The sequence below is a fragment of the Arthrobacter sp. TJ-270 genome (genome assembly GCF_058269075.1).
This window is the reverse complement of the sequence record NZ_JBZCNB010000004.1, coordinates 1-230,686: the sequence shown is the minus strand read 5'-3', so window position 1 is coordinate 230,686 and position 230,686 is coordinate 1. Positions and strand designations below refer to the sequence as shown.

Sequence of the window (230,686 nt, the reverse complement as noted above, 5' to 3'; positions counted from 1 at the left end):
CAGGATTACCACCTCAGTTGACCAGGTCCGGGTGGGAACCGACTCGGCTGTCCGTGTTGAGTTGTTCGATGGCGGTCATGTCGACGGCATCGAGCGTGAAGTCGTCGATGGAAAGATTCTCCGCGATCCTCTCCCGCGTGCTCGCCTTGACTACCGCCGTCCCACCGATCTGCAGATGCCAGCGGAGGATGACCTGTGCCGGGGAACGGGAATGTTTCGCGGCGATGTGCGTGATGGTGGAGTCGGTAAGCAGTGTCCCGCGGGCGAGCGGGCTCCACGCCTGGGTGAGAATGCCGTTTTCGGCATTGAACTCCCTGAGCCCCTGCTGCTGGAGGAGCGGGTGGAACTCGATCTGGTTGACTGCGGGCACAACTTCTGTCTGGGACATGAGCTTCTCGAGGTGGTGGCGCTGGAAGTTGGATACACCGATCGCCCGGACCTTGCCCCTGGCATAAAGCTCCTCCAGCGCCCGCCAGGAATCGACATACAGATCCTTGCCGGGGCACGGCCAATGGATCAGGTAGAGATCCAGGTAGTCAAGACCGAGGCGCTTGAGGGAGTCTTCGAACGCCGCAAGGGTGGCGCGGTAACCATGGCTGTCATTCCAGACCTTTGAGGTCACGAAGACGTCGCTGCGAGCAACATAGCCGGCACTGACGGCATCCCGGAGGGCATGGCCCACGCCCTCCTCATTGCCGTACATGGCCGCGGTGTCGAGCAACCGGTACCCGGCTTCGAGCGCAAGGGCGCAGAGTCCGTGGGCATCCTCCGAGGGAACCTTATAGAGACCGTAACCCAACCGGTCCAGCAGGACGCCGTTGGAGAGAGATACCTTGCCGGGTTTATGCATACTCTGACTTTACCGAGCGTGTCGGGCAGATGCGGTCGAGGCCGGCACGCGCCGGACTACGTCTGACGGACGAGCGCGCGTGCCGACCGTTCGTCCAGGATCAGGTCGGTGACCAGGCCTGCCGCGAGCGCTCCGCGCAGACCGTTGATCTTCGACTCACCGGACACGACGCAGATGCGCCGACTCACCTGTGCAAGCATCGCCAGGTCCGGACCGGTGCTTCGTTCATTGAGCACAATGTCGCTGTGCGAGCCGTCTGCACGGAAAAAGACGGTGGCCACATCGCCCACGACATCGTGCTCACGGAGGATGTCGAGATCTTCCTCGTCGAGGTAGCCGCCGGCGTACACATGGCTGGGTATACCGGAGCCGGTTGATCCGACGCCGAAGATCGCCATGGTCATCCGCTCCTGCAGGTCGAGGATCCGCCTGACGCTGCGCTCAGCCCACATCGCGGTCTTCGTCCCGGCGTGATCGAAGAAAGCCGGGACCGGAAACTGCTCAACCCGCGCACCATAGGCGGCACCGAAGCGCCGGAGGATTTCGCTGGCGTAGGTGATACCCGTGGTCTGGGTGTTGCCCGCGCCGTTCAGCTGAACGATAGTGCTGTCGTGCGTGGTCTTGCGCGTCAGATGGTGACTCACGGCGCTGATTGTCGACCCCCAGGCGACGCCGATGATGGCGTTCGAATCGACGAGCGGACCAAGGGTCCGGGCAGCCTGGATGGCGACCCGGTCCAGCGCATCCGAATCGCTCACGAGATCCGTCACCGGAACCACATGCGCTTCCACACCGAAGCGGGTCCCGATCTCCCGTTCAAGTGCGGGCGCCCGGTCGAGGGGATTGTTGATCTGGATCTGGACGAGGCCCGTGTCGCGGGCCATGGAAAGAAGCCGCGACACGGTGGATCTCGAAGTCCGCAGTTCCCGCGCGATGGCGTTCATGGTCAGGTCCTGCAGGTAGTACATCTGGGCGGCTCGCAGGGCGTCGCGGCTGCGGGGCGGCGCGAGCTCGGTGGATGGGACATTTTCCCGGTCCGGGGTGGTTCGTGCAGGTGTGTTCACTGGTTTCTCCGGGAGAGTCTGCACGTTTGTGCAATGTGGTTGACGAATATTCCCAACGCTCCAAAGAATAGGTTGCGGAACCCGATTTGACCACTAGTTGAGGAGCCCCGCCGCCCGTGAGGAACAGCACCGGGCCGACGACGCCGTCGGCCGAACAAAACCGTCAAGCCCGCGACAGCGTCCAGGAGCTGAAGAATCGACCGAATACGTCCGTCCTCATCATCGGCGGCGGCATCAACGGGGTTGGGACGTTCCGGGACCTGTCGCTACAGGGTATCGACGTCACGCTCATTGAACGGGGTGACTACTGTCAGGGTGCCTCAGGAGCGTCCTCCCACATGATTCACGGCGGCATCCGCTACCTCGAGAACGGCGAGTTCCGACTGGTGCGTGAGTCCGTCGTCGAGCGCAATGCGCTGTTGAAGCTCGCGCCCCATTACGTCAAACCGCTCCAGACGACGATCCCGGTCTTCAGCACCTTCTCCGGCATCCTCTCCGCCCCGCTGCGATTCCTGACCCACCGCCAGGGTGCACACCGCGAGCGCGGCGCCGTTCTGATCAAGGCAGGGCTGACGCTTTACGACGCGTTCTCCCGCGCAGGCGGCACCGTGCCCCGCCACAAGTTCGTCGGGCGAAAGTCCTCCCTGGCTCAGCTTCCCAAGCTCCGCCCGGACGTGAAGTACACCGCCACCTATTTCGACGCCTCGGTGCACAACCCCGAGCGTCTGACCCTCGACGTCCTCAGGGACGGACTCGCCGCGAATCCCCGGTCCCGTGCTATCAACTACGTCAGCGCGGTGGGAAGCAACGCTGAGGGCATCGTTCTGCGCGACGAACTCACCGGTGACGTCTTTCCGGTTCAGGCGGACGTCGTCGTCAATGCCTCAGGCGCATGGGTGGACGGCACCAACAGCGCGCTGGGACAGCCGACCCGTTTCATGGGTGGGACCAAGGGGTCACATATCGTTCTCGACCACGCGGAGCTGCTGGCTGCCTGTGCGGGGAGGGAGATTTTCTTCGAGCACTCGGACGGGCGCATCGTCCTCATCTATCCCATGGGTGAGCGTGTGCTGGTCGGCACCACCGACATCGACACGGATATGGATACCCCAGCTGTCTGCACCGATGCCGAGATCGACTACTTCTTCGATCTGATTCATCACGTGTTTCCCACGGTACGGGTCGGGCGCGACAGTATCGTCTACAGTTTCTCCGGCGTTCGCCCGCTGCCCCGTCACGATGACACGCAGCCCGGCTTCGTATCCCGCGACTACCGGATCGAACGTGGAACCACTGCCGGGCGCCCCATGCTCAGCCTCATCGGCGGCAAATGGACCACCTTCCGCGCGCTCTCGGAACACCTCGCGGACGAGGTCCTCGGTCTGCTGCAGCGCAGCAGGACTGTATCCACTTCCGCTCTTCCGATCGGGGGTGGGCTGGGGTTCCCCCAGCAGCCGCTCGACGTCGCTGCCTGGATCGAAGCCAACGGCGCGGGGTTGCCCGCCGATCGGGTCAGGCTCCTGCTTGGCCGGTACGGCACGCGGGCGGCGGATGTCGCCGCTTTCATTGCGGCCGGTGAGGACATCCACCTGCACACCACGAAGGAGGTTTCAACCCGCGAACTCGAGTACATGGTGCGGCACGAACAGGTGCAGCACATTTCCGACGTCCTGATCCGGCGGACCGCGCTGGCCTTCGACGGGCTCGCCAGTGCCGAGCTCATCGATGAACTTGCGGATGTTTTGGGCGGTCTCCTCGGATGGTCGTCGTCCGACCGGAAGAACGAAGTCGAAGATACCCGCCGAATATTGCAGGAACAACACAAGGTAAGTGTGCATAGCTTGGTTGCGTAAGCATCCAGCAACCTCCGGTCGCCCGCGGGCAGCTGGAAACCAACGGCAGATTCTGCCGGAGGAGTAGCGCGGTGCCGCGACCATCACGGCACCGGGGCCAACGTGGCCTACCGTTTGAATAAGTAGAGGAGTCAAAGATGTCTCTGGAAGTATTCGTCGCCGAAATGTTCGGCACGTTCATGCTGCTGTTGCTTGGTACAGGAGTTGTGGCCAACGTCGCGCTGGCGGGAACCAAGGGCAACAACGGAGGGTTCCTGATGGTGAACTTCGGCTGGGGCCTTGGCGTCTTTGCCGGTGTTTTCGTCGCGGCGCTCTCAGGAGCCCACCTGAACTTCGCTGTCACGGTCGGCCTCTGGGTGAACGCGGACGTCGGGGAATTCGCTCCCGGCGTCGACAAGAACGTCATCAATGCACTGGCCTACTTTGGCGCGCAGATGCTCGGATCGATCCTCGGTGCCGTGGGTTGCTGGCTCGCATACAAGCAGCACTTCGACGCTGAGCCGGACCCCGCCAACAAGCTCGGCGTGTTCTCGACGGCCCCTGCCATCCGGTCGAACGCCTGGAACGTGGTGACTGAGATCATCGGTACCTTCGTTCTCGTATTCGTCATCCTGGCGTTCGCTTCAACCCCCTCAGGCCTGGGCCCGCTCGCGGTCGCCCTTCTCGTCGTCGGTATAGGTGCCTCGCTTGGCGGACCCACCGGGTATGCCATCAACCCCAACCGTGACCTCGGCCCCCGCATCGCGCACGCATTCCTCCCGATCAAGGGCAAGGGAGGCAGCGACTGGGGCTACGCCTGGGTTCCGGTTGTAGGACCGATCATCGGTGGCCTGCTGGGTGGTCTTGGCGCCATGCTCATCACCTACCCGGGAGTCTGAGCAACAACCAACCGGTGGTCCCGGCCGATCCGGGGACACCGCCGTCGCATACAACAGCACCACACTCAAAGAGGAGCAGTAATGCCGCAGTACGTAATCGCCATTGACCAGGGAACCACCTCGAGCCGCGCAATCGTCTTCGACCACCAGGGAAACATCGTTTCCTCCGGGCAGAAGGAGCACGAGCAGATCTTCCCCAAAGCAGGCTGGGTGGAGCACAACCCGCGCGAAATTTGGGACAACACCCGCGAGGTCATCGGCAACGCACTCTCAAAAGCAAACCTGACCCGGCATGACATTGCCGCGGTGGGCATCACAAACCAGCGCGAAACGGCAGTGGTGTGGGACAAAAACACCGGTGAGCCGGTGTACAACGCAATTGTCTGGCAGGACACCCGCACACAGCCGATCGTCGACGAACTGGCAGCCGACGGTGGAGTGGAAAGGTTCAAGCAGACTGTTGGCCTGCCGCTGGCAACCTACTTCTCCGGAACCAAGATCAAGTGGATCCTCGACAACGTGGAAGGCGCCCGGGAGAAGGCTGAAGCCGGCGACCTCGTCTTCGGTAACACCGACTCCTGGGTGATCTGGAACCTCACGGGCGGCACAGACGGCGGCGTGCACATCACCGACGTCACCAACGCTTCCCGCACCCTTTTCATGGATCTCGAGACTCTGAGCTGGGACTCCTCCATCCTGGACACATTCGGCGTACCCGCCTCGATGATGCCCGAGATCAGGTCCTCCTCCGAGGTCTATGGCAAGGTACACAGCTCCCAGCTCCTCCGCGAGGTGCCGGTAGCGGGAATCCTTGGCGACCAGCAGGCTGCGACCTTCGGTCAGGCGGCGTTCGAGAAGGGCGGTGCAAAGAACACCTACGGCACCGGCAACTTCATGATCGTCAATACCGGGGAAGAAATTGTCCATTCCAAGAACGGCCTGCTAACGACCGTCTGCTACAAGCTCGGCGATGCCAAGCCTGTCTACGCGCTCGAAGGCTCAATCGCCGTCACGGGTTCCCTCATCCAGTGGCTACGGGACAACCTCGGCATCATCAAGAGCGCTCCCGAGGTTGAGCAGCTCGCCAAATCCGTTGACGACAACGGCGGGGTCTACATTGTCCCGGCGTTCTCCGGCCTCTTCGCGCCGTACTGGCGTTCCGACGCCCGCGGCGCGATCGTCGGCCTCACACGCTTCGTGAACAAGGGCCACATCGCCCGCGCAGCGCTCGAAGCAACTGCCTTCCAGACCCGCGAAGTGCTCGACGCCGCCAATGCCGATTCCGGTGTCAACATGGAGGACCTCAGGGTCGACGGCGGCATGGTCGCCAATGACGCGCTGATGCAGTTCCAGGCTGACATCCTCGGTATCCCCGTCATCCGGCCGAAAGTCACCGAAACCACCGCGCTGGGCGCCGCCTACGCTGCTGGTCTCGCCGTCGACTTCTGGAAAGACACCGACGAACTGGCCGCCAACTGGTCCGAAGACAAGCGCTGGAATCCAACCATGGACGACGCCGAACGCGACCGCCAGCTGCGTAACTGGAAGAAGGCCGTCACCAAGACCTTCGATTGGGTAGACGAGGACGTCAGCTAAGGCGCAATAGCAGAAAAGAAGGGCGGAGCGGACACTGTCCGCTCCGCCGTTCTTTTCGTCTGGGTACGTGGGGGAGTGCGGCGGCTAGCGCAGTACTTCCCCTGAGACGTTGTCCGGGTTACCGAAACGGTGCGCCGTGATTGTCACTGCCTGCTCACGCAGGAACGGCAGAAGCTCGATCCTGCCCGCCTCCGTAACCGGCCCGCTGTAGATCGACACGTCCGGATCGCCATCAGTTGTCGCACAGAGCTCCGAGTAGCCGCCTCCGATGAGACGCACGCGACCGAGCTTTGCTGAAGGCGCTTCCGCCAGCCACGTGTCGTCGTCCTCCACACGGTGGCTGACATTGTTGGCGGACAGGACCGCTGCCAGGGCCGGTGCCAGCGGCTCCGGCGTCGAAACCGACATGGCCGATCCGCTTCTCATTCCAGCCGCAACCACACGGAGAAAGTCGCTCATGGTTCCGGCTTCATTGAGCCGTACGGTTACCGGCACCGGCAGGTAGCGGAACTCATTCCGCTCGACGCCGAGGGCTGAGACATCCTCATGGGTGCCGAAGGTACGTGCCCAGTGACGCTGGTCGTCCGCAGCAGAGCGTGCGAGGAAGCCCCGATCGCCGTCGGGCACGTCGGCTGCGTGCAGAAGCCGGCGAACGGGCTCGCTCAGGGGAGCATGGACATTCCCCGGGTGCAGTTCCTCGCGCTCCCAGGTGCCGAGGTGGATGAGGTAATTGGGTCCGCCCGCCTTGGCGCCCGGTCCGACGGCCGACCGCTTCCAGCCTCCGAACGGCTGTCGACGAACGATCGCGCCGGTAATCCCACGGTTCACGTACAGGTTCCCTGCCTCGACCGAGTCAAGCCACTGTGACACCTCATCGGGGTTCAGAGTGTGAATGCCGCCGGTCAGACCGTAGGCACTGGCGTTCTGCCACTCGATAGCCTGCTCGAGCGTGTCGGCGTGCATGATCCCGAGCACCGGGCCGAAGAACTCCGTCATATGGAAGTAGCTGCCGGGCTTTACACCGGTGCGTACGCCCGGGCTCCAGAGCCGGCCGGTGTCGTCAAGCTGCCTGGGCTTGACGAGCCAGGACTCCCCGTCGCCGAGCGTAGTGAGGGCATCCTTGAGCTTGCCCTCGGCCGGCTCGATGATCGGGCCCACCTCGGTCTCCGGATCTTCCGGGTAGCCGACCTGCAGGGAAGCCGCGGCGTCGACCAGTTGGTTGCGGAACCTCGCTGATGTACCGGCAGAGCCTACGAGAATCACTAGCGACGCGGCGGAGCACTTCTGGCCGGCATGGCCGAATGCGGACCGGACGACGTCGGCTGCGGCCAGGTCCAGGTCCGAGCTGGGCGTGACGATGAGCGAGTTCTTCCCGCTCGTCTCGGCCAGCAGCGGCAGGTCCTGCCGCCAGGATCTGAAGAGCTTCGCGGTGTCGTACGCGCCCGTAAGGATGACCCGGTCGACGTCGGGATGGGAGATCAGGTGCTGCCCGACCGGTCCCTCAGCGACGTCAGCGAACACGAGGATGTCCCTGGGTACGCCTGCATCCCAAAGCGCCTCCACCATGACTGCCGCGCACCGCTTGGCCTGCGGTGCCGGCTTGAGGATGACGGCGCTGCCGGCAGCCAGCGGGGCGAGCGCAGAACCGGCCGCAATGGCGACGGGGAAGTTCCACGGCGGGGTAGCGACGGTCAACGTCGACGGTACAAAGCGTGCACCTTCGACGGTGTCGAGTTCTTCGGCGAGCAGGGCGTAATAGTTGGCGAAGTCGATCGCCTCCGAGATCTCCGGATCAGACTCGGCCACTGTCTTTCCGGTTTCGCTTGCCGACACCTCCACGAGGTCACCACGTCGGGCGGCGAGTTCCGCGGCGGCGCTGCGCAGCACCTTTGCCCGCTCCGCTCCCGACTTCGAGGCCCAATCGCGCTGGGCGGCGCGTGCGCAACGGATGGCGGCGTCGACGTCGTCGTTGGTTTCAAGCGTGGATGCCTCGACCAGCGCAACGCCGAGGGCGGACGAGGGAACGCGGCTGAGAACGTCGGTGGCCCACTCACGGATCACGGGCAGCGAGGGATCGGAGTCCGACTGGTTCTCGAACTCGCCGGGGCCTGTTGCGGTGAAGCGGTCCGGGGTCTGCGACCGGTTCGGCTCCGGAACAGTGAAATCGAGTTCCGTGAGAGAGGTGAGGAAGCGGTTCTTCTCACGCTCGAAAAGCTCCTCGCTCTTCATGAGCTCGAAGACTGCGCTCATGAAGTTTTCCTGGCTCGCGTTCTCCTCGAGGCGGCGGATCAGGTAGCTGATGGCGACGTCGAACTGCGCGGGTTTCACCACGGGCGTATAGAGGAGCAGGGAGCCTACCTCCTTGCGGACCTCTGCGGCCTGGTCTTCAGCCATACCCAGGAGCATCTCGAACTCAATCCGGTCCTCGACCCCACGTGCAACCGAGAGGGTGCGCGCCAGGGCGATGTCGAATAGGTTGTGTCCGGCAACGCCGAGCCGAACCGCGTCGGCATTTTCTGGACGCAGCGCCCAGTCCAGGCAACGCTTGTAGTTGGTGTCGCTGGCCTGCTTGCTCGGCAGGGTTGCGGGCGCCCAGTGGTGGACGGCCGCGTCCACCAGTTCCATTGCGAGGTTGGCGCCCTTGACGAGTCGGACCTTGATGGCTGACCCTCCGGCGGCACGCCGTTCCTGCGCCCACGCAGTGAGATCCTGGAGAGTGGCGAGTGCGTCCGGCAGGTATGCCTGCAGCACAATTCCTGCCTCGAGATTGTGCAGTTCCGGCTTCTCAAGGATGCGCTTGAATACCGCGACCGTGAGGTCTAGGTCGTGGTATTCCTCCATGTCGAGGTTGATGAACTTGGGAGCCGGCGATGAGGCCGCAAGGTGGTACAGCGGAAGCAACCGCTCAACGACCCGCTCAACCGTTCCCTCGAAATCCCACAGATTTAAGGTGCTGACCACGGAGGAGACCTTGATGGAGACGTAGTCGACGTCGTCGCGCGCCAGCAGTTCCCTGGTTCCGTTGAGCCGGGCATCTGCTTCCTTGTCACCCAGGACAGCTTCACCGAGGAGGTTGATGTTCAGCCGGACGCCCTCGCCGCGGAGGGCAGCGATAGACTTGCCGAGCTGAGCCGGACGGGCGTCAACGATGAGGTGGCCGACCATTTCGCGTAGCACGCGCTGCGCGACGGGCACTACGACCCGTGGCAGAACCGGGGCCATGACGCCGCCGAGCCGCACCGCACCCTTCATGTACCAGGGCAGAAACGACGGCGCCTTTCGGGCCAGTTGCGCGAGGTTTCGCGCTGCCACGGCTGGGTCCTCGGGACGAATCACCCTGTCCACGAAACCGATCGTGAAATCCAGTCCGTTCTGATCCTTGAGGACTTCCGCCAGAAGCTGCGCCGACTTCGACCCGCGTGTGGCGCCGGCGCTTACCGCCCGTTCAGCGGTGCCGTCATGGTCATCCAGAAGGAGCCATCGCCGGACGAGGGCAACCGCATCATCGCCGAGGGTCTGCGGCAATGGATCTGCGGTGGGAATGGTCTGTGTCATTGTTTTTCGTCTACCTAACGACGACGGGCCAGGTAACTGCATCGCAGTCCACTTCCGAGGGTGGCTGGCCGATCAGCCGCGGGCGCATTCCGCCTCGGCATGCTGGGTGCGATAACAGAAATCTGCGCCCAATGGAAATATGGTAACTCTTGCAGCACGCTGCCCATACCAAACTGCGCTAAGGTTGAAGCATGTTCGCCCGACTGCTCCTTACCTAGCCGCGCATTTCCGCGCGGCAGCCCCTCCTGTGTCGAGGGGCTTTTGTATGTCCGGGACCTGATTCGGTTCCGACAGACGTAATCACGGGAGCAGTGGAGCGAATGTGAAGACGGTCACCAGTGATCAACAGACAGGGCAAGAAACAGTGAGTATCAATCCCACGACCGAAGAGTCGGACGCCGGCGCGTACAGTTTCGCGGACATCGAAGCGAAATGGCCCTCGGTGTGGGAGAAGCTCGACACCTTCACCCCGGTTGACGACGGGAGCAGGAAACGCCGCTACGTCCTCGACATGTTCCCCTATCCGTCCGGCGACCTCCACATGGGACACGCGGAAGCTTTTGCCATGGGAGACGTCGTCGCCCGTTACTGGCGTCAGCTCGGCTATGACGTCCTGCACCCGATCGGCTGGGACTCCTTCGGGCTGCCCGCCGAGAACGCGGCGATCAAGCACAACGCCCACCCCAGCGAGTGGACCTACGCGAACATCGACACGCAGGCAGCGTCCTTCAAGCGCTACGCCATCAGTGCTGACTGGTCCCGCCGGGTTCACACCTCGGACCCCGAGTACTACCGGTGGACACAGTGGCTTTTCCTGCGGTTCTTCGAGAAGGGTCTCGCGTACCGCAAGGACCACCCGGTGAACTGGTGCCCCAGGGACCAGACGGTGCTCGCCAACGAGCAGGTGGTGAACGGTGCCTGTGAGCGGTGCGGGAGCCCGGTCACCAAGAAGAGCCTCAACCAGTGGTACTTCCGCATCACTGACTACGCCGACCGGCTGCTCGAGGACATGGAGCCCCTGACGGGACACTGGCCGGACCGGGTGCTGGCAATGCAGCGGAACTGGATCGGCCGCTCTGAAGGTGCCCACGTGACCTTCACCATCGAAGCCGACGGCGACCTGCCGGCGACCGACGTCACCGTCTTCACCACCCGGCCGGACACCCTGCACGGCGCCACCTTCTTCGTTGTCGCCGCCGACGCACAGCTGGCCGCTGATCTCGCCACCCCCGAGCATGCTTCCGCCCTCGCCGAATACCGGGAGAGCGTGAATGCGCTCAGCGATATCGAGCGCCAGTCCACCGAACGGGAGAAGACGGGCGTCTTCACCGGGCGCTACGCCGTGAATCCCCTCAACGGCGAGAAGCTGCCCGTCTGGGCGGCAGATTATGTACTCGCGGACTACGGTACGGGCGCCATCATGGCCGTTCCCGCCCATGACCAGCGGGACCTCGACTTCGCGCGTGCCTTCGACCTGCCCGTCCGCATGGTGGTGGACACAGGCGAAGAGGACCCGGCGGTCACGGGCATGGCGACCACCGGCGAGGGGACGCTGGTCAACTCCGGCGAGCTGAACGGGCTCGGCAAGGAGGCAGCCATTGAGCGCGCGATCGAACTCGTCGCGGCCCAGGGCACCGGCGAGCGCACAGTGAACTACCGGCTGCGGGACTGGCTGTTGTCCCGGCAGCGCTTCTGGGGCACGCCCATCCCGATCATTCACTGCCCGGCATGCGGTGAGGTTCCGGTTCCTGATGAGCAGCTGCCGGTGCGCCTCCCCAGCAACCTTCGCGGGGAAGACCTGGCACCCAAGGGAACGTCACCGCTGGCCGCTGCGACGGACTGGGTCAACGTGCAGTGCCCGCAGTGCTCAGGACCCGCCACACGGGACACCGACACGATGGACACATTCGTCGACTCGTCCTGGTACTACCTCCGATTCGTCGACCCGCAGTCCACGGACGCGCCGTTCGACTCCGGGAAGGTCAACCAGTGGTTGCCGGTCGGCCAGTACGTCGGCGGTGTGGAGCACGCCATCCTGCACCTGCTCTACAGCCGGTTCTTCACCAAGGTCCTGTTCGATCTGGGCCTGGTCAACTTCACGGAGCCGTTCTCGGCGTTGCTCAACCAGGGCCAGGTCCTCAACGGCGGCAAGGCCATGAGCAAATCGCTGGGCAACGGCGTCAACCTGGGCGAACAGCTCGACCGTTACGGCGTCGATGCAATCCGGCTGACCATGGTGTTTGCCTCCCCACCGGAAGATGACGTCGACTGGGCCGATGTATCGCCGTCGGGTTCGGCCAAGTTCCTCGCCCGTGCCTGGCGCCTCGGTGCCGACGTAACGTCCGAACCGGGCGCTGATCCAGAGTCGGGGGACCGGGCGCTGCGTTCGGTTACGCACCGGACCGTGGCAGATGCCGCAGACCTGCTGAAGAACAACAAGTTCAACGTCGTGGTCGCGAAGGTCATGGAACTGGTGAACGCTACCCGCAAGGCGATCGACTCGGGAGTTGGAGGCGCGGATCCGGCTGTCCGTGAGGCAGCGGAGACCACCGCCATCATCCTGAGTCTCTTTGCGCCGTACACCGCAGAGGATCTGTGGGAACGGCTCGGTCACCCCGCCTCGGTGGCGGCGGCCGGCTGGCCCGCTGTGGATGAGTCGCTGCTGGTTCAGGACACGGTCACGGCCATTGTGCAGGTACAGGGTAAGGTGCGCGACCGCCTCGAAGTACCGGCCGACATCACCGAAGATGCCCTGCGTGAGCTGGCACTCGGAACCGCGCAGGTGCAGCGGACGCTGGCGGGCAGGGACATTCGGACGGTCATCGTCCGGGCGCCGAAACTGGTGAACATCGTTCCGGCCTGATCGGTCGGGGAGAGAATCTCACCGTGGCCTGGTTTGATCGCCGAGCGAGCCGCACCATCGTCGGGACAGGGGCAACGCCTGAACCGACGACGGCGGTCGTCACGGATTCCGCTGCCGCCTTCCCGCAGGCGTGGATAACCGGGCCTGGTCCTGCCGCGGGCGTCACCATTGTCCCCATGCCGGTGATCATCTCGGACCGCCATTACGGCGAGGGCGCGGATAACCTGCTGGAGCCGCTGTCGGTAGCGCTGGCCGAGGGGTCGGAAGTGCGAACGTCGCGCCCGTCGCCGGGTCACTTCCAGAGCGTGTACAGGCGCCTGGAACGGGAGGGCGCGAACGAGATTGTCTCCATCCACCTCTCCGGGAAACTATCCGGAACGGTTGAGGCCGCCCGTTGGGCAGCGCGCACAGTTTCCGTTCCTGTTCACGTGGTCGATAGCAGGACCGTTGGAATGGCGCAGGGGTGCGGGGTCGCCGCAGCGGTCCTCGCGCTACAGGACGGTGCCACCGCATTAGAGGCAGCCGACCGCGCCGCAGCCACGTGCGGGCGGACGAGCGTGTTGTTCTATGTTCCGAGCCTTGAGCAATTGCGCCGGGGCGGCCGAATAGGTGCGGCGGCGGGGTTCTTCGGGAACCTGCTCGCGGTAAAACCGCTTTTGACCGTGAGGAACGGAGCGATCGAGCCCCTGGAGAAGGTGCGCACGGCCGTTCGGGCCAGGCAGCGCCTCGACGAACTGGTGAGCGAAGACCTCCAGCGCCGCCCACGCGGCAGCATTGCGGCGTTCCACTACTTTGGCAACCGGGCGGACGCGGAAGCCGCAGCCTCCCGCGTGCCTGAGGATGCCGATGCCGTACTGACCCAATTACCGGCCGTTCTCGCCGCCCACACCGGGCTGGGCGTTCTGGCGGTCGCTATCTCCGATCCGTTGATACCGTCGCCCGCCTGATCTTTCGCTCCACATTCGCAGGGATGAATGCGAATTGTGCACATAAGGACCGGGTGCGGCCGCCGGAGGAGGTGACGTCCATACGCTGATCCCATGGCAAGGCACCGCTGGGCGACGGGGGAGCGCATCTCCGCCCCGGACCGGCTGGAGCGTGTCCTCCAACTCAGTCGCGCACCGGATTCGGACGCCGAACGGGACTGGGGAGAGATTCACAGCGGTGAGGACCGCGCGTATGACGAAGGTCCTTTTGATCCCATCCATCCTCCCGCACACGGCGCCGGTCCCGAGGATAGCCAACGTCGGCGTTCCGGCAGACGCTGGGTAGCTACGCGCCGTGCGGCGTTGCTGGCCGCGGGCTGCGCCCTCGCGGTCGGAGGCTGGCAATTTGTCAACGCCGACCGGGGATCCACTGAAGTAGTTCCGATCGGCCCGCCCTCGGCGACCGGCGCGCCGGCCGGCGCGGACCCTTCCGCTGAAGCTGCTCCACCTGCGGAAGGGGAGCAGGCAGTTCCCCAGCCGGGCGAGGGCGAGGGGGCGGATGATGCAGACGCAGGGACCGTCGTCGTACATGTTGCTGGGGCGGTGCAGGCACCCGGCGTCGTAGAGGCGGCTGCCGGGTCACGGGTCTTCGAGGTGTTGGAGAAGGCCGGAGGGGCGCTGCCGGACGCGGAGCTCGCTGCTGTCAACCTCGCTGCCGTAGTTCAAGATGGGCAGCAGATCGTCATTCCCCGCGTCGGAGAACCGGTACCGCCGGTTGATGCTGCCCCAGCGCCGGACTCCGCGACCGGGAGCGGACTCACGAATCTCAACACCGCCGATGTCACCGAGCTGGAGGAGCTCCCCAGGGTAGGGCCGGTCCTGGCCGAGCGCATTGTGGAGTGGCGCGCCCAGCACGGCCCCTTCGCGCAGCCGGAAGACCTTGACGCCGTGCCCGGAATAGGTCCGGCGATGCTCGAATCCTTGCTGCCGCTGGTGACGGTCTGAATGGGACGCACCGAGTCAGCGCCGTGGGAGCGCTTCGTCCATTCCGCAGCCCGCACGCAGCCACACACCCTGCACGCCGGGGCGGCACAGCAGGGACGGGAGAGCGGACGACGGACTGGACGGGCTGCCCAGGGGCGGACAAAGCCAGTCGAAGCCAGGCAGAGTCCCGCGCGGGACCTCCGGCTTCTTCCGGCGGCGGCTGCTGCGTGGGGCACTGCGGCGCTCGCGATCCGGCTGGACGCACAGGGTGCGCTGCTGCTCGGCAGCCTGCTTGTGCTGGGCACCCTGTGCTGCGCCGCCGTCGCTGTAGTGAGCAGGAGAAAGAACCCGGCAGCGCAGGTGTTACTCCTTGCTCTCGCTGTGGCAGCCATGGTGTGCGTTCCCGCAGCCGCGCACCTGGAACAGCGCTACTCTCCCTCACTGAGCGCCGCCATCTCAGCCCAGGCACAGGTCACGGCCACACTTCGGGCTACCGCGGATCCGCGGGAAGCCTCAACCGCCGGTCCGGACGGGGCTCCACGATGGCTCCTTGAAGCGGAGCTTCTCGATGGGACCTTCAACGGATCGCGATTTACCTCAAGCACGCCGGTTGTGGTGCTTGGCGGTCCGGAGTGGAGTTCCATCACTCACGGGGACGTCCTGCGGACGGCAGGGAAGCCGCTGGCCACAGATCCGGGCGATCGTGCGGAAGCACTGCTGATCGCGACGAGAGGCCCTGCACGGCTCGAGGAGCAGCCCGCGGCAGGATCACCAATTGAGCGGTTAAGGCAGCAATTCCTGTCTCTATCCTCTTCCACTGGTGTACCTGACGATGGTCTGATGCCGGGCATGGTCATCGGCGCCCGATCCTCGGTGAGCCAGGACCTCGTGGAGACGATGAAGGCAACCGGCCTGACTCATCTCACGGCGGTATCGGGGGCCAACTGCAGTTACGTGCTCGCTTTCGTCTTTGTCCTCTGCAGGGGATGCAGGCTTCCACAGTGGGCCGCCGCCGTCGCCGGTATTGCAGCTCTTGTAGGGTTCGTCCTGCTCGTCCGGCCGGAGCCCAGTGTCCTCCGGGCCGCCGTCATGGGCGCGATCGGTGTGCTCGCCGTTCTCAGCGGACGCGGCCGGCTTTCCATGACACTGCTGTTCCTTTCCATTGCTGCCCTGCTGGCCGTGGACCCCTGGCTGAGCGTCGAATACGCGTTCATCCTGTCCGTTGCCGCCACCTGCGGGTTGGTGCTTGTCGGTCCGCTCATTGCGGTGCGTTTGGCGGTATGGCTACCGACGTGGGCAGCGCAGCTGGTTGCCGTTCCACTCTCAGCCCAACTCTTCTGTTCTCCGGTGCTGGCGCTCATTCAGCCGAGCTTGCCGACGTACTCGTTGCCTGCGAACATCGCGGCCTCACCGCTGGTTCCCTTCATCACCATCACCGGGATGGTGTCGGTTGTACTCGTGGCACTGGCGCCATGGGCAGCTATGCCTTTTGCAGTCGGGGCAGGATGGGTGGCAGCGGGTGTCGCCCAAATCGCTCGATTCTTCGCCTCCGCCCCGTTTGCGGCGATACCCTGGCCGGCCGGAATTGGGGGCGTGGCCCTGACAACGCTGGCAAGCGCCGTCGTGCTGGCGGCTGTGGCGCAGGGCTCGGAGGTTGTTGCCGGAACGCGGGCTGTACTCATCAGAGCACGTCAGGCGGTTGCCAGTGAATGCGCCGGGCGGCCAGGAACGGTCACGTCCCGCCCGGTGATGCGTTCCGCGGTCTGGGTAGCGGGGGGCTGCATCCTCGGTGTCGCCGCCCTTTGGGTGTGGAACGGCGCCTACGGTCATCAAACCGAGGACTGGACGGTCGTCGCGTGCGACGTTGGCCAGGGAGATGGGCTTGCCGTCAGGACCGGTCCGCGCAGCGCCATGGTGTTCGACGCCGGACCTGAAGCCGCACTGATGGATGCCTGTCTCGACCGTCTGGGTGTGGATACGGTCGACGTGCTTGTATTGACCCACCTCCATGAGGACCACTACGGCGGAATTGCGGGGGTGTTCCAGGACCGCTCGGTTAACCGCCTGCTTTACTCAACGGCCGAGGAGTCCTTGCCTTCCATCGTGTCCGAGGTGACAGCCCGCGTCGGCATCACGGGCGAACAGGTAAGCGCCGGGGTTACAGGGAGCGTTGGCAACGTTGACTGGACCGTCCTGTGGCCCAAGCCTGGACCCGTCATGACCTCCGAGAATGATGCCTCCGCCGTTGTGCTCGTGACGGCGGCCGGAGACCGGGGAAGCCCCGGTCTCGACATACTGTTCACCGGTGATCTCGAGGAAGATGCCGCCCGCCGCTTCCTGGCCGGCCATGCCAAGCTCACTAACGTTGGGGTGGACGTCCTGAAGGTGGCGCACCATGGCGCCCGCAATGGTGGAGCGAGCATGATCGATGCATTCGCCCCGCAACTGGCGCTCATATCCGTCGGTAGCGGGAACGACTATGGCCACCCGCATCCCGAAACACTCGACGCGCTCGAGGCGGCGGGTGTGCAAGTTCTCCGTACAGACCTGAGCGGAACCATCCTGCTTTCCCTGGAGGGCAATGCCGTGCAGATCAAGGCCACGCGCTGAGCTTGGATGCTCCGCACGCCCATGGCAAAGTTGAGCCAGCCCATTCCTCATGATCAGGAGCCCGTCTGTGTCCCCAAGCCCTGCAATTTCGGTTGCTACAAGCTGGCGCGAGGTTGCCCCGGCACCTGTCATCCTGCTGCTCGGTCCGGAAGAGTACCTCGCCTCCCGCGGCTTCGAATCCGTTCGGCGGCGCATGCGGGAAGCTGAGCCCGACGCCGAGACAGTCCGTCTGGACGCCGCGCAGTATGAGGCCGGATCACTGATCGTGCTGGGCAGTCCGTCGCTCTTCGGGGGCACGCAGATCATCGAAGCCCGAGGGCTTGCCCAGATGAATGATGCGTTTCTGCAGGACGCGCTGGATTACATCACAGATCCCGCCCCGGATGTGGTGCTCGTCATGCACCATGCCGGTGGTACCCGCGCCAAGAAGCTGCTCGATGCACTGAAGGCAGGAAAGGCGGTCCTGGTCGAGTGCCAGCCCCTGAAGAAGGACTCCGACAAGGCTGAATTCGTTGCCGCGGAGTTCCGTTCCGCACGGCGCCGCATCGAGCCTGACGCAGTGCGCGCACTCGTCGCCGCGGTGGGGTCCAGCCTCTCCGAACTGGCGGCCTCCTGCCATCAACTCGCCTCGGATGCGGACGGAGTGATTTCCGCAGAAACGGTGGAGAAATACTATGGCGGCCGGATCGAGGCAACGGGTTTCAAAGTGGCTGACGCCGCCTTGGCCGGCCGCGGCGGACAGGCGCTCGCCATGCTTCGCCATGCGCTCTCGACCGGTGCCGACCCCGTGCCGCTGGTTGCGGCACTGGCCATGAAGCTCCGCGCCGTCGCGAAGATTTATGGAGTCAGGGGCAGTTCTGCCCAGCTGGCCAAGGAGTTAGGCATGGCACCTTGGCAGGTGGACCAGGCGCGGCGCGAAGCCCAACGGTGGACTCCCGAGGGTCTCAACCATTGCATTCAGGTCCTCGCGGAAGCTGATGCCCAGGTCAAGGGTGAGGCGAAGGATCCAATCTACGCGGTGGAGCGCGCAGTCACGGCCATAGCACTGGGTGGATCCGCAACGGGCGGATCCCGCTGATGGAGTTAGCCGCGGCCTGACAGCTGAATCGGCGACACAGGTTAAACAGCTGTGGCCGGCCCCTGGGGGCCGGCCACAGCACGCTGAAACTGAAGGGCAATCAGCCGAGGTTGTTAACCCTCTTGGCGATTCCCGACTTGCGGTTGGCTGCATTGTTCTTGTGCAGAACACCCTTGCTTACGGCCTTGTCCAACTTGCGGCCGGCAACGGCGAGCGCAGCCACCGCTGCATCCTTGTCGGAGGACTCGACAGCGGTGTTGACGGCGCGGATGGCCGTCTTCAGCTCGGACTTGACCGAGTTGTTGCGCTGACGCGCCTTCTCGTTGGTGAGAATGCGCTTCTTCTGGGACTTGATATTTGCCACGTATAAGACTCTCTTTGTATTGCGGACTGGTCGTGAGGGATTTTCGGTGCGGCCAGAGACTGAGCGGCGTGGGGATACCGTGGCGACCGAGCCGAAGTGCCCGTCGACCTGCGCGGACACACAGCTATATAGGCTACCAGAACTCGAGGGCCCTCGCCTCCAGAGCCCTGGTCGGCGATTCGCGAACGGCGGTTGACAGTCTTACTGTCCGGACGCGCGTTCCAGCCGGTACATGACGTTATCGAAGAGTTGACGGTCAAGGGTGGCGCCGATGCGCCGTACGTCCCGCGGGTTGATCGTGAGTAGACGGTCCAGGTAGACCTCGCTGGGCCTGCCCTGCTTGTCCCACGCGCCGCTCCCGATATCAACGTATCCATCATGTTGGTACTCGGCGTTGTTTCGGTCCCGAGAGGTGAGCGATGAGAGCGAGGAGAGCACCGCCGTCGCGCCCGATGATCAGAACGGGCCGGTCCTTACCCTGACTCGGGTCTTCCTCGTACGGCACCCACGTCCAGACGATCTCCCCGGGATCGGCGGTGTTCCCGGGCTGCGGGTTATAGCGGCCCTGAGGAGCGCTGCGGGCTCGGCGCGGACGGGTGGCGATCGACTTCAATGCCGATGCAGCAAAACGGAACAGTGACTGCCCGAGGGATGACATGGGGCCAGCGTACCCGCCAGATTGCAGGCTCGAGACGTCCCCATGGGAGAATGGGATCTGCACATTTCCGCGCGGTCTGCGGCGCCGGCGTCGTCGTTCTCCCGCGGACATCCCGAAGTCCCACAAAGTAAGAGGTACCGAGTGTCACCCATGGCCCGCACCGCTCCGGTGCCCTCCGCCACGGATCCCGCGATCATCAGGAACTTCTGCATCATCGCCCATATCGACCATGGCAAATCCACACTGGCCGACCGCATGCTCCAACTCACCGGCGTGGTGGAGCAGCGGGACATGAAGGCCCAGTACCTGGACCGCATGGATATCGAGCGTGAACGCGGGATCACCATCAAGTCACAGGCCGTGAGACTCCCTTGGGAACTTGACGGCGTGAGCCACGCCCTCAACATGATCGACACTCCAGGCCACGTGGACTTCACCTATGAGGTGTCACGATCGCTGGCCGCGTGCGAGGGGGCAATCCTCCTGGTGGATGCCGCACAGGGGATCGAGGCGCAAACCCTGGCCAACCTCTACCTCGCGATGGAAAACGATCTCACGATCATTCCCGTGCTGAACAAGATTGACCTGCCGGCGGCCCAGCCCGAGAAGTACGCGGCAGAGCTGGCGAACCTGATCGGCGGCAAGCCCGAGGACGTTCTGCTGGTTTCAGGAAAGACCGGCGTCGGAGTCGAAGCGCTGCTGGACAAGATTGTCCGTGACCTGCCCCCGCCCGTGGGCGACGCTGATGCACCGGCCCGGGCCATGATCTTCGACTCGGTTTACGACACCTACCGTGGCGTCGTGACGTATGTCCGGGTGGTCGACGGACACCTGAGCCCGCGTGAACGCATCCAGATGATGTCGACGCGTGCCAGCCATGAACTCCTCGAGATCGGTGTCAGTTCACCGGAGCCCACGCCGTCCAAGGGGCTGGGGGTTGGTGAAGTGGGCTACCTCATCACCGGCGTCAAGGACGTCCGCCAGTCCAAGGTCGGCGACACCGTCACCAACCTGGCAAAGCCTGCCGCGGCGTCCCTAAGCGGTTATGCGGATCCAAAACCGATGGTCTTTTCCGGCCTTTACCCTCTGGACGGCGCGGACTATCCGGTGCTTCGTGATGCGCTTGAAAAGCTCATGCTCAACGATGCCGCGCTCGTGTATGAGCCGGAGACCTCCGCCGCGCTGGGATTCGGTTTCCGGGTGGGTTTCCTCGGTCTGCTCCACCTGGAGATCACCCGCGAGCGCCTCGAACGTGAATACAACCTGAGCCTGATTTCCACTGCACCCAACGTCGAGTATGAAGTGACGCTCGAGGACAAGAACATCGTCCACGTCACCAATCCCAGCGAGTACCCCGTAGGCAAGATCGCGGAAGTCCGCGAACCGATGGTTTCTGCGACAATCCTCGCGCCCAACGAGTTCGTCGGCACCATCATGGAGCTGTGCCAGAGCCGGCGTGGCGTCATGGGCGGAATGGACTACCTGTCGGAGGATCGGGTGGAGATACGTTATCGGCTCCCGCTTGCCGAGATCGTCTTCGACTTCTTCGACATGCTCAAATCCAGGACCCGGGGGTATGCCTCGCTGGACTGGAAGGCCGACGGCGACCAGGTAGCTGATCTGGTCAAGGTCGACATCATGCTCCAGGGAGAGCAGGTCGATGCCTTCTCCGCCATCACGCACCGTGACAAGGCATATGCCTACGGCGTCATGATGACCGGAAAGCTACGTGAACTGATTCCTCGGCAGCAGTTTGAGGTTCCCATTCAGGCCGCGATCGGCGCGCGCATCATCGCGAGGGAAAACATCCGGGCCATCCGCAAGGACGTTCTGGCCAAGTGCTACGGCGGTGACATCACCCGGAAGCGCAAGCTGCTCGAAAAGCAGAAGGAAGGCAAGAAGCGCATGAAGATGGTGGGCCGCGTGGAGGTTCCCCAGGAAGCGTTCATCGCTGCGTTGTCGTCGGACGAGTCCAAGGACAAAGCCAAGAAGTGACTGCAGTACTCCGCCGGGAGCGCAACCATGCCTAGCGCACTGCCGCTCGGAGACCCGGCTCCGTCCGACGGCGTGTTGCCTCCGGCGGCGGCGGCCGGTGCGATCGATCGTGACTTCGGGCTGTACGTGCACATACCCTTCTGTGCTGTCCGCTGCGGTTACTGCGATTTCAACACGTACACAGCGGCCGAGCTTGGCGGGGGAGCGTCGCAGGCCAACTATGCGCTCTCTGTTCAGCGGGAACTCAACTTCGCTGCCGGGGTGTTGACCGCTTCCGGCGTTGCCGAGCGTCCGCTGAGTACTGTGTTTTTTGGTGGGGGAACGCCCACGCTCCTGCCGTCGCAGGACCTGGCGCAGGTGCTGCAGACCGCGAAGGACGTTTGGGGCCTGGCACCCGGAGCCGAGGTGACTACGGAAGCAAATCCCGACTCGGTAACTCCCGAATCGCTCGAGGAATTGGCCCGTGCGGGTTTCACCCGGGTGTCCTTCGGCATGCAGTCCGCGGTGCCGCACGTGCTGGCCGTACTGGATCGGACCCACTCGCCGGCGAGGGTGCCCCTTGCGGTCGAGTGGGCGCGCGCTGCCGGATTGAAGGTAAGCCTTGATCTGATCTATGGCACGCCCGGTGAGGAGCTCCAGGACTGGGAGACCTCCCTCGAAGCCGCGCTTGCCCTCGAGCCGGATCATCTGTCCGCATACGCTCTCATCATTGAGGACGGCACTGCGCTGGCGAGGCGGATGCGGCGCGGTGAGGTTCCAATGGTCGACGACGACGACCACGCCGACAAGTACGAACTTGCCGAAAAGATGCTCCAGTCAGCTGGAATGTCCTGGTATGAGGTGAGCAACTGGGCGCGTACCGAAGGGGATCAGTGCCGCCACAATATTGCCTACTGGAAAGGGCATGACTGGTGGGGTGCCGGTCCGGGGGCCCATTCTCATGTAGGCGGAACGCGCTGGTGGAACGTAAAGCATCCATCCGCCTACGCCCAGCGTCTGGGGGCAGACGCTTCACCGGCTGCGGGCAGGGAAATACTGGATGACAACGCCCGCTATGTCGAGGATGTCCTCCTGCGCAGCAGGCTTGCCGAGGGGTATCCGACTGCCGCACTGCAGCCGGAAGGACGCCGCGCGGTCGCCGGACTGATTGCCGACGGGCTGATCGAGCCCTCTGCGGCATTCAAGGGGACTGTGCGCCTGAGCGGGCGGGGGCGGCTGCTTGCTGACGCCGTCGTTCGCCGCCTCCTGCCCAACTGATCTTCTAGTGGAAGATACGCAGGTTGAACGGGTAGCGGTACGGCCGACCGCGGTTCACGTGGATTCCCGCCGCAACTGCGAACCCGGCGAGGGTCACCCAGATGAGGGCATTGAGGACTGCGAAGATCCCGCCGATTCCGGGTAGCAGGGACAACAGCAGGCAGACTGCCGCAGCAATGCTAGGGGGAAAGGTGAAGTTGAACGCTTCCTTCGATTCCTGTTCCGTGAAGGGCCCGCGGTCCCGGTAGATCAGGAAAATGATCAGTGACGGGACGAAGCCCAAAATTCCGAGGAAATGGGCGAGCGTTGCCCACTGCCGGTCCTCCGCCGGAGTCAGCGGTGGAGCGCTGGGACTGGCACCCTGGAATGCGGGGACATTGTCCGGGGGTGCAGGGCGTGACGACGCGTCACCGTGCCGGTCTGCGCTGTTAGACAACGAAACTTCCTTCAAACTGGAGGACTTCACCGCGCATTCGCGCAGAACTTACTTCCTAAGGGTACTTGGTGGACAGGTCGGACAGGGTCGCCCGCACCTGCCGGAGCCCGGCGCGCCTATGCGCCTGATCCCGGTATGGTCAGGAAATCGATGACTTCCTCGACGCGGGCCAGCAGTGACGGTTCGAGATCAGCATAGGTATTGACTCCGCCCAGGATGCGTTTCCAGCCGGCCGCAACATCTGCCTGGGTGGAGTGCGGCCAGCCCAGGCGGGTCAGGATCCCGGTTTTCCAGTCCTCGCCGCGGGGAATGACCGGCCACGCCTCGAGTCCGAGTGCACGCGGTTTCACGGCCTGCCAGACGTCGACGTAGGGGTGCCCCACGATCAGCACGTTGTGCGCAGCACCCGGTACCTTCATGGCTTCGGCCGCTATCCTGGCTTCCTTGGTACCCGGCAGAAGGTGGTCTACAAGGATGCCCAGACGGCGGCCGCTGGACGGTGCGAAATCACGCACCACGCCTGCAAGGTCATCGACCCCGTGCAACGGCTCGACGACGATGCCCTCGACCCGTAGATCGTCTCCCCATACTTTTTCCACGAGTTCAGCGTCGTGGCGGCCTTCAACCCAGATCCTGCTCGCCCGTGCAGTGCGTGCGCGCTGGCCCGCAACCCGAACGGAACCTGAAGCAGTCCGTTGTGATACCGCGGCCTGCTTCACGGCAGGAATCAGCTCAACGGGCGAACCTTCATAGTGGAAACCGAACCCGAGCGGGAACGTGCGCCGCTTGCCGCGGCGGTCCTCCAGGATCATCACGTGCATCCCTCCGGACTTCTCGGTGCGAAGGATCTCGCCCACGAACCCGCTTTGGACATCCTCAAGAACGACACCGGGGCGGGCCTCGATCTTCTCAATTACGGCGCGCCGGGGCTGGGAGAGGTCCTGTGCGCCCCACTGGTGATACGACATGTGACTTCTCTCGCTTCCGCAATCCCTGCCGTTCGGACAGGCAGAGCCAATGCTAACAATCGCCTCAGACGTATTAGACTTGGCACTTAGGCGTGTTGAGTGCTAACTCAAGAAGCGGGCAGCGAAGTACATCGGAGGTGAACATGAGTGAGCCCAGGCGGCTTGAAGTCCTGCGAGCCATCGTTGAGGATTACGTTCATTCCCGTGAGCCGGTGGGGTCCAAGGCTCTGGTTGAACGCCACAAGCTGGGTGTCTCCTCGGCGACTATCCGCAACGATATGGCGCTTCTGGAAGAAGAAGGCCTTATTACCGCCCCGCACACCAGTTCCGGCCGTATCCCCACAGATAAGGGTTACCGCCTGTTCGTTGACCGGATCGCCGAGGTGAAGCCGCTGTCGGCACCGGAGAAGCGGGCTATCCGGGCGCTGCTGGAAAACGCGGAAGATCTCGATGACGTCCTGGACCGCACCGTTCGACTGCTCGCGCAGCTCACCAATCAGGTGGCCGTGGTGCAGTACCCGCACCTGGGCGCGGCGTCCGTCCGCCACATCGAGTTCGTCCTGCTCGCACCGACCCGCGTGCTTGTGGTGCTCATTTCCACCAACGGAGCGGTACAGCAGCGGGTAGTGCCCGTCCCCGCCGATGCGACCGAGACTGCACTTGCGGAGCTGCGTCAGCGCTTCCTTGAGAAAGTGTCGGGCGTGCGGCTGCCGTCGGTACCGCAGGAACTTGGCGCCTGCGCTGCGGAGCTTTCCCCAGCGCTGCAGCCGCTGGGCCAGGCACTTGCACACGGTCTGGAACAGTTGTCGGCTGCCAACCGCGAGGATCGCATTGTGTTGGCCGGCACGGCCAACCTTGCCCGTTCGACGCTGGACTTTCCCCTCACCATCGGCCCCGTCCTGGAAGCACTTGAAGAACAGGTAGTCATGCTTCGCCTCCTTTCGGAGATGGAGCAGGACGCACTCGGTGTCTCTGTCCGCATAGGTCGGGAAAACCCTTACGGCGGTCTCGCCGAGGCGTCCGTGATTGCCACCGGCTACGGACCGGACGCGCTGGCGAAGGTGGGGGTACTCGGACCCACCAGAATGGATTACCCCACCACCATGGCTGCCGTCAGAGCGGTAGCCCGTTACCTTTCCCGCATCCTCGATGAATCGTGACCGGATGACGGATCCCATGAACAGCAGCCGCTCACGCGGTGAGATAACAGGAAGTGATGTGCAGGAGTGAGTAATCACTACGATGTCCTTGGCGTTGCACGCGATGCCAGCGGCGAAGAAATCAAGAAGGCGTACCGCAAGCTCGCCCGCAAACTCCACCCGGACGTCAACGTCGGCCCTGAAGCGGCTGAGGAGTTCAAGCTGGTCACCCGCGCATACGAGGTGCTTTCGGATCCGCAGAAGCGGCGCGTCTATGACACCACCGGAAACGAAAACGGCACCGACAACGGGTTCGGCGGCGGCTATGCCGGCCCGGGCTTCGCCTTCCACGACATTTTCGAGACCTTCTTCGGAGGAGGCGGTCCCAGCGGTCCGCCGTCACGTACCCAGCGCGGCCAGGATGCCCTCATCGCCGTCCGTATCGATCTGAAGGATGCGGTCTTCGGCTCCAACAAGAAGATCGAAGTGGACTCTGCGGCAGTATGCCCCACCTGTGACGGATCCTGCACACAGCCCGGGACGTCGCCGAGAACCTGCGATATTTGCGGTGGGTCCGGGCAGGTCCAGCGCGCGGTCCGGTCCATCCTGGGCCAGGTTATGACGACGGCGACCTGCGGCACCTGCCAGGGGTACGGAACCGTCATCCCGCACCCCTGCAACGAGTGCAACGGGGACGGGCGTATACGATCACGCCGCAGCCTGACGATCAAGGTGCCCGCCGGTGTTTCAACGGGTACGCGAATCCAGCTTTCGGGTCAGGGGGAGGCAGGCACGGCGGGCGGCCCCCAGGGGGACCTTTACGTCGAAATCCGGGTCAACAGCGACCCGACCTTCCTGCGGGAGGGCGACGACCTTCACGCCACCTTGAGCGTGCCCATGACAGCGGCAGCTCTCGGCACCACCGTGACCATGACCAGCTTCGACGGTGATCAGGAACTCACGATCAAGTCCGGTACCCAGTCCGGCGAAGTGATCGCGCTCAAAGGTCTTGGAGTTACGCATCTGCGCGGATATGGCAGGGGAGATCTCCTGGTACACCTGAGCGTCGAGACCCCCCGGAACCTCGACGGCGCTCAGGAGGAGCTCCTTCGACGTCTGGCGGAAATGCGCGGCGAACAGTTCGCCGAAGGTCAGCTGGCCAGCAGCGGATCAGGGGTATTCGCCCGCTTGCGCGAGCGCCTCGGAAATCTCTGAGCGGTAGCCCGGACCATGACCAACCAGGCTTTCTTCGGTCAACCCGAAGACGTTCAAAGCGCTGTCACCGGCGCAAGCATCACCCTGCGAGGTCAGGAAGCCCATCACGCTGCAACCGTGAAGCGTGTGGTTCCCGGAGAAACGATCGACGTGGTGGACGGGCAGGGGCACCGTCTGAGCTGCACCGTCGTCGATGCGGCGCCTGCCGCCGTCGTAGTGACGGTGGACAGGATCTCCTTCGATCCACTCCCTGAAATCCGCATTGTCCTGGTCCAGGCCCTGGCGAAGGGGGACCGCGCGGAGCTGGCAGTCGAGGCAGCTACCGAACTCGGCGTTGACGCTGTTCTGCCCTGGCAGGCAGACCGCAGCATTGTGCGGTGGCGTGCCGACAAAGCTGTAAAGGGACGCGCGAAGTGGGAAGCCCTGGTCCGTACCGCGTCGAAGCAAAGTCGGCGCACCCGGGTTCCGGACGTCCTCGATGTGCTGGACAGCCGGGGCCTCGGGCGATGGCTTGACGGCGTTAATCACCCGATCCTGCTCCACGAGGAAGCGCAAGAATCTCTCGCGGGTTACTGGAACCGTGACCCGGGAGGCAGAAAAGGGACGCTGGCCGTAATCGTGGGCCCGGAAGGGGGAGTCGCCCCGCAGGAGGTCGAGCTGTTCGCCGACCACGGAGCCTTGCCGGTCCAGCTCGGAAATAACGTCCTGCGCGCCTCGACGGCCGGGCCGGCAGCGCTTGCTGTGCTCAACCAGCTCTCCGGCCGCTGGTAGCCCTCGGATTTCCGGCAGCTAACGGCTGATAGCCGGCGGTCAGCGGATGCTGACCAGCTTGTCATCGGCGACGTCGTCGGCAGCAGGCCCGGATCCGGGATCCGCCTCCGACGCCTCGTACACCTCAACGAGATAGGTTCCCTGTTCCAGGGCCACACTGAACTCATACAGCCCTACCGCACCCGTTCCCGCCTCCACCGGTACGGTTCCGTCGACAACATCTTCAGCGGGTACACCGCCCCCGTCCACGCGCCGGACCCTCCACTGAAGGCTTGTGTCCGTCGTGGTCGTGCTGCCCTGGATAATGACAGTCCGATCGGTGCGGACCGAGCTCTCCTGCGGGTTGATGATCCAGACAGGCGCCAATGCGCTGACGTCCCGCCGCAGAACGGAACCCAGCGCGATATGTCCGAATGCGTTGTAGCCCGCCTTGCCGTCCACCAGCAGGCGAACGCTGCTCGGACTTCCGCTGGCAATCAGGCCGGAATTGGCTGCTGCGGCTGTCGCGGTGTAAACGAGTTGCTGCACTGCCTGCACAGCCGTCTCCGCGTCGACCTCCGTGGTGAATGAATCGGAGGAAATGTCCACCGTGATGACGTTGTCCGGCGAGATCGAGGTGTTGACAGCGGAGGCATTCTGCCAGGGGCTGTAGTAGTCGTCGTCGAGCGGCTCAGCGCTGGTCATCGCCCAGACTGCAGCGGCGATCGGGTCTCCTGTCGATTCGGCCGGCAGGAATTCGCGGTAAAGCAGTCCGTTCGTCTCTCCCAGCCAGTAGACCGGAAGGAGGGAAGCGGCGTCTGTGGCTTCGGGGCTTCGCAGAGCGAGCTCCGGCATACTCGCCGCGGATTCGAGCAGCACTTCTGACTGAGGCGCGATCTCCGCCGTCGACTCGGGCGGGCCTCCGATGGTGCAGGCCTGCAGTCCCAGCGCCGTCGCGAGAAGTACGGATACCTTCCAGCGGCGCACCTTCGTCTGTCCAAAAAGAGGGATGGCGGCCATGCGTTTCCATCTCCTCTCCGTTTACAGTGTCCAATGGCTGGGGTTCCAGCACCGGGCTCAAATGTCACCATCAGGGATGATGAGAGTAGGAGCCGGAGCTGCCCTGCGCAGCAGTAATCCAGCTTGGCATAGGAAGTGTGCGCTACCGGCCGGTTTTCCCCAATCGCCATAGGACTGAGACGCGATTGATATCGGGCCGTTGCGTTCCTGAGATATTTTGTCCGCCCAGCCGGTGGAGCGGTTTCTCGCGAAGTGGATGCGAGCGGTAACAGGCCTGCGGCGGTACGCTAGTAGAAGGCTTCTTCAAAGGCCTGGACCAGCACCTAACCGGAAATTCCGGCGACACGAGGAGAGATGGAAGGCCCACGGGCCGATAATATGACGGATTCTGCAGTGGGTATGGGGGCAGCAGGCCTGGACAGCCGGGTCATCGAGTTTGATTCAGCCGACCAGATGGTGCAGGCTCTCGGCGCAAATGACGAGGCTCTCGCCATGATCGAGGGAGCTTTCCCCGGCGTAAGCCTCCACGTACGCGGCAATGATCTCTCCATCACCGGTCCCGCGACGGACGTTGGGCGCACCGAGCGCCTGATCAGCGAGATACGTACCCTCGCCGCCAGCCAGACGCCGGTGACAGCGCAGGTGCTGGAGCAGCTGCTTTTCATGCTCAAGACGCAGGGCGCTGCGAAGCCGGCCGAAGTCCTGTCGATGAATATCCTCTCTTCACGCGGCCGTACCATCCGCCCGAAGACGGTCAACCAGAAGAAATATGTCGAAGCGATTGATACGCATACCATCGTCTTCGGCATCGGCCCGGCCGGCACCGGCAAAACCTACCTGGCAATGGCCAAGGCGGTTCAGGCTCTTCAGCACAAGGAAGTCAACAGGATCATCCTTACCCGTCCGGCTGTTGAGGCGGGGGAACGGCTGGGATTCCTCCCCGGAACGCTGAACGACAAGATCGACCCGTACCTGCGCCCGCTCTACGACGCTCTTCACGACATGATGGATCCCGATTCCATCCCGCGCCTTATGGCTGCCGGAACAATCGAGGTCGCACCGCTCGCCTACATGCGCGGCCGTACCCTGAATGATGCGTTCATCATCCTCGATGAAGCGCAGAACACCACTCCTGAGCAGATGAAGATGTTCCTCACCAGGCTGGGCTTCGGTTCCAGGATGGTGGTCACCGGCGACGTGACCCAGGTGGACCTGCCGGGCGGGACCAGTTCCGGGCTTCGCGTCGTGAGCGAAATCCTGCAGGGGGTCGACGACGTCGCCTTCTCTCCGCTGGACGCCACCGACGTAGTGCGCCATCGCCTGGTCGGGGACATCGTGTCCGCCTACAGCAAATGGGATGAATCCCAGCGGGTTGCCCTGAATGGCCGCCGAAGCCCCGGCAAGACGGGCCGCAATGAGCATTGAGGTCAACAACGAGTCCGGTGTCGAGGTGGACGAAGAATCCCTGGTCAGGCTTGGCCGCCACGTGCTCGAACGGCTCTATGTGCACCCCGAGTCTGAGCTGTCCATCATTCTTGTGGACGTTGATGCCATGGAGAAGCTCCACATCGAGTGGATGGATGAGCCGGGACCAACTGACGTTCTGTCATTTCCGATGGACGAGCTGCGGCCGGGTACGGCTGCCCGTCCCACTGCCTCGGGCATTCTGGGTGATGTTGTCCTGTGCCCTGAGGTAGCGGGCACCCAGGCCGCCAATGCCGGACACAGTATGGGCGAGGAGCTTCTCCTGCTCACCACCCACGGCATGCTTCATCTACTGGGCTTTGATCATGCCGAGCCGGAAGAGGAAAAGGAAATGTTTGGCCTGCAGCGCCAGCTCCTCGCTGATTTCCTCGGCGGCACCGCCCCCACGGAAACAACCCAGTGACCGTCCTCGCAGCAACGGACCAGTCCAGCCGATGATCGTTTTCCTTTTGGCGCTGATGGCAATCGTCTTCGTACTTATTGCCGCGCTGGTAACTGCCGCAGAGGCGGCCTTCAGTTTTCTGCCGCGCCAGGATGCCGAGGCGCATCTCAACGGACCGATGGGAGAGCCCGTCCGGCGCATCCTGGAATCTCCGGTGGCGCATATGCATGCACTCCGCTTCTGGCGCGTCTGGTTCGAGATGGCCGCGGCGGTTGCGGTCGCCCTCCTGTTCGCCGATGTGCTGGAAAACATCTGGATTGCCGGCCTGCTGGCCACGGTGACGATGGCCGGTCTCGGCTTTGTTCTCGTCGGAGTTTCGCCCCGTCAGCTCGGCCGAACCCACGCGGCCACACTGGTACCGCTCACTGCGCGGATGGTGGGCGTCCTGCGCGCCGTCCTCGGACCCATTCCGCGCTGGCTCGTCGGCGTCGGAAGTGCTATCTCCCCCGGGTCAGCTCGAGCAGAGGCAGCATTCTTCACGGAGGAAGAGTTCCGGGAGCTGCTCTCGCGGGCGAGCGAGGCCGAAATGATCGAGGACAGTGAAGCCGAGCTGATCCATTCAGTTTTCGAGCTCGGAGACACCAAGGTGCGGTCCGTGATGGTCCCGCGCACCGACATGGTCTCCATTGAGGCCGGATCCACACTCCGGCAGGCGATGTCTCTCTTTCTCCGCTCCGGGTATTCTCGCGTTCCGGTCACCGGAGACAACGCCGACGACGTCCGGGGAATCCTGTACATGAAGGACGTCGTCGCGGTGCTGAACGCGGATCATAGTGGTGACCAGGACCCTGTGGACGGAGTCTGCCGCGACGTGCGATACGTGCCCGAGTCGAAGCCGGTCGGGGATTTCCTCCAGGAACTGCAACGGGAATCCACCCATGTTGCCATCGTCATCGACGAATACGGCGGCACCGCAGGTCTCGTGACGCTTGAGGACCTGATCGAGGAAATCGTCGGCGAGATCGTCGACGAGTACGACTCCGAAGTTCCCGAGATGGAACAACTGCCCGAGGGCGGCTTCCGTGTCAGCGCCCGCATGAGCATTGATGACCTGGGCGAGCTCTTCGACATGGACCTCGAGGATGATGAGGTAGACACGGTGGGCGGGCTCCTCGCCAAGACCCTCGGTCGTGTGCCGATTGTCGGGAGCGAGGTTCAGGTGGGCGATATTGCCCTGCGTGCAGAGCGGGTTGAGGGGCGCCGTAACCGCGTTTCGCACATCCTCGCCTGGAGGGTGGAACTGCCCTCGGACGAGGACGTGCACGCAGATCAGGTCAATGAAGATTCGAGGGAAACGGTGGACAACAAATGAGCACCCAGCAGTATCGGGCGGGCTTCATCTCGCTGGTCGGTCGGCCCAACGCCGGAAAGTCGACCCTGACCAACGCGCTGGTCGGACACAAGGTTGCAATCACCTCGGCCAAACCCCAGACGACCCGCCACACCATCCGCGGCATTGTGCACCGCGAAGATGCACAGCTCATCCTCGTCGATACGCCGGGTCTCCACCGGCCCCGCACCCTGCTCGGCCAGCGCCTCAACGACCTCGTTGCCGACACCCTGGCCGAGGTGGACGCCATCGGCTTCTGCCTCCCCGCAAACGAGCAGGTTGGACCGGGCGACCGCTATATCTCGGCACAACTGGCGCAGCTGAAGGGGAAGCCGATCATCGCAGTGGTCACAAAGGCCGACCTCGTCAGCAAAGAGGCGCTGCTGCGCCAGCTGCTCGCGGTGACCGAACTGGGCCGGGAAGTGCTCGGAGAAGAGGGGTGGGCCGACGTCGTGCCTGTTTCGGCGGTGGACGGCTTTCAGGTCACCACCGTGGCAGACGTCTTCGCTTCCCATATGCCGGAATCTCCTCCGCTGTATCCTGACGGTGAGCTGACCGATGAACCTGAGGCCGTCATGGTCGCCGAACTGGTGCGGGAAGCTGCCCTCGAGGGGGTACGGGACGAACTCCCTCATTCCCTGGCCGTGGTCGTGGAGGAGATCGTTCCGCGCGAAGGCCGCCCGGAAGACAACCCGCTGCTCGACGTCCGGGTCAATCTTTACGTGGAGCGTTCGTCACAGAAGGCAATCATCATCGGCAAGGGCGGGGCGCGGCTGCGCGAGGTGGGCACTGTGGCGAGGAAGGGGATCGAAGCCCTGCTGGGCACGAAGGTCTACCTCGACCTGCACGTAAAGATAGCGAAGGACTGGCAGCGAGATCCCAGGCAGCTCGTGAAGCTCGGTTTCTAGCCGCTGCCGGGCCGCTCGCAGTCCGGGCACTTCGGGCAGCAGGTGCTCGTTGAGCTACAGATGTCCCGCTCGCAGGGGCAGCAAGTCTCAGAATCAATTCGAAAGGGCCGAGCGTCATGAGTGAATCCGGCGGTGAGCAGACGGGCTCCCCGGATGGCATCCGGCTGGGGGCCGGCGGACGGCATCTCGGCAGGGTACGGCCGTCCGTCCTGCAGATCGTGGCGATCTCGCTTGTCGCCGTGCTCGTGGCGGCCGTCGGAATCGTGGCCTTTTCCGTGGTTCGCCTGCAGGGAAACGTCGCCACTGAACGCCTGAACCTCGGGGCCGGCGGTGAGACGCAATTGCCGGTGGACCTGAGCCGGGATCCTGTCCAGATCCTCATCATCGGCAGTGACACCCGCGCGGGGCAGGGCGGTGACGAAGATCCGGAGGATGAAGAGGGCCAGGCGGACGTCATGATGCTCATGACCATGTCCGCAGACCGAAGCAATGTCACGATGGTGAGTTTCCCCCGTGACCTGCTGGTGCCGCTGCCGGAATGTTTCAATCCCGACACCGGAGCGAGCAGCGACTCCAGGGCGCTCGGTCAACTCAACAGCTCCCTCGCGAACGGCGGTCCCGGCTGCACGGTGGCGGCCATCAACGAAGTCACCGGACTCCAGATCGACCACTTCATGATGGCCGACTTCAAGGCCGTTACCGAGCTGTCGAAGGCAGTCGGGGGAGTAGAAGTCTGTGTGAATCAAGCAGTCGACGACGAATATTCCGGGCTGAAGCTCGACGCCGGCACCAGCGAGATTGAGGGCGAGCAGGCGCTGGCATTCCTGCGCACACGGCATAGCTTCGGTACCGGGGGAGATGAAGGGCGCATCCGCGCCCAGCAGGCTTTCCTTGCCTCGCTGGCACGGAAGATCAAAGAGGAAGGGACGCTGACCAACATTCCGCGCCTGTACTCGATCGCCGAAGCGGTTACCCAAAACCTCACGGTCGACGACGGCCTGGGCGAAATCCCCGAACTGCTCAAGCTTGCCGGCCGGCTGCAGGAGGTCGATCTGGGCAATGTCGCTTTCGTGACTGTCCCGGTCGTTCCGTACGAAGCCAATGTGAACCGCCTCGTGCTGGACGAGGACAAGGCAGATGATCTTTTTGAGGCCCTCCGCGCCGACCGCGACATCACCGAGCCCGTCCAGGAGCCCTCGCGTTCAGCGAGTCCGAGCCCCAGCACCGACCCGTCGAGTGAGCCTGAGCCCACACAGGAGCCCGAGCCGACGCCGACTGCGGAGGAGCTCGGATACGATCCCGCGCTGGTTCCCATCACCGTGCTCAACGCGTCCGGGGAATCGGAGCGCGGGCAGGAACTTCAGGATGTACTTCTTGAGGAGGGGTACACCCAGGCGGCCGCCGCGGACGCCGATGATCGCCCGGCTACCCAGCTGTTCGTCGGTCCCGGGTACGAGGGAATTGCGCCTGTGATCGCCGAGCTGTTCGGACTGACTGAAGTCCAGGTGATTCCAAGCGCTGACACTGTCGGGCTTGAGCTCTCCGTCGGCAGTGATTTCACCGAGGGAAAGACAATCAAGACGGAGGGTGTGGCCGGCGACCTGCGGGGCCAGACAGCCGCGCAGGTCACCTGCCAGTCCTGACGGTGGCTACCAGATCCTGACGCGGTCCTCGGGAGCGAGCCAGAGTCCGTCCGTCTGCGTCACATCGAACGCGTCGTGAAATTCGTCGAGGTTGCGCACCACCTGATTGCATCGGTATTCATTCGGCGCATGCGGATCAATCGCGATGCGGCGCGCTGCCTCCTCCGGACGGATGTTCTGGCGCCAGCACTCGGCCCACGAGTAGAAGAATCGCTGGATGCCTGTCAGGCCGTCAATGACGGGCGGCTCCGCTCCGTCGAGGCTGATCAGAAACGCTGCGAGGCTGATTCCCAGTCCGCCGAGGTCTCCAATGTTCTCGCCAAGGGTGAGCTTTCCGTTGATCGGGTGATCCGGCGCCTCGGTAGGCGCCAGCTCAGCGTACTGACTGACCAACTGGCCGGTAAGTGCCTCGAACGCCGTTCTGTCCGCTTCGGTCCACCAGTTGTGCAGGGCTCCCGTCCCGTCGAACTGCGACCCCTGGTCGTCGAATCCGTGCCCGATCTCGTGACCGATGACGGCCCCGATCGCCCCGTAGTTCGCGGCGGGGTCCGCATCGGCGTCGAAGAACGGGGGTTGCAGGATTGCGGCGGGGAAGACTATTTCGTTCATGGTCGGCATGTAGTAGGCGTTGACTGTCTGCGGAGTGAGGTGCCACTCGCCACGGTCGATGGGACCGCCGAGCTTGGCCAGCTGCCGGTTCGTCTCAAACTCGGTCGCCCTCCGCACGTTGCCGTGAAGGTCGCCGGGAGTGATCCGCAGGTTCGAATAGTCGATCCAGCGCTCCGGGTAACCGATTTTGGTTGTGAAGAGCCGCAGCTTTCCGAGTGCCCGCTGGCGCGTGTCAGCGCTCATCCAGTCCAGCCGGGTGATCCGCTCGCCGTACGCGGCGAGAAGGTTGTCAACGAGATCCTGCATGGTCGCCTTGTGCGTTTCCGGAAAGTGACGAGAAACGTATTCGCGGCCTACCGCCTCGCCAAGGGCGCCTTCGACAACCGCAACACCGCGCTTCCAGCGTTCCTTCAGCTGCGGCGTGCCACTGAGCTTGGTTCCGTAGAACGAAAAGTGGGCGTCCACAAACTCGTCGCTGAGGAAGGGGGCTGCATGCAGCAGTACCCTTGCGGCGAGCCAGTTCTTCCATACGGGCAGGGGGACCTCGTCCAGCGCATTCATCAGCCCTGCCACGTAGTCCGGTTGGTTCAAGATCACCTCGTCGCCAAGCCCGACGCCGGCAGCCAGTTCCGTGAGCCACCTCCCCAAAAGCGGGGCATGGGCGGTCAGCTCCGGGATGCGGCGAAGGTTGTAGGTAGCCTGCGGATTGCGCCGGGCCACGGTGTCCATGTGCGACGACGCCAGTCTTGCTTCGAGGTCGAAAACGCCGGCTGCCGCTGCCCGGCTTTCCGGACATTCGGCGAGCTCGAAGAGCCGGTGCAGCAGCTCGACGTAGGCCAGGCGTGCCTCTTCGAATTTTCCCTCGCGGTAGTAGGACTCGTCGGGCAGCCCGAGGCCCGACTGGTAGAGGTGGAGCAGATAACGCTCAGGGTTGCCTGCATCATTGCTCACGTAGGGGAGAACTATCCCTGCTGCGCCGGAGCGCGTCAGTTCGGCGTCCAGCCTGACGAACTCTTCGATCGTGCTGGCCGCGTCAATGGCGGCGAGCAGCGGCTGGACCGGCGCTGCACCCTCCCTGTTGAGGTGCGCGGTATCCATGAAGTCCGCAAACAGGGCGCCGATACGGAAGCGGTCGCCGTCGTCCTCCTTGTCCGCCGCGGCGTCCTCGACGATGGCGCGCACGGCCAGCTCCGCTGCATCCGCGAGTTGGGAGAACGAGCCTTCCCGAGCCCGGTCATCAGGAATGGGCGTGTTGCGAAGCCATACGCCGTTGACGTGGCGGAAGAGGTCGTCCTGCGGGCGAACGGTGGAATCGACGTTCGCGAGATTAATGCCTGCTGCGGTCATGGAAGCTCCTTGGTTGGTGCGTCTTCTCATCCTAGGGGCCGTGCTAGTGTTGAATTGTGCGCGCAGAGCTGCTCCTTCTTAGCTGCCGTGGCGGGGCTCAACCGACCGGCTAGTCACACGCTGACTACCCGATCGCAGGCCGAACCCCCGCTGCGGAGTTTGTGTTGCCGGCCGCCATCCTGTGAAGCCAGAGCCTGAGAAGCTCACCCAAGGAAAGGCCACCACCGCCATGCGCAACGCACAGAAACCCGCCGGAATGCCGTTCCACAAGTACGTTCCGTTCCAGGACCAGATCACCGTGGAACTGCCGGACCGGACCTGGCCGGACAAAATCATCACGAAGGCCCCGCGCTGGTGCGCCGTCGACCTCCGCGACGGCAACCAGGCGCTTATTGACCCCATGAGTCCCGAGCGCAAGCACAAGATGTTCGACCTGCTCGTCAAGATGGGCTACAAGGAGATCGAGGTCGGTTTCCCCTCGGCGTCGCAGACCGACTTCGATTTCGTCCGCCAGCTCATCGAGGGCGACCGCATTCCCGACGACGTCACTATCCAGGTGCTCACCCAGGCGCGTGAGCATCTGATCGAGCGGACCTACGAGTCCCTTGAGGGCGCTGACCGTGCGATCGTGCACCTTTACAACTCGACTTCGGTGCTCCAGCGCCGTGTCGTGTTCAACCAGGACATGGACGGCATCGTCGATATCGCGTTGACCGGTGCGCGGCTGTGCCGGAAGTTCGAGGAGAACATGGGTGACACGCATATCACCTATGAGTACTCCCCGGAATCCTTCACCGGCACTGAGCTCGAATTCGCCGCGCGCATCTCCAACGAGGTCGCTGCTGTCTTCGAAGCGTCTTCCGATCGGCAGATGATCCTGAACCTGCCGGCAACTGTTGAGATGGCCACGCCGAACGTGTATGCCGATTCCATCGAATGGATGTGCCGCAACCTGGCCAACCGGGACGCCGTGATCCTGTCCCTTCACCCCCACAACGACCGCGGCACCGGTGTAGCAGCGGCTGAACTCGGCTACCTCGCCGGTGCTGACCGCATCGAGGGATGCCTGTTCGGCAACGGGGAGCGAACCGGGAACGTCGATCTCGTGACGCTGGGGATGAACCTGTACGGGCAGGGCATTGATCCGCAGATCGACTTCTCGGACATGGACCATATCCGCCGCACGGCAGAGTACTGCAACCAGCTCAACGTGCCCGAGCGCTCACCCTACGGTGGAGACCTGGTATTCACCGCTTTCTCCGGGTCACACCAGGACGCCATCAAGAAGGGCTTCGAGCGGATGGAGGAGGACGCTGCTGCCGTTGGAAAGACGGTCGAGGAAATCCCCTGGGCGGTGCCGTACCTGCCGATCGATCCCAAGGACATCGGCCGCTCCTACGAGGCCGTGATACGTGTAAATTCGCAATCCGGCAAGGGCGGCGTCGCCTATCTCCTCAAGCATGAGCACAGCCTGGACCTGCCGCGCAGGGCACAGATCGAATTCTCCGGAGTCGTACAGCGCCGCACGGATACCGTGGGCGGTGAAGTCAGCGGAGCCGCGCTGTGGGAGATCTTCCAGGACGAGTACCTGCCGTCGCGTAACGGCTCCTGGGGCCACTATGTACTTACCTCGACCAACACCGACGCGTCCGAGGACGGGCGCTTCAATCTGACGGCGACGCTGATGATTGACGGCGTCCAGCAGCGGCGCACCGCGCAGGGCAACGGGCCGATCGACGCGCTCGTATCCATCCTCGGTCAGGACGGCGTGGACGTACGCGTCCTTGATTACACGGAACATGCGCTGTCTTCAGGCGGGAATGCCCGCGCTGCCGCGTATGTGGAGTGCGCTGTGGGGGAGCGGGTGCTCTGGGGCATCGGCATCGATTCCAACTCGACCATGGCATCGCTGAAGGCTGTCGTTTCTGCGGTCAACCGTGCCATTCGGGACCTTAGCTAGGATTCCTGGAGACGAACCCGGGGGCCGGGCGCGGCGAGGGCTGCACCCAACCCGCCGGATGGGAAAATAGAACGTGGCCAGATCATTCGCGTCGCGGACCTACCTTACGGAAGGCGTGGTCCTTCGTACGTATAAGCTCGGCGAAGCCGACCGCATCATTGTGCTCCTGACCCGTGAGCACGGCCAGGTCCGGGCAGTTGCAAAGGGTGTTCGACGAACGAGCAGCAAGTTCGGGGCACGTCTCGAACCTTTCATGACGGTGGATCTTCAACTCGTCGCCGGACGCACGCTAGACGTCGTCACTCAGGCGCAGACGCGTGGTGCCTATGGACACGGTATCGCGGCCGACTATTCCCGCTATACGGCAGCATCTGCAATAGCTGAAACGGCTGAGAAGCTCACGGACGCCGACGGCGAATCCGCCGGGGCGCAGTACGGTCTGGTTATCGGTGCCCTGTCGGCTCTGAGCAGAGGGCTCCATCCGTCGGAACTGATCCTGGACTCCTATCTGCTCCGCGCACTGGCAACAGCCGGCTGGGCACCCAGCTTCACCGACTGCGCGCGCTGCGGCGCAGCCGGCCCGCATACGGCGTTTTCAGCCGCCCTGGGCGGAGCTGTGTGCGCCGTGTGCCGGCCGCCGGGCGCGGCGTCACCGTCACCCGATGCCATGGCCCTGCTGGGCGCCCTGCTGTCGGGCGACTGGGCAGTAGCCGACGCTGCCGAGGATTTCGCACGGCGGGAAAGTGCGGGACTGGTGGCCGCCTACGTACAGTGGCATCTGGAACGAGCAGTTAAGTCCCTCAAACATGTGGAGCGTGTGTGACAACATCCCAAAGAGAGCCGTTGGAGCCGTGGCCCCATCCCAGCGGTGAGCTCCCGCCGGCGATTCCCGCCGAACTGGTTCCGGCGCACGTGGCGATTGTCATGGATGGGAACGGGCGCTGGGCCAACCGGCGCGGGTTGCCCCGTACCGAGGGACACCGGGCGGGTGAAGCGGCACTGCTGGACGTGGTGGCCGGCGCCATCGACATCGGTGTGCGTCATGTGAGCGTGTATGCCTTCTCCACGGAGAACTGGAAGCGTTCCCCGGACGAGGTGCGGTTCCTCATGGGATTCAGCCGTGACGTCCTGCGGCGGCAGCGTGACCAGCTCAACGAGTGGGGAGTGCGCATACGGTGGGCCGGCCGTCGCCCGCGTCTCTGGCGCTCCGTCATCAACGAACTTGAGGTGGCGGAGGAACGCACCCGCTCCAACTCGGTCTGTACCCTCACCATGTGCGTGAACTATGGAGGACGGGCGGAGATTGCCGACGCTGCGCGCGCCATTGCCGAGGATGTGGCGGCCGGGCGCCTCAAGGCGTCATCCGTGTCGGAAAGGACAATCCAGCGGTACCTGGACGAACCGGACCTGCCGGACGTCGACCTCTTCCTGCGGACCTCGGGCGAGCAGCGCACATCCAACTTCATGCTCTGGCAGTCGGCCTACGCTGAAATGGTGTTCATGGATGTCCTGTGGCCCGACGTCGACCGTCGCACCCTCTGGAAGGCGGTTGAGGAGTATGCCGCCCGTGACCGCCGTTACGGCGGGGCGGTTGACCGGGCCCGGGCCTGACTTTCGCCCTCCGCCGCCGGCTTGCTGTAGCAGCTCATCCATCGATCAAGCTCGGCATATACCTTCTCCCTCACCGGTGCCGGTGACAACAGCGTGTCGTGGAGGGCGCCGTCGAACCGGCAGACCGTGACGTGAGGTCCAAGCTGGAGCGCACGCTGCGTCATGACGGTCACGTCAAGCACGCTGTCGGATGAGAGCATTGCGTCGTTCCACACAGGACTGATGGTTGACCTCGAGGAGGCCAGCACCAGGACCGGGACGTCGATCGAGAGCCCCCGACGCACCTGCGCGTGCCCGGTCAGCACCGCGGTAAGCCAACCCGCCCGAATGGGAAACCCGAATTGCGGCCGCCACTGACCGTTCAGTTCCCATTCGCCGTCGGCCTGGTTGCTGATGCTCCGCCAGTAGAAGCCGAACTCCGGCAACTTGAGACGGGCTTTCGGTCTGAACCGGGTGATCGGTTCCAGCAGGCCCTGGGTGGTGGTGCGCAGGATCGCACTGCCCTGGATGTCCAGCCACGGGCTATTGAGAATGAGGCTCGAGACGCGGCCGGGGAAACGGTGAGCCCACAGCGATCCGACCAGAGCTCCGGTGGAATGCGCCATGAGGGTGATCCCCGACGGCGGTGCCCCGGTGCCGGCTTCGATGTCCTCCGCGAGGGCGGCCAGAGCGGCGTCGATGTCGCGGTCGTAATCCGACAGGTCCGTTACATACCCGGGTGTCTGCCACGGCCTGAGGCTTCGTCCGTATTTACGCAGGTCCAGCGCATAGAACGCGATACCCCGTTCCGTGAAGAAGTGCGCCAACTCGTGCTGGAAGAAGTAGTCGCTCCAACCGTGAAGATACAGTACCGCCTGGACCGGCTCGGCGGCCTCACCGCGCCGGCCGGGAAGCCTCAGCATACGCTGCGCTGTACTCAGGAAGTCGGTCGGCGTCTCAACCGGAGGCGGGGTGTAGGAGACAAGCGTTGCAACGCAGGGGCCCTCCGCATCTGCACCGAGGTCAAGCTCCGTCAGGGCAAAGCCGTCACCGAGATGGTCCGGCTGCCAGATGATGCCCATGAATCGAGGATATCGATCCAACCATCAACTTGGTGAAGCGGCAGGCCCCGTGGCAACTTTGAACCATGCGTATTTATCCCGTCTTCTTTCGCGTCGTTTTCAGCGGCATGGACCCTGAGCGCGCGCACCGCATCGGCTTCCGGCTGATCCGGTGGACAGGCAAGACGCCCGCGGGCAGCGTGCTGCGCCGCATCACGCAGCCGGCTCCGGAACTGAGCACGACGGCGTTCGGCGTCACCTTTCCCTCCCCGTTCGGTCTGGCCGCCGGTTTCGACAAGGAGGGTCACGGCATTGCCGCCCTCACGGATCTGGGGTTCGGCCATATAGAGGTCGGGACGATCACGGGGCAGGCCCAGCCGGGCAACCCGAAGCCACGGTTGTTCCGCCTGGTGAAGGACCGTGCGGTCATCAACCGGATGGGATTCAATAACGACGGCGCAGCCGCCGTTGCGCCACGGATCGCGGCAGCACGGCGAACTCTTGAGCGACGCTATCCCACACAGCGCCCGGTCATAGGGGTGAACATCGGCAAGACAAAGACAGTCGACCTGCGCGACGCCATTGCCGACTACCGCATCTCCGCGGAGGCGTTGGCTCCGCTGGCCGACTACCTGGTGGTGAACGTGAGTTCACCGAACACACCCGGGCTACGGTTACTGCAAAGTGTTCGTTCCCTCCGGCCGCTCCTGAAAGCCGTCCGGAAAGCAGCGGATGAGAGTGCGGGCCGCCACGTCCCGCTGCTCGTGAAGATCGCTCCTGACCTGAGCGACGAGGATATTGACGAGGTTGCGTCCCTGGCCCTGGAGCTGGAACTGGACGGCATCATCGCCACTAACACCACCATTACGCGTGAAGGACTCACTACCGACGACGAAGCCGTGATGGCGTGCGGCGTCGGCGGCTTGAGCGGTGCGCCGCTCAAGGAGCGTTCGTTGCAAGTCCTTAAACGCCTGCGTCTGGCCGCCGGTCCGGATCTTGCCCTGATCTCGGTGGGCGGGGTGGAAACCGCCGAGGACGTCACTGAGCGCTTGGAGGCTGGAGCCACCCTTGTGCAGGGTTATACAGGGTTCCTCTACGAAGGTCCGTTCTGGGCCGCGTCAATCAACCGCGCGCTGAAAGACCGCGTTGCGCTGAGCCGTTGATAACCGCCGGCCGCTGAAGCTGGGCGCTTAGATGCGAACTGCCGTTTGATGCGAACTGCCGGACGTGAAGTGCGCGGTAGAAGGTCCGGCTAGGCGGGGTACTGGCCGCGGCTTACCTGCGGCTTGGGCAGGCGGAGACGCCGGATCTGCATGGCGCGCGAGATGCCGTACCAAAGATCACCGCGCCCCGGCTCGCCGAACTTCTCAGCGAGGAGCTTCTTGAGCTTGCGGCGCAGGAGCAGGCAGTCAATAACAACGGCAACGATGATCACCCAGAAGGTGAGCATGATGTAACCCTGAAGCGTGAGGTTCGGGATGAAGCTGAGGAAGACGAAGACCAGCGCCGCGAACATCAGGAACTCGGCAACGTTCCACCGTGCATCCACGTAGTCGCGGACGTAACGGCGGGCAGGGCCCTTGTCCCGGAACGGCAGGTGCCGTTCATCGCCGTTCTCGAGGGCGCGACGCATGCGGATCTGTTCCTCACGCCGGGCCAGGCGGTTGGCTTCTCGTGCTGCCTTCCGGTCGTTGGGCACGAGCGGACGCTTGCGCGCTGCTTGCTGGACACTTCGCTTCGGCGTCGGGGCGCCTTTGCCCACCGCCCTCAGGCGTTGCTCCTCAGCAGCTCGCTCGGCGGGGGTCTCAACAACGGCAGCGTCTTTTTTTCGTCCAAACACCCCTCTAGGATACCCGGCCCCGGGGCAGCAATTTCCGCCCGCGTGTGTAGGCTCGGTGGCATGAGCAAGCTATCTACTGAGGCGCTGTCGGACACGATCATTGATGCCCTGCGGTCCAGCGTCGACTCCGCGTTCACCCAGACAGTCGAGGAGTTGAAGTCACTTGTCGCCATCCCGGGGGTGGCGTGGGAAGCGTTCGACCCTGCGGAACTTGACCGCAGTGCGGAAGCGGTCGCGTCTCTCGTGCGTTCCGCAGGTATCGAGGACGTGCGCATCCTGCGAGTGGACAACGATGGCGCACCCGGCGGTCCTGCCGTCGTCGCGCGGCGCCCGGCTGCCAAGGGGAAGCCGACCATTCTGCTTTATGCGCATCACGATGTGCAGCCGCCGGGAGCGCGGGAGCTGTGGGAGAGCGAGCCCTTCGCTCCACAGGAGCGTGGAGGCCGGTTGTACGGCAGGGGAGCAGCCGATGACAAAGCCGGGATCATGGCGCACATTGCCGCGTTCCGTGCGGTCTCCGATGTCCTGGGTAATGACTTCGGCGTTGGCATCACCCTTTTCATAGAAGGTGAGGAGGAGGCAGGCTCTCCCACCTTCCGCCGGTTCCTGGAGGAACACCGCGAGCTGCTGCGGTCCGACGTCATAGTAGTTGCCGACTCGAGCAACTGGAAGGTCGGTGTACCGGCACTCACCACCAGCCTGCGCGGCCTGGTGGACGGCACAATTGAGGTTCGGGTTCTCGAACATGCGGTGCACTCAGGTATGTTCGGCGGCCCGGTGCTCGACGCACCTACGCTGCTTTCCCGGTTGATCGCAACCCTGCATGACGACAACGGCAGCGTCGCCATCGAAGGCCTGCTCGCTACAGACACCGCCGAGGTGGAGTACCCGGAGGCGGATTACCGCGCAGACGCGTCCGTTCTTGACGGCGTGCAGCTGGCGGGTACCGGTTCCCTTGTCTCACGGTTGTGGACCCAACCCGCGCTCTCCATCATCGGCATCGACGCTCCGAGCGTGGCGTTATCGTCAAACACCCTGCTGCCTAGCGCGAGAGCGAAGTTCAGCCTTCGTCTGGCACCCGGTCAGGATCCGCTGGAGGCGATGTCCGCCGTCGAACGCCATGTGAAGGCCAATGCCCCGTTCGGCGCCGCTGTCACATTCACCCCCGGAGAGTCCGGCAATCCTTTCTCTACCGACACCACCCGGCCTGCTGCCCAGATCGCCATGTGGGCGCTGCGGACGGCGTGGGGGACCGAAGCCGTCGAGGCGGGTATCGGAGGATCCATACCGTTCATTGCGGATCTGACTGAGGTCTACCCTGACGCGCAGATACTGGTGACCGGAGTGGAGGATCCTGATTCGAGGGCGCACAGCGCAAACGAATCGCTTCATCTGGGGGAGTTCAGCCGCGCTGTGCTCGCCGAGGCGCTGATGCTCGCGCGGTTCAACGACGCCGGCTGACCTCTTCACGTATCAGTCAGGGCATGTGCCGGGCGACGGAATGTTTCGAGAGAGCATTTCGTTACATAGCTGGGCAGGCCGTGACGACCGGACGTACCATGGAACGGACAGCGCCGCGAGGCGCTAATGGCCATATGCCGTCGTCGTAGTTACAGGCACGGAACCGGCGGGGTAGGCACAAAGCTAAGGAGAACGCACATCATGAGCACATCAACAAGCGAACCGACCACAGAGACGGCCGCAGACACCGAACTGCCGGTACACGAGGTCAACCTGTCAGATGTCGCCGCCGATAAGGTACGGAGTCTTCTGGAGCAGGAGGGCCGCACTGACCTTCGGCTTCGGGTTGCGGTGCAGCCCGGCGGGTGTTCCGGACTGATCTACCAGCTCTACTTCGATGAGCGTGTGCTCGACGGCGATGCCGTTCGCGATTTCGACGGCGTGGAAGTGATCGTCGACCGGATGAGCGTCCCTTACCTCGCCGGAGCCTCCATCGATTTCGAGGACACCATCTCCAAGCAGGGCTTCACGATCGACAACCCGAACGCAGGCGGTTCCTGCGCCTGCGGCGACTCCTTCCACTAGGAGTCCTCACCGCGAGATGATAAAGCCTCCGTCATGTATCCAAACGGGTACGTGACGGGGGCTTTGTTGTCACACGATGGCTGCCGTTACGGGTAAGCTCTACAGTGAGTAGTAAAACTGAAAGTGCATCGCTTTTGAGCAGTAGCTCGAGTAGCGGCGTGCACCGAGATGCTGCCACCGTCGGTGGCACCGCACGTAAGAAAAGGAAGGGCCGTCTGTGAGTTCGCAGGACCGAACCGGCAGCCGACGCGCAAAGATTTTCAAGGTCTCAAGCCTCGTGGTCGTGGCTGCGCTGTTCTTGTCTGGTTGTTCATCAGAAGTCCAAAAAGGTTGGTTGCCCGCTGAGCGCGACAACACCAACCACACCGGCCGGATCATTGACCTCTGGGTCAACTCCTGGATCGCCGCCCTTATAGTCGGCGTGATTACCTGGGGCCTGATCATCTGGTGCATCGTGGCATACCGCCGTCGTCGGGATGAGACCGGCTACCCGCGCCAGATCAGCTACAACCTTCCGTTGGAAGTGTTCTACCTGACCATCCCGCTGTTCATGGTGCTGGTGTTCTTCTACTTCACCGACCGAGACCAGCAGGCGATTGACACCCGGGTCCAGGAACCCGATGTCATCATCGACGTCCGCGGGAAGCAGTGGTCGTGGGACTTCAACTACGTGCTCGAAGACAAGTATGTGGCCGGAGTTCAGGCCCAGCTTGATGGCGAGTTCGGCGTCGCCGAGACACTGCCGACGCTTGTCTTGCCGGTGAACCAAACCGTTGAATTTCGCCTCAACGCCCGTGACGTCATCCACTCTTTCTGGATTCCGGCCTTTCTCCAGAAGCGGGACATGATTCCCGAGCGCGAGAACTACATCACGCTGATCCCTACCCGCGAAGGCTTTTTCGAAGGCAAGTGTGCCGAGCTGTGCGGCGAGTACCACTCGGAAATGCTGTTCAACGTGGCCGTTGTTTCCGAAGAGGAATACCAAGCGCATCTGGAAACCCTTGAGGACGGCCAGTTGGGCGAAGAGTATGACCGCAATCCGCAGACCATTACCGGCGAGGACCCCAGTGGAGCCGACGAGCAAATTGGGCGTGATTAATTAGATGTCTACTTACGAATACACCGCCACGGACGCCGGCACTACTGTTGCGCCGCGGGTGGTCCCGAGGTCCAAGGGACGCATTGTCGTCAACTGGATCACCTCGACCGACCACAAGACGATCGGGTACATGTACCTGATCGCGTCGTTTGTCTTCTTCTGCCTGGGCGGAGTGATGGCACTCGTCATCCGCGCCGAACTGTTCGAGCCGGGTATGCAGATCCTGCAGACCAAGGAGCAGTACAACCAGCTGTTCACCATGCACGGCACAGTGATGCTGCTGATGTTCGCAACCCCGCTTTTCGCCGGCTTCACTAACGTCATCATGCCGTTGCAGATCGGTGCTCCTGACGTCGCTTTCCCGCGGCTGAACGCTTTGGCTTTCTGGTTCTTCCTCTTCGGCAGCACAATTGCCGTTTCGGGGTTCATCACCCCGCAGGGAGCCGCGTCGTTCGGGTGGTTCGCGTACGCGCCGCTGTCGAACACAACCTTCTCACCGGGTGTTGGCGGTGACCTATGGGTCTTTGGGCTCGCCTTGTCGGGCTTCGGTACCATCCTGGGCGCCGTCAACTTCATCACGACAATCATCTGCATGCGCGCTCCCGGCATGACGATGTGGCGCATGCCGATCTTCACCTGGAACGCACTGGTCACATCGATCCTCGTGCTGATGGCATTCCCGCCCTTGGCTGCCGCACTCTTCGCGCTCGGCGCTGACCGCCGGTTCGGTGCGCATATTTTCGACCCGGACAATGGGGGTGCCATTCTTTGGCAGCACCTCTTCTGGTTCTTCGGGCATCCCGAGGTGTACATCATCGCGCTGCCGTTCTTCGGAATTGTGTCCGAGATATTCCCGGTCTTCAGCCGCAAGCCGGTCTTTGGTTACAAGGGCCTTGTTTACGCGACGATCGCCATTGCTGCACTGTCGGTGACTGTGTGGGCACACCACATGTACGTGACCGGCGCGGTGCTGTTACCCTTCTTCGCGTTTATGACCATGCTGATCGCAGTACCTACCGGCGTGAAGTTCTTCAACTGGATCGGCACTATGTGGCGGGGATCGATCACGTTCGAGACCCCGATGCTGTGGAGCCTCGGATTCCTTGTGACCTTCCTCTTCGGCGGGCTGACCGGAATCATCCTGGCCTCACCGCCGCTGGACTTCCACGTCTCCGACACCTACTTCGTGGTAGCGCACTTCCACTATGTGGTCTTCGGCACCGTGGTGTTCGCGATGTTCGCGGGGTTCTACTTCTGGTGGCCTAAGTGGACCGGCAAGATGCTGAACGAACGCCTGGGTAAGATTCACTTCTGGCTCCTGTTCCTCGGCTTCCACGGCACGTTCCTGATCCAGCACTGGCTCGGTGTCATCGGCATGCCCCGCCGGTACGCCGACTACCTGCCCGAGGACATGTTCACCGCAATGAACCAGTTCTCGACCATCGCCTCGTTCGTACTCGGCGCCTCACTGATTCCGTTCTTCTGGAACGTTTACGTGACGTGGCGGAGCGGAACCAAGGTAGAGGTTGATGATCCGTGGGGCTTCGGTGCATCGCTCGAGTGGGCAACCTCCTGCCCGCCGCCGCGGCACAACTTCACGTCGCTGCCCCGCATCCGTTCTGAGCGGCCCGCGCTGGACCTGCACCACCCAGAGCTCGCGCAATGGCATACCCCAAGTTCACCGGCAGGTCAGCTGCTCGGATCCGCTGATCGGAAGGACGCGTAAGTGAAGGTAGAATCTCGGCTCTTCTTCTGGGGAGTACCCTTCTTCGTCCCGGTATCCCTGGTGTACGGATTCCTGACCAACTGGTCTGAATGGGTAGGCATTCTCGGTATTCTCCTCGTGGGCGGTCTCGCCGGAATGATCGGGTTCTATCTGGGCTTCACCGGGCGCCGTGTTGGCCTGCGGCCCGAGGATCGCCGCGACGCTGAAATCCACGAAGGATCCGGTGAACAGGGACACTTCAGCCCGTGGAGCTGGTGGCCGTTGGTGCTCGGATTATCAGCAGCAGGCGGGTTCCTTGGCCTCGCCGCCGGTTGGTGGATCCTTTACATCTCCGCAGGGCTCGCAGCCATCGCACTTGTCGGCTGGGTTTACGAGTACAGCAGGGGAGACCACGCCCACTAGGCGTAGCAGCAGGCAGGCTGCACTAACGAAGGGCCCCACACACCGTGTGTGGGGCCCTTCGGGCGTTTGATCCCACTATCGCCGCGCCGGTGTACGAAGTCCGGAGCGATAGAATTGAGTAACAAGACCGGTCCAACTTTTACGGGGGACGCTTGTCGGCGCATTGAGGAGCTCACCATGCCAGATCAGCTCAGCGGACTGAGCACCGCGCTTGATGGCGAGGGCGCCAAGCACGTGCAGCTCCGGGAGCTGCTGAGGGCTTACATCCTGCAGCACGCCGAGCCGGGCACGGCCATTCCGTCGGAACGCAAATTGACCGAACACTTTGGTGTCGCGCGCATGACGGTAAGGCACGCGATCGATGCGCTGGTCGCGGAAGAAGTGCTGGAGCGGATTGTCGGTCTGGGGACGTTCGTTGCTCATACGAAGCTGGACCTACAAATGAAGCTCACCTCCTACAGCGAGGAAATGCACCGGCGAGGCATGGTGCCGGACGCTCGCGTTCTGAGCTTCGAACAGATGGCAGCTACGCCGCTGATCGCGCGGGAGCTTCAGATCGACCAGGGAGCGCCCGTTGTGCGCTTCCGGCGCCAGCTCCTGGCGGATCGCGAACCCATGAGCGTAGACGAAAACTTCATACCGGCTCACCGTGTACCTGGCATCCTTGATGATGATCCACCCACCTCCCTGTACAACGTGCTCAGCGAGAGGTACGGGCTAGTGATGGAGTGGGGGGAAGACACGGTGGAAGCCACTGCTGCCTCGCCCTCCATTGCGCGCTTGTTGAACGTGGAGATGGGTGCGCCGCTCCTGAAGATCCAGCGGCACGCCTACGTTGCCCGCGCGATGGTGGATTATTCCGTCTCGTACTACCGGGCGGATAGGTACAAACTGTGGGTTCCGCTCCAGCGCCCCGGTGTGCGGACGCCGAGGACATACACGGCCAAGCGCTTCAGCTAGAAGGCCGCTTAGGCTGGAAAGGTCCTCTGTCTGTGATTACAGGGCGCCCAGACCAGACACAAAAGAGCGGGACGCACAATCCGTGCACCCCGCTCCTTTGGTAATTGCGAACTCGACTAGTGGCTGGAAATTGAAGCCTTGTCGTGTTCGCCGGCGACCTCGCCGTGGTGGCCGTGCGAGTGTGCCTCCTCGAGTTCCCTCGGCGTAACAGGCGCAACGCGATCCTCGAAGAAGAACCGAGACGCCCACGCGCGGCTCTTTTCATTCCTGGATACGTGGCCGTTGACGTCTGGCTGGGCAGCCAGGGCTTCGGGGGAGTCGAAGCTGACCAGCTTGTACCGCTTGTACTCATCTACGGGCTCGTGAACCTCAATGAACTCGCCATGGGGAAGCCGTACGATGCGCCCGGTTTCGCGTCCATGCAGCACGATTTCGCGGTCCTTGCGCTGGAGAGCGAGTGCAATCCGCCGGGCGACAATGAAGCCAATGAACGGACCGATGATGACCAGAGCACGCAGCCAGTAGGTCACGTCGTTGAGCGAAACCATGAAGTGCGTTGCAATCAGGTCGGAGCTGGCTGCTGCCCACATGACGCAGTAGAAGACGACACCCGCGACACCGATGCCGGTGCGGGTAGGAGCATTGCGTGGCCGGTCAAGCAGGTGCTTCTCACGGCGGTCCTTGGTTACCCAGGCTTCAATCCAGGGCCATGCGAACAGGAGCGTGAAAACAATCCCCGCCGGCACGAGTGCCGGGAACAGTACGTTCATCGAGAGCGTGTTCGTACCCCAGGGGAACGGAATGGTCCACTCGAACGGGAAGTTGCCGATAACACCGGGCATGAGCCGCAGAGCGCCGTCAACCCATCCGATGTACCAGTCCGGCTGGGTGCCGGCGGACACGGGGGAGGGATCGTACGGTCCGTAGTTCCAGATCGGGTTGATGGTGAACGCGGCGGAGATTGCCGCGACAATACCGAAGACGATGAAGAAGAAACCGCCTGCCTTGGCCGCGTAAACGGGACCAACCGGGTAGCCCACTACGTTGTCATTGGTACGGCCAGGGCCGGGGAACTGCGTGTGCTTGTGAACGACAACCAGGAAAAGGTGCATAGCGATCAGCAGGAGAATCAGTGCCGGAATGAGCAGGATGTGAAGCACATAGAGGCGCGGGATGATCACGGTACCGGGGAATTCACCTCCGAAGAGGAAGAAGCTGATGTAGGTACCGACAACCGGAATAGACTTCACAACGCCGTCGATGATGCGGAGGCCGTTACCGGAGAGCAGATCGTCCGGGAGTGAGTAGCCGGTGAAACCTGCAGCCATCGCCAGGATGAGGAGGACCCCACCGATGACCCAGTTGAGCTCACGCGGCCGGCGGAAAGCACCGGTGAAGAAGACCCTGAGCATATGCACGGACACTGCCGCGACGAAGAGCAATGCCGACCAGTGGTGGACCTGCCGCATGAAGAGCCCGCCGCGGATATCGAAGGAGATATCAAGGGAGGAGGCGTATGCCATGGACATTTCGATGCCCCGTAGCGGTACGTAGCTTCCGTCATAGTGCGTTTCGGCCATCGATGGGTCGAAGAAGAAAGTCAGGAAGGTACCTGAAAGCAATAGGATCACGAACGAGTAGAGCGCGACCTCGCCAAACATGAACGTCCAGTGATCGGGGAAGATCTTCCGCCCGAACTCCTTCACAATGGCGGACCCGCCAACGCGGGTATCTACGAAGTTGGTGATCTTGCCGACGCTGGTTTTGGGCTGGTACTGCTGTCCGGCTGCTGAGCTGCTCATATGCCACGCTCCCAGTAACTTGGTCCTACGGGTTCTTGGAAGTCGCTCGTCGCCACAAGATAGCCTTCCTCATCCACAGAGATGGGAAGCTGGGGGAGCGGGCGGGCGGCCGGGCCGAAAATAACCTTGGCATCCTGCGTGACGTCGAAGGTCGATTGGTGGCACGGACAGAGCAGGTGGTGAGTCTGCTGCTCGTAAAGGGCTACAGGGCAGCCCACGTGGGTACAAATCTTGGAGTAAGCAACGATGCCTTCGTAAGCCCAGTCCTCGCGACCCGGCGAAGGGTTCAGGTCTTCCGGGTCCAGGCGCATCAGGAGAACCACAGCCTTGGCCTTCTCCTCAAGCTTGTGCTCCAACTCGTTCAAGCCTTCAGGAATGACGTGGAACGCCGAGCCGATGGTGACATCAGAAGCTCTGATCGGAGTCCCGCTCGGGTCGCGGGTCAGGCGCACACCGTCGTCCCACATCGTGTGACGCAGCACATCGCCTGGCAATGGACCGAGATCGCGGAAGATTGCAATCGCCGGGAAAATAGCCAGAATTCCGGCGCCAAGCAGCGTGTTCCGGATAAGCGGGCGGCGCTTGATCCCCGATTCTTCGAGGATGTCCCCGACGATCATCGCGGCATCCGCACGGTCAGCCTCGGGGCGGATCTCGTGGCGGTCCTCGGCGATCTCATGGTCAGGCATCAGGGTTTTCGCCCAGTGCACGATGCCTACCCCGATGCCGAGCATCGCGAAGGCGGTCCCCAGACCGAGCAGAAGGTTCTGGAGCCGCAGGGTCCCGATTGTCTGGTCGAGCGGGATAAAGAAGTACCCGAAGAAGAAGATCAGCGTTCCCAGCATGGAGATAAGGAACAACACTCCAACCTGACGCTCCGCGCGCTTCTCTGCGCGAGGATCCCTGTCAGCCAAACGCGGCCGGTGCGGCGGGAGTCCAGGATCCTGGAACCTCTGAACGCCGCCCTGACCAGGCTTAGCTACGGTAACCGCGTTTTCCGGGCTGCCGTGACTATGGTCGGCCATGATCCCTCTCATCTTTCTTTAGAAACTTCACTCATCAATCCTGTGTAATTGGTTCTTCTGCTGCGCCGACGGGCCCGTTACGAGGAGCGGGATGTCAGCCAGACGGTAAAGGCAATGATCACTCCAAGTCCGGCTACCCAGATGAAGAGGCCTTCGGAGACCGGTCCGAGAGAACCGAGGTCCGCTCCGCCCGGCGAGCCCTGTTCTTCGATGGTCTTCAGGAAGGCGATGATGTCCTGCTTGTCTTCGGGCGTGATGTTCGCATCACTGAACACGGGCATGTTCTGCGGGCCTGTAACCATGGCCTCATAAATGTGCTTCTCGCTGACGCCTTCGAGCGTCGGCGCGAACTTCCCTCGGGTGAGAGCACCGCCGGCCGCTGCTGCGTTGTGGCACATGGCGCAGTTCACGCGGAACAGTTCTCCGCCGGCAGCGGGGTCGATACCCTCGCCGGAGGTGTCGAGGAGGTCTTCACCCGGGATGGCTGGACCTGCACCAAGTGAGGCCACGTAGGCGGACATCTGCTGAATCTGCTCTTCAGTGAACTGAACGGGCTTCTGCAGCGCCTGCGGCCCTTGCATCTGAAGCGGCATGCGCCCCGTGCCGACCTGGAAGTCAACGGCTGCGGCTCCCACACCAACGAGTGACGGGCCGTCCTCCGTACCTACGGCGCCCATGCCATGGCAGGTTGCGCAGTTGGCTATGAAGAGTTTCTCGCCTTCCTCGATGTCGCTGGCCGAAAACGAGGTTTGTGCTTTGGCCTCGTTCGCGTCGCTCGCGACGGCGTAGATGCCGCCTGTTAGCAACAAGCCCATGAGCAGCAGCGCTATCGCTGCCAGGGGGTGACGCCGCCTCTGCGAAAGTGCCTTCACGTCCTGTTTCCTGCCTTCTGTATCGCCTTGGTACGTTCCACGATTGGTGTCAGCCACCGTCGCGACCGCCACGCTAATTCTACCCCGGGTAGAAAAGGGTTCAAGAGAAATCTACTTCAAGAAGTAGATGATGATGAACAGCCCGATCCACACCACGTCGACGAAGTGCCAGTAGTACGAGGTGACGATGGCCGATGTTGCTTCGAAGTGACCAAACCGCTTGGCTGCGTACGCCCGTCCGATGATGAACAGAAACGCGATCAGGCCTCCGATCACGTGCAGGCCATGGAAGCCGGTGGTGATGTAGAAAGACGAGCCGTAGGCATTGGCGGACAGGGTGATACCCTCGGCGACCAGCTCGGCGTACTCGTATGCCTGGACAGCGACAAAGACTGCACCCATCAGGAAGGTCAGCAGGTACCACTCGACCATTCCCCATTTGGTGAAGTTGAAGATTCCTCCGACCCTGCGCGGCTGGAGGCGCTCAGCAGCGAACACTCCCATCTGGCAGGTGAAAGAGCTCGACACCAGAATGATGGTGTTGATCAAGGCGAAGGGCACGTTGAGTTTCTCGGTCTCGGCAGCCCAAAGTTCGCCTGATGTTGAGCGCAATGTGAAGTACATGGCGAAGAGTCCGGCAAAGAACATGAGTTCACTGGATAGCCATACAACCGTGCCAACCGAAACCATGTTGGGCCGGTTGAGTGTTGGATGCGCAGTGGAGCTGGGGGCATGGGTCGCTGTCGTCACCCTGACATTATGTCTCTAAAAGTTCCCACTTCACCAATGCGAAATGGCGTCGGCGCGCCCGTGCGCACCCTCCAGCGCTGGACTTGCCCGTAATGGCGCGGGAGTAATAGCGTGATGACTTTCTACAATTCGTAGATAACCTAGGGGAGTGACTGCGATTTCCGCCCCCGAAGCCCCTGCAACAAGCTGGCCGCAGCTGATCTCGAAGCTCATTGAGGGAAAGGATCTCACGGCCCCGCAGGCCCGATGGGCGATGGATTCCATCATGGAAGGAATCGCTTCGCACGCCCAGATCGCGGGGTTCCTCGTGGGCCTCCGGTCAAAGGGCGAGTCAGTCGAGGAGCTTACCGGACTGGTGGAAGCCATGCTGGCCCGGGCCCATCGTATAGAGGTGGCAGGACCGGCGCTGGACATTGTGGGCACTGGGGGAGACGGACTGAACACCCTGAACATCTCCACCATGTCTTCGCTGGTTGCTGTCGGTGCAGGCGCAAGGGTGATCAAGCACGGAAACCGCGGTGCTTCCTCGTCCTCAGGAGCCGCGGACGTCATCGAAGCGTTGGGGGTCCGGTTGGACCTCTCCGTGGAGGACGTCGCACGCTCGGCGGAGCGAGCCAACATCACCTTTTGCTTTGCGCAGGTCTTTCATCCATCGATGCGGCACGTCGCTGTGCCGCGAAGGGAACTGGGTGTTCCCACGGCCTTCAACTTCCTCGGCCCGCTCAGCAATCCGGCAGGCGTGGAAGCCCAGGCGCTGGGCTGTGCAAGCGAGCGGATGGCTCCGCTGATGGCCGGCGTGCTTGCCGCCCGGGGAGTTCGTGCGCTTGTTTTTCGGGGTAGCGACGGTCGGGACAAACTGACCACCAGCGGCTCATCGACTGTCTGGGAGGTGCGCGGCGGCGTCATCACAGAGCACACGGTTCATCCGGAAGACTTTGATCTCCCAGTCGCGACAGTTGAGGCACTGAGGGGCTCGGACGCGCAAAGCAACGCAAAAGTGGTGCGGGCTCTGTTGGCGGGGGAGAAGGGTCCGGTGCGCGACGCCGTCGTACTCAATGCGGCAGCCGGGCTCACAGCACTGGACACCGAGCACTCCGCGCCGCTCGTGGAACGAATGAGGGCGAACATGCGGCGCGCTCAGGAAGCCATCGATTCCGGAGCCGCGCAGGCAGCGCTGGATCGATGGGTTGCCGTCACCAGCAGCTGAATTCCGGATCAGCCTTCGAAGCCGAGGGAGAAAGCGGCGTCGAGGTCGTGATTCGAGTAGGACCGGAATGCGATGTGAGTGGTGGTCGATTCGACGCCCTCCACCTTGGAAAGCCGGTCAGCAATAACATCCGCAAGTTCCTCGTGGCGATTTACCCGTGCAACGGCGATCAGGTCCCACTCGCCGGTGACTGAATACACCTCGCTGATGCCTTCGAGTTCCGAGATCTCCTGGGCGCACTCAGGGATCCGGGAGGCATCGGTCTGAATGAGTACAAAAGCGGTGATCATGTGGCTGCTCCTTGATTATGGCTGGGGGATTGAGGGACGGTCGGATGACTACGACGACGGTTGCGCGCCAGCGCGGCGACTGTCCGGGGGGTGACGAGGAACAGTCCCAGTACACAAACCGCGACGATCTGGAAAGACAGTGCCGCGCTCTCTCCGAAGAGAACGCGAAGGACCAGGCCGCCGGCGGCCGTGCCGACCCAGAGGGGACACGCGGTGCGCAACAGCGCGATGGGACGATGCCAGGGACGCAGAATCGCCGTAGCTGTTAGATACGCGAGGATAAAGGGGAGTGCGGTCGTCACGATGCCGGAGGCGGAGAGCGTCCCGTAATGGGAAAGGTGACCGAGGAGCGCAAAGAACATGATCAGCACGACGTCGGCGGCCAGCCAGGCTCCATAGCCCCGTCCGTCCTCATCACGCCTGCGGACCCTCACGCTCGTCATGGGTTCAGCCTACTGGTTCCCACGGCGGAACCGGCTCCTGCCAATGACGGCCGATACGGGAAGAACCCGCGCAAATCTGTTCCATGGACGCGACCCCGGATCTACCCTTGAGACATGTGCAGGAATATCAGGACGCTCCACAATTTTGAGCCGGCAGCAACCAATGAAGAAGTGCACGCGGCAGCCCTTCAGTACGTCCGGAAGATCAGCGGTGTCACTAAACCCTCCCGGGCAAACCAGGAGGCCTTTGACAGGGCCGTTGAGGAAATCGGATTCATCACCGAGCGGCTGCTGTCCGAGCTGGTCACCACGGCGCCGCCGAAAGACCGGGACGAAGAAGCAGCAAAGGCGAAAGAGCGTTCCGCGCGCCGCTTCGCCAACGCCTGACCCGCGGATTGCCGTTGATGCCAGGGGATCAGCGGCGGTACTGGGACTCTAAACCTCCGTGGTGCACTATGGTGACGGAGCGCACCGCAAGCGTGTCACACACGAGAGGCACCGGTCGCCCAACAGATACGACCCAAGGAGACCGATATGAGCACACGCCTGAACCCGTACCTTGGCTTCCGTGACACAGCCAGGGAGGCCATGACCTACTACAAGTCCGTCTTCGGAGGTGAACTCACCCTCAGCACCTTCCGGGATCTTCATGCCACGGAGGATGAGAGCGAGCTGGACAAGATCATGCACGGGATGTTGACCACCGAAAACGGAATGGTCCTCATGGCGGCTGACACCCCGAACAGCATGGAATACAACCCGGGCAATACCTTTTCAATTTCCCTTAGCGGTGAGGACGAGAACGAGCTGCGCGGTTATTGGGACCGCCTTTCCGGAGACGGCACAGTCACCGTTCCGCTCGAGGTTGCTCCCTGGGGTGATCGATTCGGAATGTGTACCGACAAGTTCGGAGTCGCCTGGCTGATCAACATTGCAGGCAGTCCCCAGCAATAACGAAAATCCCTGTGAGGTTGTCGGCGTAGGGTCTTCTGGGAATTTGTATGAAGAGGTGAGGGGGAGCATGTATCCGGTGGTCCCTCTCGTCCTTCCGAACCGCTAGTTGACATAATGTCGATTATCGGCACTTTATGCGGATTGAATTTTCCCCAAAAGCGGCTAACCTATTGCGTCCGCTGCGCCGGGAGTACGCTGGCGGATGTGAGCGATCCCGAACTTGTGGCGTTCCCAGAAGGATTCGAACGGTTCCATCGGCGGGACTTCGTCAACTATCAGCTCAACCGGGCGCACGCACTGGGCTTCGCCGACCGCCAGGAGTTGGTTGACGCCGCGGCAAGCGTACGGTCATTCGATGACTGCGTCACTGTCTTCGAGGCCTTGTCGAGCCGTGCAGCCACAGAGGCCCGGCCCCGGAACGCGGCCGGTTATGCAAGGATCGCTGAATTCTTCACGTCGCCCCGGTCCGCGGAGAAAACGAATCGCTACCGCCGCTTTCTGAAGCTCTTCGACACCGCATTCGCCGATGCTCTCCTCGTGCGGCATGAGATTCCCTATGCGGAGGCGGCACTGCCGGCTTATTCGCTCCCGGCTACCGGGACACCAACCGGCGAGACGGTGCTGCTGCTCGGCGGGTTCGACTCCGTGATCGAAGAGTTCTTCCCCATTTGTCAGCGTGTCGCTGCTGCCGGCTTCGACGTGATTGCCTTCGAAGGGCCGGGACAAGGTGGCGCGCGAGCGTTGCACGGGCTCACCTTCGACCACGACTGGGAAAAGCCGGTCGGGACGATATTGGACCACTTCAGCCTCGACCGGGCAACCCTGGTCGGTATCTCGATGGGCGGGCACTGGGCGTTGCATGCAGCAGGACGCGAACCCCGCATTCGCCGTGTTGTTGCTTGGCCGCCTGTGTACGACTGGCTTCACCTGGTCCCGTCCGTGTTGCGCGTCCCGGTTCGCACGATGGTGCAGCACCGGCGCTTCATGCGCTGGAGTGTGCGTACACGTGCGCGGTTGTCGCCGACCCTGCGCTTTGTTGTCGAGCGCGTCCTGTACATGCTCGACAGCGATGACCCGGCCGATGTTGCCGAGTGGTTTCTGGGCATGAATGCCGACCACCTCGACAGCGGGCGGGTGAACCAGGATGTGCTGCTGATGTGCGGCGAACACGACGCCTTCCAACCACCAGCACTGACCCACGCTCAGGCTCAAGCGCTCGTTGCGGCCCGAAGTGTCACGACCCGCACTTTCACCCGAGCCGAGCAGGCCGACCAGCACTGCCAAATGGGGAACCTCGAGCTCGCCTGCGAGGTTCTCACCACCTGGCTGCGGTCCACAGACACCAACTTGGGTGCTTCCAAGCAATGATTCGGTCCCGCTCACCCAGGGCTCTCAAGTGACGAGACGCACTCGCCCTACTTCTAAACGTCCCGCTGCCAACTTACGCAGACAGCCCGGAAAGGGCAGACCACCCGTATCCAAACGGAGCGTTCTGGTTGTCCTGTGCCTGACGGAAATCACCAGTTGGGGCATCCTGTTCTACGCCTTCCCGGTACTTGCCGGTGAGATCAGCTCGACCACCGGTTGGTCGTTACCGGTAGTCACCGGAGCATTCTCCGTCGGCCTCGCGTGTTCGGCGCTCACTGGACTGGTGGTTGGACGCGTCCTGGATCGCCGCGGTCCGCGGGCCGTAATGACCACGGGATCCGTTCTGGCCGTACCGTCAATGTGCCTGGTCGCTACGGCCGGCAGCCTGGAGATGTTTTTCAGTGGCTGGATCCTGGCGGGCATTGCCATGGGTATGGTTTTATATCCACCGGCGTTCGCGGCCGTCACTCGGTGGTGGACCAACCGGCGTACGCGCGCACTGACAATCCTCACCATCGTGGGTGGGCTTGCCAGCACCGTCTTTGCACCCCTGACTGCCGTGCTGTCCGCTGGCGTCGGTTGGCGCGCCACCTATCTGATCCTCGCGGCCGTGCTTCTTGTGGTGACCGTTCCGGCGCACTTCTTCGGGCTCCGTAGGCCGTGGGAGCCGCACCGCGACAGCTCCGATGAGCCGTCGCTCACGAATAGCCCGCCTGCGGCCATCATCCGGAGCGTGCCCTTCGTTGCCCTCATTGCGGCTGTGAGCCTGGCTGCCCTGGCGTCATTCGCCGCCGTCGTCAATCTTGTTCCGCTGCTGACAGAGCGCGGGATCGACACCACCCTCGCGGCGACAGCGCTGGGAGTCGGCGGTATCGGACAGGTGCTCGGCAGGCTTGGCTACAGCCTTTTCGAGCGGCTTCCGCTCCGGCTCCGAACGGCGCTTGTCCTGCTCGCAACAACGCTCACGACGGCGCTTCTTGGCTTAACGGAAACCTTCACCGCCGCATTACTGATCGCCCTTGCGGCCGGTGTGGCACGCGGGATATTCACCCTGCTGCACGCAACTGCCGTACCTGATCGCTGGGGGTCGGCCAACTACGGGCGCCTCACAGCACTTGTGGCCTCGCCGATCACCCTCGCCACAGCGCTGGGGCCCTGGGCCGGAGCCGGGCTCGCCGCCATCTTTGGAAGCTACTCCCGCGCCTTCCTGGTTCTCGCCGGGATCAACGCCGTCGCGGTTCTGCTGGCGTTCTACAGCGTGCCGCGCGCCGTCCCCCGCGATGAAACGCGAACCTAGGATGGAGCGATGGATAATTACACGCGCGAGGATATACGGGCGCTGGTCCGCAACGTCGTTGAGCAGGAGCAGCCGCCGATTGTCCAGCTGGGCGACCCGGTGCTGCGGACCCCCGCCGCGACGTTTGACGGCCAACTCGATGACACAGAGCTTGCCGGGCTCCTTGCCATCATGCGTAAGGCCATGCATGACGCGCCGGGAGTCGGACTGGCTGCGCCGCAACTCGGAATCCCCCTGCGACTAGCGGTGATCGAGGATGTCATCCCCCAGCCGGAGGAAATTGCCGAGCTTCGCGAACGCCCGCCCCTGCCCTACTTCGCGGTGATCAATCCGACGTACACACCGGTGGGGCGCGACACGGCGTCGTTCTTTGAAGGCTGTCTGTCTTTCAGCGGTTGGCAGGCCGTGGTCACGCGGCACCGAACGGTCCAGCTCGACTACCGAACTCCTGACGGGCTGCACGCCACCAGGCAGTTCACCGGGTGGCCCGCCCGCATCGTCCAGCATGAGACCGACCATCTCAACGGGATGATCTACATCGACAAGGCAAACACACGGTCGCTCGTAAGCAGCGCCGCGTACGGCGAGCGCTGGGCGCAGCCCGGAATCGAACTGGCCCAGCGCGCGCTCAACTTCTAGTGCGCCCTGCCTACTACCGGTCAGGCCGGCTGGTTCTTCTTGCTGGGCAGCTTCTCCGCCCACCACCGCAGGATGTGTTCAAACCGCTGACGGCGATGCCAGGGAGTGCCGGAACGCGATAGTTCGTGGTTCTCCCCCGGGAAAATCAGCATTTCGGTCTCCACGCCGTGACGTTTCAGGGCCGTGTAGTAGCGCTGCGCCTGTTCGAGCGGGCAGCGCAGATCCTCCTCCGAATGGATGACGAAGGTGGGAGTGCGCACCTTCTCAACGTGCGCATATGGGCTCTGCGCCAAAACCTTCTCGGGGTCCTCACCCGTGTAGGCCTCCGAGAAGAACCACCCGATGTCCGAGGAGCCGATGAAGGACTCAGGGTCAAGGAAACCCCGCTCCACAATGGCGCCCTGGAACCGGTGGTCATTGGCGATCAGCCAGGCCGTGAGATAGCCGCCGTATGAACCGCCCATCACGCCCAGCTTGTCGCCGTCGAGCTGGTCGTACTTCTGGACCGCTCCCTCGAGGAAGGCAAGGACGTCCTGCATGTCCACCGTCCCCATGGCTTCCTTGATTACACGGCCGTGTTCCTGGCCGTAACCTGCTGCGCCGCGGGGATTGCACATGACAACCGCGTATCCGGCTTCCAGGTAGACCTGCGCCTCGTCGAAGTAACCCCACCCGTACTGCGCATACGGTCCGCCGTGAATGTTCAGCAGAACCGGGTGCGGCCCTTCGCCCTCCGGCACCAGAACCCATCCGTGCACCGGATATCCGTCGGGTGCGGCGAACGTTTCCTCGACGGGCTCGACCACCGTGGTTTCGCTGCGCAGCTCAGCGGAAAAGTCCGTCAGCCGCGTCAGCGCCCCGCCGTCGATGCGTGCAACGTCACCCATGGTGCGTGGATCGGTGTAGGCGACGATGACGGCGCCGGCGACGCTCGCGGCACCGGTCACGATGTACTCGCCGTCCACTACGGTCTGTACGACTCCCTCCGAATCGACCCGATGCAGGTCACCGGCGCCGCGACTGCGGTTGAAGACGAGAACGCTGTCGGCCCCCGCCGGGACGATTTCGCCGACCTCGCCGAGATCAAGGGTGTCGGGGTCAGTGAGTAGTCGTACCTGAGCGGGGTCCTCGACCGGCGCGACGTACAGAGCCGTGTTGCGGGCAACGAAATCGACGCCGCTGGGTGAGAGCGAGCTTCCGAGGTAGAAGAGCCATCGGCCGTCTTCGCTGTGGACGGGGTTGCCGCAGCTGAGCAACTCGTCCGTGAAATTGCTCAGACGTTCCCGGCCGGATCCGTCCAGCGCGATGGAATAGATATCCGAGCGGAGGTTCGTCGCGGAGTCAGGTTCAAGCGATGCACTGAACAGGATGCGGGATCCGTCAGCGGAGAACCTTGGTCCAGAGTGGTCCGCATCCGCGTCGGTGAGCTGCTTCGGTTCGGAGAATGCCGACGGCGTGTCCTCCTCCGCTGAACGTGCTGCACGTCCCACCGGCTGGACGAACGGCTCCTTCCCCAGCGACGGCACGTCCAGGAGGAACAGCTGGGTCCGCTTGTCCCCCGTATAGCCGACCCCGTTCATCTGGTACTTGTACCCGCTGATTAGCCGCGGGTCCTCCTGGCCGGCTGAAATACCCTCCACCGTGCCGCAGCGACCGTCTTCGGGTGCACGGGCGCTGAAGACGAGGTGCCGGGAATCGGGGGACCATTCGAAGCCGGACACGCCGAGCGGCCGGTCCGTCAGCTGCAGCGGCTCCCCTCCCCTGCTGTCGGTGATGAACAGCTGCGGCTTGCCGTCCTGGACGGCCCTTAGAAAGGCTATGGCTGCGCCGTCCGATGAGTATTTCGGGGTGGTGTCCCGGAAGCCCTGTGTAAGGCGGCGTGGCGAACCGTCAGCCAAAGGCACCTCCCACAACTGGCCGACGTAAGCGTCGGCGTCGTAATCCGGCCGGGCTACGGAGACTACGCATCGTCGGGCGTCCGGATGGAGCGAGGGTGTGCCCACTGATTTCAACAGGTTGAGTGTGTTTGGTTTCACAAACCGAGACTATGCCTCCAAGGTGCCGCTGCTCAAAGTGGAAGGGCGCACCTAGGATGGTCCAGTGTCGCCTTTCGCGGAATCTGTCCTCCTCTGTCCGGTCTGTCAGGACCGACTGATTGCGGAGCCTTCCGACTGGCCGCCGACCTCGGAGAACGACGGCGTACCAAGTCTTCTCCGGTGTGAACAAGGCCACCGGTTCGATGCCGCGAGACAGGGTTACTTCAACCTTCTGACGGGACGGGGAACCGGCTTCGAGGCAGATAACGCAGAGATGGTCCAGGCGCGGATTGATTTCCTCGGCAGTGGACACTTCCTGCCCCTTGCGCACGCGGTGTGCGAAGCGGCAATTGAACTCGCCGCTGACCGGCCGGTGATCCTTGATGTCGGGGCTGGCACGGGCTATTACCTGGACGCTCTACAGCAACGGATGCCGCCGTCTGCAGCTGTCGCACTCGACATATCCAAGTTCGCGCTGAGGCGTGCAGCCAGGCTTCTCCCCGGTGCACTCTGCCTTGTATGGGACGTCTGGAGACCGCTGCCGGTCGCAGAGGGAAGCGTGGACCTGCTCATCAATATCTTCGCTCCGCGCAATCCCGGCGAGTTTGCGCGCGTTTTGCGAGACGGGGGAATCCTGCTGGTTGTTACTCCCCTGCCCCAACACCTGCAGGAGATCGCAGAGATCGCGGGCCTCCTCGGAATACGCCCCGGTAAGGACGAGGGTGTCGCCGCCAGCCTGGGCGACTCGTTCGAGGTGGCGTCAACCAGGGTCGTCGAATTCACCATGGTCCTCTCGCCCGGGGATGTGCGCAATGTGGCGGCCATGGGGCCGGCCGGACACCACGGAGGCTCTGTCGACGTTGATGCGCTTCCGGGAAGCCTGCCGGTTACAGCGGCTTTCACCGTTCAGGCGTTCCGACGCCGCGTTCGCCCCATGGGTAGCTCAGAGGGGTAAGTCGCTGCCTGGACCAATCCGGCGAGCGTTACACGAAGGATATTCCCGTAGGGCTATATTCCCCCGCGCCGGTTTGGCATGATGGTAATAGGCACCATGCATACGGTTACAGCGTCAGCAGGTGTCGACACCGAGGGGAAACGCAATGTTCGATTGGCTTGTACAGAACACCTGGATCCTGTGGCTCGTGCTCATGCTCGGATTGGCCGCTGTTGAAACACTCACCCTTGACCTCTTCTTCCTCATGCTCGCGACCGGTGCGCTTGCGGGGCTCGTTGGCGCATTAGCGGGAACCACCTTCTTCATCCAGGTACTCATCTTCTGCGTGGTCTCGCTCATGATGGTCCTGCTGGTCAGGCCAGTGGCGCTGAAGCACCTGAAAGGCGGTTCAGCCGAGCAGGCGAGCAATATCGACCGACTGATCGGTGAGCCCGCCCTCGCCCTGGAACCTGTAACCGGGCGGTCCGGAACAGTCAAGATCGGCGGTGATACCTGGACTGCTCGCAGCGCCGACGGTTCATCGTTGCCCGCAGGAAGCCAGGTGACGGTTTCCCGTATCGACGGGGCGACCGCCGTCGTCGTCGGTATTCACCAGACCGGAAGCGATCCGATCACCTCGTCCTGAGCCGAGATCCGGCACCATCCACAACACAAGGGGAACCATGTTCACAGATTCAGGCGCAATCGGACTCACCATCGTCCTGGTTGTTCTGATCGTTTTCGTTCTGATCATCCTGGTGAAATCCGTGCGGATCATCCCGCAGGCTCGAGCAGGTGTGGTTGAACGACTCGGAAAGTACCAGCGGACGCTCCTGCCGGGGCTAACGATCCTCATCCCGTTTGTCGATCGGCTGCTGCCGCTGCTCGACCTGCGCGAGCAGGTTGTTTCGTTCCCTCCGCAACCAGTGATCACCGAGGACAACCTGGTGGTGTCCATTGATACGGTGGTCTACTTCCAGGTGACAGACGCGCGCGCCGCAACTTATGAGATCGCCAACTACATTCAAGCGGTCGAGCAACTGACAACCACGACGCTTCGAAACGTTGTTGGTGGACTGAATCTGGAAGAGGCCCTGACCTCGCGTGACCAAATCAACGGCCAGCTCCGGGGAGTCCTCGATGACGCCACCGGGCGATGGGGCATTCGGGTTTCGCGGGTAGAGCTCAAAGCGATCGACCCGCCGCACTCCATCCAGGACTCCATGGAGAAGCAGATGCGTGCAGAACGAGACCGCCGGGCTGCCATTCTTACTGCTGAAGGAACCAAGCAGTCGCAGATCCTTACTGCTGAAGGACAGCGACAGGCGGCTATCCTTGCTGCCGAAGGCGATGCCAAGGCCGCCATCCTGAGGGCCGACGGCGAGTCACAGGCTATCCAGAAAGTCTTCGACGCCATTCACAAGGGCAACCCCACCCAGAAGCTCCTCGCTTATCAGTACCTGCAGACATTGCCGAAACTCGCGGAGGGCAACTCGAACAAGCTGTGGATCATTCCGAGCGAAGTAGGGGAAGCGCTCAAGGGTATCGGGAATGTGCTCGGTGCCCAGGACGGTGAGAACTCCGAGCGCAGCTCCCCCCTCACCGCTACTGCTGAGGACAACTCTCGGTCCTGACTCCCCTACGTCTACGTCGGTCTCTCCGATTCCTAGCAGCACCCGAATTGGGTGATTCATCCCGCGTTCGGTATAGTTGGGTGTTTGCCGGATGAAGCGCCGCCGGGAACAGACGGCGGTCCACCGGCGTTATACCTGTGGTAACGCGGCGTGAACGTCGTGGTGTTGCGCATCCGCTGGGTGTGCAGCAGGGGCAACTGGAAGTCCAGGATGCCATACGTAGTTAGGGAGAAAAGATGAGCGACCGTAGCCTGCGGGGTATGCGCCTTGGCGCCCAGAGCATGGAGACCGAATCCGGCGTCGAGCCGGCACCCCGGCAACGTATTGAGTACCGTTGCGAGGACGGAGAGCGGGTCTTCGTGACGTTCGCCGCCGAAGCGGAGATTCCCCCGGTGTGGGTCTCCAAAACGGGCAAGGAGGCGCTGCTCGTTGATGGAGAGCGTCCCGACACGTCCGGAGACAAGCCGGTTCGCACCCACTGGGACATGCTGCTGGAGCGTCGTTCCATGGAGGAGCTGGAGCAGATTCTTGAAGATCGCCTCAACATCCTCAGGGAGCGCCGCGGAGAGCGCCGCTCCGCCTGATTATTTCAAAAGAAGCCCGGGTACTTCATGGAAGTACCCGGGCTTTTTGGTGTCAGCAGGACATATACGAAGCGATAAATCCCTCCATTGCTCTGCTGGCTTACCTACCTATCTGCTGGCTTGCGGCCTGTTGAGAGCCGGCCTGTCAGCGCGCGCCATCGGGCGGCCAGGCCCCAGCGGGTGACACTGGCGATGGCTTCAAAAACGATATTGCCGCTCATTTTGGAATCCCCATACTCACGCTCGACAAACGTGATCGGTACTTCGACGATGCGGAGTCCTTTCTTTGCCACCCTGAAGGTCATGTCGACCTGAAACCCGTACCCGACAGAATCCACAGTGGAGAGGTCTATGCTTTCGAGGGTCTCGCGCCGAAACGCACGGTAGCCGGCTGTGATGTCATGCACAGACAGTCCCAGCATCGTGCGCGAGTACAGACTTCCGGCACGGGAGAGCATCTTCCGGTGGAACGGCCAGTTGACCACGGATCCACCGGGAACCCAGCGAGAGCCAATCACCAGGTGAGCGCCGGAAACTGCGTCGAGGAGGGCAGGAAGCTGCTCCGGCTGGTGGGAACCGTCCGCATCCATTTCGACGATGACGTCGTACCGACGCTCAAGAGCCCAGCGAAAACCCGCGATGTATGCTGCGCCGAGACCTTCCTTACCCTGACGATGCAGGACGTGCACGGCGGTGTCGCTGGACGCTCTGGCATCGGCCAGCTCTCCAGTGCCATCAGGGCTGTTGTCGTCCACTACCAGTACGTCTGAGTGGGGCACCGCTGCCCGGAGCCGGTCAAGAGTCAGAGGGAGTGACTGGCGCTCGTTGTAGGTAGGAATGATGGTGACAACGCGCACTCATGAACCTTTCGATGGGGCAGGTGCGCATGGCGCAGCAGCTCAGTATCCGGACCGGCTTACCAGTATAGGCCGAGGACTCGAGCAGCCCTTTCACCCCGTGGGCGTTGCCTCCACCTCCGGCAGCGAGCGTACTAGAGAGCATCAGTGCGAAGGTGCCTCAGAGCCCGGTTCTGGGGGTAGGTTCGCACGCCTTCGGGCCAGCAGTGATCAACCGATCGGCGCTGTTTTCTACTGACGTGCAAACCTACCCGTTGTGAGTACCGAGCCTTCCACCGCGCGAAAGAGCCTAACATTTACGTTTCGGTCCCCCTTGGCGTCACGTATGCGGTGGCTCGGTCAGGTCTGTCCGGGAGTGCCGGACCCCGACCCGTAGACCTAAAAGCTTACGGCCTGTGCAGGACGTGTCAACAGCCGTTTGACCTGCTGCTTCATTCGTTTGCGCAGGTCAGCCGAAGTGCCGGCCGGTAAGCGGATTGGTCTTTGGATGGCGTTTACCGGGCGACGGCTTCATCGGAGCTATAGAGTTGCCGGCCCCAGTGCACCGTTTCCAGGCAGCGTGGCTCCTTTCCGTCATCCAGCGCAGGGAGCAGCGGCGTACCGGCCCGCGGATCCGTACTCCAGGACTGCACCCGGCTGTCAGGCGTCTGCACCATCAGCTCTTCCACCTCCCACACGGCGTAGGAGGCTGGCGCGCCGGGAACCAGCTGACCGAGGAGCGGGTTCTCTGCTCCCACCGCACGCCACCCGGCGCGAGTGTGCGCCAGGAAAGCAGCACGCGCCGAGATCCGTTCCTCCGGGCTGGCGTGCGCTATGCAGGCCCGGACTGACTGCCACGGCGACATACGCGTGACGGGCGAATCGGACCCAAGGCACACCGGCACTCCTTGACTCAGCAGGCTTCCCACCCTGTTCATCGGGATGTAGCGGTCCCGGCCGAGACGCTGTTCGTACAATCCGCCAGGAGCCCCCCACAGCGCGTCAAAGCCCGGCTGGGCGCTCACGATGGCACCGAAGTGCACCAGGTTGCGGATAGCTGCGTCATCGGCCATTTCCACGTGCTCCAGGCGGTGCCGCGAGGCTCGCACCCTCTCGATTCCATGAACAGCAGCGGTCTTCTCCAGCGCGGCGATGACCGTATCCAGTCCCTCGTCACCGATGACGTGGAACCCGGCCTGCCTGCCGGCCGCCGTCGCTGCTCCGAGGTGCGCTGCGACGTCGTCGGCGTTCATGAAACTGGTTCCGCAGGAGTGCGGCGCATCAGCATAGGGAACCCGCATGCGCGCCGTGTGTGAGCCGATCGAACCGTCAACGTTCAGGTCTCCGCCGAGCCCCAGAATCTGCCCGCCGAAGCCTTGAAGGATGCTGCGCATCTCCTCTTCAGACGTCGCAGACTGCCCCCAGTACGCGAGGATCTCCGGGTGCGGACCCTCGAGCGCGAACAGCGACAGGACGTCTTCGCGGGGCGCGATGTGGGGGGCGGCCATTTCAACCACGGCAACAATCCCGTTGGCCGCTGCGTGATTCAGCGCTGTCCGCTGTAGGTCCTTCCGCTCATCGGCCCCCAGGTTCCGGACGGCACTGCGGGCAGCCAGGTGCGCGTCGCGCACCACGAAGCCGTCGTCCCACCCGTCGTAGGCATCCAGGGAAAGCCGCTGGGCAAGTGACGCGGAGACGACGGCGGAGTGGACGTCAGCGCGGACCAGGTAGACGTCGCGTCCACCGGAGGCATTGTCGAGTTCAGCCGCAGTTGGCGGGCGACGCTCGGACCACCGTGATTCGTCCCAGCCGTTGCCCATGATCGTTCCTGTCGTACCCGCGCCCGCCTGCGCGATTCGGTCCAGCAGCTCACCGAGACTATTGATCCCGTTGAGGTCGAGTGACGTGAGCGCGAGGCCCGTCTCGGTGGTGTGTACGTGCGAGTCGACGAACCCGGGCGCGATGAGCGTTCCCTGCAGGTCGACCACCTCCATGGTGCTGTCCGCCAGGGCAGCCGCCGCGTGCTCGGACCCGACCCAGGCCACCGTATCGCCCGTGACCAGCATGGCAGTGGCGAACGGATCAGCGGCGCTGTACACGGAGCCGTTGCGGTACAGGATGGGCTTCGGGTCATGTGGTGACACAGGCGTGTAACTACTTTCGGATTGAGAACGAGGAAGGGCTATTCGGTTACAGCGGAGTAGGCGACGACGCCACGCCGGATCAGCTCGATCGAGTCGATGCACAGCCGGCGGAATCCGGGCGGCAGGTCGGGCACTTTCGCCAGCTGATCGATGAGGTCGATGATCTGCTTGGCCCAGCGCACAAAGTCGCCTGCTGCGAGGTCGGTGCCCTGCAGCGCGCTCTGAAGCCCCTTGCCGCGTGCCCACTTGTACACCGGCCAAACCAGCCCGAAATCGGGTTCGCTGGTGACCGACAGGCGGTACTGCTCCTCGAGGTCGGTTAGTCGGGACCATTGGCGGATCACAACGTCGGTGGAAGTTTCCAGCGAGACCGACGGCATGCGCGGGCGAAGGCCGCGTTCCTCCCGTTTGGCCTGGTAGACCAGTGCGGAGGCCAGCGCCGCAAGTTCGGCCGCATCGAGATCCTGGAAGGCGCCGTGCTCAAGGGACAGCGCGATCAGGAGATCCTTCTCGCCATAGATACGGCGAAGCTTCTGCCCCGCAGGCGAGATCGCCAAGCCGTGCTCGTTGTGTTCCTGCAGGTACCCGTAGCTGAGGAGAACTTCGGAGACCCGGTCGAACGTCTTCGCGATGGTGTTCGTGCGGCCCTGGATCTGCTGGGCCAATCGGTCTGTCTCCCGCCGAAGCTTCCACCATCTTTCAGCCCACCGGGCATGATTCTCCCGGTCGCTGCAGCCGTGGCAGGGGTGAGCCCTCAACCGTCGGCGCAGGTCAGCGATGGCTTTCTCCTGGCGTTCGGTGCCGACGGTCGGGAACTCCACCGGCGTCCTCGTGGTGGGTGGCCGCCGGTCGCTCAGGGAGTTCCGGAGGGAAGCAGCGAGATCCCGGCGGTCCTTGGGCTTGCGCGCATCGAACTGTTTCGGAACCCGAACCCGCGAGAGCACCTCCACAGGCCCGTCGAGGTCCTGAACCGACAGCCGCCGCACATGCTTTTCCAGGGTGAGGACGGTGGGGCGTGGATCGCGGGCTGCATCTCCGGCGAGCACAACCGCGTAACCGGTGATCCGGCCGGCTGGGATGTCGACGACATCGCCGGGGCGAAGCGCTTCCAGCGAGGCTGCTGCGGCGCTTCGACGGTTACGGGAACCGGCCTTCGACGCGGCAGCTTCGAGATCGGACAGTTCCCGGCGGATTGCTGAGTACTCCGAGAAGTCGCCGAGGTGACACGTCATCGCCTCGGCGTAACCCTTCAGGGATTCTTCGCGCGTACGGACCTGTCGGGCGAGGCCCACCACCGAACGGTCGGCCTGGAACTGTGCGAAGGAGGTTTCCAGGATTTCCCGCGTCCGGTGCTGCCCGAACTGGGATATCAGATTGATGCTCATGTTGTACGTGGGCCGGAAGCTGGAGTTCAGCGGATAGGTGCGGCGCGACGCCAATCCTGCCACCGCTCCCGGGTCGGTCCCCGGCTGCCACAGTACGACGGCGTGGCCCTCCACATCGATGCCGCGCCGGCCTGCCCGCCCCGTGAGCTGCGTGTACTCTCCCGCCGTGATGTTTACGTGGGCTTCCCCATTGAACTTGTCGAGCTTCTCCAGCACAACGGATCTGGCGGGCATGTTGACGCCGAGCGCCAGCGTTTCGGTGGCGAAAACCGCTTTGACCAGCCCTTCCTCGAAGAGCTTCTCGACCACTTCCTTGAAGGTCGGGAGCATCCCCGCATGGTGCGCTGCGAATCCCCTGATCAGCCCTTCCCGCCAGGCCCAGAAGCCGAGCACTTCCAGGTCTTCCTCGGGTATGTCGAGGGTTGCTTCCTCGATCCGGTCGCTGATGATGCCGCGCTCGTATTCGGTGGTGAGCCATAGTCCCGCGTCAAGGCACTGGCTGACTGCCGCCTCACAGCCGTTACGCGAGAAAATGAAGGTGATCGCGGGGAGGAGCCCGCCCCGGTCAAGGGCGGTGATCACCTGTGGCCGGCTTGCCCGCCGCACAGCTGTCTGCGGTTGCTGGTAGCGGTTCTGCCCTCGCCCGCGCTTGGCGCCTGTTCCCCAACGCGCCCTCTGATTCAGTCGTGTTTCAGTGGTGGCGAGGTCCAGCAACTCCGGGTTCACTGCAAACTTGTCCTCGGCTCCGCTGGACGATCCCTCGGCGGCCGCTTCGTCGAAAGCGACCTCGCCCGCGAAAAGGTCGAGCAACTGCTGACCGACCATCACGTGCTGCCACAGCGGGACTGGCCTGTGCTCCGAGACCACGACGTCGGTGTGGCCGCGCACGGTATGGAGCCAGGCTCCAAACTCCTCAGCATTGGACACGGTCGCGCTCAGGGAGACGACCTTGACCTCGGTCGGCAGGTGGATAATCACTTCCTCCCACACCGCGCCGCGGAACCGGTCCGCCAGGTAGTGCACTTCGTCCATGACGACGTACCCCAGGCCCGCCAGGGTGTCAGAGTCCGCGTACAGCATGTTGCGGAGAACTTCTGTGGTCATGACGACGACGGGAGCTTCCGAGTTGATGCTCGTGTCTCCGGTGAGCAGTCCAACACGGTCAGCTCCGTGCAGGGCGGCGAGCTCAGCGTATTTCTGGTTGCTGAGCGCCTTGATGGGCGTCGTGTAAAAAGCCTTCAGGTCCTGGCTGAGCGCCATGAAGATCGCGAACTCCCCGACGACCGTCTTGCCTGCACCGGTAGGCGCCGCCACCAGCACTCCCCTGCCGGCCTCCAGGGAGGTGCAGGCGTCCCGCTGAAACTCGTCCAGGTCGAAACCAAGCGTCTGTTCGAACTGATGCAGACGGGTTTTTTCATACCGGTTACGCGCCTGCGCTGCCTGATACCGCTCGGCTGGGGAGGTCATGGTTCAAGCCTAGACTCTCCGGACGTCCGGCTACTGCATTCGGAGCAGGCGTCAGATTCCGTCGATCCTCGATGCGGTGTCCGCGTTTGCCTCGATGTCTGCCTCCCGCGCCGCGTTCCGTTTGTCGCGGCGCTTGTCATTAAGGAGGCACAGGCCAATGGCGACAAAGAACAGCAGCAACAGCGGTATGGCCAGGTAGAACATGCTCATGGCATCGCCGCCCGGTGCCGCCATCGCCGCGAAGAGGCAGATGAGGAACACTGTGATGCGCCAGGACTTGAGCACCTGCTTGCCCTTGATGATGCCCACCAGGTTCAGTCCGAACAGCACCACAGGCAGGAGGAAGGCGATGCCGAAGGCCAGCATCAGCCGCAGCAGGAAGGTTATGTACACGGGGACGGAGATGAGGTTCGCGAAGCCTTCCGGCGTGAAGTCGGTCAGCACTCGCACGGCACTCGGCAGGATCAGCCAGGCCAGATAAAGACCCGCGATGAACAGCGGGACAGCGACGGCGATGAAGCCGAGCGCAATGCGCCGTTCTTTCGAGCGAAGCCCGGGGGTGATGAACGCCCACAGCTGGTAGAGCCACACCGGGCTGGCGATGACGAGACCGAGGAAGACCGAGATCTGGATCATCAGGTCGAAGGGAGACCCGACGCCGTCGAAGTTCAGCGCTGCGTTTCTGCCGTCGATCTGGTTGATATTGCGCACCGGTGTTGCCATCGCTTCAAGCACCGGGTTGTAGATGAAGAATCCGATGACGGTGCCCACAACAACGGCGATGGCCGATTTGAAGAGTCGGTTACGCGCCTCGATGAGGTGTTCCTTGAGCGCCATCCGCCCTTCGGGATTCGCTTTGCGCCCTTTCACCCGCGGCATGGTGCTCAGCTGGTGGAGGACGTGCTACCCGGGCCCGAGGAGCGGGTGGTCCCATGCTGGGGATCGTCGTGGCTGCGCCGGGGTTCGTCGTGGCCCGGCTGATTCACCACGCGCCCTTCGACCGGCGAGGACCCGTCCGCGTCATCGGAGTTGTTTTCTTCCTTCATCTGTCGAACCTCCGACTTGAAGATGCGAAGCGACTGGCCGACGCTGCGTGCCAGACCCGGAAGCTTGGGCGCACCAAACAGCAGAATCGCAATGACGATGATGATAAGAATGTGCCAACCCTGGATCTGCATGACTAAATGTCCTCTCGGTGAGTCTACGTTCAAGTCTAGGTCATAGGTGCGGTAAGTCACGCAGGAGCTGAGGCTGTCCACGAAGGGACCGCCGTCGTACCCTGCGCTCCAGCCGCTGCCAAGCGCGCGCCCGGGAGGCGAGGGAATTTTCAGCCCGAACAACTGCCGGCGACGTGAAAACCGCAAGCGGGACGGGCCGCAATTCTCCGGCTTCCGCAGCGTCGAAATCAGGCGTCAACAGCTCGGAGGCCCGTCCTGCTTCGTCCATAAGGGCGGTGAAGCCGCGAAACAGGCGCCAGGCAAGGAAACCCAGAAAGAAAAGTGTCAGCGCGGCAAGCGCCACCCACAGAATAATCCACGTCCACCATTCCATACGGCCAGTCTAGTTGCCGGTGCGCTGCCGGCGGACGGCCAGTGCAGCGTCAACGAATTCACGGGCAATCTCCCGCTCTGCCTCCGGTTCCGCCACGGTGCACTCACCGCCGAGACTCGCCACGAGCCCCGGCAGCCACGTGGTTGTGCCGACCCTGATCTCCGCAGCCAGCCTGCCGTCGCATGTCTGCGCGGTGCGCTCGGCGGCATACGACTCGGCGATCCAGCGCGCGCCCGCACCCAGGAGGAGTACGACGGCGCGGTCCGCGCTGGAATGGTCGAAGATGACGGACGGTGACTCCGCCTCGACGGTAGTCGGCCGCTCAGTCAGCTCGACGTGCTGCACGCGGTCCAGGCGGAAGTTACGCCGGCCGCCTGCACTGTGGCACCAGGCATCGAGGTACCAGGCGTCCTCGTGAAGGAAGGCCCTCAGCGGCTCGACGAACCTCTCGGTCACCTCATCCCGGGCAGGTACCACGTAGCGCAAGTGCAGCTGTCTGTGCTGTTCGATCCCCGCGCGCACTGTCGCAAGGACCGGGGCAACCTCGTCCTCGGTGATCCTGGTTGCGATCGAGTCGTTCATTCGCGCTGCGTCCCCTGCTCCAGCGCGGAGTTTCTCCCGGGCGGAGCGGACCGCAGAGTCATCGGGCAGGCCCGGAAGGTTGATCAGCGTGTCCAGTCCCACCAGGAGGGCGCACACCTCATCGAGGCCGAACCGGATCGGATCACCCAGCGACTGCGGGTCGGTGATATGGATTCGGTTGTCCTCAAGCTGGATGTCGATCAGGCCGTCCGGATAGAAGCGCGGACCGCTGACAAAGAGCAATTCAACATCTCTGATCAATTGAGCCGGTGACACGCCGAAGTCCCGGGCCGCAATGGCGACCTCGACTCCGGGGTGGTTCAGCAGGTAAGGCACCAGATCGAGCAGGCGCAACAGGCGATCCTCCGTCGAACCGCCGGGCCGGACGGGCGCAGACCGGGTTACTGTCCCGTCGAAAGCAAACGACGGCGGCACCTCCCGCAGCGCACGCGCTGCCCCTTCCAGCCGACGTCGTATTTCCGCTGCGAGCGAGTCCGGGGAGAGTGCTACGGCGTTCGGGCCGAAGGATGCGATCTCACCGGCAGCCGTAGCCTCATCCGAATAGCTGAACTCGAGAGTGTCCCACCCGTCGCTTCGTACCGTCGAAATAGCACCCGGCCGTGCCCTTAGGATGTGGCAGGTTCCCGTCCTGACGGCGACGGCCGCGCGCTGGCCCAGCGCATCCGCAGTGAGCGTGGCGAGGGAAGCAGACATCGAGAAGTCCGGGGGCACGCTGTAGGTGCCGGCCTGTGTGGTGGGCGGCGTGGTGATTCGGGTGAGGCGGAACCAGCGCTCCGCTTGGCGATCAATATCGAAGCCCACCAGGTACCAGTGCCCGAACCGACTGCCCATTCCCCAGGGCTGCACGGTGCGATCACGCTCTTCGCCGGTGCTCGCCGCCCGATACCCGAAACGAATGACGCGGCGCCCGGTGGTGGCCTGCCAGAGTTCGTCCCAGAACGGTTCATTCGTTCGGATCCGCGCCTCGATCGACGACCGGGAGGCCGACTCCGCGCCTACTCCCCTGCCCTGGAGCTTCCGTAGCGCCCGCGATGCCGCGGAACCCAACGAGGCTTCCTCCCACATGCCTGCAGCGATGGTGAGTGCCGCTGACTCTGCCGCGGTGAAGCTCATGCCGGGCAAACGGTAGTCTTCCGCGTTGATCCGATAGCGGGTGGACGCATTGTCATTCTCGAACAGGCGGTCCTCGGTGAATGACTCAAGCGGGATGCCCTGTTCGCGCAACGTTGCCTTGTCGCGGTCGAAGAGCTTCTCACGCGCGGCCACGGTGGATGCCTGGTCGTACTGTTCGATCTCACGAAACAGCTCCTCCTTGGTCCACCCCTGCCGGGAGGACAGGAGCAGCATCACCAGGGTGAGCAGGCGTTCTGTACGTTTCGCTGACACGGTGGCAAGGATACCTTCTCGGGAACACTGGGAAGACGACGAAGGGCGGGCAGCATTCCCTTTCGGTGTTTGCTGCCCGCCCTTTCTATCGATGGTGTTAGCGAACGCCCATGAGGTCCACGACGAAAATGAGAGATTCGCCGGGTGCGATAGCGGAACCCGCGCCGCGGTCTCCGTACGCGAGGTGCGGTGGAATTTCCAGACGGCGTCGGCCGCCGACCTTCATGCCCGCGATTCCCTGATCCCATCCCTGGATGACCTGCCCGACGCCGATGCGGAAGTCCAGCGGCGTGCCGCGGTTCCAGGAGGAGTCAAACTCCTCTCCGGTGGAGAATGCCACTCCGACATAGTGGGCTGAGACGGTATCCCCCGCCTGAGCTTCCCGCCCTGTGCCCTCGATCAGGTCCTTGATGACAAGGTCCTCAGGCAGGGCTTCGCCGGGGAAATCGACCTCGGGCTTGGTGCGGTCGTATTCGCGCTGTCCGAACGACATGGTGGCTCCTTTACTTACTACTTACTCTGCGGCTACTTTTTCGACGATTTCGACGTAGAAGGCGAGCGGACCCGCCGGTCCCTGGGCGGGCTGGTCACCGTAGGCCATGGCCGACGGGATCACGAGCAGGACTTTGGAGCCGACTTTCAAGCCGGACAGACCCTGGGTCCAGCCCGGGATGACCCCGTTGAGCGGGAACTCCGTCGGCTCGCCTAGATCAAAGCTGGAATCGAACTGCTCGCCCTGCCAGGACCACCCGGTGTAGTTTGCGGCGATGGTGTCCGCTTCGGTGATCTCCTCGCCGGTCCCCTCTTCGATGACCTTGACGACGAGATCCGACGGGGCTTCATTATCCGGGAACTCGATCGAGGGAACACCCTCGCCGTCAAGCGTCACGGTGGGAAGCTGCCCTGCTTCCTCGAGCTCCGCAACCTCTTCCGAGGAGAGCTTCTTCGGGGGATTCTCGGCACTGATCACCTGCAGTACGAGCAGCACGTTCTGAGACTGGGGCTGCTCCTCCTCAGCAGGGATAGCGAAAGCAATCTGGGAACCGACCGTCGACCCCACCATGACCTCGTACAGCGACGGGTAGACCTCCTGAAGCTGGTCGTCGAGGGGCAAGCCCTGCGGGGCGCCCTCCTCATAGGAGTCCCGAAGTGCGCTGCCGTCCTCAGGATTGAGTGAGAGGACATGAACTTGGAGGTTCTGGCCTGCCTCAATCACGGCGCCGTCCCCTTCGGCGACGACGCGTGCGCCCTGCTCTGTGATGTCAAGCGGTGCATCGAACTCAACCTCGGGCGCGGTGTCCGGGCCGGCGTCGGAAATCTCAACGGACTCCAGGGTGTCGGCTACACCGGCGGACTTGCCGTCTGCTCCAAAATCCGCAGGGGTGGTTGGCCCGCCGCAAGCGGTCAGGAACAGCATTGCGGGCAGCAGGAATGCTAATACTTTTCGCACGGTATTTCTTTCAAGTGGAGTGGAGAACGCGGTTCCGCGATCCTGCCGGTCGTCCTCTCGGCACCGGACTTTACCTACCCTAACGGGTTGGGCTGGGAGATTTCTCCTAGGCCGGTGAACGTAACGACGCTTACAGATGCTCCAGCAGAGCGCTGACCCGCTCATCTTCGGAGGCAAAAGGATCCTTGCAGAGGATAGTTTGTTGCGCACGGTCATTGAGTTTCAGGTGCACCCAGTCGACGGTGAAGTCGCGGTTGGCTTCCTTCGCGCGGCGGACGAACTCCCCACGCAGCCGGGCGCGGGTGGTCTGCGGGGGGATGTCCACGGCAGCCTTGATGTCGACATCGTCCACCACCCGCGCCGTTTCTCCGCGTGCCTGCAGCATGAAAAACAGGCCGCGTGACCGCGAGATGTCATGGTAGGTCAGGTCGATTTGCGCAACCCGCGCAGAATCCAGGTCCAGGTTGTTTCGTTCCATATAGCGGTCAACAAGCTTCTTCTTGATTGCCCAGTCAACCTCCCGATCGATCAACGCGTGGTTGTCTGTCTCCACTGCCCGCAGGGTACGTTCCCACAGCTCCAGTACCCGGGGAAGGTGCGGTGTATGCGCGCCTTCCGCTTCAACGAAGGAGCGGGCACGGTTGAGGTACTCATGCTGGATGTCAAGGGCAGACACCCGCCTGCCGTTAGCCAGCTTGAGCGGTTGCCTGCCGGTGAGGTCGTGGGAAATCTCGCGGATGCTCCGGATCGGGTTCTCAAGCCGGAAGTCCCGCATAATGACTCCTGCTTCGATCATGCGAAGGATCAGGTCAACGGACCCGACCTTCAGGAGTGTGGTCGTCTCCGACATGTTGGAGTCACCGGCGATGACGTGGAGCCGACGGTAGAACTCAGCATCAGCGTGCGGTTCATCGCGCGTGTTGATGATCGGCCTGGAACGGGTTGTCGCCGAAGAAACACCCTCCCAAATGTGGTCCGCCCGCTGGGAGAAGGCGTAAAGGGAGCCGGACTGGGTCTTCAGAACTTTCCCGGCTCCGACCAGGAGCTGGCGCGTCACAAGGAACGGAATCAGGATGTCGGACAACCGCGAAAATTCCAGTTTGCGTGGGATGAGGTAATTCTCGTGGGAGCCGTAGGAGTTACCCGCAGAATCCGTGTTGTTTTTGAATAGATAGACCCGGCCGTCGTAGCCTTCCTGACCGAGTTTGCGCTGGGCCTCGGCGATCAGGTCCTCGAGGATGAGTTCGCCGGCTCGATCGTGCGCGATTAGTTGTGCGACGTCGTCGCACTCGGCAGTGGCGTACTCGGGGTGGGATCCCACGTCCAGGTAGAGCCGGGACCCATTGGTCAGAAAGACGTTCGAAGAACGTCCCCAGCTGACTACCTTTCGGAAGAGGTAGCGGGCAACTTCCTCGGGAGACAGGGGCCGCGAATTCGGACCGGAGTAGGCGATCCCGAACTCGGTCTCGATCCCGTAGATCCGGCGATCCATTACAGTGACACCCGCTCATTGTTCAGCATGGCGTCCAGCTCATGCCCCGAAATGCGGCGAAACGCCCGGACACTCCCCCGGGTGGTGAGCGGATCTCGGTCCAGAACGGCTACTTCAAGGGTCTTGGAGCCAAGGTGCACTCGCGGTTCGGGGGTTGTTCCGCCGCTCTCCCGAAGGGAGTCGACAGCGGCGCGGATTGTCTCGCCGAAGTCCTGTTCAGCACTCCAGCGGCCTTTAAGCGCGTCAACGACGGCGTCTGCCTGGCCGCCCATCACGATAAACCCGGTCTCATCAGCAATGGAGCCGTCGAAGGTCAAACGGTAGATGTGGTCCTCGGCGATCGTCATGCCCACTTCAGGGACAGCGAGTTCGACCTCGAACGGTTTGCTCTCGGCGGTGAACACCGCACCGAGGCTCTGCGCGTAGACACTTGCGAGACCTCGCGCTGTGACGTCCTCGCGGTCATAGGAGTAGCCACGGACATCCGCGTACCGAACGCCTGCCTGCCGCAGGCTCTCGAACTCGTTGTACTTCCCCACCGCAGCGAACCCGATGCGGTCATAGATTTCTCCGAGCTTGTGCAGCGACGGTGAGGGATTCTCCGCCACCAGCGCGATGCCTTCCCTGCAGGAGAGGACGGCAACGGAACGACCGCGTGCAATGCCCTTCCGCGCGAAATCGGCGCGGTCCTTCATGAGCTGTTCCGGCGAGACGTAGAACTGCTGAGTCATCGTTAGGCCTCCCGCCCTGATACCGATCGCGATGCAATGATCTCCTCGGCCGCCTGGGCAAGGCTCCGCTCGGGGATACGCCGTGCTCCTGCTCCGTTTACGGTGTAGACCACCGGCCAGAGCTGACGGACGACGTCGGGGCCGCCGGTCGCGGAATCGTCATCAGCGGCGTCATACAAGGACTCCACCGCGACTTTCACCGCCGCGTCCTCTCCGAGGTTGGGCTTCCACAGCTTCTTCAGAGCACCCCGGGCGAAGACAGACCCGGATCCGACCGAATGGTGTTCCTGCTCTTCGTAACGCCCGCCGGTGACGTCATAGGAGAAGAGGCGCCCGACCCTGCGCGTGGTGTCGAACCCCGCGAACAGGGGAACAACGGCCAGACCCTGGAGAGCAAGGGGAAGGTTCGCCCTGATCATGGCGGCAAGCCGGTTTGCCTTGCCGTCGAGGCTCATCCGGGTGCCTTCAATCTTCTCGTAGTGCTCAAGCTCAACCTGGAACAGACGCGTGATATCAAGAGCGATTCCGGCGCTTCCGGCGATTCCGAGGACCGAGAACATGTCCGCGGGGAACACCTTCTCTATGTGACGGCTGGCAATGACGTTGCCCATCGTAGCCCGGCGGTCACCGGCCATGAGGACGCCGCCGGCATAGGTCAGCGACACGATGGTTGTGGCGTGCGGAGCAAGGTCTGCGCCGCCGGAGTGATTTCCTGCGTCGCGGCCAGAGGGAAGTGCGGCTGGGTTCTGCGCGGCTATGTACTCAGAGAAGGAGGTGGATGCGGCCCGGCCTATGGTTGCGGCCGCGTCTTCCGGCAGCATGCGTTACTGTCCGCCCTTCTGCACAAATCCCCGGACAAACTCCTCCGCGTTGGACTCCAGGACACCGTCGATCTCATCCAGGAGATCATCGACTCCTTCTGTCTCGCCATTGTCCTGCGATTGGCCGGCGGCTGGGGCTGGCGCGAGGTCGGGACTGACCTCGTCCTGCTCTTCGGGGCGCGATCCGGTATTCCGCTGATCCTGTGTTGCCATGATGAGTGCCCTTCTCTTCGGCCTGTTGTCGGCTACTTCTATGGTGCCATGCTGGGTTCCGGACCGCCCTGTAAGCGGGAGACAAATTCCTCAGCCGTCCGCGAACCTGAGAATAGTTCCTCCGTCAGTGCTGCTGTTCCGCGAAGGGGTTCGCGGGTCTGGATTCGCTGCAGTCTGCGCTGTGAAGGCAGCTCGAAGATAATTGAGTCCCAGCTCGCGCCGACCACCTCCTTCGGGAAAGAGGAGATGCAGCGACCGCGGAAGTAGGCGCGTGTGTCCCGTGGCGGATCTGCGACGGCCGCAACGACGTCGTCGTCGCTCACCAGCCGCTCCATTGAGCCCCGGGCTGCAAGCCGGTAGTAGATGCCTTTGTCCGGTCGGAGGTCCGCGTACTGCAGGTCGATCAACGCGAGCCGGGGATCGTTCCACTCGAGAGAATCCCGGTCCCGGTAGGCCTGCAGGACCTTCAATTTAGCAACCCAGTCCACCTGCCGTGCAGCCTCCATGAGATCCCGGCGGAGCACGGCAATCAGGGATTCCCAACGGCCCAGCACGTCTGCAGTCTGCTCATCCCCGCCGCCCTGGTGGTCCACCGCGCTACGCGCTGCTTCGAGGTACATTTCCTGGATATCGAGGGCTGTAACCTTGCGGCCGTCAGAAAGAGTGACGAGGTGGCGCAGCGTCGGGTCGTGACTAATAGCCTGGAGTTCCCGGACGGGTTCCGCGATAGAGGGGACCGCAAGGAGCTCATTTTCGATCAGTGAAAGGATCAGCGAGGTTGTGCCCAGCTTCAGGTAATTGGACACCTCGCTCAGGTTTGCGTCCCCGATGATGACATGCAGACGGCGGTACTTTTCGGCGACTGCATGCGGTTCATCCCGGGTGTTGATGATCGGCCTGCGCACGGTTGTCTCCAGACCCACCTCATTCTCGAAGAAGTCTGCCCGCTGGCTGAGCTGATAGCCGGGCTGTTGGTTCAGGGCGCCGATACCCAACCGTCCGGCTCCGCAAATCACCTGCCGGGTCACGAAAAATGGAATCAGTGCGGTAGCGATCCTGCTGAAGGGAACGCTCCGCGGTACAAGGTAGTTCTCGTGGGATCCGTAGGAGACGCTCTTGCTGTCCGTGTTGTTTTTGTAGAGGACCACTGGCGCGAAACCGGGCGTCGCAGCGATACGCGCCATCGCCCGCTGCACCACGACGTCGCCGGCACGGTCCCAGCGCACGGAATCGAGGGGGCTCGTCACTTCCGGACTTGAGTACTCGGGGTGCGCATGGTCCACATAGAGCCGGGCTCCGTTGCTCAGGACGAGATTCATCAGTACCGCGGGATCTTCCGCTGGGTCACCGGTCCCCTGGTCCACGAGCGCGACCTGTTCCGCCGTCAGGACGGGCGGCTCATCGGTGAGCTGCGAGGGCTCAGCGGAGGTGCGGCCAACCTGCCATCCGCGGGCGTCGGACAGCGGAGCTTCATCCGTATAGTCCCAGCGGGTTCCGGCGAGGTTGCCCAGGCCTTCCCGCAGGGTTGCCGCGTAAGCGTTCACCACCTGCGTTGAAAGCACAGTGGCATTCGCGTCCGAGATCCCGGGAGCAATGATGCCGTATTCGGTTTCGGTGCCCATGACCCGGTGTACGGTCAGGGGCGGCAGATCGGTCGTCGGTGCAGATTCGGAGGGATTTCCTGTCACAGATACTGCCCCGTGTTGGCCGCAGTCTCGATTGTCTTGCCAGGTTCCTGACCGGCCTTGCCCTGCACGATCGTCCGGATGTACGTAATACGTTCGCCCTTCTTGCCCGAGATGCGCGCCCAGTCGTCCGGATTGGTGGTGTTCGGCATGTCCTCGTGCTCGCGGAACTCGTCCACCACGGCCTGCAGAAGGTGTTCGATGCGCAAGCCTTTCTGCCCGTTCAGCAGGAGATCCTTGATGGCGCTCTTCTTGGCGCGATCCACGACATTCTGGATGACGGCACCCGAGTTGAAGTCCTTGAAGTACAGCATCTCCGTGTCCCCGTTGGCATAGGTGACCTCAAGGTACTCGTTTGACTTCTCCGTTGAGTACATTTTCTCCACCGTGCGGCGGATCATCGCCTGGATGGTGGTTGTAATGTCTCCGCCGTACTCAGCCAGGTCATCCCGGTGCAACGGTAGATTGCCGGTAACATACTTGGCGAAAATCTCCGCTGCGCCCTCCGCATCGGGACGATGGATCTTGATCTTCACATCAAGCCGCCCGGGCCGGAGAATAGCCGGGTCGATCATGTCCTCGCGGTTGGATGCGCCAATGACGATCACGTTCTCAAGTTTCTCCACGCCGTCGATCTCGCTGAGAAGCTGCGGAACGATGGTGGTTTCCACGTCGGATGAAACGCCGGTGCCGCGGGTGCGGAACAGGGAGTCCATCTCGTCGAAGAAGACGACCACGGGCGAACCGTCCGATGCCTTTTCCCGAGCGCGGGCAAAAATGAGCCGAATGTGTCGCTCTGTCTCACCGACATACTTGTCCAGGAGCTCGGGCCCCTTGATGTTGAGGAAGTAACTGCGGGTTTCCTCAGAGCCTGTCCGCTCAATAGCCCTCGCCGCCAGCGAGTTGGCGACTGCTTTGGCAATGAGCGTCTTACCGCACCCGGGCGGGCCGTAGAGGAGGATGCCCTTTGGTGCCTTCAGGCCGTGCTCGCGGTACAGGTCCGGATGAAGGAAGGGCAGCTCAACGGCGTCGCGGATCTGCTCGATCTGCGGGCCCAGCCCGCCGATATCCTCGTACGCAATGTCCGGCACCTCTTCCAGGACGAGGTTTTCGACCTCGCTGCGAGCAATTTTCTCCAGGGCGTAGCCGGTCCTGTTATCCACGGACAGAGCATCCCCGACCCGGATCTTCTGCTGCTGGAGCGGCCCGCTCAGGCGGACGACGCGCTCTTCGTCAGCGCGGCCGATCACGAGCACCCGGTCCTTGCCCAGCAGCTCCTTGATGGTCACAAGTTCGCCGGAACGTTCGAAAGAAAGCGCTGCAACTATCGTGAGGGACTCGTTGAGCAGGACTTCCTGCCCAGGCATGAGCTGGTCAACGTTGACTAGCGGGCTGACGGCAACCCTCAGCTTCCGGCCCGACTGGAAGATGTCCGCGCTGTCCTGCAGCGCGGCTTCCGCACCGTTGGCCCCAATCTGGGAGGTACGCTCGTTCACCTCGATGACGGTTGCGAAGCTGAACGGCGCTGCCCCTTCCTTCTCCAGCGCACCCTTCAACCGGACGATCTCGGTTCGTGCGGCCTCCAATGCCGATACGAGCTTGGAGTTATTCTGGGTTGCGGACGCCAACTGCCGGTCGATATGCCGCAGCTTGTCACGCAAAACGTTGATCTGGCGCTGGGCGACTGCAAGCTGCCCTTCAGTGGGAGTGCGGGCTGGTTCCGGCGCTGACTGGGGCATTCCGGAGTCGTTATTCGATGTATCCACCGCGATCGCCACCTTCTCCGTTGCTGTTGCGTTCTCTTTTGACCATAGCGCAGTGGACATCGGATTAGGCTGAAAGTGATAACTTCGTCACTTTCAGCTGAGGTCGGCTCAGTCAGCCTGTTCGGTACCCTGGGAGTCGCGCCGCGCCTGTGCCTCCTCGGGAGGAAGCGCGCCGCGCTGGATGGTGGAACTGGCATCCCGGGCTACCCGCCGAAGCCGCTTGTCTGATACCGCCCGCTCCCCCACCGCCTGCGGGGTCCACGCATTGAGGTCCTCTTCGCTGAAACCGGTCTTCGACGGTCGGCGCTTCGTGCTGATACCGGTCACACCGTGCGCAAGCCGCCGTGTGGTGAGCAGGAAACCGGTGTGTGCCACCATTCGGTGATCGGGTCGGACCGCCAGGCCCTCCAGATGCCACCCGCGCACCATAGATTCCCACGCTTCCGGCTCGGTGAATCGGCCATCGGCCCGTATTGCCTCGGCCGTACGGGACAACTGGGTCACCGTAGCGACGTAGTTGATCCAGACCCCTCCTGCCGCCAGCACCGTGGCGACCGCGTCGAGGCACTCCCAGGGCGCAAGCATGTCAAGGACAACGCGGTCGACGCTTCCGGGCTCCTCTGCTTCGAGGACCTGCTCCTGGAAATCACCGAGCGTGATCTGCCAGGCGGGGTGTTCGCCGCCGAAGATCGTCTCTACGTTGCCCTTCGCGATGTCCGCGAACTCTTCGCGCCGCTCGAATGAGTGCAGGTACCCGCTGTCACCGACGGCACGCAGGAGTGAGATGGACAGCGCTCCTGAGCCGACGCCGGCTTCCACCACCCGTGCCCCCGGGAAGATGTCGGCCATTGTGACGATCTGGCCCGCGTCCTTGGGGTACACCACGGCAGCGCCACGCGGCATCGAGAGCACGAAGTCGGAGAGCAATGGGCGAAGCGCCTGGTACTGCGCACCGGTGGTATTGGTAACGATCGTCCCCTCGGACGCCCCGATCAGCTGGTCATGGCTGAGGAAACCCCTGTGTGTGTGGAACGCACCGCCGGGAGTCAGGGTGATGGTGTTCATCCGTCCCTTCTCATCGGTGAGTTGCACGCGCTCACCGGGACGCAGGGGTCCACGGCGCGCCGCTGCTCCGTGGGGTTGCTGTGCCGCGTGGTGCTCAGACTGGGGTTCAGCCTCCGTCTCGAACTGGCTGGTGTTCATAAGGTCCTCCGGTGGTTCTGCTGAGGCAGCCCGAAGGCGCCCGCGTGCTTTGGGTGTCAGTTACTGCCTGGATGAGAGCGGCCGGTGATGGCCGCGATGACGACGGACTGGTGCAGCAGACCGGTGACCGTTCCCTGCCTGTCCGTCACCGCATACTCGCTGCCCGCGAGCCGGGCTAGATACTGTACGAGTTCCTGGCCTTCGGCGAACTCCGGAACATACGCCCCGGGGGCAAGCGCGCGGGCCACGGCGTTCACCGGTGTCGCGTCTGCCTGGGAGTCCGGCACTGCCGCCAGTGCCCCGCGGTCCACGACGGCTTCCGGCAGGCCGTTCGGACTGGTCAGAACGATGTCGACGCCCGGCCGGTCAGTGAGCAGACGCTTGACCTGTTGCACGGTGGTACCGGCCGGCATGCCCACGGCCGGGTTTTTCAGTCTGCCCGCGCTCACCTCGGGGAGCCTCAGGCGCATTTTTGCGTTGGCAATCGCAGAGCTGGCTCCCAGCCAGAGGAAACCGCCCATCACGACGGCGACGATCACCGTGATAGCGCTGGGCTGGACGCCGATCAGGAGCGGCACAAGAACGACGGCTGCGACCAGGCCGACGGCGATCACCCGGCCCGTCCATCCGGCTGCCACCGTCCCTTTTTCCTGGCTGCCGGTAGCCCGCCAGACCGCGGACTCGACGATCCGACCGCCGTCGAGCGGCAAGCCCGGCAGTACATTGAACGCCGCAACGAGGAAGTTTGCCCACACCAGGATGTTGGCGAGGAGATTGGTCACTCCGGAAGGCTCTATGAGTACGATCGCTCCCCATCCGGCAAGGGCAAGCACGAAGTTCGCCGCAGGACCTGCAAGGGCAACGATGAGTGAGCGCCCGGGGCTTGCAGCGAAATTCTCAAACTGCGTATGGCCGCCCCAAAGGTTCAGGACGATACGCGTGGTCGGCCACCCGAAACGGCGTGCAGACAGCGCATGGGCAAGTTCATGGATCAGGACTGAGCCAGCGAGCAGTACTGCGTATGCGAGAGCAACGCCGTAGGCACCGAGGCCCAGTGCCGGATACAGCTCTGCCACTTGAGGCCCGAAGACTATGACCACGAAGGCCGCGATGATGAACCACGACCACGCCAGCACAACAGGGATGCCGAGGATGCGCCCCAGCGGTATACCGTCCTGCCGGGTTGCCTCAGGTTGCCGTGGCTCGTTCACGCGGTCCGCCTGCCACCGGCACGGTCGGAATAGGACCCAACCAGGGTTTCGAGGTCCTCGACGCTGCGGCCGGCGAGGGTGGGCCACAGGTGGTCTGCGGCGTCTGGGGGCAAAGCAACGAAGTGGGGCACGCCGAGGGTGATCACTCCGGCTGCCCGGGCCGAAGTGACCCCCGGGAGGGAATCCTCGATGGCTATGACGCGATCCTTGCTCAGCAACCGGGCTTTCGACAGCTCATCAAACGCCGCCTGGTAAGCCTCAGGATCGGGCTTACCCTTCGCGACCCGATCGCCGGTTACGAGCAGTTCGAAGGTGCCGGCCGGCAAATGGCGTTCCACTTCAGCGGCCAGCTGCTGCTCCGACATCGTGACCATTGCACAGGGAATTTCCTGATCGCGGAGGGCGAGCAGAAGTTCGCGCGCACCCGGCCGCCATGGCACTGACTCGCGCACCTTTGCGGTCACCTGTTCCGTGAGCGTATCGATGATCTCGCGTACGCTGAGATCCACGCCTGCGGCCTGCAACACGCCGGCGGAAAAGGTAAGTGCCTGTCCGACCAGCCCCTCGGCCTGCGCTTCCGACCAGGAGCCGCCATGGGCAGCAACCAGCTGATACTCGGCCTCAATCCAGTACGGTTCCGTATCGACGATAGTGCCGTCCATGTCCCAGAGCACCGCCTGCAGGTCAAGCATCGCGGGCGCATCGTGCTCAGCACGCTGTTCAATATTTGAGGGCACAGCCGTATCGCTGGAAGGGGTGACCATGCCCCAAGTCTACGTGGCCACGCAGGGCCGACCGGCGGGTCCGCTCTACGCGAAGACGCGTGGTACGCCTGACAACGGCCGCGGCGGAGGTCTAGGGTGAAACGGTGAGTACGTTCGAAGACAACCAGACCCAGGGCGTTCCTGACGGCCTTCCCGGGCTCTTTCCCGAGCGGGATGGCGAGCGCCGGGTTACGGTCATGCTTGCCGCGTTCGAAGGATGGAACGACGCCGGTGAGGCAGCGAGCGATGCCCTGAAGTTTGTCGGCAAGCAGTGGGGCGGGGAAAAAATCTCGACCATCGATGCTGACGAGTTCTACGACTTCCAATTCACCCGGCCAGTCATCAAACGCAACAGTTCTGGGCAGCGACGCATCAAATGGCCTACCACGCGCATCAGCAGGGCTTCAGTCCCGGGTGGCGATCTCGACGTCATCCTGGTTCACGGAGTCGAGCCCTCCTATAAGTGGCGTGCGTACACCGCGGAACTCGTAGGTATGGCGAAGGAACTCGACGTGGACTGCCTTGTGCTGGTCGGTGCCCTGCTCGCGGATGTGCCTCATACCCGTCCCATTCCGGTCACTGTTTCCTCCGACGATGACCTGATTCGTGAGTCACTCAACGTAGAGTCCTCAACCTATGAGGGCCCCATAGGAATTGTGGGGGTTCTTGCGGAGGTCGGCCAGCTCGCTGACATCCCGACGCTGTCGATGTGGGCGGCGGTCCCCCATTATGTCGGTCAGTCTCCGTCGCCGAAGGCACAGCTGGCACTGTTGAATCGCCTCGAAGAACTGCTTCACGTCAGCCTGGATACCGCCGCGCTGGCGGAGGAAGCTGAAGCGTGGGAGCGAGGCGTCGACGAACTTTCCACGGAAGACCCGGAGGTCGCAGCATACGTGCGGCAGTTGGAGGAAGCGAAAGACACGGCGGACCTCCCCGAGGCGAGCGGCGAGTCGATCGCTCGCGAATTCGAGCGCTACCTCAAGAAACGACGGAAAGACTAGTCTTTCAACCGGATGCCCAGCAGCGCATCGAATGCGTCGGCAGCCAACTGAGCGCCGTCGTCGGTTCCCGTGAGGTGTGCCGTCTCGGCACACCACCGGTCCACCGCCTGCAGTGCGGCCGGAGCATCAAGATCGTTCGCCAGCGCTCCTCGTAGCGATGCAAGGAGATCCTGAACGGACTCCACGGTCGCCCCGGCAACAGCGGCACGCCAGGTGTCGAGGCGGGAATGTGCGGCGTCGAGGCCCTCCGAGGTCCACGACCAGTCAGAACGGTAGTGATTGGCGAGAATCGCGAGGCGAATGGCGGCAGGATCAGTGCCGGCTTCACGCAGCGCCGACACAAGCACCAGATTGCCCTTGGACTTGCTCATCTTCTCGCCGTCGAGCCCGACCATGCCTGCGTGCGCGTAATGACGGGCGAGCGGGAGACCGGAAACCGCCTGGGCATGTCCGGAGCTCATTTCGTGGTGAGGGAACATCAGGTCTGCTCCCCCGCCCTGGACTGCGAAGGGCGCCGGCAGGTGCTGGAGCGCGATCACGGAGCATTCAATGTGCCATCCGGGCCGTCCGGAGCCGAGGGAAGCACCGTCCCACGAGGGCTCTCCCGGCCGGGCAACGCGCCACAGGAGCGGGTCCAGCGGGTTGTGTTTGCCGGGTCGGGCTGGATCGCCGCCTCGCTCAGCGAAGGTCGGAATCATCTCCTCTTCGCTCAGGTGGGAAATGAAGCCCGGCTTCCACTGAGCTTCGCCGGAAGTTGCCGACAGCTGTGCAGCGCGGTCCACCGAGAAGTAGACGTCTCCGTCAGGATCCGTTTCAGATCCCGGCACGCGGTAGGCAAGGTTGCGCTTAAGGAGGTCTTCGACCACCGGGACGATGGCCGCCACCGACTCCACCGCCCCCACGTAATGGGAAGGTGCCAGAACGTTGAGGGCCTCCATGTCCGTCCGAAAGAGGTCCGTCTGCGAACGCGCCAGATCCATCCAGTCAACGTTGGTCGCAGTGGCGCGCTCCAGCAGCGGATCGTCGACGTCGGTGACGTTCTGGACATAATCCACGTCGTAGCCCGCATCGCGCCAGAGCCGGTTCAGCATGTCGAATGCCACGTAAGTTGCTGCGTGACCCATGTGCGTGGCGTCATACGGCGTAATCCCGCAGACGTACAGTCCCTGCCTGGATCCCGTGGCGATCTCCGAAAGATTTTCCCGCACGCTGTCCCAGAGGCGGATGGGCGGTGGGCTGCCGGGCAGGCTCGGAACGGTCCGGGAATTCCAGGAAATCACGCTTCTACCTTACGGGGTCGGGACTTGGCTTTCGATGGGACCTCCCAGAGGACCAGGAGGGATCGCTACGCGGAAATGACACCGAAGCCGAGGAGCAGGAAAATCACCAATCCGAGTCCAATTCGATACCACACAAAGATTCCGTAGCTTCGGGTCGATACGAACTTGAGGAACCAACCGATGATCACATACCCCACCCCGAACGCGATGATTGTTGCGAGAAGCGTTTCGAGGGCACCGTAGGGGCCCGGCGTACCGGCGCTCTTGTACAGCTGGTACAGGCCACTGCCGAAAACTGCGGGAATCGCGAGCAGGAACGAGTATCGGGCCGCACCCTCCCGGGTATAGCCCATCAGCAGACCGGCAGTGATCGTTCCGCCTGAGCGTGACACACCTGGAACGAGAGCCAGCGCCTGCGCCAGGCCGTACAGGATTCCGTGCTTGTACGTCAGGCGGTCGAGGGTGAGCCGCTGCCGCCCGACGGCATCCGCTGTGGCGAGGATCACGCCGAAAATCACCAGCATTGTGGCCACCAGCCACATGCTCCGGAACGTGCTTTCAATTTGGTCCTGAAACAGCAGCCCAAGGACGACGATCGGGACGCTGCCGATGATAACGAGCCAACCCATCCGAGCATCCGGGTCATCGCGCGCAACCTTGCCGGTAAGGGAACCGAACCATGCACTGATGATGCGGAGGATATCCCGCCAGAAGTAGACAATCACCGCGGTTTCGGTTCCAAGCTGGGTGATGGCGGTGAAGGCGGCCCCCGGGTCCTGTTCCCTCGGAAGCAGCTCTCCGGCGATCCGCAGGTGTGCACTCGATGAGATTGGCAGGAATTCAGTAAGCCCCTGAACAAGGCCCAGAACGGCCGCTTCTATCCAATTCACAAGTTAAGACCCTACGTCACCGTTTCGAACGCAGGCTTTAGGCTTGGCGTATGCAGTGGCGAAAAGTGGGTGGCAGCGGGCAACTGGTATCCGTGCTCGGGCTTGGAACAATGACCTGGGGCATCGACGTCGATGAGGAAGCAGCGCGGGAGCAGTTACGCCTGTTCGTGGAAGCCGGCGGAACCCTGGTAAGCACTGCCGCACGATTCTCTGACGGGCAGGCAGAGGCTGTACTCGGTTCACTGCTGGGCGACGTTGTTGCCCGTTCCGAGGTGGTTCTTGCCGTACTCGGCGGCATTCCGCGCCACTGGTCCGAGGGCCGTCTTGACGCCTCACGCAAAGGTCTGCTTGATTCGCTCGACGCCTCCCTCTCACGGCTGGGAACGGACAGCGTCGATTATTGGATGGCCCCGGCGGCTGGCGCAGAGGTACCTGTCGACGAGACTCTGGCCGCGCTGGAGTGTGCCTACCGCTCGGGGCGCGCCCGCTATGTGGGTGTGACCAACTACACAGGCTGGGAACTGGCCCGGCTGTGTTCCACAGCGGGTTTCCCAGTCTCCGTTCATGAAACTGAGTATTCCCTGCTGAACCGACGTGCCGAGGACGAAGTGGTGCCGGCGTCGGGCGCATACGCTGTGGGAACTTTCGCCTGGGCACCGCTCGGACGTGGTGCACTGACGGGGAAATACCGTTCGCAGCTGCCAGCCGATTCCCGCGCTGCGTCGGACGACTGGGCCGGGTACCTCGAACCGTACCTGGCCGGCCGGGCCGCTCGAATCACCGATGCGGTATCAACTGCTGCCCGCGGACTGGAACTTTCACCTGCGGAGGTCGCGCTTCGCTGGCTGCTTCATCGGCCATCGGTCGCCTCGGCTCTGCTCGGGACACGTACGGGAGCACAGTTGAAGGAACTTCTGGGATGCTCGCAGGAACCGCTGCCCGCGCAGATATCGGAGGCGCTCGACGAGATCTCTGCGCCCCGCTAGCTGATCAGGTGGTGGGAAGTCAGTCAGGAACCGCTGACTGCTTCCCCTTCGACTTCTTCCTCTTCGTCGTCTTCGTAAATGACGAGCGGGGTCACTTCACCGTAAGCGTCGTACAGCGATTCCTCGTAGGCCTCAAAGGAATCCGCGATCGAAAGATAGGCAGACTCGACTGCCGGGTCATCGTCTCCCCTGCGCGATGCTGCCGCGGCGAGGTGTTCTTCCAGTGCGGAAACCAGCGATTGCAATGCGACACGCGGATCGATGCTCATGGTCTAGACGTTATCGGTAAAGTGAAGCAAATTGGAGGGAAATGCGCGAACAATTTCTGAACTCAACCGCCATTCGGGAACGTGACTACGGCCGCCAGTATGAGTACCTCGTAGTCACCATCAGCGCGGGCGAACCGCTGTCTGCGGCACGCCAGCTCCTCACCGAGCACGCGGAGTACGGCAAGTGGGAACTGGAGCGTAGCTGCATCTATATCGGCGGCCACCGGAGGTTCTGGCTCAGGCGCAAGGTGCTGCGGGTGCAGCGTACGGCCTGATCAGCAGGCACTAATCCTGCTGTTCCGGTCCCAACCGTGCGCTCGCGACCGTCCGGCGCGCTGACTCCAGGCTGGAGGGGTGGAAGGAACCAGCTGCCACGTCCCGCGACAGGCGGCTGATTTCGCTGTCGTTGAAGTAGCCCCTGCCGCCGGATAATGACACCGCAGCGTCCACCAGCTCGCGGGCGACCCCGGTGGCGTGAATCTTGAGGGACACCAACTTGGCGAACCAACGGTCCCCGTGATCGACGCCGGCATCGAGGTCTGCGGTAAGCATCCGGACATGGGCGTCGAGTGCCTCCCACCTCATTCCCGCGTCCGCTACCGTTGCCCGCACCCCGGGTCGCGATGCGACGGGAAGGCCGTCCAACCCCGGAGGGCGCTGAAGCGGAGCCTGCGCCGACAGCTCAAGAGCGCGGTCCGCTACGCCGGCGTAGACGGCGCTGATCAGCGTCTCGAACGCGGCGAAAATTGCAAAGACGAGCGGGTCCGCGTTTGGTCCGACCGGCAAGTGCCGGAAGATCCGCTTCTGTGGGATCACGACGCCGTTCAGACGTGTTGTGTGCGATTGCGTCGCCCGCATCCCGACGGTGTTCCAGTCCTCGACAATCTCGACGCCGGCCGAGCCCCTGGTGATGAAACCGTGGATGAGCTCCTCACCCTCCCCGTCCGCACTCTTGCCGACGACGCCGAGGCGGGTCCACACAGGCGAGAGGCTGGTGAAGATTTTGGTGCCGGTGAAGGCGTAACCACCGTCCGCCCGCTGCTCAGCGACGGTCCTTGAATCGAACAGCACTGCATCATTACCGGGCTCGGACAGACCGAAAGCGAACACCTCACCTGCGGCGGCCTCGCTGAGAATAAAGCCGAGCGATGAGTCGCCACCCTGCTCAAGGAGCCGTGCTACCCCTGTCCAGACCAGGTGCATATTGACCGCAAGGGCGGTTGCCGGAGCCGCCGCCGCCAGCCTTCGCTGGCACGCAACCGCCGCCGCCATGCCCACGGCTGCCCCGCCGTCGTGCTCGGCGCAGAAGAGACGCAGATAGCCGCGTGAGACGAGCTCGTCGAAATCCTCTCGGCAGAACACGTTGCGGGCGTCATAATCGACAGCGCGCGCGCGAAAACGGTCAAGAAGGTCTGCGGGAAGGATCTCTTCGGCGACGGATAACATCAGCTGTTCGTGAGCAGCCTGTTAAGCACACGCGCCCCGAAGCGGAGGGAGTCGGTGGGAACTCTTTCATCCACGCCATGGAACATGCCCGTGAAGTCGAGATCATCGGGCAGTCGCAGCGGAGCGAAGCCGTATCCGGTGATGCCGAGCCGGCTCAACGACTTGTTATCGGTGCCGCCTGAAAGCGTATATGGCAGGACCTTGGCACCTGGGTCCTCAGCAAGCAGCGAGTCCACCATGCGGTCAACCAGGTTACCGGCGAACGGCACCTCAAGGGAAACATCCTTGTGGGCGTAAGTGACGTCCACAGACTCTCCTGCAAGGGACTTGATGGTCGCCAGTACCTCTTCCTCCTGCCCCGGGAGCGTGCGGACGTCAATGAGCGCTTCGGCGCTGCCGGGAATGACGTTGTGCTTGTAGCCGCCCTTCAGGACAGTCGGGTTGGAGGTGTTCTGCAGGGTGGCGCCCACAAAGCGGGCAACTGTGCCCAGTTCCTTCAGGATTGTCTCGGGGTTGTCGGCGTCGAACTCGACGCCGGTGAGTTCCGTGACGCCGTCCAGGAACTGGCGCGTGGTGGGCGTCAACTCGACGGGCCACTGGTGCTCGCCGATCCGCGCCACTGCCCGGGCGAGCTGTGTGACCGCGTTGTCGGTGTTGATCTGGGATCCGTGACCGGCACGGCCGTGCGCAACCAGACGAAGCCACGAGATACCCTTTTCCGCCGTCTGCAGCAGATACGTGCGCTGACCACCGATCGTTGCAGAGAAGCCTCCGACCTCCGAGATAGCTTCCGTCGCGCCGTCGAACAGTTCCGGCTTGTTATCCACCAGCCACGAGGCGCCGTAGTTTCCCCCTGCTTCCTCGTCGGCGAAGAATGCAAAAATCAGGTCGCGCTTGGGCCGGGTGCCCTCGCGCTGCATGGACCGAAGGACCGAGAGGATCATGGCGTCCATATCCTTCATGTCCACCGCGCCACGACCCCAGATCAGTCCGTCGCGCTCCTCTGCACTGAAAGGATCGACGCTCCAATCCTCCTTCTGCGCGGGAACTACGTCCAGGTGCCCATGAACCACCAGGGCGGGAAGGCTCGAGTCGCTGCCCGTAATCCGGGTCAGAACCGAAGCCCGCCCGGGAGCTGATTCGAACAGTTGCGCCTCCAGGCCAACTTCTTCGATGAGCCCGGCCGTATATTCGGCCGCCTTGCGCTCCCCCGGTCCTTCGTTGTCGCCGAAGTTCGAGGTGTCGATTCGGATGAGGTCGCGGCAGATCCGGACGACTTCATCTTCAGGGGCGACGCCCATGGCAGACCTCCATTGGTAGTAGGTAGGTAGGACCAGCCTACCGATGCCAGGCGCAGTCGATCTCCGATTGCTGTGATTTGCACCACGTTGGGCGCCTCTTTGACTCTTGTTGCCTCAGGCTACGGCTAGTCTGTTGGGCGTCGGCGCCAATCAGGCGCGTAAATTACCTTCCCTGGGGAGAACATGAAGACCATCAAGATCGCGGCCACCGCCGCCGTCGCCCTCGCTGTGCTGGCCGGCTGTGGTGAGTCGACCGACTCCGCCGCCACACCATCGAATCCGGCGCCAGCGCCTGCAAGCTCGACCGCACCCGCGCAAAATATTGCCGAGCCGGCAGTCAACGACCTCATGAGCTCGCCGACCGCGGACGGGGCGAAAGCGTTCCTGCACCATGTCTTCCAACTCAAGTCCTACGCTCTGCAGACTGGTGATATCGAACCGCTGCTCGCCACTTTCGACGGGGCAGACGCAGCGGTTGCTGATGCGGAAACAGTCAAGGCCATCTACGACGACGGCGGCTGGGTCCTGGGTGGGCAACCCAAAGTGAAGCAGATCCTCGTTACGACTCCTGCCGACGAGGTTGCCGAGGGCGTGGAGGTTGACGCACTGATTCCTGTCAACCCTGATGCCTACACGGCATTCAACGAGGCCGGCGAAGTAGAGGAGACCCGTCCGTTTGATTCGGCCGGCTCCCTTTACTCGGCCACCGTTGTCTACTCCGACGGCGCCTGGAAGGCGACCTACCTCGAAGAAACGCCGGACGCCGAGCTGCCTGCCGCTGAGTAGGACCTGCACGCTGCACGGCTGCACCCGCTCACCGCTTCCTGCGGAGAGCGGGTGTTCTCGTTTGGGGACAGGCTTCAGCTATTGGTGGCGCTTCCGGGTAGCACCTGCTAGGAGCGAAACAGCCCGCTATACGCATTCAGTGCGAGTTGACCGCCGAGGTGGGCGTACAGGACATTGCTGCCGGCCGGGATGTCGCGGGTCTTCACCAGGTCGATCAGCCCGGCCAGCGATTTGCCCTCGTACACCGGGTCAGTGATCATGGCTTCCAGCGAGGCGCCAAGCATTATTGCTTCCAGGGTGGATTCGACGGGAATCCCGTAGAGGTCCCCAGCCCAACCCTCCATGACGTTGATCTCGTCGTCACGGAGTTCACGGCCCAGCCCGATCAGCTCCGCAGTATTCCGTGCGATGCGTTCAACCTGCTCCCGCGTTTTCTGGAGTGTCGCAGAGGCATCAATCCCGATTACCCTGCGCGGCCGGTCCTGGCCGGCGAACCCTGCGATCATGCCTGCGTGAGTGGACCCGGTAACCGTGCAGACGACGATGGTGTCAAAGAAAACACCGAGTTCGCGCTCCTGCTTTTCCACCTCATACGCCCAGTTCGCGAAGCCCAGTCCCCCGAGTTTATGATCCGAACCGCCGGCGGGAATGGCGTAGGGCGTCCCCCCGGCCGCTTTGACCTCTTCAATGGCGTTCTGCCAGCTGCTGCGTATTCCAATGTCGAATCCGGCGCGGTCGAGGCGCACATCGGCGCCCATAATCCTGGAGAGCAGGATGTTTCCCACGCGATCAGACAGCGGGTCCGGCTATTCGACCCAGTTCTCCTGGACGAGTCGCGCCTTCATGCCCAGTTTCGCCGCCACAGCAGCGACCTGCCTGGTGTGGTTCGACTGATACCCGCCGATGGACACCAACGTATCCGCCCCCTGCGCGATCACATCCGGGATGAAGTACTCCAGCTTGCGGGTCTTGTTGCCGCCGAAGGCCAGGCCGCTGTTCACGTCCTCTCGTTTCGCCCAGATCTCGGCGCCGCCCAGGTGGGCAGTGAGCCGCGGGAGGTGATGAATCGGGCTCGGCCCGAACGTCAGGGGGTACCGCTCAAAGTCAGTGATGGCCATCGGGGATTCCTTCTTCAAGTCCGGCATTACGTGGGCGCGCTGCGGCAACTCTCCAGCCTGTCTAGGTGCACGGGGGAGCAAGTATTTCACAGGCCGGCAGCGCCCAGCAGGTCGTCTCGGCGATGCACGAGTTGGCGGCGCGATTATCGGCGCGGGAATTTCGACAGCCCGGTAATCAGGGAAGTCCGGGAACAGACAGCACCCGTCATTCGTCATATCGGGCGGATGCGTTTCGGTACGTTCCCGGCGCGGCCCCTAGGAAGCTTCGGCTTCTTCGCGTGGGGCCTCCCAGACGGTGACCGTCCTGTGCCCGGGATGCAGGTAGGTGTGGTTTTGCGCAATGACCGTTTCGGTCCTCGTCGTTGAAACCGTCCATGTACCCGGACAGGTCTTGCACTTGATTGTTCCCATATCCGCCCCAAAAACTAGTCCCACTCCGATGCAGGATTTCAGCATCCACCGCTATTGGCAAGGCGGTCAAGCACTTTCTCCATCTGATGGAGATACTTGAGGTGCTCTTGAGGTTACCTTTCAGTAACCGCACGGCGGGCAGGGCCGGTCTGACACGGGGACACTCTGGAGGCGTCAGCGGACAACTATCAGCACCCGCGTGGTTGAACACGGACCGAGCATGGTTTCGGGCACAAAAAAACCCCGGAAAACCGGGGTTTTTGTTGTGCGCGGAGGGGGACTTGAACCCCCACCCTCAATAAGAGGACTAGCACCTCAAGCTAGCGCGTCTGCCATTCCGCCACCCGCGCAGGTGGTGATTTCGAGCTTCAAAACTCTCGAAAGCAGCGAGAAAAACTCTAACACGATCATGGCCCAAGAGTTTAATCGGGCGCTCACTGCAGCTTCTCCGCGATCGCCCGAATACCGACAAACGTCTCCTCGAACGACGTCGACAGCGGCGACAGTCCCAGACGGAGTCCGTGGGGGTTACGGAAGTCCGGGATGACGCCACCGCTCCAAAGCGCGGGGAGCATCGTTTTGAATGACGGATGATCGATCGTTATGTGGCTTCCGCGCTGCCCGGGATCACGAGGTGAAGAAACCTTCACTTCATCGGCACCCATCAGTTCCTCTACGGTGTCGATCGCGAAGGACGTGAGCTTCACCGACTTCGCTCGGACCGCCTCCATGCCGGCATCTTCAAGGACGTCCAGCATGTCCTGCAGCGCAAGCATTCCAAGGATTGGCGGAGTACCGGACACCATGCGGCGGATCCCTTCCGCCGGCTGGTAACCCGATCCCATCCCGAACGGGTCTGCGCTTCCCAGCCAACCCTGGATGGGCTGAGAGAGGTCGGCGAGATGCCGCCGGGCAACGTACGCCCACGCGGGCGCCCCCGGGCCGCCGTTGAGGTACTTGTAGCTGCAACCTACGGCGAAATCTGCCCTGCAGGCGTCCAGTTCCACCGGGACTGATCCCACCGAGTGGCTGAGGTCCCACACAATGAGCGCTCCGGCATCGTGAGCCAGCCGGGTGATCGCCTCCATGTCGGCAATGTGGGCGGAACGGTAAGCAACATGGCTAAGGACGACGACGGCCGTGTGCGGGCCGAGTGCCTCACCCACCTCCTGTGGGGCGGGGCCGGCGTCGTAAGCTGAGTCCACCCAGCGCACGCTCAGCCGGCGGTCGGACGCTATGCCCTCCACGATGAAACGGTCGGTGGGGAAGTTGTCGCGTTCAATGACGATCTCGGTACGGTCAGGCCGTGCCGCGAGGGCGGCGCGGATGACTTTGTACAGCAGCACGCTGGTGGAATCAGCCACTACGCACTGGCCTGCCTCAGCGCCAAGGGTGATGCGGCCGATCCTGTCCCCCACCTTCTGCGGGAGCTGCAGCCACTGCTCATCCCAGCCGCGGATGAGCCGGCCGCCCCACTCCTTACGAACAAACTCCGTGAGGCGTTCGGTCGTCACCTTGAGCGGCCGGCCGAGGGAGTTGCCGTCGAGGTACGCCGCAATCGCTGTATCGTCATGACCTTCGAAACGGGACCGGTACGACGCGAGCGGATCTTGAGCATCGAGGTCACGGGCGAGACCGAGCCTGGAGTCGTCATTCATGAGATCAGTGTATGTGGGCCGGAGGCGGCTCCTTCGGCTACACGAAGGAGCCGAAGGAGCTGGCTTCCCCGCGGACTTCAAGGAGTGGTCATGCAACTATCCCGTGCTCGTGTCGCCGTCCAGCCTTTCCAGGCGTCCGGAGAAATGCGTACGAGGGCGGCGCGGATCCCACGCGGTCACGCTCGCGCTCTGCCACTGGGCAGTGGAAGACCTGTCCACGTCTGCAGAGATGAATACCCTTGACGGCAGGGTGACGGGCGCACGGAACTCCACGGTCCAGCGGAAGGGTGATGCCTCTCCCGGACCTGCGTCCGCTGCCATACGGGAGGCGAGGTACATCCCGTGGGCGATCGGTCGCTTCATTCCCAGAGCCCTCGCTGACAGGACGCTCAGGTGGATCGGGTTGTAGTCCCCGGACACCGCCGCGTACCGGCGCCCGGCGTCCTTGGCCAACGACCATTCGCCCGTTGGGTAGTCCGGCGGTTCTTCCGTTCCATTCCCGGACTCTGCAGCCGCGGCCACGGAATCCGAGCCGGTGACGGCCGAATGAATACCCTTCGCCAGGTAGGTTGACCGGCCCTTCCACACTGGCTGGGAAGCACTCTCAACATCGACCACCACGTCTACCTGGGTGCCGCTGCGATGCGGCAGCAGGTTCTCCACCCATGCGGTAACACTCAGGCGTTCATCGAGCGCGATCGGACGCAGATGATGGATCTCGTTGCGGAGGTGGATCATGCCGAGCAGCGGCAGCGGGAAATCCGGGCGCGCAAGAACGCTGACGGCCACCGGAAACGTGAGGATGTGGATGTAGCCGGAAGGCAGAAACTCGCCCTGCGGCCGGCCCATCAGCTCTTGGAATTCACCAACCTTCTCCGGCGATGCCGTGAGGTTCTCAAGCCGATGCGTGGCGCCCGGCAGGCCGAGGACGCCGTTTTTTCGGTGCAGACTCTCACGTGCGGAGCGGGCCAGGGCCTTCGCATAGAGAGGGGTAAGGCGCGGCGGGGTCTGAAGCACACGGTCCATCACGCACCCACAAGGTTTTGCCCGCAGACGCGCAGCACCTGGCCGTTGATTCCGGCAGCACCGGGGGAAGCGAGGAAGGAAACCGCTTCAGCCACGTCCAACGGAAGGCCGCCCTGCTGCAGGCTGCTGAGGCGACGCGCGACTTCGCGGGTGGCGAATGGGATTTTCGCCGTCATATCCGTCTCGATGAATCCGGGGGCCACGGCGTTGATCCTGCGTTGTGAGCCTTCCATTCCGTCGGCCGTTGCGCGGACCATGCCGATGACCCCGGCCTTGGACGCGGCATAATTTGCCTGACCGCGGTTGCCGGCGATCCCGCTTGTCGATGCGAGGCACACAATACTGCCGTCCGTGCTGAAATCGTTCGACGCCAGCAGTTCCTCGTTGATCCGCAGTTGCGACTCCAGGTTGACAGCCAGGACCGAGTCCCAGCGGGCCGAATCCATGTTCACCAGCAGCCGGTCCCTCGTGATGCCTGCGTTGTGAACCATGATGTCGAGACCTCCGTAGCGGACCGCAGCGTGGTTGAGGATCCGTTGTGCGGCATCGGGCGCGGTGACATCGACCTGCAGGGCGGTGCCGCCGACATCATTCGCCACGCGAGCGAGCTGCTCCCCCGCCGCCGGCACATCCACGGCGATGATCTGTGCCCCGTCGCGCCGGAGTACCCTGACGATCTCCGCCCCGATTCCACGGGCTGCTCCAGTGACCACTGCGGTACGACCGGCAAGCGGCGCCTCAGGGCTCAGGCGTTCTTCCCCATCAGCGGAACTCACAAGGAGGAACTGCCCGTCGACATAGGCGCTCTTGCCGGAAAGCAGGAATTCAAGGGCTGCACTCACACCGGGCGCGGTCGCCTCGACTCCGGCACCGAGGAGGATGCCGTTCGCCGTCGCACCTCCCCGCACTTCCTTGCCGACGCTCCGAAGGGCGCCATCGACTGCGTGCCGTGCGGCGGCAGTCTCCGGCCGGCCGCTGGTCCCCGCGGGCCGGGAGACGGTGATGATGCGCCCACCGGGGAGGAGCTGACGGAGTACCGAGCCGAGCTCAAGGAAGATACTCGAGAGGTCGGTGGGGTGTGCGAGGTCGTCGAGCACGACGACGGCAGCCCCCAGTTTCTCTTTCGGCGGTACGTGCCTGCGTACATCTTGGTTCCACCCGAGCAGGGTCGACGCGATGGCCTGGGTGGCAGCAGAACCACCGAGCACCAGAACGGGTCCCGGAACAAGCGGTGCCCCCGGTACGTATCGGCGCAGCGGGACGGGACGCGGTAGACCGGCCGCTTTGGCGACCCTGCCGAAGGGCTGGGCATTGACGAGTTTGAGGTAAGTGTCCGCCATGATCAGCATGCTTCCAGAATCGCGACTACGCCCTGACCACCGGCGGCGCAGATGGAGACGAGCCCTCGCCCGGAACCTCTTTCAGCGAGCGACTTGGCGAGCGACGCCACGATGCGCGCACCGGTTGCTGCGAAAGGGTGCCCAGCGGCGAGTGATGAGCCGTTGACATTGAGCTTGGTGCGGTCAACCTTTCCAAGGGCCCCCGGCAACCCGAGTTGGGTGCGGCAGAAGTCGTCGTCCTCCCAGGCGGCGAGGTTACTGAGAACGGTGCTGGCAAAGGCCTCGTGCATCTCGACGAAATCGAAGTCCTCGAAGGTCATGTTGTTTCGCTCCAGCAATCGCGGCATGGCGTAGGCCCCCGCCATGAGGAGTCCTTCCTTGCCATTCACGAAGTCCACAGCCGCTGCTTCCGCGTCCACGACATTTGCCAGCATGGGGAGGTTGTGCTCCCTTGCGTACTGCTCCGAGCCCAACAGCACCACCGCTGCGCCGTCAGTCAACGGGGTGGAGTTGCCGGCGGTCATAGTCGCCTCGGCCGTCAGATTGCGGCCGAATACGGGCTTGAGCGATGCCAGCTTCTCAAGGGAGGTGTCCGCCCGCAGGTTGCCGTCGCGGGACACCCCCCGGAAGGGCGTGACAAGGTCATCGAAGAATCCACGGTCGTAGGCAGATGCCATGTTCTTGTGGCTGGCCAGCGACAACTCGTCCTGCGCCTCGCGGCTGATCTCCCAGCGCGCGGTGGTGATCGCCTGATGCTCCCCCATGGACAGTCCGGTCCGCGGTTCCGAGGTTGTGGGTGCATTGGGCTTGAGATCTGCCGGACGGAGCCTGCTAAGAGCGGCGAGTTTCTGGGGTGTGCTCCTCGCGCGTGAAAGATTGAGCAACACCCGCCGCAGCCCTTCACTGACCACCACGGGAGCGTCCGAAGCGGAATCGACCCCGCCGGCGATCGCCGATTCTATCTGGCCAAGCTTGATCTTGTTGGACAGTCCGACGACGGTCTCAAGGCCGGTTGCGCAGGCCTGCTGCACATCGTAGGCAGGCGTGTCGGCGGCGAGCGCGGAGCCAAGCACCGCCTCCCGGGTGAGATTGAAGTCCCGGGAATGCTTCAGCACGGCACCGGCGGCGACCTCGCCGATCCGTTCGCCCTGCAAGCCGAATCGAGCGACGAGGCCGTCCAGCGCCGCCGTCAGCATGTCCTGGTTGGAGGCGTAGGCGTACGGTCCCCCGGCACGGGCAAACGGGATTCGGTTTCCCCCGATGACAACGGCGGCCCTTGGCTGCCCCGTGCTGCCACCATTGCGCTCCGGTGTGGGGTTCGGTTGAGGGGGAAGAGTGTTCACTGTTGCTCCTTGGCTGGCGCGTGTGCGTGGATCGGAGGGCGGAACCCTGCAAGCCCGCGTCTGGGGGCATGCTGATGCCATCAGTTATCGATACCCAGCGTACCTGATACGCTGGGTATCGTGAATCAGCTGATAGCACCCGTGAGGCATTCCGCTATTGACGGGAGAGCCAGCAGGTGGTCAAAGCATCGCGAAGCCAGGCGGGTCGCGCTGATAAAGACCGCCCGTAAGGCAGTACACCGGATCGGTCCCGGCGCTTCCATGGAGGACATCGCTTCCGCAGCGGACACCTCGAAGTCGGTTTTCTACCGATATTTCGGAGATAAGGCCGGGTTGCAGCGCGCCATGGGCGAAGTTGTTGTCGGGCGGATGCAGGAGCAGTTGATCGAAGCCGCTAGGAAAGCCGGCACCCCCAGGGAGGGGCTGCGGGCCATGGTTTCGGCGTATCTCCAAATGGCTGAGTCCTCGCCGAACGTCTACGTTTTCGTTACGCAGGCAGCTCCGGAACCCGGGTCTGCGCTTGAGGGCTCCTCTACGCTCAGTTCCTTCTTCGACGCGATCTCCGCGATGCTTGCCAGCCCCATGGAGAGCTATCTTGCTGAGGAGCCGTCAGCTACCGTGCCGCGGCCGCTCGCGCTGTGGCCCCGTGCGGCGATCGGCATGGTCCGCGCCGCCGGAGAGCAATGGCTTTCCATGCCTTCGGGCCCCGACCGCCCCAGCGAATCCGACCTCGCGGACGCCATCACTACCTGGCTTTTCGATGGGATCGCAGCAGCCGTGCCGGAGGTCACCCTCGCCGATACTCCCCTCCGCAGCCCACGTTCGAAGGACGACTCATGACCCAAACAACAACGCGTCCCGAATTCTCGGTACCCGCAACCCTTCCGATTCACGACGACGACGCCGCCGTCGTGAACGTCGCAGCACTTGGCGAGCAATTGCTGGGGCAATGGGCGGACACCCGCCGAACGGCGCGCGCGCTGGTCGCTGACCCGGCACTCCACAAGGTGGAAGGTGCCTCCTGTGCGGAGGCTCGTGAGCGGTGCCTGGACCAACTCCATCTCCTGGTTCAGACCAAGGCAGTCCACCGCGCCTTTCCCTCATCGCTGGGCGGGTCCGATGACCACGGCGGCAATATTGCCGGATTCGAGGAACTGGTTGTCGCAGACCCTTCGCTCCAGATCAAGGCAGGTGTCCAGTGGGGACTGTTCGGAGCCGCCGTACTGCACCTTGGCACCGAGGAGCACCATAGGCAGTGGATACCGGGCATCATGAATATGGACATTCCCGGCTGCTTCGCGATGACCGAGACCGGGCACGGATCAGACGTCTCCAGTATCGCCACCACCGCTACATTCGAGCCGGAAAGCGACGAGTTCATACTCCACACGCCGTTCCGCGCCGCGTGGAAGGACTACATCGGCAACGCCGCGAAAGATGGCAAGGCAGCGGTAGTGTTTGCCCAGCTGATCACCCGCGGTGTGAACCACGGCGTCCATGCCTTGTACGTGCCGTTGCGTGATGACGAGGGGAATTTCCTGGAGGGAATCGGCGGCGAAGACGACGGGCTCAAGGGCGGACTGAACGGCATCGACAATGGACGGCTGCACTTCACCCACGTGCGGGTCCCCCGGGTGAACCTGCTCAACCGGTATGGGAACGTCAGCGAAGACGGGACATACACCTCGCCGATCGAATCACCGGGCCGCCGGTTTTTCACGATGCTCGGAACGCTCGTGCAGGGTCGGGTTTCCCTGGACGGCGCTGCTGTCGCAGCCAGCAAACTGGCGCTGAAGGCGGCAATCCAGTATTCGGTTGAGCGCCGCCAGTTCACCACTGGCTCGGAGTTGTCCGAGGAGGTTCTGCTCGATTATCAGCTCCACCAGCGCCGCCTTCTCCCCCTCCTCGCGACCACTTATGCCGCATCATTCGCGCATGAGGAGCTGCTCGAGAAACTGGACGGTGTGTTCTCGGGTGAGCATGACACGGATGAGGACCGCCAGGATCTCGAGACCCTCGCAGCGGCGCTGAAGCCGCTGTCCACCTGGCACGCGCTCGACACCCTGCAGGAATGCCGGGAAGCCAGCGGAGGAGCAGGCTTCCTCACAGAGAACAGGTACACCTCCCTGCGCGCCGATCTCGACGTGTATACAACGTTCGAGGGCGACAACAATGTCCTGCTCCAGCTCGTTGCCAAGCGGTTGCTCGCCGACTATGCCAAGGAGTTCCAGGGCGTCGATTTCGGTGTACTGGCGAGGTTCGTAGCAACCCAGGCCGCCGACCGCACCCTGCACCGAACAGGCCTGCGCCGAGTGCTGCAGACCGTCGTCGACACCGGTTCCGAGCGAAAGTCGGCGATCGCGCTGCGTGATGAGGAGACCCAGCACGAGCTTCTCTGTGGACGTGTTGACGCCATGGTCGGTGAACTTGCGGGTGCCCTGCGGGGCGCGCGCCGACTCCCGCCGGCGCAGGCTGCCGCAGTGTTCAACCAGCACCAACACGAACTGATCCAGGCGGCACGTGCCCACGCGGAACTGCTGCAGTGGGAGGCGTTCACGGCGGCGCTCGCCGAGACCGAAGACACCGGCACACGGCAGGTGCTGACCTGGCTCCGCGACCTGTTTGGGCTCTGCCTCATCGAGGACAATCTGGGCTGGTACCTGATGAACGGCCGGCTCTCGGCCCAGCGCGCCCGGACGCTTGGCCCGTACATCAACCGGCTGCTCCTGAAGCTGCGCCCCCACGCCGTCGACCTGGTCGACGCGTTCGGTTACGGTCCGGAACACCTCCGCGCAGCCATCGCGACCGGCGCCGAACACGAGCGGCAGGAAGAGTCCCGCAACTACGCCCGGATCCGGCGGGCCGGCCCCGATGCACCGCTGGACGAGAAAATCCTCATCGCAAGGAAGGCCGCAGCGGGCTAGAGAACCGAACGGTAGACATTCAGTGTGGACTCCGCGATGGAGTCCCACGAGAAGTGCTCCTCCGCCCGAATGCGTCCGCGCTTGCCCATCGCGCGGGCGCGCTCGGGATCCGCAACCAGCACATTGAGGGCGTCGGCGAAATCGTTCACGAACCCTTCCGGGTCCAGCGGAGTCCCTGTGCCGTCCTGGACCTGTTCGAGGGGAACAAGAGTGCCGGTGACGCCGTCGTCGACCACCTCCGGAATTCCGCCCGTTGCACTTGCAACAACGGCTGCTCCGCACGCCATGGCCTCCAGGTTAACGATCCCAAGCGGCTCATAGATTGACGGGCAGGCAAAGACAGTGGCGTGACTGAGCACCTGGATGAGCTCGTCCCGCGGAAGCATGCGTTCGATCAGGATCACCGAACCGCGTCTCGCCTGCAAGTCGTCGATCAGGCGCGCAGTCTCTGCTGCGAGTTCCGGCGTATCTGCGGCGCCGAGGCACAGCACCAGCTGGACATCGGCGGAAAGCTTCGCAGCGGCGCGCAACAGGTACGGCACGCCCTTTTGGCGAGTATTCCTGCCAACGAAGACCACACTCGGACGGGCAGGATCGATGCCCAGCGCCCGGATGGCGTCGTCATTGCGGTCCGGCGTCCACGCTTCGGTGTCAATACCGTTATGGACTACCTGGACGCGCGCCGGATCAACGTCCGGGTAGCAGCGCAGGATGTCCTGGCGCATACCGTCCGAGACTGCGATGACAGCGGCAGCTGCCTCGTACGCTGTCTTCTCAACCCAGGAGGAAAGGGCATAGCCGCCGCCGAGCTGCTCCGCCTTCCACGGACGCAACGGCTCCAAACTGTGAGCGCTGAGCACATGCGGTATTCCGTGCAGCAGCGAGGCAAGGTGGCCGGCCATATTGGCGTACCAGGTGTGGGAGTGCACAAGGTCTGAGCCGCTGATGCCCTGCAGGATGGACAGATCGGTTCCCAGGGTCTGGACCGCGGCGTTCGATTCGATGAGTCCGTCCGGCACGCCGTAGGTGCTCACACGCGCCCCATGATAATTGGCGGGACGCGGCGCACCGAAGCAGTGCACGTCCAGCTCGACACGCCCGGCAAGCACGCGGGCCAGTTCCGCGACGTGAACACCTGCGCCGCCGTAGATTTCGGGCGGGAACTCTTTCGTCACAATGTCTATTCGCACGTTTCCAACGTAGTGCAGGCCGGGCGAGTCCTCTAGTGTGAGTCGCAAGAGGTCATACTCAAGGACGAGCGGAAGGGGAATAACCGTGGCAGCCAAAAAAGTGCTCGCGGTGGTAATGGCAGGCGGCGAAGGAAAACGGCTCATGCCGCTTACAGCGGACCGGGCAAAACCCGCAGTTCCGTTCGCCGGAAGCTACCGCCTGATAGATTTCGCCCTGTCCAATGTGGTCAACTCCGGCTACCTGCAGATTGTAGTGCTCACTCAGTACAAGTCGCACAGCCTGGACCGGCACATCTCCGAGACCTGGCGGATGTCCACCCAGTTGCAGCAGTACATCGCGTCTGTGCCCGCCCAGCAGCGGCGGGGCAAGAGCTGGTTCCTGGGCAGCGCCAACGCCATCTACCAGTCCCTGAACCTGATCCACGATGCCCGCCCGGACATCGTGGTCGTGATCGGCGCCGACCACGTCTACCGGATGGATTTCGAGCAGATGGTCCAGGCGCACATCAAGAGCGGTGCCTCGGTGAGCGTCGCGGCAGTGCGCCAGCCGCTGCACCTCGCCGACCAGTTCGGCGTGATCGAGGTCGATTCGAAGGACCCCGGCCGCATCTCTGCCTTCGTTGAAAAGCCCTCCTCCACGCCGGGTCTTCCCGATGACCCGGACAGTTTCCTGGCCTCCATGGGTAACTATGTGTTCAACACCGATGCGCTGATCGAGGCGTTGGAGATCGACGCCGCACGACTGAACACCAAACATGACATGGGCGGCGACATCATTCCGCACTTCGTGGAGCGTGGGGATGCGGCCGTGTATGACTTCACCACCAACGACATTCCCGGCTCAACCGACCGGGACAGCCAGTACTGGCGCGACGTCGGGACGCTCGACTCCTACTACGACGCCACCATGGACCTCATCACTCCACTGCCGCTGTTCAACCTCTACAACCTTGAGTGGCCCATCTACACCCGCCAGAGCATCTCCCCGCCCGCCAAGTTCGTGCGCAGCGCCACGGGCGTCTCGGGGGTTGCACACGATTCCATCGTGTCCAACGGCGTGGTCATCTCGGGCGGCTCCGTGCAGGGGTCGGTTCTGGCCACGGATGTGTTCGTCGATGAAGAGGCGGACGTGACCGGTTCGGTGCTGCTGGATCACGTGACGATCGGTGCAGGAGCAGTGGTTCACAAGGCGATCATCGACAAAAACGTCTACGTTCCGCCGGGCGCAAAGATCGGTATCGACCGCGAGCTCGACCTCAGCCGAGGCTTTACGGTAACCGATTCAGGTCTTACCATCCTCAGCAAGGGCCAGGTGGTGGAGGGTTAACCGGAGAACCGGTACCCCCACCGCCGGGCATCCGGCACTCCGTCCGGTCAGACGACGCGGGTGATCTCAACCGTCACGTTGAGAGTCGACCCGCCGCCGCCGGAGAGGATCCCCTTCAGCGGCGAGACATCGCGGTAATCACGGCCGCGGGCAACTGAAACGTGGAAGTCGCTTACCGGGCCGCTGTTGGTCGGATCCCAGCCGCGCCATTCGCCGTCCCACCACTCGACCCAGGCGTGTGACTGGCCGGCTACCGCTTCGCCGACGGCCGCAGTCCTGCGCGGGTGGAGATACCCCGAGATGTACCGGGCCGGAATGCCGAGGCTCCGCAGCGCTCCGATCGCAACGTGTGCAAGGTCCTGGCAGACGCCCTGGCGTTCGGCCCACGCTTCACGCGCGTTGGACTGCACACCGGTGACCCCCTGCACGTACTGCATCTCACCCTTGAGCCAGTCGAAGACCGAATGCGCGGCGGCATGCGGATCCTGCCCCGCGACGACATCCTTCACCAGGGCGCGAATCTCAGCGTCCGGCTCAGTCAGGTGTGTGTCGGGAAGCCAATCGGCGAAGTCGTTTACGACGGCGTCAGAGCGCAGCTGCTCCCAGCTCGTCACTTCCTCCGGAGACGGGATGCGTTCGGTACGGCTCACCTCGACCAGCGTCCTGGCGGATACCTCCAGCCGGTCGTGCGGAACGTGCACGTCGAACGAGGTGACACGGGTTCCCCAGTAGTCACGGTAGGTGGCCATCGAGGCGCCGGACGGATTGAGGGCGATGGTGGACTCGAGCACCACCTGCTGCGAATCAGTCAGCGGCGTCATGCGCGCTTCGTTGTAGGACAGCGACACACGGCGCAGGTAGTCGTAACCGGTCCGGTGTTCAATCAGCAAGCGGGTCATGAGACCTCCCCAACCCAGGACAGCTCCGCTTCCTGCGAGAAGTATGTGCGCGAGACGGCATCGGAGGCACGTGCGCACGCTTTCTGGACTCTTTCCATATGCTCGGGCAACTCCAGCATCAGGTCATCCGTCTGGTGGAATTCGAGGAAAGTACGTGCCTGGCCGACGATGCGGCTGGCGTCGTTGATGAAGCCGACGCGCTGGTAGGCGGGATTCAGGTTCGTCAGGCATTTCTCGGCGTCGCTCAGTGCATAAACGATCGAGCGCGGGAACAGCCGGTCCAGGAGCAGGAACTGCGCTGCGTGCTGCTCGCCGAAGGAGGCGCGCCGGGTGCGGAGGAAGGACTCGTATGCGCCGGCACAGCGCAGCATGTTCACCCAGGACAAACCGGATGCATGGACGTCCCGTGTCGAGAGCATTCGGGCGGTCATGTCCGCCCGTTCGAGGCTCCTTCCCAAAACAAGGAACTGCCAGCTCTCGTCATGGCTCATGGTGGTGTCCGAAAGCCCTCGAACCATGGCGGTGCGTTCAATGACCCAGTGACAGAAGCGGTAGGTGCCCACCACGTCCTTCCGGTGCTGGGTCAGCCCGTACCAGGTGGTGTTCAGGCCTTCCCATACGCTGCCCGATACCGTCTCCCTGGCTCGGCGCGCATTCTCGCGTGCGGCGCCGAGGGCACCGGCAATCGAGGTGGTGCTGCTCCGGTCGAACGCCAGCGCTTCAAGTAGCTCGGGCAGGCCGAAGTCCTCGGAATCGGGGCGGCTACCCATGACTCCGAGCAGCTGGCGTGAGACGTCCCGCTGGACGGGACGCGGCATCTGGTTCAGCCGCTCAAGGTGGACGTCGAGGATCCGGGCGGTGCCGTCAGCACGCTCGACGTACCGACCAATCCAGAACAGGGACTCTGCGATTCGGCTAAGCATCGGCCGGCACCTCTCCCTCGCCATTGTGCTGCTGTTGCTGTTGCTGTTGCTGTTGCTCCGGCTGCCGATCCCGCCAGCCGGACTCAACGGGCCAGACGCTGACCCGCTCCTGTCGGGGCTCCACTTCCGAAGGAGCCGGGGCGCTGTCCGACTGGCCGTCGACCACCCAGGTGTCCTTAGACCCGCCACCCTGGCTCGAGTTCACGATGAGGGAGCCCTCCTTCATCGCCACCCGCGTCAGCCCGCCGGGAAGGACCCACACGTTCTCGCCGTCGTTCACGGCAAAGGGACGCAGATCGACGTGGCGGGGACTGAACTGCCCACCGGACATGGTGGGCACCGTGGAAAGCTGCAGGACAGGCTGGGCAATCCAGCCTCGCGGGTCCGCGAGGATGCGGCCGCGGAGGGCCTCGAGCTCATCTGCCGACGCGTCGGGGCCGATGACCAGACCCTTGCCGCCGGATCCGTCCACCGGCTTCACGACCAGTTCGTCGAGCCGATCGAGCACCTCCTCGCGGGCTTCCGGCTCCTCGAGACGGAACGTATCAACGTTGGCGATAATCGGCTCTTCGCTGAGGTAGTAGCGGATCAAGTCCGGCACGTAGGTGTAGACCAGCTTGTCATCGGCGACGCCGTTGCCTACCGCGTTCGCGATGGTCACCATGCCGGCACGCGCCGCATTGACTATCCCGGGACAGCCAAGGACGGAATCCGCGCGGAACTGCAGCGGGTCGAGGAACTCGTCGTCGATGCGTTTGTAGATCACGTCCACACGCTGTTCGCCGGCGGTCGTGCGCATGTACACCCGGTTGCCTCTGCAGATGAGGTCTCGCCCCTCGACCAGTTCCACCCCCATGAGCCCGGCCAGTAGTGTGTGTTCGAAATATGCCGAATTGAAGACGCCCGGCGTAAGCACGACGACGGTTGGATCCTCCACCCCCGGCGGCGCCGTTTTCCGCAGGGCGGCGAGCAGGCGGCGAGGATATTCCTCGACAGGGCGGATGTGCTGCTGGCCGAACGCTTCAGGCAGGCCCTTGGCCATGGCGCGCCGGTTCTCCAGCACGTAGCTCACGCCACTGGGCACCCGGACGTTGTCCTCGAGAACGCGGAAAGTGCCCTCGTCATCGCGCACCACGTCGATACCGGAAATGTGTACGCGCACCCCGCCCGCGGGGTCGAAGCCGGCCGCCTCCCGGTGGAAATGTGCCGACGAGGTGATCAGGCGACGGGGAATGACGCCGTCGCTCACCACGGTCATCTTGTCGTAGATATCGTTCAGGAACGCTTCGAGCGCGCGGACCCGCTGGGCGACGCCGCGCTCAAGCTCCTCCCAGTCCGAACCAGCGATGACCCGCGGCACGATATCGAGCGGGAAAGGCCGCTCCTCCCCCGCGAAATCGAACGTCACGCCACGGTCGAGGAAGGTCCGCGCCATCGAATCCGCCCGAGCGGTCACGTCCGCAAGGTTGAGCTCCCCGAGGGCGGCCGCCACGGGCCGATACTCGGCGCGCGCCTGGTTCACGCCGTCGAACATTTCGTCATAGGCGACAGAACGGCGGGCGGCGGTTGCGTAGTCTGCAAAGAGCTCGGACATGGCTCCACATTGCCATGCATCGGGCGCGAATACCTACCGGCACGGTGTACAGCCGTGTCATGAACAGGCCGCCCCATCCGGTCGGCCCGTGCCGCGCGGGCCGTGGTTGAATAAACCGGTGCACAACGAGAATCTGCGTCGCGATGAGGCGGCGGGCCGGTCAGCAATCATCAGCATCCACAGCTACGACGTCACTCTGGACCTGCGCACGGCCGAGGACAATGAGAGCACCGGGTTCGCTTCTCGAACAGTCCTGACCTTTGCATGTTCATCGCCCGGCGCCGACACGTTCCTCGACTTCATCCACTCCGGCGTGGACGCGGTCACCCTCAACGGCACTTCCCTGGACCCGGCTGAAGCAGTCGACGGAGCACGCATCGTTCTGCCCAACCTGGCGGCGCACAACACGGTGGTCGTCGAGGGAACGGCACTCTACAGCCGCAGCGGTGAAGGGATGCACCGTTTCCAGGACCCCGCCGACGGTGCCACCTACCTCTACACCCAGTACGAACCGGCCGACGCACGCCGCGTCTTCGCATGCTTCGAACAGCCCGATCTCAAGGCATCGTTCACTTTCCACGTTCGCGCTCCCGCTTCGTGGACCGTTGCGTCGAACGGGGCCGAAAGCGCTTGTGACCAACACGACGACGGCTCAGCCACCTGGCACTTCCAGCCGACCGAGCGCATTTCCACCTACATCACGACCGTGCTGGCCGGCCCGTACGCCTCCGTGACGGACGAATGGACCGGCATCGTCGGCGACGGCCAGGTGCTGACCATTCCGTTATCCCTCTTCTGTCGGCGGTCGCTGAGCGACCACCTCGACGCGGTGCGCATCTTCGACACCACCCGGCGCGGACTCACCTACTTCCACGACCTGTTCCGCTATCCCTACCCGTTCGGCAAGTACGATCAGGCGTTCGTCCCGGAATACAACCTCGGCGCCATGGAAAACCCCGGTCTGGTGACCTTCACCGAGTCCTACGTGTTCACATCGCGGGCGACCCACGCCCAGTACGAGGCACGCGACAACACGATCATGCACGAAATGGCGCACATGTGGTTCGGCGACCTCGTGACCATGACCTGGTGGGATGACCTGTGGCTGAAGGAATCATTCGCCGACTTCATGGGCGCGCTCGCCGTTGCCGAGGCACTCGATTCGGCCACGTCCTGGGTCACCTTCGCTACCCGCAGGAAGGGATGGGCGTATCTTCAGGACCAGCTGCCGTCCACCCATCCGATCGTCGCCGACATCGTCGACCTGGAGGCGGCGAAGCTCAACTTCGACGGCATCACCTATGCCAAGGGCGCGTCGGTGCTCAAACAGCTTGTCGCCTTCGCCGGGTTCGACGCATTTGCCTCCGCGGCGCAGTCCTACTTTCGCAATCACGCCTTCTCGAATACGACGCTCAACGACCTCCTGGCGGCACTGAGCGCCGCCTCGGACCGGGACATGTCGGACTGGGCGCAGCGGTGGCTGCAGACCTCCGGAGTGCCTCAGCTCACGGCCGAGGTGGAAACCGACGACGACGGCGTGTACACCTCAGTGGCGGTACTCCAGGAGGCGCGTGACCCGGTCACTTTCAACGCCGCCCCGCGCCCGCACAGTGTCCGCGTGGGGCTCTACTCCCTGGACCCGAACGGCCGCCTGCTACGCACCGGCTCCCACAGCGTCCTGGTGGACGGGGACCGCACCGAAATCGCCGCACTCGTGGGACTCCCGCAACCCGATCTGCTGCTCATCAACGACGACGACCTCACCTACGCGAAGCTCGTGTTCGATGAGCGTTCCCTTGCGACGCTCCTGTCATCGGCCGATCGACTTGAGGAACCATTGGCGAGGGCAGTATGCCTGGCCGCGCTGTGGTCTTCGACCCGGGACGCCCTGCTAAGCGCAGCGGACTACGTGGAGGCGGTGGAGCGGACAGCGCCCGGCGAAGAGGCCATCGGAATTCTTCAACAACTGCTGCAAAACGCGCGGCAGGCAATCGAACGCTTCGCACCTGCGACAGTGCGGCCGGCCCTGCGCGAGCGGTTCGCAGCCTTCCTGGTGGACGGTTTGAGGACCGCCGAACCCGGTTCCGACCATCAACTGGTGTGGGCGCGGGCCCTCGCTGCCATCACCCGGAAAACCGCAACGCACGGGCCTCTGTTGCGTGCACTGCTTGAGGGGACAAACCCGGTTGAGGGCCTGACGATTGACGACGAACTGGGATGGCAGTTCTGGCAGGCCCTCTCCGCCCAGAACCTGGCAACGGTCGATGAGCTTGAAGCTGCGCTGCAGCGCGACCATACTGCGTCGGGACGTACCGGCTTCACCACCGCCTGCACCGCGTTTCCCAACGCTGCTGTCAAGGCCAAGGCCTGGAAGGAGGCGGTGTTCGGGAATCGTCTGTCCAACGAGCTTCTCAGCGCCACCATCACCGGCTTCAAGGAGGGTCCCGCATCGCTGCATGAACCGTACGTGGATGCTTACTTCCGGGAGATTGACCGTGTCTGGCGCGAACTGCCGATCGAGATGTCGGCCCGGATTGTGCGCGGACTGTATCCGGGCGACCAGGACCTCGAGGCAGGCAGCGCACCGGAGGCCCACCCGGTTCTGGTCCTGACTGACTCCTGGCTCAACGAACATGCTGATGCTCCGCAGTCGCTGCGGCGCATTGTGCTGGAGGAGCGCGATCATCTGGTGCGCGCACTGCGCGCCCAGGCAGCCGACTCAGGGAACCCTGAAGAGCCACTCGTTGGTTCCGAACTTCTCTTCCACCAGCGACTCCGCCGCTGAAATCTCCGCGGGTTGCAGTGTTCCATCCACCGCCCCGTAGCGTTCGCGGAAGGTATCGCTGAGCACACGGATGATCTCTTCCCGGGCAAGTCCGGTCTGCCGGCGGAGTGGGTCTACCCGCTTCTTGGCGCTCTTGATTCCCTTGTCCGAAAGTTTCTCGCGCCCGATCCGCAGCACCTCGAGCATCTTGTCCGCGTCTATGTCGTACGACATCGTCACGTGATGCAGCATCCCGCCATTGCCCAGCCGCTTCTGTGCAGCGCCGCCGATCTTGCCGAGATCCGTCGCGATGTCGTTCAGCGGCTGGTACCACGCGGAGATGCCGATCTTTTTCAGCCCTTCCATCACCCAGTCGTCGAGGAACGGGTAGGAATCAGCGAAGCTCATTCCGTCCACAAGCGATTGCGGAAGGTAGAGCGAGTAGGTGATGGCGTTTCCGTGCTCCATGAACATAGCTCCCCCGCCGCTGATGCGGCGGACCAGGCTCACGCCGTGGCGACGGACGGCGTCGGCGTCGACCTCGTTGCGCACGGACTGGAAGCTGCCGATCACCACCGACGGGCTTTCCCACTCCCAGAAGCGCAGCGTCGGGTTCCTCTGACCCGTACCCACCTCACGGGTCAGCACTTCGTCCATGGCAACGTGCATCGCCGTCGGGAGCGGGGTGGGACCGATGATTTCCCACTGATGGTCCGCCCACGCGGAGGCCTTTCCGACTGCGCGCCGGAGGGCCGTGGCTACTGCTTCAGGAGAGAAGCCGAACAGTTGGGCATCCGGGCGCAACCCCTGCCTGATCGCTGCTGCAAGGTCACCTGGCGGCGTCCCGGCGGGCAGGCCCTCGAGGGCGGCATTTATATCGTCGAGGGCCTCGTCCGGCTCCAGGAAGAAATCCCCGTTCACCGATACCCCGCTAAGTCTGTCCTCGACGACGTCGACGTCGACCACGACCAGCTTGCCGCCGGGGACCTTGTATTCCCCGTGGTGCCCCCGCATGGGCGCCTGCTCCATAATCTTCCCGCTCCCTGGTTCGGTTACATGGGCTTAAACTACTGGGCCCGAACCGGATATTCCGGTTCGGGCCCAGTAGTAAACCACAGGACGAACTACTTCTTGCCGAAGCCCTTGAAGCGCTGGTTGAAGCGCTCGACGCGGCCGGCCGAGTCCATGATGCGCTGCTTGCCGGTGTAGAACGGGTGCGACTCCGAAGAGATTTCCACCTCTACCAGCGGGTAGGTGTTGCCGTCCTCCCATTCGACCGTCTTGTCAGAGGTGACGGTTGAGCGGGTCAGGAAAGACTTCTCAGAAGCGAGGTCGCGGAAAACGACCGATGCGTACTTGGGGTGGATTTCAGACTTCATAGTGGTACCTTCTGTAGTTGCCTGGATTTTGCCAGACACCGGTGGTTTTGAAAGTTGGCGGCCCTTGGGCCAGCAACCAACTCTACCGCACGCGCGCCGGAACAGCGAAAGCCCCGCTGGTGGTCAACCCGCGACCGGTCGGCATTCCCAGAAAGCGACGGCGCCTGCCGCCGCCACGTTGAGCGAATCCACTGCCGGGTTCATAGGGATGCGGACGCTGAGGTCCGATTCTTCGAGGGTCTGCCGTGACAGGCCCTCGCCCTCCGTCCCAAGAATGAGTGCCAGCCGGTCGGGGTTCCGCCGGGACAGCTCCTGCAGCTCGATCGACCGGGGCTCAAGGGCCAGCGCCGCCACCAGGAACCCGAAACGGCGCAGGGACACGATACTCCCCGGCCAGGATTCCAGCCTCACCCAGGGGACCTGGAAAACAGTCCCCATGCTCACCCGGATCGCTCTGCGGTACAGGGGGTCAGCGCAGCGCGGCGTCACGAGCACCGCGTCCACTCCGAGCGCCGCAGCTGAACGGAAAACCGCTCCGAGGTTGGTGTGGTCCACCATGTCCTCGAGGACGGCTACGCGATGCGCGTTCTGCAGCACATCGTCCAGTTGAAGCGGGGCAGGGCGGTTCATGGCCGCCAGTGCTCCGCGGTGGAGATGGAAGCCGGTGATGTCCTCCAGAACCGACTCAGAGCCGACGTATGCCGGCACATCGGGGAAACGGGCGAGGACATCCTCGAGATCCGGCAGCCATTTGTCCGTCAGGAAGAAGGACCGTGGCGTGTGTCCGGCGTCGATGGCGCGCCGGAGGACCTTAGTGCTCTCGGCGATGTAGAGACCCTCCGCCGGCTCCCGGCGCCTGCGAAGCTGGGTGTCCGTGAGGCCGGTGTAGTCGCTGACCCGTGGGTCTGATGCGTCCACGAGACGCTCCAGCGGCACGCTAGCTCACCAGCCGCGCGATCATCGTGTAAAGAGCCACCAGCCCGAGCACCACGATGACGCTCCTCAGCACGACCGGAGAAAGCCGCCTTCCGACTTTCGAACCGATGATCCCGCCGATGAGCGATCCGACAGCGATGAGCAGGACCACCCACCACACGATCCGGTCGAAGGCGAAAATCATGTAGGAGATTGCGGCGATCAGGTTTACGCCCAGCACGAGGACGTTCTTCATCGCGTTGGCTGCCTGCATGGTGCCGTGCAGGAAGACACCCAGGATGCCCACCAGAAGGATGCCCTGCGCCGCCACGAAGTACCCGCCGTAGACTCCGGCCAGGAATACGAGCACGGTCAGGGCCAGTGGATGGGAGCGGGTGGGCGGCTTCACTTCAGCACGGCGCCGCACCCAGCGCTGGAGTTTGGGCTGGAAAATCACGAAGCCGAGAGCCACCACGATCAGGAACGGCGCGACAATCTCGAAGACAGTGTCCGGAAGATTGAGGAGCAGCGCTGCACCGGTGATGCCGCCGATCAGCGAGGCGGGCAGCAGTGCCGCGAGTGTGCGTCCGTTGCCTTTCAGCTCCTCGCGGTACCCCCATGCACCGGAAACGTTTCCGGCCACGAGTCCCATGGCGTTGCTGATGGTGGCGGTCACCGGTGCGTAGCCGAGGGCAACCAGGATTGGGAAGGTCACGAGCGTTCCCGAACCCACGATGGTATTGATGGTTCCGGCCCACAGGCCTCCAAGCAGGATCAGCCCATCGTGCAGTAGGTCCACGAAGGTGTTACCCCGCGCTAGGGCCGCGCGACGGCGCTGTATCGGCCGTCCCGCTGGGTGACCTCAAGGGGCATGTCGAACGCATGACTCAAGTGTTCCGCCACCAGTACCTCGCTGATGGGCCCCGCTGCCACTACCGCACCTTCGCGCATCAGCATGGCGTGCGTGAAACCGGGCGGCACTTCCTCGAGATGGTGGGTCACCAGGACGATCGCAGGCGACTCCTCATCCGCGGCCAGTTCACTGAGCCGGGCGACCAGGTCTTCACGCCCGGCGAGATCCAGACCGGCTGCAGGTTCATCGAGGAGCAGGAGCTCCGGGTCCACCATCAGCGCCCGTGCAATCTGGACGCGCTTGCGTTCGCCCTCGCTCAGGGATGCGAAAGGCCTGTTCATGAACGTGGCTACACCCCAGGCGTCAAGCAGCCGGAAGGCGCGGCGCTCGTCCACCCTCTCGTACTGTTCACGCCAGCGGCCGGTTACACCATAGGAGGCCGTCACCACGACATTGAGAACCGTTTCGTGTTCCGGAATCTGCGAGGCCAGCGCTGCGGAGGCCAGACCGATGCGCGGGCGCAACTCGAACACGTCGACGGCACCGAGCACCTCATCGAGAATCCCCGCCACGCCGCGGGTGGGATGGATCCGCGCGCCGGCGACCTGCAGCAGGGTAGTCTTCCCCGCACCGTTGGGCCCCATGACCACCCAGCGCTCGCCTTCCCGGACCTGCCAGTCAACGTCATCCAGGAGCGCTTTCCCTCCGCGGACAAGGCTCACCCCGGAGAGTTCCAGAACATCACTCATGACAGTAGACACTAGGCCAAGAGGTGCCCTGAACGTTAAATGGGCCGCGAACAGACGCCGGCTCCCCGGGGCCGGTGAGTCGGCGGTTTCACGGCCGCCGGGCCGGGCACCATAATGACAGGTGAAAGTCAGCTCTACGAAAGGCCGTTGGCGCACGTGACCGAGATGTTCAGGGTGGTCAGCTTCGGCACCCACCTGGAGGAATCCCACCGCTCGAAAATGCGCCGCGCGCTGCAGGCAACGGGCGCCGTCGTCGTCGGAGAAAACAATGACGACGCCGGCAGGTACCAGGTCGCAAGCCTCACTGTCAGTTCCGACGACGGCATCGACACGCTGCGGACTGCGGTTGCCCCGCTGGTGTCGGACGAGATCGGCATCGCCGTTGTGCCCCCGGCGCTCCTCGGCGAGGGAACCAAGCTGCTCATCATGGATGTCGACTCCACGCTCATCAAGCAGGAGGTCATTGAGCTCCTCGCAGCCCATGCCGGCCGGGAGGCGGAAGTCGCTGCGGTCACGGAGTCCGCGATGCGCGGTGAACTCGATTTTGCGCAGAGCTTGCACGCCCGGGTGGCGGTGCTTGCCGGGCTCGCGGAAAACGTCATCGACGACGTCGGGACCCGGATAGAGCTGAGCGAGGGTGCGGAGCACCTTGTGGAGGCATTCCTGAGTGCGGGGCATCTCGTAGCGGTCGTTTCCGGCGGATTCAGCCAGATTCTTGAACCGCTGGCTGCGCGGCTCAAGCTGACGCATGCAAAGGCCAACGAGCTCGGTGTGGATGCCGGAACGCTGACGGGTTCGGTGATCGGCCCCGTCGTTGACCGGGCGGAGAAGGAGCGCTGCCTTCAGACCTGGGCTGAGGCGGCCGGCATACCGCTTGAGCGCACGGTCGCGGTGGGCGACGGCGCCAATGACCTCGACATGCTGGCCGCGGCGGGGCTTGGCGTTGCGTTCAACGCCAAGCCCGCTGTCCGGGCCGCTGCGGATGTTGCGGTCAACTTCCCGTACCTGGATGTGGTCCGCCACTTCGTGCGGCTGTAGACATCTCTGACCGGAAGCGGCGGGTATAGCTAGCGCGCGAAGTGCTCTGCGCCGCCCACGTACTCGGTGTGACCGGTGGGAACGTCCGCGGTGGCCATGGCGACGATTTCCGCCGCGAATTCCTCGACGGTGTACAGACGCCCGGCTTCCTGCCTGCGTGCCTCGATGGCGCCGGGAGCGGCGCGGTCGAGCAGCGTGGCGGTAACGGTGCCCTCGATCATGTCGCCGGAAACCACGACGAAACTGATGCCCCGTTCGGTCAGCGCAGGAATCATGTCCCGGAGGGCGTCCTCACCGGCCCGCTTGCTGCGTGCAACAGGTTCGTAGGCATCCATCGTGGCAACGGAGTTGATGAAGTGCGCCTGGTGGCTCGTGACGAAGACCACGCGGGAACCCGCGGGCATCACCTCAAGCGCAGCGCTGAGCATGCCTACCTGTGCGTCCCGGTTCAGCTTGAGCGCGTAGTCCTCGCCGAGGCCGGTTTCCATTCCGCCGGAAGCGTTGAGCACCAGCAGGTTGAGCCCGCCGAAATTCTGCACCGCTGCATCGACCAGAGCCTGGGCGCCGTCCGGCGCTGTGAGGTCCGCCCCGACAGCAACGGCCCGGCCGCCGGCGGTCTCAATTCCGGCTACCACCTTGTTGGCACGGGGCGCCTTCTGCCGATAATTGACGACGACGGCGACACCCTGCTCAGCGAGCAGCTTCGCCACCTCCGCGCCGATTCCGCGGGAGGATCCCGTGACGATTGCCGTTGTACTGTCCAGTGCGCCCATGTGTGGGAGCCTCCTTGATTCGTTTCTGCCTGTAGCTTCTGAAGATCGGTGAGCGGCTTAGCCTCTCAGTGGAGTCAGTGGCCCATTCCGAGTCCACCGTCCACGGGGATGACCGCACCGGAGATATAAGCTGCTTCGTCGCTGGCAACCCATCGGACAACGTTCGCGACCTCGTCTGCTTCTGCGAAGCGGCCTGCCGGGATGGAGGAACGGTAGTTCTCCTGGGTTTCGGGCGGAAGGGCGGCCGTCATGTCCGTGTTGATGAAGCCCGGAGCAACCACGTTGCAGGTGATCCCGCGTGACCCGAGCTCGCGGGTCAGGGAGCGTGCAATTCCGACAAGCCCGGCCTTGGAAGCGGAATAGTTGATCTGCCCCGGTGCTCCATAGAGCCCGGAGACGGACGAGATGAGGACGATCCGGCCGGTGCGGTGGCGGACCATCCCCCTGCAGGCCCGCTTGATCACGCGGAAAGCCCCGGTGAGGTTGGTGTCGATGACGTCCGTGAAGTCTGTCTCGCTCATGCGCAGCAGGAGGGTGTCCCGGGTGATGCCGGCGTTGGCTACGAGCACCTCAACCGTGCCGTGGGCATCCTCGACCTCGCGGAAGGCCGCGTCGATCTGCTCGGCGTCCGTGACATCGGCCTTTACCCCCAGCATGCCCTCGGGAACTTCCCCGCTGCGGTAGGTGATTGCCACACGGTCACCGTTAGCCAGGAAAGACTGGGCAATCGCCAGTCCGATGCCGCGGTTACCCCCCGTCACCAGGACGCAGCGTCCGGTCTTCTCTTCGGGCGTTCCAGCGGTGTCTTGTTCCTGCACGGAGGGTCCTTTCGGATGGGCGGTGCCTGCGTCCGTTCGATCCTAACGGCGAAGCCGGGAACTTTAACAACGGCTAACGGAGTGAGACAATATAAGAGTCCCCTTTGGAGTGTCATGATCAAGCTGAGCCATCAGTCCAAGCGCCGCCCGGAAGTCCATAACATCAGTGATGCCCGAGAGGCGCACAGTGATGAGATGCGTCAGCGCATGATCAAGTATTCGGTCTCCATGGGGATCCGCATGATCTGCCTGATCCTCGTCTTCGTGGTGGAGGGCTGGCTGCAGTGGGTGATGATCGCGGGCGCGGTGTTCCTGCCCTATTTCGCGGTGATCATCGCGAACGGCGGAAGTGACACCAGTAATCTGGCCCACAGCGACTCATTGCTGGACCGTGCACCGGCGCCGGAACTGGAGTCACCCCAACCCGTGGCCCAGAACGAGGAGTTCGTCACGCTGGAGGGTGAGATCATCCCGGAAGAACCAGATACTGACCAGCAAGCACAGGAGAAGGAAGGGACCACGTGAGCATTTTCGACCAGTTGCCCGGCACAGCCCCTTCAGCGGCGGCAGCTTCCAGTGCGAACGGAGACCCCATCTGCTCGCGCAAGGCGTGCGGGCAGAACGCGTCCTGGCAGCTCCTCTGGAACAACCCCCGTATTCACACGCCGGAACGCAGGAAAGTATGGCTGGCCTGCACTGAACACCGCGAGTGGCTTCAGGAATACCTCACGACCCGGGGCCTCTGGAAGCAGACGCTGCCCCTGGAAGGCAGTACGGCGCCGTCGTGAACATACTGAAATACCTGGCAGCACCCCGCTGGTTCGGCTGGTTGGCGCTCGTTCTGGTGCTCGCTGCAGCCTGCACCGCGCTGGGACTGTGGCAGCTCGACCGGCGGGACCAAGCAGCCGCCACGGTAGATACCGTGGCGGCCAACTACGACCAGGCACCGATCGCCTACTCCCCCGCGCTCTTTGCCTCGTTTGAGGAGACACGCGAATGGGCCCCCGTCACACTCGTCGGGGAATACGACCATGCCAATGAGCGCATCGTCCGCAACCGGCCGCTGAACGGACGGCCGGGGTACGAGGTCCTGGTTCCGCTCAAGCTGCAGGACGGGACCGCCGTCGTCATAAACCGCGGCTGGCTGCCCATCGGTAACAACCAGGCAGGCCGCCCCGATACGGTGCCGCAGGCACCGGTCGGTGAGGTGACCGTCGTCGCGCGTATCCGACCGGCTGAGCCGGCGCTGGACCGGTCAGCGCCGGCGGGACAACTGGCGTCTATCGACCTGGCCGGTTACCGGGAGCAGCTGGAATACCCGATTGCCACGGGAGCCTACGGACTCCTGGCGAGCGAAACGCCAGCCCCGGCCACAACGCCTGTCGCGCCCGCGAAACCGGCCATTGACCTGGGCCCGCACCTTTCCTACTCCATGCAGTGGTTTGCCTTCGGCGTGCTGCTGTTCGTCGGGCTCGGCTATGCGGCGCGGCAGCAGTACCGCATCGACCACGAGGACGAAGATGCGCAGCCTGCACCTGCACGTGCACGACGACGGCCCTCCTCCGAGGAGGAAGAGGACGCCATCCTCGACGCGCGGGGTCTTTAGGCGAGGGTCACCAGTTCGAGGTAGTCGTCGTTCCAGAGGTCCTCGACACCGTCGGGCAGCAGCACAACCCGTTCCGGGTTGAGCGCGTCCACGGCGCCCTCATCGTGGCTGACGAGGACGACGGCGCCCGAGTAGTTTCGCAGCGCTCCCAGGATTTCCGCGCGGCTCGCTGGGTCCAGGTTATTGGTCGGCTCATCCAGCAGCAGCACGTTCGCGGAGGACGCCACAATGGTCGCGAGGGCCAGGCGGGTTTTCTCACCACCGGAGAGGACTCCAGCCGGCTTGTCGACGTCGTCGCCGGAGAAGAGGAAGGACCCGAGGATCCCGCGGACCTCCGCGTCACGCATGTCAGGGGCCGAGGAACGCATGTTCTCGAGCACGGTTCGCCCGGTGTCGAGCGTTTCGTGTTCCTGTGCGTAGTAGCCCACTTTCAGCCCATGGCCCGGAACGATCTTTCCGGTATCCGGCTGGTCGACGCCCGCAAGCATACGCAACAGAGTGGTCTTGCCCGCGCCGTTCAGGCCGAGGATCACAACTTTGGATCCACGGTCGATGGCCAGGTCGACGTCGGTGAAGATCTCGAGCGAGCCGTAGGACTTGCTCAGGCCTTCGGCAGTCATGGGCGTGCGGCCGCACGGCGCCGGTTCCGGGAAGCGCAACGCTGCGACCCTGTCCTGCGCGCGGACGTCGTCGAGCCCCGAGAGCATCCGCTCGGCCCGCTTCGCCATGTTCTGGGCTGCGACTGCCTTGGTGGCCTTGGCGCGCATCTTGTTGGCCTGATCGATCAGCACCTGCGCCTTCTTCTCGGTGTTGGCCCGCTCCCGCTTCCGCGCCCGCTCATCCGTCTCACGCTGCTGGACATACCGCTTCCAGCCCATGTTGTAGAGGTCGATGGTGGACCGGTTGGCGTCCAGGTGGAAGACCTTGTTGACCGTCGCCTCAAGCAGGTCGACGTCGTGGCTGATCACGATCAGCCCTCCCTGGTGGTTCTTCAGGAAGTCCCGCAGCCAGGTGATGGAATCGGCGTCGAGGTGGTTGGTCGGTTCGTCGAGGAGCATGGTTTCCGCGCCGGAGTAGAGGATGCGCGCCAGCTCGACCCGTCGGCGCTGACCGCCCGAAAGGGTCTTGAGCGGCTGGTTGAGGATTCGTTCCGGAAGCGCGAGGTTCGACGAGATGGCGGCCGCTTCAGCTTCGGCAGCGTAACCACCGTGGGCGAGGAATTCCGCCTCGAGGCGGTCATATCGGCCCATGGCCTTGTCGCGAACCGCGGGATCTTCGCTGGCCATCTGGTCCTGCGTATCGCGGAGCTTTCCCACAACCACATCCAGGTTACGGGCAGAGAGAATTCGGTCGCGGGCCAGCTGGTCCATATTCGGAGTGCGCGGGTCCTGGGGCAGGTAGCCGATTTCCCCGGACCGGGTCACCGCCCCTGCCGCGGGCAGGCCTTCGCCCGCCAGCACCCTGGTCAGGGTGGTCTTGCCGGCGCCGTTGCGGCCGACGAGTCCAATCTTGTCCCCCCGGTCCACCCGGAAGGAGACCTGGTCCATGAGCAGCCTTGCGCCCGCGCGCAATTCAAGATTCGACACGGTAATCACGGTGGCTGGGCCTTTCCTGTTCCGGCATCGAGGGCCGGGCCTTAATATTTGTAGGAATCCTACAAAAGTGTTTGCTTCTCTCCGCACTAATCTCGGTAAGTAACAGCTCACCGTTGTGTAGATCTCACAGAAAGCTTCACGATGCAACAGACGAATCCGGCCCCGCACTCCACATCCGCCGATACTTCGGGGCGGACTCATCGTTCCTGGAATGCAACCGATCTCTCGCTGATCGCGGTCTTCGCAGCCGTTGTGGCCGCCAGTGCCATCCTACCCGCTATCCCGGTGGGTCAGGTGGGCGTGCCCATTACGCTCCAGACCCTGGCGATCATGGTGACCGGTATTGTGCTGGGCCCCTGGCGGGCTGGTGCAGCGCTCAGCCTGTATGTCGCCGTCGCGCTCGCGGGCCTGCCGATCTTCAGCCAGTTCCGCGGCGGGATCGGGGTGCTCTTCGGCCCGTCAGCCGGTTACATCATCGCCTTCCCGATCGCGGCATTCGTGGTCGGGTTCCTGGCACGGATCGTGTTCCGCCGGGTGACCCGCTACCGTTTCCTTGCTCTGTTTGCTGCGTGTACTGTCACGAGCCTCACCATCACCCACCCCTTCGGGATCGTCGGCATGATGATCAACGCGAAACTGGACCTCGCCGCCGCCATCGCCGCCGACGTCGTCTTCCTTCCGGGAGACATCCTGAAAAATCTTGCCGCAGCCGCAATCGGTCTCAGCGTCGTCAAGGCGTTTCCCCGCCTCCAGTCCCGTCCGGCAAGCCGGGTCTGATCTTCATGATCCAGTTCGACGGCGCAGCGGTACAGGCGGAGCATCCGGCAACGCGACAGATTCTGGCGCCACTGCACCTGTCGCTGGTTGAGGACCGCATCAGCATCATCGGCGCAAACGGGTCAGGCAAGTCAACCCTGCTGAAACTGATCAATTCCCTGGTTTTGCCCACGTCCGGCAGCGTTCGGGTGGATGGACAGGATACGGCGCGCAAGGGCTCGGCGGTTCGACGCAGCGTGGGGTTCATGTTCACCGACCCGTTGTCCCAGCTGGTCATGCCCACGGGACGTGAAGACGTGGAGCTGTCCCTGCGGCGCCGGTACCGTCATCGCGGGGAACGTCGCGCTGCAGCTGAGAAGGTCCTTGACCGGTTCGGCCTCCTCCATCTGGCGGATCAAAGCGTGTATGACCTGTCCGGCGGTGAGCGCCAGCTCCTTGCCCTCGCCGTGGTGCTGGCGTGCGACCCGAAGGTACTGGTTGCTGATGAACCGACCACCCTCCTTGACCTTCGCAATGAAGAGCGCGTACGTCGACTGTTCCGCGGCCTGGACCAGCAGGTCATCTTCACCACCCACTCGCTCGACTTCGCACTGGAAGCAGAGCGCACCCTGGTTGTGGACTCGGGCCGGGTTGTTTTCGACGGCCGGCCCACCGACGCCGTTGCTGCTTACCGTAACCTCAGCCTGCATGGTGCGGTCGCTGAAGGACCGCGGTGAGAGGACACGCCAGCCTGCTGGGCGCCTATGTCGAGCGTAAATCGCTGCTGCACGCCGCTCCCCTGTGGGCGAAATTCGTGCCGGTAGCCATCCTGTCGATGACAATTCTGACCCTCAACTCGGCGTGGGCCACTCTAGCCGGCCTCGCGGTGGTTGTCCTGGCCCATCTGGTCGGTGCCCGTCTCAGCTTCCGGGAGCTGGTGCAGCCCCTCACCCGGATGTGGCCGCTCATCCTGATCCTCGGAGCGTTCCAGTGGTTCAATGCGGGCCCCCTCACGGCGTTTCTCGTGGTGGGGAACATCGTCGTCTGCGTCCTCGCTGCCCTGCTGGTGACGCTGACGACCGAGAGCCAACGCCTCCTCGACGGTCTGGTCTCACTGGCCCGCCCGCTGCGACCGCTGGGTGCGGACCCCGAGCGCTTCGGGCTCACCGTTGCACTGATGCTGCGCAGCATCCCCTATCTGGTCGGGGCGGCGGAAGATTCCCGCGACGCCGCCCGGGCGCGCGGACTCGAGCGCAATCCACGCGCACTCATCCTTCCCGTCTTCATCGGCGCCGTGGCGTATGCCCAGCAGACGGGCGAGGCGCTCGCCGCGCGCGGGCTGGCAGACACCGGGAACGACGACGAGACCACCGACCGCCCGTAGGCCGGTTGGAGCGTTCACTGCAGCTCCACTGCGCGGAACGCGGCCGCCGTTCCGACGCCGCCGGCGGCGCTGACCGCCGCCACCGACCAATCGCCGTCGTGCGCTCTATTCCCCGTCGCGGATACTTGCCGGAGCAGGTTCGCGACGAGCATCGCCCCGGAGGCTCCGTACGGGTGGCCGTAGGCGAGGGCACCACCATGCAGGTTGAGCTTCCCCGGCGCAACGCCGATCAGCTGAGCAGAGGCGAGCACCTGTGCGGCAAACGCCTCGTTGTACTCCCAGGTGGAGACAGCGTCCGGCTTCAGATGGAGCCGGTCAAGGAGCTTTCGCACCGCATAGGCACCTGCGGTCCCAAACTGTGAAGGTGGGCCGCCGGCGGCTGCTGAGCCGTGGAATTCGAGCACCGTGCCGAAGCCAGCGGCCCGCGCGCGCTCCACACTTGTGACCACGGCGACCACCGCGCCATCCGCGTCAGCGCACGAATTGCCTGCGGTGACGCTCCCCGCCGAATTAAACGCGGGCGGGAAGCGGGACAGGAGCCTCGCTGACATCCCGCGGCGCGGTGTCTCGTCCGTGGCACACCCTGCTACCGGAACGATTTCCGCTGCCATACCCGCAAGCGCAACCTCCGTGCGGTTGTAGCTGAGCAAGGCGTACTCGTCCTGCTGCCGGCGGTCGATGCCGAAATGAGAGGCGACATTCTCGGCCGCCTGGCCGGCGTCGGGATCCCCGTGGGCGTCCGGCGCAAACCGGGCGCGGGCGTAAAAGTCCGGCGCCCCGGGCAGCGACGTCAACCGGTGGGCACGCAGGGGTGCGGTGCTGCAGCTCTCCACTCCCCCGGCGATGAACCAGGAGCCGGCTCCCGATTCAGCCAACCGGCAGGCAATCACAATGGCATCGAGTCCCGACGCACACTGCCGGTCGATGGTGAGACCCGGCACCTCGGCAGGAAGGCCCGCCGTGAGCGCGGCCAGTCTCGCGACGTTACCCCCACCGCCGGTGGCGTTGCCGATGATGACGTCGTCGATGTCGCCCGCCGCCAATCCGGCGTCCCGCTGCACGGCAGGCAGGACGGCGGCGAGCAGGTCGTGGGCCTCCGTGGTCGAGAACACGCCACGAAGGCGTCCGAACGGCGTGCGGCGGCACAGGACGACTGCTGCCCGGCTCCCGGGCGGCCGGTCATCAGAATATCGGCTCAAGGACACCATCCCCTGCGAGCACCGCGGCTTCCAGCTCCGCCCGGTCCGGTTTGCCCGCTGCCGTCAACGGCAGGCGCCCAATGCGGAAGATCGAGCCCGGCACCTGGGCCGCAGGCAGCAGCTCCTTCAAACGGGAACGAAGCCGATGCGCATCGATTGTGTCATCCGGCTGGGCCTCGATGACAGCGGCAAGCGAAGAGCCCCGCCGCGCGTCCGGAACCCCCAGCACGACGGCGGTCGGAAAGCCCTCCTGCGCCAGCGCTGCCTCGACCTCGGCGGGATACACGTTGGTTCCTGCAACCACCACCATGTCGCCGTGCCGGCCGGTCAGGTGGAGTGCGCCGTCGTCGTCAATCCAGCCCCTGTCCTGAACGGTGAACCAGTCGCCGTGCCGCTGGAAAGCGCGTCCGTCGTCACCGAAGAGGTAGCCCTCGATGGCAGTGTCGGTCCGCACCAGGACGGTCCCCGCCTTGCCGTGCCGATCCGCGTCCCGATCCCTGTCGATCCGGAGCTGCACCCCCGGAAACGGGTGCCCGACGTCGTCGCCGGAACCACCGTCAACCCCCCGCACGGTGACGAGGCTCAGCTCCGATGCGCCGTAATACTCGAAGATGCGAGCAGCGGGCGCCGCGCGCAGGATGATCCTGGTCTCCGCAGCGGAGAGCTTGGAGCCACCCGAGACCACCGTGTGCAGGTGCGGCAGTCCATCCTCCACACGCTCCAGGGCGAGCCGTACGGCGGAGGGAACTCCGACGAGGTGTTCGATGTTCCCGGACCGTAGAATTTCCGCCATGCGGGGTCCCTTAGCCGCTGCGTTTCCCGGTGCCAAAGTGTGAAAGGTCGCACCCGCGTAGAGGCACTCGGCGAGGGCGTAAAGGCTCAGGCTTGCCGCCAGCGGACCCGGCGCAAGGACGCGAAGGCCGGGCGTGATGCCGAACCAGTCGACGCTGCGCTGCAGTGACCGCGACCAGGAACCGGAGGTGCGCACAAACCCCTTCGGCACACCCGACGTGCCCGAAGTGAAACCGCAGTAGAAGCGTGCATCGGCAGGCGGGTCGGCCATTGGCAGGGAACCTGACGCATCCATCGAAGGTATTGAGGTGAGTACTGCATCAGGACGGAGTGCTTCCAAAACGCGGGAGCGCAGGCTCTCGGGCCAGGCGGGATCGAGGATAGCGGCGCATCCGCCCCGTCCGACGACGGCGGTGAACGTGACGGCGAAGTCGACAGGATCCTGGAGTTGAATGGCGGTCATGCCGCCTGCGGAGACCTGCAGGGCGGCCGCGCGGTCGGCCAGCTCGCCGTAAGTCAGCCGCCGGTCGCCGACGACGACGGCGGCACGTTCAGGCTCAGTACGGGCCCAGTGCAGCAAGCGGTTGATGAAGGGCATGAGTAGGGAGGCTCCCTCTTCTGGCGGTACGGCAAACGTTAGTACATTGGTGCACATGTTCAGGACTTTGAAATCGCTTCATTGCGGCTCTCTGCGGAACGGTGCGTGGCCGCGGTGCCAGTAAACGTGCAGATTATCGAGGGCGACATCACCACCCAGGAGGTGGACGCCGTCGTCAATGCCGCCAATTCCTCGCTGCTCGGCGGCGGCGGAGTCGACGGTGCCATCCACGCCGCGGCGGGGCCGGAACTCCTCGAGGCATGCCGCGCCGTTCGGCGTGACTATCTGCCGGACGGTCTGCCGGTGGGGCAGGCGGTTGGCACTCCCGGATTCCGGCTGCCGGCCCGCTGGGTCATTCACACCGTCGGTCCAAACCGACATGCGGGCCAGACGGACCCGGCGCTGCTCGAGTCGTGTTTCCGGCGAAGTCTTGAAGTTGCGGACGAGCTGGGAGCGCAAAGCGTTGCTTTTCCTGCGATCAGCGCCGGCATCTATGGCTGGGACCCGGAAGCAGTGGCCAGGATCGCGTTCAAGGCCATGGCGAATTACGACGGCGACGTCGTGGAGGTCAGATTCGTCCTGTTCTCGGACAGGGTCGCTGACGTCTTCCGTCGGATACACCTTGAAGTCGGTGCCTGATTCTTACCTATTCTCGACAGACCGGAGGGACGGCGGCGCGGTGCGCTGCCGTCCCTCCGGTAAGGAACCGCTATGAGAATCGGTTAGATGTTGAAGCCGAGGGCCCTCATCTGATCGCGACCGTCCTCGGTGATGCGCTCCGGTCCCCACGGCGGCATCCACACCCAGTTCAGCCTCCAGTCGTCGACTGTTCCGTCAAGCGCCTCACCGACCTGCTCCTCGATTACGTCGGTGAGGGGGCAGGCTGCCGTGGTGAGGGTCATGTCGATCAGCAGCGCGCCGTCCTCGGCGTACTTCAGGCCGTACAGGAGACCCAGGTCGACGATATTCACGCCGAGCTCAGGGTCGATGACGTCCTTCAGCGCCTCTTCGACGTCCTCAAGGGATGTCTGTGCTGCGTTCACATCGCTCATGCGGAGGAGCCTTTCTTTCTGGAAGTGAATCAGGCGCCGGCGGTAGCCGCGCCGGGCACGAGGAAGCGGTCGTAGCCCTCTTCCTCAAGGCGGTCAGCAAGCTCAGGGCCGCCCTCCTCGGCGATCCGACCGTCAACGAAGACGTGCACGAAGTCCGGCTTGATGTAACGCAGGATGCGGGTGTAGTGCGTGATGAGCAGCGTGCCCATCTTGCCCCCGCTGTGCTCACGGTTGACGCCTTCGGAGACGACCTTCAACGCATCGACGTCGAGGCCGGAATCGGTTTCGTCGAGGATGGCGAACTTCGGCTTGAAGAGCTCGAGCTGGAGGATCTCCACACGCTTCTTTTCGCCGCCGGAGAAGCCTTCGTTGACGTTGCGCTGCGCGAAGTCGGCGTCGATGCGCAGCTGAGTCATCGCTTCCTTGACGTCCTTGGTCCAGTGGCGAAGGCTCGGGGCTTTACCATCGAGTGCCGTCTTGGCAGTCCGCAGAAAGTTGGTCATGGTGACGCCTGGGACCTCGACCGGGTACTGCATGGCGAGGAAGAGGCCTGCGCGGGCGCGTTCGTCAACGCTCATCTCCAGGACGTCCTCGCCGTCGAGCGTGATTGAGCCGCTGTCCACGGTGTACCGGGGGTGGCCGGCGATCGTCGACGCGAGGGTGGACTTGCCGGAACCGTTCGGGCCCATGATGGCGTGGATCTCACCGGTGTTGATGGTCAGGCTGACGCCTTTGAGGATGGGCTTGGTGCCCTGTTCCGTCACAATGCTGACGTGCAGGTCCTTGATCTCAAGGGTGGACATCTGTGGATTCTCCTTTGCATCCTGCATGCGCAGGGTTGCTCAAATATTCGAAAGTTTTAGCTGCGTGTTTGTTCAGGCGCGATTGGGGACCGGCGCGGAGTTGGTCACCGTGGTGATATCCACGTAGACCTCGTCTCCGTGGATCTCAAGCGCGAACACCGGCACGGGTTCGTAGGCGGGGAGCTGGAGCGGCATGCCGCTGCGCAGATCGAATTGGGACCCGTGTCCCCAGCATTCGATCCTGCAACCCTCCACATCGCCCTCTGACAACGAGATATCGGCGTGCGAGCAGGTGTCACCGATGGCGTGGATACCGCCATCGGAGTCCTTCACGATCGCTACCGGATAATCGTCGATCAGGATCCGCAGTGCCTGCTTGGCCTGAATATCATTCACGTTGCAGACAATCTCGCCCTTCGGCGCCCCGTTTGTCGGTGATTCGCTCATCAGATGTTCCCTGCAGCCAACTCGCGTTCCACAGCTTCAGTGAGACGCTCTTCCAGAACCGGCACCTTGATCTGCTGGATGACATCGTTGAGGAATCCACGCACCACGAGCCGGCGTGCGGTCTTCTCATCGATACCGCGGGCCATCAGGTAGAACAGGTGCTCGTCGTCGAACCTGCCGGTGGCGCTGGCGTGGCCGGCACCCTCGATCAGACCGGTTTCGATCTCAAGGTTCGGCACCGAGTCCGAGCGCGCTCCGTCGGTCAGCACAAGGTTGCGGTTGACCTCGTAAGTGTCCGTTCCCTCAGCTTCCTTGCGGATGAGGACGTCGCCCACCCACACGGTGTGCGCGTCCTTGCCCTGCAGTGCACCTTTGTAGGTCACGCGGGACTTGCAGTTCGGAACGGCATGGTCAACCAGCAGACGCTGCTCAAGGTGCTGCCCGGCGTCGGCGAAGTACAGCCCGTACATTTCGACTTCGGAGCCGGGGGCGGTGAAGAACGACGACGGGGTCAGGCGCACCAGGTCGCCGCCGAGGCTGACCACCACGTGCTTGAAGCGCGCGTCGCGGCCCACCTTTGCCTGTTGGGAGGAGACGTGAACGGCGTCGTCGTCCCATTCCTGGACGCTCACCACCGTGAGTTCAGCGCCGTCGCCGACGAGGATTTCGACGTTCTGGGCGAGAACAGCACTGCCCTGGTGGTCGAGGACCACCACTGCGCGCGAGAACTTGCGCGCGTCGATGATGAGGTGCTGTGCAGAAGCGGCGTTGTCGTTGCCGCGTACACTCACGGTGACCTCGCAGTCAGCGACTGTCTCCTCGGGGATGGTGATCACGGTTGCGGCGGTGACAGCTTCCCAGGCGGCAGCGGAGACCCGGTCCTCAGGGACGGCGGCGCAACCGAAGCGCGCGTCATCACGGCCGACGGTCTCGATCTGGACATTGGAGGCACCCGTTACGGTGACGGTGGGGCCCTGGCCGGACAACGGGTCGCTGTCCAATCCGCGAAGACGCTTGAGCGGGGTGAACCGCCAGTCCTCCTCGCGGCCTGTCAGCGGCGCAAAATCCGCCAAACGGTAGGACTTGAGACGCTCGCCGCGCGAAGCCTCCGGCACTACCGGCTCGTCGCCGTGGCTGTGCCGGCGTGCGCCATGCTGTTCAGTGCCTGTGTTCAGCGGAGAAAGGTTTTCGCCCTCCTCGGTGAAGCCGTCAATAGCCACCTTCGCATCGGTCGACGGGGCTCCGATCCTGGCCTTCTCGTCGGTCGTGATTTCTGAAAGTTCAGGGCTCAACTGTGAGGTTTCGGCCATTAGCCTACGGCTCCTTCCATCTGGAGTTCGATCAAGCGGTTCAGTTCGAGGGCGTACTCCATCGGGAGTTCGCGGGCGATGGGCTCGATGAAGCCACGGACGATCATCGCCATCGCCTCGTCTTCGGGCATACCGCGGGACATGAGGTAGAACAGCTGCTCTTCGCTCACGCGGGAGACAGTGGCCTCATGGCCCATCGTGACGTCGTCCTCACGGATGTCCACGTACGGGTATGTGTCCGACCGGGAGATCGTGTCGACCAGCAGGGCGTCACAACGGACGGTGTTCGCCGAGTGCTTCGCGCCCTCGCGGACCTGCACGAGGCCACGGTAGGCGGCGCGTCCGCCACCGCGGGCAACCGACTTGGAGATGATCGAGGACTTGGTGTTCGGAGCGATGTGAACCATCTTCGAACCGGTGTCCTGGTGCTGGCCTTCGCCTGCGAACGCGATCGAAAGAGTCTCGCCCTTCGCATGCTCGCCGACAAGGTAGACGGCCGGATACTTCATGGTGACCTTCGAACCGATATTTCCGTCCACCCACTCCATGGTTGCGCCCTCGTGCGCGATGGCGCGCTTGGTGACGAGGTTGTAGACGTTGTTGGACCAGTTCTGGATGGTCGTGTAGCGAACGCGTGCGTTCTTCTTCACGATGATCTCAACGACGGCGGAGTGGAGCGAATCGGACGTGTAGATCGGCGCCGTGCAGCCCTCGATGTAGTGAACGTAGGAGCCCTCGTCCGCGATGATCAGCGTCCGCTCGAACTGGCCCATGTTCTCGGTGTTGATCCGGAAGTACGCCTGCAGCGGGATTTCCACGTGAACGCCCGGCGGGACGTAGACGAAGGATCCACCGGACCATACGGCGGTGTTCAGTGACCCGAACTTGTTGTCACCCACAGGAATTACCGAGCCGAAGTACTCTTCAAAGAACTCCGGGTGCTCGCGCAGCGCCGTGTCGGTATCCATGAAGATGACGCCCTGGCGCTCAAGTTCCTCATTGATCTGGTGGTAGACAACCTCGGACTCGTACTGCGCCGCGACCCCTGAAACCAGGCGGTTACGCTCAGCCTCGGGGATACCGAGCTTCTCGTAGGTGTTCTTGATGTCCTCGGGGAGCTCTTCCCAGCTCCCCGCCTGCTTCTCGGTGGAGCGGACGAAGTACTTGATGTTGTCGAAGTCGATGCCCGACAGGTCCGCGCCCCACGCCGGCATGGGCTTGCGGTCGAAGTACTTCAGGCCCTTGAGCCGCATGTCGAGCATCCACTCGGGCTCGCTCTTCTTGGCTGAGATGTCGCGAACGACTTCCTCATCGAGACCGCGCTTTGCGTTGGCGCCGACGTCGTTCTTGTCGGCCCAGCCATACTCGTAGTTGCCGATGCCGTGGAGCTCCGGGTTCCTCTCGAGGATGTCGCTGATCACTCCTGCCGGCACGGCGTCGGGAACCAATGCCTTCTCTGTCTGATCCGTCATCACGGCCTTCCTTGCTGATGGTTGGAGACGTTTGTCGTGTATGGGTGCGACGCCGGGACGGCGCTGTCGGGTAGTTGGCCGCCGGATCCGCTCGCGCGTGCAATTCGGCCAATCGGTATGTGGGTTGTGCAGACGTGGCCGCCGCTTGCGAGGGTCGAGAGCCGGCGGACGTCCACGCCGAGGAGCCGGGCGAACACCTCGGTTTCCTGATCACAGAAGTCCGGGAAGCGCGTTGCGAGTTCCTGGATGGGACAGTGTCCCTGGCACAGCTGGATGCTCAGCATCGCGGCGTTCGGCGCGTTGCGGCCGATTTCCCGGGTGGAACCCACGAAGCCGTCAAGGCTCAGTGCCTCGGCAAGGGCTACCGCCTTGTCCTCAATGCTGTCGCCTGCTGACTCGACGATGGGGCGGTACCGCTCTTCCATGTCGGCGAACCGGCCTGCCGCAAACTGGCGGACGGCGTCGGGCCCTGCCATCTCGCGCAGCTGTCCCAGGGCAGCCTGGGCGATGTGCAGGTAGTCATTGCCAAGGCGCGTCTGACCACGCTGGCTGAGGACATAGCGCCGGGCTGGACGACCGGCGCCCGGGGATCGACTGCCGACCACCTTGACCTCGATCAGGCCGTCACGGGACAGTGCGTCCAGATGACGCCGGACGGCTGCCGGGGTGTAACCCAACCGATCGCCCAGTTCAGCTGCGCTCACAGGTCCGTGCTCAAGAACCGCGGAGAGCACCTTGTCCCTCGTGCGTTCGTCAACAGCACGCCGTGAGTCGACGTCATCAGTTCCCACAAATGCGCTGTGCACCTTGGTCCGGCCGGGAGCAACTGATTGTGACATCGCGGGCCTCCTTAGTGCACTGGGGAACGGGCCGGGATCCCGACCGAAGAAATTTTGTCCAATTTAGACAACATAACCGTGACCTAATCTATTCCAGATCACCACCGGCTTCCAGTAAGGCGAGGCTACCCACGCTCCGGAATTAAGGCAGTTACTACGTGGCGTAGAATTATGCGGTGCCTTCCTCCTCCCCCGCCGTAGAAGTGAGCGGGCTCGTCAAGGACTTCGGCCCGGTCTCATCACTCGACGGCAAGATGGTCCACGTGCTCGACGGCGTGAGTCTACGCGCAGACAAGGGCCGCGTCACGGCGCTGCTGGGTGCAAACGGAGCGGGCAAGACAACAACGCTCGAGTGCGCACAGGGTCTTCAGAAACCCAGCGGCGGCAGTGTGCGCCTGCTTGGAGAGGATCCGTGGCGCGCGGGTGCCGCGTTGCGCAGCCGGGTCGGGATCATGTTGCAGGAAGGCGGCCTGCCTCCCGCTGTTCGGCCACTTTCCCTTCTGCGCCACGTTGCGGGCATGTACGCGTCCCCCCGCAGGGTAGATGAGCTCTCGGCCAGGCTCGGGATCGATTCGTTCGCCCAAACCCCGGTACGGCGGCTTTCAGGAGGCCAGAAGCAGCGCCTCGCGCTCGCGTGCGCGCTCGTGGGAAACCCCGAAGTGCTCTTCCTGGATGAGCCAAGCGCGGGACTCGACCCGCGGTCCCGCAACATCGTGTTCGAACTGATCAATGAACTGCGCGCAGAGGGACTGGCGATCATCCTTACCACCCATCTCCTTGACGACGCCCAGAAGCTCGCCGACTATGTGTACATCATCGACCAGGGGCGCACGGTCAGGCACGGAACCGTTTCGGAGCTGACAGCGCATGCCGCGGACGCCACGCGCGAACTCAGGTTCGAAACGCGGGAAGGCCTTTCGCTTCCGTCTGCACGTCTGCCCCACCTTGAACTTATTGAATCTTCCCCGGGCCAGTACAGGGTCAGCGGAGCACTTACTCCCCGGGACCTTGCCGTGCTCGGAGCCTGGTGGGCTGAGCAGGGCATCCTCCCGGCCTCGATCTACCTGACCTCCCGCTCGCTCGAGGACGTGTTCCTCGATATCTCCGGACGGAGCATCCGATGAGCGCCTCTTCCCTTCCCGTGCGCGTTCTGCAGCACGGCAAGTATGAGACCGTCGCCATGCTCCGCAATGGGGAGCAGTTGGTGCTCGCTATCGTGCTGCCTCTGCTCGCCCTCATGGCCATTGCCTTTACACCTTTCTTCGACGCACTCGGCATGCCCCGCCTCGAGGCTGGAACCCCGGGTGTGATCGCTCTGTGCGTGCTCTCCACGGCTTTCACCGGGCAGGGTATCGCGACGGGTTTCGACCGCCGATACGGTGTACTTCGTTTCCTCTCCACCACACCGCTCGGCCGCAGCGGACTGATCCTCGGCAAGATTCTCGCAGTTGGCGCAGTGCTTGCCATTCAGGTCATTGTCATCTGCACGACGGCGGTCCTGCTCGGCTGGCAGCCCCCGCTCAGCGGGATCCTTCCCGCTCTCGCCATGCTTGTTCCGGGAATCGCAGCATTCACCGCGCTCGGTTTGCTTATCGCCGGCACCCTGCGGCCGGAAGCCACTCTCGCCGTAACGAACCTGGCGTGGGTGCTCCTTGCCGCAGTCGGCGGCACCGTCATTCCGCGCAGCAGCCTTCCGGAAGCGATCCAGCCCCTCGTCGCGTTGCTGCCGTCAGCGGCCCTCGGAGACGGATTGCGCGAGGCACTGACATCCGGCACGTTCGACCTGTGGTCCTTCGCACTGCTGTGCGGCTGGGCCGCCGTCGTGGGTCTGGCCGCCGTCCGCTGGTTCAAATGGAGTTAGGAACATGACTCAGCTCTCCCCCACCCGCAAGAACGTGCGCCTGCCACGGACGGTTACGCCGACGGTCCGCGGACTGGCACTGGCTTCCCTCATTTCCCAGATCCTCATCGTGCTCACCGGCGGCGCTGTGCGACTGACTGCCTCCGGACTCGGCTGTCCTGAGTGGCCCCGCTGCACTGCCGACTCCATGGTCAGCACCCCGGAGATGGGCATGCACGGAGTCATCGAATTCGGCAACCGCCTGCTGACGTTTGTCCTCACCGCGATCGCGGTTGCCATGCTGGTTTCACTCTGGAACATGCGCAAGACGCGCCGCGATCTGTTCGTGCCCGCCGTCGTGCTTCTCGCAGGCATACCCGCGCAGGCAGTCGTCGGCGGAATCACAGTTCTGACTCAGCTGAACCCTTGGATTGTCGGCTGGCACTTCATCATCTCCATGATCCTGATCACCGTTGCGACAGTGCTGGTCAACCGCAGTCGGCTCGCGGCCGCGGAAGCCGCCGCTGATAATGAACCGCGCGCCACACCCCTGCTTCGGCAGCTTCTGGTTGCCGCCGCCGTACTGGTGGCAGCGGCGGTGCTGCTCGGCGTCGTCGTCACCGGATCCGGACCGCATGCCGGGGATTCGGGCGCAGCGCGGAACAATCTGAACCCGGATCTTATGACACGCATCCACGCCGCTCCGGTGTACCTGCTTGTGTTGACGGTCCTTGTCCTGGTTGTCGCTGCATATCGGCTGAGGGTTGCGCGCCGGCTACGGGTCGCGCTGGTCATTCTCGCCGTCGTCGTCTTCGCGCAGGGAGCGATCGGCTACCTGCAGCACTTCCTCCACCTGCCGGTGGCCCTGGTTGCACTGCATATGCTGGGCGCATCCCTGCTCACTGCAGCAATGGCACACGCCGTCTATGTCGGGTTCACCCGACGGCGAGTGGATCAGCCCGCTCACCTCCGGTAGGTGTCAGCGCAGGACGCCGTCCTCGATATCGTCGAACGCCTCGGCAAGCCGTGCAAGGTCCCGCTGCTCGCTACCGGCGATTGGAAGCAGGGGGCGGCGCGGATCGCCGGCATCCACCCCGCAGGCCCGGCCCAGGGCGTGCAAGCCGCTGAGCTTCCGCAGCCGATGCACCGCCTGGACTACCGGCACCAGCCGGGACCGTTCTACCGCAACCCGCGCCGCATCGCCGTCCAGGACCGCGCCCCGGAAAGCCAGATAGCTCGCCGGGAGGAGCGCCGCCAGGCCCGTATGCCAGGCATCAGCCGTCACCTCGCCGGAGGCAATAAGCGGATCCCCGCTGGCGCCGTGGCTGATGGGCCGGTCCAGCACATCCCGCAGCCTGGCGGCCCGTTCGGCGAATTCCGCAGGCGTCGCGGCAGTGTCCTTGAAAGCGACGAGGGTGGGCACGTGCGCTAACCGTCCCACGAGCTCCACCTCGATAGAGAACTGGGTTGTCGACGGATTGTTGTAAAGGCAGATGGGCAACGTGGTCGATGAGGCCACCTCTTCGACCAGGCCGACGAGTTCATCGTCGGTGAGCGGCAGGTAGGACACCGGTGAGAGAACCACTCCGTCAGCTCCGAGCTGCTCGGCGGCTCGGGCACCCGCCACCACCTCGCGGGTTGCGACGGCGCTGATTCCTGCGGCAACGGGTACCCGCCCGGCGGCCGCCTCTACGGCGGTGGCCAGAACCTGCTTCCGCTCCCCTGCGTCAAGGTAGGCGAAACTGCCGGAGGATCCGAGCACGGTGACGCCGCTCACCCCAGAGCGGGCCAGACGGTCGACGAGCAGCGTGAGCTCAGCTGAATTCAATCCGCCGTTCACATCAAAAGGTGTCAGGGGGTACGCAACCACTCCGGTGAAGACCATTCCTCCATCCTAGGTGGATGGTCACCCTACCTACGAGGCAAAAACCGCCGCACCTACAAAGGGATCGATGGCGAGGGCAAGGAACAGAATGGTCAGGTAGCTGATCGAACCGTGGAAGACCTTCATTGCACCCTTGCCGGTCACCGTGCCGGCACGGGCAGCGGCGTGCAGCTTGTGGGATTCGAGGATGAACCACCCGCCGCTGAGAACTGCTGCGGCGGTGTAGACCCAGCCTGCCCCGCCCGCCGGCACAAGGAGGAGTGAGCAGATCACCGTTGCCCAGGCGTAGAGAACCACCTGGACGGAAACGACGCCGGGGCCCGCAATGGCTCCAAGCATGGGAACGTTCGCGGCGTTGTAGTCGTCGCTGTACTTCATCGACAGCGGCCAGTAATGCGGCGGTGTCCAGAGGAAGATGACCAGGAAGAGGATCACGGCCGGCCACTCAATGGTTCCTGTGACCGCAGCCCATGCGATCAGGACAGGCATGCATCCCGCTGCGCCGCCCCAGACGATGTTCTGCGCGGTGCGCCGCTTCAGGATGAGGGTGTAAATAACGACGTAGAAGAAAATCGCCGCCACTCCCAGCCACGCGGCGAGAGGGTTGGCCCCCACCCAAAGGATGCCGACGGCGGCAACGCCGAGGAGCGAGGCGAAAACCAGCGCTTCCCGCGGTGTCACCTCGCCCGTCACGAGCGGCCGGTTAACCGTGCGGTTCATGACCTTGTCGATGTCCCGGTCGAGATAGCAGTTGAAGGCGCCGGCGCTCCCCGCGGCGAACGCGCCGCCGACCATAGTGGCAATAACAAGGACCAGCGATGGGAAGCCGCCCTGGGCGAAGATCATGGTGGGAAGAGTCGTTACCAGCAGCAGTTCGATGACCCGGGGTTTGGTCAGTGCCAGATACGCCCGAAGCTTGCGGGATACGCCGCTGCCTGCCTGATGCATGCTGGGCGCAACTGCCGCCTGGTCGAAATTCACGGGAGGATGCTCTGCTTCTCTGTGAGGTTAAAGTCCGTCGCTATCATACCCGGTCGTTATGTCTTTTTTACAGCTCGTAGAAAACATGGAGGCGACACGGCAGGCGTCGCGCCGCCGTCGTTCGTGTCCTTGTGTGACCCTTCACAAAAGGTTGGTCCACGCGCATTCGGAGCCGAAAGCGCTAAGGTGGCATGTATCACCTGGATCACTCCCGCACGCCGGGACGCACGACGAATACCCGGGGGCCATGGTTCTCGGGAGAGTTGTCAGCACTACCCCAACGTGCGGGGATTCGGTTTGGTCGAAACGCAGCATTATTCAAGTTTTCAACGGTGAACGGCCGGCTGGCCGCGGGGACTTTCGCGTCCGTGGCGCAGTCTCACTCGGCGCCGCGGCGCTGGCCGTGACGTAACAGAGAGGGGCCCGGTGAACGTGCCACAGCTGGAAAAGCAGGAACTGGACTGGAATGAACTGGATGAGCGCGCGGTAGACGCAATTCGCGTACTCGCGGCAGATGCCGTGGAGAAGGTGGGCAACGGCCACCCTGGAACAGCGATGAGCCTGGCACCGGCGGCCTACCTCCTCTTCCAGAAGTTCATGCGCCATGATCCGACCGACCCGGAGTGGACCGGTCGGGACCGCTTTGTACTCTCCCCCGGGCACACATCGCTCACCCTTTACATCCAGCTCTTCCTTTCCGGCTACGGCCTGGAGCTTGATGATCTGAAGGCTCTGCGCACCTGGGGCTCCAAGACCCCCGGCCACCCGGAGTACCGCCACACCGCCGGGGTCGAAATCACCACCGGACCGCTCGGCCAGGGCCTCGCTTCCTCCGTAGGCTTCGCCTACGCCCAGCGCCGCATGCGCGGGCTGCTGGATCCTGAAGCGCCGCAGGGTGAGAGCCCCTTCGACCACACCATCTGGGTAATTGCATCCGACGGTGACCTTCAGGAAGGCGTGACATCCGAGGCGTCCTCCCTTGCGGGGCATCAGGAACTGGGTAACCTCGTGATGATCTACGACGAGAACCACATCTCCATCGAGGATGACACCGACATCGCCTTCACCGAGGACGTCCTCGGCCGGTACGCCGCCTACGGTTGGCACACCCAGCGGGTCGACTGGACCAAGACCGGTGAATACGTCGAAGATGTCGCCGAGCTGTACAGCGCACTCAAGGCCGCGAAGGCGGAGACCTCGCGTCCCTCGATCATCTCTCTGCGCACCATCATCGGCTGGCCTGCACCGAACAAGCAGAACACCGGCAAGATCCACGGTTCGGCTCTCGGCAAGGACGAGATCGCAGCGCTCAAGTCCACTCTCGGATTCGATCCGGAACAGGATTTCCAGGTCGACGACGAGGTGCTTGCCCACGCCCGGAAGGTTGTGGAGCGCGGACAGGAAGAGCGTAAGAGCTGGGAAGACACGTTCAGCGTCTGGAAGGCCTCCAACCCGGACAACGCCGCCCTGCTCGAGCGGATCTCCGCACGGGAGCTACCCGAGGGCTGGGAGTCCAGCCTGCCGGAGTTCGAGGCCGGCAAGGACATGTCCACGCGCGCCGCTTCGGGCAAGGTCCTCAGCGCCATCGGCCCGGTCCTGCCGGAGCTGTGGGGAGGGTCCGCTGACCTCGCCGAGTCGAACAACACCACGATCGAGGGATCTCCATCCTTTGTCCCTGCGAGCAAGCAGACCGATGCCTGGTCCGGAAACCCCTACGGCCGGGTTCTGCACTTCGGAATCCGCGAACATGCTGCGGCCGCCATCGTGAACGGCATTGTGATGCACAGCAGCACACGCGCGTTCTCGGGCACCTTCCTGATCTTCAGCGATTACCAGCGGCCCGCAATCCGGCTCGGTGCGCTCATGGGAGTCCCGGCGATCTATGTGTGGACACACGACTCCATCGGTCTCGGTGAAGACGGTCCCACGCACCAGCCCGTCGAGCAGCTTGCTTCGCTGCGAGCCATTCCCGGTCTCGATGTTGTCCGTCCGGGTGACGCCAATGAAGTTGCAGTAGCGTGGCGCACCATCCTGGAGAACACGTCCAACCCCGCGGGCATCGTTCTCACACGCCAGAACATTCCCACCTGGGAACGCGGAGACGGCGAAGCAAGCGGAGACACCTTCGGGTCGGCGGAAGGCGTCGCCAAGGGTGCCTACGTGCTTGCGGAAGCACCCAATGGTGATCCGGACGTCATCCTGATCGCCACCGGTTCCGAGGTCCAGCTCGCCGTTGAGGCGCGCACCGCACTGCAGAAGGAAGGGGTCGCCGCCCGCGTTGTGTCCCTTCCCTGCCTCGAGTGGTTCAACAAGCAGGACGAGTCCTACCGCGAATCGGTTTTGCCCTCCGGCGTCCGGGCACGCGTTTCCGTCGAGGCCGGTATCGCTCAGGGCTGGCGGGAGCTGGTCGGTGACGCCGGCAGGTCCATTTCGCTGGAGCACTTCGGAGCGTCAGCGGACTACAAGACCCTCTTCCGCGAATTCGGAATCACCTCCGAAGCCGTAGTTGAGGCTGCCCGCGATTCCATTGCTGCCGCAGATACACGCAACGCTCCGGAGGGGACCTCGGCAGCAGCCGGCGCGTCCGCCTCCACAACGGGCGACCGTCTCTAGCAGCCCCCCACCGAACAGCACAATTCACCTGGTTCAAGGAGAAAAACCCATGACTCCCACCCCTACCGCCGCTCTTTCCCAGGCCGGCGTGTCCATCTGGCTGGATGACCTCTCACGTGAGCGCATCAACTCGGGTGCCTTCAAGCGCCTGATCGAGGACCTCAACGTAGTCGGCGTCACCACCAACCCGAGTATTTTCGCCGCAGCTCTGAAGCAGGGCGAGTCCTACGCCTCCCAGGTCGGCGCCCTTGCAGAAGCCGGTGCCGACATCGACCGGGCCGTCTTCGATATCACCACGCACGACGTCGCGCAGGCTTGCGACATCTTTGCCGCGGAGGCCGAGCGGACCGGCGGCGTCGATGGCCGGGTGTCGATCGAGGTGGATCCCCGCCTTGCTCGAGACACTGCGGGAACGATCGAGGAAGCCAAGCGCCTGCACGCGAAGGTCCAGCGGACGAACGTCCTGATCAAGATTCCGGCGACCGTTGAGGGTCTTGAGGCAATCTCAACGACCCTCGCCGCGGGTATCAGCGTCAACGTAACGCTGATCTTCTCGCTGGAACGCTACCGCGAAGTCATCAATGCATTTATGGTGGGCATGGAACAGGCCAAGGAAAACGGCCACGATTTGTCGAAGATCCACTCGGTCGCCTCGTTCTTCGTTTCCCGCGTGGACGCCGAGATCGACAAGCGCCTCGATGCCCTCGGCAATGAGGAAGCCGCTGCACTGCGCGGCAAGGCCGGCCTCGCGAACGCCCGCCTCGCCTACCAGGTCTACGAGGAGGCATTCAGCTCCGAGCGCTGGAATGTGCTTGCAGAAGCTGGTGCGCACCCGCAGCGTCCGCTCTGGGCCTCCACCGGTGTGAAGGACCCGGCCTACCCGGACACGCTTTATGTCACGGGTCTGGTCGCAGAAGGCGTCGTCAACACCATGCCGGAAAAGACGCTCGAGGCCACTGCGGACCACGGCGAAATCACCGGGAATACGATCACCGGCACCTACGCCGAGTCCAACGAAATCCTGGACCGCCTTGAAACCATCGGCATCTCCTACAAGGAGATCGTTAATCTGCTTGAGGAAGAAGGCCTGGACAAGTTCGTTGCGAGCTGGGGCGAACTTCTCGAGACAGTCACCACGGCGCTCGACTCAGCAAAGGGCTGATCGCTTATGGCTACCCTCTTTGTCAACGCGTCAGGGGCCGCCGCTGAAGCGATTGAGCGGGCCATTCCCGAACTGGTGGAGGAGCACGTGGCTTCCCGCATCATGGCGAAGGACTCCACTCTGTGGGGTCCCGAGTCGGAGTCCGAGGCAGCCATCCGTCTGGGTTGGGTTGACCTTGTTGATGCGTCGCGCTCACTGCTGCCCGAAATCGAGCAGCTGCACAGCGACCTGTCGAACGAGGGAGTGAACCACATAGTGCTGTGCGGCATGGGTGGTTCTTCCCTCGCTCCTGAGGTCATCACCCGGTCTGCCGGAGTCGAGCTGACTGTGCTCGACTCCACCGATCCCGCGCAGGTACGCGCCGCACTGGCCGACCGCCTCGAGAGCACCGCAATAGTGGTTTCGTCCAAGTCGGGTTCCACCGTTGAAACCGACTCCCAACGCCGGGTCTTCGAGCAGGCGTTCACCGACGCGGGAATCGATGCAAAAAGCCGGATTATCATTGTCACCGATCCAGGCTCGCCGTTGGATGAGTCCGCCCGGGCAGCCGGCTACCGCGCCGTGTTCAACGCGGACCCGAACGTGGGCGGCAGGTACTCTGCGCTGACGGCTTTCGGCCTCGTGCCGTCAGGGCTGGCAGGCGCCGATGTTGCCACCCTGCTTGATGACGCGGAATCCATCTCGGAGTTCCTGTTCGACGATGACCCAGGCAACGTCGGTCTGCGCCTCGGCGCGGTCCTCGGCGGCACCCTTCCGTTGCGCGACAAGATCGTGTTCGTCGACGAAGGGTCCGGAATCATCGGCCTGGGCGACTGGGTTGAACAACTCATCGCCGAATCCACGGGCAAGCTGGGAACCGGTGTGCTCCCTGTTGTGGTGGAGGAGGACGCCCCGGAGCTTTCGTCCGGCGCTACGGACGTGTTGGCGGTACACCTGGTATCGCCCGAGTCGAACACCGAACCTTCCGGTGATGCCATCGCGGTCGGCGGCAGCCTCGGCAGTCAACTGCTGGCGTGGGAATTCGCCACCGCAGTCGCAGGCCGGCTTCTGGGCATAAATCCATTTGACCAACCCGATGTCGAAGCGGCAAAGCAGGCTGCGCGAGGACTGCTGGACGCACAGCCGGAAGCTGCAGCTCCGAACTTCGTTGACGGAGCCGTCGAGGTGCGCGGCAGCGGTACCCTTCTGGGGTCGGCGAGCACCCTCGGTGAAGCCCTGGAAGCTCTCTTCGGAGCGCTGGAGCCCAACGGCTACCTGGCGGTGCAGGCTTACCTTGACCGCATCGCGGAGGCTCCACTGGCAGAGATCCGCCCGGTCCTGAGCAGAATCACCGGCCGTCCTGTCACCTTCGGGTGGGGACCCCGATTCCTGCACTCGACCGGACAGTTCCACAAGGGCGGAACTCCTGTCGGCACCTACCTGCAGATCACCGGAGCTACATCCGAGGATCTGGCTATCCCCGAGCGCCCTTTCAGCTTCGGTGAGCTGATCGCGGCCCAAGCCGCGGGGGACGCCCAGGTTCTTGAGGACGCCGGTCGACCGGTGCTCCGGCTTCACCTGGCGGACCGGTCGGCGGGAATCAAGCAACTTCACGAAGTCATCGAACGGCTGTCCGGTCGATCAGCTGAAAACGGAAACGGATAGATGCCTGACAACAGCGCAAAAATCAGGAATCCGCTGCGCGACCCGCGGGACCGGCGGCTCAGCCGGATCGCGGGTCCCGCGTCCCTGGTCCTGTTCGGGGTGACGGGTGATCTCGCCCGCAAGAAGCTGATGCCGGCGGTCTACGATCTGGCTAACCGGGGGCTCCTGCCGCCGAGTTTCGCGCTCGTTGGGTTCGGCCGCCGGAACTGGAGCGATGAGGACTTCGCGCAGGAGGTCCTCTCCTCGGTGAAGCAGTATGCTCGTACACCGTTTGATGAGTCCGTCTGGGAGCAGCTCTCAGCGGGTGTCCGGTTCGTCCAGGGAAACTTCGACGACGATGCTGCTTTCGTCGAGTTGAAGAAGACCGTTGAGGACCTCGATTCCACGCGCGGGACCCGCGGTAATCACGCGTTCTACCTCTCCATCCCGCCGAAGGCGTTCGAGCTTGTGTGCCAGAAGCTCTCCGAGCACGGCCTGGCTCAGCCCGAGGAAGGGAAGTGGCGCCGGGTTGTCATCGAGAAGCCGTTCGGGCACAACCTGGAATCGGCCCGCGAGCTGAACGCCATCGTTGAAGAGGTGTTCCCGCCCGATGCTGTCTTCCGGATCGACCACTACCTTGGCAAGGAAACCGTCCAGAACATCCTTGCCCTCCGCTTTGCCAATCAGCTCTTCGAGCCGTTGTGGAATGCCAACTACGTTGACCACGTCCAGATCACGATGGCGGAAGACATCGGTATCGGCGGTCGGGCCGGGTATTACGACGGCGTCGGCGCGGCCCGCGATGTGATCCAGAATCACCTGCTGCAGTTGCTGGCCTTGACGGCGATGGAGGAACCGATCTCTTTCAACGCGGAAGACCTCCGCGCCGAAAAGGAGAAGGTTCTCGCAGCGGTCAAGTTGCCCGACGACCTGTCCACCCACTCTGCGAGGGGACAGTACGAAGGCGGCTGGCAGGGCGGCGAGCTGGTCAACGCTTTCCTCGACGAGGACGGCATCCCGGCCGACTCGATGACGGAGACCTATGCCGCAGTCAGACTGGACATCAATACCCGGCGCTGGAGCGGTGTGCCGTTCTATCTTCGTGCCGGGAAGCGGCTGGGCCGCAGGGTGACTGAGATCGCCGTCGTGTTCAAGCGTGCGCCGAATCTGCTGTTCAGGGATCACGGCGAAGGCGATTTCGGGCAGAATGCAGTGGTTATCCGCGTACAGCCCGATGAGGGTGCCACGATCCGCTTCGGGTCGAAGGTACCCGGGACACAGATGGAAGTGCGCGATGTAACGATGGACTTCGGTTACGGCCACTCCTTCACCGAGTCCAGCCCGGAAGCCTACGAGCGTCTGATCCTCGACGTGCTGCTGGGTGAACCACCGCTGTTCCCGCGTCATCAGGAAGTGGAACTGTCGTGGAAGATCCTCGATCCGTTCGAGGAGTACTGGTCGACCCTCTCCTCAGCACCTGAAAAGTATGTCCCCGGCAGCTGGGGCCCCGAATCCGCTGATGAATTGCTCGCACGCGACGGAAGGACCTGGAGGCGGCCATGATCGTCGATCTTCCCGATACAACAACCTCCAAGGTTTCAAAAGAAATCATGACCATGCGGGACAAGGGTGGCGTTGTTGCCCTTGGCCGGGTGCTGACCCTCGTTGTCATCACCCGATCAGGTCATGAGGAGGAGGCTATCCTCGCAGCGAATGAAGCGAGCCGGGAGCATCCCTGCCGCATCATCGTGCTCGCGGAGGGCACGGACTCGCAGGAGACACGGCTCGACGCACAGATCCGGGTGGGCGGTGACGCCGGCGCTTCCGAGGTAATTGTGCTACGGGGTTACGGCGAACTGGCCGGGGAAAGCGAGTCCCTGGTCTCAGCCCTCCTGCTTCCGGACGCGCCCATCGTTGCCTGGTGGCCGCACGGAGTACCCGAAGCAGCAGCGCAGACCTCCATCGGAAGCATCGCCCACCGCCGCATCACCGACTCTGGCAATGAGCCGGATCCGACGGCAGCGTTGTTCAACATCCGCCGGACGTACCAGGCCGGGGACACTGATCTGGCCTGGACACGGTTGACGAACTGGCGCATCCAGCTCGCAGCGGTCATGGAACAGCTGGATGGGTCGCCCATCACTGCGGTCACAGTCGAAGGTGCCTCCGATTCCCCCAGCACGGTGCTGCTCGCGGCCTGGCTGACGCTGGCGCTCGACACACCTGTGTCCATCGAGGCGGGCGAGCCGGGGACGGGTCTGCACCGCGTGTGTCTGTCTCGCCCTGCCGGGGACGTTGAACTGAACCGTCCGCGGCGGTCAGTGGCGGAACTGCACCAGCCGGACCAGCCGGTGCAGAGGATTTCCCTCCCCCGGCGTAGCCTGAAAGACTGTCTCGCGGAAGAGCTGCGCCGCCTCGATCCCGATGACGTATTCGGGGAAGTCATCACCGAGGGGCTCGCACGAACCAACCTGAGGAGCGTACGGACCAGTGAACACTGAACCGAAAGTCAGTATCCACCCCCACGCGGAGCTGCTTGCAGCGTCAGTAGCAGCCCGACTCGTCACACGGCTTGTCGATGTTCAGAATGAACGCGGCACGGCCACTGTGGTGCTCACGGGTGGAACGCTGGGCATCGGTGCGCTCCGTGCGCTCGCCGAGTCCCCGGCACTTTCAGCAGTCGACTGGTCAGCAGTGGATTTCTGGTGGGGCGACGAACGGTTCCTGCCTGCCGGCCACGAGGACCGGAACGCTGTCCAGGCCCGGGCCGCGCTTCTCGACCAGCTTGAAGTTTCCGAGGACCGCGTGCACGAGTTCGGAACGTCGGACGCCTTCAGCAGCCAGGACGACGCCGCAGCCGACTACGCGGCACGTCTCCAGGCGGCTGCGGATAAGGACGCCGCACTCGGCGTGGAACTCCGCGACCCGCGTCTGCCCCGGTTCGACATCCTCCTGCTCGGTGTGGGGCCGGACGCTCATGTTGCTTCCCTGTTCCCGGAGATGGCCGGAATCCGAACGAAGGGACAAACGGTGGTGGGCGTCAGCGACGCTCCGAAGCCTCCGCCCGAACGCGTGAGCCTCACCCTCGAAACAATCAACTCCGCCGAGGAAGTTTGGTTGGCAGTTGCCGGTCAAGACAAGGCCGGGGCCGTGGGCCTCGCGCTTGCCGGAGCGGGTCCTGTCCAGGTGCCCGCAGCAGGCGCACGGGGTCGACGCAAGACGCTGTGGCTTATTGACCAGGAAGCGGCAAGCCAGCTTCCTGGTCGTCTGATCGACGCCGGCGAGGCCGACGCCCGCTAGAGGGAATGGCGCTGGCGCAGCTGCGCCAGTGCGTTCTCCAGCACTTTCGTTGCTTCCGCCTCGGTGCGGCGCTCTTTCACGTACTGCAGGTGGCTCTTGAACGGCTCGTCACCGTCGACGTTGAGATCCGCTCCCGGCGAACGGCCGGCCGGCCGGCCGCACCGACCGCACTCCCAGACCTCGGGAATCTCGGCCTCACTCAGCTTCGCAAAAGTTGGCCTGGTTTCGTGGCTGTCCAGACACCAGTAGCTGACTACGGTGCGGTCAGCCACACCCTGTGAGCGTTCCGCGTCAAGATGACGTCCGGATGCGCCGTCGCTATAGCCCGACCCGATCCGTGTTCCCTTAAAAGCGTGTCCCGCGTTCACCATGGATTTCTCCCATCAGTACCGCACACGACCTGCGTTCGAGGTTCAGTGTACGCCGTGAAGTGGTGGACGCGGGATAGCTTTGAGTACCCTAAAGCGCTGCGGGCTGGATCTTCGGCCGAATCCAGCGCTGCTCCGTTACGAGTCTCCGGCGAAGCGCTGTATCAGCCCAAGGGCAACGATGACGACGCCCCAGGCGAGCCCGAGGGCCACCGTGAAACGGTTGAGGTTGCGCTCAGCGACTCCGGACGATCCCATGCTGGTTGTCATGCCGCCGCCGAACATGTCGGACATTCCACCGCCCCTGCCTTTGTGCAGCAGAATGAGCAGTGTCAGCAGCAGGCTGGTGATACCCAGCAGTACCAACAGGATGATACGGAGAATTTCCACGGTGACCTTTCAACGTGACCTTAGTCGGTCACCAGATGGTGCTCGAACCTGACAATGTTAGCAAACTCATCGACGTCGAGGCTCGCTCCGCCGACGAGCACACCGTCGACGTCGCGTTCCTTGAGTATCGCCGCAGCATTGGATGCCTTGACGGAGCCTCCATAGAGAAGCCTGACGCGCGCAGCGACCGACTCGTCGAAGAGCGCGGCCAGTTCCGCGCGAATGGCGGCACACATTTCCTGTGCATCGTCCGGACCGGCGACTTCTCCGGTCCCGATGGCCCACACCGGCTCATAAGCAATGACCAGCTCGGCTGCCTGCTCTGCGCTCAGGCCCGCAACATCCGTCCGGAGCTGGCCGAGCGTGTGCTCAACATGACTTCCCGCCTGGCGAACCTCCAGCCCCTCGCCCACGCACAGGACGGGAACCAGGTTATGACGGTACGCGGCCTGAACCTTCTGGTTCAAAAGCTCATCGGACTCGCCATGGATGGTTCGCCGCTCTGAATGGCCGACTAGCACGTAAGTACATCCGAGCTTCTCGAGAAACTGCCCGGAGATGTCCCCCGTGTACGCCCCTGAGTCAGCCGGCGAAAGATCCTGACCGCCGTAGACGACGTCGAGGTCATCACCCTTTACGAGCGTTTGTACGCCGCGCAGGTCGGTGAAGGGCGGGAACACAGCCACCTCAACACGCGAATAGTCATGCTTGGCGTCGTCGAGGGTCCACGCGAGCTTCTGCAGCAGGGTGATGCCCTGGACATGGTCCAGGTTCATCTTCCAATTGCCGGCGATCAGTGGACGACGGTCAAATGTGCCGTTCGTCGAGGAAGTCATGGGGTCTCCAGTTCTAGAAGTACTGCTTGTTGATGTCAGCGCTGCAGGGCGGTCAAGCCAGGGAGTTCCTTGCCTTCAAGGTATTCGAGGCTCGCGCCGCCACCGGTTGAGATGTGGCTGAAGCTCGATTCATCGAAGCCGAGCCCACGTACCGCTGCGGCCGAATCACCGCCGCCGACTACTGTGAGCGCGCCGGCCGCGGTTGCGTCCGCCAGTGCCTGCGCCACAGCCTTGGTACCGGCCGCGAATGCATCGAACTCGAACACGCCCATGGGCCCGTTCCAGAAAACGGTGCGTGCCTGCGAGATGTGGCGGGCGAAGGCACTGCCCGATTCGGGTCCGATATCCAGCCCCAACACCGACGCACCATATTGCCCGGATTCCATGGCGTCTGCCGCAAGGGTCTCGCTGCCGGCGTCGGCCGCGAACTTCTCTGCCACCACGATGTCGGTGGGAAGCACGAACTCCGTGCCTGCCTCCTTCGCGCGGTCCAGATAGCCACGGACCCTATCGAGCTGGTCCTCCTCCAGCAGGCTTGAACCTACCGAGTGGCCCTGGGCGGCGAGGAACGTGAACACCATGCCACCGCCGACCAGCAGCTGGTCGGCCGTGCCGATGAGGTTCTCGATCACCGCCAGCTTGTCAGAGACCTTCGAACCGCCGAGCACAACCACGAACGGCCGCTCCGGATCAGTGGTGAGCCGCTGCAGCACGTCAACTTCAGCCTTGACGAGATCACCCTGATAGGCGGGCAGACGCGATGCGACGTCGTAAACGCTCGCATGCTTACGGTGCACCGCACCGAACGCATCATCCACGTAGGCGCCGCTCTCGCCGGTGAGCTGCACGAGCTCGTCAGCGAAAGCTCCACGTTCGGAATCATCCTTACTTGTCTCACGCGCATCGAACCGAACGTTCTGCAGGACAAGAACGCTCCCCTCGGAGAGGACCGCGGCACGGTCATGGGCGCTTTCGCCGGTCACGTCGTCGGCTAAGACCACGTCGAAGTCTGCAAGCTCCGCAAGCCGGTCGACGGCGGGCTTGAGTGAATACTGTTCCTCGGGTGCACCCTTCGGGCGGCCGAGGTGGGCCATCACGATCACCGCGGCGCCGGCCTCGGTGAGCTTGCGCAGAACCGGCAGGGAGGCACGGATGCGGCCGTCATCGGTCACACGCAAGTTGGGGAGGTCGCCGTCGAGCGGCACGTTCAGGTCCGACCGGACCAGTACGCGCCGCCCGCGGACGCCAACACTCAACAGGTCATCCAGGGATGAGTAACTCACGTTTTCCTTAGGAGAGCTTTGACGCGACGATTTCGGTGAGGTCAACGAGGCGGTTCGAGTAGCCCCACTCGTTGTCGTACCAGGAAACGACCTTGACCTGGTTGCCGATTACCTTGGTCAGGCCGGAGTCGAAGATCGACGACGCCGGGTCAGTGACGATATCGGAGGACACGATCGGCGCCTCTGTGTAGGTGAGGTAGCCCTTGAGCGGTCCCTCCTCGGCAGCCGCCTTGTAGGCAGCGTTGACTTCCTCGACGGAAACCTCGCGGCTGACGGTGACGGTGAGGTCAGTGGCGGAACCCGTGGGGACAGGGACGCGGATGGCGTAGCCGTCGAGCTTCCCCTTCAGTTCCGGCAGAACCAGGCCGATTGCCTTTGCCGCACCGGTGGACGTCGGAACCATGTTGATAGCTGCTGCCCGGGCGCGGCGAAGATCCTTGTGCGGCCCGTCCTGCAGGTTCTGGTCCGCGGTGTAGGCGTGGATGGTAGTCATCAATCCGCGCTCGATGCCGAAGGTGTCATTGAGAACCTTGGCCAGCGGGCCGAGGCAGTTGGTGGTGCATGACGCGTTCGAAATGATGTGGTGGTTCTCGGGATCATACTGGTCGTCATTGACGCCGAGCACGACAGTGATGTCCTCGTCTGATGCGGGAGCAGAGATCAGGACCTTCTTGGCACCCGCGTCGATGTGCTTCCGTGCATCCGAGGCCTTGGTGAAGAAACCGGTGGACTCGATGACGATGTCCACTCCGAGGTCTGCCCACGGCAGGTTCGAGGGATCGCGCTCTGCAAGCACCTTGATGGTCTTGCCGTCTACGACGAGACCGCCGTCGGCAACCTCCACGCTGACGCCAAGCCGGCCGGTGACGGAGTCATACTTCAGGAGGTGGGCCAGCGTCTCGGGGCTGGTGAGGTCATTGACGGCGACGATTTCGAGATCGGCACCCTGTTCGAGGGCTGCGCGGAAGTAATTGCGCCCAATGCGCCCGAACCCATTGATTCCTATACGGGTAGTCACTGTTTCTATCTCCTTGATAGGGGTTACTGCCGGCGGCTGCTGCCCTCAAAAAGGCGGACCGTTCCGGCGTCTGAAATCAATGCACCGCACTGTGCGCGTTTGTAAAGCAAGCGTGTCTGACACCACCGAGTGTGACGCAGGCAACAGTGAACATCTTACGCACCGGCCACCTTTCCTGTCCGGTCGGGCAGGAAAGGTTACGCCGGCGCAGGAAGAGGACTACGAGAGAGTGATCAGTCCGCTCGCGTTGGCGCGGGCAGCCTCGAAACGGCGAGCCACATCAGGCCAGTTGACGATGTTCCAGAACGCCTTGACGTAGTCGGCCTTGACGTTGACGTAATCGAGGTAGAACGCGTGCTCCCACATATCAAGCATGAGCAACGGGGTCGTTCCGACAGGGATGTTGCCCTGCTGATCGTAGAGCTGCTCGATCACGAGATTGCCGCCGATGGGCTCCCAGGCAAGCAGTGCCCATCCCGAGCCCTGCAGGCTCAGTGCGGCTGCGTTGAAGTGCCCGCGGAATGCATCGAAGGATCCGAACGCATCATCGATCGCAGCAGCGAGCTCGCCCTCGGGCTTGTCGCCGCCGTCCGGCGAAAGGTTGTTCCAGAAGACGGAGTGGTTGACGTGCCCACCGGTGTGGAACGCAAGGTCCTTGGACAGCTTGGGGATGTTGGTGAAGTCCCCGTTCTGGCGCGCCTCGGCGAGCTGCGCGAGGGCGTCGTTGGCTCCCTTGACGTACGCTGCGTGGTGCTTGCTGTGGTGAAGCTCCATGATCCGCGCCGAGATATGCGGTTCAAGCGCCGCGTAGTCGTAGTTGAGTTCGGGCAGTACGTATTCGCTCACGAAATCCTCCAGGTCCTGTGTTGCTGTTCCGGACTTGCAGCCCGGCTGTTGCGGTTCTCCAGGCGGGGCCCGCCTGCCTGACGGCACACGGAAACCCCTTGGACTTCCATCCTATGCACGTATTCAGTCATCCAGCATGTCGGCGGTCACATTGGCATCGGTTCCCGGGATTCCGAGTTCCACAGCGCGCTTGTCCGCCATCGCGAGCAACCGGCGGATACGGCCCGCAATTGCGTCCTTGGTCATGGGCGGATCCGCAATCCGGCCAAGCTCGTCAAGGCTCGCCTGCTTGTGGGCCACGCGAAGCTCCCCAGCATACTTCAGGTGGTCGGGCACTTCTTCTCCGAGGATCTCCAACGCACGCTCCACGCGCGCCCCCGCGGCGACTGCGGCCTGCGCTGACCGTCGCAGATTCGCATCGTCGAAGTTCGCCAGCCGGTTGGCTGTGGCGCGGACTTCCTTGCGCATGCGCCGCTCCTCCCACACCATCAGGGCATCATGGGCACCCATGCGGGTGAGGAGGACCGCGATGGTGTCACCATCGCGGATGACCACGCGGTCCACACCGCGGACTTCCCGGGCTTTGGCCGTAATGCCAAGCCGGCGCGCCGCACCGACAAGGGCCAGGGCCGATTCCGGTCCGGGGCAGGTGACTTCCAAAGCGGATGAACGGCCCGGCTCGGTCAGCGAACCATGGGCAAGAAAGGCACCGCGCCATACCGCTTCAGCATCCGCGGCGGAACCATTGACGACGACGGACGGCAGCCCGCGCACTGGTCTTCCACGGTTGTCCAGCAGCCCGGTTTGCCGCGCGAGCGACTCGCCATCCCGCACCACCCGAACCACATAGCGGTTCCCACGCCGCAGACCGTTGCCCGACACGACGATGATCTCGCTACTGTGCCCATAGACGTCCGCTATGGCTGTACGCAGCCTGCGCGCAGTAGAAGCAAGGTCTACTTCAGCCTCGATAACGATTCGCCCGGAAATGATGTGCAGGCCACCGGCGAAGCGCAGGAGTGCGGAAACCTCGGCCTTGCGTACCGACGACTTTTTCACATTGAGGTGTGAAAGTTCCTCTTTCACATCCGCGGTCAACGCCACAGACACCCTCCTAGAATTCGCCGAACATGTCTTGGTAGGCCGTTGCCAGGCGCAACGCGTCATGAACCGGTCCGCCGCTTGATGACCCTACTTTACCCAAGAAAGCGCGGCCTCCCATCTCGCGCACCGCTGCTTCGAATTCATCGCGGTCCGCGACCACCGAAGGGTCGGCGACGACGGCGTCAACACGGAACTCGGGTGCATAGCGCCTGATCACAGAGAGGTGGTCCACCGCGCTCATTCCCTGCGTTTCCCTGGTGTCGTTACTCAGGTTCATGGTCAGGCAGCGCCGTGCGGTGGTGTTGCACAGCGCGTCCCTCAGCTCCGGCAGAAGGAGATGCGGGAGCACCGAGGTGTACCAGGACCCCGGTCCAAGAATGACCCAGTCGGCCAGTTCGATGGCATTGAGCGCGTCAACGCAGGCGGGAGCGTCTTCGGGAAGCAACCGCACCTTGCTCACGTTCCCGGAGGTTCCTGCCGTGGCAAGCTGCGCCTGGCCCGATACCTTGCGCAGCCGCAGGCCGCCGTCCACCTCTGTCAGTACATCGCCCTCGATCGTCAAGGGTACGCTCGCCATTGGCAGCACACGTCCCCGTGCGCCGAGGAGCGCGCCAGCCCACTGCAGGCCTGCCACGGGGTCCCCCAGCAGCTCCCACAGGGTGACGATGAGGAGGTTGCCCAGCGCGTGGTTGTCGAGCGAACCCTCCACACCGTCCCGGGACGCGAAGCGGTGCTGCATCACGTCACGCCAGGTCCTCCCCCAGTCGGTGTCATCACAGAGCGCTGCCAGCGCCATCCGAAGGTCACCGGGCGGCAGGACGCCGAGTTCGTGGCGCAGGCGCCCGGAGGAGCCGCCGTCGTCAGCCACTGTTACCACGGCGGTGAGTTCGGAGGTCAACAGGCGTAGGGCGGACAACGACGCCGACAGCCCGTGTCCGCCCCCCAGCGCGACCACCGACGGAGCATTGTCCTGCGACCCGGATCCGGAACGGACGGCCGAGTTCGCTGGAATCATCGGCAGCGATCCGGTGAGGATCGCCATCATTCCCGCCCGAGGTCGCGGTGGTGGGCAGTCACCTGCAGGCGGGGCAGCTGCGCGAGTCTCTTTGCAATCTCCTCGGTCACTGCAACGGATCGGTGCTTACCACCGGTGCAGCCGACAGCAATCGTGGCGTAGTGCTTGTTCTCGCGGCGATACCCCTCAAGCACGGGCTCGAGAGCACTGACATAACGGTCGATGAACTGGGAAGCGCCGTTCGCTTCGAGCACATAATCCCGGACCGGCCCATCCATGCCCGTCTGCGGGCGGAGTACCGGCACCCAGTGGGGGTTCGGGATGAAGCGGACGTCCGCGACGAAGTTGGCATCGACCGGCAGCCCATACTTGAAACCGAAGCTCATGACATTCAACCGCAGAACGATCGGTCCGGACTCGGAAAACAGTTCGGTGATTGTGGTGGCCAGCGCGTGCACGTTCAGCTGTGTTGTGTCCACCACGACGTCGGATGCCTGCTTCAGCTCCTTCAGCACCTCCCGCTCGTCCGAGATGCCGTCAAGGATGCGACCGTCGCCCTGAAGCGGATGGGGGCGCCTGCCCTGCTCGAAACGCCGCACCAGGGTGTCATCTGCTGCATCCAGGAACAGGATGCGGTAGGTGATTCCTGCCGCCCTCAGCGCTGCGAGGGAACCCTGCACGTTCTGGAACAGCTCCTTGCTCCGCACGTCAATGACCACGGCGAGCTTGGGGATGGATTCCGGGGTTCTCGACACGATCTCGGTGAGGGTGCTCAGCATTTGCGGCGGAAGGTTCTCCACCACATACCAGCCGTGGTCTTCCAGGGCGTTTGCTGCCGTACTACGGCCGGCACCTGACATACCCGTCACTACAAGCAGTTCGGATTCGGCAGGTTTGACCGGCGTAAGACCGTCAGTCTGATTCATGTGTTCGTTTTCCGTCCCACCGTTGCACGCAATGTAAGCCGGGCCTTGCGGCCGGCATCCACGTCTACCCTAACTAAGAATCGAGTATTTCGCCGGTCATCATATTCACGGCAGGGGCAGGCGCCCTGTCGGCCCCTTCAGCGCTGCCCTGGGCGAGTTGACGTCGTATTGTTGCTGCCAGCGCCGGGCCTACCCCCTGCACTTCCTGCAACTCTTCGATGCTTGCCGCCTTCAGTTTCCGTACTGACCCGAAGTGTTTCAGCAGGGAGCGGCGTTTCGCCGGGCCGAGGCCGGGCACCTCGTCCAGAGCTGACACCGTCATGGACTTCCCGCGCTTCTGCCGGTGGTATGCCAGCGCAAACCGGTGGGCTTCGTCGCGGATACGCTGGAGAAGGAACAGCCCTTCGGATGCACGGGGCAGGATGACCGGGAAGTCCCCCTCAGGCAGCCAGACCTCTTCGAGCCGCTTCGCCAGTCCGATGACGAAGACGTCGTCGATCCCCAAATCCTCCAGAGCGCGCGCAGCAGCGCGCACCTGGGGCTGGCCGCCGTCCACAACCACAAGGTTGGGAGGATAGGCAAACTTCTGGCGCACCGGTGCTGTCGGCTCGTCCGTGACCGGACCGGAAGCGCCGCCGTCGTCGCCTGGGAGGGAATCGAGCGGATTCCGCTCGGCAAGATAGTTGCGGAAGCGGCGCGAGATGACGTCGTACATGGACGATGTGTCATCCCGTGCGGCGTCTCCGGTGATGGAGAACCTGCGATAGTCAGCCTTGCGCGGCAACCCGTCCTCGACCACCACCATGGACGCCACCACGTTGGTGCCCTGGACGTGGGAGATGTCGAAACACTCGATCCGCATGAGCGGCATGGGCAGGTCCAGCGCCTCCTGCAGCTCCTGCAGCGCTGCGGACCTGGTAGTGATGTCACCCGCACGGCGGCTTTTGTGGAGCCTCAATGAATCGGCCGCGTTCTGGGCAACCGTACCGAGCAGGGTTGCCTTGTCTCCCCGCTGGGGTACCCGGATATCCACCCGGGCGCCCCGCAGCCCATGGAGCCACTCGCGCATCTGCTCTTCGTTGCTCGGCAGTTCGGGGACGAGGACCTCCCGCGGGATGCGGTTGTTGCTGCTGCTGCCCTCGCCATAGACCTGCTGCAGGAGGTGCTCGACGAGGTCGGCGGTGGTCATGTCCTCGACCTTCTCGACCACCCAGCCGCGCTGGCCGCGGATTCTGCCTCCACGTACGTGGAAAACCTGCGCGGCCGCCTCGAGTTCGTCCTCGGCGAGGGCAAACACATCCGCATCGGTGTCTTCACTGAGAACCACCGTGTTGCGTTCGAACACCCGCTTCAGCGCCGCAATGTCGTCGCGGACGCGGGCGGCCGACTCGTAATCCAACTCAGCGACGGCAGCGGCCATCTTCTGCTCCAACTCGCGAATGAAGCGGTTGGCCTGACCGGACATGAAGTCGCAGAACTGGGCCGCGAGCTCGCGGTGCTCTTCCGGTGAGATCCGTCCGACGCAGGGCGCCGAGCATTTGTCGATGTATCCCAGCAGGCACGGCCGCCCCGAGCGCTCGGCGCGCTTGAACACGCCTGTGCTGCAGGTCCGGACGGGGAAGACGCGCAGGAGGGTATCGACCGTCTCGCGGATCGCCTTCGCCGGATAAAACGGCCCGAAGTAACGGGTGTCCTTTCGCCGGTCACCGCGCATGACCTGGACCCTCGGGTACTTCTCCCCCAGCGTGACCGCGAGGTACGGGTAGGACTTGTCGTCGCGGAACATCACGTTGAAACGAGGATTGAACTCCTTGATCCAGGTGTACTCCAGCTGGAGCGCCTCGAGCTCGCTGCCGACAACCGTCCACTCGACGCTGGCGGCCGTATGCACCATGGCGCGCGTGCGCGGCATCAGCCCTTGGGGATTCGCGAAATAAGAATTGAGCCGGGAGCGAAGGTTCTTCGCCTTACCGACGTACACAACCCGCCGATGCTGGTCACGGAACCGATAAACCCCCGGACCCAGTGGGATCTCACCGGCTTTCGGGCGGTACGTTGCTGGATCTGCCACCCATATATCCTACCGGCGCGTTACATACGATCGGTTGGGCCCACTACTGATTCCGGTAACACCGGTCATTCGGTTGGACCTTTGTTGTAGCCGGCGGCCCTGCGCTGGCCTGTCAGCGCCGCGATGGCGTCCATGATCGTGTCAGTTGCCTGTCTGCGCGCCGGCAGCGAATGATCCGGCCCGGTCCGTTCGAAGTACAGCGGTTCGCCCACCGTCATGGTGAAGTGCTGCGGCCGGATCAGGCGGCTGCCCGCCGGCTGAAGGCGATCGGTGCCGAGCAGGCCCACCGGCACAACCGGCGCCCCCGTAGTCAGGGCAAGCCATCCCACACCAGTTCTTCCCCGGTACAGCAGGCCGTCGCGGGAGCGTGTGCCTTCCGGGTAGATACCGACGCCGTCACCGGCTTCGAGCAATTCAAGCAGGGTCTTGAGCGCCTGGACACTCGCCGCCTGCTGGCCCCGCTGCACGGGAATGGACCCGACCCCCTCGAAGAAGGAGCGCATCAGCGTGCCCTTCACTCCCCTGCCGGTGAAGTACTCGGCCTTCGCGAAAAAGGCAACGGGGCGCGGCATGAGCGCCTGTACGAGGACGCTGTCCAGGAAGGAGAGATGGTTCGGAGCGACAATGAACCCGCCGCTGGCCGGAACATTCTCCAGCCCGAGGACGGTGGGTCGGCACAGGCCCGCGATCAATCCGCGGGTGCTGCTGCGCGTGAGGTCATAGACGCCCATGGCTCACCGCCCGGTCGGGCTCGGCGTAGGCGAGCACGCGCTCGAGCAGCGCTGGTGAGGAAGACACGACGGCGGCGGGCTGGGCTGCCGCGAACTCGTGTGCACTGCCGAATCCCCATTCGACTGCGATGCAGTCCAGCCCGTTGGCTGCGGCGCCTTCGATGTCGTGGGAACGGTCCCCGATCATCAATGCCCGGTCAAAGCGGCCTTCGTGCTCGGTCAGTGCGGCGCCGATGATGGTTTTTTTACCATCCAGCAGGGCGGCGGCCTGCTCATCGTCCGGTGAGCCGTGGATGGACTCGAAAAGCTGTGTCATGCCCTGGACTTCGAGTAGCTCACGAGCCAGGCGTTCGGGCTTTTGAGTGGCCACGGCGACAAGGTGACCACGCTCCCGGAGTGCGCGGACTGTGTCGATGATTCCCGGGTACGGCCTGCTCTCCGCCATGCCGTTCGCACGGTAACCGGCACGGTAGACGGAAATCACCTCGTCGATGCGGTCCTGCGGCACTTTGGCGATGTCCGTGAGCGAACGCACTAACGCGGGCCCGACCATGCGTCGCATTTCCTCCGCACCCGGCACCTGCAGCCCCAGTGTCTGCAGGGCCCTGGAGATGCCCCCTGTGATCGCGCCCTCCGGGTCCACCAGCGTTCCGTCCAGGTCGAAAAGGAGGAGGAGCCGCGTATTCTTCACCGGGCAAGTTTCCCATAGCGCGTGCTGCGCCCGAAATTGCATTCCGGTACCGGAATATGGAGTTATGCGCTCAGGACCTCGGCAAGGAACTGACCCGTGTGGCTTCCCTCGGTGGCCGCAACCTGCTCAGGAGTACCCGTCGCGATGATTTCACCGCCGCCGGAACCGCCGTCGGGGCCGAGGTCGATCACCCAGTCAGCACTCTTGATCACGTCCAGATTGTGCTCGATGGTGATGACCGTGTTTCCCTTTTCCACCAGGCCCTGAAGTACCAGGAGCAGCTTGCGGATGTCTTCGAAGTGGAGCCCGGTTGTGGGCTCATCGAGGACGTAGATACTGCGTCCGTTTGATCGCTTCTGCAATTCACTGGCGAGCTTCACACGCTGCGCTTCGCCGCCGGAGAGGGTGGTGGCCGGCTGTCCCAGGCGTACGTAGCCGAGACCGACGTCAACTAGGGTGTTCAGGTGCCGTGCGATCGGGGTGAACGCTGCAAAGAACTCCGCTGCCTCCTCGATCGGCATGTCCAGCACATCCGCAATGGTTTTGCCCTTGTAGTGCACCTCAAGTGTTTCCCGGTTGTAGCGCGCGCCGTGACACACCTCGCACGGCACATAGACATCGGGCAGGAAGTTCATTTCGATCTTCAGCGTGCCGTCGCCGGAGCAGGCCTCGCAGCGCCCGCCCTTGACGTTGAAGGAGAACCTGCCGGGCAGGTAGCCCCGGACCTTCGCCTCGGTGGTCTCCGCGAACAACTTGCGAATGTTGTCGAAGACCCCGGTGTAGGTGGCTGGATTGGATCGCGGGGTCCTGCCGATCGGGCCCTGGTCCACGTGGATTACCTTGTCGAGGTGCTGCAGTCCATCGATCCGGCGATGGCGTCCGGCAACCTGCTTTGCACCGTTGAGCTTGTTGGCGAGAACCTTGTACAGAATTTCGTTGACCAGCGTCGACTTGCCCGATCCACTCACGCCCGTCACCGCAGTCAGCACACCCAGCGGGAAGGTTGCGTCTACGCCCTTCAAATTGTGTTCGCGGGCGCCCACGACTTTGAGCTGCCTGGAGCGGTCGATCTTGCGACGTTTGGCCGGCGGCTCGATCTTCCGCCGACCCGACAGGTAATCGCCGGTGATGGACTGCTCGTTCCGGAGGAGATCCTCCAGCGAACCCGAGTGGACAACCTGCCCCCCGTGCTCACCGGCGCCGGGGCCGATGTCGACAATCCAGTCAGCCTCGTTGATGGTGTCCTCGTCATGCTCGACGACGATCAGTGTGTTTCCCAGGTTCCGCAGCCGGGTCAGGGTCTCAATCAGACGCCGGTTGTCGCGCTGGTGGAGCCCGATGGAGGGTTCGTCCAGGACGTACAGGACTCCCACCAGGCCGGATCCGATCTGGGTGGCAAGGCGTATGCGCTGTGCCTCCCCGCCGGAGAGCGTTCCCGCAGCCCGTTCGAGGTTGAGGTACTCAAGTCCAACATCGAGAAGGAAGCGGAGCCGAGCCTGGATCTCCTTCAGCACCTGGGACGCGATCTGGGCTTCACGTCCCGTGAGGACAAGGTTGTTCAGGAAGTCGGCGCAGTCCCGCATGGGCAGCGCAGCCACCTCGGCGATCGACCGCCCGTTGATCAGGACGGACAGCGATGCCGGGTTCAGCCGCGCTCCCCCGCATTCCGGGCATGGGACCTGCCGCATATATTCCTCGTAGCGATCCCGCGCGTAGTCGGACTCCGTCTCGAGGTGCTTTCGGTGAATGTACTGGACGGCGCCCTCGAACCCGGTGCTGTACTTCCGTTCGCGACCGAAGCGGTTGCGATACTGCACCACGACCTTGTGGTCCTTGCCGTACAGGGCGGCATCACGGGCGTGCGCGGGCAGCTTCTTCCAGGCCGCGTCCATGGAGAAGTTCAGTTCCTTGGACAGTCCCTCCAGGAGACGGGTCCAGTACTCGAGCGTGGCTGTGCCGAGCGCCCAAGGCGCTATAGCTCCCTCACGGAGCGAGAGGTCGGGGTTGGGAACGACGAGTTCCTCATCAACCTCGAGTTTGGTGCCGATGCCCGTGCAGGCGGGACAGGCCCCGAAGGGATTGTTGAAGGAAAACGATCGCGGCTCGATTTCGTCGATCGCGAGCGGGTGCTCATTCGGGCACGCCAGGTTCTCCGAGAATGCACGCAAACGGTGGGGATCGTCCGAGTCCAGGTCGACGAAGTCCGCAAGCACCCGGCCCTCGGCGAGTTTGAGCGCTGTTTCGACTGAATCGGTGAGCCGTTGCCGGATGCCGGCCTTGATGACCAGCCGGTCCACCACCACCTCTATGGTGTGCTTGAACTGCTTGCCCAGCTTGGGCGGATCGGTCAGTTGAACAAGATCGCCGTCCACCCGCGCACGCGAGTAGCCCTTTGCCGCCAGGTCCTGGAAGAGATCCACGAATTCGCCCTTGCGGCCTCGCACCACGGGCGCAAGTACCTGGAAGCGGGTGCCCTCTTCGAGTTCCATGAGCTGGTCGACGACCTGCTGCGGAGTCTGCTTGGTGACCGCTTCACCGCACACCGGGCAATGCGGCCTCCCCACGCGGGCCCACAACAACCGCATGTAGTCGTAGATCTCGGTAATGGTTCCGACGGTGGAGCGCGGGTTCTTGCTGGTGGATTTCTGGTCGATGGACACCGCCGGCGACAAGCCCTCGATGAAGTCAACGTCCGGCTTGTCCACCTGGCCGAGGAACTGGCGGGCGTAGGCAGAGAGCGACTCGACGTAGCGGCGCTGGCCCTCGGCGAAGATGGTGTCGAAGGCAAGGGAGGATTTACCGGAGCCGGACAGGCCGGTGAAGACGATCATCGCGTCCCGCGGCAGGTCGAGATCCACGTTGCGCAGGTTGTGTTCCCGTGCGCCCTTGACGATGAGCCGCGAGAGGTCCTGCGGCATTTTGTCAGGGTGGGACAGGGCGGAATCCACGGAGGTTGCTATAGACACCATCCCACTTTAGAGGAAACACCGTTCGAAGACTTGTTCGAACAGCGCCATAGGCGGCGTGTCGCGCAAAATGTTCACCGACGGCGCAGAGCCGCGCGCAGGTAGGAGACTGCTTCCTCCTCGGTGAGTCCGTTGGCCTTGATGAGGCGGGCGTATTCGGCCGCGCCTTCCGCTGCCTTGCGCCGTGCCTCGTCCCCCGCCGCCGCGACGACGGTCCCCGCCCGCGAGCGGGTGACAACTATGTGCGCCTGTTCCAGTTCCCGGTAGGCCCGCGCGACCGTATTGACTGCCACGCCGAGGTGCCCCGCGAGAGTCCGCACGGGCGGCAGACGCGTACCAACCGGCAGGGAGCCGTCATTGGCAGCGTCCAGGATCTGAACACGCAGCTGTTCATACGGAGGCACTGAGCTGTTCGAATCGATCCGCAGCCACGCCGATACATCAGAATTCACGGTGCGCGCTCCTGGACGACAGTGGAAGGGTGCTCACATTCTGCCATGCGGTGTGGTGCATCACCATCGGTACTAGAGTGGCCAGCATGCATGACCTTTCCGAGGTGACCATCCGGAGCATCTCTGTCAGCGAGATGGATAACAACGTCTACCTCATCACAGCGAAGGCGACCGGAGCGCAGGTCCTCATCGACGCCGCCGACGACGCTCCCGCCATCCAGCGTTTGATCGCCGACGGCGCACAGGATGCCGACGTTCCCGCGAAGCTCGCCCTCATTGTCACGACCCACTCACACTGGGACCATGTGCGTGCGCTGGCCGGTGTGGTGGGCGCGACGGGCGCCCGCACCGCTGCTGGCGTGGACGATGTCGATGACATTGCGGTGCCCACCGATGTTTCGCTCAGGAATGGGGATATCGGCACCTTCGCCGGGTTCACGCTGGAAGCCATCTCACTGCGCGGTCATACTCCCGGGTCGGTGGCGCTCGCTTACCGGGACCCCAACGGCCCGGTCCACCTGTTCACGGGTGATTCCCTCTTCCCCGGTGGCGTCGGCAACACGGGCGGGGATCCGGAGCGTTTCGAGTCCCTGTACAAGGACGTGGTGGAGCGCCTCTTCAACAAGTTTGACGACGATACGATCGTCCATCCCGGCCATGGGAAACCGACCACGCTCGGTGCGGAGCGGCCGTCGCTCCCGGAATGGCGCTCACGCGGCTGGTGAGGCCGCAGGTGCAGGCTTGACGCCCACCGCAAAGATCCGCCTGAACGGGAAGATCGTGCCGCCGTCGGGCTCGCGGGGATACGCATCGGCGAGCATGTCGGCATAGATGCGCTCAAACTCCGCCGCCTCTACGGCAGGAAGCGCATCGAGCACCGGACGCAGGCCGGTCCCCCGAACCCACTGGAGCACGGGATCCGCTCCGGCGAGCAGATGCTGGTAAGTGGTCTCCCACGCGTCGGTATCCAGGCCTGCGAAGCGCAGAAGGCGATGGTATTCGTGCGGTGCGCTGACGGCGTCGTCGTGCCTCAGGACCGAACCAAGCTGCGCTTTCCAGCGCTCCGACTCCGCCAGTGTGCGCATCAGCACGTGCGAAGGCGCGGAGAAGTTGCCGGGGACCTGGAACGCCAGCCAGGCGCCCTGCCCAAGTTCCGCTGCCCATCGCGCGAGCAGGGCCTGATGGCCCGGGACCCACTGCAGCACTGCGTTGGAAACAACGACGTCGGTGCCCGGCTCCGGCGCCCAGTCGCGGACATCCGCCACGGCGAAGGACAGGTTCGAGGGTGTGTCATCCAGTCGCTCGGCGCGCTCGATCATCTCCCGGGAGGAATCGATGCCAAGCACCGGGGCGTCCGGCCACCTGAGCGCAAGCAAAGCGGTGAGTTCACCGGATCCACAGCCCAGATCGACGACCTGCCGCGGGGCGGAATGGCCGATGCGTCCCACGAGGTCGAAGAAGGGTCGGGATCGGTAATCGGAAAAGACGGCGTACTGTGCGGGGTCCCAGCGCATGACCCTAAGCCTACGGTCGAGGGACCGCGGCGAGCACTCGTGAGGGGCGGGCGCCGTGAGCGTACCTCAGGTCGACCGGATAGGCTGGGAGGACATGAGCATCCAGGACCACCTCCCCCAGACCGGGCGCCCGGGCACACTCGACGCCGACGCCGTGTACTCAGCTTTTCACTCGTGGTCCGAGAGCACGGGAATCACCCTGTACCCCGCGCAGGACGAGGCCGTCCTCGAGCTTGTATCCGGGAACAACGTGATCCTCGCAACCCCCACCGGTTCCGGAAAGTCACTCGTAGCCGTCGCCGCCCATTTCCACGCGATCGCTGAAGGACGCCGGAGCTACTATACCGCCCCTATCAAGGCGCTGGTCTCCGAGAAGTTCTTTGCCCTGTGCGCCATCTTCGGTGCCGAGAATGTCGGTATGGTCACCGGTGATTCGGGCGTGAACCAGGACGCTCCCATTATCTGCTGTACCGCAGAAATCCTGGCGAATATCGCGCTGCGCGAGGGTGACCGCGCGGATGTCGGCACCGTTATCATGGACGAGTTCCACTTCTATTCGGACCCGCAGCGCGGCTGGGCCTGGCAGGTACCGCTCCTGGAGATTCCGCAGGCCCAGTTCCTCCTGATGTCCGCAACACTCGGCGAAGTCGAGCGTTTCGAAAAGGAACTCACTGAGCGGACAGGGCGTGCGACGGTGCTGGTCAGTTCCGCGGACCGGCCCATTCCGCTCAACTTCTACTACTCAGAAAACCCGCTCCAGGAAGCACTCGAGGAGCTGCTGTCGACGCATCAGGCGCCCGTCTATGTGGTGCACTTCAGCCAGGCGGAAGCGATTGAGCGCGCACAGAACCTGATGAGCGTCAACGTCTGCACGCGTGAGGAGAAGGATCGGATTGCGGCGCTCATTGCGAACTTCCGGTTCTCGTCCGGCTTCGGCAAGACGCTGAACCGGCTGGTACGCCACGGCATCGGTGTGCATCACGCCGGAATGCTGCCGAAGTACCGGCGGCTGGTGGAGCAACTGGCCCAGGCGGGACTGCTCAAGGTGATCTGCGGTACCGACACGCTCGGCGTAGGAATCAATGTTCCCATCCGCACCGTCCTGCTGACCGCGCTCAGCAAGTACGACGGCGTCCGCACCCGACTGCTCAACGTGCGGGAGTTCCACCAGATTGCAGGCCGTGCGGGACGGGCAGGCTACGACACATCCGGGACGGTGGTGGTGCAGGCGCCGGACCACGTGGTCGAGAACACCAAGGCCATGGCAAAGGCAGTCGCAAAATTCGGTGACGACCAGAAGAAGCTCCGCCAGGTGGTCCGCAAGAAGCCGCAGCAGGGTTTCGTCTCCTGGGGCAAACCCACCTACGACCGACTTGTCGAAGGTACTCCGGAGCCGCTGGGGTCCAGCTTCGCCGTTAGTCACTCAATGCTGCTGAACCTTCTCGAGCGCCCGGGAGATCCCCTCCGTGCTGTCCAGAACCTGCTGCGCGGCAACCACGAACCGCCCGCACGGCAGTACGCGCACCTTCGGAGGGCAATCAGCATCTACCGCGAGCTTGTGACCGCAGGCATCGTGGAGCGACTTCCCGAGCCGGACGAGGAAGGCAGAACAGTGCGGCTCAAGGTCCATCTGCAGGCCAACTTCGCACTGAATCAGCCGCTATCACCCTTCGCCCTCGCCAGTCTGGAACTCCTTGACCCGGAGAGTCCCGCCTACGCGCTCGACGTCGTTTCCGTCATCGAGGCTACGCTGGAGAAGCCTCGGCAGGTACTCAGCGCCCAGGAGAAGAAGGCACGCGGCGAGGCGATCACCGCTATGAAGGCCGACGGCGTCGATTACGACCAGCGAATGGCCCTGCTCGAGGAGGTTTCCTACCCGCAGCCGCTCGCGGAGTTGCTGCAGCACGCTTTCGAAACCTACCGGTCCGGCGCGCCCTGGCTCGGTGACTTCGAGCTGACCCCGAAGTCAGTCGTCCGCGACATGTATGAGCGCGCAATGAACTTCGGCGAGTACATCGCGTTCTACTCCCTAGCACGGTCGGAGGGCATCCTCCTGCGGTACCTGGCTGACTGCTTCAAGGCCCTCCGCCAGACCGTGCCCCGGGATGCGCTGCGCGAAGATCTGACCGACATCATCGAGTGGCTCGGCGAGTTGATCCGGCAGGTGGATTCGAGCCTGCTCGACGAATGGGAGCAGCTGGCCGCCGGCGCGGGCAGTTCGACTTCGGGAACCGTCGACCTCCCGCCGGAGCCCGATTCGGTCACCTCCAACGAGCGTGCCTTTCGCGTCATGGTACGCAACGAAATGTTCCAGCGGGTGCAGCTTTTCGCAGCGGAGGACGACGAAGCGCTTGGCCGGCTGGACGAGGCATCCGGCTGGGATGCGGACCGCTGGGCCGAAGCCATGGACGGTTACTTTGACGCCCATGACGACATCGACGAGGGCCCCGACGCGCGCGGCCCGGCGTTGCTCATCATCCGACAGGTTCCCGGCCGCTGGGAAGTGCGCCAGATTTTCAAGGACCCGGCGGGTGACCAGGACTGGGGCATCAACGCGGTGATCGATCTGGCAGCCTCGGACGAGGCCGGTTTCCCGGTCGTCGCGGTCGCGTCGGTCGGGGGCCCCTGACCCTCGGCCCGTAGCGCCTCCCGGCCTCCCACACCCCGCTGACGTTCGGTGCGGCCCCCTCGGCCAGTACGCTTGGGAACCATGACTGCGATCCGCGAAGCACGTCGTGAAGACGTGCCCACCATCCTGCAACTGATCCACGACCTCGCAATCTATGAGAAGGAACCTGACGCCGTCCGCAACACGGTCGAAGGGCTCGAGGAAGCACTGTTCGGTGCGAACCCTCGCATCTTCGCCCACGTGGCCGAGGACGACGGCGGCGTCCAGGGGTTCGCTCTGTGGTTCCTCAATTACTCAACCTGGGAAGGTGTCCACGGCATCTACCTGGAGGACCTGTATGTGCGCCCGGAAGCGCGCGGGTCGGGTTACGGGAAAGCGCTTTTGCGGACCCTTGCCGGCATTGCCGCCGAACGAGGGTACGCGAGGGTCGAGTGGTCCGTACTGAACTGGAACGAGCCTTCCATTGAGTTCTACCGGAGCCTGGGAGCCCTGCCTCAGGATGAGTGGACGACCTTCCGGCTGACTGGAGCGCCGCTGGCTGAGTTCGCGGGATCCGGCACGTGAGCTCCGCGAGGCACCAGGCGGGAGCCACCCGTGTGATGCGTGGCGTGCGGACCACTCCGCACCGGTTCACTGTGCCGCTTGATCACGGGAACCCGGGCGGCGAGCATATTTCGCTCTTCGCGCGCGAATACAGTTCCACGGACCATGACGACGCCGCTGCCGCACAGCTTCCGTGGCTGCTGTTCCTGCAGGGCGGGCCCGGTGTACGCGGCAATCGCTCCACACAGCTCTCCGGCTGGATGAAGGCCGCTGCCCGCGACTTCCGCATCCTGATGCTTGACCAGCGTGGTACGGGACTCTCCACTCCCGCAGACCTGATGACCCTTCCCTGCCGTGGCACTCCGATGGAGCAGGCGCAGTACCTACGCCACTTCCGCGCCGATTCCATCATTCGGGACGCGGAACTGATGCGGTTGGCCCTGGACTCACCACCCTGGACGGTGCTCGGGCAAAGTTTCGGCGGATTCTGCACCCTCTCCTACCTGTCCTTCGCGCCGGAAGGAGTTGAGCGTGCGCTCATCACCGGCGGGTTGGCGCCGCTGACCGGTCTACCCGAACGCGTATACCGCTCCACTTTCGGGCGCGTGGCCAAACGCAATGCCGAGTACTTCGCCCGCTATCCCGAGGATAGGGCCATCACCACCCGCATCATGCGCCACCTCGAGCGGGTCGAGGAGTGCCTGCCCAGTGGTGAACGCCTCAGCCCGCGGCGCTTCCAGATGGTCGGCTCGTACCTGGGTGGCAACACGCGGGTCGATGCCCTCCATTACCTCCTTGAGGACGCGTTCGCTGGAGCCGCCAGGGACGATCGGCTCTCCCCCGCCTTCCTCGACCAGCTGCAGTCCGTGGTGAGCAGGCGTTCGAACCCGCTCTACGCGCTCCTCCACGAGTCCATCTACTGCCAGGGCGGACCGTCCAATTGGGCTGCGTGGCGGGTGTTGGAGGAGTACCCGGACTTTGCGCCCGACGCACCTGATCCGTTGCTGACCGGCGAGATGATCTACCCCTGGTATTTCGACGAGGACCCGGCGCTCGTTCCGCTCAAGGAAACGGCTCGGCTGATCGCCGCAGTTGACGACTGGGAAACCCTGTACGACCTCCCGCAGCTGGCCGCCAACACAGTGCCGGTAGCAGCCGCCGTGTACAGCGACGACATCTACGTCGACAGGGATCTGTCCATGGAGACGGCGGCCTCGATCCGGGGCCTGCGGGTCTGGGAAACCTCTGAATTCCACCACGACGGGATCAACGACGACGGCGACGCCATCTTCTCCCGCCTGCTCGCAATGACCCACCCGGGCTAGAGCCTCCCGCCAAGGTAAAGGCGCCGGTCCTGCAGTTGCAGGACCGGCGCCTTTTGCGCTGTCAGTCAGGAGTGTCTCAGTGCTCCGGACCACCGGTGCGTGCGCGCTCGGCGTCCGCTGCGAGTTCGGCGTCGATCTTCGCCCGCTTGCCCGCCGGGCTGAGCAGGCTTGCGATGACCGCGATGACAATGGTGGCGACAATGAAGCCGAGCGACGCGAACGTCGGGATCACGGGTGCCCACTCGATGTGCTGGCCACCGTTGATGAAGGGCAGTTCGTTCTCGTGCATCGCGTGCAGGATCAGCTTTACGCCGATGAAGGCGAGGATGATCGAGAGCGCGTGCTTGAGGAAGATCAGGCGGGTCATGAGACCGCCCAGGAGGAAGTACAGCTGGCGCAGGCCCATAAGTGCAAAGAGGTTGGCAGTGAAGACGATGAACGGACTCTGAGTCAGTCCGAAGATCGCCGGGATGGAATCCACGGCGAACAGCAGGTCGGTCAGGCCGATCGTGATGAACACGATGATCATCGGAGTGAAGACCTTCTTGCCGTCCACCACCGTACGGAGCTTGTTGCCGTCGTAGTGCTCGGACATCGGCAGCACGCCGCGCAGCTTACCGATGAGCTTGTTCTCTTTCTCCTCTTCTTCCTCACCGGAGTCCTTCGCCTGGTGATAGGCGGTCCAGAGGAGGAAGGCGCCGAAGATGTAGAAGATCCAGGAGAAGTTGCTGATCAACGCGGCGCCGAGCATGATAAAAATACCGCGCAGGATAAGGGCGATGATGATGCCCACCATCAGCACTTCCTGCTGATACTTCCTGGGGACCGAGAACCTGGCCATGATGATGATGAAGACGAACAGGTTGTCGATGCTCAGGCTGTATTCAGTTACCCAGCCGGCAACGAACTGGCCGCCGAACTCGGGCCCGGTGACGGCAAACATAATGGCCGCGAAGATAAGCGCGAGTGCCACATAGAACGACACCCACAGCCCGGCTTCCTTCATGGACGGCTCATGTGGGCGCTTCACCACGAGCAGGAGGTCGAACAGGAGTATCAGACCCAGGACGACAAAGGTGCCTATCTGAAAGGCAGCGGGCAGTTCAAGCACAAGGGACCCTTTCCAAGGTACGACGGGATTCGCAAGTCTCTCCGCCGCAATACTGTGTGCGACCGCTACGCCCGGCGGGCCGTCGTCGGCCCGCGTGTTGACGTCCGTAGCGCGAAAGGATACTCCCCTACGATCGCCCCATCGTACCTGCGTTTCGGTTCCGATGTGGAAACGTGTCGCGCGTCAGAAACGCCGCGGAGCAAGCGCCGCGACGCGGGCAACGATTTCCGGCTCGGTCCAGTAGTCGCTGTGGCTACGGACTATCCCGTCGGCGCGCGGGTCCGGAAGCTCGCGGTTCGAGGCATGGGGAACAGGGAAGCCGACCGGGTCGGTGTCCCTCCAGAAATTGGTCCAGCTCCGGGTCTCGGCCGCGACCTCAGCCAGGAGCTGCGGCGTAAAGGTGGCTGGAAAGAACCGGGTGTACACCGAGCCCAGCGGCGACCCCGCCGTGACCAGGTACGGACGCACCGCGGCAGTGCGTGCCCGCGCAATGAGCCACGCGCAGAGCACCGACCCCTGGCTGTGGGCGACGAGTATCACCTCACCCCCGGAGTGGCGGTCAACGAGTTCGGAGATGCCGTCGACCACTGCGTCCCGATATGACGAACCGGCCAACGGATGGTCCCTTACGGGCCAAAAACCGGCGACGTCGGCAATCTTCCCGAGCACCTCCCGCAGGGTACGGAGCTGGCCGAGAAGCACCACCAGCACGACTACCGCACCCGCGATCTGCAGACCCAGAATAGCCAGAGCCAGCCACCGACCCCCAAGTCGGCCTTCGCCAAGGAGCACCGCCGCGGTCATAGCGGCCAACGCGAGCACGATCGCGAGCGGGAGTATCCGGGGCAGCAACCGCGGTGCCGCCGCAGAGAAGTCGTGCCACCAGCGCCCGCGGGCCGCCCTGCCGCCGGTGACGGGCGGCAGGCCCGGCCCCGCAGCCGGAGCCGAAACCAGCACGACTGCGACTGCCACCAGCGCCGCCACCACGGCGATGAGCGCGAGAAAAGGAAAGAGATCGAGCCGGCTGTCGCCTGGGTCAGCAGGATTGTCGTACGGAAGGAGAATGCCCGAGTGCGGCTGCGGCCCGCGGACCCATCCGAACAGGCCTGTGACATAACCCAGCAGGTTATCCAGAACCATACGGACCAGAGCAGTGACCGCGTGCATGAGCGGTACGGCGACGGCAAGCAGGATGCCTGCGGCCGCGAGCGGCGCACTCAGGCGGTTTCCGCCATCAGAACCGACATTGCTGCGGATGGCCAGAAGAAGCGATGCAGCGAAGGCGATGCCAGTGCTCAATGCGATCCACAGTGCCATGGCGTCCAGCCGGGAAACACCATCGGGCATGGGTGTTGATGGCCACCCGCCGTGGATGAGCTGGGCCGGTGGGGCGAGGCTCAGGAGAATTCCCGCACCGATCACGACTGCTGCATGAGCCAGCGGCAGGACATGGGAGCGAAGCTGGCCTGACTGGGCTTTCACCACAGTCAGGAAGCGGTGCGCCAGCCACGCAGTGAGCAGGGCTCCCGCGATCAGCGGCACAGCCCGCAGGAGGGACGGCGGAAGGTTGAGATAGCGCAGGATTGTTTCACCCAGCACGATCAGCCAGGCAAGCTGCGACAGGGTCAGAACTACTGCGACTGCGGCCACGATTGCGCGCAGGAAGGCGGCGGGGGCGGCACCAGCTCCGACGGGCTCCATGCGCCCGGCCACGTTCGCGAGCGTGAACGGGAACGCGAGGTACCACAGGAAGCCTGCTGTCTGCCGGCGGGACCGGGACCAGTTGAGGATGCGCAACCGGTGATCCGGCAGCGGCGGCGGCGTTGCGACCTGGACCCAGGCGTTCAACCGCTTCTCAACGGGCAGCCCGAGGCTGGTGTAGTACTCGTGGTCCCCGATGCCGTGGATCCGGATCTCGGTAAACGACCCGCTGCCGGTTCCTGCCTGCTCCACCATGGGTCAGGCGTGCCCGGCGGACTGCATCTGCCGCAGCTCCTTTTTCAGGTCGCTCACTTCGTCACGCAGGCGTGCAGCGAGCTCGAACTGGAGTTCTTCGGCCGCAGCATGCATCTGCTCCGTCAGCTGGCTGATCAGGTCGGTAAGATCTTCAGCCGGCACGGCGGCAAGACCGTCCCGCCGAACAACCGATGCCTTGCCCTTACCCTTGCCCCGGGACGTCTTTGCCGTCTTTTCGAGGAGCGCACGTGTGTCTGCGTCTTCCTTGGCCAGTGTGTCGGTGATGTCCGCGATGCGCTTCCGCAGGGGTTGCGGATCCACGCCGTTCTTCTTGTTGAAGGCAATCTGAATGTCCCGGCGACGGTTGGTTTCCTCGATCGCCTTCGCCATCGAGTCCGTAATCCGGTCCGCGTACATATGGACCTGGCCCGAGACATTTCGGGCCGCGCGTCCGATCGTCTGGATCAACGACGTCGAGCTGCGCAGGAAGCCCTCCTTGTCGGCATCCAGGATGCTGACAAGGGAAACCTCCGGAAGGTCGAGGCCCTCCCTCAGCAGGTTGATTCCCACCAGTACGTCGAAGGTGCCCATCCGGAGTTCGCGAAGAAGCTCTACCCGGCGCAGGGTATCGACGTCGGAGTGGAGGTATTCGACTTTCACGCCGTGCTCAAGCAGGTACCCCGTGAGGTCTTCCGCCATGCGCTTGGTCAGCGTGGTGACGAGGACCCGCTCGTTCCGCTCGACGCGCGTCTGAATTTCTCCCAGCAAGTCATCGATCTGCCCCTTGCTTGGCTTGATAATGACCTCCGGATCCACCAAGCCCGTGGGCCGGATGATCTGCTGGACGTAGCCGTCGGATTTGCTGAGCTCGTACTTGCCCGGGGTAGCCGAGAGGTAGACCGTCTGACCGATACGTTCCAGGAACTCGTCCCATTTCAGCGGTCGGTTGTCCATGGCGGAGGGCAGACGGAAGCCGTGGTCCACGAGCGTGCGCTTGCGTGACATATCCCCCTCATACATGGCGCCGATCTGCGGGATGGTCACGTGTGATTCGTCAACCACGAGCAGGAAGTCGTCGGGGAAGTAATCGATGAGGCAATGCGGGGCGCTGCCCTTGATCCGCCCGTCGATATGCCTCGAATAATTCTCGATGCCGTTGCAGAACCCCATCTGCTGCATCATTTCGAGGTCATAGGTGGTGCGCATCCGCAGCCGCTGGGCTTCGACCAGCTTGTTCTGCGACTCGAGCTCTTCCAGGCGTACCCGCAGCTCATCCTCGATCCGGGTGATCGCGCGGCTCATGCGCTCCGGGCCTGCCACGTAGTGCGAGGCCGGGAACACGTACATCTCCGTTTCTTCGCGCACCACCTCGCCGGTGAGCGGGTGCAGCGTGTAGATCCGCTCTACCTCGTCGCCGAAGAACTCGATGCGCAGCGCGAGTTCCTCATACATGGGGATGATCTCCACGGTGTCTCCCCGCACGCGGAACGTTCCGCGATGGAAGTCCATGTCATTGCGGACGTACTGCATTGCGACGAACTGGCGCAGCAGGTCATCCCGGTTCATCTCCTGACCCTGCCGGAGGGTGACCATGGCGGCGACATATTCCTCAGGAGTTCCCAGACCGTAGATACAGGAAACCGTGGCAACCACAATGACGTCGCGCCGCGTCAGCAGGGCGTTGGTGGCCGAGTGCCGGAGCCGTTCGACTTCCTCATTGATGGAGGAGTCCTTCTCGATGAAAGTATCGGTCTGCGGTACGTAGGCTTCGGGCTGGTAGTAGTCGTAGTAGGAGACGAAGTACTCGACCGCGTTGTTGGGCAGCAGCTCCCGGAACTCGTTGGCGAGCTGCGCTGCGAGGGTCTTGTTCTGCACCATGACGAGGGTGGGCCGCTGCACCTGTTCGATGAGCCACGCCGTGGTGGCGCTCTTGCCCGTACCTGTGGCGCCAAGCAGCACCACATCTTTTTCACCGGCGTTGATGCGGCCGGAAAGTTCCTTTATGGCAGTGGGCTGATCGCCGGCCGGCTGATACTCGCTGATCACCTCGAAAGGGGCGACAACGCGGTTGATCTCCTGCGCAAGACTCATAGTCTTACGTTACCGCCCACCCCGGACAAACTCAGTCCGCAGAGGGGGCTCTTTGCTGGAGGCTGAACGTCGCTTACGGTGACACCGGAGGTCCCGGTGACCAGCCGGCGTCGTTCCTCCACGCGCGCAGCCGGGGCGCCGCGAAGGTGGTGAACCAATCCTCCTTGCAGGCGGCGTAGCCGGCGGTACCGGCGTCGTCCCGATGGATCCGGGCGCACCGGTCCTTTTCGGCCGCATACGCGGCCAGCATGTCCGGTTCGGCGCGCAGCCAGTCGCGGAATGCCAGGGCATATTCCCAGCCGGGCGAGCCCTTCACACGTAGGTGCAGGTTCACCGGCCGCCCTGGATCGGCGTTTCCGTGAAGGCGCTTCTGCCACTTCTCCTGCTCGGGCACTTCCTTGGTGGGAGTGTCATGCCACGTGCCCGGAAGGCGGGGGAAACCCGCCTCGGCCAGAGGGTCTGCGAGAGCATCGGCATCATCAAGCGACGCGACCGTCATCTGCAGGTCCAGGATGTCCTTGGCCGGCAGCCCGGGAATCGATGTGGAGCCGATGTGGTCCACGCGGAGTACGCGGGGATCAACCCGGGCCACCCGCCGGGACAGGAGAGCCGCCTGCCGGGGCCAGTCCCCGTCCTGCATCAGCACGGGGCCCCCACGGCGTTCAGCCCGCTGGCCTTTCTCGATGTTCCGGGCGAAGGGAACAATCCGTCCCGTCCACAGACCCTGCACCGCGCGGGCCAGGCCCTCCTGTGATCCCGAGTTATCAAGCACGACGTCGGCCGCCGCGTTCCGCGTGGCTGAATCCGCCTGCGCGGCGATACGCTTCCGTGCCTCCTGCTCAGTCATCCCCCGGTTCGCCACCATTCGACGCACGCGGGTCTCCGCCGGTGCATCGACGACAATCACAAGATGGAAGCTGTCCTCCTGCCGGGTCTCCACGAGGAGCGGGATGTCATGCACGACGACGGCACCCGCTGACGCTGCGCGGGCCGCCGCCTCGGCTCCCGCAGCCTCCCGCCGGACCCGAGGGTGGATGATCGCGTTCAGGGTGGCACGACCGTCGGGATCGGCGAAGATCCTTGCGCCCAATGCCGGCCGGTCCAGGGAGCCGTCCTGCTGAAGCACCCCGTCCCCGAATGCGGCGACCACCTCGCGCAGACCTTCCGTGCCCGGCTCCACCACGGCCCGCGCAAGCTGATCGGCGTCGATGAGTACCGCTCCGAGTTCCTGCAGCACAGACGCCACCACTGACTTCCCCGCGGCGATCCCGCCCGTCAATCCGACTCTCAGCATGAGTGCAAGGCTACCCCCGGGTAACCACGGGGTGAGCCACGCTCCTGAGAACGGCGGAAACGGTTACCCTGGAGAGCACGTTCCTACGAGCGGCGATCGGAGATTTCGTCCTCCTCATAGACGTCCGGAATACCGTCATGATCCGCATCGACGGACTCCAGCGCTTCGACCTCGCGGTAATGGCGGTTCCGGGATACAAGGATTACCGCGGCCAACAGCGCAGCACCTACCGATGCCGTCAGAACGGCGACCTTCGCGTAGTCGGTCTCTATGCTGCCGGCCGCGAAGCTGAGTTCAGCGATAAGCAGCGAGACAGTGAACCCGATCCCTGCCAGCAGCGAGACTCCCACCAGGTCGATCCAGCGGAAAGATGGATCGAGGTGTCGGCGGGTTATCTTCGTCGTAAGCCAGGTTGCGCCCACAATTCCTATGGGCTTGCCGACTATGAGCCCCACGATGACACCCAGAGTGACGGGGGCGACAAGCGCTGTGGTGAACCCTTCCCAGCCGCCTACTGCGACACCCGCGGAGAAAAACGCGAACACGGGTACGGCGAAGCCTGCGGAGATAGGGCGGAAGCGGTGCTCGAATTCTTCGGCGAGCCCGGGCCCGGCCTCAGGGCCTCCGCTGGCCTTGCTGCGCATCACCGGGATTGCGAAACCAAGTAGAACTCCGGCAACGGTGGCGTGCACACCGGCCTCGTGCACCAGTATCCAGACCACTATCCCAAGGGGCAGCAAAATCACCCAGGCCGCCCAGGCACGCAGGCTGAAGAACCGGGACATGCGGTGGGCGAGGAAGGCGAAGACCGCCAAGGGAATCAATGCGAGGAGCAGCGGCGTGAACGCCACGTCATCGGTGTAAAAAACGGCGATGATCGTTATGGCCAGCAGGTCGTCCACTACCGCGAGAGTCAGCAGGAACAACCGCAGTGCCGGAGGCAGGTGGGAACCGATGATGGCCAGCACCGCCAGGGCGAACGCGATATCTGTGGCTGTGGGAATGGCCCAACCGCTCACCGTCTCCGGTATGGCCAGGTTGAATCCGGCGTAGATCAGCGCGGGAACAACAACCCCGCCGACTGCTGCGGCGACCGGGACGAGGGCTTTGCTGAACTGCCGGAGGTCACCGGCAACGAACTCACGCTTCAGTTCCAGCCCCACGAGGAAGAAGAAAATGGCCAGCAACCCGTCCGCCGCCCACGCGCCAAGACTGAGCCGCAGGTGCCAGGGCTCATAGCCGATCTCGTAGTCACGCAAAGCGAAGTAGGTGTCCGCGGCAGGAGAGTTCGCCCACACGATCGCGATCAGAGCTGCGACCACCAGCAGTATGCCGCCAACGGTTTCCTTGCGCAGAATTTCCCTGACGCGCAGGACTTCACGGTAGCTGCCGCGCCGCAGCGTGTCGCGGCTGTGATCCTCGGGGCGGACAGTGGGGTCATGGCTCGACATGGGCGACTCCTTGGGATTCGGGCTCAACAATGTGCGCGCCGACCAGACTTCCCGGCTCTCCAGATCGTCAGTCTACGGAGAAATCCCATTGAGGGCGAGTTTACGACCTGCCCAGCCGAGGCATCCGACGGAAGACGGCGGCGCTGTCCGCTGCTGCGCGGGGAGGGCAAGCGCAGACCGAAGTCGGCGCAGTCAATGCCTAGACTGGGGTGGTGACTGAACGGCCGGCACGCCCCGAACCCCGCACTAGCGGGTTCAGCTTCGAGCCGCTGCGGCGGTGGCCCGACATTGAGGAAGAGAACCTTTTTGCCGCCGACGCAACGGACCGGCTCCTCCTGGATATCGCCGCCGACGACCTGCGCCAGTCCGCCCCCGGTGAGGTCGCCGTGGTCGGTGACACCCACGGCGCTCTCACCCTCGGAGCGCTGCATGCGGGCGCCGAGCGGATACTCGTCCATCAGGACTCACTCACCGGTGAACGGGCTCTGCACGCGAACGCACGCACCTTCGGGTTCGACGGACAGTACACCTCCACTGCTCTCAGCAAGAATCTATTCGACGGCGTCCGGTTGGTGCTGCTGCAGCTTCCCCGTTCCCTCGAGGCGCTGGAGGAGATCGCCTGGTGTATCGCCGCAGGTGCCGACGCCGGCGTCACTGTCCTGGCGGGGGGAAGGATCAAGCACATGACTCCCGCCATGACTGCGGTCCTGGGCCGTTACTTCCACACCGTCACCGCCGGGCTGGCACGCCAGAAGTCCCGTGTGCTCACAGCCTCCCGCTCTGTCCCGGTGGGTCCGCCGCCATTTCCTACGGCAGCAGCGTACGACGTCGGGCTCCCCCATCCGCTCCAGCTGCGCGCCTACGGCGCGACTTTCGGAGGCGCGAAACTCGATCCCGGCACCCGGTTCCTCCTGCCCCACCTGAGCGACGTGCGCCCAGCAACCCGTGCCGTGGACCTCGGGTGCGGGAATGGGTCCATTGCCGCATATCTGGCGTTGATTCACCCGGGTCTCCCGGTGACCGCCACTGACACCTCGGCAGCGGCTGTGGCTGCCACCAGCGCTACAGTCGAGGCGAACCGCGTCGGCGGACAGGTCGTCGTCGTACGTGATGATGCCCTCTCGGGGCGGGCCGATGCCGGAGACGAGCTCGTAGTACTGAATCCGCCGTTCCACTCCGGTCATACCGTCCATGCGGGGATCGCGCTGAAGCTGTTCGCCGAGGCCGGGCGGGTTCTGGAACCGGGAGGCGAATTATGGACGGTATGGAACAGCCACCTGCAGTACCGTGGGGCCCTCGAACGCCTCGTGGGGCCCACCCGTCAGGTGGCTCGCGACCGGAAGTTCACCGTCACCGTGTCCACGCGCGGAGCCTGATTCCTCCACAACCCCACCCCGGCGGAGCGTCGAAAACCGCCGTTAACGCAGGAAACCCCCGCCCGGTGGACGGAGGCTTCCTGCGTTGATGCGACCTAGTTGCCGGTCAGCTTCTCACGAAGTGCCGCAAGAGCCTCATCCGACGCGAGGGTACCGGACCCTGTTGCGTTGGACTCGGGGGCAGGCTCCGAGGAGTAGCTGGTGGTGCCGGAGTCTACAGGCTCGTTGGCTGCAGCGGCGTCGTCGGACGCGTGCTGTACGACCTGCTTCTTGTGAGCCTCCCAGCGGGACTGGGCCTCAGCGTACTGAGCTTCCCATGCCGCGCGCTGCGTCTCATAACCTTCAAGCCACTCGTTGGACTCGGGATCGAAGCCCTCGGGGTACTTGTAGTTGCCCTCTTCGTCGTACTCAGCGGCCATGCCGTAGAGAGCCGGATCGAATTCGGTGCTGTCGGCGTCGACGCCCTCGTTGGCCTGCTTGAGGGACAGCGAGATACGGCGGCGCTCGAGGTCGATGTCGATGACCTTGACGAACAGCTCGTCATTGACGGAGACAACCTGCTCAGCCAGTTCAACGTGGCGCACAGCGAGCTCGGAGATGTGGACGAGGCCCTCGATGCCGTCTTCGACGCGCACGAACGCACCGAACGGAACCAGCTTGGTGACCTTACCGGGAACGACCTGGCCCAGCGCGTGAGTGCGGGCGAAGGTCTGCCACGGATCTTCCTGGGTTGCCTTCAGCGACAGCGAAACGCGCTCGCGGTCCAGGTCAACTTCGAGTACCTCCACGGTGACTTCCTGACCAACCTCAACGACCTCGGACGGGTGGTCGATGTGCTTCCAGGAAAGCTCGGAAACGTGAACCAGACCGTCTACGCCGCCGAGATCGACGAAAGCACCGAAGTTGACGATGGACGAGACAACGCCCGGACGGACCTGACCCTTTTCCAGCTTGTTGAGGAAGGTGGAGCGCACCTCGGACTGGGTCTGCTCGAGCCACGCACGGCGGGAGAGCACAACGTTGTTGCGGTTCTTGTCCAGCTCGATGATTTTGGCTTCGATCTGCTGACCGATGTACGGAGCGAGATCGCGTACACGACGCATCTCGACGAGCGAAGCGGGAAGGAAGCCGCGCAGGCCGATGTCGAGGATAAGACCACCCTTGACGACCTCGATGACCGTACCGGTGACAACACCGTCTTCTTCCTTGACCTTCTCGATGTCGCCCCAGGCGCGCTCGTACTGTGCGCGCTTCTTGGAGAGGATCAGGCGGCCTTCTTTGTCTTCCTTCGTGAGGACAAGCGCTTCAACCTCGTCACCAACGGAGACCACGTCCCCCGGATCGACATCGTGCTTGATGGAAAGCTCGCGGGAAGGGATGACACCTTCGGTCTTGTAACCGATGTCGAGCAGAACTTCATCGCGGTCAACCTTGACTACCGTTCCTTCAACGAGGTCTCCGTCGTTGAAGTACTTGATGGTGGCGTCAATGGCTGCGAGGAAGTCCTCAGCGGTGCCGATGTCGTTGATAGCGACCTGCGGGGCACCTGGCTTCTCGGTGGTGGTGATGGTCATGTAGTTGGGGCTCCGTTGTGGATTATGAGTTGATCCGGACTCTTTCGGGACCACACGGAGAGACACACTTTATGTACCCACCGTGAGGAACCTGCCCGGATGCGGACAAATGGAAATATGGAAATAACGCTGTGCAGAACACATAGCAGGACCCACTGTGCGCGGGACATGCCCACCCAGTCTAGCGTTGTGCCGCAACGCGGGTCAAAGTGTACGAACTGTCCGCGCGGCGGATCGGGCAACGGCTCCCGTCAGCGAATCAGAAGTGCGTGATGCAGTAGGGCGCCCTGGCTACCGCAAAGAGCTTCGCGGCCTGCTCGGCTCCGCCCGGCGAACGCTCGGTCAGGGTACCTGCTGCCGCCAGGATCTCCGCGTCCACGCCTCCGAGGTACAGCGAACCCAGGGCGGAGACGTCGAGGTTGATGTCGGTCTCTGCGCCGTCGTCGAGCTTCCGCACGGTGCCCACGCCGTTCGCGACGGTGAGTTGGAACGCCCCCTCGGCGTGGCCGAGCGCATCCCTGAGCGACAGGGACAGTGCGCCGTCGTGCTCGTAATGGCGCTGGCCCAGAGCCGCCACCGGATCAAGAATTCGCAGCCACAGCGCGTCCTCGTCCGACTTCAGTTCCCGGCAGCGTCGGTCCGTCAGGGCCCACGGGAGCGGGTCATGAACCGGCGCCATGCCGAAGGTCACCCGTTCAATCAGGTCCAGTGAGCCGAGATAGCGCCATAGCTCAAGGTAGGCGGCATCCGACACGGCCACGAGGTCCTTCACCCGCATCGTGTACGGGGTCTTCTCCCACCCGGCGAACGAGTAGGAAACGAAAGCATCCGGGCGGCCGTCGTCGTCGTAATGGACAGCGGTGCGCAGCGCCTTGTCCGGTTGCGGACGATCGTCCCCCCACAGACCAGCTGACCGGCGGGCATAGGCGAACTGGCGGCCGATCGACCCCCTGGAACGGGCGTGGAAACCGGCGAAAACCTTTTGCGTGATCTCGACGGCGGCATCCGCCCCTACGACCTCCATGCGCCCGTACGGTGGGGACGTGACGGCGAACCGTTCCCGGACATCCAGCTCGATCGAAGTGGTGTGGGTTGCCGTTCCAAAACCGAAGCGGCCGTAGATGGTTGCCTCCGACGCCGTCAGGGCAGCGATGGCATGGCCGCGCTCGACCGCCCCCTGCAGGTCGGCGGTGATCATGCGGCGGAGCAATCCCCGCCGCCGGTGTGTAGGCCGGACCGTGACGGCTGTGACCAGGTGGGCATCGAGGAACCTGCCGCCACCCACGTTGAGCGAGTTGACCATGGTGCCGTACGTCGCGACGGGAATCCGCGGGTTCCAGGCATGGGGGCCGGGATTGTTGTCGTACGCGCCCCACAGGATGCGCCGGTCGGATGCATACGCCTCAGCGAGCTTCGGCAGGTCCTCGATCTCGAGCCGGCCTTCGTGGAAGCCGAAGCTCACGCCCTCGAACCATGCAGCGAGCGGACCCTCAGCGGAGGTGTCGGTGTCCGGACCTACTGAAAAAGTTTCGATGCGGATCGGAGGTGCTGACGTGTCAGTGGATGTTTGCGTGCTCACGAGACCCCAGCCTAACCCTCCCCACATTGACGGGCTATGCCCATGTACCCGGTGCTAGTGCGCCGCTTCGTGCCAGCTCGCACCGGTGCCCACCGAAACATCGAGCGGAACCGAGAGATCGGCGGCTCCGGCCATTTCAGCACGCACGAGCTGCTCCACCTCATCCTGCTCCCCGGGTGCAATTTCGAGGACCAGTTCGTCATGTACCTGCAGCAGCATCCTCGAGGTCAGCCCACGGGACCGCAGCTGATCGTCAACGCCGAGCATTGCCTTCTTGATGATGTCGGCTGCTGACCCCTGTATGGGTGCATTGAGGGCTGCACGTTCCGCCATCTCCCGAAGCTGGCGGTTGTCGCTCGAGAGATCCGGCAGGTAGCGCCGTCTCCCCTCGATGGTCGAAGTAAAGCCGTCCTTGCGCGCCTGTTCAACTATTCCGCGCAGATAATCCCGCACGGCGCCAAACCGGTCGAAGTAATCACCCATCAACGTCCGGGCTTCATCCACGGAGATGGCCAGCTGTTTGGACAGCCCGAACGAGCTCAGTCCGTAGACCAGCCCGTAGGACATGGCCTTGACCTTGGAACGCATGGCGTTACTGACCGCTTCGGGGGTCACGTTGAAGATGTGGGAGCCGACGAAACGGTGAAGATCCTCGCCCTCGTTGAACGCCTCGATGAGACCCTCGTCACCGGAGAGGTGCGCCATGATGCGCATCTCGATCTGCGAGTAATCGGCCGTCATCAGGCAGTCATAGCCCTCTCCCACCACGAACGCCTCCCGGATCCTGCGCCCCTCGTCGGAGCGGATCGGGATGTTCTGCAGGTTCGGGTTCATTGACGAGAGACGCCCCGTCGCCGCGATCGTCTGTACGTACGTGGTGTGGATGCGGCCGTCGTCGGCAACTGACTTGCGCAGGCCTTCCACGGTCTGGCGGAGCTTCGAGGCGTCCCGGTGGGCCAGCAACTGCTCCAGGAACGGATGCCCAGTCTTCACGATCAGATCTGTGAGGGCATCCGCGTCGGTGGAGTAACCGGTCTTGATCTTCTTGGTCTTCGGGAGGGCGAGCTCGTCGAACAGCACAGCCTGCAGCTGTTTGGGTGAACCGAGGTTGATCTCTTTGCCGATGATCCTGAACGCCTCAGCGCTGGTGTTTGCCATCGTCGCGGAGAAGTCGTCGTAGAGGCGATCGAGACCATCGACGGCGACGCTGATTCCGGTCAGCTCCATGCGCGCCAGCACCTCGGAGAGGGGAAGCTCCAGTCCCGCGAGCAGCTGATTGGCGCCGCGCTCGACCAACTGGCCGGCGAAGTGGCGGCTGAGCTCGAGCGCCGCAAAGGCGGCGGCAACCGCAGGAGTTGCGACGTCTTCCTCCTCAAGTGCCAGAGCCTGCTGGCCGCCGGCGGCAGCCGCCGACGTCGGCAGCGTGAGCTTCAGGTGAACCTGGCTGAGGTCAGCAAGTTCATAGCTGCGCCGGTCAGGCTGGATGAGGTAGCCGGAGATTGCCGTGTCATCCACTTCTCCGGCCAGGGTGAAGCCCCGTGCGTGGAGCAGCTTGTAAGCCGCCTTGAAATCATGCACCACTTTGGGCGCGTCCAGATCCTGAAGCCACTGCCCGACGACGCGCTCAGCTCCAGCGTCAAGTTCCTCGAACGGTACGTAGACCGCCGCCGACGCCGTGACCAGAGCGACGCCGATGGCCTCCTCTCCCCCGCTCGTGGACCGCGTGACCACGTGCACGGCAGCGGTGGACTGGTTGGTTCCATTGATCCAGCCGGTCAGCTCATCCGCGCCAGTGAGAGTGTGGTGGTCGGGTGGCGCCATTTCGTCCCGATCGGTGTCCGGCTCTTCCTCACCGAACAGATCGAACAGGCGCTTCCTGAGCACGTTGAACTGGAGCGCGTCGAACAGGTCCTCCACTGCGTCGCGGTCGGGACGCTGTGCGGCCATAGCCTGGAGGTCGACGGGCAATTCCAGATCCGTCAGGAGGCGGTTGAGGCGCCGGTTGCGTTTGACGTTCTCAACGTTCTCCCGCAGGGCAATCCCCACCTTGCCGCCGATGGAGTCCAGATTCTCCAGAATGCCGTCAAGGCCGCCATACTTCAGGATCCACTTCGCCGCGGTCTTGGGGCCGACGCCCGGAACACCCGCAAGGTTATCTGCGGTCTCGCCCACGAGCGCTGCCAGGTCGGAATAGAGGTGCGGCGGAACAAAATACTTCTCCTCCACCGCCTTGGCATCCATCTGGGGGATGTTGGTGACGCCCTGCTTCGGGTACAGCACCGTCACGCGGTCGTTGACGAGCTGGAAGACATCGCGGTCCCCACTGACTACCTGGACGTCCCAGCCACGGTTGGCGGCATCCACCGCGAGGGTAGCGAGCACGTCGTCGGCCTCATAGCCCTCCATCGACAGGGTGGGAATGCGCATGGCTTCCAGCACCTTGATGATCAGGTCGATCTGGCCGTGGAACTCCTCGGGGGTGCGGGACCGCCCGCCCTTGTACTCGGAGTACTCCGCGTCCCTGAAGGTCGGCGTATCGAGGTCGAAGGCTACGGCTACGTGGGTGGGCTCCTGATCGCGCAGCAGGTTGATCAGCATGGCGGTGAACCCGTAAACCGCGTTGGTGTGCTGGCCGGTATCGGTGGAGAAGTTCTCAGCCGGCAGCGCGTAGAAAGCCCGAAACGCCATCGAGTGGCCATCGACGACCAAAAGACGCGAACGCTCCAGAGTGTGCGCAGGCGCAGGTGCTGCACCCGCGTTGACGTCGGTTTGAACGCTGCTTTGCACGTCGGTCTGCACATCCGAATCTACGGTTTGGTTTGTTTGGCTCACAGGTGCCAGCCTAGTTCCCATGGATGACAAATTCACTCCGGAGCACGGTTCCGACAGCGAGCACCCCTATCTTGCCGAGCTGACGGGAGCGGGTGTTCCGGAGCACATGCACGAATGGCTTCGTGGCCACGGCATTGGGCGGCTGGCCGCGAAGATGGGAATTGTTTTCCAGGAGATGAGCGCGGAGAGAATGGTCGGCACCATGCCGGTCGAGGGCAATCAGCAGGTGGCCGGGATCCTGCATGGCGGCGCCCACCTTGTGCTCGCGGAAACCCTCGGCTCGTTCGCTGCCGGCATCCACGCAGGCCCGAACCGGCAGGCAGTGGGTATAGAAATCAGCGCTACGCACCACCGGTCCGCATCGACAGGACTGGTGACGGGAACCGCCGTCGCAATTCATCTGGGCCGCACGCTTGTCACCCACGAAGTGGTCATGACTGATGAAGAGGGCAAGCGGCTCTCCACTGCCCGCATCACCAATTTGATTCGGGATGCGCGTTAAGCGAGGAGCCGAAATCACGCTCGGCTGCGAGCAGCGGCTCCCAGCTGACCCGTGCTGAGTCATGAACCATGGACGGTGCCCGAAGTGGGACTCGAACCCACACACCTTTCGATACTGCATTTTGAGTGCAGCGCGTCTGCCAATTCCGCCATTCGGGCCGAACAGTGCACCCGACGTGAGTTCCGTGACTCATGGACCCCCGAGTGCGCGAATCTACTCTACATGCCGATAGGCTGTTCCATGAACCGGTGCAGGGCAACTCCCGAGCAGAGCTCCCCGCCGGGATAGCGCAGAATCAATAAACGCATACCAAGGAGCCTCAGTGTCCCAGAACCGCGACTCAGCTAACTCGAGCCCGGCACGGCGCGTCATCGTCGCTGAGGATGAAACCCTCATTCGCCTCGACATTGTGGAGATCCTGCGTGGCGAAGGATACGACGTCGTCGCCGAAGCCGACAACGGCGAAAAAGCAGTTGAGCTGGCAAAGGAGCACAAGCCGGACCTCGTACTCATGGACGTGAAGATGCCCGTCATGGACGGGATCACCGCAGCCGAGCAGATCGTGAAAGCGCGTATCGCGCCCGTCGTGCTGCTGACCGCCTTCAGCCAGAAGGAACTTGTGGAGCGCGCTCGCGACGCCGGCGCGATGGCGTACGTGGTCAAGCCCTTCACCCCCGCCGATCTGGTGCCCGCGATCGAGATCGCCCTCTCCCGCCACGAGGAGATCAAGATCCTGGAGAACGAGGTAACGGACCTCCAGGAGCAGTTCGCCACCCGCAAGCTCGTTGAGCGCGCGAAGAGCCTGCTCACCACCAAGATGGGACTCACGGAGCCCGAGGCATTCCGCTGGATCCAGAAGACGTCCATGGACCGCCGCCTCAGCATGCGGGAGGTCGCAGAGACCATCATCAACCAGGTCAACTGACGCCCGTCAGCTGGTTCTACAGCTGAACATATGTGAAAAGGGACCCCGCCTCGGCGGGGTCCCTTTTCACATATAACGTTTTTGCGTCTACTTGAGCTTGTTCTTGACCGGCCAGGGGCCGACCTTCTCCTTGCTCGGCGTGTAGTTATCGGGGAGCTGGCCCGCGTCGGCGATGTCGCCCACCTTATGAACCTTGATGGAGTTCGTTGAGCCGGCCTGGCCTGGAGGGGACCCGGCAGCGATAACCACCAGATCGTTCAGGTCCACAAGCTTCTGCTCGAACAGCACGCGGTCAACCTGCGCAGTCATCTGGTCAGTATGCTCGGCGTACTCCACGAGCATCGGCTGAACACCCCAGATCAGGGACATCTGGTTGAGCGTGGACTGCGCGGGGGTGAAGGCAAAGACCGGCTTCGTCGGGCGCAGGCGGGACAGACGGCGTGCGGAGTCGCCCGACTGCGTGAAGGTACAGATGTACTTCGCATCCAGCTGATCGGCGATTTCCACGGCCGCACGGGTGATTGCGCCACCGCGGGTCTTCGGCTTGCTGCCCAGCGGCGGAACACGGTCAAGACCGTGTTTTTCGGTGGATTCGATGATGTCGGCCATGGTGCGGACCGTATCGATCGGGTACTTGCCTACGCTGGTCTCGCCGGACAGCATGACGGCGTCCGCGCCGTCGAGCACGGCGTTGGCGCAGTCGGAAGCCTCGGCGCGGGTGGGACGGGGATTGTCGATCATGGATTCGAGGACCTGGGTGGCCACGATGACCGGCTTGGCCCAGCGCCGGGCGAGCTCGATGGCGCGCTTCTGCACGATGGGGACGTCCTGGAGAGGCAGTTCAACACCGAGATCGCCTCGGGCCACCATGATGGCGTCGAAGGCATCAATGATTTCTTCGATTGCGTCCACGGCCTGCGGCTTCTCGATCTTGGCGATGACCGGAACACGCCGGCCCTCCTCGTCCATGATCTCGTGCACGCGGTCGACGTCGCCGGCATTCCGGACGAAGGACAGCGCCACCATGTCGACGCCGCGCTGGATTGCCCAGCGAAGGTCTTCCTCATCCTTGTCGCTGAGTGCGGGGACGTTGACGGCCACGCCGGGCAGGTTGATGCCCTTGTTGTTGGAGACCGCGCCGCCGACGGTGACCTCCGCGGTGACCTTGACGTCATCAACAGCGACCGCGCGCATCGCGACCTTGCCGTCGTCGATCAGGAGGGTGTCGCCGACGTTGACGTCCTGCGGCAGTCCCTTGTGAGTGGTCGAGCAGATTTCCGCGGTGCCCTCGACGTCCTCGGTGGTGATGGTGAAGGTGTCACCGGGAAACAGGACGTGCGGTCCATCGACGAAGCGGCCAAGACGGATCTTGGGTCCCTGGAGGTCAGCGAAGATGCCTACTGGACGGCCAAGTTCTTCGGCCGCCTTCCGGACAAACTCGTAGGTCTGGTTATGCACGGAGTGGTCTCCGTGACTCATGTTCATTCGAGCTACGTCCACCCCGGCCTCTAGAACTGCGAGGGTGTTCTCATAGCTCGCGATTGCCGGGCCGAAAGTGGCCACTATCTTTGCGCGTCTCATAAAACCTTGCCTGTCGTATCGTGTTCGTGGATTGCTGTTCGCTCCGGCGCCCGCAGGAATTACAGGACGTTGAGAGCGCGGTCTGTCGGTGCCACTGGCGCAGGCAGCTTGGTCTGACCCATCAGCCACTGATCAACCGCGGCAGCACACGCCCGCCCTTCGGCGATTGCCCACACAATGAGCGATTGTCCGCGTCCTGCGTCGCCTGCTACGAAGATGCCGGGCGTATTGGTCATGTAATATCCGTCACGCTCAACGTTACCGCGGCCGTCAAAAGCAGCGTCGAGCTGCTCGGGAATTCCCGCGGGTTCGGGGCCGGTGAAGCCAAGCGCCAGGAACACCAGGTCCGCCGGGATATCCCGTTCGGTCCCGGCCTTGGGGAGCCGCTTTCCATTGATGAACTCGGTTTCAGCGACCCGGACCGCCTTCAGCTTGCCGTCCTCGCCAACGAATTCAACGGTGGACGCCAGATAAGTGCGTTCGCCGCCTTCCTCGTGTGCGCTGGCGACCTCGAAGAGCGTGGGAAAAGTCGGCCACGGCTGGTTGGGCATACGCTCACTCGGCGGCTGCTGGCCGATTGCGAGGGTGGTGACGGATGCAGCCTTGTGACGGTGTGCGGTACCGATGCAGTCGGCGCCTGTGTCACCGCCGCCCAGGATGACAACGTGCTTGCCTTCAGCGTGGATCTGGTCTTCGACTTCCTCGCCGGCGACAACACGGTTGGCGTCCACGAGGTACTCCATGGCGAAGTGCACGCCATCGAGGTCGCGGCCGGGGATCGGCAGGTCGCGCGGGACTGTGGCGCCGGTGGCGATTACTACGGCGTCGTACCGGCGGCGCAGCTGGTCCCAGCTGATGTCACGGCCCACCTCCACGCCTGCCCGGAAGCGGGTCCCCTCAGCCTTCATCTGGTCAAGGCGGCGATCAAGCTGGATCTTCTCCATCTTGAAGTCCGGAATTCCGTAGCGCAGGAGGCCACCGATGCGGTCGTCACGCTCGTACACGGCCACGGTATGACCGGCCCGGGTAAGCTGCTGGGCTGCGGCAAGGCCTGCGGGACCGGAACCGACGACGGCGATGGTCTTGCCTGTGAGCCGCTCCGGAGGATGCGGGTGGACCCAGTCATTGTCGAACGCCTCGTCAATGATCGAGACCTCGACCTGCTTGATCGTGACCGGAGGCTGGTTTATTCCGAGCACGCAGGATGCCTCGCACGGAGCGGGGCACAGCCTGCCCGTGAACTCGGGGAAGTTGTTCGTGGCGTGCAGCCGGTCGATCGCCTCGCGGCCCTTGTCACGCCACGTCAGGTCATTCCACTCCGGAATTAGGTTGCCGAGCGGGCATCCCTGGTGGCAGAACGGAATACCGCAATCCATGCAGCGGCCCGCCTGGCTCTTCAGGACGCCCTTTTCCTGGGCTTCGTACACTTCTTTCCAGTCCATGATCCGGACCGGGACAGGCCTGCGCGGCTGCGTCTGCCGCTCGCGCACCTTCATAAATCCGCGTGGGTCAGCCACCGGTAACCTCCAAAATCCTGTTCCAGACCTCTTCGCCGTCGGGATCGAGTCCCTCTTCAATGGCAGCGGCCCGTGCATCGAGAACGCGTGCGAAGTCACGCGGCAGCACCTTGGTCAGGCGCGGTACAGTTGCCTCGAAATCCTCGAGTAGTTTGGCAGCGAGCGTCGACTCGGTTTCTTCCTGGTGCCGCAGGAGCAGCTGCCGGACGATCTCGATGTCTTCCGCGTCGAGTTTCTCCAGTTTCAGTTCGCCGCTGTTCAGCGCCTGGACATTCACCCGGGTTTCATCGAGGTCAAGGACGTAGGCCGTGCCTCCCGACATGCCGGCGCCGAAGTTACGGCCGGTTCGGCCGAGGATGAGAGTCTGGCCACCGGTCATGTACTCACACCCGTGGTCACCGATGCCTTCTACGACTGCAGTGGCACCGGAGTTGCGTACCAGGAACCGCTCCCCCACCTGACCGCGAAGGAAGATCTCGCCGCTGGTTGCGCCGTAACCGATGACGTTGCCGGCAATCACGTTGCGGTCGGCGGCGAAGACGTTGGCCCTGTCCGGACGCACGATGATTCGCCCGCCAGAAAGCCCCTTGCCCACGTAGTCGTTGGAGTCTCCCAGCAGCCGCAGCGTGATACCCGCCGGAAGGAAGGCGCCGAGCGACTGCCCCGCGTGGCCGGTCAGGGTGACGTCGATGGTGTCCGTCGCCAACGTATCCGTGCCGAACCGGCGCGTGACCTCGTAACCGAGCATGGTGCCGACTGACCGGTCGGTGTTGACGACGTCGAGCGTGATCCTCACAGGAGCGCGGTGGTTCAGCGCGTCGCTGCTCATGTCGATCAGCTTGTTGTCGAAGTGCTGGTCCAGCTCGTGGTTCTGCGGGAGCATGTTCCGCAGGGGAGCGTCCTCGCCGAACTCGTTGCCCCGCAGGATGGGGTCCAGGTCCAGCCCGTCCGCCTTCCAGTGTTGGACGGCGCGCTGCACATCGAGAACCTCGCTGCGGCCGATGGCCTCATCGAGTGAACGGAACCCGAGCTCCGCAAGCAGTTCCCTGACCTCCTCGGCGATGAACTCAAAGAAGTTCACCACGAACTCAGGCTTGCCGGTGAAGCGGCTCCGCAGTTCGGGGTTCTGTGTCGCGACGCCGACAGGACAGGTGTCGAGGTGGCAGACGCGCATCATGATGCAGCCGGAGACCACCAGCGGAGCGGTAGCGAACCCGAACTCCTCGCCGCCGAGCAATGCGGCAATCAGTACGTCACGTCCGGTCTTCAGCTGACCGTCCACCTGGACAACCACGCGGTCGCGAAGTCCGTTGAGCATCAGCGTCTGCTGTGTTTCAGCGACGCCGAGTTCCCACGGAACACCCGCGTGCTTGAGGGAATTGAGCGGGCTGGCGCCCGTTCCGCCGTCATGCCCTGAAATAAGTACGACGTCGGCTTTGGCCTTTGTGACGCCGGCCGCCACGGTGCCGATCCCGACCTCCGAAACGAGCTTCACGTGCACACGTGCCGAGGTATTTGCGCGCTTCAAGTCATAGATGAGCTGCGCCAGGTCCTCGATCGAGTAGATGTCGTGGTGCGGCGGCGGAGAGATGAGCGCGACTCCCGGAGTGGAGTGCCGTGTCCGGGCCACCCAGGGGTAGACCTTCTGGCTCATCAACTGGCCGCCCTCGCCGGGCTTGGCTCCCTGCGCCATCTTGATCTGGATGTCGTCAGCGTTGGTCAGGTACAGACTGGTGACACCGAAACGTCCCGACGCAACCTGCTTGATCGCGGAGCGGCGCTCAGGATCGAGCAGCCGGTCCACGTCCTCGCCGCCTTCACCGGTGTTCGACTTGGCGCCGATGCGATTCATCGCGATCGCAAGGGTTTCGTGGGCTTCCTGCGAGATGGATCCGTAGCTCATGGCGCCGGTGGAGAAGCGCTTGACGATGCTGGAGACCGGCTCGACCTCCTCGAGCGGTACCGGAGGGCGCAACCCTGCCTTGAAGCCGAGCAGACCGCGCAGGGTCATCAGCTCGCGGGACTGGTCGTCGACTCCCCTGGTGTAGGACTTGAAGATGTCGTAGCGCCGTTCCCGCGTGGCGTGCTGCAGCCTGAACACCGTTTCAGGGTTGAACAGGTGCGGCGGACCTTCACGGCGCCACTGGTACTCGCCGCCGTTGTCCAGGCTGCGGTACGGGTCTTCGATGCCGTCCTGCGGGTAGGCGAACTCGTGCCGGGCCGCTGCCTCAGCGGCAACCACGTCGAGTCCGACGCCGCCGAGCTGGGTCTGCGTGCCGTGGAAGTATTCGTCCACGAGGTCCTGGGCAAGGCCGAGGGCCTCGAAAGTCTGCGCACCGCAGTAGGAGCTGACGGTGGAGATACCCATCTTCGACATGATCTTCAGGACGCCCTTGCCGAGGCCCTTGATCAGGTTGGCGACTGCCTGCTCGGCGGTAACGCCGGTGATGTCTCCGTTGCGCACCAGTTCCTCGCAGCTTTCCATCGCGAGGTAAGGGTTGATGGCGGAGGCACCGTACCCGATGAGCACAGCGACGTGGTGGACTTCGCGGACGTCGCCCGCTTCGACCACCAGGGAGGTCTTGGTCCGGGTGGCGCTCTTGAGCAGGTGGTGATGGACGGCGCTGGTCAGCAGCAGAGAAGGAATCGGGGCCCACTGGGCGTTCGAATCGCGATCTGAGAGGACCACATACTGGATGCCGCGGTTGATTGCGCTCGACACCTGCTCGCAGATTTCCGCCAGCCGTGCACGCAGGGACGCCTCCCCGCCGTCGACCCGGTACAGGCCGCGTACTCGGACTGTGAGGCGGTCGCCGTCGTCGGACTCAAGATTGGCGATTTTCGCCAGCTCATCATTGTTGATGACCGGGAAGTCCAGCGCGATCTGCTTGGAACGCACTCGGCTCGAGGACAGAAGGTTGCCATCGGGACCGATGGTGACGCCCATGGACGTGACCAGTTCTTCCCGGATCGCGTCCAACGGCGGGTTCGTGACCTGGGCAAAGGACTGCACGAAGTAGTCGAACAACAGTCGCGGGCGCTTGGACAGCACGGCAATGGGAGTATCGGAACCCATGGCTCCAAGCGGCTCTGCCCCGGCCCTCGCCATGGGGCCCAGCAGGATACGCAGTTCCTCCTGGGTGTAACCAAAGGTCCGCTGCCGGCGGTTGATGGACGCCTTCGTGTGCACGACGTGCTCGCGCTCAGGAAGGTCCTTCAGATCGAGCAGGTTTTCCTTGACCCATTCGCCCCAGGGGTTGGCGGCGGCAATCTCAGCCTTGACCTCCTGGTCTTCGATGATCCGGCCGTCCTCGGTATCAACGAGGAACATCTTGCCGGGCGAGACGCGTCCCTTGCGCACGATCTTGGAAGGTTCGACGTCGATGACGCCAACCTCCGAGGCCAGGACTACAAGTCCATCCTCCATGACCCAGTAGCGGGCGGGGCGGAGCCCGTTGCGGTCCAGGACCGCTCCGACGAGTCGTCCGTCCGTGAAGGACACAGCTGCCGGTCCGTCCCACGGCTCCATCAGCATGGAGTGGTACTGGTAGAAGGCGCGCCGCGCGGGGTCCATCGAGGTGTGGTTTTCCCACGCCTCCGGGATCATCATCATGATCGCGTGGGTGATGGGGCGCCCCGCGAGCATCAGGAGTTCCGCCACCTCGTCGAACGACGCGGAGTCAGAAGCTCCAGGGGTACAGATCGGGTACAGCTCCTCGGGCGAATCACCCAGCAACGGGTGCGCGAGCTGCGACTGGCGTGCGCGCATCCAGTTCCGGTTGCCCTTCACAGTGTTGATTTCGCCGTTGTGCGCAATGCTGCGGAACGGCTGGGCCAACGGCCATGAGGGGAAGGTGTTCGTCGAGAAACGCGAGTGAACGATCCCGAGCTTGGTCTTGAACCGGGGATCTGACAGGTCCGGGTAGAACGGCTCGAGCTGAGCGGTGGTGAGCATCCCCTTGTAGACCATCGTCCTGGACGACAACGAGGGGAAGTACACCCCGTACTTGTTCTGGGCGCGCTTGCGCAGGCGGAAAGCCTTGGCGTCGAGGTCCTCTACCTTGCCGCCGACAGGAGCGATGAAGAGCTGAACGAAATGCGGCATGCACGCCCGGGCCATGGACCCGACGAGGTCAGCTGCCACCGGGACCTCGCGCCAGCCCAGGACTGTGAGGCCCTCGGACTCGGCGAGGCTCTCGATGCCGGCACGGGCGGTTGACTCCTCACCCGCCTCAGCCGGAAGAAACGCGGTTCCCACGGCATAACTGCCGGGCGCCGGAAGCTCGAAGTCAACGACGGCCCGGAAGAACTCGTCGGGTACCTGTGTGAGGAGGCCCGCGCCGTCGCCCGTGCCCTCGTCGGCGCCGACGGCGCCGCGGTGTTCGAGGTTGCGCAGCGCAGTGAGGGCGGCATCGACAATGTCGTGGCCGGGTTCACCGCGAAGCGTGGCGATGACGGCCAGACCACAGGCGTCTTTCTCGTTTTCCGGGTTGTAAAGTCCGGATGCCTTCGGGTAGGAAGCGAACCGTGTGAACGGCGATTCCGCGTGGATATTGTCCGGCAGAGTACCGGTGATGGGTGCAGTCATAGATAGAGTCCTTCCCCCATGATGGAGCGTCGGGAGGGGACGGCTTCGGCCCCGAGGCGCGCTTGCCCTTCCGGGAGGCGCGTCATTTTCTTAGTGCACATTGTAGGGCCGACACACCTCACGCCAGCATGGCTTGCGGGCGCGGATTGATGGCGATGGGCCTGATCAATTCCCGATACGGCGCAAGCCGGTGAGCTAGCTGATGTACCGAGCGGAGCCACGACGCTGTGACATCGTCCTTGGGAAGGGGCGGTGGCCCCGCTGGACGCTACTTGCGGGAGTCTGATTCCCTGGATTCCTCGGGGTTTGGTTCCGCGGAGGCGGCCGTACCTGAGGCGTCTTTTATTTCTGGAAGATTACCACGGTCCGGACCTGTCTCAGCTGATGTGTCCGAACTATGGACCTCTGTGCCCGATCCGTTATCTGTGACAGGGACGGCTGCGACGGTGTCATCGGCGGCGGCAGGAGCACGTCCGGGCAGGTACACGGAGTGCTCCGTGACGCCCTGCTGCTTCACCGTGAGGTAGATGAAGATTGCGAGGGAAACGAGGAGTACAAGCACACTCGTCCAGACGTTCAGCCGCTGTGTCACGCCCAGCAGGGTGATCATTTCGGCATCATCGATTCGCAGCGCCTCGATCCAGACACGACCGGCGGTGTAGTAGGCGGCGTACAGCCAGAACATGCGGCCGCCGCGCAGAGTGAACCTGCGGTCCAGGAGGAGCAGAAGCGCAACACCCGCGAGATTCCACAGCGACTCGTAGAGGAAGGTGGGATGGAACAGCGTTCCCGGAGCAGCGTCCGCAGGGAAGTTAGGGTTGTCAGCATCGATCTCCAGACCCCAGGGCAGGTCGGTGGGCGCGCCGAACAGCTCCTGGTTGAACCAGTTTCCCCAGCGGCCGATAGCCTGCGCCAGCAAGACTCCCGGAGCGGCAGCATCGGCGAAGGCGGACAGGCGGACACCCGCACGACGGCATCCGATCCAGGCTCCGACCGCGCCCAGGGCCACGGCCCCCCAGATGCCCAGACCGCCTTCCCAGATCCTGGGTATGCGGGACAGATCTCCATCAGGACCGAAGTAGGCGTCCGGCGAGGAGAAGACATGGTAAAGACGTCCGCCGACGAGACCGAAGGGGACAGCCCAGATGGCTACATCCCAGACGACGTCGGGGTTGCCGCCGTAACGCTTCCAACGGGCGGAGGTGAGTAGCAGTGCGACGATAATGCCGGCCAGGATGCACAGCGCGTAAGCGTGTATGGTGGCCGGTCCGATGGAGAAGCTTGCCCATTCCGCGGGCGGACTGGGGATGCTGGCGGGGATCATGCTCAACCCTTCGGGGTTCCGGTGCTCAGGTCCTTGGCCAGGGCCGCCACAGCGGGGACGCCGCCGTCCCGAAGTGCGGCCACCAGCGCAGTGCCGACGATCGCCCCGTCCGCGTAGGCACCGATTTCGCGCACCTGCTCCGCGGTGGAGACGCCAAGCCCGACGCATGCCCGCTCGGCGCCGGCGCGGTGCGCGGCAGCCACGACCTCGCGTGCCGCTGAACTGACGGAGGACCGTGCGCCCGTGATGCCCATGATGGACACCGCATAGACGAACCCGCGGGTTGCGTCGACGGTGGACTGCATGCGTTCCGGGGAGCTCGAGGGCGCAACCAGGAAGACGCGGTCAAGACCGAACTCGTCCGACGCAGCTATCCATTCGTCTGCCTCGTCCGGAATGAGGTCCGGCGTGATGAGGCCGGCTCCGCCGGCTTCGGCGAGGCGGCGCGCGAATTCGCGGACGCCCATCCGCATGACGGGGTTCCAGTAGGTCATCACAAGCACGGCCGCGTCGGTGCGGCTGGTGATTCCCGCGACGACGTCGAAGATCTGCCGCACGGCGAAACCGTTCTGGAGCGCCTCGACCGTTGCCTGCTGGATAACCACTCCGTCCATGACCGGATCAGAGTACGGAATACCGATCTCGATCAGGTCCACCCCGTTTTCAGCAAGCGCAACAGCAGCATCGATCGTGGTCTGGACGTCGGGGAAGCCCGCAGGCAGGTAGGCGACCAGAGCGGTGCGTCCCTCGGCGCGGGCGCGCTCGATCGCTGCGGCCGACTTGCTTACGGTTCCGGTACTCACAGCTGCTCCCCTTCGGCGCCGATCTCGGCCTCAGCGCTGTCTTCAGGCAGCAGGTCAAACCACTCCGCCGCCGTAGCGACGTCCTTGTCACCACGGCCGGACAGGTTGACGAGGACGATTCTCTCGCGAGGATCCCCAGGCTCTGCTGCAAGGCGCTGCCCGACCTTCAGCGCTCCTGCCAATGCATGCGCGGACTCGATGGCAGGAATGATGCCCTCTGTCCGGCATAGCAGCCGGAACGCTTCCATGGCTTCGGCGTCAGTGATCGGCTCGTAATTCGCCCTGCCGATATCGGCCAGGAAGGCATGTTCGGGCCCCACGCCGGGGTAGTCCAGACCAGCCGAGATGGAGTGTGACTCGATGGTCTGTCCATCATCGTTCTGCATCAGGTACGAGCGTGCGCCGTGGAGCACTCCGGGCCGGCCGAGCGTGATCGTTGCGGCGTGCCGGCCGGTCTCGACCCCGTCGCCGCCCGCTTCGAATCCGTACAGTGCAACTTCACGGTCGTCCAGGAAGCCGTGGAAGATTCCGATGGCGTTGGACCCGCCCCCGATGCAGGCGCAGACAGCATCCGGGAGGCGGCCGGCGGTGCTGAGCATCTGCTCCCGCGCCTCTTCGCCGATGACCTCGTGGAAGTAACGGACCATCGCGGGGAAGGGGTGCGCGCCGGCAGCCGTGCCGAGCAGATAGTGAGTGGTGTCCACGTTGGCAACCCAGTCACGCAGCGCGTCATTGATGGCGTCCTTGAGCGTCTGCGATCCGTTGGTGACGGGGATTACCTCCGCACCAAGCAGTTGCATGCGAGCGACGTTCAGGGCCTGGCGCCTGCAGTCCTCGGCCCCCATGTAAACAACGCACTCGAGTCCAAGCAGGGCGGCAGCGGTGGCACTTGCCACGCCATGCTGGCCGGCACCGGTCTCGGCGATGACGCGGGTCTTTCCCATCCGCTTGGCGAGCAGTGCCTGACCCAGCACGTTGTTGATCTTGTGCGACCCGGTGTGGTTCAGGTCCTCGCGCTTGAGGAAAACCCTGACGCCGCCGGCGTGCTCGGAGAAACGGTGCGCTTCAGTCAGCAGGGACGGACGGCCGGAGTAGGACCGGTTGAGCTCGGCGACCTGCGCCAGGAACTCCGGGTCCGACTTGGCCTTGTCGAAAGTGTCCTCCAGCTCATCCAACGCAGCGATCAGGGACTCGGGCATCCATCGCCCGCCGTAGGCGCCGAAGTACGGACCCTGCGCGTGGCGCAGCGATTCACCGCCGAGAAATGCCTCCGCTGGGTTGTCAGTTGCAGACTGCGGCTGTGGAATGTCGGTCATGAACCTGCTGTCCTTCGTGATGGTGTGCTGCTGTCCGTGTCGACGGCGACAGCTTCAGTGGTGCAGTGCGCTGCCCGCGCGGGCGAACTCGCGGACAGTCTCCTCGGGATTCGAGTGACGGACGAGCGCCTCGCCGACGAGGACCGCTTTCGCTCCCTCGGCAACATAGAGTTCGACGTCGGCGGTGTCCCGGACGCCTGACTCAGCGACCACGACGGCGTTGGCCGGGATGAGCCCTGCCAGTGCCGGGAAGACCGACCGGTCGATGTCCAGTGTCTTGAGGTTGCGCACGTTGACGCCGATGATCCGGGCGCCGACGGCAATTGCGCGCTGCACTTCCTCGGCCGTGTGCGTTTCGACGAGGGCATGCATGCCGAGCCGTTCGGTGAGCTCGAGGAAAGACGCCAAGGTGGCGTCGTCGAGCGCGGCGACGATGAGGAGAATCAGGTCCGCGCCGTGGGCACGCGCTTCCCAGATCTGGTACTCATCAATCGTAAAATCCTTGCGCAGGAGCGGAAGATCCACGGCTGCGCGGACGGCGTCGAGGTCGGCCAGCGATCCGCCAAAACGGCGCTCTTCCGTGAGGACACTGATCACCGCAGCTCCGCCACGCTCGTAAGCGGCGGCGAGTTCAGCGGGGTCCTGGATGTCCGAAAGTTCACCCTTGGACGGGCTCTTCCGCTTGACCTCCGCGATGACGCGCACGCCGCTGCCCTGCGCGCTGAGGGCAGCATAGGCGTTCCGCGGCGCAGGCGCCTGCTCTGCCATAGCGCGTACTTCTCCCAGGGGGAGGTGCTGCCTGCGTCCATCGAGATCCTCCCGGACCCCGACAATGATCTCGTCGAGAACGCTCACTTAGTGCCCGGAATTCTTGAGCCGGTGGCCACCTACGCCGAATCCAAGCATCTTCAGGATGATTCCAAGGGCCAGGCCGATCACCATGATGAGGATCCCGATCCAGAACAGGATGGTGCCGGCGTCCATGTTGCCCTCGGTACTGGCGAAGATGAACGCGAATGAGGACAGTGCCGCGCCGGCGAGCATCACGAAGACGCACGTCCACGCTGCCGGGCTGTTGCCGTGTCCGATAGTTTCATCGCGGGCCGCTGAATGCTCAGCCATAGGGGTTTCATTGGAACGGGTTTCAGGCGCGGTACTAGCCATGGCGTATCTCCTTGTGCTGTGGTCTGTGTCCATTCTGCCATTGATTCGGCAGGGCGTTGATTCGGCCGGACACTCAGCCGGTTGGGTCCTCTCCCCGGCTTAGCCTGTCCCAACTGTCGATCTCATCAGCGTTCGTATCGGCCTTTCCCGGCCGGTTGCGCACGCCCGACTGTTCGACCCGGCTTTCATAGCGGCGCGCCGAGCGCCAACCCTTGCCTGCGATGAGCAGCCATACCGCGCAGAACACCAGCAACAGGCCCGCTACGGTTGCAAGCCACGGCATGGCGGTGGCCGTAACGGACACGCCGTCCTGGCTGGTGACACCGAGCGCTTCTCCGATGGCGGGCGCGGCAGAGACCGCCGGGTCCGTAACGACCGCCAGGCTGCTGAAGATGATGCCTGCGCCAGCCACCGTCAGTATGACCGCGATGATCCAGCGGGCGGTTCGTCCGGCGATGGACGCGGCCAGCGCAGCCGCCAGACCCACCAGTGCGAACGCGGTCACTGCCGTCGCAGCGTCCGATCCTGCGACCTGAATGGATGGAGTCTGGACGTCGGTTTGCGGCAGGGTGACCGAAAGCCATGTCTGGGTGGTACTGCCAAAGGCCACCAGCGCCGCGAGGACCGTCGCGAGGACGACGACGCCCTTGCTTCGCAGGGCGGGGGTACGGGACTGAGCCGATGGGCCCGGCTCCGGGGCGGAGCTCACGGTGTGCCTTCGCCGGTATCAGTTACCGGGCGCAGGCTCGCAGCCATCAGCGCCGCGCGCAGCGGAGCCGCGGCCTTGTTGACCGTCTCCAGCGCCTCAGCCTCAAGTTCCGAATCAGCGACGATTCCCCCGCCGGCCTGTACGTAGGCACGGTTGTCGCGCAGCAGCGCGGACCGGATCGCGATCGCCATATCCATGTCACCGGCGAAGTCGAAATACCCTACCACTCCGCCGTAAATGCCGCGCTTGTGCGGTTCGAGTTCATCGAGCAACCGGAGTGCCCGGGGCTTGGGCGCACCGGACAGGGTTCCAGCGGGGAAGGTCGCGGCCAGCACGTCATAAGCGGAGCGGGCCGGGTCCAACTGTCCCACGACGGTCGAGACGAGGTGCATGATGTGGCTGAACCGCTCGACCTCCATAAACTGCGTAACGTCCACTGTTCCCGGCCGGCACACCTTGGAGATGTCATTACGCGCGAGGTCCACCAGCATGAGGTGCTCGGCACGCTCCTTCTCATCCGCAAGCAGTTCCTCTGCAAGGACCCGGTCCTGCTCGGCGGTCTTGCCGCGCGGCCGCGACCCCGCGATCGGATGGGTGATGACCTCCGCGCCCTTGACGGTGACGAGCGCTTCCGGTGAGGACCCGACGATGGAATACGGCCGTCCTGCCGCGTCCTCAAGACTGAAGAGGTACATGTACGGGCTTGGGTTTGTGGTGCGCAGCACCCGGTAGACGTCGAGGGCGGACGCCTCGCAGTCCAGTTCGAATCGGCGCGAAATGACCACCTGGAACACTTCGCCGTCCACGATGGCTTCCTTGCCGCGCTCGATCGCAGCAAGGTAACGGTCCCGGTCCCAGCGTTCCCGGACGCGGGACATCAGCGCTGTACTGTCGGAGGCGCCGTCGGCCAGGACGGACACCGGCTGGTTGGACGCGGAGGCAAGCCGCTGAAGCATGCTCCGCAGTCGGGCTACGGCGTCGTGCCAGGCTTCATCCACGCGGGCGGATGAGTTGTCATAGTTGATGGCGTTGGCCACCAGGGTGACCCTGCCGCCTGCGTTGTCGTGGATGGCCATATCCGTGACAAGGTTCATTGCCAGTTCAGGCAGTTCGAGGTCATCCTCCGGCGGGGAAGTAAGCCTCTCCCAGTGACGGACGGATTCCCAGCCGATGAATCCGACCATGCCGGAGGTGAAGGGCGGAAGCCCGTCGAATCGCGCGGTCTGGAGTTCCTCCACTGTCCGCCGAAGGGCCTCGACGGGGTTGCCGTCCACGGGTACTCCCGCCGGAGGCTCCCCTAGCCAGCACGCCTCGCCGTCCCTGGTGGTGAGGGTGGCCCGGGAGTTGACACCGATGAACGAATACCGCGACCATACGCCGCCCTCTGCAGCGGATTCCATGAGGAAGGTGCCCGGGTGCCCGTCGGTCAGCTTCCGGTAGATGCCGATCGGAGTGTGAGCATCGTCGAGCACAGTCAGGCGGACAGGTATGACCCGCCGGTCCCGGGCCAGCGCGCGGAACTCCTCCACGCCGGGGGTGATTACTCCGAGCTCATCCATGAAATGCGTTTCCTAAATCCTCGCGCCCATCGCTCTGAAGGGCGTAGTTGTTCCTGCCTGCGGTGTTCCTCTGCGGCGAAGCTTATGCGGAGCCGACGACGGCGGCGAGATCCCTGCCGTCGAAACACGTCCGGGTGCCGGTGTGGCACGCCGCGCCCACCTGATCCACCCTCACGAGCAGTGCGTCGCCGTCGCAATCCAGCGCGACGGATTTCACGTACTGCACGTGGCCCGAGGTGTCGCCCTTGCGCCAGTACTCCTGGCGGGACCTCGAGTAGAAGGTGACGCGACCGCTGGTCAGGGTTCGCCGAAGGGCCTCATCATCCATCCAACCGAGCATCAGCACCTCCCCCGTGTCATCGGCCTGGACGATCGCGGCGACGAGGCCGGCGGCGTCCCGCTTGAGCGCGTCGGCAACCGCTGGATCTAGCTCGGGCGTTTCGCCGGCAGCTGGGAATGTGGCGGGTTCGGGGTGTTGTGACATCGCAACTGATTCTAGTCGTGCCGGACCGGGCTGCCGCATCGGGCGCCGTGTACGGGGTGTGTGAAGTTCCCTCAGGTTCGTCCGCCGGAGCAGTACGCGCCAGAACCCGGGCATGGAGATGCTTATCATGCTATTTTCAACAGTGATGCATTTCGTTGACCCCTCCCGTGAAGTCCTAGCCGAAACTCTGCTCGCGGCCGGGCCCCACTCCCCCACGCTGTGCGACGGTTGGCAGACGAAGGAACTGGCCGCGCACCTGTACCTCCGGGGCCACAAACCCAGCGTTGGGATCGGCGCGCTCATCAAGCCGCTTTCGGTCGTCTCGGAGAAGGCAACGCGCAAACTCGCCGCCAAATCCGCATCCGCACCGGCTTACGAGGCACTTGTGAACGACTTCCGCAGGGGCCATCCGTTCTATTCTCCGATGCGCCTGCGCTCCATCGACACCAGCACCAACCTCATTGAATACTTCGTTCATACCGAAGACGTGCGCCGGGCGACCAGCAGATGGGCGCCGCGTGCCCTGGATGAGGAATACTCGAGCGCGCTCTGGGACGAACTGATCAAGCGCGCCGCCATCCTTTACCGCGGCGTTGACCTTGGCATTGTGCTTGTACGGCCGGACGGCCCGAGGCACGTCGCCAAACGCGCACCGGTTTCAGTGGCGATCGTCGGCGAGCCCGGCGAGCTGCTCATGCACGCCCACGGGCGTACCCGCCACGCGTTGGTCACCTTTGAAGGACAGCCTGACGCCGTCGCTCTTCTGGAGAGCGCCGAAGTAGGACTCTAACCTCCGGTTCTCAGCGAACAGGAAATCCGGCGTCCCGGATAGCCCTTTTCACTTCGGCGATCGCGTCGACCGGACCGAAGTGGAACACAGATGCAGCGAGCACCGCATCCGCCCCTGCGGCCACAGCCGGTGGGAAGTGTGCAGGCTCGCCCGCGCCGCCCGAGGCAATGAGCGGCACCTTCACTGCAGCGCGGACAATCCTGATCATTTCCAGGTCGAAGCCCTCGCGGGTGCCGTCGGCATCAATCGAGTTCAGCAGAATCTCTCCCACGCCGCGGTCAGCCGCCTCGCGGGCCCAGGCCACCGCGTCTATTCCGGTACCCTTCCGTCCGCCGTGCGTGGTGACTTCGAAGCCCGACGGCGTCGAGTCGTCATGGGTTCGGCGCGCGTCGAGGCTCAGCACCAGGACCTGCGACCCGAAATGGGATGTGATCTCGTCGATGACCTGCGGACGCGCAACCGCCGCGGTGTTGATGGACGCTTTGTCGGCACCCGCACGCAGCAACCGGTCGACGTCGGAAATTTCCCGGACGCCGCCTCCCACCGTCAGCGGAATGAAGACTTCCTCGGCCGTCTTCGCGACCACGTCGAAGGTGGTGGCGCGATTGCCGGAAGAGGCTGTGACGTCGAGGAACGTCAGCTCGTCGGCACCCGCCCGGTCATAGCGGTGTGCCAGTTCAACCGGGTCCCCGGCGTCGCGGAGGTCCTCGAAGTTGATTCCCTTGACCACGCGACCGGCGTCCACGTCGAGGCAGGGTATGACCCGTATTGCCACGCTCATGTTTTGCCCCGTCCTAGATCCGGCACGCGTGGATGGTGCTGACCAGAATGGCACGGGCACCGAGATCGTAGAGCTCGTCCATGATCTGGTTGGTGCTGTGACGCTTCACCATGGAGCGCACGGCAACCCACTCCGAGTCGCGCAGCGGCGAGACGGTGGGTGACTCAAGGCCCGGTGTCAGCGCCGCGGCCTGGTCGACCAGCTCCTTGCGGATGTCATAGTCGAGCAGGACATACTGCCGTGCGACGAGCACACCCTGAAGCCGACGAATCAGGATGTCCAGCCCCACGGGTGTTGCGCCCTTGCGTCCGATGAGGACCGCTTCGCTGCGCAGGATCGGCTCACCGAAGATCTCCATACCGGCGGCCTTCAGCGTGTTCCCTGTCTCGACGACGTCGGCGATGGCATCCGCGACGCCGAGGCGCACGGAGGACTCCACCGCGCCGTCCAGGCGGACCACTGTCGCCTCGACACCCTGCTCAGCCAGGAAAGCGCGCAGCAGTCCGTCGTAACTGGTGGCCAGACGCCGTCCCTCCAGTTCGGAGACGGACGCGAAGTGGCCCACCGGGCCGGCGAAACGGAACGTTGATGCACCGAAGCCGAGAGGCAGGAGCTCCTCGGCGTCCACCTGGGCATCGAGGAACAGGTCGCGTCCGGTGATTCCGACGTCGAGCGTTCCGGATCCGACGTACACCGCGATGTCGCGAGGCCGGAGGAAGAAGAATTCGATTTCGTTCTCGGGGTCCACCATCACCAGTTCGCGGGTGTCGCGGCGCTGGCGATAGCCCGCCTCGCTGAGCATTGCGGAGGCGGATTCGGACAGGGATCCCTTGTTGGGGACTGCTACTCGAAGCATGGGTTTTCCTTCGGTGAGGAGGGTTTCCTTGAAGCAGGCGTTTGCCGCGCGAGAGTTCTTCCGAGGGCTCGGGCGCGCGGCTAAAGATGCTTGTAGACGTCTTCGAGCGTGAGTCCCTTGGCGATCATCATGACCTGAAGATGATAGAGCAGCTGGGAGATCTCCTCTGCGGCTGCCTCATTCGACTCATACTCGGCGGCCATCCACACTTCGGCAGCCTCCTCGACGACCTTCTTGCCGATGCCGTGCACGCCTGACTCCAGTTCAGCCACGGTCCGTGACCCGGATGGGCGGGCGGCAGCTTTCTCGCTCAGCTCGGCAAAGAGGGTATCGAAGGATTTCACTCTGTCTAGGTTACTGGGTTCCACCGGATCCGCCGTATCGCGCCCGTTCTATGTGACGAACCTCTATCTGCCGCTATGCCTTCAGTTGCTCCATGGGCTCAGCACCGCAGCCGTTGCCAGCGCGGCAACGGTCGCCTCGTATCCCTTGTCCTCACTCGAACCGGCGAGGCCGGCGCGGTCCAGGCCCTGCTCTTCCGTGTCGCAGGTGAGCACCCCGAAGCCCACCGGAACACCGGTGCGGACGCTGACCTCGGTGAGTCCCGACGTTGCAGCCTGGCAGACGTAATCGAAGTGGGGCGTTCCGCCCCGGATGACCACACCGAGCGCGACGACGGCGTCGTAGTGCGGTGCCAGCCTCGCCGCCGCGACGGTCAGCTCGAAGCTGCCCGGTACGCGGAGCACGTCGGGTTCGATGCCCGCGTCCGCGGCGGCCCGGCGGGCGCCGTCGAGCAGTCCATCCATGATCGCGGTGTGCCAGCTGGCGGCGATGACCGCAAGCCGAACCGGCTGCTGCTGTTCCTGCTGCTGCGCGATGCTGGTGATGTCGATGGTGGGGGCGCCGTGTCCGGCCATGGTTCTCCTCTGAAATTTCAGTGTAGGAAGATGTAGGGAATTGCGGATGCGATCTGGGTGGCTCTGGAGGCCGGACGGTCAGCTCTGCTGAACGATCTTCTCCTGCGGCCTCTTGTGGAACCGTTCCTCCAGGTGGGACAGCTGGTGGTTGAGACGGTCACGCTTGGTCTCGAGGTAATGCTGGTTCTCGAGCCTTGACGGGATTTCGGACGGCACCATGGACGCCACGGTGACGCCGTACCGTTCGAGGTGCTCCCGCTTGACCGGATTGTTGCTCAACAGTCGGATTCTGGTGATGCCGAGTTTGGTGAGGATGTCAGCTGCTGCCTGGTAGTCGCGCGCGTCGACGGGCAATCCGAGCTGTTCATTCGCCTCCACCGTGTCTGCGCCGTTTTCCTGGAGGGCGTAGGCGCGGAGTTTGTTGGCGAGGCCGATTCCACGGCCCTCCTGACCACGGAGGTAAACCACCGTTCCGCCCTGCTCGTGAACCAGTCCGAGCGCCTGCTCAAGCTGTTCGCCGCAGTCACAGCGGTAGGAGCCGAAGACATCACCGGTGAGGCATTCCGAGTGCAGGCGTACCAGCGGTGCGCCATTGGCCCTGTTGGTCCCTGGCGCGGACAGCGTCAGGTGCTCCACGCCCAAGGACGCAACAATCCAGGCCTGCGCGGTGAACGATCCGAACGCCGTCGGAATGGTGACCACGGGACCCCCGGTGACCGTACTCATTCGGCGACTCCTCTGCCGCTCCCGGCGAGATAGTCCGCAAGATCCTCGATGGAAATCAGCGGCGCCCCGAAACGCGTGGCGAACTCCCGCAGCGCAGGCAGGCGCATCATCCCGCCGTCGTCGTGGGTAACCTCCGCAATGACGGCTGCAGGCTCCACTCCGGCGAGCCGGCACAGGTCGACCGCGGCCTCGGTATGCCCGGGCCGCTCACGCACGCCGCCATCGACCGCGCGCAGGGGGAACATGTGACCGGGCCGGGTGAGATCCGACGGGCTCGAAGAAGCGGAGGCAAGCACCCGCGCGGTCAGCGCCCTGTCCGCGGCACTGATACCGGTGCTCACGCCGACCGCCGCGTCGCACGAGACGGTGTACGCGGTCTGCTTGGAGTCCTGGTTGTTCAGCACCATGGCGGGCAGGTCCAGCCTGTCCGCGGTCTCTCCGGTGAGTGGAACACACAGGACGCCCGAGGTGTACCGGATAGTCCATCCCGTCAGTTCCGCGGTGGCGAACTGGGCAGCGAAGATGATGTCTCCTTCATTCTCGCGATTGGCGTCATCAACAACGACGACGGCGCGGCCCGCTGCCATGGCGGCGACTGCCGCCTCCACTGAATCCAGGCGGATTTCCAGCACGACGCCGGCAGGCGTGTCCGCTGGGCCGCTGTTTCCCTGGGCGTTCATGCGCGAACTCCATTCCCCGTGAAAGCAAGCAGGCGCTCCGCGTACTTGGCCAGCACATCCATTTCGAGGTTTACAAAATCTCCAATGCTCTTGGCACCCAGCCCCGTCTCACTGAGGGTTGTCGGAATGAGTCCAACCTCGAACCAGGGGTCCTGTACTCCCGCGTCGCTCACGGCGGTCACAGTCAGTGAGACACCGTCGACCGCAATGGAGCCCTTCTCCGCGGCATAACGGTCCAGCGGGGAAGGAAGACTGAAGCGCAGACGCTCCCAGGCGCCGAGGTCCTCGCGCTCAAGAAGCGTACCGACGCCGTCGACGTGGCCCTGCACAACGTGCCCGTCCAGCCGGCCGGTGGCCGGAACGCAGCGTTCGAGGTTGACGCGGTCGCCCTCGGCCAGCCGGCCGATGGTTGTTCGGGCCAGGGTCTCTCCCATCACGTCAACACTGATACGACCGCCATCGATGGTGGTGGCGGTCAGGCAGACGCCGTCGACTGCGATGGACCCGCCGAGGTCCAATCCGGTTGCCGTCGCACCGGCGTCGAACACAAGCACCGCGCTCGCTCCGTCCGGAGAAGGTTGGAGGGACGAAATTGTGCCCCGTCCGGAAACAATTCCTGTAAACACTCAAGGGCCTTTCACGAAGGGCGCCGGAACCGGCGCTATGGGTTTGAAATGAAGTCGGACATCGTCGCCGATCTGCGTCACTGCAGCGGCGCCGTCGGGGTCGAGACGCCACACGTGCGCATCGGTCAGCGTTGCGACGCCCAGGCGTTGGAAGGCCGGTACGCCGGCGCCGAGGAGCATGGGCGCGATGTAGGTGAAGAGTTCGTCCACCAGGTCCGCCATGAGGAAGACCCCGACCAGTTGGGGGCCGCCTTCCACCAGGACGTGCCGCACACCCCGGACGTAAAGCTCTTCCAGCGCGGCGATGGGATCGTGGGTGCGCAGGTGAAGAAAGCCCTTTCCGCGCATGGCGGCCTCTTCCGGGATATCCCGCAACCCGACGGCGACACGCAGCGGCTGGCGGTCCGCGTCCGATCCGTCGAGCGCCCGCGCCGTGAGGCGGGGGTCATCGGTGAGGACTGTGCCGGTGCCCACCAGCACGGCGTCGACCCGGGTACGGATGGTGTGCCCATCGGCGCGGGCATGCGGGCCGGTGATCCACTGGCTTGAACCGTCGGCAGCTGCAGATTGCGCATCGAGGCTCTGCGCCACTTTGACGGTGACGAACGGACGCCTGGCCTGGACGGCGGCGAGCCAGCGGCGGTTCAGCTCTGTTGCAGGGTCAGCGAGGAGCCCGCCAACCACTTCGATTCCGCGGCGGGTGAGGAGTGCGTCTCCACCGGCGGCGTCAGGGTTCGGGTCGGAGGCGGCGTACACCACGCGTGTGATGCCGGCCGCCAGGATGGCCTCGGTACAGGGGCCTGTGCGTCCGGTGTGGTTGCACGGCTCAAGCGTCACCACCATGGTGCAGCCGGTCAGGTCCACACCCTGCAGGGCCGCTTCCTTCAGTGCCGCGACTTCCGCGTGATCGGTCCCGGCACCGAGGTGGGCGCCGGCGGCAACGATCGCGCCGTCGCCGTCGAGAATCACAGCCCCCACCAGCGGGTTGGCACCGCGCACACCCTGGCCGGCAAGCAGCAGCGCGTGCTCCATGGCCATCATTTCGTGCGCGGTGAAGGCGTGGTCAGCACCGGTCATGGCGGCCTCCACGCGGAGGCGACGGCTGAAAGTCCATATCATTCCCTCACCTAGCTCTTACGGCTCCGGGGAACGACAGGCAGGGCCGGCGCCTGCGAGGGCGCGCGAAGCGCCGACGACAGGGCACAGTCGTGGCTGCACGTGCTTCTCCCATCCAGACTTTAACTGTCGGTGCCGGAATTTCACCGGCTCAACCGTTTGCTGCCCCGAAAGGCTGCACGCGGGTCGCGGACTATAACCGCCGGTTCGGAATTACACCGACCCCGGAGCACGTTGTACGACGTTCATTCTTCCATATTTTTGGACGAACGCAGGAGATGACGTTTGAAGACGTCCACCGCCGCTTTGCGCATAGCCGGATGTGGAGATAATGGCGGAAACACGCTGGCATTCCAGCATTATCTGCACACCCGGCGGCGCGGTCAGGCCTTCGCGCCGGCTTTCTCTTCAGCTTTCGGCTCTGCCGACGCCTCCGGCTTGACGCCTGCCTTCACAACCGGCTTTGCGTCCGGTTTTGCGTCGACACCTGCTTCCTTCCGCTGCTGCGCGGTGATCGGTGCAGGCGCCGCGGTGAGCGGGTCGTAGCCACCGCCGGACTTCGGGAAAGCGATGACATCGCGGATGGAATCACTGCCCGCCAAGAGGGCAACCACACGGTCCCAGCCGAACGCAATGCCGCCGTGCGGCGGCGCGCCGTACTTGAAGCCCTCGAGCAGGAAGCCGAACTTCTCCTGTGCATCCTCGGCGCTGATACCCATGACCGCGAAGACGCGCTCCTGGACATCCCGGCGGTGGATACGGATCGATCCGCCGCCAATTTCATTGCCGTTGCAGACAATGTCGTAGGCGTACGCCAGCGCGCTGCCCGGATCGGTGTCGAAGGAGTCCACGAATTCGGGCTTCGGCGAGGTGAACGCGTGGTGGACAGCGGTCCATGCGCCCGAACCCACCGCGACGTCGCCTGCCGCCACTGCGTCCGACGCCGGTTCGAACATCGGCGCGTCAACAACCCACACGAATGCCCACGCATCGGGATCGATCAGGCCGGTCCGGTGACCGATCTCCACGCGGGCGGCGCCGAGCAGCGCACGCGAGGAAGACTTCTCGCCCGCCGCGAAGAAGATGCAGTCGCCCGGCTTAGCGCCGACGGCGTCGGCCAGGCCCTCGCGTTCGGCGTCGGTCAGGTTCTTGGCAACGGGACCGCGGAGGCTGCCGTCGTCGTCGATGAGGACATACGCCAGGCCCTTGGCGCCGCGCTGCTTTGCCCATTCCTGCCACGCGTCGAGCTGCCGGCGAGGCTGGGCGGCTCCGCCGGGCATGACGACGGCGCCGACGTATGACGCCTTGAACACACCGAATTCGGTGTCCTTGAAGTACTCGGTGAGCTCAGTCAGTTCAAGGCCAAAGCGCAGGTCCGGCTTGTCGGAGCCGTAGCGCGCCATGGCGTCGGCGTAGGTCATGCGCTGGATGGGGGTCGGGATTTCGACGTCGATCAGCTTCCACAACGCTTCTACGAGCTGCTCACTGAGCGCGATGATGTCATCCTGCTCAACGAAGCTCGCCTCGATATCCAGCTGCGTGAACTCGGGCTGCCGGTCGGCCCGGAAGTCCTCGTCACGGTAGCAGCGGGCGATCTGGTAGTACTTCTCGAAGCCGCCCACCTGGAGAAGCTGCTTGAAGAGCTGGGGCGACTGCGGGAGCGCGTACCAGGAGCCGGGCGCCAGGCGCGCCGGGACCAGGAAGTCACGGGCGCCCTCGGGCGTCGACCGGGTGAGGGTTGGAGTTTCGATCTCCACATAACCGTCCGTGTGCAGAAGCTCGCGGGCAACCCGGTTGGCTTCGGAGCGCAGGCGGAGGTTAGCGTTCGGAGCGGGACGGCGGAGGTCGAGGTAGCGGTGCCTGAGGCGCGCTTCCTCACCCACCTCGACGTGCTCGTCAATCTGGAACGGCAGCGGGTCCGAGGTGTTCAGGATGGTCACCTTCTCGGCAATGACCTCGATCTCCCCGGTTGCCAGCGCCGGGTTCTCGTTGCCCTCGGGGCGCTTCTCGACGGTGCCGATGATCTGGAGCACGTACTCGTTGCGCAGGCTGGAGAACACATCCTCTTCCCGCACCACCACCTGGGCGACACCGGAAGCATCACGCAGATCGAGGAATGCCACGCCACCGTGATCACGACGGCGGGCCACCCATCCGGCGAGAGTAACGGTTTGTCCAATGTGCCCGGTCCGCAGGGAACCAAGGTCATGTGTGCGCAGCACAGCATTCCTTCCGGTGTGTGGTTAAGATCAGTGGATTAGATCGCTGGATTGAATCCCTATGTTCGAGTTTACCGCCGGATGCACTGCACTCCCGGCCACACCTCTCACGGGACGGGGGCCTCCGCATGCCGCAGGCACTGAACAGACAACTCGGCGGCTTCGATGCAACAACCGTAGGCATCGGATCAATGATCGGGGCGGGTGTCTTTGTCGTCTTTTCCCCCGCCGCAGCGGCTGCAGGCACCCTGCTGCCCCTCGCCGTCGCCCTCGCCGCGATAGTCGCCTACGCCAACGCAGCGGCGTCCGCCCAACTGGCAACGGTTCACCCGGTGAGCGGCGGAACCTACACCTATGGAAGGCGCCAGCTCGGCGAATGGCCCGGGTTCCTCGCCGGGTGGAGCTTCATTACGGGCAAGCTCGCCTCGTGCGCGGCGATGGCGCTCACGTTTGGGCTGTACGCGGTCCCCGGCTTCGAGAAGGCGGCGGGAGTGGCTGCAGTGGTGGCACTGACGGCCGTGAACCTGCTCGGTATAACGCGTACCGCGACGATGACGCGAATCATCGTGTCACTGGTGGTGCCGGTACTCGCGTTCGTCATCGTGGTTGCCTTCACACAACCCGCGAACGACGGCGGTTCGCCGGCATCCGGACCCACCGGAGTCCTGCAGGCGGCAGGGCTCATGTTCTTCGCTTTTGCCGGGTATGCGCGCATCGCCACCATGGGCGAGGAGGTGCGGGAGCCGGGACGCAACATACCGCGCGCCATCTTCGGCGCACTGGGTTTCACCCTGGCGCTGTACCTGCTGCTCGCATTCGGCCTGCTGCGTGCAGTCGGACCGGACGCCCTCGCCGAGTCGGCCGCTCCCCTGACTGAAGTCTTTTCGAGCGGTCAATCGATACCTGTGCTGGCGGTTGCGATGGCCGCTGCGCTGGCGAGTCTCGGCGCGTTGCTTGCGCTGATCAGCGGGATCGCGCGCACAACCATGGCTATGGCGCGCGAAGGTGACCTGCCGCGGGTGTTCAGCGCTGTCTCGGCGCGCCGGGCCACCCCATTCGTCGCTGAACTGGCGGCCGCCGTCGTCGTCATTGGGCTGCTGCTGGGAACAGACATTCTGACGGTGGTGGGCTTCTCCAGCTTCGGTGTGCTGCTCTACTACGCGGTGGCCAACCTCTCGGCGCTCACGCTGACCACCCGGCCCTGGTATGCGCCGCGGGCCCTGAATGTGCTCGGAGTGGTGGGCTGCCTGGTGCTGGCGTTCACTCTTCCGGTCCAGTCCGTGCTGACCATGACCGTCATACTCCTGCTAGGGCTGCTGGGCCGCGCCGCCGTGGTTCTGCTGAGGCGACGACGGCGTCACACGTAGCGTCAGCCCTGAGGCAGGACCGCCGGCCACTGATCCTCGACGGGCGGCGTCCATGACGACGGGTCAGCGGACACCTGCTCGCCTGAGCGAATGTCCTTGACCTCGTGGGTGCCGTCCTCCGAGGTGAACCAGACGAACGGGATACCCCGGCGGTCGGCGAATTTGATCTGCTTGCCGAATTTCTCCGCCGACGCTGCAACCTCCACCGGGATGCCCCGGCCGCGCAGTTCCGAGGCGACGTCCTGGGCTGCGGACCACGAGTCGTCATTGGCGAGGGTGACCAGCACCGCGGTCGGGACCTGACGGGTTGCAGTGGCGAAGTCCTGGCTCAGGATACGCGTCACCAGGCGGGTGACGCCGATGGAGAGCCCGACGCCGGGGAAGGACCGGTTGCCCTTGCTCGCCAACGCGTCGTAGCGCCCGCCTGAGCAGATGGATCCGAGGGCCTCGTGGCCGACCAGCACCGTCTCGTAGACCGTGCCGGTGTAGTAGTCCAGGCCGCGGGCGATGCTGAGATCGGCGATCACCTTCCCGGGAGCGCGTTTCGAGGCCTCGGCGATGACCTGCTCGAGTTCCGCCAGTCCCTCGTCCAACAACGGGTCTTCGACACCGAAGGCGCGCACCTGTTCAACGAACGAGGTGTCTTCGGTGCGGATCGCCGCCAGGCTGAGCGCGGCCTTAGCCTGCTCGTCCGTAGCACCCAGTTCCGTCTTCAGCAGTTCGGCAACCCGGTCTGCTCCGATTTTCTCCAGTTTGTCGATGCTGCGGAGGACACCGGGGGTGTCAGTTAGGCCGATCCCCCGGTAGAAGCCTTCCGCGAGCTTGCGGTTGTTGATGCGCAGCTGGAAATCGGGGATCGGCAGGGCACCGAGCGCCTCAGCGATCACGAGGGCAAGCTCGACGTCATAGCGGAAAGGCAGGGACCCGTCACCGACCACGTCGATGTCGGCCTGCGTGAACTCGCGGGCACGCCCCTCCTGGGGTCGTTCCCCGCGCCAGACCTTCTGGATCTGGTAGCGGCGGAAGGGGAACGCAAGATAGCCGGCGTTTTCGACTACGTAGCGGGCAAACGGCACAGTCAGGTCGAAGTGAAGCGCGAGCGAGTCATCGCCGGATACACCTGCGGCGTCCTCATCCTGCAGCCGTGATACCGCATACACCTCCTTGTCGATCTCGCCCTTGCGGAGCAGCTGCCCGACTGTCTCAACGGCGCGTGTCTCGACGCTGGAGAAGCCGTGAAGCTCGAACGTCCGTCGCAGGGTGTCCAGAATGTGCAGCTCCACGAGGCGCTCCTGAGGCAACCATTCGGGGAATCCGGACAACGAGGACTTTCGTGCCATGTAAGCAACTCTCCTTGGGCAATGACGCTTGCGTCCCCAACCAGGCGGTTCGGGATCGTGCGAGGAATCGTGAGGTAAACGGTCGGCTGTGCCTACACTGTCTGCGGCATTCATTTTAGGGGTACGTGGTGGGCCGTGCTAACCGGCGGTCCTATGCCCGAGCAACGCGAAAGAACCGTCGGATCCAGGAGGTCGCGTGGCCATTGACCGACGCGGACGCGAAATGCGCCGTCATATCAGCCAGATCGAAGCACGCCGGGAGCTGAAGCGTACCCAGGAGAAACGGCGCCGGAGGGACAGCACCGTGGCCGGCGTTGCGGCAATAGCGGTCCTGGCCCTTGCCCTCGCTCTTCAGTTGTTCTGGTTCAGTTCGAATCCCACCGCGGCACAGCTGGAAGCTCCCGGAGCTACCGAGAGCTCCACGGCCCAGCCGACAGCCAACAGCGCGAACATTCCGGATCCGTCGGTCGCCGAGGGGAAGGTATTCACCGGTTCCCTTGCCACCAGTGCCGGCGACATCGGCGTACAGCTTGACGGGAACCTTGCCCCGCAGGCCGTCGCCGTCTTCACTTCCCTGGCTGAGGAAGGCTTCTTCGCGGGCAAGACCTGCCACCGGCTGACCACCGCTGAGACCATGGGCGTGCTGCAGTGCGGATCCCTCAACGGCGACGGCGCGGGTGATCCAAACTACCAGTGGGGGCCGGTCGAGAACACGCCGGAGGACGGCGTGTACCCCGCCGGGAGCATTGCTGTGGCCCGCGGAGCAAGTACAGACAGCAACGGCACGCAATTCTTCATCGTTTACAAGGATTCGCAGATTCCACAGAACACGGGCGGATACACCATCATGGGTTCCGTGACCTCAGGACTGGACGTTGTCCGGCAGATCGCCGAAAACGGTGTGGAGGGCGGCGGCGAGGACGGAGCCCCGGCTACTCCTGTGGCGATAGACTCATTAACCCTGCAGTAATCAACCGGGAGGCGGCCGCTGCGCCGTCCATCGAGCGAAAGACTTTTAGCGGTGACAAACAGTCAGAAATCCGACGAAACGCCTGTAACCGAAGCGGCCGAAACCGAACAACCCGACGCTGCCGAGGGCCCCTCTGCTCCTGAGCAGCAGGCTGATCCGGCTCCCGAACAGCAGGCCACCCCTGTTCCCGTTCCCGGCAAGCCCGCACGGCCCCGCCCGACGCCGGCCGCCATCGCCCCCCGGTCCAGCGGTCCTGCAGCGCCCACCGTCGTCGCCGCGCCCCCGATCCACACCACTCCGCTGGAAGAAGCGGAGAAGTTCGCCCGCGTCGAAGAGGACGGTCACGTCTTCCTTCTCGTGGACGGCGAGGAGTTCCCCGTCGGTCAATACCCTGACGCACCGCGTGAGGAAGCACTGGGCTACTTCGTCCGCAAGTACGACGACGTCGCGGGCCAGGTGACGCTGCTTGAGCAGCGGGTGCACGCCAAGGCGCCTACAACGGACATGCGAAAGACCGCTGCGCACCTGGCTGAGCAAGTGGCCGAGCGGAAGATGGTGGGCAATGTCCGTGCGCTCGAAGCGCGTTTGGACGCGCTGATCACCCTGATCGGTGAACTTGAATCCGCTGAGAAGGCGGAGCTGGATGCCGCTCGTTCCCGTGAGCTGGAAGCGCGCGAGGCGATCGTTGCGGAAGCTGAGGACATTGCGGGCCGGGATCCGTCCACGGTGCAGTGGAAGGCCAGCAGCAACCGCATGAATGAACTGTTCGAGCAGTGGAAAGCCGCCCAGAAGTCAGGGATGCGGCTTGGACGCGGCACGGAAGACGCCCTATGGAAGCGGTTCCGCTCCGCCCGTACCGTTTTCGACCGGCACCGGAGGGCCTACTTCTCGCAGCTCGACAATGAGAACGCGGAGGCCAAACGCGCCAAGGAAGCGCTGATCCGTCGTGCCGAGGAGCTGTCCACCTCCACCGACTGGGGCCACACGGCAGCCGAGTACCGCCAGCTTATGGACGAGTGGAAAGCTTCAAAGCGGGCGAGCCGCAAGGACGACGACGCATTGTGGTCACGCTTCCGCGCTGCCCAGGACACCTTCTTCGCCGCGCGTAAGGCGGCGAATGAGGCGATCGACGAGGAGTACGGCGCCAACCTCTCGGTGAAGGAAGCCCTCCTGGCGGAGGCCCGGCAGCTCTTGCCGGTCAAGGACGCTACTGCTGCCCGGAAGGTGTTGCAGTCCATCCGGGATCGCTGGGAAGACGCGGGGAAGGTTCCCCGCGCCGACATGGGTCGCGTTGAGGCGCGCCTGCGGGAAGTGGAAGACGCCGTACAGGCGGCCGAGCACGAGCATTGGCAGCGCACCAACCCGGAGACGAAGGCGCGCACCAACAGCGCCCTCAGCCAACTGGAAAGCACCATCGCCTCCCTCGAAGAGGATCTGGCCGCAGCAGAGAAAAACGGCGACGCCCGCCGGATTGCCGCAGCACGCGAGGCGCTCGAGGCGCGGCGGCAGTGGCTGGACATGTTGCAGAAGTCCGCACAGGACTTCTCATAGGCACTGGCGTCCTCAGGCGGGTTCTTACAGGCACCGCACGCTGAGGACGCGAGTCCCGGTCGAACCGTTATCCACAGCGGCTCGACCGGGACTTTCTCTTTGTCGGCATGTTGGAGAAGCTGTATGCATGCCATTCACGCAAGGATCTCCCGTGCAGGGGCGCACATCCGCCCGGCGGGACCTTGCCATCAACTCCACGGGCGGAGTGCTGTTCCATGGTGGAACCCTCTTCAGCCACGTGGAGCTGCAGGCAATGCGGCTTGACGGCCTGATGGTCCATGTGTGCGGAGAGTCCTATGTACGCACGGATCAGCCGTCCACTCCAGCCATTCGAGCGCAGTCGGCCATCAACGCCGTTCCCAGGTCGCTGCATCGGCGGGTAGCGCTCGCCCGCCAGAGCGCAGCGTGGGTGTACGGGTGCGCTCCTGCGCCCGCCGTTGTCAGTCTTGTCACAGATCATCGCCGGCGCACCACCGCTCTTCCCCCATTCAGTGAAGCGGTCATGCATCAGGTGACGCTTGGGCCCTGCGATCTTCACACCATCGGCGGGGTGGACGTAACCTCTCCCCTGCGGACGGCTCTCGACGTCGCAGTGCACGGTCAGGATTCGTGGGCCGTGAAGACGCTGAAGAACATCGCTGCAGCGCCGGAACTGCGCTGCCCGCTGCACCTCGTGATCCTCTCGCTGGAGAGTTCACCACGCGTCCCGGGCAAATCCCGTGCATTGGGCAGGCTTCGCGAGGCTATGCGTGTGAGCCGCTAAATACGGCGCTGAGAGCCTGTGGTGCGGTAGACGTCAAACACTCCGTCGATCCGCCGTACCGCGCTGAGGATGTGGCTGAGGTACTTGGGGTCCCCCATCTCGAAGGCGAAACGGGACATCGCCACCCGGTCAGTCGAGGTGTTCACGCTCGCCGCCAGAATATTCACGTGGTTCTCGGACAGCACCCTGGTCACGTCCGAAAGCAGGCTCTTCCGGTCCAGCGCTTCCACCTGGATCTCCACCAGGAACACGCTCGACTGCGTAGGAGCCCATTCGACGTCGACAATTCGGTCGGGCTGGTCCCGAAGCTCCTGGACGTTACGGCAGTCATTGCGGTGCACTGAGACACCGGAGCCCCGCGTGACGAAGCCGACAATCGGGTCGGGTGGAACGGGCGTGCAGCAGCGGGCCAGCTTGACCCACACATCTCCGACCCCACGTACAGTCACACCGGAGTCGGAGAACTTGGGCCGTCTCGGCTGGGTGGCGACCGTCGCCTCGGCGATGTCCTCTTCAGCGCCGGCGTGGCCGCCCATCAGGGTGACCAAATGCTCGATGACGTTCTGGGCCGAGGTGTGGCCATCACCGACCGCAGCGTACAGCGCTGAGATGTCTGTGTGGCGCAGTTCCTGGGCTACCGCCATGAGCGCGTCGTGGGTCATCATGCGCTGCAGGGGAAGGTTCTGCTTCCGCATGGTGCGGGTCAGCTGGTCCTTGCCCTTTTCAATCGCTTCTTCCCGGCGTTCCTTGGTGAACCACTGACGAATCTTGTTGCGTGCCCGCGGGCTCTTGACGAATCCCTGCCAGTCCTGGCTTGGGCCCGCACCCTCCGCCTTGGAGGTGAAGATCTCCACCCAGTCGCCGTGGTTCAGCTCGCTGTTGAGCGGGACGAGCTTGCCGTTGACACGGGCACCGATAGTGCGGTGCCCGACTTCCGTGTGCACCGCGTACGCGAAATCGACGGGCGTTGACCCAGCCGGCAACGCCATGACCTCGCCTTTGGGCGTAAACACGAATACTTCGCGGGCGTTGATTTCAAAGCGCAGCGAGTCGAGGAACTCGTCAGGATCCGACGTCTCCTGCTGCCAGTCCACGAGACTGCGCAGCCAACCCATATCGCTGTTGTCCGGGGCACCGCTGGTGCCGGCTCCGCCCTGGTTCTTGTACTTCCAGTGTGCAGCTACACCGTATTCGGCGCGACGGTGCATGTCATGCGTACGGATCTGTATCTCGACGGGCCGCCCGCCGGGTCCGATCACCGTGGTGTGCAACGACTGGTACATGTTGAACTTGGGCATCGCGATGTAGTCCTTGAACCGGCCCGGAAGCGGGTTCCACCGCGCGTGGAGCTGGCCAAGGGTTGCGTAGCAGTCGCGCACGGAATCAACGAGGACCCTTACGCCCATCAGGTCATGGATGTCGTCGAAGTCCTTACCCCTGACGATCATCTTCTGGTAGATGGAGTAGTAGTGCTTCGGCCGCCCCGTGATCGTGGCCTTGATCTTGACCGAGCGAAGATCCTCGCCGATCTGGTCCCGGACCAGGTTCAGGTGCTTTTCACGTTCAGGGGTGCGGTCGCCGACCATCCGCACGATTTCTTCGTAGACCTTCGGGTGCAACGCCGCAAACGAGAGGTCCTCCAGCTCCCACTTGATGGTGTTCATACCCAGGCGGTGCGCCAGCGGAGCGAAGATTTCAAGGGTTTCCCGCGCCTTGCGGGCGGAGGACTCCGGTGAGACGAAGCGCCAGGTCCGCGCGTTGTGGAGCCGGTCGGCCAACTTGATGACGAGGACGCGGATGTCCTTCGCCATGGCGACGACCATCTTGCGGACGGTCTCCGCCTGCGCTGCATCCCCAAAGGAAACCTTGTCCAGCTTGGTCACGCCGTCCACAAGCATGGCCACTTCCTGGCCGAAGTCCCGACGGATGTCATCAAGGGTGCAGCTGGTGTCTTCGACCGTGTCGTGCAGGAGGGCTGCAGCCAGCGTGGTCCCGGTCATGCCGAGCTCAGCCAAAATCGTGGCAACAGCTACGGGGTGGGTGATGTACGGATCGCCGCTCTTGCGCTTCTGTCCCTCGTGGCTGCGCTCGGCCACCTCATACGCGCGTTTGATGAACTCCAGATCCTCTTTGGGGTTGTTCGCACGAACGGTGCGCAGCAGCGGCTCCAGGACAGGAGAATAGCCAGTGCTTCCGAGCCCGGCCAGGCGTGCGAGACGGGCGCGCGTGCGCTCCCTCCGGCCGGGGGCGCTCGGCCCCTCGGTGGGAACCGACGACGACGGCCCGGGGCGCACCGGCACAGGCGCTACCACTCGGGTTGGTTGCGCGCGGGATTCAACCCCCGAACCCGTGGAAGGTCCGGTTCCGGACGGGCGTCCGGGACCACTGGCTTCAGCCACCCAAAACCCCACTTCCGTTGCAGTTCCAACCAGCCCCACCGGGACAGGTAAGGCTACAACATGCCACACCCTGGTTGACTATCCAAGTTTATCCACCGCTGGAGGTCTCCCCTACACGTTTTGCCTCGAAACGTAAGGATCAATATTTATTTGGGCCTGAGGCATGCAGAACGGCCCGGCACAAGGATGTGCCGGGCCGTTTCAGGATCCGTGTACGAGCGCTCAGCGCCGCCACGCTGTAGCGCAGCTAAGCCGGGACCGTTCCGGATTCCTTCGCTTCGAGCGAGCGACGATGAAGCACCCGCTTTTCCTGCTTCTGGATTTCCGGCTCCTTCATCCGCAGCATCGCGTACAAAGGGGCAGCGATGAACACGGTGGTAAGCGTGCCGATGATGATGCCCACAAAGAGCGCGAGCGACAGGTCCCTCAGGGTTCCTGCCCCGAGGAGCATGGCACCGATGAACAAGATGGCAGCCACTGGCAGGACGGCGACGACCGACGTGTTGATCGATCGGACAAGAGTCTGGTTGACCGCCAGGTTGACCTGCTCGCCGAAGGTCCGTTTGCTGGAAACGTCCACGTCAGCGGTGTTCTCCCGGATCTTGTCGAAGACCACGACCGTGTCATACAGCGCATAGCTCAGGATCGTGAGGAAACCGATGACCGCCGATGGCGTAACTTCGAAGTCGCTGAGCGAATAGATTCCGGCGGAGGTGATCATGACCACCACGAGCGCCGCCATCGCAGCGACCGACATCTTCCACGTGCGGAAGTAGATCGCCATCAGCGCGGCGGCGAGGGCCACGAACACAATCAGGCCAATGATCGCCTGGCGGCTGACGTCCTCACCCCAGGTCGGTCCCACGAAGTTGGAGGTTACATCTTCCTCAGTGACGTCGTAGGCGCCGATCAGCGCGTCGCGGACGCTCAGGGTCTGGTCATCGCTCAGGCGCTCTGTCTGGATGCGCATGGTTTCCGGCGCAATATTTGTCACGCGCGGAACAGCATCTGGCACAACATCGGTGACGGCCTGTTCGCCCGCTGCAATGCTCGTGTCCTGCACGTTGGACACGGTGAACTCGGAACCACCCCGGAAGTCGATGCCCAGGTTGAACCCGCCCTTGATGACCGGGATGAGAAGCGACAGCAGAATAGCGACGCCAGCGATCGCAAACCACAGGTTCCGCTTCCCCACAAAGGGGTAGGACCGTTTGCCGGTGTACAGTTCATTTCCGAATTCGGCGAAGCTGAAACGGCTCATCGGTTTTCCCCTTTCTCGGATCCGCGTGCTTGCGCAGCGACGGTCTTTTGTTCTTCAGCAGCTTTCCGCTGTTCCGCCAGGCGCCGCTCGGCGATGGTCATCCGCCGTTCGGCCTCTCCTGCAGAGGCCTTGTTCCGGCCGCGCAGTTCCACCGCCACGGGACGCTCGGCAGGCTTGTGCCGCACGCGCCCGGCACCGCGGTAGAACGGCATTGCGCCAAGGCGCGTCGGATCCATTCCCGACCAGCGGTGGCCTTCCCCGAAGAACCGCGTCATGGCGAGCAGACGCATTACCGGGTGGGTGAACATGAACACGACGACGAGGTCGGCGATAGCTGTCAGGCCGAGGGTGAAGGCAAAACCGCGCACGTTACCGACGGCCACGAAGTACAGCACGACGGCGGCAAGCAGGTTCATTGCCTTGGACGCGAGCACGGTTCGCTTGGCTCGCCGCCAGCCGTTCTCCACAGCCGACACCAGACCGCGGCCGTCGCGGAGCTCATCACGGATGCGTTCGAAGTAGACGATGAACGAGTCTGCCGTCTGTCCGATCGCCACGATGAGGCCGGCCACACCGGCGAGGGACAGCCGGTAGTTCTCGGTCCATCCGAGGATACAAATCGCGAGATAGGTGAGTGCGCCGGCGACAACGAGTGAGGCGATTGTCACCAGGCCAAGCATCCGGTACTGGAACAGCGAGTACGCCGCTACGAGAACAAGACCGATGATGCCGGCAATGAGCCCGAGCCGCAGCTGGTCAGCACCGAGCGTTGCGGAGATCTGCTGCTCGCTTTGAATTTCGAAGCTGATCGGCAGCGCACCGTACTTGAGCTGCTCCGCCAGTGCTGCAGCCGATTCCTCGGTGAAGCTGCCGCTGATCTGCGGTCGGCCGTCGGGGATCACAGCGTTGGTGGTGGGAGCGGAGACGATCACGCCGTCGAGCACGATGGCGAACTGGTTCCTCGGGTCTCCCGAGCCGATGGCGAACAGCCGTTCGGTGACCTCACGGAAGGTCTGAGTTGCCTCATCGTTGAAGTCGATGTTGACAACCCACTCATTCAGGGTCTGGCCCTGCGCACTGCGGGCCATACCGTAATCAGCAGACTCAATCTCGGTGCCACGAACCTCAACCGGTCCAAGGATGTACTTGCCCTGGGTATCCGGTTCACAGGCGACCATGGGCTGATCAGCCGGAGCCGGCTCCACTGCAGGCTGCAGGGCCTCTGGACTGGTGCAGTCAGTGGATTCGAATTCCTGCAGGACTTCGGGCGTGATCCAGTTCGGGTCGCTGGCGTTCGTGGGCTCCGCAGTCGGTGTCGGCAGCTGATCTTCCGGTGTCGGCGTTTCAGCCGCCGGAGCCAGCCCGGGTCCACCGAGCAGTACAGGCCGGAACTCCATCTGGGCGGACGCCTGGATCAGTTCACGTGTCTCCGGTTCAGGTATGCCCGGCAGCGCGACGATCACATTTCGTCCGGACTGGGTGCTGATCTCTGCCTCAGCCACACCGCTGCCGTCGACACGCTGGCGGATGATTTCAACCGCCTGGTCCAACTGCTCGGGCGTGATCTCGTCACTGCCTCCCTGAACCTGCGGCGAAAGAATCATCTGCGTACCGCCCTCGAGGTCGAGGGCAAGCTTTGGTGTCCAGCTGGCGTTGCTCCACAGCGAGCCGCCGCCGAGCAGCAGCGCAAGGAGTGCGAAGACTACGCCGAGCCACACGAGAGTGCGTTTGGCGGCGGAGCCTGGGCCTGTTCGTGCCATGGTGCGTGAATCCTTAGGTGTTGGAACTCGAGACTTGACTTCGGCCATCGGGGCGGCCGAATCAGGATTACTGGTCTTTGTCGTTTCGGTTGCGGGGGTTCTCCCGATTCAACCGCTCAACTGTTTCCTCTGGAGTCTCCTCGCGAAGGGGACGGTCCGCGTCCGTGTCCGCGGTGGTCAGAGACGACGCGTCATCGGGAACCGTGTGCTCTTCCTCAACCACAGGCTCCGGAGTAACGACCTTGCTCAGCGTTTGGGTGTGAACGGTGGCGGTAACACCGGGCGAGATCTCAATGAGTGCCTTGTTGTTGTCATCATCGAGCGAGACGATGGTGCCGAACAGCCCGAAGTTGGTCATGACCTCGGTACCCGGAAGCATCTGGGTACGCTGCGCGGCGACCTCCTGCTTCATCTTCCGCTGCTTGCGGAACATGGTGAAGATCAGGAAGGCGAGGGCCAGCGGAAGGAGCAGGCTGAAGATATCAAACCCGCCACCCGTTGTCTGAGTGGTCTGGGCAACTACATTTGCGAGCACAGAAAAAATCCGTTTCTATATTTGGTCAGCGCAGCCGGACGCCATGCATGCGAACCGACACTGAGTTCCGCGGCCACGCACGGTCTGCGGGAGTACTGCTTTCAGGTATCGACTCCGCGGCCCCTGTTTTCGCAAAGACGAAAACGGAGCAGGGAACCTTCAACAGCGACTCCGTAGCATTTGACCGCGCGGTGTGCCACACGTCATATCAGTCTACGGTGAACACGGAGCAAGTTACGCACTAGCCCTCGTTGCGGCTCCACCCCGTCTCAGCACCCATCCCGCTTTCGATCTCCGGAACGGAATCCTCCTGGTACACGGAGAACAGGTCCTCCGGCATGGCAGCGGCCACTGTGGGAGGCATGGCGAGCCCGAGGTGCTCCCACGCAGCCGCGGTGGCGATGCGTCCGCGGGGGGTCCGCCCAAGCATTCCTTCCCGGACGAGATACGGCTCAGCGACCGTCTCAACCGTCTCGGGTTCCTCCCCCACCGCTATGGCGAGGGTGGACAGGCCAACCGGCCCGCCGTTGAACTTTGTCACCAATGCGGTCAGGACAGCCCGGTCCAGACGGTCAAGCCCTTTGGCGTCCACCTCGTACATGTCCAGCGCGGCACCGGCGCACCTGGCATCGATGACATCCACGTTGTTCACCAGAGCCCAGTCGCGCACCCGGCGCAACAGCCTGTTCGCGATTCTGGGTGTGCCCCGCGACCGCCCGGCCACCTCGGCAAAGGCCGCGGAGTTGACCCTCATGTCCATCATCATTGCCGAGCGCCGGAGTACGAGTTCAAGTTCGGCCGTGGAGTAAAACTCCAGATGCCCTGTAAAGCCGAAGCGGTCACGCAGGGGTCCAGGCAACAATCCGGCCCGCGTAGTCGCCCCGACAAGGGTGAACGGTGGAAGGTCCAGCGGAATCGCCGTGGCACCCGGTCCCTTGCCGACGATAATGTCCACCCGGAAGTCTTCCATGGCCATGTAGAGCATTTCCTCGGCTGGGCGGGACATACGGTGGATCTCGTCGAGGAACAGCACTTCACCTTCGGTGAGCGAGGAAAGAATAGCCGCGAGGTCGCCGGCGTGCTGAATGGCGGGGCCGGAACTGATGCGCAGCGGTGCGTTCATTTCGGCCGCGATGATCATTGCGAGGGTGGTCTTGCCAAGCCCCGGAGGCCCGGAGAGCAACACATGATCAGCGCTCCGGCCGCGCATACGCGATGCTTCAAGAACCAGTGACAGCTGGCGGCGCACTCTGGTCTGACCGACGAAGTCGTCCAGGTTCTTGGGGCGGAGGGCTGCCTCGACCGCGCGGTCCTCGGGGTCAACCGAGGGAGAAACAAGGGGCTGTTCCTGATCTTCCGCCATCAGTTCACCGAGGCCCGTGCCGAGCTGCGCGCCCCGTCCTGGCCAAGCCTACGCAGGGTGAGTTTGAGGATGGAACCGACATCACCGGTTGCTGCAATCTCCGGCGATTCCTTCACCGCCGAGTCGATGGCTGAGCCGGCGTCCTTCTCCGACCAGCCCAGGCCCATCATGGCGGCGAGGACCTGGGACTGCCAGGCGCCCGCTGCTGTGGTCGGGGAGTCCGTCTCGAGCGGAACGAGCTTGTCGGCGAGTTCAAGCACGATGCGCCGGGCGCCCTTGGGTCCGATTCCGGGTACCTTGCTGAACGCCTTGTCATCCCCCGAGGACGCGGCCGTCCGGATGGCGGCCGGGGGGTGAACCGCGAGGACCGCAAGCGCCAGCCTGGGGCCCACTCCACTGACTCCGAGCAGGGTTTCGAAGACCTCCCGCTCCTCCGGATCAGTGAATCCAAAGAGGGTCATGGAGTCCTCGCGGACGATCATCGAGGTGAAGACCCTAGCCTGGCTGCCCAGACGGAGGGTGGAGAGGGTCTGGGGAGTTGCCTGTACCTGCATTCCGAACCCGTTGACGTCGAGAACGGCCGAGTGCAGGCCTACATGGCTTACTGTCCCGGTCAGAGAGCTGATCATGTGTGCGGCTCCAGGAGCTGAGGATGGAAAGGAATATCACCGAACATATCTACGAATCAGCGTACGGGCAGGGACCGACTATTTCGTTTCCGCCACACCGGGACCAGCCATCGGTGCCTGATCCGCAGGCGGCAGCTCAGCGCCGTCGTCGCGCTTTGGCTTCAGCCTCTGCCCACAGCCGTTGGGCTGCGGTCTGTCCGGAACCGCCCTGCGTCCTTACGGAAGCGGATGACCCCGTGCGCCAGGCGTGCGTGATGGCAAGCGCAAGAGCGTCGGCAGCATCCGCCGGCGTGGGCGCGGAGGCGAGCCGCAGAATCTTCGTAACCATCTTGGTGACCGCCGCCTTATCGGACTGACCGTTGCCGGTCACGGCGGCCTTCACCTCAGTCGGCGTATGGAGGGCAACCGGAATCCCCCGGCGCGCAGCAGCCGCAATCACCACCCCGGAAGCCTGGGCGGTTCCCATCACGGTGCTCACGTTGAGCTGGCTGAAGACGCGTTCGACGGCGAGAACGTCCGGTGCGTGCGTGTCGAGCCAGATGTCCACCGACTCCGCAATCATCAACAGCCGGCGGTCGAGAGTGTGGTCCGAGGGAGTGCCGACCACCCCGACCGCCACAAGCGTGGCGCGACGGTTCGGCTCGACATCGACCACAGCGAGCCCGCAGCGGGTGAGCCCGGGGTCAACCCCCATGACGCGCAGCGTCACCGGTGTTGACCCGGGCGCGCGGCGACAGAACTAATCGTCGCTCTCCAGCTCGGCCATGACGTCCTCGCTCAGGTCTGCGTTCGAATACACGTTCTGGACGTCGTCAAGCTCTTCGAGCGCGTCCACCAGCTTGAGGAACTTGCGTGCCGCGTCTGCGTCAAGTTCCACCTGCATTGACGGGACAAATTCAATCTCATCGGTCTCGTACTCGATGCCGGCCCCTTCGAGCCCCGCGACGACCGCGCGCAGGTCAGTCGGTTCGGAATGAACATCGAACGAGTCGCCGGATTCCTTGACTTCCTCGGCACCGGCGTCGAGGACGGCCATCAGGACATCGTCTTCCGAGAGGTCATTCTTCGGCAGCGAGACAACGCCCTTGCGTGCGAACAGGTACGCAACGGAGCCGGGATCTGCAACCGTACCCCCGTTGCGGGTGATGGCGACGCGGACCTCTGACGCTGCACGGTTCTTGTTGTCCGTCAGGCACTCGATGAGCAGAGCGGATCCCTGCGGTCCGCGCGCTTCATAGATGATCTCGGAGTAGTCGACGACCTCGCCGGTCAGGCCTGCGCCGCGCTTGATCGCACGGTCGATGTTGTCGTTGGGCACAGAGGTCTTCTTGGCCTTCTGTACGGCAAGTTCCAGCGCGGGGTTACCGGACATATCCGCACCGCCGGCGCGGGCAGCAACCTCAATGTTCTTGATCAGCTTGGCGAAGGACTTTGCGCGCTTGGCGTCAATCACGGCCTTCTTGTGTTTGGTGGTAGCCCATTTAGAGTGCCCCGACATGCTCTGCCCTTCTTTTGGCGATCATCGATAGGAAAAGCTCGTGGATGCGGTGCTCACCGGTGACCTCCGGATGGAAGCTGGTGGCGAGCAGGTTTCCCGAGCGGACTGCGACAATTCTAGCGACCGGCCGCGCTTCATCCTTGTCGGCGTCGCGGCCGGCTCCGTGTTCTGCGGGCGGCGTATCCGGTGCGTCGACCTGTGCAAGGATCTTGACCGATTCCCCGACCTTCTCCACCCACGGTGCACGGATGAACACGGCGTGGACGTCAGCGCCGTCGCCTGGCAGCTCATCGAACGGCAGGTCCGTCTCGAAGGACTCGCGCTGCCGGCCGAAAGCATTGCGGCGGACTACAATATCCAGCCCGCCGAGCGTCTGCTGCGGGTTGCCCTTCAGATCCAGCGAGGGATCGGCGATCGTGTCCGCCAACATGATCATCCCCGCACAGGACCCGTAAACCGGGAATCCGTCCCGGATGCGCCGGCGCAGAGGTTCGGCGAGGTCGAAGGCGCGGGTGAGCTTGTCCATGGTGGTGGATTCACCGCCGGGGATGATGAGGCCCTCGGCCTGCTCCAGTTCGCTGGCACGACGGACCGGAAAGGCTTCTCCGCCCAGGGATTCGATCACCCGGATATGCTCGCGTACATCACCCTGCACGGCGAGAACGCCGACGCGCAGGGCGGAGCCTTCGGAAGGAATGGTGGAAGTCACCACTCCATTCTAGTTTGGCGCGGGGCGGTCCCTGCGAATCGGCCTTCATTGCCAATGCCTCGGCCACAGACGTCATGCCTGTGCGCCGTTCAAAGCACGATAAGTTAGAGACCATGTCTGGTCTGTCTAGCTTGAGCGTGCCCCTGGGCAAAACAGTTCGGGCACTTTCGCGTCTGCGCGGCGGTGGTTCGGCATTCCCGGGTCTGGTGGTTGAACGCATCGACCCCGGATTCATGGCGCGGGCCCTACGGAACCTGCCCAAGGGTGTGATTGTCGTCAGCGGGACCAACGGGAAGACCACTACCACCAAAATGGTGGTGGAACTCCTTGAGGGCCAGGGCTTGGAGGTCTTCACCAACCGTACCGGCAGCAATTTCACCCGCGGGGTGGCAGCCGCGCTCCTTGGCGAGGTCGATTGGCGCGGACGGCTCAGCGCCGACGTCGCCGTTCTGGAACTGGACGAGGCACATGCCGTCCACTTCGTAAACCTGGTTCCCCCGACCCATTGCTTGTTGCTCAACGTCCTCCGGGACCAGCTTGACCGCTTTGGCGAAATCGACAAGACCACGAGGCTGCTGGAGCAGATCGCGGTGAAGACCACGGGAACCGTAGTGCTGAACCGGGAGGATCCACGGGTTGCCTCGATCGCGTCATCGGTGCGGGACGCTTCTGTGGCCTACTTCGGACTGGACGAGTCGCTCAGGGACACGTTCCCCAGCGACGACGACCTCCGCGGTGCCACGGGCACAGCTCCCGCCTCGAGCCTGCCGGCCGACGTCGTGCTTGAGTCGGTGAATTCAAACACTGCGACGTTCCTGATGGACGGTGAGGCAAGCACCGTGGACCTCACCCTCCGCGGGGTCTACAACATCTTCAACGCCGCTGCGGCGCTGGCAATGGCCCGGATCATCCTGGGCGGTGAATCCAGGCGGGACGCGATGCTGCGCTCGCTCGCAGCGGTCGAGCCGGCTTTCGGCCGTGGTGAGTCCCTGGTGGTGGACGGGCAGCCCCTGGAGCTGGTCCTCGTGAAGAATCCGAGCGGCTTCCGGCTGGGCCTGAAATCCTTCGACGCGGTCGGCTACGCGACGATGATCGCCATCAACGACAACTACGCGGACGGCCGGGACATGTCCTGGCTCTGGGACGTCGATTTCGACAGTCTGGCGGCCGGCGGAGTTGAGATGGTCAGCGGCGTCCGTGCCTATGACATGGCGCTGCGCCTCCAGTACGACGACGTCGCCGCCCGGGACATCGACCCTGACACCGGATCAGCGCTGCGCACCTTCATCCGCAGCGCGAAAGGCCGGCCGAAGCGGATCTTCTGCACCTACACCGCGATGCTCGCCATCCGCAGGGACCTGTCCAAAATTACTGACGTGAAGGTGGTCTCATGAGTTCCGCTACTCCGGCCAGCAAAGGCACCCTGCGGATCCTGCAGCTGTACCCGCGAGATATGAACATCTACGGCGACTGGGGCAACGTACTGGTGCTCAAGCAACGCCTTGCGTGGCACGGGTACGACGCTGTCATTCTCGAACACAACGCCGGTGACACATTCCTGGACGACGCGGACATCCTGATCGGCGGCGGCGGGCAGGACAGCGGGCAGGTAGTGATCCAGCAAGACCTTCAGTCGAACGCAGCGCGCCTTCGGGCGCTGGCTGAAGACGGTACGCCGATGCTCGCGATCTGCGGCCTCTATCAGCTCTTCGGGAAGTTCTTCAAGACCCATGACGGCACGGTGATTCCCGGGATCGGCCTCCTGGACATCGAGACGCACGGCGGCAGCGAACGGCTGATCGGGAACGTGGTGGCCCGCAGCGAGGAGTTCGGCGACATCCATGGCTACGAGAACCACAGCGGGCAGACTTTCCTCGGTCCGGGTGTCCGGCCGCTCGCCACGGTGACCAAGGGCGAGGGGAATAACTCGACGGACAACCATGAAGGGGCAAGACACCTCAACATCGTCGCCAGCTACCTGCACGGCTCCCTGCTGCCGAAGAATCCCGCAATTGCCGACTTCCTGATTGGTGAGGCTGCCACCCGCAAGTACGGCTCGTTCGAACCCGGTGAGGTGGATGACAGCATTGCCGAGCTCGCACGCCGGCACGCTGCCGCACGTCCGCGCTGAGCTTCGCCCGCAGGCCGGTCAGTCTTCCTCGGACACCAGCCACTGGTGTGCGCCGTCGTCGGACGCTCCGAAGGTGTCCACCGTCGCCAGGGTGCGCGCCTTGACCGCCGCTTCATGTTCGGGGCTTGAGCAGGCACCGGGCTCCTGATCCGGGGCGAGCGAGCACCAGCGGTACGGGTCACGCACAATGACCGAGGGAAGCCAGGCCAGGTCGCTGACCGTCCACTCCCCCGACTCGTCGGCCGCGAACTGCGCCCGGATGGTGAGCCCCTCGTTGTTGACGTCATACACCGGCGACAGCTCAGTGACGCCGTTACCGAGTCCGTAGACAATCCAGGTGTCGTTGTAGTACTCGATCGGCAGCACGGAGTGCGTGTGGTGGCCGTAGATGAAGTCCACCGCGCCGCTGTCCGCCAGCGCGTGGGCGAGGTCGACCTGCTGCTGGTTGGGCAGCGAAGCATATTCGTCGCCGGCGTGGATGGCGGCGATAACGACGTCGGCCCCCTCCTCGCGAGCCCTCTCCGCCTTCGCGATCATGGTGGGTCCGTCGAGCATGTCCACCTGCCACGGGAACTCCGGAGTCAGTCCGTTGAGCCCGTAGGTGGATTCAATCACCGCAACCCGCGCCGCCGGCGTCTCAAGGATCATCAGCTCCTGGGCGTCTTCTTCGGTGCGGTAGGAGCCCGTGTGTTCCAGCCCGAGCCGGTCGAGCGTGTCCAGGGTGCGTACCAACCCCTCCGTGCCGGCGTCGATTGTGTGGTTGCTGGCAGTCGTGCATGCCTGGTAGCCGACAGCTTTCGCTGCGTCGAGGATCTGCGGGGGAACGTTGAATTGCGGGTAGCCGCTGAACGGTCCTTCCGGTGTGGCCACCGGCGTCTCCATGTGGCACACCGCCAGGTCGCTGGCCTCGATATACGGGCGTTGTCCGGCGAGGAGCGGCTCGAAGTCGAGGGAGCCCTTGCCGGTCTGCTGCGCATCGACCGCGGCCTGCTCCCACAGCTGCGGGTGCACCAGCAGATCGCCGGAAGCCATGAAGGAGAAACAACGGTCGGTGGGGCAGTCAGGCCCCTTCCCGGGCGTCGGCTCCGGTGTGGGCTCGGGAGCTTCGGAGGTCGCCTGCGCAGTTGCAGGCTCGGAAGAGGCGGAGGGCGCCGTCGTCGTTGGTTCCGCGCCCTGGGTAGTAGGCCCCTCGCCTGCGCCCATACAGCCGGAACTGGCGAGCGTGGAAGCCAGCACCAGCGCTGCCCATTTGCCCCGGAATAGAGTCTTTTGAGACACGAAGACCTCCCTAGATGTGACTCCCAATGATAGGTGCGACCCGGGGTGAAACCACGGAGAAAACACGGTGGAAACGCGCATACCTGCTGGAGCGGCGCTGCGCGTTATGCCAAGGTTGGTTCCCATGAGCAACCCTTTTCTGAACCCGAGCACGCTGCCGTACCAGCTGCCGCCTTTCGCGCGGATCCGCGAGGAGGACTTCCTGCCGGCCTTCGAAACCGGTATCGATGAGCACTTGGCCGAGATCGATGCGATTGTTGCCAATCCCGAACCCGCATCCTTTGACAACACGATTGTGGCGATGGAACGCGCGGGTCAGGCCCTTCGCCGGGTCGCCCTGGTGTTCCACAACAACTCGTCCTCGCACTCCACCGAGGGAATTCAGGCGGTGGAGAAAGAGATCGCGCCCCGTCTGGCCGCCCACGAGGACAACATCTATCTCAACGCTGCGCTCTTTGAGCGGGTGAACGTTGTCGAAGTCTCCGGTCTCGACCCTGAATCCGCTCGTCTGGCCGACGAGTACCGGCAGCGCTTCATCCGTGCCGGCGCACAGCTCGACGGCGGCGCACAGCAGCGACTGCGCGAACTGAACGGCGAGCTCTCCCGCCTCGGCACCGAGTTCGGGCAGCGGCTGCTCCGTGATACCAATGCCTCGGCCCTGCTTGTGGACGATGCGTCCGAGCTCGATGGCCTGTCCGCAGACGACATCGCCTCCGCCCGGGACGCCGCCGAAGCCGCCGGTCACGACGGCAAGTACCTTCTGACGCTCATCCTGCCCACGTCCCAACCGGCGCTGGAATCACTGACCAACCGGGACACCCGCCGACGCCTCCACGAAGCCTCCATCAACAGGGGTTCCCGCGATAACGCGGACAACACCGTTGGTGTCGCAGCAAGCATGGCAGCACTGCGTGCCGAACGGGCGGCCCTCCTCGGCTTCGCCAACCACGCCGAACTGGCCACGGATGACCAGACCGCGCCATCGCTGGACGCGATCCACGACATGCTCGGCAGGCTCGCGAAACCGGCCGTCCGGAATGCGCGAGCGGAGGCCGAACAGCTTGAGGAAGTCGCCGGCCATCCGATCGAGGCCTGGGACTGGTCGTTCTACTCGGAGAAGGTGCGGGCCGAACGGTATGACGTCGACCTCGCCGCGCTGCGCCCCTACTTCGAGCTCGACCGGGTATTGAAGGACGGGGTGTTCTTCGCGGCGAACAGGCTCTACGGACTCACGTTCCATGAACGGGAGGACCTGCAGGGCTACCACCCGGACGTACGGATCTGGGAGGTCCGCGAAGAGGACGGCTCCGAGCTTGGACTCTTCCTCGGTGATTACTACACCCGCGACACCAAGAACGGCGGTGCATGGATGAACTCCTTCGTGGAGCAGTCACGGCTGGCCGGAACACGGGCCGTCGTCGTCAACAACCTCAACATTTCCAGGCCGCCGGCGGGCGAGCCCACACTGCTCACCTTCGACGAGGTGCGAACCACTTTCCATGAGTTCGGACACGCGCTGCACGGACTCTTCTCGAACGTCACGTATCCGCTGTTCTCCGGCACCAGCGTGCCGCGGGACTTCGTCGAGTACCCCTCGCAGGTCAACGAGATGTGGATGCTCTGGCCCGAGGTAGTGGGCAACTACGCGCGCCACCACCAGACGGGTGAGCCACTTGCGCAGGACACGATCGACAAACTCGTTGCTGCCCGGCAATGGGGTGAAGGTTTCGCCACGACCGAGTACCTTGGAGCCGCCCTCCTTGACCTCGCATGGCACGAGCTTTCGCCGGGAAGCACGGTGGAGAACCCCCTTGCGTTTGAGACGCAGGCACTGCGCGACGCCGGCGTGGACTACGCACCGGTTCCCCCGCGTTACCGCACCGGCTATTTCAAGCACATCTTCGCCGGCGGCTACTCAGCGGCCTACTACGCCTATATCTGGAGCGAAGTGCTGGACGCGGACAGCGTCGAGTGGTTCAAGGAGTCGGGCGGCCTTACGCGGGAGAACGGGGAGCACTTCCGCCGCGAGCTGCTCTCCCGGGGTTACAGCGTTGATCCGCTGCAGGCTTTCACTGCATTTCGTGGCCGGGCAGCAAGCATCGAACCGCTGCTCGAGCGTCGAGGCCTGGCTGAGCACTCATGACCACGATCGCCGGTTGCCAGCGGCTGCAGCGGACCTGGTTCGCCGCAATGGCGGAGGCGACCGGCGGCCGGACCTTCTCCACGCACGAATGCGACTGGATCTGGCTGCCCGCGCGGCGCGAGCTCATGCTGATGTTTCCCACCTCCCTGTCCCCGGCGGGCCTCCGGCCCGGACTCGCTGAGGGTGTCCGGCTCGGAGCCCGCACCGTTGGGGTGTGGCTCAATGGGGCCGTTCGGGGCCGCGAGCTGGTGGGCTTCGGGTTTGAACCCGGCTGGCAGCCATGGTGGATGAGCGCCCCGGTGAGCGCCGTCAGCGCGTTCGATACTGCCGGCACGTCCGTGACGGCGTCGGTGCCTGAATATTCCGGCGCTCCGGCGAAGGAGCTGGCGCTCGCCCGCTGCGAACCGGCAAGAGCCTGGCACGCGGAAGCACGCGAGCAGGGAGACCTTGCGGGGGCGGCGTACTCCTTCTACGACGGGACCGACAACCCGCGGGCACTCGGCGGGATCTTCAACATGGAGGTGCTCCCCCAGTTCCGGCGCCGCGGACTGGGCACCGCACTGCTCGCGTCAGTCACACAGCAGGCCGCGGCAGCGGGAGCGCGGGAACTTGCTCTGAACGCCACGCCCGAGGGCTACGAGTTGTATTCGCACCGCGGCTTCGAGCTCATCGGCCGCGGGCAGACCTGGTGGCTCCAGCTGGCGTGAGCGGCGCGCATCATTCGCCCGACCACTCGACGGCGCCCGCTTCGGCAGCGCCCATGGACTCCACGGTTGCCCTGGTGCGCTCCCTGCTCGCCGCGTCGGCTTCGGAGGAAACGCAGGCTGTTCCGTCCGCGGCCATCTGCTCCAGCCTGTAGGCGGCGACCGGGCACCAGCGGTGGCCTGGTCCGTTCCAGGTGGCAGGAAGCCAGCGGAGGTCGGCGGCATGCCACCCGCCGTCGTCGTTCTGCTCGAAGGAAACTTCCACCAGGAGGCCCTCCATGTTGCGGATGTCCGGCGTCAGATGGGCGGCGATGGTGTTACCGAGGCCATAGACAATCCACACACCGTTGTACTTTTCGACGGGCAGGACGGAGTGGCTGTGGTGACCGTAGACCAGGTCGAATTCACCGCTGTCCACCAGCGCGTGCGCAACCTGCTGTTGCTGGGCGTTGGCGTAGTCGGCGTACTCGTCGCCGGCGTGAACCGCCGCCAGTACGACGTCGGCACCGGCCTCGCGGGCGAGCCGCGCCTTGGCGATCATCGAGGCAGGGTCAAGCAGGTCAACCTGCCAGGGGAATTCCGGTGACAGCCCGTTGAGCGCATAGGTGCCCGTGATGATCGCGACCCGGGCGTCCGCCGTCTCGGCGATCAAAGGCTCAGCGGCTGCCTCGGGCGAGCGGTAGGAACCCGTATGGTCGAGACCTGCACGGTCCAGGGCGTCGAGCGTGCGGTTCAGACCGGCTGTCCCGGCGTCAAGAGTGTGATTGCTTGCGGTGGTGCAGGCGTCGTAGCCCAGGTCCGCTACGGCCTCCGCGACCTGCGGTGGGACGTTGAAGGCGGGAAATCCTGAGTACGGGCCCTCGGGATTCGCCAGTGGTGTCTCCTGGTGGCAGATCGCGAGATCCGCGGGCGCCACGTACTCTTCCTGCGCTGAGAGCATCGGTCCGAAGTCAAGATCGCCGCCGCCGTCGACTGCCGCCTGCTCCCACAGTCTTTCGTGGAGGAGGAGATCCCCGGTCAGCACCACGGTGGTGGATGGAGGTGGCTCTTCCGGACTCGGTGACGCGGATGCGTCCTCCGGCGGGCTTGAAGGTCCCGATGACCGTGCGGGCGACGACGTCGGCACTGAACCACTGTTCTCCAGGCCTGCGGGCGCTGGAACGGTTGCGGAACCCGAGCACCCGGGAACCAGCAGCAACGCCGCAAGTACTGCTGTCTGAATGATGGAGGTGGGACGACGGCTCACACGGTCAGCCTAACGCCGTAGCCGGCCGTCAGACCCATTGTCGCGGCGAACCGCGCCGACGACGAAGGGCCGGACGCCGGATAGTTTCCAGGCGTCCGGCCCTTCACAGGACGGGCATTTTTCCGGCAGCGTTTACCAGCCGCGTTCGGCGAGGCGGTGCGGCTGCGGGATCTCCTCAACGTTGATACCGACCATAGCCTCGCCCAGGCCCCGGGAGACCTTCGCGATCATGTCCGGATCATCATGGAACGTGGTGGCCTTCACGATCGCCGCGGCACGCTCAGCCGGGTTACCGGACTTGAAGATCCCCGACCCCACGAACACACCATCAGCACCAAGCTGCATCATCATCGCCGCATCAGCCGGAGTAGCGATACCCCCGGCGGTGAACAGCACAACCGGCAGCTTGCCCGCAGCAGCAACTTCCTTCACCAACTCATACGGAGCCTGCAGTTCCTTCGCAGCAACGTACAGCTCATCCTCCGGCAGCGAACTCAGCCGCGCGATCTCCGAACGGATCTTGCGCATGTGCATGGTCGCGTTGGACACATCCCCGGTACCGGCCTCACCCTTCGA

Annotated in this window: 203 protein-coding genes, 2 tRNA genes, 1 pseudogene and 1 riboswitch (1 of these 207 cut by a window edge); of the genes and pseudogenes, 79 read left to right on the top strand and 127 right to left on the bottom strand. The window is 63.8% G+C overall.

Features of this window, described 5'->3' with window-relative positions; translation table 11 throughout:
* The 3 genes in view from AC4D2M_RS10110 to AC4D2M_RS10100 are tightly spaced (at most 56 nt apart) and all read right to left on the bottom strand, a layout consistent with a single transcriptional unit that may run on beyond the window.
* Nucleotides 1–12, bottom strand: partial view of an alpha/beta fold hydrolase gene (locus AC4D2M_RS10110; protein ID WP_490891629.1) — the 5' portion only. It extends 870 nt beyond the left edge of the window; only the first 12 of its 882 coding nucleotides appear in the window; it begins with the start codon at nucleotides 10–12; the stop codon falls past the left edge of the window.
* A gap of 1 nt (nucleotide 13) precedes the next feature.
* Nucleotides 14–850: an aldo/keto reductase gene (locus AC4D2M_RS10105; RefSeq protein WP_490891628.1), complete on the bottom strand. Its 837-nt coding sequence runs from the start codon at nucleotides 848–850 to the stop codon at nucleotides 14–16.
* A 56-nt stretch (nucleotides 851–906) separates the two neighbouring features.
* Nucleotides 907–1,818 (bottom strand): sugar-binding transcriptional regulator, encoded by a 912-nt coding sequence (locus AC4D2M_RS10100; RefSeq protein WP_490891782.1) that lies wholly within the window; start codon nucleotides 1,816–1,818, stop codon nucleotides 907–909.
* A gap of 212 nt (nucleotides 1,819–2,030) precedes the next feature.
* On the opposite strand from AC4D2M_RS10100, the gene AC4D2M_RS10095 reads away from it, so the two are divergent.
* From AC4D2M_RS10095 to glpK, 3 genes are all read left to right on the top strand, one after another.
* On the top strand, nucleotides 2,031–3,767 hold the full coding sequence (locus AC4D2M_RS10095; protein ID WP_490891627.1) for a glycerol-3-phosphate dehydrogenase/oxidase: 1,737 nt from the start codon (nucleotides 2,031–2,033) through the stop codon (nucleotides 3,765–3,767).
* 137 nt (nucleotides 3,768–3,904) lie between these two features.
* Nucleotides 3,905–4,645 (top strand): MIP/aquaporin family protein, encoded by a 741-nt coding sequence (locus AC4D2M_RS10090; protein WP_490891626.1) that lies wholly within the window; start codon nucleotides 3,905–3,907, stop codon nucleotides 4,643–4,645.
* A gap of 81 nt (nucleotides 4,646–4,726) precedes the next feature.
* Nucleotides 4,727–6,241 carry a glycerol kinase GlpK gene (gene glpK, locus AC4D2M_RS10085; protein WP_490891625.1) on the top strand — a complete coding sequence of 505 codons (1,515 nt, stop codon included), beginning with the start codon at nucleotides 4,727–4,729 and terminating at the stop codon, nucleotides 6,239–6,241.
* Nucleotides 6,242–6,325: 84 nt separating this feature from the next.
* On the opposite strand, the gene AC4D2M_RS10080 is transcribed toward glpK, so the two are convergent.
* Nucleotides 6,326–9,796, bottom strand: coding sequence for a bifunctional proline dehydrogenase/L-glutamate gamma-semialdehyde dehydrogenase (locus AC4D2M_RS10080; RefSeq protein ID WP_490891624.1), 3,471 nt, complete (start codon nucleotides 9,794–9,796; stop codon nucleotides 6,326–6,328).
* Nucleotides 9,797–10,160: 364 nt separating this feature from the next.
* Between AC4D2M_RS10080 and leuS the strand changes: the two genes are divergently transcribed.
* The 5 genes from leuS (at nucleotide 10,161) to holA (ending at nucleotide 18,257) form a co-directional block, all read left to right on the top strand.
* Nucleotides 10,161–12,659, top strand: coding sequence for a leucine--tRNA ligase (gene leuS, locus AC4D2M_RS10075; RefSeq protein ID WP_490891623.1), 2,499 nt, complete (start codon nucleotides 10,161–10,163; stop codon nucleotides 12,657–12,659).
* A gap of 23 nt (nucleotides 12,660–12,682) precedes the next feature.
* Nucleotides 12,683–13,606, top strand: coding sequence for a DegV family protein (locus AC4D2M_RS10070; protein ID WP_490891622.1), 924 nt, complete (start codon nucleotides 12,683–12,685; stop codon nucleotides 13,604–13,606).
* A 93-nt stretch (nucleotides 13,607–13,699) separates the two neighbouring features.
* Nucleotides 13,700–14,590, top strand: coding sequence for a ComEA family DNA-binding protein (locus AC4D2M_RS10065; RefSeq protein ID WP_490891621.1), 891 nt, complete (start codon nucleotides 13,700–13,702; stop codon nucleotides 14,588–14,590).
* Entirely contained in the window at nucleotides 14,591–17,179 is a 2,589-nt protein-coding gene (locus AC4D2M_RS10060) for a ComEC/Rec2 family competence protein (protein ID WP_490891620.1), read from the top strand.
* Nucleotides 17,180–17,228: 49 nt separating this feature from the next.
* Nucleotides 17,229–18,257 carry a DNA polymerase III subunit delta gene (gene holA / locus AC4D2M_RS10055; RefSeq protein ID WP_490891618.1) on the top strand — a complete coding sequence of 343 codons (1,029 nt, stop codon included), beginning with the start codon at nucleotides 17,229–17,231 and terminating at the stop codon, nucleotides 18,255–18,257.
* Between the two features lie 100 nt (nucleotides 18,258–18,357).
* On the opposite strand, the gene rpsT is transcribed toward holA, so the two are convergent.
* Together rpsT and AC4D2M_RS10045 are read right to left on the bottom strand one after the other, a co-directional pair.
* Entirely contained in the window at nucleotides 18,358–18,621 is a 264-nt protein-coding gene (rpsT, locus tag AC4D2M_RS10050) for a 30S ribosomal protein S20 (RefSeq protein ID WP_490891617.1), read from the bottom strand.
* A 201-nt stretch (nucleotides 18,622–18,822) separates the two neighbouring features.
* Nucleotides 18,823–19,059 (bottom strand): hypothetical protein, encoded by a 237-nt coding sequence (locus tag AC4D2M_RS10045; protein ID WP_490891616.1) that lies wholly within the window; start codon nucleotides 19,057–19,059, stop codon nucleotides 18,823–18,825.
* Between the two features lie 361 nt (nucleotides 19,060–19,420).
* Between AC4D2M_RS10045 and lepA the strand changes: the two genes are divergently transcribed.
* Together lepA and hemW are read left to right on the top strand one after the other, a co-directional pair.
* Entirely contained in the window at nucleotides 19,421–21,274 is a 1,854-nt protein-coding gene (gene lepA / locus AC4D2M_RS10040; protein ID WP_490891615.1) for a translation elongation factor 4, read from the top strand.
* Between the two features lie 27 nt (nucleotides 21,275–21,301).
* Complete coding sequence (hemW, locus tag AC4D2M_RS10035) at nucleotides 21,302–22,531, top strand: radical SAM family heme chaperone HemW (RefSeq protein ID WP_490891614.1); 1,230 nt, start codon at nucleotides 21,302–21,304, stop codon at nucleotides 22,529–22,531.
* Between the two features lie 4 nt (nucleotides 22,532–22,535).
* Here the strand turns inward: hemW and AC4D2M_RS10030 are convergent, their stop codons facing one another.
* Entirely contained in the window at nucleotides 22,536–22,967 is a 432-nt protein-coding gene (locus AC4D2M_RS10030) for a DUF4870 domain-containing protein (protein ID WP_490891612.1), read from the bottom strand.
* A 116-nt stretch (nucleotides 22,968–23,083) separates the two neighbouring features.
* Nucleotides 23,084–23,935 (bottom strand): DUF3097 domain-containing protein, encoded by an 852-nt coding sequence (locus tag AC4D2M_RS10025; RefSeq protein WP_490891611.1) that lies wholly within the window; start codon nucleotides 23,933–23,935, stop codon nucleotides 23,084–23,086.
* Nucleotides 23,936–24,078: 143 nt separating this feature from the next.
* Here AC4D2M_RS10025 and hrcA point away from each other — a divergent pair, with 143 nt between their 5' ends.
* The 3 genes from hrcA (at nucleotide 24,079) to AC4D2M_RS10010 (ending at nucleotide 27,060) form a co-directional block, all read left to right on the top strand.
* Nucleotides 24,079–25,095: a heat-inducible transcriptional repressor HrcA gene (gene hrcA / locus AC4D2M_RS10020; protein WP_490891608.1), complete on the top strand. Its 1,017-nt coding sequence runs from the start codon at nucleotides 24,079–24,081 to the stop codon at nucleotides 25,093–25,095.
* A 66-nt stretch (nucleotides 25,096–25,161) separates the two neighbouring features.
* On the top strand, nucleotides 25,162–26,289 hold the full coding sequence (gene dnaJ / locus AC4D2M_RS10015) for a molecular chaperone DnaJ (protein ID WP_490891607.1): 1,128 nt from the start codon (nucleotides 25,162–25,164) through the stop codon (nucleotides 26,287–26,289).
* 15 nt (nucleotides 26,290–26,304) lie between these two features.
* Nucleotides 26,305–27,060 carry a 16S rRNA (uracil(1498)-N(3))-methyltransferase gene (locus AC4D2M_RS10010; RefSeq protein ID WP_490891606.1) on the top strand — a complete coding sequence of 252 codons (756 nt, stop codon included), beginning with the start codon at nucleotides 26,305–26,307 and terminating at the stop codon, nucleotides 27,058–27,060.
* Nucleotides 27,061–27,099: 39 nt separating this feature from the next.
* Here AC4D2M_RS10010 and AC4D2M_RS10005 read toward each other — a convergent pair whose 3' ends face one another.
* Nucleotides 27,100–28,059, bottom strand: a complete 960-nt coding sequence (locus AC4D2M_RS10005) for a GerMN domain-containing protein (RefSeq protein WP_490891605.1) — start codon at nucleotides 28,057–28,059, stop codon at nucleotides 27,100–27,102.
* A gap of 378 nt (nucleotides 28,060–28,437) precedes the next feature.
* On the opposite strand from AC4D2M_RS10005, the gene AC4D2M_RS10000 reads away from it, so the two are divergent.
* From AC4D2M_RS10000 to AC4D2M_RS09980, 5 genes are all read left to right on the top strand, one after another.
* A complete protein-coding gene (locus AC4D2M_RS10000; RefSeq protein ID WP_490891604.1) occupies nucleotides 28,438–29,484 on the top strand; it encodes a PhoH family protein in 1,047 nt (348 codons plus the stop codon).
* Nucleotides 29,474–29,947, top strand: coding sequence for an rRNA maturation RNase YbeY (ybeY, locus tag AC4D2M_RS09995; RefSeq protein WP_490891603.1), 474 nt, complete (start codon nucleotides 29,474–29,476; stop codon nucleotides 29,945–29,947). Before AC4D2M_RS10000 ends, ybeY begins: the two co-directional genes overlap by 11 nt.
* A 31-nt stretch (nucleotides 29,948–29,978) precedes the next feature.
* On the top strand, nucleotides 29,979–31,298 hold the full coding sequence (locus AC4D2M_RS09990) for a hemolysin family protein (protein WP_490891602.1): 1,320 nt from the start codon (nucleotides 29,979–29,981) through the stop codon (nucleotides 31,296–31,298).
* Nucleotides 31,295–32,224, top strand: coding sequence for a GTPase Era (gene era / locus AC4D2M_RS09985; protein WP_490891601.1), 930 nt, complete (start codon nucleotides 31,295–31,297; stop codon nucleotides 32,222–32,224). The genes AC4D2M_RS09990 and era overlap by 4 nt, the downstream gene beginning before the upstream one ends.
* Nucleotides 32,225–32,340: 116 nt before the next feature.
* Complete coding sequence (locus AC4D2M_RS09980; protein ID WP_490891600.1) at nucleotides 32,341–33,867, top strand: LCP family protein; 1,527 nt, start codon at nucleotides 32,341–32,343, stop codon at nucleotides 33,865–33,867.
* 6 nt (nucleotides 33,868–33,873) lie between these two features.
* Here AC4D2M_RS09980 and AC4D2M_RS09975 read toward each other — a convergent pair whose 3' ends face one another.
* Complete coding sequence (locus AC4D2M_RS09975; protein WP_490891599.1) at nucleotides 33,874–35,823, bottom strand: M13 family metallopeptidase; 1,950 nt, start codon at nucleotides 35,821–35,823, stop codon at nucleotides 33,874–33,876.
* Between the two features lie 229 nt (nucleotides 35,824–36,052).
* Between AC4D2M_RS09975 and leuA the strand changes: the two genes are divergently transcribed.
* From leuA to AC4D2M_RS09960, 3 genes are all read left to right on the top strand, one after another.
* Nucleotides 36,053–37,783, top strand: a complete 1,731-nt coding sequence (gene leuA, locus AC4D2M_RS09970; RefSeq protein WP_490891598.1) for a 2-isopropylmalate synthase — start codon at nucleotides 36,053–36,055, stop codon at nucleotides 37,781–37,783.
* 73 nt (nucleotides 37,784–37,856) lie between these two features.
* Nucleotides 37,857–38,606, top strand: a complete 750-nt coding sequence (gene recO, locus AC4D2M_RS09965; RefSeq protein WP_490891597.1) for a DNA repair protein RecO — start codon at nucleotides 37,857–37,859, stop codon at nucleotides 38,604–38,606.
* On the top strand, nucleotides 38,603–39,394 hold the full coding sequence (locus AC4D2M_RS09960; RefSeq protein WP_490891595.1) for an isoprenyl transferase: 792 nt from the start codon (nucleotides 38,603–38,605) through the stop codon (nucleotides 39,392–39,394). Before recO ends, AC4D2M_RS09960 begins: the two co-directional genes overlap by 4 nt.
* On the opposite strand, the gene AC4D2M_RS09955 is transcribed toward AC4D2M_RS09960, so the two are convergent.
* A complete protein-coding gene (locus tag AC4D2M_RS09955; protein ID WP_490891594.1) occupies nucleotides 39,361–40,455 on the bottom strand; it encodes an alpha/beta hydrolase in 1,095 nt (364 codons plus the stop codon). The two genes, AC4D2M_RS09960 and AC4D2M_RS09955, sit on opposite strands and share 34 nt — an antisense overlap.
* 65 nt (nucleotides 40,456–40,520) lie before the next feature.
* On the opposite strand from AC4D2M_RS09955, the gene AC4D2M_RS09950 reads away from it, so the two are divergent.
* Complete coding sequence (locus tag AC4D2M_RS09950) at nucleotides 40,521–41,597, top strand: quinone-dependent dihydroorotate dehydrogenase (RefSeq protein WP_490891593.1); 1,077 nt, start codon at nucleotides 40,521–40,523, stop codon at nucleotides 41,595–41,597.
* 89 nt (nucleotides 41,598–41,686) lie between these two features.
* On the opposite strand, the gene AC4D2M_RS09945 is transcribed toward AC4D2M_RS09950, so the two are convergent.
* Nucleotides 41,687–42,274 (bottom strand): DUF3043 domain-containing protein, encoded by a 588-nt coding sequence (locus AC4D2M_RS09945; RefSeq protein ID WP_490891591.1) that lies wholly within the window; start codon nucleotides 42,272–42,274, stop codon nucleotides 41,687–41,689.
* A 60-nt stretch (nucleotides 42,275–42,334) separates the two neighbouring features.
* Between AC4D2M_RS09945 and AC4D2M_RS09940 the strand changes: the two genes are divergently transcribed.
* The 6 genes from AC4D2M_RS09940 to AC4D2M_RS09915 all read left to right on the top strand — a co-directional run bounded on the left by AC4D2M_RS09940 (nucleotide 42,335) and on the right by AC4D2M_RS09915 (nucleotide 48,507).
* Complete coding sequence (locus tag AC4D2M_RS09940; RefSeq protein ID WP_490891589.1) at nucleotides 42,335–43,735, top strand: dipeptidase; 1,401 nt, start codon at nucleotides 42,335–42,337, stop codon at nucleotides 43,733–43,735.
* 201 nt (nucleotides 43,736–43,936) lie between these two features.
* On the top strand, nucleotides 43,937–44,320 hold the full coding sequence (locus AC4D2M_RS09935; protein ID WP_490891588.1) for a HesB/IscA family protein: 384 nt from the start codon (nucleotides 43,937–43,939) through the stop codon (nucleotides 44,318–44,320).
* 217 nt (nucleotides 44,321–44,537) lie between these two features.
* Nucleotides 44,538–45,419, top strand: a complete 882-nt coding sequence (ctaC, locus tag AC4D2M_RS09930; protein WP_490891587.1) for an aa3-type cytochrome oxidase subunit II — start codon at nucleotides 44,538–44,540, stop codon at nucleotides 45,417–45,419.
* Nucleotides 45,420–45,423: 4 nt separating this feature from the next.
* Entirely contained in the window at nucleotides 45,424–47,145 is a 1,722-nt protein-coding gene (ctaD, locus tag AC4D2M_RS09925; protein ID WP_490891585.1) for an aa3-type cytochrome oxidase subunit I, read from the top strand.
* Nucleotides 47,146–47,547 (top strand): cytochrome c oxidase subunit 4, encoded by a 402-nt coding sequence (locus AC4D2M_RS09920; protein WP_490891584.1) that lies wholly within the window; start codon nucleotides 47,146–47,148, stop codon nucleotides 47,545–47,547.
* Nucleotides 47,548–47,724: 177 nt separating this feature from the next.
* On the top strand, nucleotides 47,725–48,507 hold the full coding sequence (locus AC4D2M_RS09915) for a GntR family transcriptional regulator (RefSeq protein ID WP_490891582.1): 783 nt from the start codon (nucleotides 47,725–47,727) through the stop codon (nucleotides 48,505–48,507).
* 116 nt (nucleotides 48,508–48,623) lie between these two features.
* On the opposite strand, the gene qcrB is transcribed toward AC4D2M_RS09915, so the two are convergent.
* From qcrB to ctaE, 4 genes are all read right to left on the bottom strand, one after another.
* Complete coding sequence (gene qcrB / locus AC4D2M_RS09910; RefSeq protein WP_490891580.1) at nucleotides 48,624–50,309, bottom strand: cytochrome bc1 complex cytochrome b subunit; 1,686 nt, start codon at nucleotides 50,307–50,309, stop codon at nucleotides 48,624–48,626.
* Nucleotides 50,306–51,334, bottom strand: coding sequence for a cytochrome bc1 complex Rieske iron-sulfur subunit (gene qcrA / locus AC4D2M_RS09905; RefSeq protein ID WP_490891579.1), 1,029 nt, complete (start codon nucleotides 51,332–51,334; stop codon nucleotides 50,306–50,308). The genes qcrB and qcrA overlap by 4 nt, the downstream gene beginning before the upstream one ends.
* Nucleotides 51,335–51,411: 77 nt before the next feature.
* Complete coding sequence (qcrC, locus tag AC4D2M_RS09900) at nucleotides 51,412–52,206, bottom strand: cytochrome bc1 complex diheme cytochrome c subunit (RefSeq protein WP_490891578.1); 795 nt, start codon at nucleotides 52,204–52,206, stop codon at nucleotides 51,412–51,414.
* A 111-nt stretch (nucleotides 52,207–52,317) separates the two neighbouring features.
* Nucleotides 52,318–52,956 carry an aa3-type cytochrome oxidase subunit III gene (gene ctaE, locus AC4D2M_RS09895; protein ID WP_490891577.1) on the bottom strand — a complete coding sequence of 213 codons (639 nt, stop codon included), beginning with the start codon at nucleotides 52,954–52,956 and terminating at the stop codon, nucleotides 52,318–52,320.
* 148 nt (nucleotides 52,957–53,104) lie between these two features.
* Between ctaE and trpD the strand changes: the two genes are divergently transcribed.
* On the top strand, nucleotides 53,105–54,163 hold the full coding sequence (gene trpD, locus AC4D2M_RS09890; protein ID WP_490891576.1) for an anthranilate phosphoribosyltransferase: 1,059 nt from the start codon (nucleotides 53,105–53,107) through the stop codon (nucleotides 54,161–54,163).
* Nucleotides 54,164–54,171: 8 nt separating this feature from the next.
* On the opposite strand, the gene AC4D2M_RS09885 is transcribed toward trpD, so the two are convergent.
* Together AC4D2M_RS09885 and AC4D2M_RS09880 are read right to left on the bottom strand one after the other, a co-directional pair.
* Nucleotides 54,172–54,453 (bottom strand): Lrp/AsnC family transcriptional regulator, encoded by a 282-nt coding sequence (locus AC4D2M_RS09885; RefSeq protein WP_490891575.1) that lies wholly within the window; start codon nucleotides 54,451–54,453, stop codon nucleotides 54,172–54,174.
* Nucleotides 54,450–54,896 (bottom strand): DUF3054 domain-containing protein, encoded by a 447-nt coding sequence (locus tag AC4D2M_RS09880; protein ID WP_490891574.1) that lies wholly within the window; start codon nucleotides 54,894–54,896, stop codon nucleotides 54,450–54,452. Before AC4D2M_RS09880 ends, AC4D2M_RS09885 begins: the two co-directional genes overlap by 4 nt.
* Before the next feature lie 114 nt (nucleotides 54,897–55,010).
* On the opposite strand from AC4D2M_RS09880, the gene AC4D2M_RS09875 reads away from it, so the two are divergent.
* The 5 genes from AC4D2M_RS09875 to AC4D2M_RS09855 all read left to right on the top strand — a co-directional run bounded on the left by AC4D2M_RS09875 (nucleotide 55,011) and on the right by AC4D2M_RS09855 (nucleotide 59,154).
* Nucleotides 55,011–55,283 carry a DUF2277 domain-containing protein gene (locus AC4D2M_RS09875; protein WP_490891572.1) on the top strand — a complete coding sequence of 91 codons (273 nt, stop codon included), beginning with the start codon at nucleotides 55,011–55,013 and terminating at the stop codon, nucleotides 55,281–55,283.
* Between the two features lie 147 nt (nucleotides 55,284–55,430).
* Nucleotides 55,431–55,850: a VOC family protein gene (locus AC4D2M_RS09870; RefSeq protein WP_490891571.1), complete on the top strand. Its 420-nt coding sequence runs from the start codon at nucleotides 55,431–55,433 to the stop codon at nucleotides 55,848–55,850.
* Nucleotides 55,851–56,054: 204 nt separating this feature from the next.
* Nucleotides 56,055–57,218 (top strand): alpha/beta fold hydrolase, encoded by a 1,164-nt coding sequence (locus tag AC4D2M_RS09865; protein ID WP_490891570.1) that lies wholly within the window; start codon nucleotides 56,055–56,057, stop codon nucleotides 57,216–57,218.
* Entirely contained in the window at nucleotides 57,202–58,515 is a 1,314-nt protein-coding gene (locus tag AC4D2M_RS09860; protein WP_490891569.1) for an MFS transporter, read from the top strand. Before AC4D2M_RS09865 ends, AC4D2M_RS09860 begins: the two co-directional genes overlap by 17 nt.
* A 9-nt stretch (nucleotides 58,516–58,524) precedes the next feature.
* Nucleotides 58,525–59,154, top strand: a complete 630-nt coding sequence (locus AC4D2M_RS09855; RefSeq protein ID WP_490891567.1) for a peptide deformylase — start codon at nucleotides 58,525–58,527, stop codon at nucleotides 59,152–59,154.
* 20 nt (nucleotides 59,155–59,174) lie between these two features.
* Here the strand turns inward: AC4D2M_RS09855 and AC4D2M_RS09850 are convergent, their stop codons facing one another.
* Nucleotides 59,175–61,190, bottom strand: coding sequence for a S9 family peptidase (locus AC4D2M_RS09850; protein WP_490891566.1), 2,016 nt, complete (start codon nucleotides 61,188–61,190; stop codon nucleotides 59,175–59,177).
* A 64-nt stretch (nucleotides 61,191–61,254) separates the two neighbouring features.
* Here AC4D2M_RS09850 and AC4D2M_RS09845 point away from each other — a divergent pair, with 64 nt between their 5' ends.
* The 4 genes from AC4D2M_RS09845 (at nucleotide 61,255) to AC4D2M_RS09830 (ending at nucleotide 64,342) form a co-directional block, all read left to right on the top strand.
* Nucleotides 61,255–62,145 carry a putative RNA methyltransferase gene (locus tag AC4D2M_RS09845; RefSeq protein WP_490891565.1) on the top strand — a complete coding sequence of 297 codons (891 nt, stop codon included), beginning with the start codon at nucleotides 61,255–61,257 and terminating at the stop codon, nucleotides 62,143–62,145.
* A gap of 145 nt (nucleotides 62,146–62,290) precedes the next feature.
* Nucleotides 62,291–62,770, top strand: a complete 480-nt coding sequence (locus tag AC4D2M_RS09840; RefSeq protein ID WP_490891564.1) for an NfeD family protein — start codon at nucleotides 62,291–62,293, stop codon at nucleotides 62,768–62,770.
* A gap of 37 nt (nucleotides 62,771–62,807) precedes the next feature.
* Nucleotides 62,808–63,758, top strand: coding sequence for an SPFH domain-containing protein (locus AC4D2M_RS09835; protein ID WP_490891562.1), 951 nt, complete (start codon nucleotides 62,808–62,810; stop codon nucleotides 63,756–63,758).
* Nucleotides 63,759–63,994: 236 nt separating this feature from the next.
* Entirely contained in the window at nucleotides 63,995–64,342 is a 348-nt protein-coding gene (locus tag AC4D2M_RS09830) for an RNA polymerase-binding protein RbpA (RefSeq protein ID WP_026543576.1), read from the top strand.
* Between the two features lie 104 nt (nucleotides 64,343–64,446).
* Here the strand turns inward: AC4D2M_RS09830 and AC4D2M_RS09825 are convergent, their stop codons facing one another.
* The 18 genes from AC4D2M_RS09825 to AC4D2M_RS09740 all read right to left on the bottom strand — a co-directional run bounded on the left by AC4D2M_RS09825 (nucleotide 64,447) and on the right by AC4D2M_RS09740 (nucleotide 85,050).
* Nucleotides 64,447–65,199, bottom strand: a complete 753-nt coding sequence (locus AC4D2M_RS09825; protein ID WP_490891560.1) for a polyprenol monophosphomannose synthase — start codon at nucleotides 65,197–65,199, stop codon at nucleotides 64,447–64,449.
* A 494-nt stretch (nucleotides 65,200–65,693) separates the two neighbouring features.
* Nucleotides 65,694–67,322 carry an amidohydrolase gene (locus tag AC4D2M_RS09820; RefSeq protein ID WP_490891558.1) on the bottom strand — a complete coding sequence of 543 codons (1,629 nt, stop codon included), beginning with the start codon at nucleotides 67,320–67,322 and terminating at the stop codon, nucleotides 65,694–65,696.
* A 38-nt stretch (nucleotides 67,323–67,360) separates the two neighbouring features.
* Nucleotides 67,361–70,174, bottom strand: coding sequence for a DEAD/DEAH box helicase (locus tag AC4D2M_RS09815; RefSeq protein ID WP_490891557.1), 2,814 nt, complete (start codon nucleotides 70,172–70,174; stop codon nucleotides 67,361–67,363).
* A 51-nt stretch (nucleotides 70,175–70,225) separates the two neighbouring features.
* Nucleotides 70,226–71,053, bottom strand: a complete 828-nt coding sequence (tatC, locus tag AC4D2M_RS09810; RefSeq protein ID WP_490891556.1) for a twin-arginine translocase subunit TatC — start codon at nucleotides 71,051–71,053, stop codon at nucleotides 70,226–70,228.
* A gap of 5 nt (nucleotides 71,054–71,058) precedes the next feature.
* Nucleotides 71,059–71,352: a Sec-independent protein translocase subunit TatA gene (gene tatA, locus AC4D2M_RS09805; protein ID WP_490891555.1), complete on the bottom strand. Its 294-nt coding sequence runs from the start codon at nucleotides 71,350–71,352 to the stop codon at nucleotides 71,059–71,061.
* A 40-nt stretch (nucleotides 71,353–71,392) separates the two neighbouring features.
* Nucleotides 71,393–71,725 carry a hypothetical protein gene (locus AC4D2M_RS09800; RefSeq protein ID WP_490891554.1) on the bottom strand — a complete coding sequence of 111 codons (333 nt, stop codon included), beginning with the start codon at nucleotides 71,723–71,725 and terminating at the stop codon, nucleotides 71,393–71,395.
* Nucleotides 71,726–71,734: 9 nt separating this feature from the next.
* Nucleotides 71,735–73,714: a helix-turn-helix transcriptional regulator gene (locus tag AC4D2M_RS09795; RefSeq protein WP_490891553.1), complete on the bottom strand. Its 1,980-nt coding sequence runs from the start codon at nucleotides 73,712–73,714 to the stop codon at nucleotides 71,735–71,737.
* Nucleotides 73,715–73,811: 97 nt separating this feature from the next.
* A complete protein-coding gene (locus AC4D2M_RS09790; RefSeq protein ID WP_490891552.1) occupies nucleotides 73,812–74,207 on the bottom strand; it encodes an FKBP-type peptidyl-prolyl cis-trans isomerase in 396 nt (131 codons plus the stop codon).
* Nucleotides 74,208–74,228: 21 nt separating this feature from the next.
* Complete coding sequence (locus tag AC4D2M_RS09785; protein WP_490891551.1) at nucleotides 74,229–75,164, bottom strand: FKBP-type peptidyl-prolyl cis-trans isomerase; 936 nt, start codon at nucleotides 75,162–75,164, stop codon at nucleotides 74,229–74,231.
* 130 nt (nucleotides 75,165–75,294) lie between these two features.
* Nucleotides 75,295–76,656: a Pup--protein ligase gene (gene pafA, locus AC4D2M_RS09780; RefSeq protein WP_490891550.1), complete on the bottom strand. Its 1,362-nt coding sequence runs from the start codon at nucleotides 76,654–76,656 to the stop codon at nucleotides 75,295–75,297.
* Entirely contained in the window at nucleotides 76,656–77,387 is a 732-nt protein-coding gene (gene prcA, locus AC4D2M_RS09775) for a proteasome subunit alpha (RefSeq protein ID WP_490891549.1), read from the bottom strand. Before prcA ends, pafA begins: the two co-directional genes overlap by 1 nt.
* A gap of 2 nt (nucleotides 77,388–77,389) precedes the next feature.
* Nucleotides 77,390–78,205, bottom strand: a complete 816-nt coding sequence (gene prcB / locus AC4D2M_RS09770; RefSeq protein WP_490891780.1) for a proteasome subunit beta — start codon at nucleotides 78,203–78,205, stop codon at nucleotides 77,390–77,392.
* A gap of 6 nt (nucleotides 78,206–78,211) precedes the next feature.
* On the bottom strand, nucleotides 78,212–78,421 hold the full coding sequence (locus AC4D2M_RS09765) for a ubiquitin-like protein Pup (protein WP_490891548.1): 210 nt from the start codon (nucleotides 78,419–78,421) through the stop codon (nucleotides 78,212–78,214).
* A 38-nt stretch (nucleotides 78,422–78,459) separates the two neighbouring features.
* Nucleotides 78,460–80,109, bottom strand: coding sequence for a depupylase/deamidase Dop (gene dop / locus AC4D2M_RS09760; protein ID WP_490891547.1), 1,650 nt, complete (start codon nucleotides 80,107–80,109; stop codon nucleotides 78,460–78,462).
* A complete protein-coding gene (gene arc, locus AC4D2M_RS09755) occupies nucleotides 80,106–81,845 on the bottom strand; it encodes a proteasome ATPase (protein WP_490891779.1) in 1,740 nt (579 codons plus the stop codon). Before arc ends, dop begins: the two co-directional genes overlap by 4 nt.
* A 135-nt stretch (nucleotides 81,846–81,980) precedes the next feature.
* Nucleotides 81,981–83,075 carry a tRNA (adenine-N1)-methyltransferase gene (locus AC4D2M_RS09750; protein ID WP_490891546.1) on the bottom strand — a complete coding sequence of 365 codons (1,095 nt, stop codon included), beginning with the start codon at nucleotides 83,073–83,075 and terminating at the stop codon, nucleotides 81,981–81,983.
* Between the two features lie 56 nt (nucleotides 83,076–83,131).
* Nucleotides 83,132–84,286 (bottom strand): site-2 protease family protein, encoded by a 1,155-nt coding sequence (locus AC4D2M_RS09745; protein WP_490891545.1) that lies wholly within the window; start codon nucleotides 84,284–84,286, stop codon nucleotides 83,132–83,134.
* On the bottom strand, nucleotides 84,283–85,050 hold the full coding sequence (locus AC4D2M_RS09740; RefSeq protein WP_490891544.1) for an HAD family hydrolase: 768 nt from the start codon (nucleotides 85,048–85,050) through the stop codon (nucleotides 84,283–84,285). The genes AC4D2M_RS09745 and AC4D2M_RS09740 overlap by 4 nt, the downstream gene beginning before the upstream one ends.
* A gap of 104 nt (nucleotides 85,051–85,154) precedes the next feature.
* Here AC4D2M_RS09740 and AC4D2M_RS09735 point away from each other — a divergent pair, with 104 nt between their 5' ends.
* Nucleotides 85,155–86,051 (top strand): proteasome assembly chaperone family protein, encoded by an 897-nt coding sequence (locus tag AC4D2M_RS09735; protein ID WP_490891543.1) that lies wholly within the window; start codon nucleotides 85,155–85,157, stop codon nucleotides 86,049–86,051.
* On the opposite strand, the gene mshC is transcribed toward AC4D2M_RS09735, so the two are convergent.
* Together mshC and AC4D2M_RS09725 are read right to left on the bottom strand one after the other, a co-directional pair.
* A complete protein-coding gene (mshC, locus tag AC4D2M_RS09730; protein WP_490891542.1) occupies nucleotides 86,048–87,331 on the bottom strand; it encodes a cysteine--1-D-myo-inosityl 2-amino-2-deoxy-alpha-D-glucopyranoside ligase in 1,284 nt (427 codons plus the stop codon). The genes AC4D2M_RS09735 and mshC overlap by 4 nt on opposite strands.
* Nucleotides 87,332–87,396: 65 nt before the next feature.
* Nucleotides 87,397–88,221 carry an undecaprenyl-diphosphate phosphatase gene (locus AC4D2M_RS09725; RefSeq protein WP_490891541.1) on the bottom strand — a complete coding sequence of 275 codons (825 nt, stop codon included), beginning with the start codon at nucleotides 88,219–88,221 and terminating at the stop codon, nucleotides 87,397–87,399.
* 50 nt (nucleotides 88,222–88,271) lie between these two features.
* Here AC4D2M_RS09725 and AC4D2M_RS09720 point away from each other — a divergent pair, with 50 nt between their 5' ends.
* A complete protein-coding gene (locus AC4D2M_RS09720; RefSeq protein WP_490891540.1) occupies nucleotides 88,272–89,207 on the top strand; it encodes an aldo/keto reductase in 936 nt (311 codons plus the stop codon).
* A 23-nt stretch (nucleotides 89,208–89,230) separates the two neighbouring features.
* Here the strand turns inward: AC4D2M_RS09720 and AC4D2M_RS09715 are convergent, their stop codons facing one another.
* The gene (locus AC4D2M_RS09715) at nucleotides 89,231–89,476 is read right to left on the bottom strand and encodes a hypothetical protein (protein WP_490891539.1); all 246 of its coding nucleotides are present in this window, start codon (nucleotides 89,474–89,476) and stop codon (nucleotides 89,231–89,233) included.
* A gap of 41 nt (nucleotides 89,477–89,517) precedes the next feature.
* Between AC4D2M_RS09715 and AC4D2M_RS09710 the strand changes: the two genes are divergently transcribed.
* Nucleotides 89,518–89,751, top strand: a complete 234-nt coding sequence (locus tag AC4D2M_RS09710) for a DUF5703 family protein (protein WP_490891538.1) — start codon at nucleotides 89,518–89,520, stop codon at nucleotides 89,749–89,751.
* Between the two features lie 10 nt (nucleotides 89,752–89,761).
* On the opposite strand, the gene AC4D2M_RS09705 is transcribed toward AC4D2M_RS09710, so the two are convergent.
* Nucleotides 89,762–90,922: an acyl-CoA dehydrogenase family protein gene (locus AC4D2M_RS09705; protein WP_490891537.1), complete on the bottom strand. Its 1,161-nt coding sequence runs from the start codon at nucleotides 90,920–90,922 to the stop codon at nucleotides 89,762–89,764.
* Nucleotides 90,922–92,223, bottom strand: a complete 1,302-nt coding sequence (locus tag AC4D2M_RS09700) for a M20/M25/M40 family metallo-hydrolase (protein WP_490891536.1) — start codon at nucleotides 92,221–92,223, stop codon at nucleotides 90,922–90,924. The genes AC4D2M_RS09705 and AC4D2M_RS09700 overlap by 1 nt, the downstream gene beginning before the upstream one ends.
* A 183-nt stretch (nucleotides 92,224–92,406) precedes the next feature.
* On the opposite strand from AC4D2M_RS09700, the gene AC4D2M_RS09695 reads away from it, so the two are divergent.
* Entirely contained in the window at nucleotides 92,407–93,009 is a 603-nt protein-coding gene (locus AC4D2M_RS09695) for a DUF6318 family protein (protein ID WP_490891535.1), read from the top strand.
* Nucleotides 93,010–93,116: 107 nt separating this feature from the next.
* On the opposite strand, the pseudogene AC4D2M_RS09690 reads toward AC4D2M_RS09695, so the two are convergent.
* The 6 genes and pseudogenes from AC4D2M_RS09690 to AC4D2M_RS09665 form a co-directional block, all read right to left on the bottom strand.
* Nucleotides 93,117–94,127: pseudogene (locus tag AC4D2M_RS09690) on the bottom strand (1-aminocyclopropane-1-carboxylate deaminase).
* A 677-nt stretch (nucleotides 94,128–94,804) separates the two neighbouring features.
* Nucleotides 94,805–94,888: transfer RNA gene (locus tag AC4D2M_RS09685), tRNA-Leu, on the bottom strand.
* Between the two features lie 84 nt (nucleotides 94,889–94,972).
* Entirely contained in the window at nucleotides 94,973–96,196 is a 1,224-nt protein-coding gene (kynU, locus tag AC4D2M_RS09680) for a kynureninase (RefSeq protein ID WP_490891534.1), read from the bottom strand.
* A 96-nt stretch (nucleotides 96,197–96,292) separates the two neighbouring features.
* A complete protein-coding gene (locus AC4D2M_RS09675) occupies nucleotides 96,293–97,222 on the bottom strand; it encodes a MaoC family dehydratase (protein ID WP_490891533.1) in 930 nt (309 codons plus the stop codon).
* Nucleotides 97,222–98,562, bottom strand: a complete 1,341-nt coding sequence (locus tag AC4D2M_RS09670; RefSeq protein WP_490891532.1) for a 3-oxoacyl-ACP reductase — start codon at nucleotides 98,560–98,562, stop codon at nucleotides 97,222–97,224. Before AC4D2M_RS09670 ends, AC4D2M_RS09675 begins: the two co-directional genes overlap by 1 nt.
* Before the next feature lie 2 nt (nucleotides 98,563–98,564).
* Nucleotides 98,565–99,905 (bottom strand): acetyl-CoA C-acetyltransferase, encoded by a 1,341-nt coding sequence (locus AC4D2M_RS09665; RefSeq protein ID WP_490891531.1) that lies wholly within the window; start codon nucleotides 99,903–99,905, stop codon nucleotides 98,565–98,567.
* Between the two features lie 120 nt (nucleotides 99,906–100,025).
* Between AC4D2M_RS09665 and AC4D2M_RS09660 the strand changes: the two genes are divergently transcribed.
* Nucleotides 100,026–100,745 (top strand): TetR family transcriptional regulator, encoded by a 720-nt coding sequence (locus AC4D2M_RS09660; protein WP_490891530.1) that lies wholly within the window; start codon nucleotides 100,026–100,028, stop codon nucleotides 100,743–100,745.
* A complete protein-coding gene (locus AC4D2M_RS09655; RefSeq protein WP_490891529.1) occupies nucleotides 100,742–102,829 on the top strand; it encodes an acyl-CoA dehydrogenase family protein in 2,088 nt (695 codons plus the stop codon). The genes AC4D2M_RS09660 and AC4D2M_RS09655 overlap by 4 nt, the downstream gene beginning before the upstream one ends.
* Here the strand turns inward: AC4D2M_RS09655 and glgA are convergent.
* The gene (gene glgA, locus AC4D2M_RS09650; RefSeq protein WP_490891778.1) at nucleotides 102,826–104,019 is read right to left on the bottom strand and encodes a glycogen synthase; all 1,194 of its coding nucleotides are present in this window, start codon (nucleotides 104,017–104,019) and stop codon (nucleotides 102,826–102,828) included. The genes AC4D2M_RS09655 and glgA overlap by 4 nt on opposite strands.
* Nucleotides 104,020–104,098: 79 nt before the next feature.
* Between glgA and glgC the strand changes: the two genes are divergently transcribed.
* Nucleotides 104,099–105,346, top strand: coding sequence for a glucose-1-phosphate adenylyltransferase (glgC, locus tag AC4D2M_RS09645; protein ID WP_490891776.1), 1,248 nt, complete (start codon nucleotides 104,099–104,101; stop codon nucleotides 105,344–105,346).
* 47 nt (nucleotides 105,347–105,393) lie between these two features.
* On the opposite strand, the gene AC4D2M_RS09640 is transcribed toward glgC, so the two are convergent.
* From AC4D2M_RS09640 to AC4D2M_RS09630, 3 genes are read right to left on the bottom strand one after another with little or no spacing between them, the layout of a single operon-like run.
* A complete protein-coding gene (locus AC4D2M_RS09640) occupies nucleotides 105,394–106,245 on the bottom strand; it encodes a transglutaminase family protein (RefSeq protein ID WP_490891528.1) in 852 nt (283 codons plus the stop codon).
* Complete coding sequence (locus AC4D2M_RS09635) at nucleotides 106,242–107,168, bottom strand: alpha-E domain-containing protein (RefSeq protein ID WP_490891527.1); 927 nt, start codon at nucleotides 107,166–107,168, stop codon at nucleotides 106,242–106,244. The genes AC4D2M_RS09640 and AC4D2M_RS09635 overlap by 4 nt, the downstream gene beginning before the upstream one ends.
* Entirely contained in the window at nucleotides 107,161–108,762 is a 1,602-nt protein-coding gene (locus tag AC4D2M_RS09630; RefSeq protein WP_490891526.1) for a circularly permuted type 2 ATP-grasp protein, read from the bottom strand. The genes AC4D2M_RS09635 and AC4D2M_RS09630 overlap by 8 nt, the downstream gene beginning before the upstream one ends.
* Nucleotides 108,763–108,880: 118 nt before the next feature.
* Between AC4D2M_RS09630 and pepN the strand changes: the two genes are divergently transcribed.
* Complete coding sequence (gene pepN / locus AC4D2M_RS09625) at nucleotides 108,881–111,547, top strand: aminopeptidase N (RefSeq protein ID WP_490891525.1); 2,667 nt, start codon at nucleotides 108,881–108,883, stop codon at nucleotides 111,545–111,547.
* Here pepN and lplAB read toward each other — a convergent pair.
* From lplAB to AC4D2M_RS09600, 5 genes are all read right to left on the bottom strand, one after another.
* On the bottom strand, nucleotides 111,482–112,555 hold the full coding sequence (lplAB, locus tag AC4D2M_RS09620; RefSeq protein ID WP_490891524.1) for a lipoate-protein ligase LplAB: 1,074 nt from the start codon (nucleotides 112,553–112,555) through the stop codon (nucleotides 111,482–111,484). The genes pepN and lplAB overlap by 66 nt on opposite strands.
* Nucleotides 112,556–112,650: 95 nt before the next feature.
* Entirely contained in the window at nucleotides 112,651–112,905 is a 255-nt protein-coding gene (locus AC4D2M_RS09615) for a type B 50S ribosomal protein L31 (RefSeq protein ID WP_490891523.1), read from the bottom strand.
* Nucleotides 112,906–113,028: 123 nt separating this feature from the next.
* Nucleotides 113,029–113,823 carry a TrmH family RNA methyltransferase gene (locus AC4D2M_RS09610; protein WP_490891522.1) on the bottom strand — a complete coding sequence of 265 codons (795 nt, stop codon included), beginning with the start codon at nucleotides 113,821–113,823 and terminating at the stop codon, nucleotides 113,029–113,031.
* A 19-nt stretch (nucleotides 113,824–113,842) separates the two neighbouring features.
* Nucleotides 113,843–114,619 carry a sulfite exporter TauE/SafE family protein gene (locus AC4D2M_RS09605; RefSeq protein WP_490891521.1) on the bottom strand — a complete coding sequence of 259 codons (777 nt, stop codon included), beginning with the start codon at nucleotides 114,617–114,619 and terminating at the stop codon, nucleotides 113,843–113,845.
* A 17-nt stretch (nucleotides 114,620–114,636) separates the two neighbouring features.
* The gene (locus tag AC4D2M_RS09600; RefSeq protein ID WP_490891520.1) at nucleotides 114,637–115,422 is read right to left on the bottom strand and encodes an ABC transporter ATP-binding protein; all 786 of its coding nucleotides are present in this window, start codon (nucleotides 115,420–115,422) and stop codon (nucleotides 114,637–114,639) included.
* A 156-nt stretch (nucleotides 115,423–115,578) separates the two neighbouring features.
* Between AC4D2M_RS09600 and serB the strand changes: the two genes are divergently transcribed.
* Entirely contained in the window at nucleotides 115,579–116,460 is an 882-nt protein-coding gene (serB, locus tag AC4D2M_RS09595) for a phosphoserine phosphatase SerB (protein ID WP_490891519.1), read from the top strand.
* Between the two features lie 29 nt (nucleotides 116,461–116,489).
* Here the strand turns inward: serB and AC4D2M_RS09590 are convergent, their stop codons facing one another.
* Both AC4D2M_RS09590 and AC4D2M_RS09585 read right to left on the bottom strand, forming a co-directional pair.
* A complete protein-coding gene (locus AC4D2M_RS09590) occupies nucleotides 116,490–117,233 on the bottom strand; it encodes an SDR family oxidoreductase (protein WP_490891518.1) in 744 nt (247 codons plus the stop codon).
* A 74-nt stretch (nucleotides 117,234–117,307) separates the two neighbouring features.
* The gene (locus AC4D2M_RS09585; RefSeq protein ID WP_490891517.1) at nucleotides 117,308–118,051 is read right to left on the bottom strand and encodes a beta-ketoacyl-ACP reductase; all 744 of its coding nucleotides are present in this window, start codon (nucleotides 118,049–118,051) and stop codon (nucleotides 117,308–117,310) included.
* A gap of 114 nt (nucleotides 118,052–118,165) precedes the next feature.
* Between AC4D2M_RS09585 and AC4D2M_RS09580 the strand changes: the two genes are divergently transcribed.
* The 3 genes from AC4D2M_RS09580 to AC4D2M_RS09570 are packed head-to-tail and all read left to right on the top strand — an operon-like array spanning nucleotide 118,166 to nucleotide 119,657.
* The gene (locus AC4D2M_RS09580; protein WP_490891516.1) at nucleotides 118,166–118,576 is read left to right on the top strand and encodes a DUF3099 domain-containing protein; all 411 of its coding nucleotides are present in this window, start codon (nucleotides 118,166–118,168) and stop codon (nucleotides 118,574–118,576) included.
* Nucleotides 118,573–118,839 (top strand): hypothetical protein, encoded by a 267-nt coding sequence (locus AC4D2M_RS09575; RefSeq protein WP_490891514.1) that lies wholly within the window; start codon nucleotides 118,573–118,575, stop codon nucleotides 118,837–118,839. Before AC4D2M_RS09580 ends, AC4D2M_RS09575 begins: the two co-directional genes overlap by 4 nt.
* Nucleotides 118,840–118,841: 2 nt before the next feature.
* A complete protein-coding gene (locus tag AC4D2M_RS09570) occupies nucleotides 118,842–119,657 on the top strand; it encodes an SURF1 family cytochrome oxidase biogenesis protein (RefSeq protein WP_490891774.1) in 816 nt (271 codons plus the stop codon).
* Here AC4D2M_RS09570 and AC4D2M_RS09565 read toward each other — a convergent pair.
* Nucleotides 119,654–121,252, bottom strand: coding sequence for an ABC-F family ATP-binding cassette domain-containing protein (locus AC4D2M_RS09565; protein ID WP_490891513.1), 1,599 nt, complete (start codon nucleotides 121,250–121,252; stop codon nucleotides 119,654–119,656). The genes AC4D2M_RS09570 and AC4D2M_RS09565 overlap by 4 nt on opposite strands.
* Before the next feature lie 141 nt (nucleotides 121,253–121,393).
* On the opposite strand from AC4D2M_RS09565, the gene AC4D2M_RS09560 reads away from it, so the two are divergent.
* From AC4D2M_RS09560 to AC4D2M_RS09550, 3 genes are read left to right on the top strand one after another with little or no spacing between them, the layout of a single operon-like run.
* Complete coding sequence (locus tag AC4D2M_RS09560; RefSeq protein WP_490891512.1) at nucleotides 121,394–122,029, top strand: biotin transporter BioY; 636 nt, start codon at nucleotides 121,394–121,396, stop codon at nucleotides 122,027–122,029.
* 5 nt (nucleotides 122,030–122,034) lie between these two features.
* Nucleotides 122,035–122,745, top strand: a complete 711-nt coding sequence (locus AC4D2M_RS09555) for an energy-coupling factor ABC transporter ATP-binding protein (protein WP_490891511.1) — start codon at nucleotides 122,035–122,037, stop codon at nucleotides 122,743–122,745.
* Complete coding sequence (locus tag AC4D2M_RS09550; protein WP_490891510.1) at nucleotides 122,742–123,392, top strand: energy-coupling factor transporter transmembrane component T family protein; 651 nt, start codon at nucleotides 122,742–122,744, stop codon at nucleotides 123,390–123,392. Before AC4D2M_RS09555 ends, AC4D2M_RS09550 begins: the two co-directional genes overlap by 4 nt.
* A 14-nt stretch (nucleotides 123,393–123,406) precedes the next feature.
* Here AC4D2M_RS09550 and AC4D2M_RS09545 read toward each other — a convergent pair whose 3' ends face one another.
* The gene (locus AC4D2M_RS09545; protein WP_490891509.1) at nucleotides 123,407–124,591 is read right to left on the bottom strand and encodes a thiolase family protein; all 1,185 of its coding nucleotides are present in this window, start codon (nucleotides 124,589–124,591) and stop codon (nucleotides 123,407–123,409) included.
* Nucleotides 124,575–125,981 carry a class I adenylate-forming enzyme family protein gene (locus AC4D2M_RS09540; protein WP_490891508.1) on the bottom strand — a complete coding sequence of 469 codons (1,407 nt, stop codon included), beginning with the start codon at nucleotides 125,979–125,981 and terminating at the stop codon, nucleotides 124,575–124,577. Before AC4D2M_RS09540 ends, AC4D2M_RS09545 begins: the two co-directional genes overlap by 17 nt.
* Nucleotides 125,982–126,095: 114 nt before the next feature.
* On the opposite strand from AC4D2M_RS09540, the gene AC4D2M_RS09535 reads away from it, so the two are divergent.
* Nucleotides 126,096–126,620: an O-acetyl-ADP-ribose deacetylase gene (locus AC4D2M_RS09535; RefSeq protein WP_490891772.1), complete on the top strand. Its 525-nt coding sequence runs from the start codon at nucleotides 126,096–126,098 to the stop codon at nucleotides 126,618–126,620.
* Between the two features lie 83 nt (nucleotides 126,621–126,703).
* Here the strand turns inward: AC4D2M_RS09535 and AC4D2M_RS09530 are convergent, their stop codons facing one another.
* The 6 genes from AC4D2M_RS09530 to AC4D2M_RS09505 form a co-directional block, all read right to left on the bottom strand.
* Nucleotides 126,704–127,033, bottom strand: a complete 330-nt coding sequence (locus AC4D2M_RS09530) for a metal-sulfur cluster assembly factor (protein WP_490891507.1) — start codon at nucleotides 127,031–127,033, stop codon at nucleotides 126,704–126,706.
* A gap of 29 nt (nucleotides 127,034–127,062) precedes the next feature.
* Nucleotides 127,063–127,836, bottom strand: a complete 774-nt coding sequence (gene sufC / locus AC4D2M_RS09525; protein ID WP_490891506.1) for a Fe-S cluster assembly ATPase SufC — start codon at nucleotides 127,834–127,836, stop codon at nucleotides 127,063–127,065.
* A 72-nt stretch (nucleotides 127,837–127,908) separates the two neighbouring features.
* The gene (locus tag AC4D2M_RS09520) at nucleotides 127,909–128,283 is read right to left on the bottom strand and encodes a non-heme iron oxygenase ferredoxin subunit (protein ID WP_490891505.1); all 375 of its coding nucleotides are present in this window, start codon (nucleotides 128,281–128,283) and stop codon (nucleotides 127,909–127,911) included.
* The gene (gene sufD, locus AC4D2M_RS09515) at nucleotides 128,283–129,593 is read right to left on the bottom strand and encodes a Fe-S cluster assembly protein SufD (protein WP_490891504.1); all 1,311 of its coding nucleotides are present in this window, start codon (nucleotides 129,591–129,593) and stop codon (nucleotides 128,283–128,285) included. Before sufD ends, AC4D2M_RS09520 begins: the two co-directional genes overlap by 1 nt.
* Nucleotides 129,593–131,065: a Fe-S cluster assembly protein SufB gene (sufB, locus tag AC4D2M_RS09510; protein ID WP_490891503.1), complete on the bottom strand. Its 1,473-nt coding sequence runs from the start codon at nucleotides 131,063–131,065 to the stop codon at nucleotides 129,593–129,595. The genes sufD and sufB overlap by 1 nt, the downstream gene beginning before the upstream one ends.
* The gene (locus AC4D2M_RS09505; protein ID WP_490891502.1) at nucleotides 131,065–131,904 is read right to left on the bottom strand and encodes a helix-turn-helix transcriptional regulator; all 840 of its coding nucleotides are present in this window, start codon (nucleotides 131,902–131,904) and stop codon (nucleotides 131,065–131,067) included. Before AC4D2M_RS09505 ends, sufB begins: the two co-directional genes overlap by 1 nt.
* 176 nt (nucleotides 131,905–132,080) lie before the next feature.
* Between AC4D2M_RS09505 and AC4D2M_RS09500 the strand changes: the two genes are divergently transcribed.
* Genes AC4D2M_RS09500 through AC4D2M_RS09490 form a run of 3 tightly spaced genes read left to right on the top strand, consistent with a single transcriptional unit; the run spans nucleotide 132,081 to nucleotide 134,720 of the window.
* Complete coding sequence (locus tag AC4D2M_RS09500; RefSeq protein WP_490891500.1) at nucleotides 132,081–133,028, top strand: ABC transporter ATP-binding protein; 948 nt, start codon at nucleotides 132,081–132,083, stop codon at nucleotides 133,026–133,028.
* Nucleotides 133,025–133,765 carry an ABC transporter permease gene (locus tag AC4D2M_RS09495; RefSeq protein ID WP_490891499.1) on the top strand — a complete coding sequence of 247 codons (741 nt, stop codon included), beginning with the start codon at nucleotides 133,025–133,027 and terminating at the stop codon, nucleotides 133,763–133,765. The genes AC4D2M_RS09500 and AC4D2M_RS09495 overlap by 4 nt, the downstream gene beginning before the upstream one ends.
* Before the next feature lie 4 nt (nucleotides 133,766–133,769).
* The gene (locus AC4D2M_RS09490; protein WP_490891498.1) at nucleotides 133,770–134,720 is read left to right on the top strand and encodes a COX15/CtaA family protein; all 951 of its coding nucleotides are present in this window, start codon (nucleotides 133,770–133,772) and stop codon (nucleotides 134,718–134,720) included.
* 3 nt (nucleotides 134,721–134,723) lie between these two features.
* Here AC4D2M_RS09490 and AC4D2M_RS09485 read toward each other — a convergent pair whose 3' ends face one another.
* Nucleotides 134,724–135,629 carry a dihydrodipicolinate synthase family protein gene (locus AC4D2M_RS09485; RefSeq protein WP_490891496.1) on the bottom strand — a complete coding sequence of 302 codons (906 nt, stop codon included), beginning with the start codon at nucleotides 135,627–135,629 and terminating at the stop codon, nucleotides 134,724–134,726.
* 30 nt (nucleotides 135,630–135,659) lie between these two features.
* Nucleotides 135,660–136,577 carry a heme o synthase gene (locus tag AC4D2M_RS09480; RefSeq protein WP_490891770.1) on the bottom strand — a complete coding sequence of 306 codons (918 nt, stop codon included), beginning with the start codon at nucleotides 136,575–136,577 and terminating at the stop codon, nucleotides 135,660–135,662.
* A gap of 474 nt (nucleotides 136,578–137,051) precedes the next feature.
* Here AC4D2M_RS09480 and tkt point away from each other — a divergent pair, with 474 nt between their 5' ends.
* The 6 genes from tkt to pgl are packed head-to-tail and all read left to right on the top strand — an operon-like array spanning nucleotide 137,052 to nucleotide 145,308.
* Nucleotides 137,052–139,223, top strand: coding sequence for a transketolase (tkt, locus tag AC4D2M_RS09475; protein WP_490891769.1), 2,172 nt, complete (start codon nucleotides 137,052–137,054; stop codon nucleotides 139,221–139,223).
* 49 nt (nucleotides 139,224–139,272) lie between these two features.
* Nucleotides 139,273–140,385, top strand: a complete 1,113-nt coding sequence (tal, locus tag AC4D2M_RS09470; RefSeq protein ID WP_490891494.1) for a transaldolase — start codon at nucleotides 139,273–139,275, stop codon at nucleotides 140,383–140,385.
* Between the two features lie 6 nt (nucleotides 140,386–140,391).
* On the top strand, nucleotides 140,392–142,029 hold the full coding sequence (locus AC4D2M_RS09465; protein WP_490891493.1) for a phosphoglucose isomerase-related protein: 1,638 nt from the start codon (nucleotides 140,392–140,394) through the stop codon (nucleotides 142,027–142,029).
* Nucleotides 142,030–143,571, top strand: a complete 1,542-nt coding sequence (gene zwf, locus AC4D2M_RS09460) for a glucose-6-phosphate dehydrogenase (RefSeq protein WP_490891492.1) — start codon at nucleotides 142,030–142,032, stop codon at nucleotides 143,569–143,571.
* Nucleotides 143,568–144,509 carry a glucose-6-phosphate dehydrogenase assembly protein OpcA gene (locus tag AC4D2M_RS09455; protein WP_490891490.1) on the top strand — a complete coding sequence of 314 codons (942 nt, stop codon included), beginning with the start codon at nucleotides 143,568–143,570 and terminating at the stop codon, nucleotides 144,507–144,509. The genes zwf and AC4D2M_RS09455 overlap by 4 nt, the downstream gene beginning before the upstream one ends.
* Nucleotides 144,499–145,308, top strand: a complete 810-nt coding sequence (pgl, locus tag AC4D2M_RS09450) for a 6-phosphogluconolactonase (protein WP_490891488.1) — start codon at nucleotides 144,499–144,501, stop codon at nucleotides 145,306–145,308. The genes AC4D2M_RS09455 and pgl overlap by 11 nt, the downstream gene beginning before the upstream one ends.
* Here pgl and AC4D2M_RS09445 read toward each other — a convergent pair.
* The 14 genes from AC4D2M_RS09445 to AC4D2M_RS09380 form a co-directional block, all read right to left on the bottom strand.
* A complete protein-coding gene (locus AC4D2M_RS09445; protein WP_490891486.1) occupies nucleotides 145,305–145,679 on the bottom strand; it encodes an RNA polymerase-binding protein RbpA in 375 nt (124 codons plus the stop codon). The genes pgl and AC4D2M_RS09445 overlap by 4 nt on opposite strands.
* Before the next feature lie 135 nt (nucleotides 145,680–145,814).
* Complete coding sequence (gene secG / locus AC4D2M_RS09440; RefSeq protein WP_026543639.1) at nucleotides 145,815–146,066, bottom strand: preprotein translocase subunit SecG; 252 nt, start codon at nucleotides 146,064–146,066, stop codon at nucleotides 145,815–145,817.
* A 20-nt stretch (nucleotides 146,067–146,086) separates the two neighbouring features.
* Nucleotides 146,087–146,902 (bottom strand): triose-phosphate isomerase, encoded by an 816-nt coding sequence (gene tpiA, locus AC4D2M_RS09435; RefSeq protein ID WP_490891483.1) that lies wholly within the window; start codon nucleotides 146,900–146,902, stop codon nucleotides 146,087–146,089.
* 35 nt (nucleotides 146,903–146,937) lie between these two features.
* Nucleotides 146,938–148,185 carry a phosphoglycerate kinase gene (locus AC4D2M_RS09430; RefSeq protein WP_490891482.1) on the bottom strand — a complete coding sequence of 416 codons (1,248 nt, stop codon included), beginning with the start codon at nucleotides 148,183–148,185 and terminating at the stop codon, nucleotides 146,938–146,940.
* Between the two features lie 7 nt (nucleotides 148,186–148,192).
* Complete coding sequence (gene gap / locus AC4D2M_RS09425) at nucleotides 148,193–149,203, bottom strand: type I glyceraldehyde-3-phosphate dehydrogenase (RefSeq protein WP_490891478.1); 1,011 nt, start codon at nucleotides 149,201–149,203, stop codon at nucleotides 148,193–148,195.
* 219 nt (nucleotides 149,204–149,422) lie between these two features.
* Nucleotides 149,423–150,049 carry a superoxide dismutase gene (locus AC4D2M_RS09420; protein WP_490891477.1) on the bottom strand — a complete coding sequence of 209 codons (627 nt, stop codon included), beginning with the start codon at nucleotides 150,047–150,049 and terminating at the stop codon, nucleotides 149,423–149,425.
* Nucleotides 150,050–150,172: 123 nt separating this feature from the next.
* Nucleotides 150,173–151,153: a DNA-binding protein WhiA gene (gene whiA / locus AC4D2M_RS09415; RefSeq protein ID WP_490891475.1), complete on the bottom strand. Its 981-nt coding sequence runs from the start codon at nucleotides 151,151–151,153 to the stop codon at nucleotides 150,173–150,175.
* Between the two features lie 10 nt (nucleotides 151,154–151,163).
* Nucleotides 151,164–152,195, bottom strand: a complete 1,032-nt coding sequence (locus AC4D2M_RS09410) for a gluconeogenesis factor YvcK family protein (protein WP_490891474.1) — start codon at nucleotides 152,193–152,195, stop codon at nucleotides 151,164–151,166.
* Nucleotides 152,195–153,094, bottom strand: a complete 900-nt coding sequence (rapZ, locus tag AC4D2M_RS09405; protein ID WP_490891473.1) for an RNase adapter RapZ — start codon at nucleotides 153,092–153,094, stop codon at nucleotides 152,195–152,197. The genes AC4D2M_RS09410 and rapZ overlap by 1 nt, the downstream gene beginning before the upstream one ends.
* A gap of 73 nt (nucleotides 153,095–153,167) precedes the next feature.
* Complete coding sequence (uvrC, locus tag AC4D2M_RS09400; RefSeq protein ID WP_490891471.1) at nucleotides 153,168–155,165, bottom strand: excinuclease ABC subunit UvrC; 1,998 nt, start codon at nucleotides 155,163–155,165, stop codon at nucleotides 153,168–153,170.
* A gap of 65 nt (nucleotides 155,166–155,230) precedes the next feature.
* Complete coding sequence (locus AC4D2M_RS09395) at nucleotides 155,231–155,896, bottom strand: lysophospholipid acyltransferase family protein (protein WP_490891469.1); 666 nt, start codon at nucleotides 155,894–155,896, stop codon at nucleotides 155,231–155,233.
* The gene (locus AC4D2M_RS09390) at nucleotides 155,883–156,587 is read right to left on the bottom strand and encodes an HAD hydrolase-like protein (RefSeq protein WP_490891466.1); all 705 of its coding nucleotides are present in this window, start codon (nucleotides 156,585–156,587) and stop codon (nucleotides 155,883–155,885) included. Before AC4D2M_RS09390 ends, AC4D2M_RS09395 begins: the two co-directional genes overlap by 14 nt.
* A 62-nt stretch (nucleotides 156,588–156,649) precedes the next feature.
* Nucleotides 156,650–159,556 (bottom strand): excinuclease ABC subunit UvrA, encoded by a 2,907-nt coding sequence (gene uvrA / locus AC4D2M_RS09385; RefSeq protein WP_490891465.1) that lies wholly within the window; start codon nucleotides 159,554–159,556, stop codon nucleotides 156,650–156,652.
* Nucleotides 159,557–159,627: 71 nt separating this feature from the next.
* Nucleotides 159,628–160,005, bottom strand: a complete 378-nt coding sequence (locus AC4D2M_RS09380) for a GntR family transcriptional regulator (protein ID WP_490891464.1) — start codon at nucleotides 160,003–160,005, stop codon at nucleotides 159,628–159,630.
* 86 nt (nucleotides 160,006–160,091) lie between these two features.
* Between AC4D2M_RS09380 and AC4D2M_RS09375 the strand changes: the two genes are divergently transcribed.
* The gene (locus tag AC4D2M_RS09375; RefSeq protein ID WP_490891463.1) at nucleotides 160,092–160,730 is read left to right on the top strand and encodes an MBL fold metallo-hydrolase; all 639 of its coding nucleotides are present in this window, start codon (nucleotides 160,092–160,094) and stop codon (nucleotides 160,728–160,730) included.
* Here AC4D2M_RS09375 and AC4D2M_RS09370 read toward each other — a convergent pair.
* Nucleotides 160,716–161,519, bottom strand: coding sequence for a trans-aconitate 2-methyltransferase (locus AC4D2M_RS09370; protein WP_490891462.1), 804 nt, complete (start codon nucleotides 161,517–161,519; stop codon nucleotides 160,716–160,718). The two genes, AC4D2M_RS09375 and AC4D2M_RS09370, sit on opposite strands and share 15 nt — an antisense overlap.
* Nucleotides 161,520–161,613: 94 nt before the next feature.
* Between AC4D2M_RS09370 and AC4D2M_RS09365 the strand changes: the two genes are divergently transcribed.
* The 3 genes from AC4D2M_RS09365 (at nucleotide 161,614) to AC4D2M_RS09355 (ending at nucleotide 166,016) form a co-directional block, all read left to right on the top strand.
* Nucleotides 161,614–164,148: a DEAD/DEAH box helicase gene (locus tag AC4D2M_RS09365; RefSeq protein WP_490891461.1), complete on the top strand. Its 2,535-nt coding sequence runs from the start codon at nucleotides 161,614–161,616 to the stop codon at nucleotides 164,146–164,148.
* An 81-nt stretch (nucleotides 164,149–164,229) separates the two neighbouring features.
* Nucleotides 164,230–164,712 carry a GNAT family N-acetyltransferase gene (locus tag AC4D2M_RS09360; protein ID WP_490891460.1) on the top strand — a complete coding sequence of 161 codons (483 nt, stop codon included), beginning with the start codon at nucleotides 164,230–164,232 and terminating at the stop codon, nucleotides 164,710–164,712.
* A 35-nt stretch (nucleotides 164,713–164,747) separates the two neighbouring features.
* Nucleotides 164,748–166,016, top strand: a complete 1,269-nt coding sequence (locus AC4D2M_RS09355) for an alpha/beta fold hydrolase (RefSeq protein ID WP_490891767.1) — start codon at nucleotides 164,748–164,750, stop codon at nucleotides 166,014–166,016.
* A gap of 76 nt (nucleotides 166,017–166,092) precedes the next feature.
* Here the strand turns inward: AC4D2M_RS09355 and AC4D2M_RS09350 are convergent, their stop codons facing one another.
* The 5 genes from AC4D2M_RS09350 to nhaA all read right to left on the bottom strand — a co-directional run bounded on the left by AC4D2M_RS09350 (nucleotide 166,093) and on the right by nhaA (nucleotide 173,919).
* On the bottom strand, nucleotides 166,093–167,127 hold the full coding sequence (locus tag AC4D2M_RS09350; RefSeq protein ID WP_490891459.1) for a TerC family protein: 1,035 nt from the start codon (nucleotides 167,125–167,127) through the stop codon (nucleotides 166,093–166,095).
* A 183-nt stretch (nucleotides 167,128–167,310) separates the two neighbouring features.
* On the bottom strand, nucleotides 167,311–169,083 hold the full coding sequence (locus AC4D2M_RS09345; RefSeq protein ID WP_490891458.1) for a hypothetical protein: 1,773 nt from the start codon (nucleotides 169,081–169,083) through the stop codon (nucleotides 167,311–167,313).
* Between the two features lie 3 nt (nucleotides 169,084–169,086).
* Nucleotides 169,087–171,174, bottom strand: coding sequence for an excinuclease ABC subunit UvrB (uvrB, locus tag AC4D2M_RS09340; protein ID WP_490891457.1), 2,088 nt, complete (start codon nucleotides 171,172–171,174; stop codon nucleotides 169,087–169,089).
* 73 nt (nucleotides 171,175–171,247) lie between these two features.
* Nucleotides 171,248–172,468 (bottom strand): dephospho-CoA kinase, encoded by a 1,221-nt coding sequence (gene coaE, locus AC4D2M_RS09335; RefSeq protein WP_490891455.1) that lies wholly within the window; start codon nucleotides 172,466–172,468, stop codon nucleotides 171,248–171,250.
* 83 nt (nucleotides 172,469–172,551) lie between these two features.
* On the bottom strand, nucleotides 172,552–173,919 hold the full coding sequence (nhaA, locus tag AC4D2M_RS09330; protein WP_490891454.1) for a Na+/H+ antiporter NhaA: 1,368 nt from the start codon (nucleotides 173,917–173,919) through the stop codon (nucleotides 172,552–172,554).
* A 212-nt stretch (nucleotides 173,920–174,131) separates the two neighbouring features.
* Here nhaA and AC4D2M_RS09325 point away from each other — a divergent pair, with 212 nt between their 5' ends.
* Nucleotides 174,132–175,295: a class I SAM-dependent methyltransferase gene (locus AC4D2M_RS09325; RefSeq protein WP_490891453.1), complete on the top strand. Its 1,164-nt coding sequence runs from the start codon at nucleotides 174,132–174,134 to the stop codon at nucleotides 175,293–175,295.
* 95 nt (nucleotides 175,296–175,390) lie between these two features.
* Here AC4D2M_RS09325 and rpsA read toward each other — a convergent pair whose 3' ends face one another.
* The 3 genes from rpsA to polA all read right to left on the bottom strand — a co-directional run bounded on the left by rpsA (nucleotide 175,391) and on the right by polA (nucleotide 181,136).
* Nucleotides 175,391–176,869: a 30S ribosomal protein S1 gene (gene rpsA / locus AC4D2M_RS09320; RefSeq protein WP_490891452.1), complete on the bottom strand. Its 1,479-nt coding sequence runs from the start codon at nucleotides 176,867–176,869 to the stop codon at nucleotides 175,391–175,393.
* A gap of 259 nt (nucleotides 176,870–177,128) precedes the next feature.
* The gene (locus tag AC4D2M_RS09315; RefSeq protein WP_490891450.1) at nucleotides 177,129–178,448 is read right to left on the bottom strand and encodes a GNAT family N-acetyltransferase; all 1,320 of its coding nucleotides are present in this window, start codon (nucleotides 178,446–178,448) and stop codon (nucleotides 177,129–177,131) included.
* 54 nt (nucleotides 178,449–178,502) lie between these two features.
* The gene (gene polA / locus AC4D2M_RS09310; protein ID WP_490891766.1) at nucleotides 178,503–181,136 is read right to left on the bottom strand and encodes a DNA polymerase I; all 2,634 of its coding nucleotides are present in this window, start codon (nucleotides 181,134–181,136) and stop codon (nucleotides 178,503–178,505) included.
* 163 nt (nucleotides 181,137–181,299) lie between these two features.
* On the opposite strand from polA, the gene AC4D2M_RS09305 reads away from it, so the two are divergent.
* Nucleotides 181,300–181,782 (top strand): PaaI family thioesterase, encoded by a 483-nt coding sequence (locus AC4D2M_RS09305; protein ID WP_490891449.1) that lies wholly within the window; start codon nucleotides 181,300–181,302, stop codon nucleotides 181,780–181,782.
* 76 nt (nucleotides 181,783–181,858) lie between these two features.
* On the opposite strand, the gene AC4D2M_RS09300 is transcribed toward AC4D2M_RS09305, so the two are convergent.
* Nucleotides 181,859–181,940: transfer RNA gene (locus AC4D2M_RS09300), tRNA-Leu, on the bottom strand.
* Between the two features lie 164 nt (nucleotides 181,941–182,104).
* Here AC4D2M_RS09300 and AC4D2M_RS09295 point away from each other — a divergent pair.
* Nucleotides 182,105–182,707, top strand: coding sequence for an ANTAR domain-containing response regulator (locus AC4D2M_RS09295; protein ID WP_490891448.1), 603 nt, complete (start codon nucleotides 182,105–182,107; stop codon nucleotides 182,705–182,707).
* An 87-nt stretch (nucleotides 182,708–182,794) separates the two neighbouring features.
* On the opposite strand, the gene pyk is transcribed toward AC4D2M_RS09295, so the two are convergent.
* The 11 genes from pyk to hisI form a co-directional block, all read right to left on the bottom strand.
* Entirely contained in the window at nucleotides 182,795–184,288 is a 1,494-nt protein-coding gene (gene pyk / locus AC4D2M_RS09290) for a pyruvate kinase (RefSeq protein WP_490891447.1), read from the bottom strand.
* A gap of 59 nt (nucleotides 184,289–184,347) precedes the next feature.
* Nucleotides 184,348–185,805: a glutamate synthase subunit beta gene (locus tag AC4D2M_RS09285; RefSeq protein ID WP_490891445.1), complete on the bottom strand. Its 1,458-nt coding sequence runs from the start codon at nucleotides 185,803–185,805 to the stop codon at nucleotides 184,348–184,350.
* Nucleotides 185,798–190,393, bottom strand: coding sequence for a glutamate synthase large subunit (gltB, locus tag AC4D2M_RS09280; protein ID WP_490891444.1), 4,596 nt, complete (start codon nucleotides 190,391–190,393; stop codon nucleotides 185,798–185,800). Before gltB ends, AC4D2M_RS09285 begins: the two co-directional genes overlap by 8 nt.
* A gap of 268 nt (nucleotides 190,394–190,661) precedes the next feature.
* A complete protein-coding gene (lgt, locus tag AC4D2M_RS09275) occupies nucleotides 190,662–191,717 on the bottom strand; it encodes a prolipoprotein diacylglyceryl transferase (RefSeq protein WP_490891443.1) in 1,056 nt (351 codons plus the stop codon).
* A gap of 2 nt (nucleotides 191,718–191,719) precedes the next feature.
* Nucleotides 191,720–192,520 (bottom strand): tryptophan synthase subunit alpha, encoded by an 801-nt coding sequence (gene trpA / locus AC4D2M_RS09270; protein WP_490891442.1) that lies wholly within the window; start codon nucleotides 192,518–192,520, stop codon nucleotides 191,720–191,722.
* Nucleotides 192,517–193,836 (bottom strand): tryptophan synthase subunit beta, encoded by a 1,320-nt coding sequence (gene trpB / locus AC4D2M_RS09265; protein WP_490891441.1) that lies wholly within the window; start codon nucleotides 193,834–193,836, stop codon nucleotides 192,517–192,519. The genes trpA and trpB overlap by 4 nt, the downstream gene beginning before the upstream one ends.
* Nucleotides 193,837–193,890: 54 nt before the next feature.
* Entirely contained in the window at nucleotides 193,891–194,691 is an 801-nt protein-coding gene (gene trpC, locus AC4D2M_RS09260; RefSeq protein ID WP_490891439.1) for an indole-3-glycerol phosphate synthase TrpC, read from the bottom strand.
* Nucleotides 194,692–195,000 (bottom strand): HGxxPAAW family protein, encoded by a 309-nt coding sequence (locus AC4D2M_RS09255; RefSeq protein ID WP_490891437.1) that lies wholly within the window; start codon nucleotides 194,998–195,000, stop codon nucleotides 194,692–194,694. It abuts the gene before it with no gap.
* Nucleotides 195,001–195,073: 73 nt separating this feature from the next.
* Entirely contained in the window at nucleotides 195,074–195,709 is a 636-nt protein-coding gene (locus AC4D2M_RS09250; RefSeq protein ID WP_490891436.1) for a Trp biosynthesis-associated membrane protein, read from the bottom strand.
* A complete protein-coding gene (locus AC4D2M_RS09245) occupies nucleotides 195,706–197,268 on the bottom strand; it encodes an anthranilate synthase component I (RefSeq protein ID WP_490891434.1) in 1,563 nt (520 codons plus the stop codon). Before AC4D2M_RS09245 ends, AC4D2M_RS09250 begins: the two co-directional genes overlap by 4 nt.
* Before the next feature lie 82 nt (nucleotides 197,269–197,350).
* Nucleotides 197,351–197,752, bottom strand: coding sequence for a phosphoribosyl-AMP cyclohydrolase (hisI, locus tag AC4D2M_RS09240; protein WP_490891433.1), 402 nt, complete (start codon nucleotides 197,750–197,752; stop codon nucleotides 197,351–197,353).
* Nucleotides 197,753–197,897: 145 nt separating this feature from the next.
* Here hisI and AC4D2M_RS09235 point away from each other — a divergent pair, with 145 nt between their 5' ends.
* On the top strand, nucleotides 197,898–198,542 hold the full coding sequence (locus AC4D2M_RS09235) for a TIGR03085 family metal-binding protein (protein WP_490891765.1): 645 nt from the start codon (nucleotides 197,898–197,900) through the stop codon (nucleotides 198,540–198,542).
* 10 nt (nucleotides 198,543–198,552) lie between these two features.
* Here AC4D2M_RS09235 and hisF read toward each other — a convergent pair whose 3' ends face one another.
* From hisF to aspS, 9 genes are all read right to left on the bottom strand, one after another.
* Nucleotides 198,553–199,323, bottom strand: a complete 771-nt coding sequence (gene hisF / locus AC4D2M_RS09230; RefSeq protein ID WP_490891431.1) for an imidazole glycerol phosphate synthase subunit HisF — start codon at nucleotides 199,321–199,323, stop codon at nucleotides 198,553–198,555.
* Between the two features lie 13 nt (nucleotides 199,324–199,336).
* Complete coding sequence (gene hisG, locus AC4D2M_RS09225) at nucleotides 199,337–200,179, bottom strand: ATP phosphoribosyltransferase (protein ID WP_490891429.1); 843 nt, start codon at nucleotides 200,177–200,179, stop codon at nucleotides 199,337–199,339.
* 80 nt (nucleotides 200,180–200,259) lie between these two features.
* The gene (locus AC4D2M_RS09220) at nucleotides 200,260–200,523 is read right to left on the bottom strand and encodes a phosphoribosyl-ATP diphosphatase (protein WP_490891428.1); all 264 of its coding nucleotides are present in this window, start codon (nucleotides 200,521–200,523) and stop codon (nucleotides 200,260–200,262) included.
* Nucleotides 200,524–200,604: 81 nt separating this feature from the next.
* A complete protein-coding gene (gene ribH, locus AC4D2M_RS09215; RefSeq protein ID WP_490891427.1) occupies nucleotides 200,605–201,096 on the bottom strand; it encodes a 6,7-dimethyl-8-ribityllumazine synthase in 492 nt (163 codons plus the stop codon).
* Between the two features lie 78 nt (nucleotides 201,097–201,174).
* The gene (ribA, locus tag AC4D2M_RS09210) at nucleotides 201,175–201,822 is read right to left on the bottom strand and encodes a GTP cyclohydrolase II (RefSeq protein WP_490891426.1); all 648 of its coding nucleotides are present in this window, start codon (nucleotides 201,820–201,822) and stop codon (nucleotides 201,175–201,177) included.
* Entirely contained in the window at nucleotides 201,819–202,502 is a 684-nt protein-coding gene (gene ribB / locus AC4D2M_RS09205; RefSeq protein ID WP_490891425.1) for a 3,4-dihydroxy-2-butanone-4-phosphate synthase, read from the bottom strand. Before ribB ends, ribA begins: the two co-directional genes overlap by 4 nt.
* Nucleotides 202,499–203,128 (bottom strand): riboflavin synthase, encoded by a 630-nt coding sequence (locus AC4D2M_RS09200; protein ID WP_490891424.1) that lies wholly within the window; start codon nucleotides 203,126–203,128, stop codon nucleotides 202,499–202,501. Before AC4D2M_RS09200 ends, ribB begins: the two co-directional genes overlap by 4 nt.
* The gene (gene ribD / locus AC4D2M_RS09195; RefSeq protein ID WP_490891423.1) at nucleotides 203,129–204,247 is read right to left on the bottom strand and encodes a bifunctional diaminohydroxyphosphoribosylaminopyrimidine deaminase/5-amino-6-(5-phosphoribosylamino)uracil reductase RibD; all 1,119 of its coding nucleotides are present in this window, start codon (nucleotides 204,245–204,247) and stop codon (nucleotides 203,129–203,131) included.
* Between the two features lie 96 nt (nucleotides 204,248–204,343).
* Nucleotides 204,344–204,480: riboswitch (FMN riboswitch) on the bottom strand.
* Between the two features lie 147 nt (nucleotides 204,481–204,627).
* Nucleotides 204,628–206,466: an aspartate--tRNA ligase gene (gene aspS, locus AC4D2M_RS09190; RefSeq protein WP_490891422.1), complete on the bottom strand. Its 1,839-nt coding sequence runs from the start codon at nucleotides 206,464–206,466 to the stop codon at nucleotides 204,628–204,630.
* A 125-nt stretch (nucleotides 206,467–206,591) separates the two neighbouring features.
* Between aspS and AC4D2M_RS09185 the strand changes: the two genes are divergently transcribed.
* Nucleotides 206,592–207,830 carry an APC family permease gene (locus AC4D2M_RS09185; protein WP_490891421.1) on the top strand — a complete coding sequence of 413 codons (1,239 nt, stop codon included), beginning with the start codon at nucleotides 206,592–206,594 and terminating at the stop codon, nucleotides 207,828–207,830.
* Between the two features lie 2 nt (nucleotides 207,831–207,832).
* Here the strand turns inward: AC4D2M_RS09185 and hisS are convergent, their stop codons facing one another.
* Entirely contained in the window at nucleotides 207,833–209,170 is a 1,338-nt protein-coding gene (hisS, locus tag AC4D2M_RS09180) for a histidine--tRNA ligase (protein WP_490891419.1), read from the bottom strand.
* Nucleotides 209,171–209,366: 196 nt separating this feature from the next.
* On the opposite strand from hisS, the gene AC4D2M_RS09175 reads away from it, so the two are divergent.
* The 3 genes from AC4D2M_RS09175 to AC4D2M_RS09165 all read left to right on the top strand — a co-directional run bounded on the left by AC4D2M_RS09175 (nucleotide 209,367) and on the right by AC4D2M_RS09165 (nucleotide 212,454).
* Nucleotides 209,367–210,140, top strand: a complete 774-nt coding sequence (locus AC4D2M_RS09175) for a peptidylprolyl isomerase (RefSeq protein ID WP_490891418.1) — start codon at nucleotides 209,367–209,369, stop codon at nucleotides 210,138–210,140.
* Between the two features lie 51 nt (nucleotides 210,141–210,191).
* Complete coding sequence (locus AC4D2M_RS09170; RefSeq protein WP_490891417.1) at nucleotides 210,192–211,691, top strand: DUF349 domain-containing protein; 1,500 nt, start codon at nucleotides 210,192–210,194, stop codon at nucleotides 211,689–211,691.
* Between the two features lie 151 nt (nucleotides 211,692–211,842).
* The gene (locus tag AC4D2M_RS09165) at nucleotides 211,843–212,454 is read left to right on the top strand and encodes a hypothetical protein (protein WP_490891416.1); all 612 of its coding nucleotides are present in this window, start codon (nucleotides 211,843–211,845) and stop codon (nucleotides 212,452–212,454) included.
* On the opposite strand, the gene AC4D2M_RS09160 is transcribed toward AC4D2M_RS09165, so the two are convergent.
* The 9 genes from AC4D2M_RS09160 to pdxT all read right to left on the bottom strand — a co-directional run bounded on the left by AC4D2M_RS09160 (nucleotide 212,451) and on the right by pdxT (nucleotide 222,608).
* Complete coding sequence (locus tag AC4D2M_RS09160) at nucleotides 212,451–214,754, bottom strand: RelA/SpoT family protein (RefSeq protein ID WP_490891763.1); 2,304 nt, start codon at nucleotides 214,752–214,754, stop codon at nucleotides 212,451–212,453. The genes AC4D2M_RS09165 and AC4D2M_RS09160 overlap by 4 nt on opposite strands.
* Nucleotides 214,755–215,100: 346 nt before the next feature.
* Nucleotides 215,101–216,114 carry a protein translocase subunit SecF gene (gene secF, locus AC4D2M_RS09155; RefSeq protein WP_490891415.1) on the bottom strand — a complete coding sequence of 338 codons (1,014 nt, stop codon included), beginning with the start codon at nucleotides 216,112–216,114 and terminating at the stop codon, nucleotides 215,101–215,103.
* A complete protein-coding gene (secD, locus tag AC4D2M_RS09150; RefSeq protein ID WP_490891414.1) occupies nucleotides 216,111–217,874 on the bottom strand; it encodes a protein translocase subunit SecD in 1,764 nt (587 codons plus the stop codon). The genes secF and secD overlap by 4 nt, the downstream gene beginning before the upstream one ends.
* Nucleotides 217,875–217,941: 67 nt before the next feature.
* A complete protein-coding gene (locus tag AC4D2M_RS09145; protein WP_490891413.1) occupies nucleotides 217,942–218,409 on the bottom strand; it encodes a preprotein translocase subunit YajC in 468 nt (155 codons plus the stop codon).
* A gap of 241 nt (nucleotides 218,410–218,650) precedes the next feature.
* Nucleotides 218,651–219,772 (bottom strand): Holliday junction branch migration DNA helicase RuvB, encoded by a 1,122-nt coding sequence (gene ruvB, locus AC4D2M_RS09140; RefSeq protein WP_490891412.1) that lies wholly within the window; start codon nucleotides 219,770–219,772, stop codon nucleotides 218,651–218,653.
* The gene (ruvA, locus tag AC4D2M_RS09135) at nucleotides 219,772–220,401 is read right to left on the bottom strand and encodes a Holliday junction branch migration protein RuvA (protein ID WP_490891411.1); all 630 of its coding nucleotides are present in this window, start codon (nucleotides 220,399–220,401) and stop codon (nucleotides 219,772–219,774) included. Before ruvA ends, ruvB begins: the two co-directional genes overlap by 1 nt.
* A gap of 136 nt (nucleotides 220,402–220,537) precedes the next feature.
* On the bottom strand, nucleotides 220,538–221,110 hold the full coding sequence (gene ruvC, locus AC4D2M_RS09130; protein ID WP_490891410.1) for a crossover junction endodeoxyribonuclease RuvC: 573 nt from the start codon (nucleotides 221,108–221,110) through the stop codon (nucleotides 220,538–220,540).
* A 30-nt stretch (nucleotides 221,111–221,140) separates the two neighbouring features.
* A complete protein-coding gene (locus AC4D2M_RS09125) occupies nucleotides 221,141–221,899 on the bottom strand; it encodes a YebC/PmpR family DNA-binding transcriptional regulator (RefSeq protein ID WP_490891409.1) in 759 nt (252 codons plus the stop codon).
* Nucleotides 221,883–222,608: a pyridoxal 5'-phosphate synthase glutaminase subunit PdxT gene (gene pdxT / locus AC4D2M_RS09120; protein WP_490891408.1), complete on the bottom strand. Its 726-nt coding sequence runs from the start codon at nucleotides 222,606–222,608 to the stop codon at nucleotides 221,883–221,885. The genes AC4D2M_RS09125 and pdxT overlap by 17 nt, the downstream gene beginning before the upstream one ends.
* 122 nt (nucleotides 222,609–222,730) lie before the next feature.
* Here pdxT and AC4D2M_RS09115 point away from each other — a divergent pair, with 122 nt between their 5' ends.
* On the top strand, nucleotides 222,731–224,002 hold the full coding sequence (locus AC4D2M_RS09115) for a DUF1727 domain-containing protein (RefSeq protein WP_490891762.1): 1,272 nt from the start codon (nucleotides 222,731–222,733) through the stop codon (nucleotides 224,000–224,002).
* Nucleotides 223,999–224,739 (top strand): type 1 glutamine amidotransferase, encoded by a 741-nt coding sequence (locus AC4D2M_RS09110; protein WP_490891407.1) that lies wholly within the window; start codon nucleotides 223,999–224,001, stop codon nucleotides 224,737–224,739. Before AC4D2M_RS09115 ends, AC4D2M_RS09110 begins: the two co-directional genes overlap by 4 nt.
* 18 nt (nucleotides 224,740–224,757) lie before the next feature.
* Here the strand turns inward: AC4D2M_RS09110 and AC4D2M_RS09105 are convergent, their stop codons facing one another.
* Nucleotides 224,758–226,017, bottom strand: coding sequence for a CapA family protein (locus AC4D2M_RS09105; protein ID WP_490891406.1), 1,260 nt, complete (start codon nucleotides 226,015–226,017; stop codon nucleotides 224,758–224,760).
* Between the two features lie 124 nt (nucleotides 226,018–226,141).
* On the opposite strand from AC4D2M_RS09105, the gene AC4D2M_RS09100 reads away from it, so the two are divergent.
* Nucleotides 226,142–228,160: a M3 family metallopeptidase gene (locus AC4D2M_RS09100; protein WP_490891405.1), complete on the top strand. Its 2,019-nt coding sequence runs from the start codon at nucleotides 226,142–226,144 to the stop codon at nucleotides 228,158–228,160.
* On the top strand, nucleotides 228,157–228,867 hold the full coding sequence (locus tag AC4D2M_RS09095; RefSeq protein WP_490891404.1) for a GNAT family N-acetyltransferase: 711 nt from the start codon (nucleotides 228,157–228,159) through the stop codon (nucleotides 228,865–228,867). The genes AC4D2M_RS09100 and AC4D2M_RS09095 overlap by 4 nt, the downstream gene beginning before the upstream one ends.
* A gap of 10 nt (nucleotides 228,868–228,877) precedes the next feature.
* Here the strand turns inward: AC4D2M_RS09095 and AC4D2M_RS09090 are convergent, their stop codons facing one another.
* Both AC4D2M_RS09090 and AC4D2M_RS09085 read right to left on the bottom strand, forming a co-directional pair.
* A complete protein-coding gene (locus AC4D2M_RS09090; protein ID WP_490891403.1) occupies nucleotides 228,878–230,110 on the bottom strand; it encodes a CapA family protein in 1,233 nt (410 codons plus the stop codon).
* 132 nt (nucleotides 230,111–230,242) lie between these two features.
* Nucleotides 230,243–230,686, bottom strand: a 444-nt coding sequence (locus tag AC4D2M_RS09085; RefSeq protein WP_490891402.1) for a beta/alpha barrel domain-containing protein, incomplete at its 5' end; no start/stop codon positions are given.

Bases quoted from the DNA above. Each gene is read 5' to 3' on its own strand.
- AC4D2M_RS10105 (WP_490891628.1), bottom strand. From the start codon at position 850: ATGCATAAACCCGGCAAGGTATCTCTCTCCAACGGCGTCCTGCTGGAC.
- AC4D2M_RS10100 (WP_490891782.1), bottom strand. From the start codon at position 1,818: ATGTACTACCTGCAGGACCTGACCATGAACGCCATCGCGCGGGAACTG.
- AC4D2M_RS10090 (WP_490891626.1), top strand. From the start codon at position 3,905: ATGTCTCTGGAAGTATTCGTCGCCGAAATGTTCGGCACGTTCATGCTG.
- glpK (WP_490891625.1), top strand. From the start codon at position 4,727: ATGCCGCAGTACGTAATCGCCATTGACCAGGGAACCACCTCGAGCCGC.
- AC4D2M_RS10080 (WP_490891624.1), bottom strand. From the start codon at position 9,796: ATGACACAGACCATTCCCACCGCAGATCCATTGCCGCAGACCCTCGGC.
- AC4D2M_RS10065 (WP_490891621.1), top strand. From the start codon at position 13,700: ATGGCAAGGCACCGCTGGGCGACGGGGGAGCGCATCTCCGCCCCGGAC.
- AC4D2M_RS10060 (WP_490891620.1), top strand. From the start codon at position 14,591: ATGGGACGCACCGAGTCAGCGCCGTGGGAGCGCTTCGTCCATTCCGCA.
- holA (WP_490891618.1), top strand. From the start codon at position 17,229: ATGATCAGGAGCCCGTCTGTGTCCCCAAGCCCTGCAATTTCGGTTGCT.
- hemW (WP_490891614.1), top strand. From the start codon at position 21,302: ATGCCTAGCGCACTGCCGCTCGGAGACCCGGCTCCGTCCGACGGCGTG.
- AC4D2M_RS10025 (WP_490891611.1), bottom strand. From the start codon at position 23,935: ATGTCGTATCACCAGTGGGGCGCACAGGACCTCTCCCAGCCCCGGCGC.
- hrcA (WP_490891608.1), top strand. From the start codon at position 24,079: ATGAGTGAGCCCAGGCGGCTTGAAGTCCTGCGAGCCATCGTTGAGGAT.
- AC4D2M_RS10010 (WP_490891606.1), top strand. From the start codon at position 26,305: ATGACCAACCAGGCTTTCTTCGGTCAACCCGAAGACGTTCAAAGCGCT.
- AC4D2M_RS10005 (WP_490891605.1), bottom strand. From the start codon at position 28,059: ATGGCCGCCATCCCTCTTTTTGGACAGACGAAGGTGCGCCGCTGGAAG.
- AC4D2M_RS10000 (WP_490891604.1), top strand. From the start codon at position 28,438: ATGACGGATTCTGCAGTGGGTATGGGGGCAGCAGGCCTGGACAGCCGG.
- ybeY (WP_490891603.1), top strand. From the start codon at position 29,474: ATGAGCATTGAGGTCAACAACGAGTCCGGTGTCGAGGTGGACGAAGAA.
- AC4D2M_RS09990 (WP_490891602.1), top strand. From the start codon at position 29,979: ATGATCGTTTTCCTTTTGGCGCTGATGGCAATCGTCTTCGTACTTATT.
- era (WP_490891601.1), top strand. From the start codon at position 31,295: ATGAGCACCCAGCAGTATCGGGCGGGCTTCATCTCGCTGGTCGGTCGG.
- AC4D2M_RS09980 (WP_490891600.1), top strand. From the start codon at position 32,341: ATGAGTGAATCCGGCGGTGAGCAGACGGGCTCCCCGGATGGCATCCGG.
- AC4D2M_RS09975 (WP_490891599.1), bottom strand. From the start codon at position 35,823: ATGACCGCAGCAGGCATTAATCTCGCGAACGTCGATTCCACCGTTCGC.
- leuA (WP_490891598.1), top strand. From the start codon at position 36,053: ATGCGCAACGCACAGAAACCCGCCGGAATGCCGTTCCACAAGTACGTT.
- AC4D2M_RS09955 (WP_490891594.1), bottom strand. From the start codon at position 40,455: ATGGGCATCATCTGGCAGCCGGACCATCTCGGTGACGGCTTTGCCCTG.
- AC4D2M_RS09950 (WP_490891593.1), top strand. From the start codon at position 40,521: ATGCGTATTTATCCCGTCTTCTTTCGCGTCGTTTTCAGCGGCATGGAC.
- AC4D2M_RS09940 (WP_490891589.1), top strand. From the start codon at position 42,335: ATGAGCAAGCTATCTACTGAGGCGCTGTCGGACACGATCATTGATGCC.
- AC4D2M_RS09935 (WP_490891588.1), top strand. From the start codon at position 43,937: ATGAGCACATCAACAAGCGAACCGACCACAGAGACGGCCGCAGACACC.
- ctaD (WP_490891585.1), top strand. From the start codon at position 45,424: ATGTCTACTTACGAATACACCGCCACGGACGCCGGCACTACTGTTGCG.
- AC4D2M_RS09915 (WP_490891582.1), top strand. From the start codon at position 47,725: ATGCCAGATCAGCTCAGCGGACTGAGCACCGCGCTTGATGGCGAGGGC.
- qcrB (WP_490891580.1), bottom strand. From the start codon at position 50,309: ATGAGCAGCTCAGCAGCCGGACAGCAGTACCAGCCCAAAACCAGCGTC.
- qcrA (WP_490891579.1), bottom strand. From the start codon at position 51,334: ATGGCCGACCATAGTCACGGCAGCCCGGAAAACGCGGTTACCGTAGCT.
- AC4D2M_RS09885 (WP_490891575.1), bottom strand. From the start codon at position 54,453: ATGATCACCGCTTTTGTACTCATTCAGACCGATGCCTCCCGGATCCCT.
- AC4D2M_RS09880 (WP_490891574.1), bottom strand. From the start codon at position 54,896: ATGACGAGCGTGAGGGTCCGCAGGCGTGATGAGGACGGACGGGGCTAT.
- AC4D2M_RS09875 (WP_490891572.1), top strand. From the start codon at position 55,011: ATGTGCAGGAATATCAGGACGCTCCACAATTTTGAGCCGGCAGCAACC.
- AC4D2M_RS09870 (WP_490891571.1), top strand. From the start codon at position 55,431: ATGAGCACACGCCTGAACCCGTACCTTGGCTTCCGTGACACAGCCAGG.
- AC4D2M_RS09855 (WP_490891567.1), top strand. From the start codon at position 58,525: ATGGATAATTACACGCGCGAGGATATACGGGCGCTGGTCCGCAACGTC.
- AC4D2M_RS09840 (WP_490891564.1), top strand. From the start codon at position 62,291: ATGTTCGATTGGCTTGTACAGAACACCTGGATCCTGTGGCTCGTGCTC.
- AC4D2M_RS09835 (WP_490891562.1), top strand. From the start codon at position 62,808: ATGTTCACAGATTCAGGCGCAATCGGACTCACCATCGTCCTGGTTGTT.
- AC4D2M_RS09830 (WP_026543576.1), top strand. From the start codon at position 63,995: ATGAGCGACCGTAGCCTGCGGGGTATGCGCCTTGGCGCCCAGAGCATG.
- AC4D2M_RS09815 (WP_490891557.1), bottom strand. From the start codon at position 70,174: ATGACCTCCCCAGCCGAGCGGTATCAGGCAGCGCAGGCGCGTAACCGG.
- tatC (WP_490891556.1), bottom strand. From the start codon at position 71,053: ATGCCGCGGGTGAAAGGGCGCAAAGCGAATCCCGAAGGGCGGATGGCG.
- tatA (WP_490891555.1), bottom strand. From the start codon at position 71,352: ATGCAGATCCAGGGTTGGCACATTCTTATCATCATCGTCATTGCGATT.
- AC4D2M_RS09800 (WP_490891554.1), bottom strand. From the start codon at position 71,725: ATGGAATGGTGGACGTGGATTATTCTGTGGGTGGCGCTTGCCGCGCTG.
- AC4D2M_RS09790 (WP_490891552.1), bottom strand. From the start codon at position 74,207: ATGTCGTTCGGACAGCGCGAATACGACCGCACCAAGCCCGAGGTCGAT.
- pafA (WP_490891550.1), bottom strand. From the start codon at position 76,656: ATGGATCGCCGGATCTACGGGATCGAGACCGAGTTCGGGATCGCCTAC.
- prcA (WP_490891549.1), bottom strand. From the start codon at position 77,387: ATGACTCAGCAGTTCTACGTCTCGCCGGAACAGCTCATGAAGGACCGC.
- AC4D2M_RS09765 (WP_490891548.1), bottom strand. From the start codon at position 78,421: ATGGCAACACAGGATCAGCGGAATACCGGATCGCGCCCCGAAGAGCAG.
- arc (WP_490891779.1), bottom strand. From the start codon at position 81,845: ATGCCCCAGTCAGCGCCGGAACCAGCCCGCACTCCCACTGAAGGGCAG.
- AC4D2M_RS09750 (WP_490891546.1), bottom strand. From the start codon at position 83,075: ATGAACACCAGCCAGTTCGAGACGGAGGCTGAACCCCAGTCTGAGCAC.
- AC4D2M_RS09740 (WP_490891544.1), bottom strand. From the start codon at position 85,050: ATGGTCACCCCTTCCAGCGATACGGCTGTGCCCTCAAATATTGAACAG.
- AC4D2M_RS09720 (WP_490891540.1), top strand. From the start codon at position 88,272: ATGCAGTGGCGAAAAGTGGGTGGCAGCGGGCAACTGGTATCCGTGCTC.
- AC4D2M_RS09715 (WP_490891539.1), bottom strand. From the start codon at position 89,476: ATGAGCATCGATCCGCGTGTCGCATTGCAATCGCTGGTTTCCGCACTG.
- AC4D2M_RS09710 (WP_490891538.1), top strand. From the start codon at position 89,518: ATGCGCGAACAATTTCTGAACTCAACCGCCATTCGGGAACGTGACTAC.
- AC4D2M_RS09705 (WP_490891537.1), bottom strand. From the start codon at position 90,922: ATGTTATCCGTCGCCGAAGAGATCCTTCCCGCAGACCTTCTTGACCGT.
- AC4D2M_RS09700 (WP_490891536.1), bottom strand. From the start codon at position 92,223: ATGGGCGTCGCCCCTGAAGATGAAGTCGTCCGGATCTGCCGCGACCTC.
- AC4D2M_RS09695 (WP_490891535.1), top strand. From the start codon at position 92,407: ATGAAGACCATCAAGATCGCGGCCACCGCCGCCGTCGCCCTCGCTGTG.
- kynU (WP_490891534.1), bottom strand. From the start codon at position 96,196: ATGAATGACGACTCCAGGCTCGGTCTCGCCCGTGACCTCGATGCTCAA.
- AC4D2M_RS09675 (WP_490891533.1), bottom strand. From the start codon at position 97,222: ATGGACCGTGTGCTTCAGACCCCGCCGCGCCTTACCCCTCTCTATGCG.
- AC4D2M_RS09670 (WP_490891532.1), bottom strand. From the start codon at position 98,562: ATGGCGGACACTTACCTCAAACTCGTCAATGCCCAGCCCTTCGGCAGG.
- AC4D2M_RS09655 (WP_490891529.1), top strand. From the start codon at position 100,742: ATGACCCAAACAACAACGCGTCCCGAATTCTCGGTACCCGCAACCCTT.
- AC4D2M_RS09640 (WP_490891528.1), bottom strand. From the start codon at position 106,245: ATGACCCGCTTGCTGATTGAACACCGGACCGGTTACGACTACCTGCGC.
- AC4D2M_RS09635 (WP_490891527.1), bottom strand. From the start codon at position 107,168: ATGCTTAGCCGAATCGCAGAGTCCCTGTTCTGGATTGGTCGGTACGTC.
- AC4D2M_RS09630 (WP_490891526.1), bottom strand. From the start codon at position 108,762: ATGTCCGAGCTCTTTGCAGACTACGCAACCGCCGCCCGCCGTTCTGTC.
- lplAB (WP_490891524.1), bottom strand. From the start codon at position 112,555: ATGGAGCAGGCGCCCATGCGGGGGCACCACGGGGAATACAAGGTCCCC.
- AC4D2M_RS09615 (WP_490891523.1), bottom strand. From the start codon at position 112,905: ATGAAGTCTGAAATCCACCCCAAGTACGCATCGGTCGTTTTCCGCGAC.
- AC4D2M_RS09600 (WP_490891520.1), bottom strand. From the start codon at position 115,422: ATGAGTGATGTTCTGGAACTCTCCGGGGTGAGCCTTGTCCGCGGAGGG.
- AC4D2M_RS09590 (WP_490891518.1), bottom strand. From the start codon at position 117,233: ATGGGCGCACTGGACAGTACAACGGCAATCGTCACGGGATCCTCCCGC.
- AC4D2M_RS09580 (WP_490891516.1), top strand. From the start codon at position 118,166: ATGATCAAGCTGAGCCATCAGTCCAAGCGCCGCCCGGAAGTCCATAAC.
- AC4D2M_RS09560 (WP_490891512.1), top strand. From the start codon at position 121,394: ATGCAACAGACGAATCCGGCCCCGCACTCCACATCCGCCGATACTTCG.
- AC4D2M_RS09555 (WP_490891511.1), top strand. From the start codon at position 122,035: ATGATCCAGTTCGACGGCGCAGCGGTACAGGCGGAGCATCCGGCAACG.
- AC4D2M_RS09540 (WP_490891508.1), bottom strand. From the start codon at position 125,981: ATGCCCTTCATCAACCGCTTGCTGCACTGGGCCCGTACTGAGCCTGAA.
- AC4D2M_RS09530 (WP_490891507.1), bottom strand. From the start codon at position 127,033: ATGAGCGATGTGAACGCAGCACAGACATCCCTTGAGGACGTCGAAGAG.
- sufC (WP_490891506.1), bottom strand. From the start codon at position 127,836: ATGTCCACCCTTGAGATCAAGGACCTGCACGTCAGCATTGTGACGGAA.
- AC4D2M_RS09520 (WP_490891505.1), bottom strand. From the start codon at position 128,283: ATGAGCGAATCACCGACAAACGGGGCGCCGAAGGGCGAGATTGTCTGC.
- sufD (WP_490891504.1), bottom strand. From the start codon at position 129,593: ATGGCCGAAACCTCACAGTTGAGCCCTGAACTTTCAGAAATCACGACC.
- sufB (WP_490891503.1), bottom strand. From the start codon at position 131,065: ATGACGGATCAGACAGAGAAGGCATTGGTTCCCGACGCCGTGCCGGCA.
- AC4D2M_RS09505 (WP_490891502.1), bottom strand. From the start codon at position 131,904: ATGTCACAATCAGTTGCTCCCGGCCGGACCAAGGTGCACAGCGCATTT.
- AC4D2M_RS09495 (WP_490891499.1), top strand. From the start codon at position 133,025: ATGAGCGCCTCTTCCCTTCCCGTGCGCGTTCTGCAGCACGGCAAGTAT.
- AC4D2M_RS09490 (WP_490891498.1), top strand. From the start codon at position 133,770: ATGACTCAGCTCTCCCCCACCCGCAAGAACGTGCGCCTGCCACGGACG.
- AC4D2M_RS09485 (WP_490891496.1), bottom strand. From the start codon at position 135,629: ATGGTCTTCACCGGAGTGGTTGCGTACCCCCTGACACCTTTTGATGTG.
- AC4D2M_RS09480 (WP_490891770.1), bottom strand. From the start codon at position 136,577: ATGCATCAGGCAGGCAGCGGCGTATCCCGCAAGCTTCGGGCGTATCTG.
- tal (WP_490891494.1), top strand. From the start codon at position 139,273: ATGACTCCCACCCCTACCGCCGCTCTTTCCCAGGCCGGCGTGTCCATC.
- AC4D2M_RS09465 (WP_490891493.1), top strand. From the start codon at position 140,392: ATGGCTACCCTCTTTGTCAACGCGTCAGGGGCCGCCGCTGAAGCGATT.
- zwf (WP_490891492.1), top strand. From the start codon at position 142,030: ATGCCTGACAACAGCGCAAAAATCAGGAATCCGCTGCGCGACCCGCGG.
- AC4D2M_RS09455 (WP_490891490.1), top strand. From the start codon at position 143,568: ATGATCGTCGATCTTCCCGATACAACAACCTCCAAGGTTTCAAAAGAA.
- AC4D2M_RS09445 (WP_490891486.1), bottom strand. From the start codon at position 145,679: ATGGTGAACGCGGGACACGCTTTTAAGGGAACACGGATCGGGTCGGGC.
- tpiA (WP_490891483.1), bottom strand. From the start codon at position 146,902: ATGACTTCCTCGACGAACGGCACATTTGACCGTCGTCCACTGATCGCC.
- AC4D2M_RS09410 (WP_490891474.1), bottom strand. From the start codon at position 152,195: ATGGCGATCCTCACCGGATCGCTGCCGATGATTCCAGCGAACTCGGCC.
- rapZ (WP_490891473.1), bottom strand. From the start codon at position 153,094: ATGAATCAGACTGACGGTCTTACGCCGGTCAAACCTGCCGAATCCGAA.
- AC4D2M_RS09395 (WP_490891469.1), bottom strand. From the start codon at position 155,896: ATGGGCGTCTATGACCTCACGCGCAGCAGCACCCGCGGATTGATCGCG.
- uvrA (WP_490891465.1), bottom strand. From the start codon at position 159,556: ATGGTGTCTATAGCAACCTCCGTGGATTCCGCCCTGTCCCACCCTGAC.
- AC4D2M_RS09375 (WP_490891463.1), top strand. From the start codon at position 160,092: ATGCATGACCTTTCCGAGGTGACCATCCGGAGCATCTCTGTCAGCGAG.
- AC4D2M_RS09370 (WP_490891462.1), bottom strand. From the start codon at position 161,519: ATGCGCTGGGACCCCGCACAGTACGCCGTCTTTTCCGATTACCGATCC.
- AC4D2M_RS09365 (WP_490891461.1), top strand. From the start codon at position 161,614: ATGAGCATCCAGGACCACCTCCCCCAGACCGGGCGCCCGGGCACACTC.
- AC4D2M_RS09360 (WP_490891460.1), top strand. From the start codon at position 164,230: ATGACTGCGATCCGCGAAGCACGTCGTGAAGACGTGCCCACCATCCTG.
- AC4D2M_RS09355 (WP_490891767.1), top strand. From the start codon at position 164,748: ATGCGTGGCGTGCGGACCACTCCGCACCGGTTCACTGTGCCGCTTGAT.
- AC4D2M_RS09345 (WP_490891458.1), bottom strand. From the start codon at position 169,083: ATGGTGGAGCAGGCAGGAACCGGCAGCGGGTCGTTTACCGAGATCCGG.
- uvrB (WP_490891457.1), bottom strand. From the start codon at position 171,174: ATGAGTCTTGCGCAGGAGATCAACCGCGTTGTCGCCCCTTTCGAGGTG.
- coaE (WP_490891455.1), bottom strand. From the start codon at position 172,468: ATGCTGAGAGTCGGATTGACGGGCGGGATCGCCGCGGGGAAGTCAGTG.
- nhaA (WP_490891454.1), bottom strand. From the start codon at position 173,919: ATGTCGAGCCATGACCCCACTGTCCGCCCCGAGGATCACAGCCGCGAC.
- rpsA (WP_490891452.1), bottom strand. From the start codon at position 176,869: ATGACCATCACCACCACCGAGAAGCCAGGTGCCCCGCAGGTCGCTATC.
- polA (WP_490891766.1), bottom strand. From the start codon at position 181,136: ATGGCGTTTCGGGCTTTCTACGCGCTGCCGGCTGAGAACTTCTCCACC.
- AC4D2M_RS09305 (WP_490891449.1), top strand. From the start codon at position 181,300: ATGGATGACAAATTCACTCCGGAGCACGGTTCCGACAGCGAGCACCCC.
- pyk (WP_490891447.1), bottom strand. From the start codon at position 184,288: ATGAGACGCGCAAAGATAGTGGCCACTTTCGGCCCGGCAATCGCGAGC.
- gltB (WP_490891444.1), bottom strand. From the start codon at position 190,393: ATGACTGCACCCATCACCGGTACTCTGCCGGACAATATCCACGCGGAA.
- lgt (WP_490891443.1), bottom strand. From the start codon at position 191,717: ATGATCCCCGCCAGCATCCCCAGTCCGCCCGCGGAATGGGCAAGCTTC.
- trpB (WP_490891441.1), bottom strand. From the start codon at position 193,836: ATGACCGACATTCCACAGCCGCAGTCTGCAACTGACAACCCAGCGGAG.
- AC4D2M_RS09255 (WP_490891437.1), bottom strand. From the start codon at position 195,000: ATGGCTAGTACCGCGCCTGAAACCCGTTCCAATGAAACCCCTATGGCT.
- AC4D2M_RS09245 (WP_490891434.1), bottom strand. From the start codon at position 197,268: ATGGATGAGCTCGGAGTAATCACCCCCGGCGTGGAGGAGTTCCGCGCG.
- hisI (WP_490891433.1), bottom strand. From the start codon at position 197,752: ATGTCACAACACCCCGAACCCGCCACATTCCCAGCTGCCGGCGAAACG.
- AC4D2M_RS09235 (WP_490891765.1), top strand. From the start codon at position 197,898: ATGCATTTCGTTGACCCCTCCCGTGAAGTCCTAGCCGAAACTCTGCTC.
- hisF (WP_490891431.1), bottom strand. From the start codon at position 199,323: ATGAGCGTGGCAATACGGGTCATACCCTGCCTCGACGTGGACGCCGGT.
- hisG (WP_490891429.1), bottom strand. From the start codon at position 200,179: ATGCTTCGAGTAGCAGTCCCCAACAAGGGATCCCTGTCCGAATCCGCC.
- ribH (WP_490891427.1), bottom strand. From the start codon at position 201,096: ATGGCCGGACACGGCGCCCCCACCATCGACATCACCAGCATCGCGCAG.
- ribA (WP_490891426.1), bottom strand. From the start codon at position 201,822: ATGAGTACGGTCACCGGGGGTCCCGTGGTCACCATTCCGACGGCGTTC.
- ribB (WP_490891425.1), bottom strand. From the start codon at position 202,502: ATGAACGCCCAGGGAAACAGCGGCCCAGCGGACACGCCTGCCGGCGTC.
- ribD (WP_490891423.1), bottom strand. From the start codon at position 204,247: ATGATATGGACTTTCAGCCGTCGCCTCCGCGTGGAGGCCGCCATGACC.
- AC4D2M_RS09185 (WP_490891421.1), top strand. From the start codon at position 206,592: ATGCCGCAGGCACTGAACAGACAACTCGGCGGCTTCGATGCAACAACC.
- hisS (WP_490891419.1), bottom strand. From the start codon at position 209,170: ATGGCACGAAAGTCCTCGTTGTCCGGATTCCCCGAATGGTTGCCTCAG.
- secF (WP_490891415.1), bottom strand. From the start codon at position 216,114: ATGAGCCGTTTCAGCTTCGCCGAATTCGGAAATGAACTGTACACCGGC.
- secD (WP_490891414.1), bottom strand. From the start codon at position 217,874: ATGGCACGAACAGGCCCAGGCTCCGCCGCCAAACGCACTCTCGTGTGG.
- ruvB (WP_490891412.1), bottom strand. From the start codon at position 219,772: ATGGCGGAAGATCAGGAACAGCCCCTTGTTTCTCCCTCGGTTGACCCC.
- ruvA (WP_490891411.1), bottom strand. From the start codon at position 220,401: ATGATCAGCTCTCTGACCGGGACAGTAAGCCATGTAGGCCTGCACTCG.
- AC4D2M_RS09125 (WP_490891409.1), bottom strand. From the start codon at position 221,899: ATGTCGGGGCACTCTAAATGGGCTACCACCAAACACAAGAAGGCCGTG.
- AC4D2M_RS09110 (WP_490891407.1), top strand. From the start codon at position 223,999: ATGAGTTCCGCTACTCCGGCCAGCAAAGGCACCCTGCGGATCCTGCAG.
- AC4D2M_RS09100 (WP_490891405.1), top strand. From the start codon at position 226,142: ATGAGCAACCCTTTTCTGAACCCGAGCACGCTGCCGTACCAGCTGCCG.
- AC4D2M_RS09095 (WP_490891404.1), top strand. From the start codon at position 228,157: ATGACCACGATCGCCGGTTGCCAGCGGCTGCAGCGGACCTGGTTCGCC.